Here is a 208,789-nt window from a genome sequence, read left to right on the forward strand (position 1 = left end):
CCCATGTGAGAGTAGGTCATTGCCAGGCATCCAACACCGACACCCTGATCAGAAATGGTCAGGGTGTTTTTTTATGCCTGGAAAAAGGCCAAGGCGCTTGCTGAGAACTTTTCCCTCTCCAGAGCTGTGCAGTCAAAAGGCTTTTACTCCGTACTTTCCATGGGGATTTCACTGACTTGCCAGACCATCTTGCTCAGAGTATCTCTGCTGACTAGTGATATTTTCGAAGGGTAAATACGTTAAAAAATAGCAAGGAGAGATTTGAAGGTTTTTTCCATAATGAATGTGAGTCATCACCTCAATTCAGTGGAAATATGCTGTATTATTTCTGTAGTAAATATTGCTAAAGAAATTGGGTTTTTTGTGAATCGGGATTTTATTGATTTTGTTGAAAAGCAGGTCTCTGCTTCTGCCAAGCGAGTGATACGCATCGATTGGCAGAATGAAAGCTTTTGGGTTAAATCTCCTGAGGAAACCAGAGTTACTATCTGGCATCGTCTCGCTTCTCCTCTATCTACACTTATTAAAAATCCTTTGCTTCGCTCCACGGTTGCCAGTGGCGGTGCAGAAGAGCTTCTGGCTGAAGCAGCTCGTATTCGTCTTCTCCATCAAAAAGGTATGCCTGTCCCTGAAGTGGTGGCTCAGTCGGATGAGTGGTTCGTTATCAGGGATGGTGGCCGTTCTATTCGCGGAGTGCTTAAAGATAAAACATTAAGTGCTGCAGATAAGCTAGGTATCCTGCAAAAGGTCGCTGCTGCGCTTGGCGATATTCATGCCCGAGGTGGCTGGCATGGAAGGCCGGCATTACGGGATATATTGTGGGATGGAGAACAGGTCACCTTTATTGATTTCGAAGAGAATCTGGCGGCTAGGCTTGATCCTCTACTCTGTCAGGTAAGGGATTTACTTCTTTTCACACATAGCTTGTTCAGACTATGGGGTGACGCTGACTATAGTCGGCCCGTCCTAAATACATATCGGGATACTGCCCCTGTAAGCGTCTGGGAGCAGAGCATAAAAGAAGCCCAGCGTTTGAACTGGGCTTGTAAGTTGTTGAAGGTAGCTCGTCACGTGGGTGGACATGATGTGGTTAATGCCTATCTGACTTTGCGATTCTTTAGCGAATATGACAAAGCGAGTTAGTCATTAACCCATTTCTCCACACAGATTAATCTGCATCTGCTGCTTCACCGCTTCAGCCGTATTTTCCTGAGATAGCAGTACGTGTAGCTTGGTAAAGGCTGCCTCAGGAGTCATGTTCCCACCAGCTATTACTCCACATTCTGCTAATCTTGCCCCTGCTGCATAGGTTGCTGACACCGTTCCCTTAGCACACTGACTCAGTACGCAGATAATCCGTCCGCGAGCGCTGTAATGACTAAATGTGTTCATTAACGCCAGATCTGCATCTGGTGCATTACCTACACCATAGCCTAGAAGTATCAGACCGCGTGTTTCATCTGAGTCTAATGCCGCTTGGATGAGTTTAACGTTCATCCCAGGGTAAATCCGCAGCATTGCCACATTGTTATGGGCTTCTGAAGGTAGTTGCCAGGTTGGCTTATGAATTGGCTTGGTTAGCCAGCGGCGATAATCCGCTTTGGCGGAGATTGCTAACTGTCCCAGCCATGGCTGGTTAGGGGAGTCAAATGCGGCCATCTGTGTTGCATCGACTTTAGAGCTCGCATTACCGCGTAGTAGCCGGTCATGAAAAACCACAGCCACCTCAGAGAGGGCATCTTCCTTTAGCCACGTTAACGTATTTACGACATTACTGATGGCATCGGTTCTACCCATACAGTAGGGAATTTGTGAGCCTGAGACTATCACCGGCTTGTCGAGGCCCTGCAGCCAGAACGATAGTGCTGAAGCCGTGTAGGACATGGTATCGGTGCCATGAAGTATCAAAAAGGCATCGTGATGGTCGTAGGCGTGTTGTATATCCCGAGCGATGGTTAGCCAGTCTGCGGGCGTGGCATTTGAAGAGTCGATAAGATGTTCATATTCATTAAATGTGAAGCTGAAGCCATCCTTACTCTGTTCGGGCAGGGCATCAAAAAACTTTTGTAGAAAGTTGGCCGCCGGAATAAAGCCGGCATTGCTGGGTTGCATTCCGATCGTGCCGCCAGTGTAGGCAACATATAGACGTTTGCTCATGAAAAAATGCTCTTTTTTGATTCAGTCTAGCAAAGATCAGACTTTCTCAGTGAAGCTGTATCAGGTCAGCGGCCATAGTATCGGAATCAGCAGGGTCGCGATAACCCACATTAAAAGATTCATTGGCAGGCCGATTCGAAGGAAGTCCGAGAAGCGATAGCCTCCTGCACTGTATACAAAGGTGTTTGTCTGATAGCCGATAGGTGTTGCGAAACTGGCGCTTGCCGCGAACATGACGGCAATGGCGAAGGGATAAGGGTTAAAGCCCAATTGTTGCGCCAAGGCAATAGCAATCGGCGCAATCAGTACAGCGACCGCATTATTACTCAGTACTTCCGTCAGGATTGAGGTGAGAAGATAGACCATAGAAAGAACAACGACGGGTCCCGCATGGGCTGTTAGTGTTGCAAGCTGATTGACCAGAAGCTCAGCAAGGCCGGTATTATCAATGCCTTTGCTGACTGCCAACATGCCGAAAATCATCAGTAATATTCGCCACTCGATGGCTTTATAAGCCTCCTCTTCAGTTAAGCAGCCTGTCATCAGCATGCTGGCTGCGGCTATCAGGGCCAGACCCTCGATTGGCATAACGCCAGCGGCTGCAAGGCTCATCACTAGCAGGATTGCAAGAATTGCCAGAGGAGCTTTCTTCTTTCGGTAGGTCTTCTCTTCAATGCTGTTAAGAATGATGAGATCACCGTTATCGGCAAAACGACGAATCTGCTCAGATGTGCCTTCGACTAGAAGGACATCGCCAAAATGGAGCTGAAGCTGCTCCAAATCCGCCTGAATATTCTCATCTTTGCGATGCACTGCCTGAACCTGAATGCCATAACGTGCAGTGAGATTGAGCTCTGACATGGGGCGATCAGTATAACGGGAGTGGCGTCCGACGATGACCTCATGAAGGCTGGCAGAGGTGTTCTTCGCTTCAATAATGGCATCCTGCTCACGCACAAAGTTCAGCCTGCCATCAGCGCGCAGATCCAGCATGTGCCTGACGGAGGAATGCATCAACAGGCGATCTCCTGCTTCAAGGTGAGTCGCGCCGGAAGGCTGACTAAGCTCCTCATCATTGCGATAAATTTTGAAGACCTGAATGCCACTTCCGCCGTTAAGTCCTGCATCTGTCAGCGTCTGCCCAATAACGGCCGAGCGCGAGGGAACCTGAACCTCACTCATAAAAACGCGGTCTGTGGCTGACTGAAGGCTTTGGCTTAGAGTGGCTCGTGCAGGTAACAGTCTAGGCCCCAGCAGAATAAGAAAAATCACACCAGCGAGGGCAGCAATAATTCCATAGGCGCTTATCGAGAAAATATGCAACGGTGCAAGGCCCATATCACGCATGACGCCATCGACGAGAATATTCGTTGAGGTGCCTATAAGGGTTGTCGTTCCGCCCATAATCGAGGCATAGGACAGCGGTATTAATAGCTTGGCTGGGCTGATATTACGGCTTCGTGCCAACGCCATGGCAACGGGGGTAAAAATCGCTACTACCGGAGTGTTATTGATAAAAGCAGAAAGACCGATGACCACGACGATCAGGCCAAACAGTGTGGAGCGAAGCCCCTGACCACAAAGTTTGCCAATACATTCTGCCAGCCAGGCAACACAGCCTGTACGCTCCAAGGCGGCGCTGAGAACAAACATACAGGCAATCGTGACTGGGGCAGGATTACTGAATACCCCGAGCGTCTGCGAAGGAGAAATAATCCCGGTTGCCAATAATATAGCGACACCAATTCCCGCGGTGATATCTGGCCCTCGCTTTTCTCGTACGAAGGAGGTCAGCATCCAAAGCAGAGTGGCAATGACAATAAGCTGAGAAATGGACATGGTGTAATCTTCAAGACCGATATGCTTGCTACAGGCTAAGGGATTTAGCTATCGCGGGTCAGGTTAGAAGTCTCTGCTTATGCTGTCCAAGAATGTTTGATGAGTTTTATATATTTTATAGATATAAAAAAGGCGGGTTTTACCCCGCCTCTAAAATGGTTCCTGACTTAACTGTTAATGCTTATGCGTCAGATTTCTTCATCTTGTCCAGCTGCTTCTGCATCATCTCGATGCGCTTTTCCAGCTTCGCCTCATGTTTTTCTTTGCGGGCTTCGACTTTGGCTTTTTGCTCGTCCGTCAAGGTTGACTGAACCTCAGACTGAATTTTTTGTCGCAGTGCCTGCTCCTGCTTATGAATTTCTTCACGCTCAGACTTGTGGCTGGCGTAGATTTCCTTGATCTTGGCAACCTGTTCATCGGACAGGTTCAGGTCTTTCTTCATGAACTCAAGGCGCATGTCCGGACCTGGACGATCGCCATGTTCCATATCCATACGGGGACCATGATCACGAGGGCCGCGGCAGTCATTGCCTTCTTGATCGCCTTTAGCGAAAACAGCTCCACTTAAAGTAGCTGCCAGCAAAGTGGTTGCGAAGGTAACGGTAGTCAGTGCTTTCTTCATGATAAGTTCTCCAGTGAGCACTTACGAAAGTCCGAAGGGAATTGGCTTGTGCTCAGTTGTGATATCAGTTTGTTGTTTTGACAGGATTCAGTCTATGCCTCTGGGAGTAAAGTGTTGTCAGGACGCTGTAAAGGGGGTGTAAAACGTTGTTTCACGGGCTTTTATGCAACAGTAGTTGTGCCAAAATAGTTGCAAGACGTCATATATGACACAGCATTGAAGGAGAAACTCATGGCTAACCTACTTCTGGTAGAGGATGACGAAGGATTGGCCGCTCTGCTGACTGAGCTTCTGGAAATTGAAGGCTATACGCTGCTACGGGCAGCCGATGGAGAAGAAGGTCTTGAGCTTGCCCAGAAGCAGGATGTCGATCTCATCATTCTCGATATCATGCTGCCTCGTAAGAATGGCTTTGATTTACTGCGAGAGCTGCGGCAGGACAAAGCGACGCCCGTGATTATGTTAACCGCTCGCGGTGATGAGGTTGACCGCATTGTGGGTCTTGAAATGGGGGCAGATGACTATCTGCCCAAACCCTGTAGTCCTCGTCTGCTATTGGCCAGTATCCGTGCTTTATTGCGCCGCGTAGAGCTGGAGCGTAGCGTCCCAGGCGAAAATGTGAGTTTGGGGAATAATCAAATGCGCGCAGGTGCGCTGCAGATTAACAGCAAGTCTCGTCAGGTGAAGATTGGTGAGGAGATCCTGGCGCTGACTGGAACTGAATACAGCCTTCTGCTTGAGCTTCTTGCGCATCCGGATGAGCTTTTGAGCCGTGATGCTCTCAGCCGAGCCGTCCTGCACAAACGTTTGCAGCCCTATGATCGTAGTCTGGACATGCATATCAGTAATCTTCGCAAGAAGTTGGGCGAGTCTGATGGCATCCCGCGGATATCGACGGTGCGTGGACAGGGCTACCTGTTGTCTTTGCCTGAGGCCGGCTGATGAAGCGTCTTTACTGGAAAGTCCTGACGGCCATGCTTTTGACGGTTGCCGTTGTGGTCGCAGTGACCTTCTGGACTGCTGAGACCATGCGTCGTATCGACTTTGATGCGGAGATGAAAAATAACCAGTGGCAAACCATTGGCCGTAGCTTGATCGAGCAGTATCAAAAGCAGGGTCGTCCCGCGGTCGAGCAATCCTGGAAAGAGCAGGGCGTAATGTTAATGACGCCTGACCTTAAGCTGATCCGGGTGGATGATCTCGAACATCGGCGGCCATTTCCCCGAGATATTTACCGCCTGATCAAGCGTGGCCCTCCCCCGGGCGGCTATCGTGAAGACCGCAGCATTGATATCGCCGGATGGCGATTGATCCCCGTTGAAATGACGCCTAATGCTGATCCTTACTGGCTGGTGATTGATCAGCCTCGCCGCTTTGACAATGCCCAGCGTGAGCGTCTCCCCATTTATCTGGCGATGGCTGTGGTGATTGTGGCGCTAGGAGGGCTGTTGATTACACGTTTTATTACCCAGCCGGTGAGTGCGCTTAGTCAGGCCACTCGTGAGCTTAGCCGCGGTTATCTTTCAACTCGTGTGGATGAAAGCGTCCTTCGCCGGCGTGATGAGCTGGGCCGTTTGGGGAAAGACTTTAATACCATGGCTGCTCGCTTGCAGTCGCTGCTTGAGGATCAGCAGCAGCTACTGCGTGATATCTCTCATGAGTTACGAACCCCTTTGGCGCGCCTGCAGATAGCCCTTGAGATCGCCAGGCACCGCTCCGGGGATGAAATTAGCCGTGAGCTTAATCGTATTGAAGCAGAAGGCGAGGCGCTTAATGAGCTGATCGATGAAGTGCTGACCTTGGTTCGGGCTAATCAGCCGGATGATGATCGTACCGATGTGGATATGGCGGAACTTTGGCAGGAACGTGTTGAGCTTGCTCAGCTTGAGGCAACAGCGCGTTGTCTTAAGTTTGACTGTCAGCTGGACTCAGGTATCGAGATTACCGGGCAGGAGCGCTGGCTGGGACGAGCGATGGATAATCTGATTCGTAATGCGATGAAGTACACGCCAGAGGCTAGCACCGTCCATATTCTTCAGGAGAGAATCAGCCCCGAGCACTGGTTCTTTGAAATTCGTGATGAAGGCGAAGGCGCCTCTGAGGATAGTATTGAGCATCTGTTTAAGCCCTTCTATCGAGGTGATGCAGCGCGCCAATCTGGTGGCGGCTATGGCATTGGGCTGGCAATCGTGGATCGTGTCATACGTTTTCATGGTGGCGAGCTCAGCTGCAGGAATGCCAAAGAGGGTGGGCTGATTGTCCGGGCTGACTTTATTGATAAGGACAAAGTGTAGACTTCCTGTCAGCCCTCCCGCTTCTATGGAGTGTTCGACGACGCCTTTCGGCCGCTGTCTGTCGTTGATGATGGACAGCGGCAGGGGCGATTAATTTTTTTCAGTTAGGTAAACTCAAGTCATCTTCCCTGTGTCGAGTTCGATTAGTGCACGTTTTGCTGACCCGACAACACCATCGTCAAAAGCCGCTTCGCTTCGGCTTCCTTCTATTGCCTAATTTTTCGCTGCTGAGCTATTCCTCTGCAGTTGAGCCATTGCGTATGGCTAACTGGATCTCCGGTAAGACGCTGTATGAATACATCTCTCTGAGTACCGATGGAGCCGGAGTGGCTGCCAGTGTCGGTGCGACAATGCAGGTGGATCATGCGCTGGATGACTTTCCAGAGGTTGATTTATTACTGGTGATTGGCGCCAGTCCTATCGCCAAGACGGGCCACGAGACAGAGCTCAGTTGGCTACGAAACCATGGCAGAAGACTGCTTGCCATCGGAGGCGTGGGTACGGGGAGCTATTTGTTGGCTCGAGCGGGATTACTTGATGGCTGTAAGGCAACGATTCACTGGTGGGATTTAAACCATCTGCGTGAGTCCTTCCCAAATACCTACCTGACGACGAATCTTTTTGAAGTTGATAATGGTCGTTTCACTTGCTCTGGCGGATCGGCTTCAATGGATATGATTCTGCATATTATTGGCCATCAGTTTGGGCTGGATCTCGCCGCGTCCATCTCAGAGCAGTTCGTCTGTGAGCGAATCCGAACACATGAAGAGCCACAGCGCGTTCCTTTGAAATCCCGCATCGGCGTCTCTCAGCCGAAGCTGATAGAAGCGGTGACGCTGATGGAGGCCAATATCGAGGAGCCGCTGAGCCCGGATGATCTGGCCATGCATGTTGGGGTTTCCAGGCGGCATCTTGAGCGCTTGTTTAAGAAGTATCTGGTCACGGTTCCGTCCAAGTATTATCTGGAACTGCGCCTTGAGCGTGCACGGCAGATGCTGCAGCAAAGTAACAAGAGTATTGTGCAAGTGGGGCTGGCGTGCGGCTTCTCATCGGCCTCTCATTTCAGCACGACCTATCGCAATCATTTTCAGATTACGCCCCGTGAGGAGCGTAATAACCGCACCAGGCCGGGTGGTCTGGGGTTTTCCGTCGAGCTGTAATCGCTATTGCTAGAGCAGGTCGCGCAGCCGGTAGTACATCATCGCCAGTACGAGTGATGGCATTCTGAGTAGTCGCCCGCCTGGAAAGTTCTGGTGCTTCAGGTGACTAAAGACATCCAGCCGAGAGTTATCACCGTCAATCGCCTCCGCAATGACCTTGCCGGCAAGGTTGGTTAGTGCCATTCCGTGTCCGGAAAAGCCTTGGGCAAAATACACAGGATCATTTCCCAACCGGCCAAAGTGTGGCGCGCGGTTGACTGTAATATCGACAAATCCACCCCAGGCATGCTCGATTTTTACATCACTCAAGCCGGGGAAGACTTTCAGCATACGGCGACGAAGGCCACTGCTTAAGTCAGGTGGTTGCAGGCCGGAATAGCTGACTCGTCCGCCAAAGAGTAAGCGGTGGTCGCCGGTGGGGCGAAAATAGTCCAGCACGAAGTTGGCATCCGCTATCGCATGATAGCCGGGGAGGAACTTGCGCAGACGATCCTCGCCCAGAACTTCTGTCGAAACGATGTAGGTACCGACTGGCATAATTTTACTATCTAACGCCGGTTCCAGCTTACCAAGATAGGCATTGCCAGCGAGGACGAGATTCTTACAGCGAACTGATCCAGACTCCGTGGTGACTACACAAGTACTCCCTTTTTGTAATGAGAGCGCGCGTGTTTTCTCGAAAATCTCGACACCCGAGTCTCTGGCTGCGCGCGCCAAGCCCAGCGTGTAGTTAAGTGGATGTAAGTGCCCGGCAAAGGTATCCACGACGCCACCTATATATTGCGGGCTATTCGCCACACTGTCGTAATCGCGGCCTTCTTTCCATTCAAGATGGGGGTAGTTATAGCGCCCGCTGATATCATCATGCCATTCTTGGAGGCCGCGTAGCTGGCGCGGTTTGATGGCAGCTGAACTGGTGCCTGATAACCAATCGCAATCAATGTGGTGGCGCTGAATCTGTTCCTTGACCAATGCCACTGATTCCACGGACATGTCCCACAGTCGCTTGGCTTCTTCAAAGCCGAGTTGCGCCTCGATAGGTTCCATCTCACAGGCATAGCTGGTCAGAATCTGACCGCCGCTTCGCCCTGAGGCTCCCCAGCCCACACGCTCGGCTTCAAGAAGCATCACACTGTAGCCTCGCTCTCGCAGGTTAAGCGCTGCACTCAGACCTGTAATTCCACCACCTATGACACAGACATCAGCATCACGTTGTTCTGTAAGCATTGGAAACGGCTGAAGGTCACCGGGCTTGGCTGAGGCGGCATAATAAGAGCGTGGATAATCATTCGACATGCGCTAAACCTTAATTAACTGGATAACGGTCATCTTGTGATCACATTATGGGAGGCCTGTCGGCGCCAAGTAAAGGTTTGGCCATTAGCTATGATGCAACAGCGGGTTCTTTTCATTCACAGGACAGCGCAATAGCAGGGAAAACCTTATGCCGATTCTTTGTCAGCGTGCGGTGGACTCGCTAAGATGAAGAGCAGTTTCTCAGACCCGCTGGAGTTTACTATGGTGTCCATTAAGGAATGGTTTAAGGATAATCGCATCGTGGAGGTCGAGGCCATCGTGCCCGATGCATCTGGCGTGGCGCGCGGCAAGATCGTGCCTGCAGAAAAATATTCTCAGGAAAATGGCATGCGTTTGCCTGAGGGTATCTTTCTGCAGACCGTTGCTGGCGACTTTCCGGATGAATATTACGATGAAACCATCAAGACTGATGGCGATATTATTCTTCGTCCGGACACCGATACGATTTGTCTTGTCCCTTGGGCCACTGAGCCGACTGCCCAGCTGATTCATGATGCCTATCATCATGATGGCCGCCCGGTCGATATCGCACCACGCTATGTGCTCAAGCGCGTACTCAAGCTTTACGAAGAAAAGGGCTGGAAACCTGTTGTCGCGCCCGAGCTTGAGTTCTTTTTAGTTAAACCGAATACAGACTCGGATTATCCATTAGAACCGCCAGTGGGACGCTCAGGCCGCCCTGAAGCGGGTCGTCAGTCATACAGTATTGATGCGGTGAATGAGTTCGAGCCACTGGTAGAGGATGTCTACAATTATTGTGAAAAGCAGGGGCTGGAGATTGATACCCTGATTCACGAAGCCGGTGCAGCTCAGCTTGAGATCAACCTGCTACATGGAGATCCGCTGACGCTGGCGGATCAGGCATTTCGCTTTAAGCGTACCATGCGTGAAGCTGCCATGCGCCACAGCATGTACGCGACGTTCATGGCCAAACCCATGCAAAGCCAGCCCGGTAGTGCCATGCATATTCACCAAAGCGTGGTTGATGTTGAAACCGGAAAGAATATTTTCAGTCAGGATAATGGCCAGCCCTCCATGCTGTTCCATTCCTATGTGGCTGGCTTGCAAAAGTACACCCCCGAAGTGCTGGCGATGCTGGCCCCCAATGTGAACTCCTATCGCCGTCTTGGTCCCATGAGCGGTGCGCCCGTCAATACCAACTGGGGTTATGACAACCGTACTGCTGCTTTCCGCGTCCCCATGGCGAGCCCGGAGGCGCGTCGGGTTGAGAACCGTCTGCCGGGGGCTGATGCCAATCCTTATCTGGCCATGGCCGCAACCCTGATTTGTGGCTATCTCGGGATGGTCGAAGAGCTTAATCCCACGCAGCCAAGCGATGCTCATTTGGGCGCAACGAGTGATGATCTTCCCCAGACGCTGAACGAAGCATTACGCCTGTTTTATGCCTCTGAAACAATGCGTGAGGTGTTAGGCGATCGCTTTGTGGAAGCTTACCGTGCGGTGAAGCACGCAGAGTATCTGACCTTTTGGCAGGTGATCTCTTCTTGGGAACGCGAATATCTTCTGTTGAATGTATAAAACGGAAAAGGGCTGATACTTCAGCCCTTTTTTATTGTCACCATAACTGTCGCGAGGGAAGGCAATGAAAATCGTTATTCTTGATGACTATCAGGATGTGGCCATGAGCATGGCAGACTGGTCAGCCGTTAAAAAACATCATCTGGTTCAGGTGTTTAACCAGAAGCTGGAAGGTGAGGCGTTGCTTGAGGCATTGGCAGATGCCGATGTGATCTGCGCCATGCGTGAGCGTACCCGCTTTGATGACAACCTCCTCAGACAATTGCCGCAGCTAAAGCTGTTGATTACTTCAGGTATGCGTAATTCAGCGATTGATATGAAAGCGGCAAGAGCGCTGAATATTCCTGTCTGTGGAACGCCAAATAATGGTGCTGCTGCTTTTGAGATGACTTGGGCGCTGATGCTGAGTCTTGTAAGAAAAGTCGCGCTGGAAGATCGCCGAGTGAGAGCAGGGCAGTGGCAAACCACGATTGGCGGTGACCTCAAAGGGAAAACGCTGGGCATTATTGGACTTGGCAAGCTGGGTCAGCAAATGGTGCCGGTGGCAAAGGCCTTTGGTATGAAGGTGATGGCCTGGAGCCCCAATCTTACCGAGGAAAGGGCGATGGAGGCCGATGTTTTATTCGCCACCAAGGCTGAGCTGTTAAGCCAGGCGGATATTGTCACTTTGCATATGAAATTGAGCGACCGAACACGGAGTCTGCTGGATACAGACGACATTGCCCGGATGAAGCCAAGTGCACTGCTGATCAATACGTCACGTGGGCCTCTGGTGAATGAGCAAGCCCTGATTACGGCTCTGCAGAGTGGCGCTATCGCCGGTGCCGCGTTGGATGTCTTCGATATTGAGCCACTTCCGGCAGAACATCCTTTAACCACGCTCGATAATACGGTATTGACCTCACATGTTGGATTCGTGACGGAAAATACCTACCGCTTGTTTTATGAAGGTATGGTTGAAGCGGTGAAGGCCTTTTTGAAGGATGAGCCGATTCGAGTATTAAATTGATTCTGTTGCTTGATGCGCATATGAAAAAGGGAGCCGAGGCTCCCTTTTATTTCTCCCTCAAGGGGCGTTAAGCAATCTAGCTGTCATAGCCATTAGGATTTTGTGATTGCCAGCGCCATGCATCCTCGCACATTTGCTCCAGTGTGCGAGTCGCTTTCCATCCCAGCTCCAGCTCCGCTTTAGCAGCATCAGCATAGCAGGCCGCTACATCGCCAGGTCGGCGCGGTGCGATATTGAAAGGCACAGGCTTGCCAGAGGCTTTTTCAAATGCCTTGGACATCTCCAGCACTGAATAGCCTTGGCCGGTGCCCAGGTTATAGGTGTAGACGCCGCCCGGCGACTGCTCCAGCTTGCCAAGTGCTGCGACATGCCCCTCGGCAAGATCGACCACATGAATATAGTCACGAACACCTGTGCCATCCGGGGTGGGATAGTCATCCCCGAAAACTTGTAAAGACTCGCGCTTTCCTACAGCGACCTGAGCGATATATGGCATCAGATTATTGGGGATGCCATTGGGATGCTCGCCAATTCTGCCGCTCTCGTGGGCGCCAACCGGGTTGAAGTAGCGAAGAAGGGCGAACTGCCACTCGCTATCCGAGGTGAAAACATCCTTGAAGATCTCTTCCTGGAATAGTTTGGTCCGGCCATAGGGGTTGGTCGCCGAGGTTGGGCTTGTCTCGGTAAGAGGCAGTGACTGTGGATCACCGTACACGGTTGCCGAGGAGCTGAAGATCAGACGCTTGCAGCCAAACTCTGCCATTACTTCGAGTAATTTTAGTGTGCCTGCGACATTACACTGATAGTAATGCAGGGGCTGAGTTACGGATTCGCCAACGGATTTCAACGCAGCGAAATGGATAACGGCTTCAATTTTATAGCGACGAAAAATGGCACGTAATGCCTTTTGATCGGCAATATCGGCGGTCACGGAAGGGACTTCAACACCAGAGAGCTCCATGACGCGCTCCAGTGCTTCCGGACTGCTATTACTGAAGTTATCAATCACAATAGGCTGATAACCTGCATTGATCAGCGAAAGCAGTGTCGTACTACCGATATAACCTGCGCCGCCAGTCACCAGAATTGGTCGAGTTGTCTGCATTAATCTGCACATCCTGTGAATAGTCAGGGGTAATGAGGCTCATTACTCCTGGAGAGCCGCTATTACCTTGGGCGTTATTCTAACGAGTGCTGCCCGCCAATTGGAGGGTTTTATATTCCATGTCGCTTCAGTTGATGTCATGTCCAGTACTGAAAAGGCTGGACGCTTTGCAGGAGTGGGATAGTCTTCAGTACCAATGGCTTTTACCGGAATACGCTTAAAGGCCGGTGATTGCATTGAGGCTTCATCGATAATTGCCACAGCGAAACCATGCCAGCTTGTCGCACGATCACCCACGTAATGGTAAATACCCCATTGATGATTTCCCGCGCTTATTTGATCAATGATGCCAACGATAGCGGATGCGATATCCCCGGCGTAGGTTGGGCTGCCGTACTGGTCGGCGACAACAGCTAGGCTGTCTCGTGAATGAGCCAGTCTTAATATCGTTTTAGCAAAGTTATTCTGGTACTCACTGAACAGCCAGCTTGTTCGAAGAATCACATACTCTGAGGACTCTTCCTGGATCGCTTTTTCACCCTTGAGCTTGGATTGCCCATAGACATTTTGAGGAGAGGTTACTGCATCCGGTGAGTAGGGTGCTGTGGCAGTGCCATCAAAAACGTAGTCCGTGGATAGATGAATCAGTGGAATGCCTGCTTGTTGGCAAGCTTTTGCCAATAAGCGGGGACCCAGCTCATTGATCCGAAATGCTTGCTCAACATCTTGCTCTGCTTTGTCGACGGCGGTGTAGGCAGCCGTATTGATAACAATGTCTGGTCTGTATTGAGCAAAGGCAGTGGGTATGGACTCAGGTTGAGTGATGTTCAGCTCGCTGGAATCAGGAGCTACGAATAGATGATCAGTCTCTTGCAGGGCATCGACTATACATCTGCCCAGCTGGCCGCTTGCGCCGGTAAGGAGAATCTTCACAAGGACTGAAAGTCTCTGAAAGAGGGCGCTGATGCATCTTTCGCTGACAGAGTGAAACTCACTTCCTCAGGCCAGTCGATAGCCAGGTCCGGATCATTCCAGGCAATTGAACCTTCATCGGCAGGGTTGTAATACTCCGTGCACTTATAGGCATAGTCAGCAATATCCGAAAGCACGACAAAACCATGAGCGAATCCTGGAGGAACCCAGAGCTGGCGATGGTTATCTTCTGAGAGTACCACGCTGGTCCACTGCCCAAACGTTGGAGAGTCGTGGCGAATATCTACAGCGACATCCATGACTTCACCCCGGCTCACATAAACTAACTTGCCTTGGGGTTTAGATCTCTGAAAATGTAAACCGCGTAGCACACCCCTTGAAGATCGGGACTGATTATCCTGAACAAATATGGCATCGATACCAAGTGTCGTCCGATACCGTTCAGCCTGAAAGCTCTCAAGAAAGAACCCCCGCTCATCTTTATAGACGCGAGGTTCGATGATGAAACAACCCGATAGCGGAGTAGGGATGATATTCATGAGGCTGCAACTTTTTAGTTTGAGTACTTATGTCGTAGGTTCAGTCTGGGTACCAAGCCGAGAAAGCTGATAGTCGCCGGAAAGAACACGAGACCACCAATTGATATTGGCCAGATACCACTCGACCGTTTTACGCAGCCCTGTCTCAAAGCTCTCTTCTGGCAGCCAGCCCAGCTCCGCTCTAATCTTGCTACTATCGATCGCATAACGTACATCATGGCCAGGGCGATCATCTACATAGGTGATCAGGTCTGAATAGTGTTGAACATGGGATGGCTTCTTCGGCGCCAGCTCTTCAAGCAGAGCACAGAGCGCCTGTACCACTTCTATATTCTGTCGCTGATTACTGCCGCCGATATTATAGGTCTGGCCGACCTTTCCCCTCTGCGTCACCTGATAAAGCGCTCTGGCATTATCATCAACAAAGAGCCAGTCTCTGATCTGCTTTCCATTGCCATAGAGAGGCAACGACTTACCTTCAAGTGCACTCAGAATCATGTGAGGAATCAGCTTCTCTGGAAACTGATAAGGCCCAAAGTTATTGGAGCAACTGGAAATGACAACCGGAAGTTTATAGGTTCTGTTCCAGGCGCGAACCAAGTGATCCGCGCTGGCTTTGCTGGCGGAGTAGGGGGAGCTGGGATGATAGGCATTCTCCTCGGTGAAGCTATCCTCTGAATCCCCCAGGTCTCCGTAGACCTCATCGGTCGTTACATGATGGAAGCGAAACGTCGCTTTATCTGTTGAGGACAAACTTTCCCAATACTGTCGACTGGCTTCGAGGAGTGAGAAGGTGCCAACAATATTGGTTTTTATGAAGGCAGCAGGGCCATCTATGGAGCGGTCGACATGGCTCTCGGCAGCAAGATGGATCAACGCATCCGGTTGCTCTTTTTGTAATATCTCAAGCACCGTAGCCTGATTACAGATATCCGTCTGATAAAACCGGTATCGGGCATCACTTTCTATTGAAGCGAGCGAGTCTGGATTACCTGCATAGGTTAATAAGTCCACATTGATAACGGCGTCAGAGGTTTCCCGCAGGATATAACGAACTACGGCGCTGCCAATAAAGCCAGCGCCGCCAGTGATCAGAAATTTCATTGATTAATTTTCAATCACTTTGTGTGGGACTTGTATTCATAGTTGTAATAGCCGTAGCCATAACCATAGCCCGCGTTGCGCCCGGAGCGCTTCATGCCGTTCATGATACAGCCTTTGACTGGAATTCCATTTTGTTCGAAACGGCGGTGAGCTGCGGCAATCTCACGTAACGGGTTAAGCCCAAAACGAACCACCATCAGGCTAACTCCCGCCAGTCGGCCAATAATCGCGGCATCGGTGACGGCCATAATAGGTGGCGTGTCGATCAGAATCAGGTCGTACTTTTCACCAGCCTCAGTAAACAGAGCTTCAAGTCGCTGAGACATCAGCAATTCAGAGGGGTTTGGTGGGATTGTACCGGTTGAGATGAAATCGAGCCCATCCTGAAGGCTGTGATGAACCACAGACTGCCAGGGCTGATCTCCGCACAGGTAATCAGACAGGCCATTTTCACGAGGAACGCCAAAGAACTTCTGTAAGTGCCCTTTGCGCATGTCAGCGTCAATCACCAGAATTTTACTGCCAGCGGCAGCGAGGACTGCACCTAAGTTGGAGCTAACAAAACTTTTACCGATATCAGGACTCGGCCCGGAAATAGAGATGACGTTATTTTTGGACTCCATCATCGCAAAGTGCAGGCTGGTTCTAAGTGCTCTTAAAGACTCAATACTGAGTGCTGCTGGGTTCTCAATCGCCAGCATGCCGGATTTGCGTTTCCCTTTCTTAAAATCCTTATCGATGATGTCCTGTTCTTCACTGTAGGGAATCGTCGCGTAAACAGATAGCCCAAGCTCCTGCTCAATTTGTTCAGGTGATTCAATCCCTTTACGCAGAGCTGCACGAACAAAAACAATCGCTGCTCCCAGAATGAAGCCCAGAACCACTGCAATCGCAACGATAAGTGGCTTACGGGGTTTTACCGGTGCCGGATCGACAATAGCGCTATCGAGCACTCGAACATTACCAACGGTGCTGGCCTTGGCAATATCCAATTCCTGAGTTCGGCTTAGCATCTGCAGGTACAGCTGGTTACCTACCTGTACATCACGTGTATAGCGAAGTACTTCTTGCTGAGTTTCTGGTAACGCCTTGATTTTATCATTTAGCGTTTTCTTCTCTGCCTTGAGCTTTGCACGTTGTTCAATTAGTGCTGCATAAGCAGGAAATTTCGGGGTGTATTTTTGTTGAAGATCCGCTTCTTTTAAGTTGAGCTCATTAATCTGAGATTCCAGGGTTACAACCTGATCAAGAATAGATTTTGTTTCAAGATCAATATTGACTGAGTGAACATCCAGCCGGTAGTCATTTAAACGCTTTTCTGCCTGCTCAAGATCTCCCTTAACTTCTGGCAACTTGCTATCCAGAAACTCAAGGCTTTTCTCCGCTTCTGCAGAAGTGCGCTGTACATTCTGTTGGTAGTAAACCTGGTTGATATTATCCAGAGTTTTTTGGGTGATTTCTTGATCCGTTCCAGTCAGTTGGAGAGTGAGTATTCCACTGGATTTAGTTTTCTCCTCAACTGTCAAATTACTCAGCAAATTTTTATAAGCGCTCAGTGGAGTCACTTTACTGATAAAAAAGCGTGTGCCTGGATGTGCAGTAAGTGTTTTTATATTAACAAGGTATTCACCGGATGAGTCCTTTGCAGACTCACCTACTTGACCCTTGAGTATCAAATTCTCATTTGCATCGTAGAGGGTGTAGTTATTTGCAGCTCCAACCTCAACAATCATTGGGCTATTCAATTTATAGTCTGGTACTTCCAGGCTAGTCAGTACTAATTGCTCTCCACCCCAGGCATAGGATGAAAGTCCCATAAAGGGTGAGTTTAACTCGCCAGCCTCATGAAGCTGACTATTGTATCTACGAGCAATATAGCTACCAATGACTGGGAAATAATCCGGTGTGACGACATTACGAAGTTTAAGGTTATCAATGACTTTACCTAGAACAAAACGAGACTGAATGATTTCTGTCTCGGTGCTCGCGGCAGAGTCCGCTGCGGCTTGATCAGTTAGGCCAGGGATATTGATAGCGGCGATGCCTGACTGCTTTGGCTCGACTTGAACAAGAGAGCTGGCCTGATAGATGGGAGTGCTTAGTAACGCAATACCAACACCTAGTATCCCTGCTATCACCAGGCAGCAGACGATAATCCACTTACCTTCCAGAATAATTCCGAAGAGCTGACCGAGGGCGATATCATCATTAGCGTCATTGCTGTGATGTACAACAGGTGGCGTCTTGGCGGCATTCATAATGATGAAATTTCCTTAATATGACGTCAGTGGACGTCAGTGTTTAAATAATGAATCTAAAGCTGAATTTAGCAGCCCAGTTTTTTGGCCCAGTCGGCAACGCCCTGAGCTATTAGTTTATAGGCATGCTCAAAAGCCGGACGCTGTTGTCTGTAGGGATCAGGAATCTCAACATCCCCTTGCCACCGTCCCAGTAGCTGCACCTTTCCTCTTGCAGAGGGATAGCGCGAGCAAATCGCATCGATATGCCCTTTCTCCATGACCAATATCAAATCATTTTTACTGATTAGATCGCTATTCAGTTGCTGAGCAATGTGTGCACTACTATCAATACCATTCTCTGTAAGTAATTCTGCAGAGGTCGGGTCGATAGGTTTACCTGTGAGTGCGGCAATTCCTGCTGAACTAATGTTGAAGTTATTTGGCAGAGTTTCACGAAGTAAAATCTCACCGACAGGGCTTCGGCAAATATTACCTACACACACCACAAGAATATTATTAAACATCGTTGTATTCCCTGGAAAACTCTTTACTCAACATATTCAAACGAAATCAATCCTATTTAATCTTATCAATTCTGAGTACCTGAGTTAGGGCTCAAGTGCCTCTCTGTAGCCGTCGAAGTAATGTCGGGCATCCCGAGACTCGGTCAGGTCATAAAGGCTATATCGGTGGTCAACTTTTTGACCACCATCACGTGTCAGTGGTGCCCATTGGAGTCGGCCGGAGCGAGTTGTCGAATTGGTGAAGAAGGCATCGAATGGAATCGTCACATAGATGCCTTTATCAAAGCTGCCTTCACCCGTTTCGCTGCCACTGGCATCAGTCAGGGTGGCCCAAGCCCCTACCTGAACGCCGGAATCGAAACGCCGGGAGAGATCAAACGTTGCGCCAATATCTTTTGCCAGATAGCGACCCACACTGACCTTTGCCAGTGAGTCATAGAAGGGCAATCGGTAATAACCAGTAAGATTCGTGGTCCAGGTTTGGTAGTCTCGGAATGCCTGAATATCGGCCCGGTTAAAGTCACGCTGGCGGACAATGTCTAGATCAGCGCCCAATGCCCAATTAGAGCCGATGGGGCGGTATAGTAACTCACCACCGACGCCGCCATACATAGCCTCCAGAATCCCGCCATAGGCCTGCCCGAACCAGTTCTGGTCCCATTGCCAGAAATGGGTTAGCTGCAGGTTATTGATCGACAGATCGCTGTTGACCAGATACTCACGTATATACGTTCTGACCCTGGGCAGATTACTTGGCGCGGTGTATTTGAACTTGTCGAAGTTATCAATCAGGCCATAAGAAGCCTGGGCATCTAACTCCCAACCCGGGGTAATAGTGAAGCCTGCCGTAGCGTCAGCACGAAGCTGATAAAGATAAAAACCATCAGGTCCACCAAGGCTCTGTGTCAGGCCCGGAGCAATGCCGTAACGGAAACGTGGGAGGTCATGTTGATAAAGTGTTTTATCGTTACGTTCGCCTATTACCGTCATGTCAGCACTATTGACCAGCGCCTGCCCTGGTTGACGGTTATTAACAACATCCTTAAGAGCCGTACGGGATAGCCCCGTCTCTCTTAAGTCCAGCCCTTTTTCACGCTGTACGAAGGTAAAACTATCAACCTCAGCGGGAGCATTGTTGCTAAGAATACGAGCTGCCCTCACTTCTCCCTTGGCGTTATTGCGATACTTGGTTTGACTGCCTTCAACAATAATTTCATGCTCACGCTGACTGATACGCTTAACATCAAAGCCTGCGTTTTCTTTTAGCTCAGCGGATACATTCTGCCAGTCAGGATCTGGGTTAGGAGTCGGCTGGATTGGCTGCGGTGGTGGGTCAAACTTGCTTTGAGCGAAGTCTTTCGAGGTGTTGGCTGTCAGCGTAATACCCATCATGGCCGTATTGCCACGCTCCCAGCCAAGATGAAGGTCAATGTTATCGTTTACCTGATACACAATCCCAAGATTAATTGGGGAGTCCTGAGTCTGATTACTTCCTTGAGGCTCACTTTGATAGTCATTGCCTTCGTATTCGGCTTTAAATACCACTGGAGCCCATGAAGGGTGATAGGCAACGCCACCAAAGAGTGCCGTATTACCACGGAAGTAGCTGCCAAAATTGGCATCACCCGTCGTTGTCGAACGCTCGCGGGTATTAAACTTATCCGATAGCTGTCCTAAGGGATTGTCTAAGTCGCCCCTGTTAGCAAGATAGCCCCAACCCATGCCGAGCGAAAAATCAAAGTCGTCCCAGCGCTTGGATGCCACCAGATACTCGCCACTGAATAAACCGGTACCACTGATATCCACACCACCAACGGCAAGTTCAGGCAGAAAGCGAGACTCTTGCCAGAGGCGAAACTTCGCATCAATCGCTTTGTCTTTATAGGTCTGATCGCCACTCAGTGAGCGTGGCCCGTAAAGGACGCCGGAGATGTCAGTGTAGCGAAAGCCCGCTTCAAACCACGGAACCGGCTGGAAAAAGATATTGTAACGTGAGTAGGGGCTAACAAAGCTGGCATTAAAGCTGAGCTGACCTTCGGGGTTCATACGTGCTGTCGGCGTTTGCAGAAGCCCTACCGTGCCCCAGTCATTCAGGCTATAGCGGTAGGGTGATTCTGATCCACAGGCCTGAGAGACATATAAAACAGACGACAGTAATCCGGTAGCCGTTATCAGCAGAGGTCTTGAGTGGCAACGCTGTCCGCGTCTCAGACAGGTTGCTTGAGACTGAATCATCACTCGTGAAGTAGCAGGAGTTGTCATTCTGGGTGATTCGTCCATTGATCCAAAGCTTGTGTGGCGAGCCACCGGGACACGGAGGCGTTAAAGCCGGGTACGCTGTCTAAATAGCTTTCTTTTACCGGAAGCCAGAGCACGCTTCCGGGTGCAGGTGTCCAGGGCTTTTCGTTCCAGGCTGCCACACCATGCCTGCTGATCTTGCCATCCGGAGAGATAACCCACACCCAGTCTGCATCACGCCAGTCTGAGGAATATTCTATAGCGTCCATGTACTCGCGAAGGTGTTGTCCGCCTACATAGGGTAAAGGCTGGTTCCATCTTGAACCTGCGCCAATTAGCCAAAGCTCATCGGGCTCTTTGGGATACCAGAGTGCATCACCCTCCTCCAAAAGAGGGTTTATCTTAAGGTTTATAGCCAGTACATCAGGATCACCTGACTCCAGCACCTTGCGTCCCGTCACAGGCAAGGCGGCTAAATGGGCTTTCACCCTGTGGCACCAGTCATTGAAGTTGCGTGGTGGCTGCTTAGCCTGCGACAGTGTTGGTTCCCCGGGGCAGAGATGATTGAAGTCATCCAGCAAACCGGCTTTTTGCCCCGTTTGCTTAAGTCGCTCCTGCTCGCGAGTAAAAAAAGCGCCTCGATACCAGGAGTCAGAGTTCACCCTGCCCGGAAGAACGGCATTCAACCGTGTACCGTCAGGCACACTGTACTGAGCCTGCTGTGTGACTTGTCCTCGCAACGTGACTGTGATATCCGCGTGACACAGAGTAGCCACCAGAGAGCCTGCCAAGGAGGCAAAAATGAAAATTAGGGGCTTCATTACTTTCTCCCCTCTTTGTCAGATGCAGCGGCGACATACGGCTTCGCTTCTGCCAGCCACACGGGGGGTAAATCAGGGTGCATGTATTGTCGGCTGGCAATGACCTTCCCCGATACCGGATCAAGCCAGTAGGTGTTATCCGCAGAAAAGCCTACTGCCGGGATGCTCAAGTGCTCTGACACCCGAAATAAGTTACGTTTGAGAGGTTTGAAAAACTCAATCCCCTCAGGCTCTAGTGTAGAGCTAAATGCTAACTGATAAAGATTATGCAGACTGCCGTCAAAGACACCCGATGCGGTTCCTTGCTTGCCAGCCAATAAGCTGGCTGGATCACTCAGAGCATCGTGTGTCAGCGTGATATGCGTATTATTCCCGACGAAATTCCCGGTTCTGATTAAGCGGCCATAGTTTGTCTGCACATAACTGGCATCGGGCATATACCAAGACATTTCACGATGGTTGACCTTGCCAAGAACGCCGCCCGTTGAGGTATAGCCTTCGACGCCAATCCACAATGTGGCGTAGGGCATTGAAAAAAGGCGAGGGTCATCAATAGTGACTTCATTCCCTACCAGAACATCCTGAAAGGTTTTTACAGCGGCAACAGTGGTTGGATCACGGTAACTACTACAACCCGCCACACTAAGAGTGATCAGGCCCACTAAAATGAATTCTCTGCAGAATCTAAGCCCACTAAAGCCTGCATAGGTTAAGTGACATATCACGTTAAAGACCTACAGTACTTCTGGTGCTGTTAAGAAGATTCAGTGAGGGGAAAACCTGACTGATAAAACGATTCCAGCGCGTTATATTGGCTGGTCCAACGAAGATAACGTCTTGTGGAAGTACACGGAAATTATCTGCCAAGGCATATGCAGTGGGAGACTGAGCGTCTAGCTGATAGACCGTTCCCATACTCTGGTCGGCAAAGTCACTTCCACGGATTACATATACCGCTTCGCCATTGGCACTGGTCGGGCTCAAACCGAGTGCTGTTCCTAACGCTTCGGTCAGGGAGACATAACGACGGGTGATTTTGAAAGCCTGAGGCTTTTGTACTTCACCAACCACGTATATCTGTTTTTCATTATTATTGGGGACAAAAAGGCTGTCTCCATCTTTCAGATAAATCTGGTGTAACTTGGGATCTATCTCATTTAAGTCGAAGCGGTAGGTCTTGTGATCTCGAATCAGCTTGATTTCAGAGTAGTCTGCATCGCTCAACGGGCCGCCGGCTTTACTAATGGCCTCAAGTAATGTCAGGGGCTGTGACGTGATAGGAATTCGACCTGCCTGAGTCAGTGCACCGGCAGCTACAACCTGTTGGCTGGCATACTTCAGGACATTCACGTCAACTTGTGGATTATCGAGCACAACAGATAAACGCTGGGTGATCTCTTTGCGTACGGTCTCAAGGCTCTTGCCACTGACCTTAATAACACCGGCGTAGGGGAAGAAAATGGTTCCGTCATGGCGAACAAGTCGTCCGGCAGCCGTGGTATCAGTGGAGGTGCCAATACTGTTTTCGGTCGTTTCCAACTCAGGATGGCCCCAAAGAGTAATGCGCAGAACGTCATTCACACCGATCTTGTAAGAGTCAGGGCGATAGGTCAGCAAGGAGTCAGGAATCGTTTGGGTATTGGCACTGTCCAGAATCGCATTCTGGGACGCTACCAGCCGCGAGGTAATAGGGATCAACTCAACTTTCTTGCTGGCGATATTAGGATCGCTTTTCAGCTCTGCCTGAGAAAATATCCCATCACTGTCCATATTCATGCCGGGGCTGAATGCACAACCGGTAAGCAATACTACAGGCAGGCAAAGTGCTGCGAAGCGAATCTTTGTCATGGAGGCTTCTTTTTTCCAGAAGGTGAATTGAGATAAGAGCAGGCCCGAAGGCCTGCTTTGTCAAACGGAAAGCCGCTTGTTTTACATGGAACCAGAGGTTCCTGTGGTTCCAGAAGTGCCAGAGGTTCCGCTGGAAGAGCTGTCGCTACCAGAGGCAATAGCAACTGCAGCGCCTACTGCCGCCGCTACACCAAGGCCAACTGCCAATGAACCTGCAGTGATTCCGCCAACGGCGGCGCCACCAGCGGCACCGGCACCAGCAGCAGCGCCGCCTGCACCGGCCGCGCCAGGAGCACCAGCGCCTGCACCTGCTGCACCAGCGCCGCCTGGAGCAGGACCTGCTGCGACACTACCTGGAGGAGGTGTACCCGGCGCGGCTGGACCACCTGCAGTCGCAGGAGTGACAGGTTCTGCCGGAGTGGCTGGGGTTGCTGGTACACCCGGTGCGCCAGGGGTTGCTGGCGTTGCAGGGGCTTCAACAACAGCTGGCTGAGCTGGCGCTGGAGGCGACAGCGGAGTTTCAGTAAACGTGGCTTCGGGAACAACAGGTTCTGCAGGTTCGGCAAAAACACTGCCGCTCGATACCATTGCAATAGCAATGGCAGCGACCGTTAAGGATTTTTTCATCGTAAAAGTCCTTTGGATTATGAATGAAGGTTTCTCGATATTAGCAGGCACTGTGCAAGCCGACTACTATTCGGGCAGGCTGTAGACCTGACTCAGTTCCTGCCTCAAATGTCTCGAGTCAAACATTCGAGTTGTCGCACAACTCACCCTGTGCAAATAGTCTAGTAGGCACCATCCCTATGCAGAACAACCTTGATGGTACTAATGAGAATGACAATGTCTGTCCACAGGCTCCAGTTTTTTACATACCAGGCATCCAGATAGACACGGCTGTCATAATCAATATCGCTTCGGCCACTTACCTGCCAAAGGCCTGTCATGCCAGGCTTAGCCTGCAAGTAATATACCGCTTGTTCGCCATAACGCTCGACTTCTTCAGCAATCACAGGACGAGGGCCGACAAGGCTCATTTCGCCGCGTAATACATTCCAGAGCTGTGGCAGCTCATCAAGACTGGTTTTGCGCAAAAAATGACCAATAGGCGTAACGCGAGGGTCATTCTTCAGTTTGAAGTCCTTGTTCCACTCAGCACGAGCTTCCGGGTCTTGCTCCAACAGTTTTTCAAGCACTTCTTGGGCATTGGGCACCATGGAGCGGAACTTAAGACAGGGAAAAACTTTGCCGTCCCGGCCGACGCGGGAGTGAGCAAAAATAGCCGTACCACCACTTTTTTTGATTTTCATACTGACAAAAGCGAAAAGTGGCGATAACAGCAGAAGCAGTAAAATCGAAACGACGATATCGAAGCTGCGCTTGATCACCCGGTTAAGGAAAGGATTCAGGTTATTCCGAACATTCAACATGATCACTTCATGGCTGAAGAAGTGATGCATATCCGTTCCGAACAGGGGCAGACCACGGAGCGCAGGCACGATAGAAAGACGTGGATAAAACAGGTTGAGCCTGTCCACATAGTGCTGGATTCGGTCCAGACCGCCACGCTCAAGAGCAACCACAATGTGCGGGTAATCCATACCGGCAAACTGCTCCTCAGGTGTCTCGCTCATTTGAATAACAGGCAAGGTCTTACCGCGAATGTTCATATAGCGTTGTTTGGGCTGATCGATGGAAACGAAGTGCGTTACGTCGTAGCCCATCATTCGTTCACCTGCCAGCGCTCGTGCAGTATCCGCGGCGTTTTCACCATCACCAATAATCACAGTGGGGTAACGCCACCAGCCAAAATGCAGCAAGGTGGACTTACACAGCAACCGCATGGTGGGAACCAGTGCCAGTGCAAAGATCCAGGCGCTAATAAAGCCCAGTCGGGAGGGTGTTAATTGCAGTAGAACGAGGAAGGCCGCATGGAGCAGCGCAACCAGAACAATAGCCTTGATGATCTGACGTAGCTCGTCCCAGAAGGGGAGGCGCTTTTGATAATGCCCCTTGATCAAAAAGAGAATCAGACAAACCACGGTGAGGGTCAGGAAGATCACGCCATCTCGGGCAAACGTGACATAGCTCGTTGGCATGCTGGAAAGAGACTGGCTAATCAGAAACGCCGAGAAAAGCGCCAGCAAGTCACTCGATATAAGCGCACAACGGCAAAGCCAGGATCTGCGCTTTGTCCTTGCTTTGGGAGTCACTGGCGTTTCTGTCAACGTGGTATTCATGGTATTTCCTTGGATCGTAATCCGTACAACAGAAAGTGAGGCTGCCTAAAAGCAGCAGCCCCTTACTTGATTTGAGGGTCAAGCGCGCCCGTATTTATCTTCAAAACGGACAATGTCATCCTCGCCCAAGTAGGCGCCGGACTGCACTTCAATCAACTCGAGGGGGATTTTACCCGGATTCTCCAGCGCATGTACTGCTCCCAGCGGAATATAAATCGACTGGTTCTCAGTCAGCAGGGTCTCTTTGCTATCAATAGTCACCCGCGCCGTACCAGAAACCACAATCCAGTGCTCCGCACGATGATGATGCATCTGCACGGACAGCTTGGCACCAGGCTTGACCACGATGCGTTTCACCTGAAAACGCTCGCCCATATCAATAGAGTCATAATTTCCCCAGGGGCGATACACCTTACGGTGCAGAGTGGCTTCCGAACGTTCGCTGGCATTAAGGCGTGAAACGATTTTCTTCACCTCCTGAACGTTATCCTTATGCGCCACCATGACCGCATCCGGCGTATCGACAACGATAAGATCGCTCACGCCAACACTGGCGATGAGCTTGTCATCACTGTGCAGATAGCAATTATGGGTATCCTCACAGAGCACATCGCCGCGAAGGACATTGCCCTGGGCATCTTTATCGGCAATTTCCCAAAGGGAAGACCAGGAGCCGACATCACTCCAGCCGGCATCCATCGGCACAACGACCGCGGATTGCGTGCCTTCCATGACCGCATAATCGATCGATTCGGAAGGGCACTCAACGAAAGCCTTTTCAGTCAGGCGGATAAAGTCCAGATCAACTGAGGTGGCGGCGATAGCCTGGACGCAAGCACCATAGATATCAGGACGCTGACGCTGCAGCTCCGCCAGATAAACACTGGCGCGGAACATAAACATTCCGCTGTTCCAGTAATAGTTACCTGAGGCGAGGTAGTCTTCTGCTGTTTCAAGCGCGGGCTTCTCGACAAAACTGTCGACCGCAAATGCCTGATCATTAACCGGCGTACCACGGCGGATATAACCATAACCCGTATGAGGTTGGTCTGGCACAATGCCAAAAGTGATCAGCTTACCTGCTGCGGCAAGTGGTTGTGCGGCTGCCAGTGCGGCATGAAACGCTGCAGTATTCTGAATGACATGGTCAGCTGCAAGAACCAGTAGAGCCGGATCTTCATCGTTATTTTCTTTTAATGCGAGCAAGGCCGCAATGGCGATAGCTGGTGCGGTATTACGACCGGCGGGTTCAAGAACGATACGTGCAGGAATGGCATTTTTACGCAGCTGTTCAGCTACGATAAAGCGGTGTTCTTCATTGCAAATGATTTGTGCCGGAGCAGTTGAAAAGCCCTCAAGGCGCTGCAACGTTGCTTGCAGCATGGTGGCTTCGTCGTGAAGAGACAGAAACTGCTTGGGGTAGAGAGCCCGCGACATTGGCCATAGGCGAGTGCCAGAGCCTCCAGCAAGAATAACCGGCGTAATAGCGGCAGTGTTCGAGGTCATGCTTTATCCCTGTTGCTTTGTTGCAAAAATACGGTCTACGAAAGTACTAAAACGACGCTTAAAGACATCCTTGCCAAACCCCGATGCGTGCTGACGGATAGTGTGGCAATCAAATTGCGCATAGTCTGTTTCAAACTGATTAATTGCATTATTGAGTGATTGCTCATTTTGCTCATCAAAGAGCAAGCCAGTAACTCCATGCTGAACGGTTTCAAGAGCTCCGCCCTTGCCATAGGCAATTACCGGTTTACCACAAGCCATCGCTTCCAAAGGTACAATGCCAAAGTCCTCCACCCCCGGGAAAACCAGGGCTTTGCAGCCTGCCAGCAGGCTTTTTATTTCTGAGAAGGGCAGGCGGCCACGAAGTTCCACCGATGGGCCGGCGATGGCTTTAAGTTCATCAAACTGTTCACCTTCACCCACGACGATCAGACGTTTTCCTGTTTTGTTAAATGCCTCAACCGCAATATCTGCACGTTTGTAACGAACCAGTTGGCCCAGTAAAAGATAGTAGCCTTGGTGCGATTCAGCGAGCTCAAACTCCTCAAATGACACCGGTGGGTGAATCACCTCAGCATCGCGCCGGTAATAGGTCTGAATGCGAGAGGCGATAAAGTGGCTGTTGGCGACAAAATGGCTGACTTGGGTTGAGGTTTGCTGATCCCAGCGTCTCAGGTAATGCATCAGCGGGGGCATTAGCCAGCGCTTAAGCCTGCCTGCTTTTGCTTTGTACTGCGGGTACATATCCCAAGCGTAGCGCATGGGTGAATGACAGTAGCAGATATGAGGCACGCCGGGAGGAGGGATAATACCTTTTGCAGGGCCTGATTCGCAGGAAATGATTAAGTCGTACCCATTCAAATCAAGTTCTTCCAGTGCCATCGGCATAAGTGGCAGGTAGCTCTGATAGGCCTTTTGGGCTCGGGGGAGTTTATTAATAAAGGTTGTAGTGACTTTATGTTTAGAAATTATGCTTTGAGAGAATGCGTCCGGATTGTATACATGGGTATATATATCTGCCTGAGGGAAAGTCTCGCATAATGATTCAAGAACTTTTTCACCACCTCGAAGATTGATTAGCCAGTAATGGATAATTGCTACTTTCATTTACTCTTCCAAACCTAAAGCTGAGTTAAGGGCATTATCCCAGTCATTTCTTGCTTTGTCCCAAGAAAAGAACTTTGCTCGTTCTAGGCCGGCGAAGGAAAGTCTATTTCTCAACGGATGGTCACTTATAATTCTGTCAATACCCTTACTAATTGAGTCGATATCGTAAGGGTCAACCAATAAAGCTGCACCCCCTGCAACCTCTGGCATTGCCGTGATATTAGATGTCAAAACCGGTGTGCCTACTGCCATCGCTTCAATAATTGGAAGACCAAAACCCTCATAAAGGCTCGGCAAAAGTAGTGCTAATGCTCCTTTATAATAGCTGGGAAGCATTGACTCTTCGATAAATCCGGTAAAGTGAATTTTTTTAGTTAGTTTTAGTTCTTCTATTAATGCAGTCAACTCTTTGTTAGGTGTGCCAGAAATAAGTAAGTCAATTTTTTCGGCAGAGATAGTTCTGCTATAGGCGTTTATTAGACGGAGTAAATTTTTGTGTGGTTTTTTTTCGCCGATATAAAGTAAATATGGCTTATTATGTTTATGAGGTTCTGCTTCAGGGGTAAAAGATTTGTCTACGCCATTGTATATGGTTACTATCTTATTTTTGGGAATGTTTGCCCATTTTGCGATTTCATCTTTTGTGAAATTTGATACGGTGAAAACTAAAGGCGATTTTCTACAAGTTCTTTTTACTAAAATATTGTAATATATTATGTTTTTAATTCTTTTATAATTGTTGAATTTTATGTGCATTAAATCATGGATTGTTATTATCGCGCGATCCACACCAAACGCAGGTGTGTTATAGGATGGGCTGATAAAATATGCTCTCTTTAAGAGTGTTATTTTAGATAGTTTTATTGGATCTAATAAAGAGAAAATATGGCTGAAATTTCCAAGTAGATTTGTTGACAAGTTTGCTATTTTAGATTTTTTTATCTCGAAGCTAAAACGGCCAATGCCATGCTCGCCGACCCAGCGGCTATCGAAATAAAAATTATTCTTGTGTTCTGATGACATTTAAAAATATTCCATTTGCAAGCCCTAAAAACGCCCAGAAATAAAGGCGAAGATAACTGGATTCGAAAAAGAGCGAGATCATAAATACTAGCAGGGCGCAACTTAACGGAGTCGCTAAATGAGGTGGAGTTTTTCTGATGTTCTTAAAAGTGATTAATATTATACACGAAAATCCTATTAGGCCTAAAATTCCATTCTCAGCCAACACCTCTAACCAAATATTTACTGCGGGTAAACCAATGGGAGAGAAGATGGCGGGTATGTCACTGATACTATAAATTGATCCAAATGTATCAGTATAGTTTCTATAGTTTCCAGGTCCAACACCTATAAAAAAGTGATCAATTGATACTTGTAGTGCTAATAACAGTCTAGGCCATCTATTGCCTGTTCTATCAAGAATAGCATCTAGTTTTGAGTCTGAGTTTAAGATGTTGTTTAAAGTGTATGATATTAAGTTATGTGGGTTTAAGTTGTTTATAATAAGATAAAACACAGATAAGGCTACAGTTATAGCTATAAAAGAAAATATCTTTTGCACAAAAGATATTTTCTTTGTGCTGATAAAGAAGATTGATAAAGTTGAAAGGATTATCAAAATGAGGTTGGCTGATTTTGTTAGAAATAGCAGCGATAGAATTAAAAACAAGTCAATTTTTGAGGTTTTGATGTTTTGATCAAAGATTTTATATAATGAAAAAGATATATAAGGGATGGCTGCCATTGAGAAATATGAAGGTTCATAATAAAATAAACTTATTCTACCATCTTCAGTAGATAGTATTGGATATAAAAGTAATGATAAAAAAATTTGCAGTCTAAAGCTATAGATATATATATTTATTAATTTTTCTGGTCTAAAAAGTAAACAGCTGCACCTAAATGATGTGTATATTATTCCATAGTTAATACACATCCATAATACATAACCAATGCTGATTGGTATATTTGAAGTGTTATAGAAAGATATTAGAGCGCCTAAAATTAGTAAGCTGAAGTATGAAATTTCTTTTTTTGAATAAGAAATAGATTTATTTAAAATTAAAATTGCAAAAAGTAATGCTAGAGGGATAAGGCTGAGCTTTATTCCTGCGTTACCGAAGGATAGATTGAGCTTGTCCGCGCCAAGCAGTGTCACTGATATGAAGATTAGTATGCTTGTAAGTGACATCTCCTGCAAATAATGATGATCTCTTAACCTTACTTTTTGGTCCATTTCACTTTCCTTAATGTAAGTATCCGATATAAGTCTCCAATTATGTTGAATGCACTTGGGAAGTTTTTCAGTATAAATGCTTTTAGCAAAGATCGGACTAAGAAGGTAAATGCGCTTACCTTCGGAGGGCGTATTCCAAGAGATTTGTTTATTTTCTTTAGTTCCTGATAGGTCAGCAGTATATTCTTGGGGTTGGTGGATATACCCCCGTGAGGCATTCGATCAATTAAAAGGTTAATATATAAAGGCTCTTTACGTAAGATGCTGCTAAGTACAATATAAGAATCGCCAGCAATTTTGTATTGATTAAATGTTATTCTTTGGAAAATAGTCTTGTGATGAAAAACTTCAGGATGTATTGGAAGGGCGGGGCGAATTCCTTGCCATTTTATTCCTAGCGTTTCCCATGGCTCTCCAATGTACTCAATATGCTGTCTTAAACCTTCACTAATAATTTCAATATTGCCATATGCCAACTCGTATTGAGGGTGTGCATCTGCAAGCTGTTGTGCAACTTTCGTTATCACTTCCGGACCCGCAAGCTCATCGCCGGCACCAATAAACTGAATCCATTCCCCACTAGCGTGTTTTAGCGCTTTAGTCCAGGCGTCGTAAATACCTTTATCTGGTGCACTAAACCAGTAATCAATAATATCTTCATTTTGCTGAAGCAGCTCGACAGTACCATCTGTGGAGCCTCCATCTGCAACAATCCATTGAATATTGGGATAATTCTGCGCTTTGATGGAGTTAATGGTCCATGACAAATCTTTGGCTGCATTAAATGTCGAGGTGATAATGGTGATGAGCGGAGCCGTAGCGGTACCCGTTTTTAGACCGTGAATAAGCTCACGGCCACCCTGCTTAAGACTGTTATCCACAAAACTGTCCTGAGGTTAAAAATGAAAATGAAGAAGTGAGCTTTTACTAAACAAGGTGGTTGCAGCAATACGCGGACCTCTATTGAGGCTGCTGCCGTCTGACGAAAGCAGAAGAGCACTAGATGTTGCTACTCTTCTGCTTATAGCCGGAAAGGATTATTCCTTAAACCTCTCTGAGTGATCTCAAATGCTCTTTATACCAGTCATAGGTTTGGCGAATACCTTCATCTAAGGTGACAGAGGCTGTCCACCCAAGATTTGCCAAGCGGGAGACGCTCATGAGTTTCCGAGGCGTTCCATCCGGCTTACTCGGATCGGTTTTCACACTGCCGGTGAAGCCAGTAGTCTTTGCAATAAGCTGTGCGAGCTCCAGAATGCTGCAATCCACCCCAGTGCCCACATTGATGTGACTCTGCATTGGCGAGACTTGCGCACGATAAATGGCTTGATCAAGCTCTTGCACAAAAACGCAGGCTGCCGCCATATCATCCACATGAAGAAACTCACGTTTAGGGGTACCGCTTCCCCAAATCGTGACTTCACTTTCTTTATTCTCTACTGCTTCGTGGAATCGGCGTAACAGAGCGGGTAGCACATGGCTATTCTGAGGATGGAAGTTATCACCTGGACCGTAGAGATTCGTCGGCATGACGCTTCGGTAATCCACACCATACTGACGGTTGTACGACTCACATAGCTTAATGCCGGCAATCTTGGCGATAGCGTAGGGCTCGTTGGTTGGCTCAAGATAACCCGTTAAGAGCGCATCTTCACTCATGGGTTGGGCTGCCATTTTGGGATAAATGCAGGATGAACCCAAAAAGAGTAGTTTGGTGACACCGTGCTTATAGGCTTGATGAATCACATTGGATTGCATCATCAGGTTGTCGTAAATGAATTCCGCAGGATATTCATTATTGGCATGAATTCCTCCCACTTTTGCCGCTGCCAGATACACTTGGTCAACCGACTGGGTTGCGAAAAATTCTGCTACTGACTGTTGATCTCGCAGGTCAAGTTCAGCGGAGGTGCGGGTGATCAGCTGAACTCCCGGCTTGTTACTTAGCTGTCTGACGATGGCACTGCCGACCATCCCCCGATGGCCGGCAACATAAATTCTTTGGATGTGTTCTGCTGACATCCTCAGTTCTCCACCGCGACTGGTACATCAAAGCCGTTCTGCTTCATAAAGGCATGTTGCTGAGCGGTTTTAAGATCCTCTGCAACCATTTCTGCGCACATTTCCTGCACAGTAATTTCTGGGACCCAGCCGAGTTTATTTTTAGCGTTAGACGGGTCACCCAGAAGGGTCTCTACCTCTGCAGGGCGGAAGTAACGTGGGTCAATTCGTACCACAACGTCGCCTACTTTTAGAGCCGGTGCTTTATCGCCATTAATGGCGCTAATTACTGCAACTTCGTCAACGCCTTCGCCTTTAAACGTTAGTTCGATGCCAAGTTCAGCAGCACTCCACCTAATAAACTGACGCACGGAGTACTGAACGCCAGTAGCAATAACGAAATCTTCCGGGGTGTCTTGTTGCAGCATCATCCACTGCATTTTGACGTAATCTTTGGCATGACCCCAGTCACGCAGTGCATCCATGTTGCCCATATACAGGCAGCTCTCAAGACCTTGAGCGATATTGGCGAGCCCGCGGGTGATCTTACGCGTTACAAAGGTCTCACCTCGACGGGGTGACTCATGGTTAAAGAGAATGCCGTTACACGCATACATTCCATAGCTTTCACGGTAGTTCACGGTAATCCAGTAGGCATAGAGCTTCGCAACAGCGTAAGGCGAGCGCGGGTAAAATGGTGTGGTTTCTTTCTGTGGAATTTCCTGTACTAAGCCATACAGCTCAGAGGTTGACGCCTGATAGAAGCGAGTGGTTTTCTCCAGTCCAAGAAAGCGGATGGCTTCCAGCAGACGCAAAGTGCCCATTGCATCAACATCAGCAGTGTATTCAGGTGCTTCAAAGGATACGGCTACATGGGACTGAGCGCCTAGGTTATATACCTCATCGGGACGAACCTGCTCAAGGATGCGAGTAAGGTTTGAGCTGTCAGTCAGATCTCCGTAATGCAGCTTAATGCGTGGATTTGGAGCATGGGGGTCCTGATAGAGGTGATCAATACGCTGTGTATTGAACGAAGATGCACGGCGTTTAATACCATGAACTTCATAACCTTTTTCCAGAAGAAATTCTGCGAGATAAGAACCGTCTTGGCCAGTAATACCTGTAATAAGTGCTTTTTTCATATTTTATTCGATCCTTTCAATATATCCATATAACGTTCGACAACGATATCAGGCGCCCAAAGTGTCAATGCTCTATCTCTTATTAACTTTTGATGTGTGCGCTTCGATAGATTTTTTAATACCCAATCAATTCCCAATGCGAAGTCTTCATTATCATATGCTGTTGCCAGGTAGCCTGATTTTTGATGTGAGATTGTTTCTTTTACTCCCGTAGCATTAAAAGCTATTACAGGAGTACCGCAGAACTGAGACTCTGATGAAACTTGACTAAAGGACTCAACTCTAGAAGGTACAAGAGTCACGTCTATAGCATTATAAAAAGTGGCCATTGCAAATTCATTGCGAATAGGTCCTAAAAAAGTTAACTCAAATCCTTTAAGCTCTTCATAAATAATATTTGCTTTTAATTTGTGGCCAAAAAAAACAAAAGCAACATCTTTTGGGTTAAATAAATTACTATTTATAATGCTTTTAAGGAGCGATATTCCTTTATTGAGTGCATCACTTCCGCTCCAAAAGCCCATGCCAATGATTTTTTTGTTTTTATTAAGGCCGAGAATTTCTTTGCAGATATTCTGGTCGTGTGTTGTAAATATCTCAGGGTCCAGAGTATTTGGTAGCACAGATACAGGGTTACGTGAAAACAACTTGCTATCTAGGACGCAGGAACGCAACCATTCTGATGGGGTTATTAGCTCCATCTCTGTGCTCCAGAAACGCCGCTTTCTATTCCAAAGATATTTGTCAATTATATGCACGTTAGCGTCATGGCTATTATTAAAATAGAAAGAGGCAGGGTGCTCTACTAAATGCTCACTTCCACACATTGCCCACATATCATGAAGTGTTAATATTTTTTTGCTCTTTATTTTTGAAATGTCTTTTATCGACAGCGAGCCATTGTTGATCCAGTGAATATTGACAGAATCGTAATGGTTGCTGTTGATAAGATCTAAAAGGTTTCCAGGTAGAAGGTTAAGTGTTCGCGGGCAAGAGGTATCCTTAATTATTTTTTGTAGTGCTAATCTAGAAATCTGATTATATATTAGATTACGAATTTTAGCTTTTTTGCTAATTATGCTTGACTCAAGAAAGGCGTCTTCCTTATCTGCTTCGGACACAATCAAGCGAATATCTTTATCCCGCTTATAGAGTGCGTTTGCCAGTCTATATGTTGCTATGGCTGCACCACCCTGACTATCCGAAGAACTTACGAGAGCTATTTTCATATAAGGTTACGTATTATTTTAAATATTTTCCGTGATGCTCTAATGTGAAAAGCATGTACAAGAGATTTATAAAATTTCTTTATATCCTGATAGGCATCAGAGTCTTCTTCAATAGTGCTTGGATATAAATGCTTTTTGCTTATATTTAAATCTGAGTCAAAAATATCGGTTGTTTCACAGTTCTCGCCTGAACTGTCATTCCCGATATTTTTAATGAAGGATTGATATGGATTAAGGCAGAGGCCTTTGTTCTCGTGAATTGTTTGATACCAAAAAACTGCCCATGTATCTATTTTTTTTAAATGATTATCTTTAATCTGCTGGAATAAATTAAAACTGCCTTCTAAGTTAAAATTATAGCGTGCTTTTCTTGGAGTGTAACGTTTAACTGCTGTGGTGGCATCTTTCTGGAAAAACTCCCAGCGGTCTTGCCATGTCGCCCACCCCCAACAATTCATCCCTCTCCAAAAAAACGAGTCTTGCTCAGATCTAACTTGGGAAAAAGTTCCTTCTGGAAAAGTCCAACCAGAGATATGCCAAACTTCTTTTGCATCTTGATATTTTTCTAATGAATTGTTCATATATTCAAGAAAATAAGGAGAGGACACCATATCGTCTTCTAAAATAATAGCTTTTCCATATGTACTAATTACTTGGCTTACGCCCTCGATAATAGAATTGGCTAACCCCTTGTTTGATTTGCTTTCGCTTATGATTAAAGAGTTGAAGCCCGTTATGTTATGAATGTATGCTCGAACTTCTCTTACGGAAGATTTTTGATTTTCATTTTTTGCACCATCTGAAAATATAAAAACGTCTGTGCTTTTTGCGAGAGTGTTGTTTAAAAGAGAGTCTATAGTCTGTTTTAAATGGTCTGGTCTGTTGTAACAGAAAATAACTACTGGAGCTGGATGAGTTTTTAAGTTAGACATTTTAGATTGCCCCCTCTTTGTGAATCTCTTTTTCTTTCAAACTTTTAAAAACTTCAAAGAAGGTTGTTCAATAAATTTTGTCAGGCTCCAAGCAATTATTAAAGATAAAATAAAGCCTATAACTAAGCTTAAGATCTTTGCTGTGTTGAATAATTACAAAGCCTAAATTTTGATGTGCTAGGTAAAGTGCGTAAGAGATTTTTCCAAAAAAAACAAAGTGTCTAAGAATGCTTTTTGTAAATGAAGTGAAAAGGGCTGCGTAAAAAATGGCAATTAATAAAATTAGTGCGACAATGTCTTCTGCAGAGCCCTGATAAATTAATAGTGCTATCGTTAAAAATATTGAAGCGTAACTGCCTAGGTTAAGATCTCTTTGATATTTTTGTTTGTAAAAAAAGATTCCTATCACAAAATAGGGTGAGTATGAAAATAGCCAAACCCTCTCGAATGGTAGAAACTCATAGTGGATCGATTTATTCAAAAAAATATAAAACAAAGTGAGTAGAGTAATGATGCTATCGCTGTAACGTAGGCAACGAAATGTAAATGCAAGTGCGATGATTAGATAAAAAGCTAACTCAATGCTCAGAGTCCAGTAGACACCATCCACGTATTTAGTACCGAAGTATCCGCCAAACATAGTAAGATTTATCAATGCTGTGTTTGGAGTAACCTCTCTTCCTTCAAGGCCAAAGGTAGTAACGACTGCAAAAGAAATTAGCAAAGCCACCCAGTAAGTGGGGTATAGCCTTATAAAGCGTGACTTTAGGAAGCTTGAAGTGCTGTCGGCTGCATTTACAGAAAGATAAATTACAAAACCGCTGATAAAAAAGAAAAGCTGTACGCCGTAATGCCCATATTTAGCAATAGATATCTCGGGGCCGCTGTTATAAGTAAAATGATAATGATAGAAATAGTGAAAAAAAACAAATGATAGAGCGGCTATTCCCCTAAGAGCATCAAGTTCTGATAATCTATTTGTTGTTTTTTTAAGCATCTTGCTTTTCCAATTTTATCGCATCAATTTTCTTGTAACCTGTTGGAATAGGGCTGCTGTGGTAGTCTATTTGACTGTTAAAACCAAGCCAGTGTTGAGGTGCGTAAACATTATCTGGCGAGGACTTCATCAAATAGGCGGCCCACCAGCTAAAACTGCTAGGGCTTAATATGGCGCCATTACAAAGTGTCATGCAAGCAAAGTCTTCACTGGCAGATGTCAGATTCGATAGGTAAATATTTTCAATATGGCCGAAGTGTTGATTTATAAAATCATAGTCATCTGAGAAGAATATTAGAGCAGATTGAGGAAAGCGTTCGCGTACTTGTTTTATAGCCTCATAGAAATAGCTTAACGGAAGTAGTGCGGACTTTCCTAAAACGGTATGCGTTAGATAATCTCCACGCCTAATATGTATAAAGAATTTCTTCTCTGACTTTATTTTTTGCATAAATGAGGAGGGTGCTGCCAAATGTTCTGGTTTTATTGCCAGTTCGGCGGCTACTTCTTCTGAAAAAAAATAGTCGCTCTGAAAGAAGCCTGTTTCGACAAAGTTGATTCTATTAATTAATCCTTTCCGGGACTTGGTTCTAGTCGTCTCGCGGGTATAGCTGCCTAGAATCTTTTCTCGCTCTGCCTTAGTAACCCTGATTAGCCGGGTTGTTGCTAATAAAGTAATAAGTATTTTTGCTAAGGTGTATAGCTTAGTGCTGTGCTTTATTCTTTTAAAATTTATATGGTTTCTGTCTTTGATGAAAGTTTGATTTAGATCATCCATTCCTATTGAAATTATTTTTTCATTTTTATTGGCTTGGGTACGTAAAAAAGCATATTGAAAAACCTGGTTCCCCAGTCGGCCTTCCGAAAAAAATATAATCACGCAACTAACCTTTTAATTGAAAATTTCCAGAAAGTGATGATTGAATAAATCATGCAGAGAACGTTTTTTCTTGATTTTTTATATAATAGATCTATCAAAAATATAGAGACTAAGAAAGAAATATAAGTGGTGATAATAGCTCCTAGCGCTCCGTAATTAGGGATTAATAAATAGTTTAATGAAACATTGGTGAGTGTTCCAATTCCCATGCTAATGAATGAATACGTAGTCATGTTTTCGTTTACCAAAAAAACGCTGCGTGCAACACCCATGTTTGTAAAGAACATGCGGAACGACATAAGAAAAAGTAAAAAACCGACACCGGTATATTCTTTTCCATACAGTATGTCTGCAATAGGATATGAAGCTAATGCTATTGAGCCTGTTATAAAAATAAATAGAATAAAGTTTAGTCGATAAAAATTGGTCAGAGCTTGTCTGTAATTTTCTTCACCCGTTGCGTGAGCAGAAACCAGTTTAGGAAAGAAAGTGCTCTTGATAATCATTGGGACAAATGATGCAGCTTCCACGATGCGTAAGGCGGAAGAATATAAACCTACCTCATGCTCACTGAACATTTTAGCCAGCATAAACTGATCGATTCTAGCTTGCAGCATAATAACGGTGCCAGTGAAAATTAATGGCCAGCTATCCTGCAGTATATTTAAGATTAATTCCTTATCGAAAGTCGCTTCCCCTTCCAGTTGTCGATATTCAGTTTTCATGAATAAAAGAAGGCCGATAGATAAAATAAGAGTGTCAACAGCAAAGGCAGCAGCAATCCAAAATAATCCTAAATTAAATTCTACACAAATTACTTTTGCTATGCTGGATAATATTATGGCTGCTATGCTTGCCAGTGTGCTCAGTCTTCCTTTAAGTTCACTTTGATAGTAAAGGTCGAAAACGCTGAATATTTGAAAGAAATATCCTATCAGAAGTATAGCTATAATCTGTTTTGCTTTATACGTATCGCTGGATGAGTAAATGTATATTCCTACGAATAAGCACATTAATAGGTAGCCTAATAGCTTTATTAGCAGGCTATTAAAGATGATTGTTTTTTTCTTTTCTGGAAATTTGATAATTTCTCGTGTGAATATATTATCTATTCCAAGCGACGCTATAGCTAAAAATATGGCGATGATAGATTGTGCATAGTTTAGTGTCCCAAACTCCTCGGGGCCTAAGTATCGAGCAACCCATGCACCAACAAAGATTCCTGAGAACATCCGGAGGAGCTTCTCAGAAAACAGCCAGCCACTATTTTTAAAGTAGTGTAAAACTCCTTTTGTTTCGCTCACTTTTACACTCTACTTCTGTTTTCTGCCAATCGAAACGTACTTTAAGTCTTGTTTATTTACTAACGATGGTTCATACAGATTTCTGCCGTCAAAAAGAGTCTTATCTTTCAGCTGGGTCTGGAGCATACTAAAGTTCGGTGCCCTGAAGTTTTTCCATTCGGTGACAATCACCAGTGCGTCCGCTCCCTGTAGCGCACCTTCTTTGGTGCCCATCAAGGTCAGGTCTTCACGTGTGCCATAAATGCGCTGGCATTCTTCCATGGCTTCCGGGTCATAAGCCTGAACTTTGGCTCCGGCATTCCAGAGGGCTTCCATGAGGACGCGGCTGGGAGCTTCACGCATATCATCCGTATTGGGTTTGAACGCCAGCCCCCAGAGTGCAAAGACCTTGCCTTGCAGATTATCAGTGCCGTAGTGCTGGGTAATAAACTCAAACAGCTTATGCTTTTGCTGGTTATTAGTGTCTTCAACGGCTTTCAGGATCTTAGCGTCATAGCCGATTTGGCTGGCTGTCATCTTTAGGGCTTGCACATCCTTAGGGAAACAGGAGCCGCCGTAGCCACAGCCAGGGTAGATAAAGTGATAGCCAATACGTGGGTCAGAGCCGATACCTTTGCGAACGGCTTCAATATCTGCGCCTAGTTTTTCTGCAAGATTCGCCATCTCGTTCATGAAGGAGATCTTCGTGGCCAACATGCAGTTCGCTGCGTACTTGGTCAGCTCTGCACTGCGCACATCCATGATGATGAGCTTTTCATGGTTGCGGTTGAAGGGCGCGTATAGCTCTCGCATTGTGCCTTCGACATCGGTACTGTCGGTTCCGATGATGATTCTGTCCGGGCGCATGCAGTCATTCACTGCAGAGCCTTCTTTCAGAAACTCGGGGTTGGATGCCACGTGGTAAGTCAGTTTTTTGTCGCGAGCGCTGAGGACTTCTTCCACTTTGCTCCTGACCTTATCGGCGGTGCCAACAGGAACAGTGGATTTGTTGATGATAATTTTGGCCTCATCCATGTGTGAGGCAATGGTCTCAGCGACCTTTAATACGTACTGTAGATCCGCGCTGCCGTCTTCATCCGGTGGCGTCCCTACCGCAATAAACTGAACATTGCCAAAACCAACACCTTCTACTGAGTCTGTGGTGAACTGCAAGCGGCCGGCCTCGAAGTTTTCCTGAACCAGTGCTGTCAGACCAGGTTCATAGATTGGAATAATCCCTTTTTTCAGGTTTTCAATCTTTGCGCTATCAATATCGACACAGCAGACTTCATGGCCAACTTCTGCCAGGACGGCCGCCTGAACCAAGCCGACATATCCAGTTCCGAAGACGGTAACTTTCATGGGCGCTTATTCCTTTAAAGCTTTTTTCTAGTGTTGAAATAGCACGCTACCGCCCTTGGATTGATCGTCAGTTTCCAAAAAACGTGCAGCATATTGTGATCGCAGGCCTTTTGGCTGCGATGGTAGTCGTCAAAAACGGGAAATAGCGTGTAAAGGTACTTCGATACGCTGTGGTGTACTGAGAAGGGTCAAGAGCAGTAGCGCTCTGTCTTCTCCGCGTTGAGCCTGGAAAATGGCATCAAGCTCACTGAAACAGCCTTCCTTAATACGAACCTTGTCGCCAGTACTGAATGCTGGCTGCTCTGAAGGGGAGTCTTCCAAACGGTGCTTCAACCCTTCTATCACGCAGGTGGGTACAGCAAGAGGTTGATTATTAAAGGTCACCATCTTACTGACGCCGCGTGTGGAACGTATGGGGTACCAGTTATTCTCGACAGTATCGAGCTGGATAAAGAGATAGTTTGGGAATAACGGTTCTGTCACCCACTGCCGACCAGTACGGCGGACTTTTTCAACGCGGTGGGTGGGGTGAAAGCAGGTAAACCCCTGATTGGTCAGGTGTTCTTCAGCACGGAAGCCTTCGCGTGGCTTGCACTGGATCAGATACCATTGATGATCAGTGGGCGTGTTCATGCGTTATATCCTTTACGCCACATCGCTGGTCCCTTTGGGTAAGTGATAGTTTTCATGGTTACGCACATCGTGTGCCTATTTCTTGGTATTACTTATGAACTTTAAGCCTTATCTAGAAGTGCGAACCTAAAAACTGCCAGATGGTCTCTGGCGTTTCGTTCTGCAGGCTGGGGTTCTGTCAGGTGATACCTATGAAATAGTATGAAAACTGCTGAAAGTGTAATTTTTTGTGCAACAAATAGGTGCAACATACTAGCAGTGGGCTCAGCCCAAGCCAATGACTTCAGGTCAACAGAGTGCTACTAAGATGAGTCCTACTTCTTGAAATGAGTACGAAAACAGCGACTTTGCTTCACTCTGTTAAATCAAAATTTAAGCGTTAATTATCCTAACGCATCTTTGATGGCTATCAGGTTTCATCATGTAATCAAAATGGCATAGGCGCGGTGATGTGGCGGCCCAGGAATCAGGCCGCCGTATTGAGGGAGCGTTGGGCTGATCAGATGGTTGCTTGAAGTGAAAAGGCTAGGTCTTCAATAGAGACAATCGGCATCTGGTGCTTGGCCGCAAAGGTGACTAGCTCTGGTAAGCGGGCCATTTCTCCGTCTTCTTTCTGCACTTCACACAGCACGCCATTAGGTGAAAGCCCGGCGAGCTTCATCAGGTCCAGCGTGGCTTCTGTATGGCCGCGGCGCTCACGTACACCACCTGCTTTGGCGACCAATGGAAAAACATGCCCAGGGCGGGCAAGGTCGCTGGCTTTGGCGTTTGGGTGACAGGCGGTCTTGATCGTTGTGACGCGATCTTTAGCGGAAACGCCAGTGCTGACGCCTTCTCTGGCTTCGATGGTTACCGTAAAGGCGGTCTGATTTTTGGAGCTGTTGCTTTCCACCATGGGCGGCAGCTCAAGCTGGCGTGCCTGTGCTTCTTCAATGCAAAGGCAAACGATGCCGCTGCCTTCGCGGATGAGTAAGGCCATTTGTTGCGCGGTCAGATGGTCGACGGAAAAAATCATGTCCCCTTCGTTTTCTCGGTCTTCATCATCGACCACAATGATGCCGAGACCTGCTTTTAGGGCATTGACCGCCTTGTTGACACGCTCTTCGCGGGTGCCAAAGGTATCCAACAGGGAAAGGGATGCTTCTTGTGAAGCGTTGAAAGCGTTTTTGATGTGCTGATTCATGGTAATAACTCGAGCATGAATCAGGGCATAGGAAGAGTGCTCACCTATTGGCAAGCATGCACAAAAAGAGCCTTGCCATTGCTGATGGCAAAGCGCTGTTGGTGCTTATCCTCTCTCATCCGGACTCTAACCGTCGGCTCTGGATTCTGACCAGATCTGCTGACCCTTGCCACTGAGCTGGTTAAAAAACCTGTCGTGACAAGGCGCTCGCGGGCTCGTCATGGGCTGGCCGAATTGCTGCCCGGATGACCTACCGCCGGTGGGGAATTTCGCCCCGCCCTGAGAATAAGTTGCGAGCGCAAGTTTACTCAGAGTTGCTGCTTCAGGCAAAGCCGCCAAGGGGAGAAAACGCACTGATGCTGCAGCGCCGTCGGCAGGATGTCGGGCCATGTCGCAAAAACGCCGCATCACGGCGTTTATAAGTATCTGATAGGGTGGGGCGCCCGATATGATCACCTCAGAGTGTTGTGCCAAGCCCCATGGTTTCGCTGTTTCCTTACAGGATGCACACGTGGGGTGATGTGTTTTCTGCCTGTGCCTGGCTGTCGTTTTTTGACTGCTCCTTGCAGATAACCGGCCTCATCTGTTTTATGGGCTCGCCAGGGCCCGGCATCCGTCAGAGGAAGGAGTGCTGGTCAATGCAGCGTTATTCAGGGTTCGGCCTGCTTAAGCATGCGCTTTCATATCATGAGCAGTGGCAGCGGGTCTGGCGCAATCCAGAACCAAAGAAACAGTACGACGTCATTATTGTCGGCGGTGGTGGGCATGGTTTGGCAACCGCCTATTACCTCGCCAAGGAACACGGTATTACTAATGTCGCCGTGATCGAAAAAGGTTGGCTCGGTGGTGGTAATACTGCGCGTAATACCACGATTGTTCGCTCCAACTATCTCTGGGATGAATCCGCAGCACTCTACGAGCACGCGATGAAGCTTTGGGAAGGCCTGTCTCAGGACCTCAACTACAACGTGATGTTCTCTCAGCGTGGCGTTTATCACCTGTGCCACACCCTGCAGGATTTGCGTGATGGCGAGCGGCTGGTTAACGCGAACCTTCTGAACGGTATTCCTAATGAAATGCTGGAAGTCGATCAGCTGGCCCGGGAAATTCCTGCACTGAACTGCTCTAAAAACACCCGTTACCCGATTCTTGGTGCGACTGTTCAGCGCCGCGGTGGTGTAGCCCGTCACGATGCGGTGGCGTGGGGCTTTGCTCGTGCTGCAGACAGTCTGGGTGTGGATCTTATCCAACAGACGGAAGTGACTGGCTTCAAGATTACCAATGGTGTCGTTGAAGGCGTCGAAACTACACGTGGCTTTATCGGCGCCAATACCGTGGGCTGTGTCACCGCCGGTAACTCTGGCGTCATGGCGGGCTATGCAGGTTTTGAACTTCCGGTTGAGTCTCATCCTCTACAGGCCTTGGTGTCCGAACCCATCAAGCCTGTTCTTGACTGCGTGGTTATGTCTAACCACGTTCACGGCTATTGCAGTCAGTCCGACAAAGGTGACCTGGTAATCGGTGCCGGTATTGATGGTTATAACGGTTATGGTCAGCGTGGCTCCTACAACATTATTGAGCACACCCTGGCGGCGATTGTGGAAATGTTCCCGACCTTCAGCCGTGTGCGTATGAACCGTCAGTGGGGCGGTATCGTTGATACCACGCCGGATGCCTGTCCGATCATTTCTGATACCCCGGTAAAAGGTTTGTTCTTCAACTGTGGCTGGGGAACCGGTGGCTTCAAGGCGACTCCCGGCTCTGGCAATGTGTTCGCCGCAACGCTGGCGAAGCGCGAGGCGCACCCGATTGCCAAACCTTTCTCCATGTTCCGTTTCCACAATGGCGCCCTGATCGACGAGCACGGCGCGGCAGCGGTTGCGCACTAAGGACGAGGATTCATCATGCTGACTATTTATTGTCCTTACTGTAAGGAAGTTCGCGACCAGGAGGAGTTTACTCCCAAGGGGCAGGCGCACATTAGCCGCCCGCTGGACCCGATGAACTGCACCGATGAAGAGTGGGGTAACTATGTGTACTTCCGTAAAAACATCAAAGGCGTACAGCAGGAAATGTGGGTGCATACCCACGGGTGTCGCAAATACTTCAACGTGACACGCGACACTGTGACCTACCAGATTCATGAGACTTACCCCATGGGTGAGCAGCCCAAGGTTGCCGCTAGCGAGCAGTTAGTGCTGACCAAAGGAGAAGCAAAATGAGCCAGCCTTATCGTCAGGCCAAAGGTGGCCGGATTGACCGCAGCCGGGAAATCAGCTTTACCTACAATGGTAATCGTTATACCGGCTATCAGGGCGATACCCTGGCATCTGCACTGCTCGCCAACGGGATTGATGTGGTTGGCCGCAGTTTCAAATACAGCCGTCCGCGCGGTATTGTCGCCGCCGGTGCAGAAGAGCCGAATGCGATCATGCAGGTGGGCGCATCGGAAGCCACTCAGGTGCCTAACGTGCGTGCTACCCAGCAGGCGCTGTATGAAGGCTTGGTGTGCTCCAGCGTCAATGGCTGGCCCAATGTCGATAATGACCTGATGGGTTATGTTGGCAAGCTGGGCGGCAGCATGATGCCTCCAGGTTTTTACTACAAAACCTTTATGTTCCCTGAATCCCTGTGGATGACTTACGAGAAATATATTCGTAAGGCGGCAGGTCTTGGGCGTGCACCTAAAGAAGTTGATCCTGATATTTACGACAAAATGCATCACCACTGTGAGGTGCTGATTGTCGGCGCTGGTGCAGCGGGCCTGATGGCAGCACTCACGGCTTCCCGCGGTGGTGCTCGTGTCATTCTGGCGGATGAGCAGGAAGAGATGGGCGGTGCGCTGCTTCACTCCAGCGAAACCATTAATGGACAGCCTGCAGCCGAGTGGGTGCAGGCGACAGTGAGTGAGCTGTCGCGCAACCCGGATGTCATGTTGTTGCCACGTTCTACCGTCAATGGTTATCACGACCATAACTTCGTGACCATTCATGAGCGCCGAACGGATCACATGGGTGATCGTGCGCCACTGCATATGAGCCGTCAGCGCCTTCATAAAGTGCGGGCGGACTGGGTCATTCTTGCCACTGGCGCGCATGAGCGTCCTCTGGTGTATGGCAACAACGATGTGCCCGGCAATATGCTGGCGGGTGCGGTAACGACCTACGTGCGTCGTTATGGTGTTGTGCCCGGTAAGAAGCTGGTGCTGATGACCACTAATGACCACGGTTACAACGCGGCACTGGCCTGGAAAGCGGCGGGTGCTGAAGTGGTGGCGATTGTTGATACCCGTAATGCCCCGGAAGGCGATCTGATTGACGCTGCCCGTGCTCAGGGTATTCGCATCATGGCAGGCTCTGTTGTGACTGAAATTAAAGGCAGTAAACGTGTCTCTGCGGCACTGGTTGCGCCTATTTCCAGTCCTTCTGCTACTCAGTCACTGGACTGCGATACGCTGGCCTCTTCCGGTGGTTACAGCCCGGTGGTTCACCTTTCCTGCCATACCGGTAGTCGCCCTGTATGGGACGATAGCGTGATTGGCTTTGTTCCCGGTGCGCCAAAGGAACAACGTCTTTGTGCCGGTGCGGTTCAAGGCAAGTTCACTCTGGAAAGTTGCCTGTCTGATGGTATTGAACAGGCCGCCACGGCACTGACCTCACTCGGCAAGGCTGTGCCCTCTATTGAAGTACCAGAAGTGACTGTGCTGAAAGAAGGAAAAGCCATGGCGCTTTTCCAGGTTCCTCACGCCAAGTCGACTTCGCGTGGACCTAAACAGTTCGTTGATTTGCAGAATGACGTGACTGCGGCAGGTATCGAGCTGGCGACTCGTGAAGGCTTTGAGTCTATCGAGCACGTGAAGCGTTATACCGCCATGGGCTTTGGTACGGACCAGGGCAAGCTCGGTAACATCAACGGGATGGCGATTGCTGCCAAAGCTTTGGGCAAAACCATTCCTGAAACAGGCACGACCATTTTCCGTCCTAACTACACTCCGATCAGCTTCGGTGCGGTAGTGGGTCGTGATGCAGGACACCTGTTTGATGTTAAACGCTACACCGCAATGCATCCCTGGCATCTGGCAAACGGAGCCTTGTTTGAGGATGTCGGCCAGTGGAAACGTCCCTGGTATTACCCTCAGGGTAATGAAGACCTGCATGCGGCGGTTAACCGTGAATGTATGGCGGTGCGTAATGGTGTAGGCATTCTTGATGCTTCCACACTGGGTAAGATTGATATTCAAGGGCCGGATGCCCGTGAATTCCTCAACCGCATTTATACCAACGCCTGGCTGAAGCTGAATGTTGGCAAGTGTCGCTATGGCCTGATGTGTCATGAAGACGGCATGGTCTTCGATGACGGTGTCACCTCCTGTCTGGGTGAAAACCACTTCCTGATGACCACCACAACGGGCGGTGCTGCAGGGGTGTTGGACTGGCTGGAACTGTGGCATCAAACCGAGTGGCCGGAGCTGGATGTCTACTTCTCTTCAGTGACTGATCACTGGGCGACCATGACCATTTCAGGCCCCAAAGCACGTAATCTGCTGGCGGAGCTGACTGACGACATTGATCTGGACAAGGATACCTTCAAGTTTATGGACTGGCGTGCCGGTACTGTGGCTGGCGTTCCTGCCCGTGTCTTCCGAATCAGTTTCACCGGTGAGCTTTCCTATGAAATTAACGTACAGGCCAACTTTGGTCTGGCGGTCTGGAAAAAGCTGTTTGAGCATGGTGAAAAGTACAACCTGACGCCTTATGGCACTGAAACCATGCACGTTCTGCGTGCTGAAAAGGGCTTCATTATTGTCGGTCAGGATACTGATGGTTCTGTCACTCCCCATGATCTCAACATGTCCTGGGCTGTCGGTAACAACAAGCCGTTCAGCTTTATCGGTCAGCGTGGCATGCAGCGTGAGGATTGCTTGCGCGATAACCGCAAACAGCTGGTAGGCCTTGTTTGCACCAATCCGAAGGATGTACTGCCTGAAGGTGCTCATTTGGTCGATGATCCGAACCACCCAAAACCGATGCCCATGCTGGGGCATGTGACCTCGAGTTATTACAGCGCTAATCTGGATCAGGGCATTGCCATGGCACTGATTAAAGGTGGTCTGAAACGTATGGGTGAAAAGGTATATGCGCCGCTGCGTGATGGTCGAGTCCTTGAGTGCGTGATTACTTCTTCTGTCTTCCTGGATCCTAAAGGAGATCGTCAGAATGTCTGAGCCAAGTGTAAAAATTGCTGTGATGGAACAGCGTGGTCCGGCAAGCCTGGCTGAGTCTCCTTTGCATCATGTGCAGTTAGGCGAACTTGCCGCTCGCCCCGGTCAGCGTGGCGGCGTTACTTTTCGTGAGCATGCCTTGCTTGGGCATTTGGTGCTGCGCGGTAAGGCGGATAATCCATCCCTGAGTGCTGCGGTTAAGTCCGTGTTGGGTCTTGATCTGCCTGGCGAACCACTGAGCTCAGTGGCCAATGACAAAGCCACCCTGTGTTGGGTATCTCCTGACGAGTGGTTACTGCTGGTACCCGGTGAGGACGCCTTCACCGTCGAGTCTTCTCTTCGCGAAGCGCTACAGGGCCATTTCGCGATTGTGAATAACAGTGGTGGTCAAACGCTGATTGAACTGTCGGGGCCTGATGCCATCAATGTGCTGAAAAAATCCAGCTGCTACGATGTGCATCCCGCGCACTTTCCTGTTGGAAAATGTGTGACGACCCCTTTTGCCAAAACCACCACACTGCTGCGTAAAACAGGGGAAGAGTCGTACACTCTGACCATTCGCCGCAGTTTTGCTGACTATGCCTGGTTATGGATTCAGGATGCGTCACTGGAGTATGGACTGGTCATCGCTGACTAATGGTAGTGCATAGAAAACGCCTCCTTCGGGAGGCGTTTTTGTTTATGTCATTTGCAGGATAGCTTCAGCATTGGAAATAGGGAGGACTCCATAAATGTGGGGCTTTATCGATCGAGGGAGAGGGTAGGGCAGAACGGAGTGTACGTAGGCTAGATGCACTCTTGGTGCAATACAAAAAGCCCACCTAAGGTGGGCTTTTGATTATGAAGCAGAGCCAGCAGTTGGCGATTAAATCGGGTCTTGTTTGATATGGCGTGTCGGAATGCTCGCCAGCTTGATAAACAGGCTGGGGGTAGACAGCACCATGGACTTCTCTTTATCGCTTAGGAAGCTGACGGCTTCCTCAATAGTTTCTGCCTCTTCGATTTTCATGTTCGCCATAGCTTCCGGAGCTTCAAACTCGCCACGTGGACGTAAAGGCACGGCATCAACCAGCGTCAGATGAGTTTCCACCAGTACCGGATGAGTTGCGAGTTCTGCCAGCGTTGGGCTGGTTTTTACGGCTTCGCGGTATTGATCGACCACTTCATCCATTTTTAGGCGGATGGCTGGCGGTGCTTTTTCCTCTGGTGTGCGCATGATGCCTGCTTTCTTGAACCAGCGGCCAACGCTCTGTGAACCTGTGAACATCGATAAGGGCACCGACAAGAGCATACCCACCAGAGCAGGTGCCAACCAGGCCAAGAGATCCAGCGAGTTCAGATAAGCCGCGGCGGTGAGGAAGATACCCATGGCCATGTGCCAGCGATGGCGAAAGAACAGGTCCGCCCAGGGCATGCTTCCATCATCACGACGCTGTGGGTTCCAGCCACTGTCACGGCCAAGCAGGATAGAGAATACTGCGCCACTGTGAATCAGCATCATAATTGGGGCGACCAGTGCAGACAGTATAACTTCAACAAGGAAGCTCAGTAATAGACGGAAGAAGCCACCAGCCTGTTTGCGCTGTTTGTTGTCCACCATAAAGGCCAGCAAGCCCAATACCTTGGGGCCGAATAATATGATCATGGTGAAGAAGAACAGCTGTAAGGCGCGCGCAGCATCCATACGGGGCCATGAGGGGAACAGCGAGAACTCATCCGTGAAGTATTCCGGACGAATAAACTGTGCTTGTAGCGACAGTGCCAGACCGGCAAGAATCAATGCCAGCCACAGCGGTGAGGAAAGGTACGACATGATGCCGGTCAGGTGGTGAGTCCGGCTGACCCAATGTAAACCCTTGGCGCCCACTACGCGGGAGTGCTGCAAGTTACCCTGACACCAGCGGCGGTCACGAACCGCAAGGTCAATAATGGAAGGAGGGCTTTCCTCATAAGAGCCTGGCAGGTCATCCGCAATAATGATGCTCCAGCCAGCGCGTCGAATCAGGGATGCTTCTACAAAGTCATGACTGAGAATATGACCGCCAAAAGGAGGTTTGCCGGGAAGGTCCGGAAGGCCTGCACTATCCATAAAGGCCTGACGGCGAATGATGGCATTGTGTCCCCAGAAGTTGCCTTCCTTATGAACCCACCAGGATAGGCCGGTACCGACCACAGGGCCATAAGTGCGTGAAGCGAACTGCTGTAAACGCGCAATCAGGGTGGTGCCATTGATCAGGTTGGGAATGGTTTGAATCAGTCCTGCATCCGGGTCGGCTTCCATGCGTCGCGCCAGCTGGATGATGGTGTCGGCTTCCATCAAACTGTCGGCATCAAGCACCAGCAGATGCTCGTAAGCTTTACCCCAGCGGCGGCAGAAGTCTGCCACATTACCGGCTTTACGGGCGGTATTTTTGCGACGACGGCGATAGTAGACCCGCGACTTACTGCCCAGACGCTCACGAATCGTCAGAAGACAGGCTTCTTCCTGCAGGGCGATATCCGGGTCGGTGGTATCGCTAATAATAAACCAGTCAAAACTGTGGCCTTCCCCAGCTTCATTCAGCGCTTCCGCCATCGCCTCGATGGAGGCAAAGATACGGTGGGGCTCTTCGTTGTAGGTTGGCATCAGGATCGCTGTTTTGGTGCTCAGGGCAGTCTCTATACGTGAGTACGGACGGTTCGCTCGCATCACCACACAGAGAAAACCAATGATTGAGCTACTGAAAGCCACGGTGATCCAGCTAAAGGTGAGGGCAAACAGGCCCAGAATCACATACTGAATGAAGGTGATTTCTGCCAGAGAAATAACACCGTACATTTCATTGATGCCATACACAGAAATCGCCAGGGCGCTGCCAAGCACCAACAGTCTGCGCCATGCGGAGGATTTGACGCCGCGCGGGTTAACACTCTTGCGGCGTTGTTCCTTGCCAAATTGGCGAAGATTCTGCGGAGGCATTGCCCCCGGAGTTTCCTCTGGCGTGCCGGGCTCGGCATGAGGCAAATTTACGTCCAGAGCAATATGCTGGCGTTGGCTCAGTTCGTCCATCGGTACATCCATGTCTCAGCTTTGCGGGCATCATCAAATTTCAATTCAAGGCGAAGCTCTGCCAATTCGGCACCACCAGGGTCCATTTGGAAAGTCACACGGTAACCACCGGTTTGAGGGTTCTCACGAACGCTGACATTGCTGATGTTACCCTGAGAGCTTTTAACGGTGGCGTGGGGTAAGGTTTGCGGCATCGGCACCGACTGGTCCGGAATGGTGTAATCCACAACGAAGGTGCGTTTGTTATCCTGCTGGGTTGGATTGACCCGGCCGCTGCGCGTTGAATAGACACGGGCTTCACCGGGAGCAATGGTCGGACCGGTTCCCCAGCTCAGACGATAAGAGTAGTTAAAAGAGGTACCAGCTTTGATCGGCGTGCCGGGGGCCCAATAAGCGATGGTGTTGTCATGAATCTGGGCATCGGAAGGAATCTCAGTCAGTACCACTGCACCTTTACCCCAGTTGCCCAGAGGTTCAATCCAAAGGCTGGGGCGTGACTGGAAGTTGGCATCCAGATCCTGATAGTTCACAAAGTTGCGGGCGCGCTGCATCAGGCCAAAGCCCATCGGTGCGGTGTCCTGAAATGCGCTGATCTGCAGCTTGGTGGGATTGGCCAGTGGGCGCCATAGGCGTTCACCGCGACCGTTCAGCATCAAAAGACCATCCGAGTCATGAACCTGTGGACGGTAGTCATCAATATTCGCGCGGTCATTAGCCGAGAAAAGGTACATGCTTGTCTCGGGAGCCAGACCCACTTTGGTTAAATCCGTGCGGGGGAAAAGTGTGGCTTCAACATCCATAGTGGTGTTGGTGCCAGGGCGAATGGTAAAGCGGTAAGCACCGGCAACACTTTTGCTGTCCAGCAGTGCATTAATGACGATGGAGTTGGTGTCCTGGCTTGGTTTCTCAATCCAGAAGGCACGGTAGATCGGAAACTCTTCACCTTCAGGGTCCGCGGTTTTTATCGCCAGTCCACGAGCAGACATGCCAAATACCTGATTTTTAGCAACCGCCCGGAAGTAGGTGGCGCCAAGGAAAATTGCGGTATCTTCATAGGTGTCAGGACGATTCAGCGGGCTTTTGAGGCGGAACCCGGCAAAGCCAATGTCCTGCGAAGGTAATGGCGTCGTCAGATTCTCTCCGGTTTTGAACATGGCCGGGTCATAGGCCAGATGACGAGCTGCTCCATCTTCGACCAGTGCAATCTCTACCGGGTCTTTGTAAATACCGCCACGGTGATAGAGCTCCAACTCAAACGGGAGGTTTTGTCCGGCCCAGATGGCTTTGGTGGGATCAAACCTGATGTCGCGATACTGCTTGTTGCTCAGGTTGCTGAGTGACTCAGGTAAGTCCGCGCGCGGAGGTTTGTAAGCACTGGAGGCCAGCTTGCGCGCCAGATCTATAACAGTATCCCGGCTGAACTTACTGTTGGTGGCCAGGTCGTCATTCTCTGCGGCATGTGCGGTGGTGCTGACAAGCATCAGCAGGGCAAGCCCATTGAGTAACCAGCGTGTCATTCCCTTTTGCGCCAGGCTGCTACCTGCAATCTGTCCTAACATCTGTTTTACCTTGTGATAAACGGCGAGAAACTGCTTTAAAGTCCATTAGCGGTATTAAAACAGCTATGGCTGGAAGCGTTTCAAAAGAATGTTTGCGTTCTATTTCAGAATACTGCCATGCCTCATCCTGAGTGGGCGGCAATTCCCGTCACAGTGCTTCCGGCACTATGGCGAGGGGAGGGGGCTTCGACTATCGCTACTGCCGCCAACAGCCGTTTCTGGCTGGTCTACCCCCTCTGATCTAAAGGCATAGGGTAATAAAAGATGGTGTCTCGTGACTGTAACAAATTGCTAAGGCAACGATGTACTTGTTTAGGTCACTTCGGGCTGTTGTTATCAAGGCTGACGCTGTTTTAGCTCCTGCAAAGGCCGGCCGAAGGCAAATATCCGTATCTGCACTACACTTTCCTAGCATAAAACATGGCTATAAAAATGCCATGCGCCAAGTGTGAGAATTTGTGCTTTTTCAGCAAGTTATTTCGCTAAAAGTGGCCAGAGAGCATCGTTTTCTTTGGCCCTGTGCCTGAGGAGATTGTGATGAAGTATCCCCTTTCAGCAGGTGAGCTATCGCTTCTGTCGGTGAATTGCACTCTGGAAATTCCCGAGCACTGGAGCCAGGGCAGGGCAACGTATGGCGGCATGCTTGCGTCCATGATGCTGCGTGCGCTGGAAAAGCAGGTCGATACCGCTGGTATTTTGCGCCACGCTTCTGTGAGTTTTATTGCGCCTGCCGGGCCAGGTTTGCTGGAGTTACATATCCAGTGTTTAAGAGAAGGCCGGAATGTCGCGTTTTACCTCATTACCGCGGTGCAGGAGACGATCGTTGCTACGATGGAGGTGACGTTGGCTCGTGGACGCGATTCTGCTGTGCGATCTGCGGATGTTTACCATCAGATCAATGAGTCGCCAGAGCACTTGCCTGCCTTTTCTTTTGGCCAAGATATTCATCTCGAATTTGCAGAGCACTTTGATATGCGCTGGGCGAGTGGTGCCTTACCCTTTTCTCAGACTGAGGACTGGCAGTTCTCCGGCTGGATTAAGGCAAAAAAAACCGGACTGATTCTGCACCCCTCTTCACTGCTTATGCTCGCGGATGCGTGGCCTCCTTCAGGCCTGGCACCCCTGGAAGAACCTGTGCCAATGAGTACAGTGAATTGGTCGATCGATTTTGAGCTGCCGCTGGCGGGCTTTGATGAATCTGACTGGTTTCGTTACGAGGCGGATACGGTCTCCACCCGGGATGGCTACACCGTGATTAATGATCAACTCTTTAATCAGGCGGGGCAGCGCCTTCTGACAACTCGACAGCTGGTTGCCATTTTCGGTTAAGGATCAGTGCTTGTTTCCATTGCATTTTGTAGCGATAAAAAGCCCTCCGAAGAGGGCTTTTTATATTACCGCAGAGCTCTACTGATGGGGCTTAGTGGCCGCCCAGATAGAGTTCGCGGATTTCAGGATTCACCAGCAGTTCTTCACCGGTGCCCGTCATACGGATTTCGCCGTTTACCATGACATAAGCGCGGTTTGACAGCTTGAGTGCGTGGTTCGCGTTCTGCTCAACCAGAAAGATTGTCATGCCGGTGGAGGCGACTTCTTTCAGGTTGGCAAAAATCTGCTTAACGATGATCGGAGCCAGACCAAGACTAGGCTCGTCCAGAAGCAGCAGCTTCGGGCGACTCATCAGTGCGCGTGCGATCGCCAGCATCTGCTGCTCACCACCGGACATGGTGTTGGCACGCTGATTACGACGCTCTTTCAGGCGCGGGAACAGATCAAACATCTTCTGCATGTCTTCATCAACATGATCCATACCGATAGGGATGGTGCCCATCAGCAGGTTTTCCTCGACGGTCATATCAGGGAAAACGCGACGGCCTTCCGGAGACTGAGCGATACCGTTGGAGGCCACGAAGTGAGAGGACTTGTCCTGAATTTCTGTGCCGTTGTAAATGATCTGGCCAGAGGTAGCGCGAGGCTGTCCGAAAATGGACATCAGCAGGGTGGATTTACCCGCACCGTTCGCGCCGATCAAACTGACAATCTCGCCTTTGTTGATATGCAGGGAGACTTTACGCAGGGCCTGAATCGGGCCGTAAAAGACGTCTACGTCTTTAAACTCGAGCAGTTTTTCGCTCATAGTGATACTTCCTCATCGTCAGATGCACCCAGATAGGCCGCGATAACTTTCGGGTTCTCTTTGATATCTTTAGGTGCACCACGGGCAATAACCTGACCGTGATCCAGCACGACGATGTGTTCAGAGATATCCATAACCATACCCATGTCGTGTTCGATCAGCAGAACGGTAACGTTGTGCTCATCGCGCAGAACGCGAATCATGCTGCTCAGTGCATGGGTTTCCGCAGGGTTAAGACCGGCAGCAGGTTCGTCGAGGCAGACCAGCTCAGGCTTGGTACACATGGTACGGGCAATTTCCAGACGGCGCTGCTGGCCATAGGACATGCTGCCTGCCAGTTTGTTGGCATGATCAACCAGGTCCATGACTTCCAGCCAGTAGAACGCACGCTCAAGGGCGCGTTTCTCTGAGTGACGATAGCCTGGAGTATTGAAAATGCCAGCCAGCATGTTGCGGTTCAGCTGGGTGTGCTGAGATACCAGCAGGTTCTCGATAACGGACATTTCCTTGAACAGACGAATATTCTGGAAAGTACGGGCAAGACCTGCACGGTTTACAAGGTGAGAGCCGCCAAACATTTTGTAGCGAACGCGGCTGGCAAAAGCGACAGGATTCACGAAGTCAGAGCCCTGAAACTTTTCACCAAGCACTTTGCCTATGCGAGTGGCTTTTCCATTCGCATTCAGCATGATTTCGCCGCCAGTCGCTTTATAGAAACCTGTCAGGCAGTTAAAAACGGTGGTTTTACCAGCACCGTTGGGGCCGATAAGAGCTGAAATGGAACCACGAGGGATCTCGAAATTCACATTCTGCAGAGCCTTGATACCGCCGAACTGCATTTCCAGATTCTTAACGGTCAGAATGTTTTGCTGGTCCATTATGCAACCCCTTTTCTTACTGCATAGCCGGTACGAGTGACGCGTACCAGACCACGGGGACGCCAGATCATCATAAATACCATGAGAATACCGAACAGCAGGACGCGGTAGTCAGCCAGGTCACGCAGCATTTCGGGAAGGATGGTCAGAACAAAGGCCGCGACAACCACACCGACGGTTGAACCCATGCCGCCCAGTACCACGATGGCCAGGATCAGTGCGGATTCAAAGAAGGTGAAGGAGGTTGGGTTAACGAAGCCCTGATAGGTGGCGAAGAATACACCCGCTAAACCGCCAGTTGAGGCGCCCAGCATAAAGGCAGACAGTTTTACCAGAACGTGGTTAAGGCCCAGTGAGCGGCAAGCCACTTCGTCTTCACGCAGTGCTTCCCAGGCGCGTCCCATCGGCATTTTTACCAGACGATGCTTGATGTAGAGCACAGCCCAAACCACAGCAAAAAGTGCCAGATAAATGAAGATGTATTTCATGGCACTGTCATAGTCGACGCCGAAGTATTCGTAGTAGGGAGTGCCGCCTTGCTTGGCACGACGCTCAAACTCCAGACCAAAGAAGGTGGGCAGAGGCGCGCTGACGCCGTTAGGACCGCCAGTGAAAGACGTCCAGTTAGTCAGTACCAGACGAATGATTTCACCGAAGCCCAGGGTCACGATGGCCAGGTAGTCACCATGCATACGCAGAACCGGGAAACCGATCAGTGCACCGGCAACTGCCGCGATGATGGCGGAGATGGGCAGCATGGTCCAGAAGCCAAGGTCCAGATACTGATAGCCCAGTGACAGGCCATAAGCACCAATGGCATAGAAGCCAACGAAGCCCAGGTCGAGCATACCGGCCAGGCCAACAACGATGTTGAGGCCAAGACCCAACAGAACGTAGATCAGACCCAGAATCAGAATAGTCAGAACGTATTTGCTGGCAATGAAGGGGGCAGCAATACCGACCAGAATAACCAGAGGAATGATAAAGATCAGTTTGGACTTGTGATCAGGAGGCAGAACCAGTGCGCCGTGGTCACCGTTCTGATGCTTATACAGCATGGTTTTGCCGCGTTCGGTCTGGGTAAACCAGGAAATCGCGAAGCGGCCCACCATGACAACAGCAACGATGGTAGAGATTACGCCGGGACGGGTGGAGAAATCATAACCGTCAAGCAGGATGCCGCAGATCGGTCCGAAGACGATCAGGGACATCAGACCAGCGAGAATAGTATCGATAATAACTTTTTTGAAATTCACAGACGCCATGACTTACACCTTTTCCACAGCAGGTTTGCCGAGCAGTCCGCTTGGACGGAAGATCAGAATCATTACGAGCAGGCTAAAGGCGAAAACGTCTTTGTAGTCCGTGTTGACCAGGCCAGAGAACAGCGCCTCAGCCAGACCAAGGATAACGCCACCCAGCATGGCGCCAGGCAGAGAGCCGATACCACCGAGTACTGCGGCAGTGAATGCCTTCACCCCAATGATGAAGCCGATAAAGAAGTCGAAGCTGCCGTAGTCTAGCGTGATCAGAACACCCGCCAGCGCTGCCATCGCAGCACCGATAACGAAGACCAGAGAGATGATCTTGTCAGTATCAATACCCAGGATGGACGCCATTTTGCGATCCTGCTGGGTAGCGCGGCACATGCGGCCAAGTTTGGTTTTCTGAATGACGTAAGTCAGGATGCCCATACCTGCAAAAGCGGCTACCAGAATGAACAGCTTCATGTAGGTAATCTGGACGTAGCCATCAGCAATGTGCAGGCGCAGGTTGCCGTCAAGCAGGGTTGGAACACCCTGTGGGCGCGCGCCTTGGGCGATCTGCACATAGTTTTGCAGAATCAGCGACATACCGATGGCTGAAATCAGGGGGGCCAGGCGGGTAGAGTTTCGCAGTGGACGATAGGCCACGCGCTCGATAGTCCAGCCATAAACACCAGTAATAATAATGGTGAGTGCCAGTGTGAAGAGGATAACCACTGGGAAAGAGTGGAATCCGAAATAACTCAGCAATGCAATAACAATGGCAGTGATGTAGGAAGAAACCATGTATACGTCACCGTGGGCAAAGTTAATCATGCCGATGATGCCGTAAACCATGGTGTAGCCAACGGCAATCAGCCCGTAAACGGAGCCGAGCGTCAAGCCGTTAACCAGTTGTTGCAGAACAATGTCCATTGTCTGACCTCATGTACCTTATAGTATTTTTACAACCAAAGCCCCTGAAGGCGCAGGGCCGACAGGGGCTTTCTCAGACAGTGGAGCTTATTTAACTTCGGTGTAGTTGCCGTCGTTGTGCCATTGGTACATGACGTAGTCAGATACTTTCAGGTCACCTTTCTTGTCGAAGTCTTTTTCACCCATAACGGTCTGTACTGGGTGAGAGTGGATCCACTCGCCAACTTTCTCTTTGTCGCCTTTGGCGCCATCAAGACCTGCAGCCAGAACCTGCAGCGCAGCGTAGGAGTACAGGGTGTAACCTTCAGGCTCGAAACCAGCCTTGCGGAACTTGGCGATAACATCAGCAGACGCTGGGTTGTTACGTGGGTCTGCACCGAAAGTCATGTAAACGCCGTCAACGTACTGTGGGCCACCGGCTGCAGTAACGAAGGCTTTGTCAGTGATGCCGTCACCGGACATGAATGCAGCTTTAACGCCTTGGTCACGCAGCTGCTTAACCAGTGCGCCGGCTTCAGCGTGCAGACCACCGAAGTAAACAACTTCTGCGCCAGAGGCGCGGATTTTGGTAACCAGTGCGCTGAAGTCTTTCTCGCCACGAGTCAGGCCTTCATAGATAACTTCTTTAACGCCACGCTCGTTCAGACGCGCTTTAGTTGCGTCAGCCAGACCCTGGCCGTAGGTGTCTTTGTCATGGATAACAGCAACTTTGGTCGCTTTCAGGTTATCGATGATGTAGTCAGCAGCAACGCTACCCTGCTGGTCGTCACGACCACACACACGGAAAACGTTAGGCAGGCCACGCTCGGTGTACTGTGGGTTGGTTGACGCAGGAGTGATTTCAGTGATGCCACCCTCGTCATAGATTTCAGAAGCAGGGATGGAGGAAGAAGAGCAGAAGTGGCCGATAACGCCAGCAACTTCATCACCGTCTACCAGACGGTTAGCGATGGAAACAGCCTGTTTAGGTTCGCAAGCGTCGTCGCCTTTGACCAGAACCAGTTTCTCGCCATTAACGCCACCAGCGGCGTTGATGTCTTCGGCAGCCTGAGAGGCGCCTTTCCACAGCTGCTCACCAAAAGCAGCGTACGCGCCAGTCATAGGACCCGCGATACCAACTTTGATATCGGCGTGAGCAGCAGCCATGCTGAAAGATGAAGCTACAGCAAGAGAAACCAGGGTCTTCTTCAGAACGGATTTTGACATGAGTAACACTCCAACAGGTTGTTCCGTTTCCTAAGTTAGGTACCTATTTAACTACGCGGGGTAGTATGCATTCCTAACAGCAAGAACTATTCCAATTTTTTTCAGTCTGTTGAACGAGTCTTTCTGTTCAAGTCAAAAAGCCTTCATATACCTGCTATTCATCCTATCTATAGTGTTGTTGTTGTTTATCTTTGATGCGCCTCCTGACTCTTTAGTGCTGAGAATTGTTTTATAAGCATTTCTTATCTGTCAGGCGTGCTGGTTGTTGTAAATAATTGACAAAATAGACTTTGTTGAGCTGGTGAGGGGGAAGGTGCAGGGAGTGCTGCGGGAAAATATCCTGTTTCAATGATTAGTTTTAGTGATTGGTTCTATTAATTAGAGTGATTTTTCGACCAATGCTGCATTCAAGAGCCTTTAAGGGATCTATTCCAGTGGGCAATTGCTCATAGGTAATTAGTCTAAGAGAGCTGTGTTCTGACCTCTCTGCTCAAAAAATAACCTATGGCTTGCCTGTTCTTTGTGCACTGGAGATGCCAGAAAAAGGCACTTTGCTCCTTTTCGTAACATTGGAAAACGCTTCGAAGAGTAAAACCTTTCTATTGTTAAAAACAGAAAAGGAGCAACCGGGTTGCTCCTTTTTTGAGAGTTTTTACTTGTCTGGCTTGAGCAGGGTTGCACCTTTTTGAGGTGGCTTTGACTGCACTTCAATAGTGCGCTTCATGCACTTGTTTAGGCCCAGCGTTGAGCCAGATGAGTCATTTGCGCGCCGAATTCATAGAAGGCTTTTTTGCCGTCACGCAAACTGATGGGCTCCAGTATGACCGGATTCAGAGGCAGAGCTTCAGAGTCCCCGCCGAGATACTGAGCCAGGCGCTGGCCAAGTAGTGAGCCCGGGCCAATCCCGCGGCCGCTGTAGCCCAGACAGGTGATTAGATTGTCATCCAGCTGGTGAACATGGGGCAGGTGATCCTCGCTGTAGGCAATTTGCCCAACCCAGCTGTATTCCCATTCGATCTTGCCAAGCCAGGGGAAAAGTTTGGCGCACATGTGATCGGCCCAACCTTTGAGACCATCATCCTTAAGTAGATTTCCCATGCTGCCAAGTACCAGGCGACCAGCACGGTCCATCCGGAATGACAGCATCACCGTGCGTGTATCCCAGCAGCCTTCAAGGCCTGGGAGTAAGCGTTCCCGTTGTGCCGGAGTGAGCGGTTTGCTGGCGTACTGGAAATATTTGATGGGAACAAAACTTTGCTGGATGGCGTGTTGCCAGTCGCCGGTGTAGGCATTGGTGGCCATCAGTACCTTGTTCGCGCGCACTTCGCCCTGTGGAGTGCGTAATAACCAGCCGCTGCTTTCTTTGACCAGACTGGTGACCGGGCTTTGGGTATAGAGTGCCGCGCCTGCTTTAAGTGCGGCATGAGCCAGTCCATGGACATAGGCCAATGGCTGGATAGTACCTGCTCGCGGGTCAAACAGAGCGCCGACATAAGCGGGAGAGCCGGTGCGTTTTTCGGTCTCTTTTGCGTCGAGTAGCTCCACCGGGGCGCCTCGGGCAATGAGCTGGCGATGTCTGCGTTCAAGCTCTGCAAAGCCTTTGGAGGAGTGAGCCAGGTGCAGGGTGCCATTACGGGTCGCTTCACATTCAATGCCGTGTTTTTCGATCAGGGAGTAGACCAGATCCGGCGCTTTGGCCAGGGCGTCATAGAGCTTGCGACCTGCATGCTGGCCCAGTAATGCATCCATGGTATCGGGTTCAAGCCAGAGCCCTGCGTTGGCCAATCCCACATTTCTGCCTGATCCGCCGTAACCAATGCGCTCTGCATCCAGCACACAGACATCAGCCCCGGCCTCTGCCAAATGCAGGGCGGTGCTCATGCCGGTGAAGCCTGCACCAATGATGGCGATGTCGGTGGTTTTTGAGCCTTGAAGCGGTGCGCTGGCTGGCGCGGGCGGGGCGGAAGCTTCCCACAATGCGGTGGGGCTGGATGAAACGCCTTTAAACATGGTTGCAGTCCGTCGGCAAAGTAATAAAGACAGCGTCAAAAACGCAAATAGCAGCGTTCGGGTTGCACCCGATGAAATCACTTTACGCCCGAACTGCTATCGGCGCCTATACAGTTTTTCTGTCTTCGCTACAGGTAAAAGCTATGGCGTAAACAAGCCTTTTCAGCGTCGCAATCGCGCATGAGAGGGTGGTTGATCCGACTAAGCTCAAAGGATGACGCTTTTTGTCTGCTTAACAGAACAGGTTTTTATGGCGTAGTGGCATGGATTCTGCTGGATAAAACGCTGAAATGGATATTGTATGCAAACTGTTCAATATTTCTTTCACCTGCCGCTGAGCGCGTTTGCTAAACCACTCTGCGGCGGCGTCGACTGCATCACGCAATGACTGACATCACCACCTGACCGAATCATGACCTGAAGAGGAAGATGACTGTGAACATGTGCCGATTGACTGCTGTTCGCCACGCGCTAAACAAGGCGCTCCGTCCTGCCGTATTAGGAGCCTCACTGGTAGCCGGGCTATCCCTGGCTGGCGCTTCGCAGGCAGCTGAAACCTGGGATATGCCCATGGCCTATCCGGCATCGAACTATCATTCTGAAACGGGGGCTGCCTTTGCTAAGGAAGTGAATGAAAAGGCAGGCGATGAAATTAACATTGTGACGCACCCCAACGGTTCGCTGTTTGGTGGTGGTGAGATTTTTAATGCGGTTCGCCGTGGTCTGGCTCCTGCTGGCGAGCGCATCATTTCCGCTCTGGGTAATGAAGATCCGCTGTTTGAAATTGATGCCATTCCCTTCCTGGCGACCAGTTTTGATGATGCCTGGAATCTCTATCAGGCTTCCAAACCAGCGTTGGAAAAGCTCATGGACAAGAAAGGCCTGAAGCTTCTTTACACCGTGCCCTGGCCACCGCAGGGGCTGTATACCAAGAAGCAGCTGACGTCGCTGGATGACATGAAAGGCTCCAAGTTCCGTGCCTATAACCCTATCACCACCAAGCTGGCTGAGCTGATCGGTGCAGTACCTACCAAGGTGGAGGCCGCCGAGGTTTCTCAGGCATTCGCCACCGGCGTTGCTGACAGCATGATCACTTCTGCCTCGACGGGTTATGACACCAAAGCCTGGGAGTTCTCCTCCTATTTCTATGATGTTCAGGCATGGGTGCCCAAGAACATGGTGTTTGTGAACAAGAAGGCGTTCGAGGCGCTGTCTCCGGAAACCCAGAAGGTCATGATGGAAGCGGCCGCCCATGCCGAGAAAGCCGGTTGGGATAAAGCCCGTGAGCTGACCGCATGGTACAAAGACCAGCTGCAAACCAATGGCCTGAAAGTGGAAACACCACCTGCGGCCATTACTGAAGGCTTCAAGAAAGTGGGTGATGAACTCCTGCAGGATTGGCTGAAAAAATCCGGTGATGAAGGTAAAGCCGTTATCGATGCTTACCGTGCTATGTAATTCGCGATGCGCTGATCCACTGGTGATCAGGTAGTCGTAGTGAGGCCGCCTTTTGGGCGGCCTTTGACAAGCATGAGCGCCCTAAGGGCGTGCTTCAGGAGTTTCTCATGCCTTTGTTGTGTAAGCTCGATGCCTGTTTGAACGGGCTGTATCGTTTTGCCGGAGCTCTGGCAGCTCTGTGTCTGGTGGGCATGGCTGGCTTTGTTGTCGTCAGCATTGTTGCCCGGTTGCTGGGTCTGTACGTGGGGGGAGCCACACAGTATTCAGCCTATCTCATGGGTGCGGCTAACTGTCTGGGCCTTGCCTATACCTTCCGCCATGGCGGCCATATTCGCGTGACCCTGCTGGCGGATCGTTTAAGTATCCGTGGTCAGCATATTCTTGAAATCTTCTGTCTTGCTGTTGCGGCTGCTGCTTCAGCCTATCTTGCCTGGTATCTGGTCAGTCAGGCTTACATTTCTTATGACTTTGGGGATGTCAGCGAAGGCGCTGACCAGATGAAATTATGGATTCCCCAGAGCGTGATCGCAGTGGGCGCCATTATTCTGGCAATTGCGACCCTGCATACCTTTCTTTCCCATGTTGCCGGCATGGTATGCGGCAAGCCTCAATGGCTCTCTACCCTGATGGTGTCTGAAGAGAAGCAGTTACTGGATCAGGCGAAGGAGACGAATCATGACTGAGGCATTACTGACGGTTGTCTTTCTGTTCTCGCTGTTTTTTCTGCTGGGCTCCAGTGTCTGGGTTGCCTTTAGTTTGCTGGGCTGCGCCGTGGTCGGAATGGAAATGTTTACCAGCCGTCCGGTGGGTGATTCCATGGCCATGACCATCTGGGGGTTAAATTCCTCCTGGACGCTGACTTCACTGCCGCTCTTTGTCTGGATGGGAGAGATCCTCTTTCGCTCCAGCCTGTCCGCAACCTTGTTTAAGGGGCTGACGCCGTTGATGAGTCGGCTGCCTGGCGGCCTTTTACATGTGAATATTGCCGGCTCTGCTATTTTCGCCGCTATCTCGGGGTCTTCTTCTGCGACGGCGGTAACCGTAGGCAAAATGTCGATTCCCGAACTTCGCCGCCGTAACTATCCCGACAATATGATCGTCGGTACGTTGGCCGGTGCGGGTACGCTGGGGCTGCTGATTCCTCCTTCTATCACGCTGATTATCTACGGCGTATCGGTGAATGAGTCCATCGCTAAGCTCTTCATGGCGGGCATTCTGCCGGGCATCATGCTGGCTCTGCTGTTTATGGGCTATATCGCCATCAAGTCGATCATTCGCGGGGATCATCTGGAGCGTACGGAGCAGCCCTATTCCTGGGGGCAGAAAGCCGAGGGGATTTTGCAGCTGCTTCCTGTCTTCCTGTTGATTCTGATGGTTATCGGCTCGATTTACACCGGCGTAGCCACCGCCACTGAGTCCGCAGTGCTTGGGGTGTTGGGGTCATTGGTATTGGCGGCATGTCAGGGCGGGATGAGCTGGGCAAGCTTTCGCGAATCACTGATGGGCGCGGTGCGCACCAGCTGCATGATCGCCTTTATTCTGATGGGCTCCAGCTTCCTGTCTCTGGCGATGGGCTTTACGGGTCTGCCGAAAAGCTTGGCGGAGGTCATCGCCAGCTGGCATCTGTCACCGATCATGCTGATTGTGATTCTAACGGTGTTCTACATTGTGCTTGGCTGCTTTCTGGATGGTATTTCCTCCATCGTGCTGACGATGGCGGTGATTGAGCCGATGGTACGTGCGGCTGGTTTTGACATGATCTGGTTTGGTATTTACCTGATGATCGTCGTCGAAATGGCACAGATTACCCCGCCAGTGGGCTTTAACCTTTTCGTGCTGCAAAGCATGACCGGGCACGATATGGGCTACATCGCCAAGGCAGCGTTCCCCATGTTCCTGCTGATGATTCTGGCGGTCGTACTGATGGTGATCTTCCCGGATATCGCCACTTTCCTTCCTGAGGCGATGAAACCGCCTGCAGGTTAAAGGGCGACAAGGCTTGTTGCCGAAGACCCATCGTTACGCGACGAGATAGAGTGTTGCGTCGTTCAGCGCCCCGGAGGGTGATACTTTCCGGGGCGCTGTTGTGAGTAAAGAGTGAATCATGCGTCGACAAATTGCCGCCTGCGCCATTGTGCTCGGGATTATCCTTGCCTGTACCGCCAGCTGGCCCGGATCTGTAGTGCCAAGCTGGCCTGCGGGCCTCAGCTTCTGGACGGCGGCACTGCTGCTATCGCCGGATATCGCCAGACGTAATCTGAAGCTGTCTCTGTGTCTGGCCGGGTTAGGTCTGTTGGGAATTGTCTGGGGCATTGCCAAAGGTCAGAGTGCCACACTGGGGCTATTCTTCTCCGCCAACGCAAGTCTGGTGGCGATGGTCACTTCGGTCAGCTTTCTGGCGCTGCTGGCGGCTTCAGCCAAAGGCACAGAAACCGCCACTTCTGATAACGCCAGTGCGTCACGCACGGGCACCAGTATTTTCTCGACCTTGCTGGGGGTGCACCTTTTTGGATCGGTCATCAATATGTCGGCGGCGTTTATGTTTGGTGATCGCATGGCGCAGGGTGGCAAGCTTTCTCTCGGCCAGTCACTGATTCTTTCCCGCGCCTCGACGCTCGGTGCGTTCTGGTCTCCCTTCTACGCGGCGATGGCTGTGGGCTTATCGGTCGCTCCTGAAGCGAATGTGTTTCGTCTGATGCTGCTCGGTTTTCCTGTTGCGCTGATCGGCTTGCTACTGAGCTATTGGCAATTAAAGCGCAGTGCCGAGTCGCTGCATGCCTCCGGCGTGCCTGTTTCGTTTCAGGCGCTGGCGGTGCCTTTTCTGATGGCCTCGCTGGTGCTGGGTATTCATGCGCTGGATGGATCTATCCCGATTCTGACGCTGGTGACCCTATTGGCTCCGAGTCTGGCGATCATCATTGCCACCCTGCGCCGGGGAGTGGTTTTTGCGAAGGAGAAGACAGCCGCCCACATTCAGCAGCGCCTGCCGAGTATGGGGAATGAGGTGCTGCTATTTTTAAGCGCCGGGTTACTGACGCAGGGCGGCAAAAGCCTGATTGCCTCACTGGGCGGCTGGCAGCTCTTTCCCGCCTTTGAAACCCCGCAGGCCATTCTGATGTTTGTGGCAACCGTGCTGCTTTCCCTGCTGGGTTTCCATCCGATTATCGGCATCTCCCTTTTTTCTGCCGTGCTGGGCGGTACCGGGTCCGAGCCTTCATTGCTGGCGATGGTTTCTATCTGCGCCTGGGGTGTGGGAACTGCAGTCGGGCCATTATCAGGAATCAATCTTGCGCTGTTCGGACGTTACGGCGCCGATACCTATGCCATAAGCCGACATACCCTCGGCTATGCTGCCGTCATGTGCATAGTGGTGGCGATGGCGTTGTGGCTGATGATGAGCCTCGGCCTGGGCGGTAAAGGTTAAGTAAAGGCGTCTTGGCGGACAGGCAGGAGAGTGGCAGCCAGGCATTCAAGGCGTATGATGGTTTGACATGTGATTGCCTTCGCGTGCACATTTTTAGCGCTGTCATGGTGAAAAGTGCATGCCGTGCAGTAATTTTTGACCGGGTTATGCCCGGTGATTTGCGCAACAGCGGTCAGGCGCGGATAAGCCATTCAGGTTGCCGTGGTACTGGCTGGTCGCTTCATTCAGGAACAAGGTTCGTTCATGTCCATATTCAGCAAGATCATCGCTCGTGAGATTCCCGCCGATATCGTTTATGAAGACGATTATGTTCTGGCCTTCCGGGATATTAATCCACAGGCTCCACTGCATGTGCTGATTATTCCCAAGATCGAAATTGCCACCATCAATGATGTGACTGAGGCGCAGGAGCAGCTGGTGGGTAAGTTGTTCACCGCCGCAGCGCGTATTGCCCGTCAGGAAGGTGTGGCTGAGGACGGCTATCGTGTGGTGATGAATTGTAATGAGCACGGTGGCCAGACGGTCTATCACATTCATTTGCACATGCTGGCAGGCAAGCCACTGGGCTGGCCTCCTTACACCGAAAAGCTGAAAGAAGCCTGAGGTGATGAAAGTGCGGGGTGCTGCTTGCAGCGCTCCGTCAGTCTGAGTAGTCTTTTGTGCATCCCATTGTGCAGTGCAAAATAGCTGCGCAGTGCAAAATAACTGTGCAATGCAAAACAATTGTACGGTGCAAAATTTCAGACGATTGTTTGCACGCTTTGCGTTTCGATCCTGAAACCGGCACCGGTACGGCTTCAGTAGCAGTGCTCGAAAGAGCTTTCCTTGTCACCGGTGTGCTGACCCAGGATCGGGAGTGTCTATGACAGTCGATATCGGTCGTGTTCCTCGCCAGGGGCAACTTGCCTATTTTATCGAGCAAGCCTGCCACACGGCGCCTATGCCCACCGCCATTGTGCATCCCGTTGACCCCAACAGTTTGCAGGCCGCCTGTGAAGCTCACGAACGAGGCCTGATAAGCGCTATTCTGGTCGGTCCTGAAGCTCGCATTCGTGACACCGCCAAAACGCTTGAGCTGCCGATTGATACCTTGCGTATTGTCGATACTGAACACAGCCATGCTGCGGCGGCAAAAGCCTGCGCACTGGTGCATGCAGGAGAGGCGCGGGCTCTGATGAAGGGCGGCTTATCCACGGATGAGTTTCTGGGGGCGATTCTGCACCGTGAATACGGTATTCGCACCGACCGTCGACTCAGCCATCTGTTTATCTTCGATGTGCCAAGCTATCCCAAGCCACTGTTCCTGTCCGATGCGGCAATCAATATTCAGCCGGATCTGGAGATCAAAAAAGACATCGTGCAGAACGCCATCGATTTCTGCCGAAGCCTTGGCATCAGCCAGCCTAAAGTGGCAATTCTTGCGGCGGTCGAGAAAGTGAACCCTAAAATGCAAAGCACACTGGATGCTGCCGCGCTGTGCAAAATGGCCGAGCGAGGGCAAATCCAGGGGGGCTTGCTGGATGGCCCGCTGGCGCTGGATAACGCTATTTCCCGCGAGGCGGCTGAAGATAAGCACATTCACTCAGCCGTTGCCGGGGATGTGGATATCCTGATTGCACCGGATCTTGAAGCGGCCAATATGCTTGGCAAACAGTTGATTTATCTCGCTGGAGCCCAGTCTGCCGGGGTGGTGCTGGGGGCCAGGGTGCCATTGATTCTGACCAGTCGTGCAGAGAAAACTCAGGGGCGTCTGGCCTCCTGTGCGCTGGCTTCACTCTTTATGCAGGCCGAGCAATAGTTGATGCAGGCGGAGGAATAAAGGATGCGAATTCTCACCCTCAATGCAGGGTCTTCCAGTGTTAAAGCCCGGTTATATCAATTTGACGGCCATGACTGGCATGAGGAGATGCATTACCACCTGAGCCAGCTGAATGAGTCGCCTCGCGTGCGCTGGCAGTGGGACAAGCAAACGCCCAATACCCAGTTGCTGAGCTGGCAGGGCATGCCCCTTGAAACGCGTCATCGGGCAGCGCTGTCACAAATCATCGGGTTGATTACCGATGCCGGGCTGGAACACCAGCTGGATGCCGTCTGTCATCGGGTCGTCCATGGCGGACGTTTTTATAATGCCCCGGTGTGTATTGATGATGCGGTACTCGCCAATCTGGAAACGCTGGAATCCCTTGCGCCGCTGCACCAGCCCTATAACCTCAATCTGGTTCGCCTCGCTCGCGAGCAGTTGCCTGATATTCGTCAGATTGCCTGTTTTGACACCATGTTCCATGCCGAACAGCCTCGTATGGCCCAGCTGCATGCCATTCCGCGTCGCTATCTGGATCAGGGCATTCTGCGTTACGGCTTTCACGGGCTGTCCTACGAATACGTATTTGAAAGGCTGCAGTCACTGGCGCCGCGACAAGCCGATGGTCGGGTCATTATTTGTCATCTGGGGGCGGGCGCCAGCATGTGTGCGATCCGGCAGGGCCAGAGCTATGACACCACCATGGGCTTTACCGCTCTTGAGGGGCTGCCCATGGGAACGCGCTGTGGTCATATCGACCCCGGTGTGCTGATTCATCTGATGCGAGAAGAAGGCTGGAGCCCGGATCAGCTGGAGCGGTTTCTCTATAAAGAATGTGGCTGGCTTGGTCTCTCCGGTATCAGCTCGGACATGCAGGAGCTGCATGACGCGGATACGCCTGAAGCAGAAGAGGCAATTGCCTATTTCGTTCATGCCTGTGTGCAGCAGATTGGCAGCCTGATGGCGACCATGCGCGGGCTGGATGCCATCGTCTTTACTGCAGGCGTGGGGGAAAACGATGCCCGTATTCGTGCTCGGGTTCTCGATAGCATTCAATGGCTTGGGGTCGATTGGGATGCGGCTGCCAATGAGCAGAATCGCCAGAGTCTGCACAAGCCGACCAGTAAGATTGGTGTCTGGGTCATTCCGACCAATGAAGAGTTGATGCTGGCGGAGCATGGGCGTCGTCTGCTAAGTAGTGGCAGTGTCAGCCCACTGCGCTAAACCCTGAGGCGTTCTGCGTTCGTCATTCGCCGCTGTCGCAGGGGTAAAGGTGACATTGGCAGGCGCTGAGCCTAGAATGTTGGGCTTCTTTGCGATTAGCCAATTACAAGAGCCTGATGAGCATGAACTCCCTGACTCTCCCACCTGTGACGACTGCCCGCGGGGAAGTGACCCTGCCAGGTTCCAAGAGCCTGTCCAACCGTATTCTTTTGCTCGCGGCGCTGGCCGAGGGCGAAACCCATATCACCAACCTGCTCGACAGCGACGACATCCGTCATATGCTGACTGCGCTTAAACAGCTGGGCGTCAGTTATCGTCTTTCTGATGATCGCACCCAGTGCTGGATGACTGGACAAGGCCAGGCAATCAGCGCAGAGCAGGCCCAAAGTCTGTATCTGGGCAATGCCGGAACGGCAATGCGTCCACTGGCGGCAGCGTTGTGCCTGGGGCAGGGCGAGTTTGAGCTGACCGGTGAGCCGCGCATGAAAGAGCGCCCCATCGGTGATTTGGTCGATTGTCTGCGTCAGGCGGGTGCCCAAATCGACTATCTCGAAAATGAAAACTACCCACCGCTTCGCATTCATGCTGCTGGTCTTAAAGGTGGCGAAGTCAGCATCAAGGGCAATATCTCCAGCCAGTTCCTGACGGCGATTCTCATGGCCGCTCCCTATGCTGAAAGCACTCTGACCATCCGTGTTGATGGCGAGCTGGTATCGCGCCCTTACATCGACATCACGCTGGATGTTATGGCGAAGTTCGGTGTGAACGTCGCGCAGCCGGACAGCAACACCTTCGTGGTCACTGAAGGTCAGAAATACCAGAGCCCCGGTCAGATCATGGTCGAAGGTGATGCTTCCTCGGCTTCCTACTTTCTGGCTGCCGGTGCGATTGGTGGTGGCCCGGTGCGCGTTCATGGCACAGGCACTGCCAGTGTTCAGGGCGATGCCCGCTTTGCAGAAGTGCTTGAGCTGATGGGCGCTCAGGTCACCTGGAATGACACCTGGATTGAAGTCAGTGGCAATGGTCAGCTGAAAGGAGTGGATGTCGACCTGAACCACATCCCTGATGCTGCGATGACCATTGCGACGGCCGCACTGTTTGCTGAAGGCGAAACCTGCATTCGTAATATCTACAACTGGCGTGTGAAAGAAACGGATCGCCTGTTTGCGATGGCGACTGAGCTTCGTAAGGTGGGGGCGACGGTGGAGGAAGGTGAAGACTTTATCCGCATTCAGCCTCCTGCATCACTCACTGATGCTGCCATTGATACCTACAATGACCACCGTATGGCCATGTGTTTTGCATTGGCTTCTTTCGGTACTGCGTCGATCACAATCAACGATCCTGGCTGCACTTCCAAGACGTTCCCGACCTTTTTCAATGAGTTCGGCCGCATCGTCAGCTAAGCCTGAAGCGCTGTTATCACAATGCCCGGTAAATCCGGGCATTTTTGTGTCCGATATTTGTCCCGTTTTGGCTAGAATAAGCAGCAATTGTGTCTTTGCGCTCCGAGTAGGCTGTGCCTGATGTCTTCGCGCAAATGCCCCGTATAAAAAAAGTAAAGGACTGAGGGTATGAAGGGATTAGGCCGCGCCTTGCGCAAGCGATGGATGCCCGGACTAGTGGCGCTGACATTGGTCATGATAAGTACGCCACTTGTTGCCGCGGATGACGAGTCTGGCTCGACAGCGGAACAGGCTGCCACCGCAGCAGTGGAGCCAGCAAAAGCCGCCGGGCCCGTGGCGACGGCGGCTGTCAGTGCCGAGCAGAATTTTCGTGTGCTTGATATTGGTCAGGGCACATGGAAAGGCAGTCTGGCGGCTTCCATCGTATTGTCCTCACCGGTCGACATGAAGCAGGATCTCAGCGAATGGCTGAACCTGGTTCGCAAAGACGGCGAGCGCGTCGAAGGCGGCTGGATTGCTGATGATACCGGCAAGCGCCTTTACTTCCCTTACCTTCAACCCGACACCACCTATCAAATCACGGTGCGAGAAGGTCTGCCCGGTGCCGATGGCAGTGAGCTTAAAATCGAGAATCGTGTCCGCGCCATTCTGCGTCAGGACATCACCACACCAGCCATGCCAAAGGTCCTGAGCTTTGCCGATTCCGGTCACATGCTGGCCCATAAGCTGACTAAAGGGCTGCCGATCACGGCGGTGAATGTGGATGATGTTGAAATCGACTTTTATCGCCTGAATAGCGATGCCATCGCCGATTTTCTGATCAGCTACGGTAATGACTCCCAGCTTTATGTTTGGGGGCTGGAGCGCACACTTGAGCGTGCCGAGCGCGTTTACACCGGCCGCTATGACCTCAAATTGCCCGCGAATACTCGTGGTACCCGTTACATCCCGATCAAGAGCAATCCGAAATTTGCCGAGCAGGGTATCTATCTGGCTATTCTTCGAGAAGTCGGTAGTTATGGAGAGAAGTTCACCGCGACCTGGTTTGCGGTCACTGATCTTGGCGTTCAGCTGAGTATTTTCCCCAAGGAAGTCACTGCGCAGGTGACTTCCCTCAGCACCGCCATGCCGGTCGGGAATGTCAGTCTGGAAATGCTGGATAACGACAATCATCTGCTGGGACGCAAAGAGACCGATGCTCAGGGGCTGGCAAAACTCGGCAGCAGCGATGCCATCCTGAAAAAAGCGGCGCTACTGATTGCCCGTCATGGTGCTGACACGACGTTGATTCGCCTCCAGGGGCCGGAACTTGATCTCTCCGAGTTCTCCACTGATGGTCGTCCCAATGAGGCGCAAAGCCTGTTTATTTACAGTCCGCGGGATCTGTATCGACCCGGCGAAACCCTGACACTGACCGCCTTGCTGCGTGATCAGGATGGCAAGTCGGTCCCTGCGGTTCCCCTTCAGGCAGAGCTTCGACAACCCAATGGCCGCGTGGTACGCAGCCTGCGCCTGGCGCCTCAGACCGCAGGCTTCTATGAGCAAAACTTCCCACTCGCCAAGGATGCCCCAACCGGCACCTGGCAGTTTGTGGTGACTCTGCCAGATAAGTCGCAGGAGGCGTATAACGTGCAGGTAGAGGATTTCCTGCCGGAACGTATGAGCCTTCAACTGAGCGCGCCGAAAGTTGTGCTGCCCGAGGAAAAGCTGGAGGTGGCCATTGAGGGGAGTTATCTCTACGGTGCACCTGCGGCCAATAACCGTGTGCAGACGCGTCTGGTGGTAAAACCCCAGCCTCATCCTTTTGAAAACTTTAAAACGACCTTCTTCGGCAACGTCAAAGATGAGCGCCTGGTACGCAATCAGGAGCTGGACGATCTGTCCCTGGATGAAGAAGGTAAAGCCTCTCTCACTCCCGAGCCGTTCTGGCAAAAAGCCGAATCCACCTATGAACTGCGCTTTTATGAAAATCTGCTGGATAGCGGTGGCCGGCCGGTGGCCCGACGCAAGAGCGTGCAGGTCGTACCTGCCTCGACGCTGGTAGGGATTCGCCCGCTCTTTAAGGATGATCAGGTCGATAGCAATTCCACCGCCGGATTTGAGCTGGTGGCGACCAATGGCACCGATCTGCAGGCGCGCGCCGGCCTTAAGGCGGAGTTGATCCGTGAAGAGCGCGATTACCACTGGCAGTGGTCTGAGCAGGAAGGTTGGAAATCCAGCTATACCGTGCGTGAGTACGCTGTGAATCAATGGTCGCTGGATATCGCGGCGGGTTCGCCTGCCAAACTTGAGGCGCCGGTGGAGTGGGGTGGCTATCGTCTGGAAGTCACAGACCCTCAAACCGGGCTTAAAACCGCCTATCGTTTTGAAGCCGGTTGGCAGTCAGAGCAAACCGCGCTGGCGGGGCGCCCTGACCGCATTGGTCTTGGCCTGAACCAGCAGAGCTTTAACGCGGGCGATGAGATGGTGGTGGATATCCAGCCTCCGGCGGCCGGTAAAGGTTTCCTCACGCTGGTTTCTGACAAGGTGCTGATGCGCCGCTGGGTGGAAATCCCGGCGGAGGGCGCCAGGGAACACATCACGCTTGATCCTGCCTGGGCTAATCGTCATGACCTTTATCTCAGCCTGACACTGGTTCAGCCCGGCGATTCTCAGGATGAAAAACTGCCCCGTCGCATGATGGGAATTACTCCGGTGGCTCTGAACCGCGAAGGCCGTCGTCTGGCTGTGGCCATCGATGTACCGGAGAAGATCGAGCCCAATACTCATCTGGACGTTCCCGTGACGGTGACTCTGCCGCAAGATACTGACACGGAAAGTGCAACGCCTGTGCATGTCACTCTGGCTGCGGTTGATGAAGGCATTCTCAGCATCAGCGGCTTTAAAACCCCGGATCCTTTTGGCTGGCTGTTCGCGCAACGTCGCTACAGTGCCGAGCATCGTGATTCCTTTGATGATCTGATTGAAGGCGGTGAAGGAGAGCTGGCGCAGCTGCGCTATGGCGGTGATGCCGACCTGAACCGTGGTGGCTCAGAGCCGCCGTCTGATGTGCAGATTATCTCGCTGTACTCCGGTCTGGTGACGGTGGATGAGGCCGGTAAAGCTGTCATCAGCCTCGATATTCCTGAATTCAATGGCAAGCTTCGCCTGATGGCAGTGGCCTTCTCCGAGCAGGATTTTGGTTCTGCGGAAAAAGCGCTGACCGTCGCCGCTCCGGTGGTGGCCCAGATCAGCAAGCCACGCTTCCTGGCGATGGGCGACAAGAGCTCGGTCAGTGTGGATCTGAATAATCTGTCCGGCAAAGCCCAGACCCTGCAAGTGCAGCTGGGGACGGACAAGGATGATGAACGCTTTGCTCTTGAGTTGGGCAAGGCGAGGGTTAGCGGTATTGATGCAGTCGATGCGACGCAGTGGGCAGAGGATAAGCCGCTGGCGCTGACTGTCGGCGTGAACCAGAAAGCCATAATCCGGGTTCCTCTTACTGCGGGTGTCGGCGAAGGGCTGGTGCCGCTTCGTCTGCGTGTGACCGGCATCAAGCGCCCTGATGAGAGCCAGCCCGAGGCATCCATCGAGCAGGATACGTCGATTCGCCTGCGTCCGGCCTGGGCTGAGCAGCATCAACAGTGGCAGCAAAGCCTGGAGGCCGGTGAGTCCTTTAGCCTGCCGACGGATGCCGTGGGGGCACTGATCTCCTCCACCGTTATCGCTAATGTGTCGCTTTCCAGCTTGCCTCCTCTTGTGATCGCGGATTACTTCTCGACACTCAAGGCTTATCCGTATGGTTGTCTTGAACAGACCACGAGCGGTGTCTTCCCGCAGCTTTATCTGAACGATGAGCTGCTGACGCAACTGCATCTGGACGGCAGCACCAGTGAAAAGCGCAACGCCGCTCTGACACTGGCGATTCAGCGTTTGTCCGGCATGCAGCGCAGCAATGGTGGTTTTGGCCTCTGGAGCAGCGACAGTATGGAAGAGTTCTGGCTGACGGCCTACGTCACCGACTTCCTGCAGCGTGCCTCGGTGGCGGGCTATCCTGTGCCTGAAAGTACCCTGACTGCTGCGGTCAAACGCCTACAGGAATATGTGCGTAATCCGGAGTGGATCGATGCCTATTACCGTGAAGATCCCGCTGCTTCACGGGCTTCAGTGGTGGCCTATGCCGGTTTGATTCTTGCGCGGATGCATCAGGCACCATTGGCAAGCCTGCGTACCTACTTTGATCAGCTGCCGGCTTCTGCGCCGGGGCTGGCAAAACTCCAACTTGGGCTGGCACTTGAACTGGCAGGGGATCGCACACGTGGACTGCAAGGGCAGCAATCCGGTGAGGTTGCTCTGCTGGGCGAGACAACGCACAACTACGCCGATTATGGCTCGCGCACGCGTGATCTGGCGCTGGCGGCTTTCTGGCTGATGGAGCAGGAAAAGCCTCGTGACGAATGGCTGCCAGTCGTCATGGAACTGCAGAAATCCCTGCAGGAAGAGCGATGGTTGTCGACCCAGGAACGTAACAGCCTCTTCCTGGTAGGGCAGGCGCTGCGTCAGCAGCAGGGCGATACCATGACACTGGTGATGGGGGATGCCGCTGATGCTCAGGAGAATACCCTGAGCCTGGCGAATTTTGACTCTCGTCTGCAGGGGGCGGATGCCGCCGCTCACTTCAAGGTCAGGAATGCAGGTGAAGAGGCCGTGTATCTGGATGCTCGTCTGACGGGCTATTCACAGCAGGCGCCCGCGCCGGTGGATCATGGCCTCAGTGTGACTCGCAGTTATCTGCTGCCAGAGACCGGTGATGTGATCGCGCTTCAGGAGGGAACTGATAACCTTCAGCTGTTCAGCGGCGAGCTGGTACTGGTCAGGTTACAGGTCAAGGCATCAGATGCACGCCACCATATTCTGGTGCAGGATCTCCTGCCCGCCGGGCTGGAGCTTGAAAACCAGAATCTGGCCAACAGCACGGCGATGGAAGATGTCAAAGTCGATGATCACTCTGTGCAGGAAACCATGGCTTATCAGGATATTCGCCATCAGGAGTTCCGTGATGACCGCTATGCAGCGGCCATCGAAATGCCAGAAGGCGTGGCGACACTTTATTATCTGGCCCGCGCAGTGACGGCTGGCACCTATACGATTCCCGGGACTTCAGCCGAAGTAATGTATCAGCCGGACATCCGCCATGTGGGCAAGGCAACAACACTGGTGGTGACTCCGCGCTAGGTGCATGGGCATGAAAGCCTCTTTTTCTTTTGCTAACAGACGGGCGCTTTGCGCTCGCCTTTTCTCATTCTGTGGGCGCGTCTTGAGTCTGCTGGGCCGTCCCCTCAAGCGCTGGAAGGTCGTTTTTTCTGGCCTCTTCCTGATGGGTTGTCTGTCCTGCCTCCTCCTTTACTGGGCCGATCAGCGCTGGCCACTGCCGAAGCCTTCGGGCTTTAGCACCGTGGTACTGGACAGTAGCGGCCATCCGCTTCGCAGCTTTGCTGATCCACAAGGCAACTGGCGTTATCCGGTGGCCAATAGCGAAGTGGCGCCAGTCTATCTGGACATGCTGTTGGCCTATGAAGACCGCGCCTTTTACTGGCATCCGGGGATTAACCCCTGGGCGCTGATGCGGGCTGCCGGCATGAACCTTCTGAGCGGGCATATCGTTTCCGGTGGCTCGACTCTGACCATGCAGGTGGCAAGACTGATGGAGCCGGAGGTTTATAGCCAGGGCTCACGGTCCTGGGGGCTCAAGTTTCGGCAGATGGCGCGGGCGCTACAGCTGGAGTGGCATGAGAGTAAAGCGCAGATTCTGAACCGCTATCTGAATTCTGCACCCTTTGGTGGTCCGTTAGTGGGGGTGGAAGCGGCGGCTTACTCCTATTTTGGCAAAAGTGCCGCGCATCTATCTGATGCTGAAGCCGCGCTGTTGGTTGTTTTACCCCAGCGTCCGAGTGGCTGGCGGCCTGATCGCTATCCTGAGCGAGCGCGGTTGGCGCGCGATAAAGTGCTGGAGCGGATGGTGGACCAGGGTCACTGGTCCGCGCAGCGTGTGGCTGATGCCAAACTGGAGCAGGTCGCGGTTCTCACCCCAGAGACGCCTTTCATCGCCCCCATTTTTTCGCGCGAATTACATCAGCGCTTACCTGAGGCGCAGCGGATTCAGACGCTGATTGACGGCGGCTGGCAGCGACGTGTGGAAGCCGAGGTGGCGCGTTATCGCCAGGGATTGGCTGCGGAACAATCCATCGCCGTGGTGGTGATGGATAACCAAAGCCACGGTGTGAAAGCCTATGTCGGTTCTGCGGACTTTTTCGATGAGGAGCGTCAGGGGCAGGTGGATATGGGGCGAGCCGTGCGCTCTCCGGGCTCTGCGCTGAAGCCTTTCCTGTACGCAATGGCGATGGATCAGGGGTTGATTCATTCCCAGTCACTGCTGATGGACATTCCCCGTTGGCGCGCCGCTTACAGGCCACGTAATTTCAGCGGTGGTTTTAGCGGGCCTGTCAGTGTCGAAGAGGCGCTACAGCGTTCGCTGAACCTCCCTGCGGTGCAGGTGCTGGATGCGCTTGGCCCCGGTACTTTTGCCTCGCGCTTACAGCAGGGCGGCCTGACACTCTATGGTGCGGGAGCGAGAAACCCCAACGAAAGCCTGATTCTGGGCGGTATTGGCGTGCGCCTGCTGGATATGGTCGGGCTTTACTCTGCCCTGGCGAATCAGGGGCTGGCGGCCACTGCACGCCTTACCGAAGCGGACCCTCAGGTGTCTCGTTATCTTGTCTCGCCAGCATCGGCCTGGGTGGCCTGGCGTATGCTGGCTCGGCACCCCAACCCTTTGCTGCAATCGCTGATTCAGAGGCCCTGGCAAATGGCCTGGAAGACCGGCACCAGCTACGGCTTTCGCGATGCCTGGGCGATAGGCGTCACGCAGAATCTGACTATCGGTGTCTGGGTAGGTCGCCCCGATGGCAGCCCCAGTCCCGGTGATCAGGGCGCTACGACTGCGGCTCCTCTGCTCTTTGCCTTGCGCCAGACGCTGGCCAACGCCGGGCAGCGCCCGCTAACCCAGCCAGCAGGTGTGACGGAGCAGGAGATTTGCTGGCCCTCGGGTCTGGCGGCCAGTAACCCGGTCAACCGCGATGGCTGCATGCGCAGGCTTAAGGCTTGGGTCGTGAACGATACCATCCCCCCCACACTTGAGGCTCAGCCGGGGCTTCAGGGGTCGCGCATTGTGCGAACCCTGTGGCTGACGGATCAGGGCCGGCGTGCAGAGCCTGCCTGTGCCCAAGGTCAAGCTCTGAAGGCAAGTACTCTCATTCTCTGGCCCGCCGCACTGGAACCCTGGTTGCCAAGTGACTGGCGGCGTCAGCAGCGTTTGCCTGCTGCGGCTGCGGGTTGTGAACTGCTGGAAGCGGATCGTCAGCCTTTGCAAATCACCTCGGTTTCGCCGGACAGTCTGCTGCGGGTTCCCGGGGAGCATCATGAGCTGACACTTAACCTTCGTGCTTTGGGGGGGAGTGGCGAGCGTTTCTGGTATCTGGATGGGCGTTATATCGGCAAGGCGAGTCCGGCCGGTGCGCTGACACTGCAAATCGAGAAGTCTGGGCATTATCAACTCAGTGTGTCGGATCAGCAGGGCAATGTGGACATGCTTTATTTTGACCTGAGCCCCGGCTTTGGGTCTTAATAGCGGGCTGTTTAATGGCTGATTCGCACAGGATGTTTGAACCCGGAATGTTGATGCACAGGAAGTTTACTAAAGCGCTGACCAACTCACTGCCCATTGTGAAATCGCTATTGGGCGTATCGCTGGCCGTCGGTGCTCTCTTGTTAAGTGGTTGCGCGACCCAGCAGAAGGTCAGCAACTATTTTCAGCCTTATCAGTTGAATGCAGCGCCTAAGCTCAGCAAGTTTGAAGTCTGTATTTCCATGGGCTGTACCAAGCGCACGACCCTGACCCTGAGCGAGGCTGAGCAGGCGCAAATCAAGTCTCAGTTTGAGCCTGCACCGGCGACCGCCGAGGATGAACGTGAGGATATCTCGCAGGCAGTTGCCTTGCTTGAGCGCATCAATGGTCCGAAAGCGGAAACCCAGTTCGACGCTCCGGGCAACTCCGGCATCTTTTCCGGCAACCATCAGCTGGATTGCGTCGCTGAAACCCTCAACACCTCTGTCGCGCTGATGCTGATGGACCAGATGGGGCTGCTGCACTTTAATCGACCTGCGTATCCTGCGCACCGCGGGCTATTGCAACTCCTCGGCCCGCACAATGCCGCGACCATCGAGGATGTCGCCACACACCAGCGCTATGTGGTGGATTCTTGGTTCTACGCCAATGGTGTGCCGGCCACGGTGGTGACGCTTGAAAGCTGGCATGATGGCTTCTATCCCGACATCGATCATCCGCCTGCGGTTGTCAGTCACGGTATTGAGGAAGAGGGCAGTGCATCCCAGTCAGCGATGCTCGGCAGTCAGTCCGAAGCGGTGAATGCGGATTCACAAACCTCTGCGCCATCAACGTCTCTTCCAGCAGGTTCTGTGTCATCCGCAGCGGCTGCAGGTCCTGTTTTGCAGGCGCAGTAAGCCGACCGCCTGTTTTGTGCCTCCGCATAAAAAAGCCAGGTATGCACCTGGCTTTTTTGTCGCTAATCACGAGCAAGCGCTGCCTACACTCCCTCTGGCAGGGTTCGGCTTACCTTGCTCCAGCGCGCCGGAGAAGGCATTAAAAACTCAGGTGTGCCTTCGCCGGGAATGTCCTTGGCGGCAAGAACCATGTCGTAGGAAATTGTGATGCGTTCTTCATCCGAAGTGTGCGGAGTGACATCGTGCATCTGCTTGGCAGGGAAAAGCAGCAAGCGTCCGGGAATCGGGTCGTAGTTGGCACACTGAAAATTAAAGGGGTTCAGTTCGCTGTAGCCCTTGGTCATGTTCGCACCGATGCCGGGAGCAACCTCATTGGGTTTGCTGTCACTGAAAAAGCGCGTCTGGCCGGGATTGTCTGTCTTGGGAACTGAAACGTAATAAACCGCACTGATATGAGCGGTGTGATGGGCATGCATGGCCACCGCCTGATTTTTTCTGGCGATGATGGGCCAGGCCCGTTGAATGTAGAGGTCCACCTTGTCCATGTTGTGGCCAAGTTGCTTCAGGTAGAACAGGGTGTGTAATTCGACTTGCTCGGTTAGCCAGTCGAAGGTGCTGTCACGGTGAATCTGGTCAACCGTATGTACATCACCGGTCCAGCTGGATTCATCGCTGGTTTTTTTCTGACCGGCGCCATCCCGCAGCGCGTGGATATGCTCAACAAAGCGCTGCTGCTGTTGTTCATGCCCGGGCAGATCGGCGTGATATACCGCCAGAGGAAACCAGAGGTCAAAAGCCATGGTAGATCCTTGAGTCACGTAAGAAATACGCCGCACTGTGAAACGAGCTGCGGCAAGGCGCCCGCGAAGGCCACTATTAAGCCTTGGGTGGCAGTGCTGTGCGGCAGGTTCCTCGTTGAGAATGAGAATCCTGCGCCAGATCAAAATTGTGTAAAGTATGCAGTAATTCAGGTTGCGTGTCGGAGGTCAAATATCACCCCGACAATGGTTGAAGGAGAAAAGAACCATGCAATACCGCTTTAGTTTGTCACTCTATCCCGATGAGCTGATGCGTATGTACCAGGGGCATGCCCGTTATTTGCGCGTGCGTACTGACAGCGGCAAGGTCATTGAATTGGCAGCGGACCGGCTTCGTAACGTGATGACTCACGCCGGTGTTCACGGTGTCTTTTTGCTGACCACGGATGATAAAAACCGTTTTGTTTCCCTGCAGCAGTTAGCCTGAGGGCTTTCTTTCTTCCTCTCTCTTCGTGCCGTCTGATTATGGCGGCCGATTCTCTCCTCTTTAGTCTCCTTTCTTGAGCGGATAAGCCTTCATCCTGTCGAAAGCACTTCTGCAGTGTTGATATGTAACTTCGGCGTATCAATTAAGGCGAAATTTGTTAGAATGCGCGCTCTTTATGTAAGCACATGGGATGTGAGGAAAAATGAAAAAAACGTTGATCGCTTTGTTGGCTGCCGGTGCACTGTCTGGTTGTGTTGAAAACCTGAACACCAGCTCGATCTCCGCAGCGCAGGGCGCTTATGCAGCGGCATCTTTCTCTGATGCAGATGCGCGTACAATGGCAGATCAGGCGGCTACTGAATCTGACAGCCAGAACAAACTGTCACCGACCAATAGCGCCTACAGCAAGCGTCTGGCGCGCATCGTTAAGGGGGTGAACAGTGAAGATGGCCTGCCTCTGAACTTCCGTGTTTACGAGACTGACGAAATCAACGCCTTTGCCATGGCAAACGGTACCGTCCGTGTTTACAGCGGTCTGATGGACAAAATGAGCGATGACGAAATCCGTTTTGTTATCGGTCACGAAATTGGTCATGTGGCTCTGGGTCACAGCCGTAAAGCAATGCAGGTAGCTCTGGCGACCAACGCTGCGCGTAATGCAGCGGCTTCCACTGGCGGAAAGGTTGCTGTGCTGAGCGGCTCTGAGCTGGCTGACTTTACTGAGGGCGTCATCAATGCACAGTTCTCCCAGAAGCAGGAGTCTGACGCTGATGAGTACGCGGTATCCTTCACCAAGCGTCACGGCTGGAATCCCAAAGCCGGTCTGTCCGTGATGAAGAAGCTCCAGGCGCTGGAAGGTAACAGCTCAGGTGCAAGCCTGCTGTCCAGCCACCCGGCTTCCAAGGATCGTGAGCAGCACATCAAGTCCCTGCTGTAATCACGCAGGTGAATGTCGCCTGATCTGGAAGCGAAGCTTTCAGCTCAGGTGCAAGGCAGTTTCAGTGCAGGGTTTCATCGAAGTGAGCCTGCACCGGAGCTGCCTTTTTTATTGCCGGATTTATTGCCCTGGAGCCCGATAAACGGCTCAGGCGGGCACCGGGCTACGCTTCAACCCTTCGAGATCATTCAGCATCTCGGTGAAGGCATGATTACCGTACTGGTACGGGTCTTTATCCAGTCGACGATAGAGCGCTCGCTGCTGCTTGATACGGTCAATCTGGCGATCCACCGCATTACCGAACTCTTCTGTCTGGTTAATATTCCACATGGCTTTTTCCAGGAAGAGGACAGCCTCACACATGGCATCGCCGCCATTGTGTCCTTCATGCCAGGAATGGGGATCAATTTTACGCTGATGCGCTTCTTCCTTGATACGCTGGTAGATGGCATCACGCGCACTGTTCAACCACTGATATTCATTTGCGTTCATGGGATCTTCTTTTTGGCTTCGGGGTTAGTGATTGCAATCCCGAAACATCGGCAGGCTACACTGGGGGATTGCACCAAAGTCTAATATGCAAGTGAGGTGCCATCTGAATCTCCTTTTCTCCGGTGGCAAAAAGATGAGCTGGGCTCAGGAGTAAAAGTATTTAAAATCATGGGTTTGCTATGGCGCATGAAATTTCGGCGTATTCCGCAGCCTTTGAGTGAAAAGCGCTGATATGAAGCATGCCGCTATAAGAGTGTTTCCTCAGTGTACATCCTGGGCTTGCCTGCCATTTCAAACAGCCTCATTAAAAGTTAAGGAAATCCTAAGCTTGCGCGTTCAGGCTAGCGGAGCAACTGATACTTTTTCGACACCGCAGGGTGACATATCTCATTGTGATAAGGATGTTTTGGTGGCTGAAACGAGAGTGATGACACGGCGAGAACTGTTCGCCATCGCAGGGTTGGGTAGCTTCTTTATAGGCTGGACGGTACTGGTCGTTACTGGTGTTCTGAGTCCGGTTCAGGATCTGGTCGAGTCCTCCATGCTGATCTGGCAGTGGCCAGCGCTTCGCATTCTTTTCACCACGATAACCACCATTGGTGAGCCGGGAGTCATTGGCACTGGCGTGGTGCTTATTACTCTTTGGCTGCTATATAAACGTGCCTGGCGTCCGGCGCTGACCGTGCTGGTTACCGGTCTGCTGACGATGCTGGCCACCGATGGCATCAAACACTGGCTGGCCATCGCGCGGCCCGATGTCAGCTGGGCGCCTTCCTCTTATTCCTACCCGAGTGGCCACACCACAGGAGCCACGCTTCTTGCGTTGGTGACCGGGCGCACGTTGATGGCAGGGCAGGGGCTGCGCCGTCAGCAGTGGGTGATTGCAGGCGTTGCCGCCTATGCGGCGTTGGTTGCATCAAGTCGCATCTACCTGGGAGTGCACTGGATTGCCGACATTGTGGGTGGTCTGATGCTGGCCAGTCTGGTATGGATGGTGACTTTGCATCTGATTGTTCGTCCTGAACGAGATCAGTGGCCGAAGATAGCAAACCCTCGCTTACTCTGGCTGCCGGTAATTGCGCTGGTTATTTATCTGATAGTTGCTCTGCCTAAAGAGCTCAAACACTACCTCTTTGTGGGTTAAAGAAGTGTAGCGGATGAACGCCCGGCTTTGGCTAACCCTCATCGATAAATTTCCCGGTGATCAATGGGCGCGTGGGTGTTACTTTAGCCGCCCGGGCTGAGTGCATCTCGGATGCTTTATCCTTGCCTCAGCAAACACAATCGTCATGATCGAACGATAACACCTATGGATATCAACGTGATTACTCCCGAGGGCCATGCGGCGCTCAAGCAGGAACTGGATCAGCTATGGCGCAAGGAGCGTCCTGAAATTACCAAGCTGGTGCAGTGGGCGGCGAGTTTGGGAGATCGTTCGGAGAATGCGGACTATCAATACAACAAGAAAAGGCTGCGTGAGATTGACCGGCGGGTACGTTTTTTACGAAAGAGGCTGGATGAGCTACGCATCGTTGAGTACAGCCCGGTGCAGGAAGGTAAGGTCTTCTTTGGCGCTTGGGTGACGCTGATTGATGAAGATGATCATAAGCTGCGCTTTCGCATCGTTGGTCTCGATGAGATCTATGGCAAGAAAGAGTATGTCTCGGTCAATGCTCCGATCGTGAGAGCTTGCCTTGGTAAGTCGGTAGGTGATGAGGTGTTTGTTAAAACGGCGGAAGCTTCCCGTGAGTGGGAAATTGAGTCGATTACCTACGGTCAAAAACCGTTGTAGCTGTTTGCCCGACGTCGAGCGCTGAGTATTCGCTGCGGTGGTCTGTGTAACTTGCTTTTCGACCTGGCACCTTCGTGATGGAATCACTGAGGCTGTTTCCACCTTAGTGCTTTCATCTGGGTATTGGCATTGTTTCAGCAGCCTTTATTCCTCAAGTTCTCGGCGCCACAGCCGATGAGTTAAGCCAGAACCGGTTTTAACTCTTTAATGGATTCGCTTGTGGCCGTCATTAATCCCGTTGCACTTCGGCAGGTAGAAGCCGCTGACCGCCAGTTGGGGACATCTCTCCAGCAAGGCAGTGGTGCGCAGTTTGCCTGGCTGATGTCATGGTGGGATAACCACTTTCAGGATCTGGATAAGGCGCCGGAAGAGCCCAGGGCTGCGGCAACTCAGGTTCAGGGCTATACCCCCGAGCTGGTGGAGCAGATGGGCAGTTTTATGCAGTCAGGCCAGCAAGGGGCTATGGCGCTGACACTGTCCTGGCTGGCAACGCGTCCTGAGTCGACAAACTATACTGCGGAGCCTGAGATGGATATCCGCTCAGCGGGCTTTCTGAGTCAGAACCCCATGCTGACCGAAATTCTGCAATCTCAAAGTCAGCTGCAAACCAGTATTTAACCCTTCCTCGTTCAGGCGATTACGCCCTGAAACTCAATAAAAAAGCTTACTGATCAGTACCGGCACGGCTGTTTCCACGCGCAGAATGCGTGGTCCAAGATGTACCGCACTGAATCCCGCTTCCTGCAGTTTCTCCACTTCGTAGGGAACAAAGCCGCCCTCAGGTCCGACCGCCAAGGTCACGGGGGTTGTCATGCCTGCCGGGCAGGGCTGCTCAGTGTAAGGATGAGCAAGAATAGCCGTGGTTCCCGCCATCATGGCGGGCAGCTCATCTTCCACGAAAGGCTTAAAGCGCTTGCGCAGCAGTATTTCCGGCATGTGAGTCGCCCGTGCCTGCTCAAGGCCAAGGGTGCATTGCTCCAAAAGGGATGCTTCCGTGAGAAAGGGTGTCTGCCAGAAGCTTTTTTCTACCCGCACGGCATTGATGAGCACCAGACGGCTGACGCCAAGTGTGGTGGCATGCTGGATAATCCGGCGCAGCATTTTTGGGCGCGGCAGAGCAAGAATCAGGGTGAGTGGCAAAGGAGGAGGAGCAGTCTGATCGAGACTGACCGACATCGTCAGATCCTCAGGGTTCAGGCTCAGCACCTGTCCCTGGCCCATCGCGCCGTTGCGAAGCCCAACGGCTAGGGTTTGTCCAGGCTCCGCGCGATGTACTTCCTGAATATGCTGAAAGCGTCGCCCGCTCAGGCGAACCTGATTCGGCCCAATAAAGTCCTGTTCATCCAGCAGGATCAGATTCATGCCACACCTGTATGAAAAAGCCCGGCGATATCAGGTGCCGGGCGCAGTAAGAGAGGCAAAGCATCAAGTCGGTGGCGCTAGTCTGCGCCAACCCTTACTTTGCGGAGGGGCATTTAACACCAAACCAGCCTTTATCGCCAAGGTGTCGGCCTTCCAGCTCTTCGGCTTTCATGGGGAAACCAAAGAAGAAGCCCTGCACTTCATCGACATCCAGTTCTTTGAGAATCGCCAGCTGGTTTTCAGTTTCCACACCTTCCACATTCAGGCGCAGGCCCAAACCACGGACGAGGCTGGCGACACTGGAGACGATGGCACGCTGGCGGGGGTCTGTTTCAATGCCTGCGATAAAGCCGCGGTCAAGCTTCACCTTGGCCACCGGCAGGTCCTGCAGGTGCACCAGCGAGGAATAGCCGGTACCAAAGTCATCCAGTGCTACGCTCACGCCACAATCGCGTAACTCGGAAAGCACCTGAGCGGAGGTTTGTGGTGAGGTGATGGCGGCAGTTTCTGTGAGTTCAAAACCCAGATACGTCGGGGAGATCTGATAGGTATCCATCAGCTGCAGAATATGCCCGGTGAGGCTGGCATTGGAAAACTGCTTGGCGGAGAGGTTAACCGACAAGGCGAGCGGATTACCCTGCATTTGCCAGCGGGAGAGCTGGCGGCAGGCATGATGCATTACCCAGTCATCCAGTCGTGCAGACAGACCACAGCGCTCAGCCAGAGGGATAAAGCGGGCAGGGGAAATCATGCCGCGCTCCGGGTGATTCCAGCGCAGCAGTACCTCAGCACCGGTGAGCGCCCCGGTCATCGGCTCGATAAGGGGCTGAAACACCAGATACAGCTGTTCATCAGTCTGCAGCGCCATATCCAGATCCTGCTCGAGCTGTCGCTGCTCCTGAGCCTGTTCATCCAGTTGGGTGGAGAAGAAGCTGTAGCAGTTACGACCGCGATCCTTGGACTGGTAAAGCGCCAGATCCGCCTGACGCAGAAGACGGTGCAGGGTTTGATGGGGGGACTCTTCCGGTACATCTTCAAAAGCCACAATGCCGATGCTGACGCCAACCTTGAAGCTTTGGCCATCCAGCACCACTGGCGCCGCAATAATCGACAGTACATCTTCTGCCAGTGACTCGACCGAGGTCTCGCCATCTTTCAGCAGCAGCGCAAATTCATCTCCTCCCAGGCGGGCAGCTTCATAGTCTTTTATTGGCAAAGCGGTCAGTCGGCCGGCAATTTCCTGCAGCAAGCGGTCGCCAGAGCCGTGGCCAAGGGTATCGTTGATGTCCTTGAAGTTATCAAGGTCCAGCATCAGCAGATAAAAACCGGTGCCTTCGGTGCGGCAGCATTCCACCATCGCCTGCACGGACAACGTCAGCGACAGGCGGTTGGGCAGCAAGGTCAGCGCATCATGATGTGCAAGATGGTGAATGCGTGCCTGAGACTCCCGGGCGGCAGTGATATCAATAACTGAGCCTTCAATAAACAGCGGAGTGCCGTCGGTATCGCGCACCAGACGCAGGCTCTGGCTGATCCAGATTGCTGTGCCATCAGCCCGATATACCCGTGCTTCACTGTGCTGAATATCATCATGCTGCATCAGGGATTCCAGCATGGCGTCGCGATGAGAGGCATCGCCATAGAGCTGGGTGCTGAAATTCTCATAATGGCGGATACAGGCTACCGGTGAGCTAAAGCCCAGAATCTGTGCCATCGCCGGGTTCACGCTGAGAAAATAACCTTTCAGCGAAGAGCGAAAGAGGCCTGCCAGTGCATTCTCATACAGGCTGCGGTACTGCTCTTCGGCATAGCGCAGGGCGCGCTCCACCCGTTTTTGCTGGGTAATATCGGAAACCGTACCAATGATGTACTCGGTTTCGCCGGAGAGATTGCGAATGGCGCGGGCATTTTGTCGTAGCCAGATGGCTGTGCCGTTGGCATCGCGCATCTGGCAATCAAAAGCTTCAACGACACCCTGTTCATCCAGTTTCTGCAGGAAGCGGCTGCGATCTTCCGGATTCACGTAGACTTCGCGCGTGATTTCGCGAACATGCTTCTGCATATGATCGAGGTCGCGGTAACCCATGAGTCGCAGCAGGGCCTGGTTGGCATAGATGATCTTGCCGGAGCGATGGGTTTGATAAATGCCGTCGACGGAATACTCAAGAATCTGGCGATAGGCATCCTGACTGGCAGGAATGCCAAGACAGTGGCGCTGCCCGCAGAACTCAAATAGCAGCCAGCGGATGGTGTTGCTCTTGTAGGTGTTTTCCACGCTAAGGGGGAGCTGTGCATCGATCAGCTCTTCGGGCTGAATTGCCTCGATAGTGCAGTGCAATTGCTCGATCAGGCTTTGAAGTGCCGGGTTCGATACCGTCACGCCTGTCGCAGGGTCGAGGCTGATACGGGGAAAGTGCCTTACCGGAGACTGCGTCAGCTGAACAATAAACAGCTCTTCACCATTACTCAGGGTTTCTGCGCTGACGCTCAGTGTCTGTTGGGGCTGACGGCCAAGGTCGACAGTAAGAAGCACGGAGCTGTGCAGGGCAGTTTTAGCTGCCTGAGTAATTGCGCGATGCAATGGAGAGTCGGGGTAGTCGGAAGCGTTCATGCCGCTCCAGGCGCTCAGGTGATCATCCCAGTAAAGTACATGGTGGGGGTCCCGAGTGAGTACCAATGTGCTTGGCATACTCAATACTGTCATAGGGCTGACCGGTCTCTGCGATAAAAAAGATAACGGGCTACAGATCGGCTTGTCTAAAACCGCACTGTCCATGTGTGTATTGTCCTTAGATATTACGCCTGAAAGTCACGTTTTTGTGTATTCTTTGACCTGAATGATTGTCTTGCTCATTCAGATAAGCACCATGGAGGGTAGCAACGACAGTCGCACGACTTTCCGGTTCAGGTCAAGAACAGGCTGACACGGGAAAGTCGACGGAGAAATAGGAATTTCTCTGGTTTGGCGGCAGATAATTTTGTGTGTATCGGGGATGGCTTTCAGGCGGAAATGCCCAGATCCCTGAGTACCCTTCCAATGCCGATCGGGGGAGAGGCATGACGTTGGATTTCTTACACAGACCCGTGATCCGGCTTACGGTGGCAAGCATTGTGTTTGCTGCTCTGAGCCTGTTTGCCGTGGATATCAGGGCGGCTCAACCTGCCGGTCCTGCCATGACGATTGAAGAACTGGATTCGATGCCGGTGCTGAGCGGCACCCCGGGTTCCTTGCGTGCTGAATACAGCGACAACAATCACAATGGCCTTTGGGATGGCGTTGAACGCAAGATTCGTTTGAACTGGCACGGTGAAGAACGGGCGCGTGAGCGTGAGTTTCTTCTGGGGGTTGGCAAACTCTACGAGGCGGTGGCGATTGCACCCAAAAGCGATAACATCAAGCTTGGTTATCTTGAGCAGATCAACCAGCTGACAGCCTGTATGCTGAAAGAACCGGGCGTCAATCGTGATGCTGTTTTGCAGGATGTTCAGTCGGTGAGAGGCTGGACCTTGAGTCAGCAAGCGCATTTTGAGGAATATGTCCGGGTCAAGAATACCCAGTCACCCGAAGGTGTTCGTAAAGACCTGTGCGTGGGGATGTACGCCTACTTTGCCGATAACTTTTACCCTTATCCCTCGCCAGTGCCTGATCTTGGCCCAACAGCCAGTGGCCCGATCACTCCGGAGGCGCTGAGCAAAAAAGAATATGAGCGTCAGCATCGTTATTCATCGCCTGCTGAGCTGTCTTCCTTCTAGCCTTGTGCCCACAGCTCGACTCCTGAGCCTCGATGGCGACTAAAAACAGGATTAAGGTTTTTTGTCGAGGGCTTCCAGCAATACATCCCGGGCATGGTTAATTCGCGCGGCTAACCAGGCGCTGCCGCCTCGGTCAGGATGGACCGCATGGATCAGCGTGCGGTGAGCCTGAAGAACCTTCTCCTCCGTGAGTGGCTCTGTCAGGCCTAAAATAGCCAGTGCTTCATCATGGTCATTGCTCTGCGGTTGGTCTCTGTCTTGCTGATACGTCTTACCCTGCTTATATAACGCCTGCCACTGTGCCAAACGGCGAAGGCTGATGTGATCCTGCTGCTCTTCACACCAGACCTGCAACCTGAGTAGTGCCTGTTCATCCAGATCTTTCAGTGCCTTACCGGCCAGCGGACCACTGAGGATCTGTCCTTCCAGACCTTCCTCGCTGAACTCAAGCTGAATGCAGGGGCTTTTATCCCGGTACCAGCGATACAGTCCAAGTCCACGCGCTATCCATGGCCAGGCTCGCCATAACACGCCCAACACCAGACCGGTTCCAGCGATAAAGGCAGGGAAGCGGCCGCTGACGGTCAGCCAGAGAATAAAGAGTACGATTACGCCTGCGAGCACACGCCCAACCGGTAAGCGGCGATGCTGCCAGTAATAGCGAACCAGATAGATCACAATCAAGACTGCCAGCAGCACGATTAGCACATATACCTCCTTGACGCGGGTTGGCCCATTTGGCGCAGGTGAGACTCAGCAGCGGGGGCAAACCGTAACGGCCTTTCACTGTACAGGCTTTATTGCAGGATGGAATAATGCCGGCCGTTTGTCTGTGTTACTCCAGTGTCAGGCGCGTGCTCGCCTCGTTCTGGTTCAGTGACATCGGCGATATAAAAAGCGCGAAAGTGAACAGATCAGAATGGATAGTAAAGCGCGGCTCTGCAGAGTTGCGTCGTAGAAGGACAGCAGGTTAATGGCGGATTTTAAAACCCATGTTGCCGTTGCAGCAGGCGGAACCGGGCTTCTTGCTTCGGTGGCCATGTCAGTTGGAGTGGTATCTTCCACGCAGGCCAGTGTGTTGTGGCTGGCGGGCATCATGGGCGGGTTACTACCCGATATCGACTCGGATTCTTCCCGCTCCGTGCACTGGATTTTCTCGCTGATCGCCACTCTTGTGGCGTTGGCGTTCCTTGCCGATGGCATGGGGCATTTACCCATCTTGATGAACTGGCTGCTGGCGATAGCGATCTGGGTAATGATTCGCTTTCCACTGCTTGAGATCTTCAAGAGTTTTACGGTACATCGCGGGCTACTGCACTCACTACTGGCCAACGGCTTTTTTACTCTGGTCGTCGTGGTACTGGCTGACCGCTATTTTGGCTATTCCGCTGCCATGTCATGGGCCTGCGGAGCATTTGTCCTGATTGGCGCCATGATTCATCTCCTGCTGGATGAACTCTACAGTGTGGATCTGGAAGGTGCGCGAATAAAGCGCTCCTTCGGGACGGCAATAAAAATCACGGACTGGGATCAGCCCATGTTATCGGGCCTGATGCTGGGTTTTACTGTGGCGCTTTTCTGGTTCAGTCCGGCGTTTAAGCCCTTTGCCCATCTGGTGAGTAAAGGTGTGCAGCGCTGTCAGGTGTCATGCCATCTGATGCCGCCTTCCGGCTTTGACGTTGCCAATATCCTGCCTGCTCTAGAACAATGGTTTCATTCATTAATTCGCATTGTCGGGTTATAAACGCCTGAGAACTGACTCGGGAGACAATAAGAATGAATAAAACCTGGTTGGCAGCGCTGGGGCTGGCGGCGACCACCTTTTGCTGGGCACTGAATGCTGTGGTCAGCCGAGGGCTGGTCGGGCACATGCCACCGATCTCTCTGGCCTTTTGGCGGTGGGTTCTGGCCGGAGCCATCCTGCTGCCCTTCACCTGGACCACGCTTTGTCGTCACCGGGCTCAGCTGCGCCAGCACTGGCCGTGGCTGATGCTGCTGTCAGCCCTGAGTGTCGGCGCCTATAACTCGATTCTTTATTTGGCGGTGCAGACCACCACGGCCATCAATACAGCACTGATTAATACCCTCATTCCCATGGCTACCATGTTAATGGCCTGGGTAATCCTGCAAAGCAGACCTAATCGCTTTCAGTTGATGGGCATGTGCCTTGGCTTTGCCGGCATGCTCATTATTGTCTGCAAGGCGGACCCTCAGGTGATTGCCCAACTGGCATTTACTCACGGTGACCTGCTGATGCTGCTGGCGGTGGCCTGCTGGTCGCTCTATACCGTCCTGCTGAAAAAGCGCGATATGGGGATTCCGCCAGTGGCCCTGCTCACCTTCGTCATCTGGCTGGGTGTGCCGATGATCCTGCCTGTTTATCTCTGGGAAGCATCGCATTTCGGTGGTTTTGCTCTGGATGCGCGAAACCTCGGCGCGATCGCGTTTACCGGGCTTTTTGCCTCGATTCTGGCGTATCTGCTTTGGAATCATGGGATACGTGTACTGGGGCCTGCGGCGGCGAGTTTGTTTATCTTCCTAATGCCGGTCTTTGGCAGCTTGCTGGCGGTGGTGTTTCTGGACGAGGCATTTCTTGTGTATCACGCGGTCGGTGGGGTGATGATACTTCTCGGTCTCATGCTTGGCGTGCGGCGCGTGTCACCTGCGGCAGGAGTAAATCGCCAGTAGTCGACGACCTTAGGAAGATAAAAAGGGCCATAAGGCCCTTTTTAAGTCTGTGATGGCTGAGCATCATTTCAGTGGCGGCGCCGTGTTAGTCACCACGCAGCTTGCTGATACCGTTGACCACCAGCAGGATGGCAAAACCTGCAACCAGACCGACACCCACATCGATGAGAGTTGGAATGGCCGCCGAGAGCCAGGCCAGGCTTTCATTGTTCTGAGTAAATGCACTTTGCAGGTGATGAGCCCACTCACTGAGGAAGTGAAAACCGTGGGTCAGAATGCCGCCACCGACCACAAACATGGCAGCCGTACCGACAATGGAAAGACCCTTCATCAGCCAGGGGCAGGCGGCGAGCACCCAGTGGCCGATACGCTGCACTACGGCACCAGACTGGCGAGTCATCCAGAGGCCAGCATCATCAAGCTTGACGATGCCTGCAACCAGGCCGTACACCCCAAGGGTGATGACCACCGCAATAATCGCCAAAACCATCAGCTGTTGAAGAATCGGCGCTTCAGAGACGATACCCAGCGTCAGGGCGATGATTTCAGCAGAGAGAATAAAGTCAGTTCGTACGGCACCGGAGATTTTCTTTTTCTCTTCTTCGGCCGTCAGCGGCGTAGTGCGCTTTTCTTCACTGGTGTCTTTTTTATGAAAGAGGTGAGCGATTTTCTCTGCGCCTTCAAAGCTCAGAAATGCGCCGCCCAACATCAGCAAAGGGGTGATTGCCCAGGGAATGAAAGCACTGATCGCCAGAGCTGCCGGTACCAGAATACATTTGTTCAGCAGTGAGCCTTTGGCCACAGACCAGACAATAGGTAACTCGCGTTCAGCACTAACGCCGGTGACTTGCTGGGCATTCAGGGCCAGATCATCACCCAGCACTCCGGTGGTTTTCTTCGCGGCGGTTTTGGTCATGAGGGAGACATCGTCCATCAGACTGGCGATATCATCTATTAAGGCAAGCAGGCTGGATGCCATGGATTCATCCTTGTTAATGGCAGAACGTTGTCCCTTTATAAGGGAGAAGACGCGCGGGGAACAGGCACAAGAGTGTTGCTGTTACGGCCTGAAATAAGGTTCTGAAGATCAAAAAAATACGCCCATCACCAAAAAAGTGATGGGCGCAGAGCGTTACGGTGCTTTAACTCAGCAGAGTTTGTCGAGTTTCTGCTTGAGGATACCGTTAACCTGACCGGGATTGGCTTTGCCGCCGGTCGCTTTCATGACCTGACCCATAAAGAAGCCCAGCATTTTGCCGCGCTTATCAGGTTCTGCGGCGATGTACTGCTCAACTTGTTGAGGGTTGGCGGCAATCACATCATCAATAGCCTTTTCGATGGCACCCATGTCGTTCTCCTGCTTGAGACTGCGGGCACTGATCACCTCATCAACGCTGCCTTCGCCATTCCACATCCCTTCCCAGACCACTTTCGCGCTCTTGGAGTTGATGGTGTTGTCTTTGATGCGATTGATCAGCTGTGCCAGCTGCTCGGCAGGGACCGGGCAGTCACTGATGTCGGTATCGTTCTGGTTAAGGAATTTGGCTACCTCGCCCAGCAGCCAGTTAGCGGCCTGCTTGGCATCATCGCAAGCGGCAACCGTCGCTTCAAAGTAAGCCGCCAGTGAACGGTAGGACGCCAGGTTAGAGGCGTCATAATCGTTAAGGCCATACTGCTCCATAAAGCGGGCCTTACGGGCATCAGGCAGTTCCGGCAGGGTTTTGCGCAGGTCTTCAATGAAGTCCTCGTCAATGACGATGGGCAACAGATCAGGACAGGGGAAGTAACGGTAGTCGTTGGCTTCCTCTTTGGAGCGCATGGAGCGGGTTTCGTTCTTGTCGGCATCATACAGGCGGGTTTCCTGTACGACTTCGCCGCCATCTTCGATCAGGTCAATCTGGCGCTCAATCTCATATTGAATGGCTTTCTCAACAAAACGGAACGAGTTGACGTTCTTGATCTCGGCGCGAGTGCCAAACTTTTCCTGACCTTTAGGACGCACCGATACGTTCGCATCGCAGCGGAAAGAGCCTTCAGCCATGTTGCCGTCACAGATGCCAAGATTGGTCACGATGGCGTGAATCTTCTTAAGATAGGCAACGGCTTCTTTGGCAGAGCGCAGGTCAGGCTCGGAAACGATTTCCAGCAGTGGCGTGCCAGCGCGGTTAAGGTCGATTCCGGTCATGCCATCGAAATCTTCATGCAGGGATTTACCCGCATCTTCTTCCATGTGGGCACGGGTAACGCCGACCACTTTTTTGCTACCGTCCTCCAGTTCAACTTCCACTTCGCCTTTGCCGACGATGGGAAACTCGAACTGACTGGTCTGATAACCTTTGGGCAGGTCAGGGTAGAAATAGTTCTTACGGGCGAAAACGGAAGTGCGGCCAATCTCTGCGCCAATCGCCAGACCAAACTTTACGGCCATCGACAGCGCTTCGCCATTCAGCACCGGCAGAGTGCCTGGTAGCGCCAGGTCAACGGCGCAGGCCTGAGTGTTGGGCTCGGCGCCAAACTCTGTGCTGGCACCCGAGAAAATTTTGGATTTAGTGGCGAGCTGGGCGTGAATTTCCAGACCGATTACGGCTTCCCATTGCATCTTCTATATACCTCTTGGCTCAGTCCGGATTAAACAGGGGTCCGCAGGTGATGATCGGTCACCTGCTGGAACTGATGGGCAACGTTGAGAAGACGGGCTTCATCAAAGTAGTTGCCGATAATCTGCAGACCAACGGGCAAACTGTCGATCTGGCCCGCAGGCACGGACATGCCGGGCAGACCTGCCAGGTTCAGTGACAGGGTGAAGATATCTTCCATGTACATGGCGACAGGATCGTTGCTATGACCCCCGATCTTGAAGGCTGGGGTGGGTGTTACCGGTGCCATCAGCACATCCACATCATTAAGTGCAGTGATGTAGTCCTGTTGAATCAGGCGGCGTACTTTTTGGGCCTTCAGGTAATAGGCATCGTAGTAACCGGCTGACAGCGCATAGGTGCCGACCATGATGCGGCGCTTCACTTCTTCGCCGAAACCTTCACCACGGCTGCGCTTGTAAAGATCCATCAAATCTTTGGGATCTTCGCAGCGGTAGCCGTAGCGTACGCCATCAAAACGCGACAGGTTCGAGGAAGCCTCGGCGGGCGCAATGATGTAGTAGGCAGGAATCGACAGGCCCACGTTGCTGAGGCTGACTTCTTTAACTTCGGCGCCAAGTTTTTTGTATTCAGCAATGGCATCTTCCAGCACTTTGGCCATGCGCGGATCAAGATCAGCATTGAAAAATTCTTTTGGCAGGCCAATTTTAAGACCGGCCAACGGCTGATTCAGGCTGGCAGAAAAATCAGGCACATCCTGCTGCGCGCTGGTGGAGTCGCGCTTATCAAAACCGGACATGGCCTGCAGCAGCAGGGCACAGTCTTCTGCGGTGCGTGCCATGGGGCCGCCCTGATCCAGACTTGATGCATAGGCAATCATGCCCCAGCGAGAGACGCGTCCGTAGGTAGGGCGAAGGCCGGTGATACCGCAAAATGCGGCGGGCTGGCGGATAGAGCCGCCGGTATCCGTACCGGTGGTCGCGGGCACAAGACCCGCAGCGACCGCCGCGGCGGAACCGCCGGAAGAACCACCGGGAACACGGCTCTCATCCCAGGGGTTTTTCACTGCGCCATAAAAGGAGTTTTCGTTGGAGGAGCCCATGGCGAACTCATCGCAGTTCGTTTTACCGAGCATCACCATGCCGGCCTCGGCACACTTCTCAACCACGGTGGCAGAGTAGGGGGCGATAAAGTTATCCAGCATTTTGGAGCCGCAAGAGGTGCGAACGCCTTCGGTGCAGAAAATATCTTTATGGGCCAGAGGCAGGCCGGTCAGCGGGCCTGCGGTACCGTCAGCCAGGCGAGCATCAGCGGCTTTGGCCTGTGCCATTGCCTGCTCTTCAGTGACAGTAATAAAGGAATTGGTGGTATCGGCTTTGATACGGGCCAGATAGTCCGTGGCCAGTTCAACGGCCGAGGTTTCCTTGTTCGCCAGTTGTTTTGCCAGCGACGCCAGAGTGGAGTATTGCATGGAGGTCGATCCTTTATAGTCAGTCTGCGAGCGCGTGGCTTATTCGATAACGCGAGGAACGAGGAATAATCCTTTTTCCTTGGCCGGTGCGTTGGACTGCAGATTCTCGCGGTCGTTGGGTTCGGTGACTTCGTCAACACGCAGACGCTGTACCATATCCATAGGGTTCGCCAGAGGCGCGACATTATCGGTATTCACGGCCTGTAGCTGATCGACCAGAGCCAGGATATCGGAAAGGTTCTGAACATAGCCTTCGACCTGAGTGTCTTTGACTTCAAGGCGCGCAAGGTGCGCAATGTTCTCTACATCTTTTTGTGTCAGTGCCATGGAAGGGTCCATTAGGTCAGAGGTAATAAATGAAGCAGTGCCGCCCGAACGCTGATTCTTCGGGACTTTGGCGTCTTCATCGGCTCTGTACCGTTCTGCGTCGGCAATTCGGATTGCATGCTGGGATATTTCCGGATGTAACGACACCCCCCCTCTGCGTATGCAATAGTTCCTTATATAACCTGGCTCCGCTAGAATAGCGCCTTCATTAAATTAGCGCGGCGGCGTCAGGTTTGCCGGTCAGGACAGCGAGCTGAATTAAAGGCTGGTACGGTATCATATTTACGCCTTGCTCAAAATCCCTGCCATTGCTAGAGTTTGGCAGTTTACTGGCGCTCGCATACGTTCTCACTAGCCTGCACAAGAAGCTAAAAGTCTCATGTTCAAACGAATTCGCGGACTGTTCTCAAGTGATCTCTCTATCGATTTGGGAACAGCCAATACTCTGATCTACGTCCGTAACAAGGACGTTGTCCTTAATGAGCCGTCTGTGGTGGCTATTCGTCAGGTGGGAAGCCAGAAGCAGGTTGCTGCTGTAGGTATCGATGCCAAACGTATGCTGGGTAGAACCCCCGGCAACATCACAGCCATTCGCCCTATGAAAGACGGCGTTATCGCTGACTTCCATGTGACCGAAAAAATGCTGCAGCATTTTATCAAGAAGGTCCATGAACACTCTTTCATGAAGCCAAGCCCCCGTGTACTGGTGTGCGTTCCCTGTAAATCCACGCAGGTTGAGCGTCGTGCGATCAAGGAATCCGCGCTGGGTGCAGGAGCGCGTGAAGTCTATCTGATCGATGAGCCCATGGCCGCAGCGATTGGTGCAGGCCTGCCTGTGGATGAGGCCACCGGCTCCATGGTGGTGGATATCGGTGGTGGTACCACTGAAATCGCTATCCTGTCGCTGAACGGTATCGTTTACGCAGAATCTGTGCGTGTGGGTGGTGACCGTTTTGACGAAGCCATTTCCACCTATGTTCGCCGTAACTACGGCAGCCTGATCGGTGATGCCACTGCAGAGCGCATCAAGCAGGAAGTGGGCTGTGCCTATCCTTCTGCAGAGATCCGTGAGATCGACGTTCGTGGTCGTAACCTCTCCGAAGGTATCCCACGCAGCTTCACCCTGAACTCCAACGAGATTCTGGAAGCGCTGCAGGATCCTCTTTCCACTATTGTTCAGGCCGTGAAAACTGCCCTTGAACAATGTCCTCCTGAACTTGCTTCTGATATCGCCGAAAGCGGTATTGTCATCACCGGTGGTGGTGCGCTGCTGCGTGATATCGACAAGCTGATCAGCGAAGAAACCGGTCTGCCGGTCATCGTTGCTGACGAACCTCTGACCTGTGTTGCTCGTGGCGGTGGCCGTGCATTGGAAATGCTCGACAGCCGTGGTTTCGAGCTGCTCTCCTCCGAGTAACCGGTCTGACAGAGTCCACCAGTGCGTTCTATATTTCGCAGTTCTTCTTCAAAGTGGTGGTTCTGGTTTCTGGTCCTCCTTTCCCTGTCGCTCCTGGTAGCCAGCCGCTACTGGGACGGCATGGTGAAAGTTCGCTCCTGGCTGACGGTTTTCACCGCGCCCCTGCAATGGGTTGTGGACGTTCCTAATCAGGTCTGGACGGTTGCCGATCGCACCTTTGCTGATCGCGATGCCATTCAGGAAGAAAACGACAAGTTACGGACGCAGGTCCTGTTTCTGGAACGCCAGGTGCAGAAAATGGCAGCGACGACGGCGGAGAATATCCGTCTGCGTGAGTTGCTTAATGCCTCTCGTCGTCTTGACGAAAAGGTTCTGCTGGCTGACTTGATCGGCGTGAATCCTGATCCTTTCCAACATCAGATTGTCCTCAACAAAGGCTCCAATGACGGGGTGTTTGTTGGTCAGGCCGTGCTCGATGCTGGCGGTATCATGGGGCAGGTCGTTGAGGTGGGGCCCTACACCAGCCGTGTGCTACTGATCACGGATGCCTCTCATGCGATTCCGGTGCAGGTGAATCGTAATGGCTTGCGTGCGGTGGCCTTCGGTGAAGGTGTCCCGGGAGTGATTTCCCTGGAGCATGTGCCTGATACCGCAGACATCAAAAGCGGAGATCTGCTGATTAGTTCAGGTCTGGGCGACCGTTTCCCTTATGGTTATCCGGTCGGCATTGTCACTGAAGTTGTGCATGATCCCGGTGAGCCCTTTGCGCTGGTTAGGGTAAAACCCAGTGCCCAACTGGATCGCAGTCGTCATGTGCTGCTGGTATTCCCGACGCGGTTAAAACCTGACTTCGCCACCGGTCCGGGGCATGAAAAGCTCCCCGGTGATGAGCCAAGTATGTTGCCTGGCTCGCCGGTTCCAGGCGACCCTTCGGTCACGCCGGAGGATCAGGCGGCTCAAGGCAATGCAGCCAACGATGCCTCGGGCAGCACCGATGCGACTGAAAAGTCCAAACCTGCAGCTGGGAAAAAGCCTGCTGATGCCGCTGGAGCCCAGTAATGGAGTCCAGTCAGCGCGGTTATTGGCTGGTGTTATTATCGCTACTGCTTGCTTTTATGCTAAGCGCTATCCCTTTGCCAGAGATTCTGCAATGGGGCCGCCCCGAATGGGTCGCGATGGCACTTATCTACTGGGTGATGGCCTGGCCTGAACGCGTCGGCGTCAAAACTGCCTGGGTGTGCGGGCTGCTGTTGGATTTATTGCAGTCCAGCCCTTTGGGCGCCAATGCGCTGGCGCTGACACTGGTATCCTATCTTTCCACCTTGCTGCATCAACGTATTCGTAACTTCCCGCTGATCCAGCAGGCCTTTGTTGTACTGATGCTTATTGGCGTATTGCAGATGGTGCGTCACTGGCTACAGCAGTGGCAGGGTGGTGCGGCGGAATCCTTTATCTTCCTGTTACCCTCATTGATCAGTGCGCTTATCTGGCCATGGTGGTTTGTATTACACCGGGATATGCAGCGCATTTTTACCTCGATTGAATAGCCGCGCTGCCGGAATACAGGCGTGTCGTCCTTGCTGGAGCCTCTCATGACTCTGATTCTTGCCTCTCAGTCACCCCGGCGTAAGCAGCTGCTTTCCCAGCTGGGAGCCGAGTTCACTATTGAAGTTGCTGATATTGATGAAACGCCTTTGGCGAATGAGTCTCCTGCTGCCTATGTCGAACGCCTGGCCATCGAGAAAGCCCGTGTTATCGCGGAGCGCCATCCTTCAGGTGTGTGCGTGCTGGGCTCAGATACTACGGTAGTGGCTGATGGGAAAATTCTGGGCAAGCCCGTTGACCAGAACGATGCCATCAACACTCTGCTGATGCTGTCTGATCGGGAGCATCAGGTATTAACCAGCGTGGCAGTTGTGGCCATGTCAGAAGCCGGTGATCCGCATATCTGGTGCGAGACGGTGACGACACAAGTGACCATGATGACGATCACTCCTGAGCAGGCGCTGGCATACTGGCAAACAGGTGAGCCTGCCGACAAGGCGGGCAGTTATGGTTTGCAGGGTATTGGCGGTGCGATGGTGAGGTCCGTGAAGGGAAGTTATTCGGCAGTGATCGGACTGCCCTTAAGCGAGACGGCGGCGCTACTGGCTGAGGCGGGGTGTCCGACCTGGCTGAACCCCTGAAGGATTGATTCAAGAGTGATAGAAGCCCGTGCTCTTTGGTGAGGACGGGCTTTTTTATTCATGCACTTATGATGTTTATAGCTCGGCCCATTGTCTGAGCAGGTTGTGATAAACGCCGGTGAGCTGAACCAGCGTCGGATCATTCGGCAGCTTCTGGGTCAGGTTCTGAATCGACAGATCGAGGTCAAACAGCAGTGTACGCTGGGCATCCTGACGAATCATGCTTTGCAGCCAGAAGAAGGAGGCCAGGCGTGTGCCGCGGGTCACGGGAGTCACATGGTGCAGGCTGGTCGCGGGATAGAGCACAAGGCTGCCTGCCTCAAGCTTCACCTCATGGGTGCCGTAAGTGTCTTCAATCACCAACTCGCCGCCGTCGTAGCTTGCCGGGTTGTTAAGAAATAAAGTGCAGGAAATATCTGTGCGGATGCGCTCATGGCTTCCCGTAATCTGGCGAATGGCATTATCCACATGGGTGCCAAAATGTTCCCCACTGCGATAGCAGTTAAACAGCGGTGGAAAAATACGTGCGGGCAGGGCTGCGGCCATAAACAGCAGATTTTGATTCAGCGCCTGGGTAATCATCTCGCCCATTTCCCGGGCGGCGAAAGAACCTTCAGGTAACTGCAGGTTATGTTTTGCCTGGCCGGACTGGAATCCCGCTGTCACCTTGCCATCTACCCAGTGCGCCTGTGCCATCAGAGTCTGGCAGTGATCAACCTGTGCAGGAGTAAGGACATTCTCAATGGTCAGAAGCATGTGGCATTCCCGGGAGGGGAAAGCTCCCCTCCGTTGTGAAGTGACTGATAACGCTTAGAAGGACATATCGGCGGTGAGGGTGCCGTAGCGCCCGGTGCCGGGGATGAAGTGACCACCACCGACGCTGTCGATGTAGTCCTCATCAGTAATGTTGTGCAGATTCAGCCGTAAGGTCAGGTGAGAGTTCACGGTATAGCTCGCCGCTGCACTATAGAGGGTGTAGGACGGTGCAACTCGTGTGTTGCTGGTGCTGTTGAACCTGTCATCGACGTATTGCAGACCGCCGCCCAGCTGCAGATCAGAGGTCAGTTGATAACTGCTCCACAAACTGAAGGAGTTGTGGGGAGTATTGCTCAGCTCATTGCCGACAATATCCTCATCGGTGGCACTTCTGACTTCGCTGTCCATGTAGGTGTAGTTGGCCATCAGCTGCCATGAGGGCGTGAGATAACCGCTGGCGCCTAGCTCAACCCCCTGAACACGTTGCTCACCATTCATGACATAGAGGCTGGAGTCATCCGGGTCCGTTTCGCGGGCGTTGGTTTTGTCGGTACGAAAAACAGCGGCGCTCAGCATCACGCGCTCATCCAGCAGGTTCCATTTGGTACCCAGCTCAAGGCTCACGTTTTTCTCAGGCTTCAGGTTTTCAGTGCTACTACTCAGGCTTAACCCTTCTGCAGAGGGGTTAAATGACGTGCCATAGGCCAGATAGACCGAACCATTGGGCAGCGGCTTGTAGGTAATGCCTGCCTGGTAGCTCAGGGTGGTATCGCTGTTATCGTAGGTGCCTACGGCGGTGCTTCGCGATGCGGTATTCACCTCATATTTGGTACTGGAATGATCGGCGCGTAGCCCGCCATTTAAAATCCACTGCGGACTCAGGTGCAGGGTGTCATTGACGTACAGAGATTGGGTCGTGGTTTTGCCAATGTTGTTTTCGGTCTTGTCCGGCACCGTCGCGTAGTCATCGTAGGCGTTGGGGTCATAAAGATCCGCAAGGTCCGCACTGTTGCTGACATTGCGGGTATTGGTTTCTTCCGTCTCACGGGTGAGCTGCACACCCGTTACCAGATCATGCTGATAACCGGCAGTATCAAAGTGCAGGGCCAGGTCGGTCTGGTTGTCGACGATAGTATCGATCTGATTACGCCCTTTGAGCTCCCGGCGGATATCGGTACTGCTGTCGCTGACAAAGCGGGGCGCAGTAACAATAGAGTCACGCACAGTACGCTGGTAACTCAGTTGGTTACGCAGGGTGGCGTTATCGCTCAGGTCATGCTCGGCCAGCAGCTTGACGCCATCGCTGGAAATGTCTTCGTAGTCCCGGTCGGCCAGACCGTAGAAATTATCAAAGTCGACCGGAGGCGCTTCATTGGCATAACCGGCGAGGGCAGTATTGGTCGATGGGACCCAGGGAATGCCGTAATCCGGCAGATTGTTTTCTTTCAAATGCTCGTAGGAGAGGGTCACACGGGTCTCGGTGCCCAAGCCAAAACTAACCGAGGGGGCAAAGCCCCAGCGCTTGTTGTTCACCAGATCACGACCGGCGACTTCAGTATCCAAACCCATTACGTTCAGACGAAAAGCATTGCTTTCCCCGAAGGTCTGGTTGGTGTCCAGCGTTCCGCGGCGGTAATCGCTGGTGCCCAGCCCCAGACTAATGTCGGTAAAGTCTTCCTGCTTCGGGGTTTTACTTACCAGAGTGACGGAGCCGCCGGTTGAACCGCGTCCGCTCATGGAGGAAGAAGGGCCTTTCGCCACTTCAACCTGCTCAAGGTTGTAGGAGTCCCGGGTATAGGTGCCCATGTCCCGAACGCCATCAACATAAATATCCGTGCGTGCATTAAAGCCGCGAATGCTCAGGTTATCACCGGCGGGCGTGCCGCCTTCACCGGCCTGAATGCTGATACCTGTGACGTTTCTGAGGACATCCCGCAGGCTGGTGGCACCCTGAGACTTGATGGTTTTTTGATCAATGACGTTAACGGTTTTTGCCGTATCCAGCAGAGGCTGGGTGTACTTTACCGAGTCCGGCTGGCCAGCGGGGCCGCTTTCCTCATCCGCAACGATATCCAATGCGGGTAACACCAGCGTAGTTTTACCTGTTGATGAGGTTGAAGTGTCGTTGGTATCGGCATAAGTCATCAGAGGCGTTGTGCTTAATGCAATGCCAATGGCGGCGGTGGTCAGCATCCGCTGCTGGTGGGGTCTGGCGACAATGCCAGGTGTACGAACCGAAGTCGGGTTCATTGGGGGCTCCTGCTTTGATCCTTGCTGCTCAATAACGAGGGTGAAACTCATAAATCGGCTTTTGCGCGCAAAGCGGGGGAGGAATCTACTCGTCTGTTTTTATAAATGCAAATAATAATAAATCTCATTAAGATTATTGTTCTTTTGAATTGTCTCTCGTAACATGCGCGCCTCAGGAGTGCACAACAGCAGTAACCTCATCTCTGCGACTGTGCCATGACAAGGTGTTGCCATGACCAAATCCGCTCGCAAGCCCTTATTCACGGGGGCGGCTTTTCGACTCATTAAAGATTTTCACTGGGTCAGCTCTGCGGCTGCGCTTGGGTTACTGGTGTTATTCAGCCTTACCGGCATCACCCTTAATCATCCTTCCTGGTTTGCACCCGCCAACCCTGAACCTGTGCATCAGCAGCCGCTTCCCAAGGCGCTACAAAACCAGTGGCTAAAGGCCTATGACGCCGATGTGCTGAGTAATGAAATTCCCGGCATGCGTGCCTGGTTGAGCGAGCAGGGGATAGAGCTGTCTCGCTCCCGTATTGAAGTACTGGACGATGAAGTTTCTTTCGAGCGTCGCTTTCCTGGCGGATTTCAGCGCGTCACCTTAATGCTGAGTGCCGGTGAGCTGGATATAGAACATCAGCAGCGTGGCCTGATTGCCATCATTAACGACCTTCACAAGGGCCGAGATACGGGTGAACTCTGGCGCTGGGTAATTGATCTCTCGGCAGTGCTGATGCTGGTGTTTGCTGTGTCGGGGCTGTTGCTGCTTTTGCAGTTTGCTCATCAGCGCCCGGCAACCTGGCCCCTGGTGTTAAGCGGTATTGCTTTGCCTTTTTTACTTTGTGTGTGGGTCCTCTGGTAGGCCAAAAGGTAACGCTCATGCTTTTTTTGATCGCTGATGTCACCTCAAATATTCATGTCATAACGGGAGGGATTTCCTGTGAATCACCGCTTCATGCTCTGTGGGCTTTTGCTGAGTAGCAGTGCAGCCCTGAATGCCGCGCCTTTGGAGTTCAGTTTTACCTTGCCACCAGCCACCGTGGCGGAATACCACCAGCCGTATGTGGCGGTCTGGATTGAAGATGCGAGTCATCAGCTGGTGCAGCCGTTAGCGCTCTGGCATCTGCAGCGGGGTGATGACAAGTGGCTCGATCACTTGCGCCTCTGGTGGCGTCGGGGAGGACGTGATCGTAGCGAACCCATTGATGGTGTCAGTGGCGCCACTCGCTCGCCGGGGACATATCAGTTGAGCTGGGATGGCAAGACCGAAGCTGGCGATGTAGCCCCGGCAGGCAGCTACAGTCTCGCCATCGAAGTGGCTCGTGAAGTTGGTGACCGGGAACTCAAGCGCTTCAGTTTTGAGTGGCCGCCCACCAAGGCAGAAACACACACCGCTGAAGGTAGCGCTGAGCTGGGCGCGCTGAGTCTGAAACTCTCCCCCTGATTTATCGTGCTCTTTTTGCATCAACGCCATTACATCCGCTGTGGAGAATAACAATGAAGTTAGCGTTCTTAGGTGAAGTGCGTGCCCCGCGCTGGTTAATGTTGGGGATGATCGGAGTGTTCGGTGCGGGCAGTACTGTGATCGCTCATGCCCATAGCCGTTGGGTGCTGCCCAGTGAGTTTATTCAGAGCAGTGAGCAACCACAGTGGATAGATGTGGATGTTTCCGTATCCAATACCCTCTTTAGTTTCGATAAACCCTACTCCTGGGAAGGCTTTAAGGTGTGGCTGCCTAATGGTACGGAAGGCCCGGCCATTAAAGGTACGACCTTTAAACGTCACTCCGTTTTCAGTGTTGAGCTGACAGCACCCGGAACCTATCGTATCGAGCAGTGGCAGGACAGCTATGGCGTGATGCCTCCGCGCCCGACACAGAAACCCGCGGAAGCAATGGAAGGCCAAGCGCCTGCTGCCGATAAAGGTCAGGTAAAAACATCAGCAAAACCGGAGGCAGATAAAGCGCAGCCCAACTTTCGCCGTCTTTCTGCTTCCAGTCTTGAAGCTCTAAAGGCGCAGCTGCCGGAGGAGATGAAAGACTTTCCGGTGATTCATCGACGCTCGCGGGTACAGAGCTTTGTCACCAAAGGGACACCAACACCTGATGCTGTGAAGCCTGTGGGTGAAGGGCTGGAAATAAAGAGCTCCCAGTGGGTGACGGACTTTATGGTTGGTGATCAGGTCACCCTGACCCTGCTGCTTAACGGAAAACCTCTGCCCAAGGCGAAAGTCGAACTGACGCCCGGAGGCACAGGGTGGCGTAACAGTCGTCAGGCTCAGCAGCTGCAAACAGATGCATCCGGAAATGTCAGGGTTAACTGGCCTATTGCAGGGATTTATCTGATTGAGGCAGAGCACGCTGAGCCTTCAACAGAGCAGGGTGTTAAAGAAGAACGCTACAGTTACTCCGGCACCTTTGCCGTCCAACCCGGCGAGTGATACACCTGGTTAATACCCCATTAAAACGGCTTCTATAAGCCGTTTTTTTATATCCAAATTGAGACTCCATGATTCTTCGCTAAGCCCTTCCCGGCACCTGAAACTGCGCGGAAAAGTGCTGGGGTGTCAGGGGCGCTATTGCCTGTATTTTCATAATGTTTTGATTGCTAAGGGAAAAGATCCCGCGAGGGCGCAGACTGTTGTGTCATTCATGACAGAGAAAGGGGTATCATCCTGTTGCCAAAGACGTGCGGTCTGCGCGCGCCATGGTGCATAATGCGGAGAAAGCGAAACCGCCGAATGTCCCTGATGATGAGCGTAGTATGAGCGAAGAGATCCTGATCAACTTTACCCCGATGGAAACCCGTGTTGCCGTGGTCGAAAACGGCATGCTGCAGGAAGTCTATATCGAGCGCGCAGCCAAGCTTGGTATTGTCGGTAACATCTATAAGGGCAAGGTGGTTCGCGTCCTGCCAGGAATGCAGGCCGCCTTTGTTGATATTGGTCTTGATCGCGCTGCCTTTATTCATGCCGCAGACATTCGCACGGATAACGATGAAGAGCATCGTTCCATCAGTCAGTTGCTGCGAGAAGGGCAATCACTGGTCGTGCAGGTGACGAAAGACCCCATCGGCACCAAGGGCGCTCGTCTGACGACGCATATTTCTATCCCCTCCCGCTATCTTGTTTATATGCCCTATGCCGAGCACGTAGGGATTTCCCAGCGTATTGAAGATGAAAGCGAGCGGGAAAAGCTCAAGGCCACAGTGCAGTCACAACTGGATCAGCTCCACGAAGAAGGTGTTGAGAATGTCGGCGGCTTTATTGTGCGCACCGTCGCTGAAGGAGCGCGGGAAAAGGACATCCACAAGGATCTCAAATACTTAAGAAGGCTTTGGGGGTCGTTGCAGGAGTCCATGCAAACTGCAGCGCCTGCCACTGTTATCTATGAAGACTTACCACTCTATATGCGTATTCTTCGTGATCTGGCCACGCCAGAGGTCGAGAAAATCCGCATCGATTCCCGGGAAACCCATCAGAAGTGCGCCGAGTTTGTCGGCAAACTGATTCCTGAAATTCTGGATCGCATCGAATATTACCCCGGCGAGCGGCCGATCTTTGATCTGTATAACGTCGAAGATGAAGTGCAGAAGGCACTGACCCGCAAGGTGCAGCTCAAATCCGGCGGTTATCTGATTTTCGATCAGACCGAAGCCATGACCACGGTGGATGTGAACACCGGTGCCTATGTTGGTCACAAGACCCTCGAAGAAACGATCTTTAAGACCAATCTTGAGGCGGCAACGGCCATCGGCCGGCAGCTGCGTCTGCGTAACCTCGGCGGCATTATCATTCTCGATTTCATCGATATGGAAGATGTCGAGCATCAGCGTCAGGTATTAAGGACGCTTGAGAAAATCCTCGAGAAGGATCATGTGAAGTGCAAGGTTACCGGCGTTTCGGAGCTTGGGCTGGTGGAGATGACGCGCAAGCGCACCCGTGAAAGTCTGGAGCAGGTGCTCTGTGAGCCCTGCGCAGTGTGTCAGGGACGTGGCATGTTGAAAACACCGGAAACCGTTTGCTATGAGATCTTCCGTGATATCCTGCGCCAGCATCGTGCCTATAACACCGAGTCCTATCTGGTGCTGGCAGCGCAATCCGTCGTCGACAAACTGATGGATGAAGAATCTGACCGGGTCGCAGAGCTGGAAACCTTTATCGGCAAGACGATCCGCTTCCAGGTTGAGGCGATGTATACCACTGAACAGTTTGATGTCGTTTTGCGTTAAACGCGCCTGAAGGCGTTCACTACAGGAAAATACGGTGTCTCAGGGAGCCCCACGCAGGATGCATAAACTCAGGAAAGTCGGTAGGGCTGTCCTGAAGGTGGTCACAACCCTCTGTCTGATCTGGCTGGGGTTGCTGACGCTGCTGCTGGTAACCTGGCAAACCTTGCCCTGGTGGTCGCCTACCGTTATGCCCTGGGCGCGCGATACCTTTAATCTCCCCTTGTATTTCGATAAGGCCGATACCACCTGGCGGGGCAGTCGTGTTGCTCTGGAGCTGGATGGCCTGACGCTCGGCGATCAGTTCCGCGCTAAAAAACTGGTGCTGGAGCTGAATGTCGCCGCCAGTGTCTGGCGTTTCTATCCGGTGATGAATCGTATCCAGTTGCGCGATGCCGATATCCATCTCGATCCGCAGGCGAGCAGCTCTGACTCCACTTTCTTATGGCATTCCTGGTGGGTAACTCTGCCCGTGGATGCGTCCGGTACTCTCACCATCGATGCCCCGCAACAGCCTCGCAGCTATCAGTGGTCACTGTATAACGCGCCACTGGAAGGCCGAAGTTTTCACTATCGAGGTCAGGTGACGCTAGCGGCCAAGGAAGAGCCGCCTCTGGTGATGCGCTGGGAAGGCTCGCCGATTCGTGGCAAGGGTTGGATTCAGCTGCCAGAAGCCGAGTGGCGGGATGAAATTGCTGCCTGGCTGCCTGAGCCGCAAACCCTGACGCAATTCCAGGCAGGGGCTGAACTCTGGTTTGACTGGCGTCGCAATACCATTCGTTCAGTGAGTGGCCATCTGAGCCTGCCGGTGGTGGAGGTGAATGATCGTGATAATCACTTCAAAATCCGCGAAGTGACCTCGGATCTTCGCTGGCGTGGCAATCTGTCGGATTGGCAGGGATCATTGCAGAAACTGAGTTGGCGCGTCGACGCTGCAGGTCGGCGTTTGCCTCCGATGAATCTGGTGACTCACTGGGCTAATCAGCGGCAGACGCTTTGGCTGGATACGCTGGATCTGCGTCCTTTCTGGCGCTGGCTGCAAGTTCAGCAAGTGGATAATGAGCTTTGGAATAACCGTCTGGTTCCCCTGTCCGCACGCGGGCTAATTCGCCATCTCAGGATGGATATTCCCTGGGGGCATCCCAAGGACTGGCAGCTCAGAGCCGACCTGCAGCATGTCGCTACTGCGGATGTCTCTGGTATTCCTGCCTTGATAGATGTGACGGGGGGCTTACTTGCGAATGCCGGTGGTGGAAGTGTCAGCCTGAATGGCCAGCCCTTATCGCTGGCGTTTCCTGACCTCTATCGCAATGGTTGGGAGTTTAACAGCGCAGAAGGTGCGGTTCGTTGGCACATTGGTGAGCAGCAGGTCACTGTCAGTGGCAAGAAGCTGGGCTTGTCCCGTCTGGGCTGGCAGGCCCATGGTCAGTTCAAACTGACCTTGCCCATGCATGAAGACGATGGCCCTCCTGCGCACTTCTATCTGGCGATTGGGGCAAGACACAGTGAAGTGGCGCAGGGGCTGGACTTCGTGCCGACCTATGGTTTGCCTGAGTCCCTTTCCCAATGGCTGGAGAGTACTGGCATGACGGGAGATCTTAACCGAGCCAGCTTTCTCTATGATGGTAGCGTTGAGGCCGATGCCGGTTGGAATGAGCGTACCGTGCAGCTCTATGTTGATGCTGATCGTGCCCGCCTGAAAGTCTCGCCTGACTGGCCGGAAGTCAGTACCGATCATCTCTCGTTACTGGTAAAAGATGAAAATATTGCAGCCTCGATAGGTGCGACTCACATAGGCGGGCTTGATGCCAGTGCTGCTACTGTCGCCTGGGACAATCAGGCCAAGGATCGGCGTCTTCACATCAATGCTCAGGCCAGTGATGATCTGGAGGATTTGGTGGGCTTCTTCAAGCAAAGCCCGCTGGCCAGCAGCACCGCCGCATTGAGCGACTGGCAGATCAAAGGCAGGCTTTCAGGCCCTGCTAACATTGCGATTCCGCTGGAGTCGGATGCGGGTAAGCTTGCCGTCGATGTTAAAGCCAAAGTGAGCCAGGCTCAGATCAGCAATGCTGCACGGAATCTGACTATCAGCCATCTCAATGGCACCCTGAAATATGATCTGGTTCACGGTATGTCCAGCGAAGGTAGCCTTAAAGGCAAATGGCTGGGGAATACGGTAACGGGCACAATCGAACCCGGATCGGCCAAAAAGGCGTCTGTGCTTACGTTAAATGGTCATTCAACACTGGAGTCTCTCGCTAAATGGCGCGGCTTCTCACTTCCTGCCTGGGCACAAGGTGAGCTGGATTGGCAAGCCAGTCACGGGCTTTGTGATACCAGCGAGGAGAGTTGCCCAGCGCTCTCTCTGAGTTCGCCGCTGAAAGGTGTCAGTATCGATTTACCACCTCCGTTGGGTAAGCAGGCTGGTAGTGTCGCTCCTCTCACAGTGACTATTCAGGAGGGGGATCTTACACGCGTTGAGGCGGCGTATCGGGATCAGCTTTTTGCGAAGGCGTTACTGAAAGCCGGCAGCCTTCAGGCTTTGACGGCAACCCTGGGTAGTGTTCCACCCAAATGGCCCAAGCCGGATGCCGTCGATATCAGTATCAATATTCCTCGCCTGAGGCCGGATGTCTGGATCGCTGCTGCCAAGGATTTCCAGCAACCAGTAGGCTCCAGTGGCAAATCCACGAGTGCTGATTCTGGCTCTTCACCGAAGACTGCTTCTTCCATGAGCTGGCTGGATACGCTCAGTGTGCGTATTGCCACCCAGCATCTTGATTGGCTGGGGCGTGACTGGGGAGCGATGAGCCTTGGTTTTGATCCTCAGGGCGTGTTGTTAAATGGTGATAACTTGCAAGGTCGGGTGAAGTTGAGCCCGAACCATCAGCATGTGAGTCTGGCTCTTGAGCGCTTGTGGATACCTAAAGCGCAGAGTGCTGATACAGAATCCCAGCTAGCCACCGCGCAAACCGCTGAGCAGGATGCTCTCAAGGATGTGGATACTTCCTCGTGGCCGCAAATTTCCGGTCAGATAGCAGATGTACGCTTTGAGAACTGGCCATTAGGTGCTTGGAAGTTTCGTGGCTCGCCAGTGGAGTCCGGCGCTGATTTTATTCTTGATGAGGCGCGGCTGGATAAAAATGTGATCTCTGGCTCACTGCGCTGGCGGAAGGCTCCTGAGTCCTCATCGCATCTCAGCCTGGCAGGGCAGGGCAAGGATATCGGCGAAATCATCAAGGCGGCGGGCTATCAGAAAAGCATCAGCAGTGACGACTGGAAGGCGACGCTTGATGTGGGCTGGCCGGGTTCTCCTGCGGCATTTTCACTGGCGCAATTGGACGGCAATGCCAATGTTTCCATGAAAGACGGCGAGATACTCAAAGCCTCCACCGAAAGTAATGCGCTCAAGATCTTTAATATCTTTAACTTTACCCAGATTGGTAAGCGCCTGACGCTGGACTTCAGTGATCTCTTTAGCTCGGGCGTCAGTTACGACACCTGGGAAAGCCCGGTGGATATCAAAAAGGGTGTACTGTCCTCGGCCAAGCCTACCCGTATCAAAGGCGGTGGTGCTGATATTACTGCGCAGGGAACGCTGAATCTGGCAACGGAAGAGATTGATCAACATATTGAAGTGACGCTGCCACTGACTAGCACATTACCTATTGCTGCACTGCTGGCAGGTGTACCGCAGGTGGGGGGGGCATTATTCCTCATTGATAAACTGACCGGCGATAAGCTGAGCAAGATTGCCTCTATCCGTTATCACGTCACCGGCAAGCTCGGCGAAGAGAAAATCGAAGCTGAGGGGCGCAAGGACTCCGGTGCTGTAAAGCAGCCCGATAAGTCGGATCCCAACTATGATCGTGGTAGCAAGTAAGCTTCTGAAACTCAGCGTGGTCATCAAAGGCTACCGAAGGAGTGAGAGATGAAATCGACGATTGCCGTACTGCAAATGGTCGCCACCCCTGATATTGATGCCAATTTAGCGCAAGCGAGTCAGGTGCTTGCTCAGGCGGCACAACAAAAGGTTGGGTTTGCCGTATTACCTGAGAACTTTGCCTCCTTTACCAGTGGCCGAATGCAGGAAGTGGGTCGTGAAGAGGCGGACCGCAGTGGGCGCATTCGTACCTTTGTAGCCGAGCAAGCCAGGAAGCATGGTCTTTGGCTGGTGGCAGGTTCGGTGCCCTGTGCCACCCGAGCGGATGGTGGATCTATTGAGGGCCGCGTACGTTCTGCCAGCTGGTTAATTGATGATCAGGGTAATGAAGTGGCGCGTTACGACAAGATCCACCTCTTTGATGTGGATGTGGCAGATGGTCAGGGGAGTTATCGTGAATCCAGCGAAGTCGAACCCGGTGATGCGCTGACCCTCGCCGAGACCCCGTGGGGAAAATTGGGGATGGCAGTGTGTTATGACCTGCGTTTTCCCGAGCTGTTTCGAGCCTATCGTCAGGCGGGAGCTGAGCTGATTAGCCTGCCTTCAGCGTTCACCAAAAAAACCGGTGATGCCCATTGGGAAGTCCTGATTCGCGCTCGTGCCATAGAGACTCAATGCTACATGCTGGCGGCGAATATGGGCGGTATACATACCCCTAAACGTGTGACGAACGGCGATAGTATGATTGTTTCGCCCTGGGGGGAGGTGTTGAACCGGCTATCTCAGGGCCCGGGATGTATTGCCGCCGAGTGCCCACGTGAACCAATGGAAGCTGTGCGTCAGGCCATGCCAGTGATGAATCATATTCGTCTGGATGGAATGAAGTCACCCGATATCTGAAGTGCTGACATCGTTTCTGCAGAACAAAAGAAGGGACCTGACAGGTCCCTTTTTCACTGAAGCACTGCGTTTATAGAGAGCGCTCAACAATCTCACGAATATAGGTGAAAAGCTTGCGCGAGCTGGTGGGCGCCTTGCCACGAGCGGCTTCCTGTTTGGCGTTGCGTACAAGCTGACGCAAGTGCTGAGCGTCCATATCCGGGTAATGGTTAATGATCTCGGTGATGGTTTCATTGCCTTCGTTCAGCAGGCGATCACGCCAGCGCTCCAGCATGTGAAAATGCTGGACATAGGCATGGCTACTGGCGTCGAAGCGATCAACAACAGCCTGAATGCCTTCGCTGTCTTCTGTGCGCATCAACTTGCCGATGTACTGCATGTGGCGGCGCAGTGCTTCGCCTTGCTTCAGACGTTTGTGTTCAACGATGGCTTTTTCGAGCGTTTCACTCATCGGCACCTGAGCCAGCTGTTCCTTGGTCAGCTGGGTGAGCTTTTTACCCAGCGCCTGAAGCTCCTCCATCTGACGCTTGAGCTCGGATTTGCTCGGGCCTTCATCGGCGTCAAAATCATCGTTGTCGTTGTACCAGGAACGGCTCATGCCAGTGTCTCACTCGTTACGCCTGCTGGCGCTTTTAAAAATAGAAAAGTGTGGCCAGTCCCAGAAAGGACATAAAACCAATGACGTCGGTAATGGTGGTCAGAATGACACTACCAGCCAGTGCCGGGTCGATGCCCCAGGCTTTAAGCAATGGGGGCAATAGAGTACCAGAAAGTGCGGCGGCAATCAGGTTGATCACAATGGCGCAGGCGATAACGATGCCAATGACCTTGTCGTCAAACCAGAAAACAGCGGCCAGACCAATGACCACGGCCCACAGCAGGCCATTCATAACCCCGACCAACAGCTCCCGGTTAAGCAGCCATTTAAGGTTACTCTTCTCCAGCTGCCCAAGCGCCTGACCACGGATAACGAGGGTTAGCGCCTGGCTTCCCGCAATACCGCCCATGCTGGCGACAATCGGCATCAAGACCGCCAGAGCCACGACCTTCTGGATGGTGGCTTCAAACATGCCGATCACGGAGGAGGCGATGAATGCCGTAATCAGGTTGATCCCCAGCCAGACTGCACGACGTTTGGCCGTTTTCATAACGGGAGCAAAGGTATCAGCATCCTCATCCAGACCCGCCATGCTCATCAATGAGTGATCAGAGGTTTCTCGAATAACGTCCACCACGTCATCGATAGTGATTCGGCCAAGCAAAATGCCCTCATCATCGATGACGGGTGCGGATACCAGGTCATGGCGTTCGAAAAGCTTGGCGACTTCAGTATCTTCGGTATCGGCACGGATGGAGACGCTGTCAGTAATCATGACCTCACGCACACTGATATCAGGATCACTCATCAGCACTTTGGTGAGTGGTAACACGCCAATAAAGTCATCTTTGCGACTGACCACAAAGAGGCTGTCGGTCATGGCGGGAATTTCAGAATGGCGACGCAGATAGCGTAAGACCGCTTCGATGGAGATATCCGGGCGAACAGTGATGGTGTCTGTATTCATCAGACCACCGGCTGTGTCCTCGGGATAGGAGAGCACCTTTTCCAGTCGCTCCCGGTCCTGCTGGTCCATGGAGCGAAGGACTTCCGAGATCACCGTGCTCGGCAAATGCTGCATCATGTCCGCCAGGTCATCGATGTCGAGGTTTTCGACGGCGGCCACAACTTCTTCCGGGTCCATCTCGCGCAGGAAGCTTTCCTGCAGCTCGTAACTCAGGTACTGAAGAACCTCACCCTCATTTTCAGGGTCAACCAGATTCCAGAGTAATGAACGTACCTTGGGAGGGGAGGATTCAATCAGGTGCGCAACATCGGCACCTTTCAGTCCGCCGTTCATCATTCGGCGAACCTGTTTCAGCTCACCGCTACTCAGGGCGCTGTTTAAAAACTCCAGCTGAGTTTGCGTCAGTTCCTGGGGTTGTGAAGCCATAGCGGTATTCCGGAGTAAAAGCGGGTGGAAGGCGAAGAGGTAGGGTGTTCGATGACGAGGTTATTCGCCCTCGTCGAAGCGATCCTCAATGAGTGTCTTGATAGCTTCCCAGGCAGCGTCCTCATCCTCGCCATCAAGAATAAACTCAAGTTCTGTCCCCACGGAGGCAGCCAACAGCATAACGGACATGATGCTCTTGGCATCCACTTTATTGCCACCTACGCGGCTCATGCGAATGTCCGCTGTGAAACGGGTCGTTACCCCGATCAGTTTGGCGGTGGCTCGGGCATGGAGCCCCAGCTTGTTGATTAACGTGATCCTTTCTTCACGCATGGGCGTTCCTGCACTAATCGAGCTCGCGATGACGGGTTTGAATGTGGTGATGGCTGTTGGCAAAGTGAGCTGCCAGCTGTTCAACCATATACACGGAGCGGTGCTGACCACCGGTACAGCCTATGGCAACCGTCATATAAGCACGATTGTTGCGCTCATAATAGGGCAGCCAGGTTTCCAGTAGATGACGGAGGTCATCCAGCATTTTATTCACGTCTGGCTCTGCCGCCAGATACTCCATAACGGGCTGCTCCTTGCCGGTAAAACCCCGAAGGCTTGGAATCCAGTGAGGGTTCGGCAGGCAACGCACGTCAAAGACAAGGTCTGCATCCAGGGGCAGGCCGTGTTTGAAGCCAAAAGACAGAAACAGGATAGCCAGTTCCTGGCTGCGTCCTGCTACCCGCGTTCGAATGGTGTCGCGCAGGTCGTAAAGTGTCATGTGCGTTGTGTCTATGGTCAGGTCAGCACAATTAGCAATAGAGCGCAGTAGTCGGCGCTCTTCCTGAATAGCTTCCTGCAGGCTGACACGGCCATCCGTGAGCGGGTGTCTGCGGCGTGTCGCACTGAAGCGCTGAAGCAAAATGCTTTCTTCGGCATCCAGATAGATCACTTCACAGTGCACGCCCATTTCCCGGATTTCCTCTACCAGCACGGGGAGGTCGCCAAGGTTATTGGGCAGGTTACGGGCATCAATACTCACCGCCATATTCTGGCGTTGTGTATCGGGGGCCTTTTCCGCCTGCTGTACCAGTGCCTTTAACAGATCCACCGGCAGGTTATCGATACAGTAATAACCCAAGTCTTCCAGCGCATTGAGGGCTGTACTTTTACCGGAGCCTGAACGGCCGCTGATAATAAATAACTTCATGCCTTGTCCGGAACGATGGACAGAGCCGCCTTGTAGAGTCCTGCAGAATCGCTGGCCACGCGCAGCTGTTGTACGTTTGCCGGGTTTTGCAGCATGCCCGCAACCATGGCCAGGGCCTGGAGGTGTGACTCATGGGCTTCTTCAGGTGCCAACAGTACAAAGATGATATCCACAGGCTGGCCATCTCTGGCATCAAAGTCCACCGGGGATTCCAGATGGATCAGCGCAGCGGTCACTTCTTCACATTGAGACAGGCGGCAGTGAGGGATGGCAATACCACCACCTAGGCCAGTACTGCCAAGTCGCTCACGTCCAATAAGTCCATTGAAGATATCGTCGGTGTCGATATCCGTGAGATGTTCTGCGAGCAGGCCGGCAGCCTGCTCGAGAACGCGCTTTTTGCTTGACCAGGGTGCACCGGTCAGGGTGCAGCTCTGGCTTAGGATTTGGTCAAGTTGCATAAAGACGTTAGCGTACCATTGCACCCTGGCTACGAGCCTGGTGCTTCTCTTTGTGTTTGAGGAGCTGACGATCGAGCTTGTCCATCAGACCGTCGACGGCGGCATACATGTCGATATTTTCATTACTGGCGTGGAGGTCGGCGCCTGCCACATGAACTGTGGCTTCTGCAATCTGACGCTGCTTCTCGACGTTCAGGGTCACCTGAACACTGGTGATCGAGTCGGCGTGACGCTCAAGTTTCTGCATTTTATTTTTTACAAAGTCAGTCAGGGCAGGAGTTAATTCCAGCTGATGGCCTGTGATGTTTATTTGCATATGACTCTCCTGATTTGCCAGTGATTGTTCGCTGGTTAGATTTCACTATAGCCAATCCAAGACTGGGCTCGTCAAATCTATTTAGCGCCAAATCGTTTCCTTTTCAGACCAGCCGCTTACGTTCATTCGATGGAGCAATTGCCATCGCTTCACGATACTTGGCGACGGTTCTTCGCGCGACATTAATTCCCTGATCGCCCAGCAGGGTTGCCAATTTGGCATCGCTCAGAGGCTTGCGCGGTGGCTCATCGGCAATCAACTTCTTGATCATTGCCCGAATCGCCGTGGAAGAGGCTTCTCCGCCATCGGCAGTGCCAACATGGCTGGAGAAAAAGTACTTCAATTCAAAGACACCACGAGGGGTGTGCATAAATTTTTGCGTCGTGACACGGCTGATGGTGGATTCATGCATTTCGACGGCCTGGGCGATATCTGCCAGAACCATTGGGCGCATGGCTTCCTCGCCTTCCTCAAAAAAGTCGAGCTGGAACTCCACAATCTTGGTAGCGACTTTCAGCAGGGTGTCATTACGGCTTTGCAAACTTTTGATAAACCAGCGTGCTTCCTGTAGCTGATTTTTCAGATAGGTGTTATCCGCGCTGTTGTCCGCACGCTTGATCATGCTGGCATAGCTGTTATTCACCTTCAGGCGCGGCATCGCTTCCTGATTCAGCTCGATAGTCCACTGACCCTCTTTTTTCGCCACCACCACATCAGGTACAACGTATTCTGATTCGCCTGCATTAATGCTGGCGCCGGGGCGGGGGTTAAGGCTCTGGATCAGGTGTATGACGGCTGTCAGCTGTTCTTCAGAGAGGCGGGTGCGACGCATCAGCGTTGCATAGTCGCGGGTGCCGAGCAGGTTCAGGTGCTGGGCAATGATGTCCATGGCTTCCTGACGCCAGGGCGTGGTGGTCGCCAGTTGCTTGAGCTGGATGGTCAGGCACTCGGCAAGATCGCGTGCTGCGACGCCCGCCGGATCCAGCTGCTGCAGGTGATGAAGCACCATCACCATCTCATCCATTTCCACCGGATCTTCTTCATCCAGATCATCAAGACTTTCAAGCAACTCTTCCAGAGGAGAGGTCAGGTAGCCTTCTGCGTTAATGCTGTCGACCAGGGTGAAGGCAATGGTGCGATCACGATCGCTGAGTGGCATCAGGTTGAGCTGCCACTCCAGATGGTCCTGCAGGGATTCGCCAGCAGTGGCTCGTGACTCAAAGTCATAGCCATCGTCACCATCCCCGCTGGAGGATGAGGCAGGCAGTGTGGAATAGGTATCTTCCCAAGAGCTGTCTACGGACAGTTCATCGGGAATGTCATCAGACCACTGGCTGTCAGTGTCGACTGCGCCGTCCTGCTCATTCTGTGAGGTGTCCCGGGTTTCCTGATTGTGCGCGGTTTCATAGCGTTCTTCAGGTACGGGAGTATCAAACTCTTCTTCAACATCCAACAGGGGATTACCATCCAGTGCTTCCTGAATTTCCTGCTGAAGATCCAATGTGGAAAGCTGCAGTAAGCGGATGGCTTGCTGCAGTTGCGGGGTCATGGTCAGCTGCTGACCGATTTTTAACTGTAAAGAGGGCTTCATATTTGGCTACGAAGATACTTCCGACTCAGTAATTATGGATGGCTTAGGCCATTCGAATGGGTCAATAGCGAAAATTTTCACCAAGGTACACCTGACGAACCTGCTCATGTTGCAGAATCGTCTCGGCATCGCCCTCAGCGAGAATGTGCCCGTCACTTACAATGTAGGCGTGATCACAAATCGCGAGTGTCTCACGCACGTTGTGGTCGGTGATCAGTACACCGATGCCACGCTCTTTCAAATGGCGAATGATCTGCTGAATATCCGTGACCGAGATCGGGTCAACACCGGCAAAAGGCTCGTCCAGCAAAATAAAATCCGGATCCATGGCCAGCGCGCGGGCAATCTCCACACGACGGCGTTCGCCCCCGGATAAACTCATGCCCAGACTATCCTTAATGTGGGAGATGTGAAACTCCTGCATTAAGGACTCCGCCGTTTTCTTGCGGGCATCCTGATCAAGATCTTTTCGGGTTTCAAGGATCGCCATCAGGTTTTTCTCAACGCTTAACTTGCGAAAAACGGAGGCTTCCTGAGGCAGATAGCCGATGCCCGCACGGGCGCGGCCATGAACTGGCAGTGGGGTTAAGTCCTGATCATCACGGCGGACTTCGCCCTTATCCGCGGCGACCAGACCGACAATCATATAAAAGCAGGTGGTTTTGCCCGCGCCGTTGGGACCAAGTAAGCCAACGATCTGGCCTTGGCTCACGGAGAGGGAGACGTCCTTGACTACCTGACGGCCCTTATAGGCTTTAGCCAGGTGGCGTGCTTGCAGGGTGCTACTCATTCAGTTGTCTTTTGTTTCGGGTGCAAAATCATTTCAACGCGGCCGCTACCGGCATTTGAGCTTTTGCCACCACTGGCATTCACGGTGCGTTGGGTAATGTCATAGATGATCTTGTCACCTGTGAAGGTATCTTTTGCCTGAGTCAGTTTGGCATTTTCCTGGGCAGTGATTGTTTCTTTGCTCAGGTCATAATCCAGTGTCTGGCCATAGGCATGAGTCAGGGGCTCGTTAGGAGAGGGCAGCTGCTGATAATGCGCAGGCTTGCCAAAGGCTTTCGCACGAGTCAGTTCACCGTTGACGAGGTACAGCACGACTTTATCGGCTTCAATCTCGAGTGTGCCTTGAGTGAGTTTCACTTTACCGGTGTATGTCACTGTCCCTTTCGCATCATCCAGCGCAGCATTATCAGACAAGATCCGGACCGGCTTATTACGATCTTCCGGCAGTGCCTGAGCAACGACGGGCAGCAATAGTGCAAGAGATAAAGATACTTTAGCGAGCAGGTTCATAGAGCGTTTCTACCTGGGACAATAAATCTACATGTTTGCTTTGAAGATCAGCTTGCATGCCTACAGCCGTTGTCTTTCCTGTCCCTCGGGTGATGACGACTTCCTGATCGGTGTGCGCACGTTCGGTATGAGGGTCCAAATACAGCCAGGGCGTCTCCAGTGTGATATCCGCCTGACCTTCTGAAGACTGCCGGATATTCACATTATGCTCAAGCTCTATATGGTCATCGTTATCGAACTGCTGTGCAGTATCAGATGTAGCAAACCACTGTCCATTGGCTTGTACAGAATTCACTTTGGGCGAAACAATGACGCTGACACCCTTGCTCTTGAAATGATCCAGTCGCGGAGCGCTCATGGTGGAAGCCAGCTGGCCATTGGTATTGAAGCGCTCGGTATGAGTATCAATGGCATAGCTGTCAGCAGTTTCACCATCCAGCTTTTGTAAGGTCAGCACCGGCTGATCGGGGTCGCGAAGATCATAGCGGATCAGGGCAACGCCAATCAGTACAAAGGCCAGAAACAGTATAGTCTTGTTTTTCCAGGACATGTTTCAGTGCGTCCTCACCTTACCAGTACTCAAGTTTCGATGGTCAGTCTGCAGCGAGATAGGGTGCCAGGCAGCTATCCAACTGATCCTGTGCGGCCAGAATAAGCTCGCAAAGCTCACGTACCGCGCCTTCTCCACCTGCTCGAGAGCAGCAGAAGTGTGCGTGCTCAAGCAGTGCGGGTGCAGCATTCGGAACTGTCACGCCAAGCCCAACCCGGGTAATCAGTGGCAGATCAGGCCAGTCATCGCCGATGTAGGCGATTTCTTCCATCTCGATGTGGTGTTCCTGACGCAGTTCTTCAAGCGCATTCAGCTTGTCTTCGCGGCCCTGAAACAGGAAGTGGATACCAAGATCTCGCGCGCGTTTAGCGACCAGTGTGGTACGTCGACCGGTAATAATGGCGGTTTTGAGGCCTGCTTTGTGCAGCATTTTAATGCCGTGGCCATCCAGAGAGTTGAAGGCTTTGAGTTCGTAACCTTCCTCAGAAAAAAACAGGCGACCATCGGTGAGAACACCGTCAACGTCCATGATCAGCATTTTGATAGCACGGGCGCGGTTGTGCAGTTCTTGCGGATTCAGTGCCATGTCAGACAACTCCTGCCTTGATCAGATCATGCATATGTAGGATGCCAACGGGACGTTCTTCATCAACCACAACCAGTGCAGTGATGGATACCTCTTCCATGATGTTGAGCGCTTCGGCGGCGAGAATGTCGCCTTCGATGGTTTTGCAACGTCGGGTCATCACTCGGTCAATGGTCAGGCTGTGCAGATCCAGTTGCTGATCCAGCGCACGGCGCAAGTCACCATCGGTGAAAATCCCGAGCAGCTTGCCATCGTCATCCGTCACCGTAGTAAGACCGAGCCCCTTGCGGGTGATCTCCATCAAAGCATCGCGAAGCAGTGTTGAGGGCGAAACGCGAGGCAGTTCGGCATCCTTGTGCATGAGATCGCGAGCACGCAATAACAGACGGCGACCCAAACTGCCGCCCGGGTGCGAAAAGGCGAAGTCTTCTGCCGTAAAACCACGCGCTTCCAACAGCGCAATGGCCAGAGCATCGCCCATCGCCAGTGTCATGGTGGTGCTGGTGGTCGGCGCCAGGCCCAAGGGGCATGCTTCAGGCATTTCAGGTAAGGAAATATGCACTTCCGAAGCTTTTGCCAGAGACGAGTTGGCATTGCCGGTCATGCTGATCAAAGGCGCACGCAAACGCTTGATCAACGGGATAAGTGACAGGACTTCAGAGGTTTCTCCGGAGTTGGACAGCGCGATCACAATATCCTGCGATGTGATCATTCCCATGTCGCCATGACTGGCTTCTGCCGGATGAACAAAGAAAGAGGGGGTGCCTGTGCTGGCAAAGGTGGCGGCCATTTTCTTGCCGACATGACCTGACTTGCCGATACCGAGCACAATCACGCGGCCACGGCACTGAAGCAGACGTTTGCACGCCTGGCTGAAACTATCAGTAAGGTAATCGCCCAGCGCCAGAATGGCATTGCCTTCTGTTTCAAGGGTGCGGCGGGCGCTGGAGAGAAAATCAAGCTGCTCGGTCATTGTTGCTGCTCGTCTGGGCAATATCGGGCCGCATCATAGCATCATTTTGGGGCGAGGGCGTGAAACAAGACTGTGACGAGGTCTTTCAATATCATCCTGCCGCCTGGCATTCGCAACATGGGAAAGTGCTCGCCTAATTAGAGTGCATCACACTGTATCTCAGGGGTTTTGATGGATGCCTGAGCAGGGGCATCGTGCTATTATCGCCGACTTTGTTAGCAGCTCATCGCCCAGCGAGGGATTCATGGATAAAGAGAAAGAAATTGTTCGCATTCGCGATCTGAGCTTCTTTCGTGGTGAGCGGGCCATTTATCGTGATGTCGATCTGGATATTCCCCGTGGAAAAATCACCGCCATTATGGGGCCGTCCGGAACGGGGAAAACGACGTTGCTGCGTCTTATCGGCGGTCAGCTTCGGCCCGATAAAGGCAGCATCGAGATTAATGGCCAGAATATCGCACAACTGCGTCGCAAGGCTCTGTTTGCGGTGCGTGCCAAAATGGGAATGCTGTTTCAGTCAGGGGCGCTGTTTTCTGATCTGAGTGTCTTTGAAAACGTGGCCTTCCCTTTGCGTGTTCATACCGACCTGCCTGAAAGCATGATCAGTGATCTGGTGTTGTTAAAATTGCAGGCGGTGGGCCTGCGTGGTGCTGCCAGTCTGATGCCTTCCGAACTATCCGGCGGCATGGCGCGTCGTGTGGCGCTGGCCAGAGCGATTGCCCTTGACCCGGAAATCGTCATGTACGATGAGCCGTTTGCCGGGCAGGACCCGATCGCAATGGGCGTTGTCGTAAAACTTATTAAAAGCCTCAACGAGGCACTCGGACATACCGCGATAGTGGTTTCTCATGACATTCAGGAAACCTTCAGCATTGCGGACTATGTCTATGTGATTGCCGACAGCCAAGTGCTGGCAAAAGGTACTCCACAACAATTGATGGAAACGCAGGAACCTCAGGTTAAACAGTTCATTCAGGGCTTGCCTGACGGTCCGGTTCCCTTCCATTATCCTGCGCCGTCACTGGCTGAGCAGTTCTTGTAAGGAAGCCTCGCTATGCTGGATCGTATTGCCGCATTAGGGCGGCACGTGCTTGGGGTCTTTGCTGTGCTGGGACGTGCTGGCATGATGCTGGCCCAGGCGCTGTTTGCTACGCCTGATTGGCGCACACAGTTCCCTTTACTGATTCGACAGCTCTATTTCGTGGGCGTGCTGTCGCTGATCATCATTGTCGTCTCTGGCCTGTTTATCGGTATGGTGCTGGGGCTTCAAGGCTACACCATTCTGGTCGACTACGGCTCTGAGCAGGCTGTTGGCCAAATGGTGGCGTTAACACTTACCCGCGAGCTGGCGCCGGTGGTTACGGCCTTGTTGTTTGCAGGACGTGCAGGTTCAGCGCTGACAGCGGAAATTGGTCTGATGAAAGCGACCGAGCAGCTGGCAAGCATGGAAATGATCGGTGTTGATCCGCTTCGTCGTATCGTCACTCCGCGTTTTTGGGCAGGCTTTATTTCGCTGCCGGTACTGACCGCTATTTTCAGTGTGGTGGGTATCTGGGGCGGTAGTCTGGTGAGTGTTGACTGGCTGGGAGTCGACAGTGGCTCGTTCTGGTCCAATATGCAGAACTCTGTCAGCTTCTCTCAGGATATTGTTAACGGCATGATCAAGTCCGTGGTTTTTGGCATGGTTGTGACCTGGATTGCTGTATTTCAGGGCATTGATCTGGTGCCCACTTCTGAAGGTATCAGCAAGGCGACCACCCGAACGGTTGTCTACGCATCCCTGGCCGTGCTGGGGCTGGATTTTGTGCTAACCGCACTGATGTTTGGAGATTTCTAGGATGAAAGTACGTGCTCTGGAAATGACGGTCGGCGCGATGATGCTGGCCGGTATTGCTGCACTTCTTGTGCTGGCACTGAAAGTCAGTGGCCTGACCTTTTCTGCCAGCGAGCCCACTTATACTGTGTATGCGCGTTTCGATAATATCGGCGGCCTGACGGTGCGTTCCAAGGTCACGATCGCAGGAGTGCTGATTGGTCGTGTTTCCGATATCCAGCTGGATCCGAAAACCATGCGTGCCAAGGTCTCAATGGAGATCAATAAAAGTGTGAACTATCTGAGTACGGACAGTTCCGCAATGATTCTGACTTCAGGCTTGTTAGGCGAGAAGTACATCGGCATACAAGTAGGAGCCGATGAGGATATGTTGAAAGATGGTAGCACCATTGAGTACACGCAGTCCGCACTGGTGTTGGAAGATCTGATCGGCAAATTCCTGTCGAGTCAGAGCAAGTCCTGATAAGGACAAACTGATTTACTGTTCCCTGTGTAAAGGTTCAAAAGCTGATGATTAAGCAAATCGCACGACTCTTTTGGGTCAGCCTGATGATGTCAGTTCTGGCGCTTTCTACGGCCGCCCGCGCTGATGACTGGAGCGAAGCGAAAGAGGTGGTTTCCACCACAACTGACAGCATGCTGGCACTAATGAAAGATGCCTCTATGCGTAACCCGGATAATCTCGACAAGCTCTATGCCGAAGTTGAAACCACCGTAACGCCTGTTGTGGATTTTGAAAGCCTGTCCCGCGGTGTAATGGCTTTCTACTACCGTCAGGCCAGCGATGCTCAGCGCGCGGCCTTTCAGGAGCAGTTCAAAAAGACGGTTATCCGTACTTTTGCCAAGGCTCTGCAGGTCATCGAACTGGATAAATACACCGTTCAGCCAAGCCAGGATGGTGCAGGTTCTGATGGCAAGACCAGCGTGACCGTTGATCTGACCACTAGTAAAGGCACCACCTATCGCATGCAGTACAGCCTGCACAAGAAAGATGGCCAGTGGCTGATCTACAACGTGGTATTGGACGGCGTTAACGTCGGTCTGAACTTCCGCAACCAGTTTGCTGAAGCCATGAACCGTGAAGGTAACCTCGACAAAGTTATCCAGAACTGGAGTGTTTCCAGTGATGCGGTGAAGAAATAAGCGATGCAGGTTGAACGCACCAACACAGGTATCAAACTGGCAGGTGAGCTGTCCTTCGTGGAAGCGGCAGAAGTTGTCGAGCAAGCCTGTGGTCTGGTGAAACAGATGCAAGGAGAGATCGAAGTTGATCTCTCCGAACTCCACACCCGCTCTATGGTAGTGTTGGGGGTTCTGTTACAACTGGCTCGAACGGCCAAAGCTCAGGGGGTTGATCTGACATGGAGTGGGGTAACCCCTTCCTTGAAAGCGATCTTCGACCTGACGGATGTGAGCAGTTTATTGCTGACTTCCCGGCAGCACTGATACCAGAATCATTTAACAACCGCCTGCAGCCTGTCTGCGGGCGTTCTTGTTTTCCCTATGTGGGAATTCTGAGACGTATTTGAGGTAAACATGCAGGTAGATGAAGTTAAAGCCCGAATTCAGGCGGGTATCAGCGGCGCTGAAGTTTTCCCCGAGGGTGAAGGCTGCAGCTTTTCTGTTGTTGTGGTGAGTGAGGCCTTTGACGGTGTTACCCCCGTTAAAAAACAGCAGATGGTCTATGCCACCCTGTCTGACAAAATTGCTGATGGCAGCATTCACGCCCTTTCAATCAAAGCTTACACCCCTGCCCAGTGGCAGAATCTGAACGCCTGAGTCGGAGCAACGAATGGACAAGTTAATGATCTCCGGTGGTGTGCCGCTGTCTGGCGACATCGTGATCTCTGGCGCAAAGAACGCCGCTCTGCCTATCCTGGCAGCCACATTGCTGGCTGAAGGTGCTGTACGAATTTCCAATCTGCCCCATCTGCATGATGTCGCGACCATGGTAGGTCTGATTCGTCGCATGGGTGTAGGTATTACCATGACTGACCGTATGGTGATCGAAGTTGATGCCACCACTGTCGATAACGTGGTGGCTCCTTATGAGCTGGTAAAAACCATGCGTGCTTCGATTCTGGTGCTGGGTCCATTGCTGGCGCGTTTTGGCGAAGCAGAAGTTTCTCTGCCCGGTGGTTGTGCCATTGGTAGCCGTCCGGTGGATCTGCACTTGCGTGGCCTTGAAGCCATGGGAGCTCAGATCGTGCTGGAAGACGGTTACATTCGCGCCAAAGTGGATGGCCGTCTGCAGGGTGCGCACATCTTCTTTGATGTTGTCACAGTGACTGGTACGGAAAACCTGCTGATGGCAGCTGCGCTGGCTGAAGGCGAGACCATTCTTGAGAATGCGGCGCGTGAACCTGAAGTGGTGGATCTGGCTGAATGTCTGATCGCTATGGGCGCCAAAATCACCGGCCACGGTACTGATACCATTCGTGTCGAGGGTGTAGAGCGTCTGCATGGTTGTGATTACTCAGTACTGCCTGATCGTATCGAAACGGGCACCTATCTGGTGGCTGCCGCCGCTACGGGCGGTAAAGTGCTGCTGAAAAACACCCGTGCCGATATTCTTGAATCCGTGCTTCATAAGCTGACCGAATCCGGTGCCAAAGTAGAGTTTGGTGATGACTGGATCAGCCTGGATATGGAAGGTCGCCGCCCCAAGGCGGTGAGCCTGACCACCGCGCCTTATCCTGCATTTCCCACCGATATGCAGGCACAGTTTGCGGCGCTGAATACCATTGCTGAAGGCACCGGTATCATCAAGGAAACCATCTTCGAAAACCGCTTTATGCACATGGATGAACTGGCGCGCATGGGTGCCAAGGTCACCATTGATGGCAACACGGCAATTATCGAAGGTCGTGAATCCATTAAGGCTGCACCTGTGATGGCAACAGACTTGCGAGCTTCCGCCAGCCTGGTGATTGCTGCGCTGGTCGCCAAGGGCGATACCGTGATTGATCGTATCTATCACATCGACCGTGGCTACGAGTGTATCGAAGAAAAATTGCAACGACTGGGCGGTAAAATCCGTCGTCTGGCGGGCTGATTCAGCCTGTCTGTGAATGACTGAAGTTTGAAAAAATGGGTAGTGATGTGGACGTGACGATGAAACAGACCCTGACGCTGGCACTGTCAAAAGGCCGTATTCTCAAGGATACGCTGCCACTTCTGGCGGCCGCTGATATTCATCCACTGGAGGATATCAGTTCCAGTCGCAAGCTGATCTTCGATACCAATCATGACCATATTAAGCTGATTGTCATTCGCGCCACTGACGTGCCCACCTACGTGGAATATGGCGCAGCGGACATGGGGATTGCGGGTAAGGATGTGTTGATGGAGCACGGAGCTCAGGAAATGTATGAACCCGTGGACCTTGAAATTGCCCGCTGTCGCCTGATGACCGCCGGTATCGTAGGTGCGCCTGCAGTAAAAGGTCGTCGTCTGAAAGTGGCCACCAAGTTTGTGAACATCACCAAAGCCTATTACGCCGAGCAGGGTATTCAGGCTGATGTCATCAAGCTCTACGGTGCCATGGAGCTGGCTCCCTTGATGGGGCTGGCCGACAAGATTGTGGATATTGTCGATACTGGCAATACCCTTCGCGCTAACGGTTTGCAGCCGGAAGACATGATTGCTGATATCAGCAGTCGTCTGGTGGTGGGCAAGGCTTCTATGAAAATGAAGTACCGCATGATTGAGCCCATTCTGGAAAAACTGAATGCGGCTGTGGCTGCACGTCGGGGAGAAGCTGCATGAATGCTCCGGTGATTCGTCGTTTGAATGCTGCTGATGCCTCTTTTGCTCAGGAGCTGGATGCGCTTTTGGCGTGGGAATCTGTGTCTGATCCCGGTGTGCAGAGCCGTGTCGAAGAAATCCTGAGTGCGGTTAAAGCGCGTGGAGATGACGCCGTTCTGGAGTTCACGGCACGTTTTGATCGCCTGGAGCCTTCTTCCATGGCAGGGCTCGAACTGAGCCAGAGCGATATGCAGTCGGCGCTGGATAGCCTGCCCAAAGTACAGCGCGATGCACTGGAAACCGCCGCCGCTCGTGTTCGTCGATATCATGAGCGTCAGGTGCAGCCTTCCTGGTCCTATGAGGAAGACGATGGCACCTTGCTGGGACAACAGGTCACCGCGATGGATCGTGTTGGTCTTTATGTGCCTGGCGGTAAGGCAGCTTACCCTTCATCGGTATTGATGAATGCTATTCCTGCCAAAGTTGCCGGTGTGGGGGAGATCATCATGGTGGTTCCTACACCGGGTGGTGAGCGTAACCAGCTGGTGCTGGCTGCGGCTGCATTGGCGGGTGTTGATCGTGTGTTTACCATTGGTGGTGCACAGGCTGTGGCGGCGCTGGCTTACGGCACGGCTTCTGTGCCCAAGGTCGATAAGATCGTAGGGCCAGGCAACATTTATGTTGCCACAGCTAAACGTGCCGTATACGGCACCGTTGGCATCGACATGATTGCAGGGCCTTCAGAAATTCTGGTGATCTGTGATGGTCAAACCGATCCTGACTGGATTGCAATGGATCTCTTTTCCCAGGCGGAACATGACGAGCAGGCTCAGCCAATCCTGATCAGTCAGGATGCGGCCTTCCTTGAGCAGGTGCAGCAGAGTATCGCCAAGCTGTTACCGACCATGGAGCGAAAGGACATCATCCAGACCTCTCTGCAGGATAGGGCGGCCTTCATTCTGGTCGACTCCCTTGAGCAGGCCTGTGAAGTGTCTAACCGCATTGCACCAGAGCATCTGGAGCTGTCGGTGGAAGACCCGCAAGCGCTGCTGTCTCAGATTCGTCATGCCGGGGCGATCTTTATGGGTCGTTACACCGCGGAAGCTCTGGGCGATTACTGTGCGGGGCCTAATCATGTACTGCCGACCTCCGGTACTGCGCGTTTTTCATCGCCGCTGGGTGTCTACGATTTCCAAAAGCGCAGCTCTCTGATCATGTTCTCGGAAGACGGTGCCAGTGAAGTCGGTAAAGTTGCCTCGGTATTGGCGCGTGGAGAGTACCTGACCGCTCATGCCCGTTCGGCTGAATATCGCATCAAGGACTAAACTCAGGCCACGGTCTGAGTTCCATGAGTACAAAAAAGCCCCGATGATTCGGGGCTTTTTTATTGCTGCTCTCAGGTATTTGACTCCTGCGTTGTAGCGCCCGCAGGAGTGCAAACAAAAGGCATCAGATAATCTGCTGATGATCCTCTGCGGCCAGATCGCTGGCAGCGTTACGGGTCGATTCAGTTCCGTGAGCCAGCTGGCCACGTACACTGAAGTGCGTTGGGATACTGGTTTCACCGTCGTTCGGGCCGTAATGGAATTTGATCTGCCCGATCAGCTTATCCATGCCCACGGTAGAGATACTGCCGCCACCAACCAGAATCTGCAGTGGTGTGAAGGTCTCTGTCAGTGAGGCACCGGAGACAACTTTGATGTCCTTGATGCGCAGGTTCTTCGGATCCTTCATCAGGAGTGCAATGTCAGCTGCGGAGTATTGGCGAAGGGCAAGTTTGCGCTCGGCATCCGCCTTGATGTCCTGTTTCAGCTCCATCGTGACCCTGGCGCGGGCGTTGATGGAGTTTTTCATGGTGTCCATCAGGGTGCGCAGCTGCGGATCATTGGCGGCGAAAGCCTGAAGCTTCTTCGCGGTTGATACGCTTTTTTCGTGGGACAAATGCGAGAGCAGTACCTGCGTCATGGATTCCTTATCCAGACGATTCAGGTTGGTGTAAGTCGTGGAGAACTTCACTTCGCCCAGCTGGTAACTGTGGTTGGCATAGGCCAGGGCACGGCTAAGTGCAGTGTCGACTGCGTTAATAGCTGCCCATTGCTCCTTGTTCACCTCTGATTTGGTCTTGAGGAAGGTGTTAAGACGGCGCAGCTTCTCAAAATCCAGCTCACGGTCACTCAGTGGCCGGTTGAAATCTTCCTTGGTGAGCCCCTGAATTTCAGCCAGTTTTGTCAGGGAATCGCGGTCATTGAACGCACTCTCCAGCGTGGTGAGCAACTTCTGGACGTGGTCATGATTTAACGGACCAAACTGCTTGATCTGTACATCAATCTGTTTGGTTTTCGAGTCTTCAAAGCTGGCACGAATCTCTGCACCTGTGAAGGAGCCAAAGTCGTTGATCTGATGCTTGCCGTCTTTCGACGCATTAGCGGTGATAGCTGTCTGGCCATAGGCGCCGACGGCGGCACTGCCCTTGGTCAGGAAGCCTTTTTTGGTATTGGTGACATCACGTTTACCTGCTGCCGCCAGTTCTTCATCGATGGTGCCGGCCATGCTCAGCAGGTTAGCGGTCAGCGTGGCACCAAATTCACCACGTGCCAGCATGGAAGGGTTACTGTCGTTTTGGCTCAGATCTACACCTGCACGTACGCCGACACGACCGGTGAGGTCCAGACTGAAGGATAGGGTGTGGCCATGTTTGCTGGCGTGATCCAGACCTTTCTTCATGATCTCCTGAGGGCTGACACCGCCATCCAGTAGTGAGTTAACAAACTCATCAATCTGCGCTTCGGAGAGAACAAATTCGATGCCCTGGCGAGAGGCGTGAGAAAGGGTGCCGGCCAGCGTCAGACCTGCACGCAGGTCCAGTGTTGCCTGACGTTTCTCGCCGGTATCGTAATGGAAGGCGTTGCTGAAGTTGGGCTCGTTAAGGTCAATACCCGCCATAAAGGGCAGTACGTTCTGACCAAAGAAGCCACCAGCGCTAATGCCCTGAACCTTGTTACGGCCCATATTAACGACCAGGTTGCCATCATCACGCAGTACCGTCAGTGAACGGGCAACACCCGAACTGAGACCCGCGACGACAGAGCTGAAGATCGGTAACTGGTTGACCGGGTTATAGACGGTATTCACGCCGCCTTCGTAAGAGCGCCCAAAGGAAATGGATTCCCCTTCGCGCAGGGCGCTGATGATTTCCTTCATGGCGCCGCGTAACTCTTCTTTGGATGGGGCATCCAGCGCTGAACGGCTGGTCATGGCCACGCCATGATCTTCCTTGCTGAAGGCTTTGCCAAAGCTCTTGATCGTATCGTAGTTGGCTTCGATGTCGTTGTAGTCGGCATGGCCCATTTCGGTGGCCATGCGCACATCGCTGTTGCGATATTGCTGATCGCGCAGGTTAACAAAATCGGCACGAATGCGGTCCATCTGGTTCTTGGTGGGTGAGGCGTGACCATTCATCACATCCTCCATGCGCACCAGCATCTCACTGACCTTGTGCAGTGTCAGTGTGTTCAGCGCCAGACGTGCCTTGGCAAGGCTAGCTTTATCCGCCGTGTCACGCTGACGGCCGAAAGGAATATCAGGTCGGCTGTGCCCAAGCTGCACATTACGCTCGGAGAGAAGGTTCAAGAGCGCAGCGGTGGCACTCTGATCATCAGTCATGCCGCTGAGATTCCAGATATTTCTGAGCTCAGTCGTCAGGTTATGCCCCTTGGTATGGGACATCCGTTCCTGATGCTTGGGATGAGGCTTGGCCTTGATCTGGCCATGGGCATCCACCACCTTGGCTTTGGCGGCGACCAGCGACAGGGTATGCAGTGAGCTTCGGTCCAGCTCATCACGCAGCAGGGTGATTTCATCCAGCATACGCTGGAAATCCTGGCTGGCCTTGGCCGTTTCCGGATTGAGGGAGTTAGTGGGCAGTCTGCTGGCGAAACTCTCCAGCGTATTGACCCGCTCGGTCATATTGCCGCGCTTGGGCAGGTTATGAGTCTGCAGTGCATCCAGCTCATAGTGCAGGCTCACGCTTTCATCGTAGAGCGGGCGCAAGCCTTCGCGGCCACGGAAGGCGTGTTGAATGGCATCACCCGCAATTTTCATCGAGCGGGGAACTTCCATCGTCGGTTTAAAGTAATGGGCACGCAGACGATCACGGAAGCGGCTTTGTACCTTGCCGCGCTCTGCATTGGGAGAGCCGACAATACTGGCGGTCACATTCAGGGAGCGACCGTGAACCGTCTTGGTTTTCATGCTGGTTTGCAGACGGTCAAAGGCTTCATCAAAGCGTGTGCGGCGGGTGACGTCCGGGTCTTGCCCCTGATGATTCTCCAGCGCCGTCCAGCGGCCATTCTGTACGGAGAAATGGTCGTTGCCACGGGTCATGGTCAGCTTGCTGTCACCATCCACGGAAAGGTGGAAGGGCTCGCCCTCAGCGAAGTCATGCTCGCGGGCGAAGGGCATCTGTTGCCAGCTAATGTCATTGGGATCTTTGCGACGCCACTGATCCGGCGTCATCATGTAGGCGTCGCCCTGTTCTGTCAGGGCGATCAGGTTCTCGTTCTCGTCAAACTGTACCTGCTTCAGGGTCTGATCTGCAGGAATGCCTCTCTTGGTCAGGGCTTCGGGCGTACCCAGCGCGCCGTGGTAAGCACGGGAGTGGGAGACGACCCTGATATTGCCTTCGGCATTCAGGCCAACATATTCATGGGAGTTAACGATAGCGGCAGAGACGTAGTTGTCGTCAGCCTTGCCACCCTTGAGCTGAGGGCCAAACCCTGGCTTGTTGCGCTGGATGCCCAGCTCATAGATGTTGGCACCCATAAACTGACTGTTGGTGCCTTCGGTGTAGTCGAGTGAGCGGATCTGGCCGCCCTGCAGTACATAACTGAAACCATCCAGGCCGCGGCTCACCTCGCGTACATCACCGGTCTGCATTTCCTGCCAGTTTTTGGTCAGCGCATCGCGGTACTGTAGCTTGCCGTCATTGACGCGCAGGGAACCAAAACGGTCAAAGTGTACGGTTCTGCTATTCGGGTTCTCAGTTTCAAGGCCCTGAGAGTTGTAAGTTGCCAGGGCATCACCCAGGTTCCAGCCCACGCCGAAGTCGCCACGGGCGACTTCCGGACAAGAGTGCGGATGCTCGTTACCACCTTTCAGAATCGCATTGAGGACGCCTTTGCCGTCGGTGAAGAAGCCAGCAAGACGGTGTTCCTTGTCATACTCACGGAAACCGGAAGTGTGGTGGCGCATCGGGATCGGACGCTCGTTGCCGGCGTTGGCGGTGACTTCATCCACGGTCAGCGAGTAAAACTCCCCATGACCATCAGCGATGTACATATGGTCACCACTGATCGCGATATTCTGCGGAATCCCGGCATCGGCCGTCAGCTCATGGCCGATGATGTTGTGGGCCATTAAGCGCAGGTTCGATGTGATGGTATTCGGTGTGCCGTCATCATTCCGGGTCGTGATGCTGACCCTGGCATCACCGTTGGGACCTTTCTGCAGAACGATCAGGCGGCCATCGGCATCCATGTGATGGCTGACGATCGGCTGATCCGACATAAAGAGCGGCTCATCCGGATTGTTCAGATTGGAGACGCTGTAATGTGTACCGTCATGAACAACGCCGGTTACCTGATTGGCATTACTACTGAGATGTGACCAGCTTTGGCCATCATGAATCTCAAAGTTTTCCCAGCGCGAAGCCCCGAAATTGAACTGTTTCAGCTCGCCATTATGCATCTTGAAGGCATTGTCGCCGTCACGATGAATACCATGCACATGAGCATCGTGATGGAAGTCCGGTGCATCCAGTTTGACCCCGGTGTTAACGACAGAAGCAGCAAGGACGCTGTGATAGGCGGCCATGCCGAGTTCATCGCTGCGCACGTGATGGGTGAAACCGTCGTTATCGCGCAGAATAGCGCGACTTTCGCCCGTCCTTGCCGACCCCGAGTTGGAGCTTTGCACCATGTTAAAGGTACGACCATGAGCACCAACGGTTTTGCTCAGCAGTTCGCGCATTTGAGGAGAGGTGTCGGTATTGAACTCAAGCTGGCCTTTGTCGCCTTTTTTGAGATCAAACTGGACGCCTTTGCCGAACAGCGGTGGCAGCTCCTCTGGTTTAGCGCGGAATTTCTGCAAGCGGGTGGTCGGCGTGCCATCGGAGTGATGGGTTGCCCAGTAGTTCAGGCGTCTGAACGGGTTTTTGCTATGGGCCGCTTCTGCGGATGCTGAGCTATCCGTTGAGGAAGAGCTGCTGCTGGAAGAGGACGTTTCAGTCTGACCGCTGGCCTGTGAGGACGAGCCCGATGAGCTGGTGCCCTGCGAGCTATGGCTATCATGGCGCTCAAGGGGATTGGGTTGAACCGCATCACGGGAGATCCGGTTACGTGAGCGTTCCGGAACGTTGGGCCGCTCATCATCCACGATGCCGCCATGCATCATCATGTCCTGCGGTGTTAAGGCATTGCGGCTGCTCTGGCCGTTATTGCTGAAAATGCCAAAGGGGTCGCCACCGCTACTCAGGGGCGCAAAAGGATCGTTGGGGTCAAATCCTCCACGCTCATTGTTATCCTCGAAACGAACCTGCTTACCTTTCGGGTCGTTCTTGTGAACATTCAGTGGGCGCACGAAGTCGTCACTGACCTCTGAATGACCACTGCCTGCGACCGATTCGCGAGAGGCGTTTTCCAGCTGATCCAATGGCCGTTGCTGAGCAGGCGCTTCCGGCTCTTTCTGGCGTGTTGTGTACGGGGTGGGGGCTTTGCCCTGAGGCATGTCCTCATAGCGTCTGCCGGTCAGCTGCTCCTGCATGACTGGTGCTTTACCGGTCGGCATCATTTCATAGGGCGAGCCCACCAGACGGTCCTGGGGTTGTGGCGCCAGTCCGGGCGTATCGCTGCGGGTGGACGTTTCCTGTTTCTTGGGTGAGCGCAGGCTTTCTGCCAGACGGGTGAAATGGCGAAAGCGCACCTTCTGATGCTGGTCATTCCCATTCTGTGAGACCTGGGGCGGCTGGCCGGAATTATTTCCCAGATTTTCCACAGCATCAGGGCGTGATGATGCTGTCTGCTGCTGATTGAGATGACTTTTCTTTTTTCCATGGTGCTCGGAGGATTCCACCCCCGACGCCGGTGAATTACGGAAAAGATTAATTAACTTGCTCACGGCCGCCAGTCCTTTAAAAACTTTCTCTTCGATAGCTATCGTCTCTGGTGGCCGTAATTCTTCCATGCTCGGCGTTTCAGAGAGACCTAGTAGATCATCAGATACCCTATGTACTGTTGTGAGTGGTTTAGTTCCGACGAAAAGTTGCAAATTTAGGTTGTTTTTTGTGCTTAAAAATCAACCAGTCGGTTAGATGCACGTTCAGGGGAAAATACCGTCAGGTTTCCGGCGTTTTTAACGTATTTATCTGTCTTTTGGCGTGTTAGAGGTGGCTGTTTGTCAGGCTGAGGGCTGACTTGATGCCGGAAAATAAAAGGGGCTAAGCCAGATGAAAAAAAGCAGGTGTCTCCTTGAGACACCTGCTTGGTAAAAGCCAGTATTCAGGCTTGTCGAAGGGTTTAGCTCAGCTCCTGACCATAACGTTCTGCCAGGCTGGCGGTTGCGGCACGCAGTTCGCTATCACCCGTGGCTATGGCGCCCTGAATGTTGAACTGATGAGGGCTGTCGCTGTCATCTGCCGGGTATTTGAAATAGATCTGGCCGATCTTTTTATCCATTGATACCGAAGACATACTGCCGCCACCAATGATGACCTGAAGTGGTGTAAAGGTCTCAGAGAGAGAGGCCGAGCCCAGCACTTTAATATCGCGAATACGCAGATTGTTCGGATCTTTCATGAGCAGTGCGACATCGGCACCGGAAATAGTGCCGTTCGCCATGCAAAGCTCCGCAGCCAGTTTGACGCTGGGTTTGATTTCCATGGTGACCTTGGCCACCGCATTGGGGGTGTTGCGCATCGTCTCGATCAGGCTTTGCAGTTTCGGGTCGTGAGCGGCGTACTCCTGCACACGTTTGGCGGTTGAGCTGGCTTTGTCCTTGGACAGGTGCGACAGCAGCACCTCCGTCATGGAGTCTTTATTGATGTGGCTAAGGTTGGTGTAGGTCGAGGTGTATTTCACCTCGCCAAGCTGACAGGTCCGTTTCTTGTGGGCCAGTGCCTTGTTATTCAGTGCTACCAGCTCATTGATTGTCGCCCGTTGCTCCAGCGTGGGTTCCAGCTGATGGGACATATGGGTAATCAGCTCAGCCAGTTTATGAAGATCCAGATCCGCAGCACCTGGGCGCTCTGCCAGAGTATTGCTCTGCAGGTTTCGGATACGGCTGAATTCTTCCTGAGATTTTTTGTCGGTAAAGCGAGCACCCAGGCGGTCGATCATATTATTCACCGCATCGTGTGAGATCGGGGCCGCCTGCTTGACCTGCACGTCCACCTGTCGTGTTTTCCAGTCATCGAAGGAGATACTGCCTTCAATGCCGTTGAAGGAGCCATAGTCCTGCAACTGCTGTGAGCCATCATCGGTCAGGTTAAGGTTCAGGTAGGTCTGCAGCCAGGCGCCAACAGAGGCATTAAAGTTATTGAATATACCCGCTTTAACCGCCGTTACATCGCGCTTGCCTGCCTGCGCCAGATTCTCATCCTTGGTATGAGCATAGGTGGCGAGGTTAGAGCTGAGTCGCAAGCCGAGTTCACCTCGAATGCGCGCGAAAGGGTTGCTGGTATGTTCTGTCGCATCGGTACCCGCTCGCACACCGAAGGAGCCATTCAGATCGAAACTGAAGGACAGCGTTCGTCCATGCTTGTTCTCGAAGTTGGCGCCTTCTTCCATCATGGCGGTCACGGAGGTTTCGCCGTCGATCAGATCGTTGACGAACTTCTCGATGGCGTTCTCATCAATCGAGAAATCCAGACCACTGCGTCCGGTGCGAGCGAAGGTGGCTGCGCTGATGAAGCCTGCTCGCAGGTCAAAGCCTGCCCAGCGCGGACCGACGTCTTTCTGCAGGGTATGGGAAAACGCCGGATCGTTAAGCTCAACCCCTTGCATGATAGGAATGAGGTTCTGGCCAAAGAAGCCACCGAGGCTGATACCCCGGGCCTTGTTCTTGCCAAGACTGACGATAAGGTCGCCCTCATCACGCAGGAAGGTCATGGAGCGGGCCACGCCGGATGTCAGTCCAGCCATTACCGAGGTAAAGATTGCTGCCTGGGAGACCGGGTTGTAGGTGGTGCTGATACCGCCATCATAAGCGCGACCAAAGGAGATGGAGTCGCCTTCCTTCAGTGACAGAATCACATCCCGCATGGCCTCTTTCAGTTGCTGCTTGTCTTTGGCATCCAGTGCGGAGCGGCTGGTCATGGCCACGCCATGATCGTCCTTATGGAAACCTTTGACGAAACCCTTGAGGGTGTCGTAGTTGTTCTCCAGGTCCTTGAAATTGCCGTGGCCCATGTCGGTAAAGGTACGCACCTGCTGGTTACGGTATTCGTTATCACGGATATTGAGGAAGTCGTTGCGGATAGAACTCAGAACCTCGCTTTGTGACTGGGCGTTGCCCAGAGAAAGGCCTTCCAGTCGCGTTAGTACGCTATCGAGTTTATCCAGAGTGACGGCGTTCAGGATCAGGCGGGCTTTGGTCAGGCCGCTGTCATCACTGATATCCCGACGACGATTACCGGGATGATTGTGGGGGTGGCTAAGCTCAATACCGGCTTCATCCAGGGCCTCCAGTAATCGCGCTGTCTCGCTGCGACTGGCCTGCATGCCGTTATTGCTCCAGATATTTTTGAGCTCTTTAGCGAGGTTGTGGTTGTCATCCTTGCCGGAGGTGTTCTGGTGTTTCGCTTTGCTTTTCAGCCTGCCATTTTTATCAATCAGACCTGCCTTCACAGCCGTCAGCGCCAAAGAGTGGAAGCTGGAGGTGTCCAGCTCGTCACGCAAATGCTGAATCTCATCAAGCAGTTGCAACCCTTCCTCTGCCAGTGGCGAATAGTGCGGGTTGAGCTCGGGGTGCTTAAGTTTGTGCAAGCGTTCATCGATCGACTCACGTTTGACGGCCAGTGGCTCGGAGCGCGTGTGCAGGGTCGTATGCAGCTTGCCCAGATCTTTGTACAGACTGTCGAGCCCATCGCGGCCCTTGTATTGGTGCTGGATGGCCTTGCCGGCAATCTTGAGCGGGCGGGGTGTTTGGGTATCAAGGCGGAAGTAATGAGCGCGCAGGCGCTCGCGAAAGCCACTTTGTACTTTCTGGGTTTTTTCCGCGTTATTAAAACCCAGCAGACCGGCTTTGAATTTCACCTCGCGACCCAGCACCCGCTTACTTTTCTGGGCATCCGCCAGTCGCTTGAACTTGATATCAAACGGGGTGTTCTCGCGAACATCCGGTGACTCTTCTGCGGTACTACGCTTCCAGTCACCTTCGGTTGAAAGGTTCCATCGCTTGCCATCGCGATGCAGGGTAAGTTGCTGGCGGTCACGTGTGGAGAAATAAGGCGGTGCGCTGACTTCTGCCGGAGCCTCGGGCGCAGGCGCTGCGGCTTCCTCGCCAGCCTCTGTCTCGGACGGCTGCTCAAGCAATTGCCATTGGGCGGCTCTGGCAGTATCACGTTTACCCCAGGCGCTTTCCGGCATGCGCAGTACCTGACCCTTGTCCGTCAGGCCCACCAGATTGTGCTTACCATCGACATAGAGGTTGGTCAGCTTTTGTCCCTCGGGAATACCGGTCAGAGGTAACTTGAAAGACGGCTGCATGGCGGTGTGAAAGGCGCGCGAGTTATTAACAACCGTCGCCTCGCCATCATCGTTAAGGCCAATGAACTGATGGGTATTGAGCACAGCGGCGCTGACGAAATTATCGGCTGCGGTGCTGCCGGTCAGCTGGCCGCCCACGCTGGGCTGGTTACGCTGAATACCCGGGTTATAGATGTTGGCCCCCAGCGTTTGCTGGTCACTGGCATCGCTGAAGGCCAGTTTGCGGACCTGGCCATCGGCGACCACATAAGAGTGGCCGTCCAGCCCGCGGCTGATGCTCCTGATGTTATGGTTGCCCGGCATTTCCTGCCAAAGTCTGGTGACAGTGTCGCGGTACTGCAGCCGCCCGGCATGGGTTTTAAGGCTGCCGTAGCGGTCAATGTGCACCGTTGAGTTCTCGCTCGGCGGTGTCTGGATGCCGTTCTTATTGCTGAAGGCGAGGGTGTCGCTCAGATTCCACCCCAGCGCCAGTTTGCCACGCTCTAGCTCCGGGCAGCTGTGCAGTTGTCCATAGCGACCCTGAACCACGGCCTGAAGCGTGCCTTCATTGTCAGTAAAGAACCCCTTGATGGGGTAACGACCCTTCTGGGTCTCGTTGGTATTGGTGATAAACCGGCGGGGTAGCTCATCGCCCAGCCCTTCGATATCGGTGGTGTGGTGGCGAAGTGGAATCGAGCCGTTGTCATCCGGTGCCATCTCTCGCGGGTCATTCAGTGCGACGCTGTAAAGCTCACCGTGACTGTCCGCGATATAGAGAATGCCATTGCTGAGGGCGACCTGCGCTGGTCGGCCAGCCTCAATATTTTTACTCGGTTGATTGCTGGGGAAGGCGTTGAGATGAAAGCGGAACGAACGCTTGCTCATGCTGCCATCCGCATCGGGGGTCATGATGCTGACCTCATGGCCGTTTTTGTCATCCGTGACCAGTACCGCAAGAGCGCCGTAGTCGGCGTAATGGTGAGCGGTGACCGGTTTATCAGATTCAAACAGCACGTTTTGATCGTTCGTCAGATCGCGGATTTGAAAGTGCGAGGCGTCAGGTGCTACCTGCGCTGTCAGCCTGCCGTTGCTGCTTTGCAGCTGCACCCAGGGCATCACGCCGGGGGCCGGTTCGGGTTTCCAGCTGGCCGATTCATTATCGAAGCGCATCAGGTGGCCATCGTGCATGCGCAGTGCATTGCCCTGCGTATCCTTGAATACACCATTGATCAGTCCGAAGTGGTTGCTATCGGGTTGTCCGGTCTCCACTTCGGCACGTGCCTTGCCTTTGCCTGCACCCTGATACACGTCCTTGGACACGCTGGTGTGCAGCGCGATCATGCCGGTATCACTACTGATCAGATAATGGGAGAAACCTTTATTGTCCTTCAGGAAGGCCTGGTTATGATTTTCTGCACTGCTCTCAGGCTGCTCTACCTCAAGAAACTGTCTGCCATGTGCCGCCAGTGTTTTAGACAGCACCGCTTTCATCTCAGGTGAGGTATTTGGGTGAAACACCAGGGCTTTACCCGGGGGCTGTTTTTTCTTGGCGGGCTGAGTGTCCTCTGCCAGTGACAACTGGAACTGTATGCCGGTGCCGCGCATTTGGGGTTCAGGTGTCGGTTCGGGTTTAGGACTTTTGCGCAGCTTGTTGGTGGGGCGCCCTTCGCTGTCATGAGTCACCCAGTGATTAAGGCGGCTGAAAGGGTTGGTGCGTTTCGCAACCGGAGCTCCTTCCACACTGACCGGAGCGCCTGCCACACGGGTCTGAGAAGAGACTGCCGGGCTCTCGGGCTCATGATGCTCTTCTACCGCCTCGCGTTCTTCAATGGCGTTTTCTGCCCCTGCATCGGCTCTCTCCTGAGGTGCAGCGATGACGGATGAGGCGCGGGAGCTACTCGGCGTCACTGCTGGCGAGCGTAGCTGCTGGTCGAACTGGTCGTGATCACCAAAGATCTGATCAAGACTGGCGCTGAATTCATCCACCGGGTTCTTGACTGCGGGAGTGGATGTATTGGCTGGCAAACGTGGCTCAACCAGTGCCGTTGGGGATTGGTTCGCTTGAACAGGGTTATTTTGTGCCTGTGAGGAGCTGCCGCCTGGTCTTTCCTGCAGCTGGTTCATGACTGGGTGACTGCGAAGCGGATTTGGCCCTGAGGACAGGTTGGGAGTCTGGGCCTGTTGTGATGAAGCACGGGGTTCTACTTGAACGCTTGGGCGGCGTGGCTGATTTTGTAAAGGCGTTAGCGCTGCAGCTAAAGGCGGCGCAGTAAGCGGCCCGGAGCGAACGGTTGCTGCTGAGGTTGATCGCTCTGGCTCGCGAAGATCACCGGCCGCACGATGATTGCGAATGGCGGTGCGAGGGTGACTTACCGCCTCTCGAAAATTTCTGAATTTGCTTCTTAGTTTGCCCTTCTCCGGCTGCTGATGAACTTCCGGCGGTTGCGAACCTGGCTGGGGGCCGGTGACTGCATCGGCTCTGCTTGAGGCTTGAGGGCGCTGCTGAAGGGAGGTGTCTCGCTGTTGTTGTAAGGGGGTGTTATTGGCAACGGTATTAGCTGGCTTAAACCAAGAGTGAATAGTAGGTGGCACAACGAGCATCCTTTCATTAATAGCTAATGAAGCCCAAACAGAACTCCGCCTTCCATGGGGCCAAGTGAGGGTCTTTAAAAATAAATGGTAATAAGCTGACGCTATTTGTCAGTGAAAGGACGAAGAGTAATACATTTTTTTTGGTCTGCCAGTCTTTTTAAAATCTTTACATTTATGCACCATTTTGGTGAGCGTAATGCCCAGTTTTCATGCATGTTTCACGGCTGATTTTTACCGGGGTTAATAATCGCAGAGTAACGCTTGAGGGATTTGTTTAAAGTTATCGCCAGTGCTGTGAATTTTTTTGTTAATGATAATTCTTATTTAATTTGTGCGAATTAAGGGGGGTTATATTGAGGCTGTTTTTCGTGGTCTTGAGCGGTTTTATAAGCCCGGGAGGGTGCTATATGAAAGCGGGTTATATGCCATGAATCATGCAGAAGACAAAATAAAAACAGGGCTCATTTGAAAGCCCTGTTTATATAGGCGTGGAAGATTGTCGGCGCTTATTCCAGTTCCTGCCCATGCTGTGCGGCCAGACTGGCGGCAGCTTCGCGCGTTGAGTCATCGCCTTGGGCTGCTTCCCCCAGAATTGAGAAACTGCGCGGGCTGTCGCTGTTATCCGAGGGGTAATTGAAGTAAATCTGCCCAACCATCTTGTCCATGGAAACTGCTGAAACGCTGCTGCCACCCGCAATGACCTGCAGTGGAGTGAAGGTTTCAGTGAGCTTGCCTGACTCCATCACCTTGATATCGCGGATGCGAAGGTTGTTTGGGTCTTGCACCAATTTGGCCACGTCCGCCCCTGAAAATTCCCGGTTGGCCATATAGCGCTCGGCGGCTAAGCGGATATTCGGTTTGAGCTCCATGGTCACCTTGCCGATGGCATTGGGGGTTTTGCGAAGGCCTTCAATCAGGGCGTTCAGTTTCGGGTCCTGGGTGGCAAATTCCTCCAATTGTTTGGCGGCGGTGGTGGCTTTGCCGGGGGATAGATGCGAGAGCAGCACCTGTGTCAGGGATTCCTTGTTCAGCTTGCGCAGGTTGGTGTAGGTCGTGCTGTATTTGACCTCTCCCAACTGGCAGGTCTGGTTTTTGTGGGCCTGCGCCCGGTTCCCCATCGCAATCAGATCGTTAATGGCCTCACGCTGATCCAGTTTCGGATCAAGACGGCTGGTGAAGTAGGTTTCCAGTCGCGCCAGCTTCATCAGATCAAGCTCATTAGCGTCAGGGCGCTCATTGAAATCCTGGCTTTCCAGATTGCGGATTTCCTCCAGTCGGCGCAGGGTTTCCTGATCAGTGAAGTGGCTTTCTAACTCGGTAATCAGCTTGCTGACGGCATCGTGGGGCAGGGGGCCGGGCTGTTTTACCTGAACATCCACTTGCTTGGTACGTGAATCCTCAAAAGTGACCCGGCCTTCCACGCCATTAAAGGCACCGTAATCCTGCAGCTGGTGATTGCCATCCTCGGTGGCATTGACGCTCAGGTAGGTCTGCAGCCACAGGCCTGCCGAAGCGTTGGCACTGTTAAAAAGACCGTACTTGGTGCCGGTGATATCGCGTTTGCCGCCTTCGGCCAAGTCCTCATCCACGGTGCGGGCATAGTGAGCGATATTGGCACCGAGGGTGATGCCCGCCTCGCCACGAATACGGTTAAAGGGGTTGCTGGTGCGCGGTGTTGTGTCGGAACCCGCGCGGACACCAAAACGACCGTTCATATCGAAGCTGTAGGAGAGAGTGCGGCCATGCTTGTTGGCGAAATCGACCCCTTGCTGCATGAGATCCTCAGGAGTGGCGGTGCCGTCCACCAGTCCGTTGACGAAACTCTCGATATCATTTTCGGCGATGCCAAACTCAAGGCCGCTGCGTGAGGTATGGCCAAAAACGTTGGAGGCAACGAAGCCTGCGCGAAGGTCAAAGCCTGCCAGTTGTCCGCCGCCGACATCGGTATTGAAGGCGGTTGAAAACGCCGGATTATTCACTTCGACGCCGCTCATGATGGGCAATACGTTCTGGCCAAAGAAACCGCCAAGGCTGATGCCCTGGGCCTTGTTCTTGCCCATGGTGACGTAAAGATCACCTTCGTCACGCATAAAGGTTAAGGAGCGGGATACTCCTGAGGTGGCGCCGGCCATCACCGAAGTGAAGATGGCCAGCTGGGTGACCGGGTTATAGAGCGTGTTTACGCCGCCTTCATAGGCGCGGCCAAAGGAGACTGAATCGCCTTCGCGCAGGGACTGGATGACCTCCGTCATGGCCGCTTTAAGTTCTGCCTTGTCTGTGGCATCCAGTGCTGAGCGGCTGGTCATGGCCACGCCGTGATCGTCTTTGGTGAAGGCCTTGATAAAGCCCTTGGCGGTGTCGTAATTGTTTTCGAGATCCTTGAGATTGCCGTGACCCATGTCGCTGAAGGCGCGAACGGGATGATTTCGGTAATCATTCTCGCGCAGGTTGAGGAAGTCCTGACGAATACGGGTCAGGCTTGCTTCATTGATGGGCTCATTCCCCAGGCTGTGGTCTTCCAGGCGCGTCAGAATGGTGTCCAGCTGATCCAGCACCGTTGTGTTCAACACCAGACGAGCCTTGGTCATGCTGGCTTCATCTTTGGTGTCACGACGACGCGAGCCGACTTCATCGCGGGTATGGGTGAGCCTTACGCCGCGCTCATCCAGTGCCTTGAGGAAGCGGGCCGCTTCACTGTTAGTGGATTGCATGCCATTGCGATCCCAGACCGCTTTTAGCTCCTGGGTGAGGTCATGATCGTGGGCCTGCACGCCGGTATTTTGATGTTTGGCCTTGGGTTTGGGTTTCAGTACGCCATGCTGATCCACCAGATTGGCCTTCGCTGCCACCAGTGACAGGGCGTGATAGGTGGAGCGGTCCAGCTCATCGCGGAAGGATTTAATATCATCCAGTAAGCGCTGACCGTCCTCGCCCAGCGAGGCCAGGTTCTCTGCGGGGTTTGGGTTGCGCAAGCGGTGCAGGCGCTGATCCAGCGGCTGGCGGGGCGCGCCATGCTGTGAGTTGCGGGTGTGCAGTGCGGTGTAAAGGTCATGCATGCTGTCATACACATCCGCGAGTCCGTCACGCCCCTTGTACTGATGCTGAATCGCCTGAGCTGAAATCTTGACCGGGCGCGGTGTCTGCATATCCATGCGGAAGTAGTGAGCGCGTAGGCGTTCACGAAAGCCACTTTGAATATTCTGTTTTTTCTCGATGTTGCTAAAACCCAGTGCTCCGGCTTTCAGAGTGACTTCGCGGCCCATGATGCGTTTGCTTTTTTGAGCATCGGCAAGGCGCTGGAACTTGGTGTCAAAAGGCGTGGAGGCGGAAACATCAGGCGGGCTGGCGGCGTTGCCTTCCTGCCAGCTGCCATCGGTATTCAGGTTCCATGACTGGCCGTTCTGATTCAGTGTCAGCTGTTGTTGATTCTGGGTGGAAATATGCGCTGGCTGACCGGCTTCGGCGGTATTTGTGCTGCCGGGGGCCGCGAGAGGTTGCCACTGACTGGTCTTGTCGGCATCGGCGCGGCTCCAGACATCCACAGGCATCCGCATCACGGTGCCCTTGTCGGTGAGGCCAATCAGGTTTTTGCGGCGATCAAAATAAATGCTGCTGAGAGTCTCGCCTTCAGGCAGGCCTGTGTTGGTCAGCTGTAAAGGCTGGTGCTTGGGGGTATGGTGAGCGCGGGAATGGTTGAAAACCGTGGCCTGTCCCTGCTCATCCAGTGCGATGTAATGGTGGGAATGGATGACCGCTGCGCTGACGTATTTGTCCTGCGCGGTGCCGCCCAGCAACTGGCCGCTTATGCCAGGCTGATTGCGCTGGATGCCGAGGTTATAGATGTTCGCGCCCATCACCTGTTTATCACTGGCGCTGGTGAAGGCGAGGCGTCTTACCTGGCCATCGGCCACCACGTAACTGTTGCCATCCAGACCGCGGCTAACGTTCCTGATGGTGTGAGCGCCCGGCATTTCCTGCCAGGTTTTAGTGAGCGCATCGCGGTATTGCAGGCGACCGCCCTGGGTTTTCATGCTACCGAAACGATCAAGATGCACGCTGGCGCTCTCGCCCGGTTCAGTGCGAATGCCGTTTTTATTGGAGAAGGACAGGGTGTCCGACAAATTCCAGCTTGGGCTCAATTCGCCGCGGCCTTGTTCGAGGCAGCTGTGCAACTGGCCGCTTCGGCCCTGCACAATGGCGTTCAGGTTTCCGCGACTGTTGGTAAAGAAACCTTTGATGGGGTGTTCATCACCATACTCTTCCAGCTCGGTGGCATGATGACGAAGGGGAATGGAGCCCTTGGCATTGGGATTCATCTCATTGCTCAGAGAAACGCTGTACAGCTCGCCATGGCTATCCGCGATATAGAGATTGTCACCACTGACGGCCACGTGAGCCGGGCGGCCGGGTTCGATGCTTTGGCTTGGGTCTTTCGCCACATAAGCATTCAGATGAAAGCGGAAGCTGCGCTGACTCATGGAGCCATCACCGTTGGGCGTCATCAGGCTGACCTGATGCCCCTGCTGTTCATCCAGTACCAGGGCTGCAATCCGGCCGTTGGCATCGCGGTGGTGAGAGTGAATGGGTTTGTCTGATTCAAACAACACCTTCTGCTCTGCCGAAAGATCACGCAGCTGGAAGTGCGAATCGCTTAGCGCTGTCTGTGCCGTGATATGGCCGCCACTGCTTTGTAATTGTGACCAGGGGAGGGCTGCTGGTCGTGCGACCGGGTTCCAGCTCAGGGTTTTGCCATTGAAGCGCAGCAGCTGGTTGTCGTGCATGCGAAAGCTGTTATCGCCACTGTCCTGAAAGATGCCGTTAATCAGTCCGTGATGGTGCCGGTCCGGCAGATCCACCTGCGCCTGAACCTGCACCACGCTGCGCGGCAGGCTGGTGTGCATGGCAATCAGGCCGGTGTCGTTACTGCTCAGGTAATGGGAAAAACCCGCCGTGTCTTTCAGGTAGGCGCGGCTACCGTAGGGCGTGTCGCCGTGACCAATCTGTTTAACTTCGGTGAACTGGCGGCCGTGGGCGCCGAGGGTCTTGGAGAGAATTTCCTTCATCTCCGGTGAGGTTCTGGATTGAAATTCCAGCGTCCCGTTGTCTTTCACGGCAAGCTGGAATTGCAGCCCCTGGCCCTCCATCGGGGTTTCAGGTTCAGGCGCTTTGATGCCTCGTTTACGAAGCTTGTTGATGGGGTCGCCATTGCTGTGATGGGTCGCCCAGTGCTGCGCGCGTTTGAAAGGGTTGGTGCGTTTGGTTTTGGTTGTTGGCGCATCGTCGGATGCCGATGTCTGACTGCTGGCGGAGCTGTCTGTGTTCTGTGTGTATTCCGTCCCGGCCGAACTGTTTGAGCTTTGAGAGCTGTGTGTCTGATCTGAGCGGTTTGTTGTGGCAGGCGTCAGTGCCGGGGAGTGAAGCTCAGAATCGAAGGCATCATGGTTATTCAGCATGTCATCCAGTTTTGCCTGCAGTTCCTGCAGCGGTGTCAGCTGCGTGCCAGGCGTGTCCGGTTCTCGCCCCCTCTGGCTGGCGCCGTCCAGGGTTTCCCCGGGCTGATCCTGAGTGTAAACATCCAGCAGTGAGTCCCAGTAGCCGCGGCTTTGCTGGTGTTGCAGGCTGGCGCCGTCGTCGACGGAAGCGTTGTCCGTTGGATGGCGGCTTTCTGCGCTGTTGCGACTGTCGCTGTACTCGCTGCTGGCATCATAGTCGCTTTCAGGCTGAGGCTGGCGAAAGCGAGAGGATGGTGGCTGGATGCGTTCATCCACCGAGTTATGGCGGTCAGTGTCGGTCGGGGCGTAGAGGTTGCCAGCATCAAAGGCGGAGTGGGTCGCTGTGTCTGAGGCGGGGGGAATGATGGAGGAGTGCTCGCTGGCCGAGTCCCTCAGGCTGAGTTCAAGGGATGACAGCGCGCCCTGGGTTAAAGGCGTGTGAGTGTTCAGTGCCGGGTTGCGAACGCTGAGGTTCGGCGCGCGGTGGTAATCCTCAGGCGCGGCATTATCAGCGAAAGGACGCGGTTCCACACGGGGCTGGGGGCGGCGCTCCTGACTTGGCATGGGAGACAGCTCAGGACGCTGGTTTTCGTTAAAAGGCGTGCCGGGTCGGGCGGGCGCCGCCTGGTTCATGCGCTGGGCATCCAGTTGGCTGGGTGTTTCAAAGCGCCCGGATGGCTGTTTGGCACTTTTGAGCTTGGCTAAAGGGTTGCTCAGGCTCTCCCGCATTTTGGTGAAGCTGCTAAAACGATGGCGGTGAGAGCCCTTGCCGGGTTGTTGATTGACGTCCGGGTGTTGCGGATTCTGGGAATTGAGCGCGGCAACGGCATCGCTGCGGCTGGCGGATTGAGTGTGCTGACGAAAGCGGGAGCTGTGCGAATTCTGGGGTGTTGAGGTGTCAAGAGAAGTCACGCCCTGAGAGGGGCGCAGGCGGTCAAAAATATGCGGCACTGCTCACATCCTTTTTTGAAAATCATTGCAGCCCTAACGAATTTCCTCCTTCCTTGGGGTTTCGCTAAGGCTCTGAAAAACAAACGGAATTAACTAGGTGACGTTTTTTGTCAGTTAGTTCCCTAAAGAAATATAGGTGCTGTCCCTACGAATTCCAAACTTTGTTTTTCATCATGATTTTCAATGTCAGCGTAGGCTTGCTGGTCGTTTGCCCACCTTGACCTGAATGTCAGTTTCGTTTTGTCCTCTAAGTATATGGAGCATCACTTTCGTATCCGGCTTCATTTGGGAAATCTGATACAGCGAATAGTTGTTGCCCATAACTGCTTTGTTGTCGATACGTGTGATGATGTCGCCAACCCGTAATCCGGCCTGTTCGGCTGGCCCGTCCTGATACAGGGAAGTCACCAGAAGTGCATCGGAGGAAGCGTTATCCTTGCTCTGGGTTTTAAGCTCCTGGGTTTCGACACCCAGCCAGCCGCGGATCACCTCGCCGTACTGGACCAGGTCCTTGACCACCTGATTCACCATATTGGCCGGAATCGCAAAACCAATGCCCTGATAGCCGCCGGATTTGGAAAAAATCGCGGTGTTGATGCCGAGTAATCGCCCCTGAGTATCAACCAGCGCACCGCCCGAGTTGCCGGGATTAATGGCAGCATCCGTCTGAATAAAGCGCTCGAAGGCACTCAGGCCAAGCTGAGCGCGGCCTTTAGCACTGATGATACCCATGGTGACGGTCTGGCCGACACCAAAAGGATTGCCAATCGCCAGCACCACATCGCCGATGCGGGCGGTTGAGTCATCGGTGGTTTTGATCACCGGCAGGTTGGGCAGATCAATCTTTAACAGGGCGAGGTCGGCATCCTGGTCACTGCCTATCACCTTGGCATCGGCTTCGCGGCCATCGCGCAGGGCCACCTTGATCTCATCGGCGTTATTGATCACATGGTGATTGGTGACGACGTAGCCTTTGCTGTCGATGATGACGCCTGAGCCCAGACTGGACTGAATGCGATCCCGCGTTGGTGAGTCCGGCAGGTTAAAGAAGCGGCGGAACAGCGGATCGTTGAGTAGCGGGTGAACCGGAACTTTCTGATAGGTACGGGTGTAAATGTTAACGACCGCAGGCGCGGCCTGTTCAACCGCATCGGCATAACTGGCTGGCCCCTGTGCCGGAATGGCACTGACGGCAGGCGCCTGGGTGGGAGCTTCAGTAGGGCGGTGCCAGGCCAGAAGCGCAGCGCCCACAGCAACCCCGGTAATGGCTGGCCAAAGAAAGCTTCGGCAGGTGCTAAGCCATGAGGTTTTCATTCACGGGACCTCCTGTTAACGTGCTCGCTAACATAAGACTACCCCTCGGGGGATTCAAGGAGCACCCATGACGAATCACGTTTCTCTGCACGAAGTAGTCAATGAAGCAAACCGAACCCTGCAGCCGTCAGCGTTTCGTGATTACTGCCCCAATGGTCTGCAGGTGGAAGGAAAGCCCGAGGTTCGCAGGATTGTCTCGGCCGTGACCGCCAGCCTGGAAACCATTGAGCGCGCCATTGAGCTTAATGCCGATGTGCTTTTGGTTCACCACGGCTACTTCTGGAAAGGGGAGGATCCGGTTGTCACCGGAATGAAGCAGCGCCGGCTCAAGGCGCTGCTAACCGCAGGGGTGAGTTTGCTGGCCTACCACCTGCCCCTCGATGCTCATTCCTCGCTGGGGAATAATGCTGAGCTAGCGCGTTTACTGGGCTGGACGGTCGAGGGTGGGCTTGATACGGCAGACAAGTTTCCCGTCGGCTTCGTGGGTACGCCCAAGCCGAAAACCACTATTGCGAGCCTGAGCGCTGATATTGAGGCACTGACCGGTCAGGCGCTATTGCGTGTCGGCCAGGGGCCGCAAGAGATCAAACGGATCGCCTGGTGCACCGGTGCTGCCCAGTCAATGATTCAGAAAGCCTATGATCAGGGCGTGGACTGTTTTATTAGTGGCGAAATTTCTGAGCCCACCGTGCATGCCGCCAATGAGTTGGGTATCCATTACATTGCTGCGGGTCACCATGCCACTGAACGCTACGGCGTGCAGGCTCTGGGGGCGCATCTGGCGCAGCAGTTTGGTATCGAGCATCAGTTTGTGGATCTGCCGATTCCAGTGTAAGTGCGGCGATTCACGCCTGTTTCAACCTGGGTAAGCCGCCTCTCGAGGTTGATCGGGAGGCGGCTTTTTGTTGGCGGCGGGCTTAGTCCTGAACGCGGAAGTTGCGGCGTTCAGAAAGATCCTTCGCTGCCGCTTTCAGGTCAGGTTGGTCGATAGCGACTCGCCCACCCAGATTGTACTGGTTGGGCAGCATGTCCAGAGGTGTCAGGTAATCCAGTGTGATGCGGGTATCGACGCTGGTCTGGTTGCTGCGGGTAAAGGTGCCGCCAGCGACGACCAGTCCCAGGCGGAATTTCTCATCGATATGCGCCCCGGTGACGACGCGGATTTCTTTTAGTCGTCGGCAGCCTGGGTCCTTTAGCATGGCAATGATTTCCTTGTCATGAATCGCGTGTTTGCCGGATGCCAGCATGCGGTCGATATCGGCCTTAACTTTGGGTTTCAGCTCGTAATTCATGATGACGGCGGCATCGTCCTTATATTTGATGCCATTAAGCAGTTGCTGAAGTCTGGGATCATAGAGCGTATCAATGTCACGTCGTCCCTGCAGCGTCGTGCTGTCCAGACCGGCGCTTTTGCAGATCTGCTCGACAAATTTCTTGTGGTTAAGGCGGTTAGTGTTTTTGTCCACCACCGAAAACTTCGTTTGCCCCAGTAAGAAGCCTTTATTGTCGGAAGCGAGTGAAAGATTGTAGAGGTTGTTCAGCTGCAGCATGACGTTCTTTTGCGCAGGTGTTCCCGAGTGCTGGTACTTCTCAAAGGTACTGAGCAGGTAGTCGAGCCTCTTCGTTGTCAGCTCTCCCTCCGTTTGCGGCTGCACCTTGAAGCTTTCCTTAGTCTTATGTGCGCCTTCCTCAATTCTCTCTATCGAAGCCTTGTCACTGAAGACTGACTTGAGTGTGTTCAGCATGTTGGCAAAGGCGTCGTAGGAGATGGTTTCAGGTAATTGGTAATGCAGCGCGGCAGTTTCCGTTTTGGAGAGGTCCAAAACGGTTGAGATGCCGAGGGCAGTGAGATTGGGGAAAGAGGCGATGCTGGAGGAACCTTTTTCTTCCTTTTTGAGACCCGCGCCGAATGCTGCCTGTCCTTCAACGCTGGCACTCACCTCAACTCTGCGTAATAACTGATTTTGATTGGTTTGAGTACGGCGCACTCCGCCTTCTGAGCGGAGTTTGTCTTCAGTGCGGCTGGTAATAGGGCCATCCACCTGGATACCCAGCCCGGCATCAAAGCGGGCTTCCACACTGTTTCCCGTCAACTCCGGGCCAATACCAGCGCGCAAGCCAAGGCGCCCTGAGGTATCGAGCGCGGCAGAAAGCAGGCGGCCCTTGCCGGAGGCGATGTCATCACCCATATCAAGAATGCCAAAGGGCTCAGGTTCGGTTTCGCCCATCAGTTTATTGAGCAGCTCCGGAATTTTGTCTTCATCGACCGTCATGCGGAACGTCGCGCGGTTGGAACTCGTTGCCGTTCCTGTGGTTGCCATGCTGGCGCGCAATTTTAGCGAGGTCATTGCTCCATTAACGTTACCTTGGAGCGCATCGTTTTGGTCCTCCAGATAGCCTAAAAGGTCTTTCCCGATAACGAAGCCGCTGGTCAGGCTCTGAGTCGCATGGCCATGGATCTGAACGATGATTTTTCCGCCATCCCTTTCAAAAGAGATGCCGCGTGACATGCCGCCGTTAACCCCAAGCAGCGGGTTGATAAAGTCCGGAGTCGGGAGGCCAAAGCCAACATTGACGCCGCCATCTCTGTTAATAGTAAAGCTGGTTGAGTGATCTTCCGGCAGCGCCAGGATGGAGGCTTGAAGCTTCTCTTTAAGCGCCACCGTGTTGTCGGCATCGAAGTGCGCTTTCATGGTCAGAGTGAGTTGGCTGCCTTCATCGCGAAGATACTTCTGCAATTTATTGATGTTGTGGCAAGTGTTTTCAGCCTGCTTGAAGCTGGCGATGCCAAAGCGCGAGAGCTGGTTAAGTCTGCTGCCTTCAATATCGCTGAAAAGGTTTTGGGCAATGTCTGCCAGGCTGGGCCGGGCTTCGCCTTCTTCCTCTGCCGCAGGTATTGCCTCGGCATCAACCTCAGGGTTTTCAAGTGCTTTGAGCAAATCGGCGATCCTGGTGAAGTTGTTCATGTTCTCCATCAGAGCTGCTTTGGCTAATGCCGAGCGGTCTTTTGTGTCGCGTGTTCGTCCAAGGCCAATCTCATCAACGGAATGGCCGAGGGTCAGCTGATGTCTCTTGAGTCTTTCCAGAAAGTGCCAGGCAGTGCTGCCTTTGGAGTCAATGCCATGATGCTTGAACAGGTCGCGAAGCTCATCGACCAGGTCATGGCCTTTTGCATGGTTTCGTCGTGTATGCCAGCTTTCCTGTTTTTGTCTTTTCAGGTTGCCTTCTTTATCAATATAGCCACTGTCTCCCGCCATGTTCATCAACAGTCGGCGGTTGTCGTTATCAAGGCGATTGGCCATTTCAACCAGCTTTGTTACCAACCGCTCGCGGGCTTGTTTTTGCTCAGGAGGAAGCTGGCTTGCTGCTGCCATACAGGCCAGCGTGCGATCATTAAAGTTGTAGGGCTCCAGTTCTTTGGCCGCGTGCACATTGGTATGGAATTGCTCCATTTCTCTTCGGCTTTTGGCATATACCGTGTCTTTAAGGTCTTTTTCTCCATGGTGACGAGCAGCAATAGCCTTGATTCCTGAGTTGAAGTGCTGCGGAAATCTTAAATTTTCCTGCATCCGGCTGAGTTGATTGCTGTGAGGCTTACGATCCCATTGGTTATCTGACAGACCTATCTTGGTGACAATGGTATTGAAATATTTTGAGCCGAATCGGTGTGACAGGCTCTTGTCGCGAACATCGGTAAAATGAGTCTCAAATGCATTGTTGCTTTTAGCATCTAAGGTGAGAGGTGTGCTGGCATGAGTTCCCGTTGCTGCATTGGATGGCTGCAATGCGCCTTCAGGGTCGCCCTGGGCTTCCCCGGTGCTGGCGGGTTGACTGCCTTCAGAAGAGGGCGCTCGCCATTCGCGGTTTTCGTCCAGTTCCCAGTGATTGTCACCCACCTGAATATGGAAAGACGACAGATCCCGGGAGGCAAAGAACACCTTGCCTGCATTTTCAGGGTCGCTTGCTCCGTCGGGAAGGGCTATTGGGCTCCATGAGTCACTGCGTCGATAGCTATCCCGGTTCCATGTGCTCTCAGGCAAGCTGTAGAGTTCGTTTTTTTCGGTCAGGCAGATCAGGTTGCGTTTTGAGTCAAGGTACAGGGACTTAGGCTTGTCATCCGTGGGAAAGTTATTCATGGCAAGCGTGTAGGGCGGGTTTTTTTCCGCATGGGTGCTGGCGTTATGCCGCCGCACAGTAATATTGCCATCCTGATCAAGAGCCGCGTAGTTCTCATCATTAATGATGGCTGCAGAGACAAAGTTGTCCGATGCATTGGTGCCCACCAGCATGCCACCAATAGTGGGCGTGTTCCGTTGTACGCCTGTGGCGAAAAATGAGTTACCCATGGGCATCTGGCTGGATTTCTCGGGGAAGTTCAGTTTCTTGATCTTTCCACCGCTGATGGCATAAAAGGCGCCATGGGAGCTTCGGGTAACGCTACTGACGTCGACGTCAGGGATTTTCTCCCAGCGACCACTGAGCGCATCCCGATACTCAAGCCGATTACTTTGAACGCGAGCAGCACCAAAGCGCTCAATATAAACGTGGTCTGAGAGTTCGTTTTTAGCGCTTAGTCCATTCTCATTGGTGATGCGGCGTCTATCGCCCATGTTCCAGCCAGAGTTGAAGTTGATGCCTTTTTTATCTTGGATGGCCGGGCAGCAATGGGTATAGCCGCTATCACCAAGCACCAGTGCATGTAAGTTGCCGGTACTGTCAGCAAAAAATTTCTTGAAGGCATGTTGGTCGCCCAGCTCATTGAGCTTGGTTTCCACATGGGTGAATTTATTGTTGGTCGTGTTAGTGGTATCGAGTTTAAACAGCTCACCAAGGGTGTCCGCCAGCAGCAGCTCGCCATCCTGAAAGGCCAGTTGGGCGGGTAAGCCCGGCGTGATATATCCGCTGGCTTTATTGTTGTCTTGCTGGCCAGGCTTTCTCAGAAAGGTGCCTTCGTACTCTTCCAGTTGAATAGGGATCTGCTTCTCGGTGGGAGTGAAGTCGCGTTCATTACTGTTCCAGCGATGCTGGATGATATTGGCCTGATAACCACCCTCAGGATTCTTGCTCAGTACGGCAAGATCGATGTTTCCATTCTCGTCGTTTTCCCCTGTTCTATTACCCATATCCAGGGTTTTGGCGTGGCTGAAAAAGGACGACAGAATAGGGCGGTCTGACTCATAGAGCTTTTTGGGCGAATCGCTTGAGAATGTTAAATCGTAAAGTGCAAAACGGTTATTGTCCGGATCGCTCATGGTGGCAATGACTTTGCCAGAGCTGAAAGTGAGGTCATGCCACTTCGCGGTTTCTGAGGCCTGAATCGTTGCAATGCGTGAGGGGTGAAGAATGGGGCGCCATCCTCCCTTTTTGTCATGGCTGTGATCGTAAATGAGTGGCTCGCTGTGATCGGTTCTGAATGTCTGGCCATTGCTATCAGTAAAGATGCTCATCGCATGACCAACAATATGACTATCTGGTTCCGGCAGAGGGGTTGCCTTGGTAAGTTGCGATGTCGGGTGACTTGAGCGCATGGCGATAATGCCAAACTCATCTTTATTGATTAACAGTGAAGTTCCGTTGGCGTCGACGGCATGGGCGCGGTAGCGTCCTTTCGGGTTGGTGTCGTCTTGCTCGTTGATAAGCTCGTTGAACGTCGTGAACTCACGTCCTGCCAGAAACAGTTTCAGAAAGGCTGCTGTGCTTTTTGACGAGGTTTCTTCGAAGCCGAGTTTACCATTGGATAACTTGAGTTCGATGCGATCGCCCTTGAAATCAAGTTGGTCGTAGCCTTCGACCTTGGGCGGGTTTTTCCGTGACTCTTTCGCCGCTTTTTTATCCGCTTTTAAAACTGCTTTTTCTTCCGGGCTGAGCTTTTTGAGCTTTCTGGACTCGGTGCCATCGGCATGATGACTGACCCAATGGCTCGCACGAGCCAGCGGGTTTCTGCTTTTGCCAGGGTCTCTGCCCGGTACGGTTTCTGACGTGTCAGATGTGAGTACGCGGCGTAGCTCTGGTGTCTGTGGGTGCGCATCCCGTCTGTTTTCGGCCAGTGCCAGGCCCGCTTCTCTGTCTTCATCGCGGCGTAGGCCATGCTCGCCAGTTAGGTTATTGACGGAGCTTTCCGAGGCAATATCACTGGGGACAGGGCTGCTTTTCGGCGTTGGGCTGAGATTCAGGCCCGCCAGAGCATCAGTGCCCGCAATTTCATCCAGTAAGAAATGCTCGTTCTCACTCTCGCCGGTAAAGGGAACATAGTCCGCTAACAGACCCTCGCTGATTGAGGGGGTAGCCTCGCGTTTATTGAGTCCGGGCGCTAAACCTATGCGGGAGTTGCCGCCTGGTGTTGCCGCTCTGTACTCGGCGCTGGAGTTTGAAGAGCGCTCAGGCGAAGGTGCAGCCGGAGTTCTGTTTGAAGGCTGGTTGGTGGCGCTGCGAAGAAAAGCGTTGCTGGCTTTTCGATTCGAGGGTCTGAACTTCTCTTTACTATGCTTGAGAAAGTCCCGAATGCTGCATGTCTTGTTTTTATGTTGCTGATCAGCAGGGCCTGACTGGCTTACCTGTGGGGTTGCGTTGGGGTAGTCATTATTTGCCAGGGCTACCGCTGGATTATGCATTGGTGCTGAGGCAGGAGTGTTCCTCTGCTGTAGGCCATCGCCAGTATTTTCTCTTCTCTGAGTTGCCTCAGTGTGATGAGTGCGATGAAAGCGTAAGCCAAGGTTGTGTAGAGTCACCTCAAGATCCTTTTGTTGTTGTTATATACAGCCAATTCTATAACGGTTGCTATGTTTTCTGTTTCTTAAATGCGGTTTACTGTTACATAGATCGGCATTTGAATAGCCTATGTCAAACTGTTATTTGCTTTATGTGTCCATAATGCTGTCACGGTTCAGCTTTGTTTCGCAAAATTTATTGTGCTGACGTGTATAGACAAGTTGGCAGCGGCCGGAGACTTGGGCGGGGTGAATTGCAGGCAAAAGAAAAGGGCGCTCTGAGCGCCCTTTCTGGTAAAGCAAAACTAAAATTATTTGGCAGTCGCTGCCGCTTTCTCCTGTGCGGCGCGTAAACCGTAACCTTCTGAAAGTGTTCCCTGTTCAGTGGGTGAGGTTTTGGGAACATAGTCACGAGGTTGGGTCGGTTCGTACTTTTCTTCAGCGGCCGGTTTGTCGTCCGCTGTAAGCTTTGGCTCTGCCAAAGGACTAATGGCGGTGGAGGCATCCCCCAGCTTCTGGTTGGCATCACCCAGATGCGCATGCAGTGCGCGATAGGTGGATGTGAGGTTGTTTACCAGCTCGGCAGTAGTATCCAGATGACGCTGAACGTCTGCCTTGTAGGTCACCAGCTCCTGTTGGGGAGCGGGAGAACTGAAATCAGAATAGTCCTGAGTGTTGTCGGAATCTTCGCTGTTATTTCGGGGAATCATTCGGCCAATGATTAAGCCGACAATGAAAGCCACAGCAGCCACAATAATGAGCAGAGCGATCTGTTCCACGTTTTACTCCTAAAAAACCAACTGTCCTTGACCCCTATGATAGGGGAAGCCCTGCGGGGCTCCAAGCCGAACACTACCTTTATGCTGCTATCAACGCTACTTAAAGTGGCAGATGCAACAGTGCAATGATTGCGCTAAACCGTCAGGGTGCTAAAGTATCCGCCTTTCTTCTCCCCGTGTTATGCGACGCTGACCTATGACCCCTCTGGAGCGATACAAGCAGGATCTTCAACGCGAAGATTTCCAATATGATGCTGCGCAAGAAATGGCTGTAAAGCATCTTCAACGTGTCTTTGATGAGTTGATTGCTCACAAGGAAACTTCCTCTGGAGGTTTGCTCAAACGCCTGTTTGGCGGTGGGGCAACGAATAAAGAGCCTGTGAAAGGTTTGTATTTCTGGGGTGGGGTCGGTCGCGGCAAGACCTATCTCATGGATACCTTTTATGAGTGTCTGCCCTTTGCCGAGAAAAAGCGTCTGCATTTTCACCGTTTTATGCAGCGCGTACATCAGGATCTCAAAGCGCTGGCGGGGACCGCGAATCCCTTGGTCAAAATCGGCGAAAAATATGCGGCTGAAGCACGCGTGCTTTGTTTCGATGAGTTCTTCGTCACGGATATTACCGATGCGATGATTCTCGGCGGTTTGCTTGAACAGCTGTTCTCGCGTGGGGTGACGCTGGTCACGACCTCCAATATTGTGCCTGATGGCCTGTATAAGGATGGCCTGCAGCGTGCGCGCTTCCTGCCTGCGATTGCGCTTCTGAACAAACATACTGAAGTGGTTAATGTGGATAGCGGTGTGGATTATCGCTTGCGTGCTCTTGAACAGGCAGAGCTCTATCACAGCCCGCTTGATGAAGACGCTGAGCAAAGCCTGCATTCGAGTTTCTGCTCATTGCTGCGTGATGCTTCGAAGCTGGAAGAAAATGCTTCCATTGAAATTAACCAGCGTAATCTGACTGCTCGTAAGGTTTGTGACGATATCGTCTGGTTTGAGTTTGATGAGTTGTGTGATGGCCCGCGTAGCCAGAATGACTACATTGAACTGGCTCGCGAGTTTCACGCCATTATCCTTTCCAATGTGCCTGTCTTGGGTAACGGAAAGGATGATCAGGCGCGCCGCTTCATTAACCTTGTTGATGAATTCTACGACAGTGGCGTCAAGTTGATCATTTCTGCGGCGAAGCCGCTGGATGAACTCTATGCCGGTGGGCGCTTAAGCTTTGAGTTTGAGCGTACCACCAGCCGATTGCTTGAAATGCAGTCAAAAGAATATCTGGCACGCGAACATCGGACTTAACATCTGCTTCGAGACTCGCTATAATGCCGCGCCTGCCGAAGTTCTGTTGTCTCGGTAGCGTTTTTTAAACGTTAGTCCTATGGGCTAACCAATAAAAATAGGTAGCACGTAAAAGTGCATCGTTGTTAGGACGAAATCAATGAAAACCCTGAGCGCCAAGCCTCATGCCGTTAAGCATGACTGGTTCGTGGTAAACGCCGAAGGTAAAACCCTGGGTCGTTTGGCCACTGAAATTGCTCGCCGCCTGCGCGGTAAGCACAAAACTGAATATACTCCTCACGTTGACACCGGTGACTACATCGTTGTTGTTAACGCTGAAAAGGTTCACGTAACTGGTGCGAAAGGTACTGACAAAATGTACCACCGTCACACTGGTTACCCAGGTGGCCTGAAGTCCCTGAGCTTCAACCAGCTGATCGACCACGCTCCTGAGCGTGTTATCGAGCTGGCTGTACGCGGCATGCTGCCAAAAGGCCCACTGGGTCGCGCCATGCATTCCAAGCTGAAAGTGTACGCTGGTGCCGAGCATCCGCACACTGCCCAGCAGCCTAAAGAACTGAACATCTAAGGGGACGTAGACCATGTCAGTGACTCAATACTACGGTACCGGTCGCCGCAAGACCTCTACTGCCCGTGTTTTCCTGAAGGCAGGTTCTGGCAAAATCATCATCAACAAGCGTAGCCTCGAAGAATATTTCGGTCGCGAAACTGCTCGTATGGTGGTTCGTCAGCCTCTGGAACTGGCAGAAGCAACCGATAAATTCGACGTTGTCATCACTGTTGCCGGTGGTGGTAACTCTGGTCAGGCTGGTGCGATCCGTCACGGTATCACTCGCGCTCTGATCCAGTTCAGCGAAGAACTGCGTTCTCCGCTGCGTAAAGCTGGCTACGTTACTCGCGACGCTCGTGAAGTTGAACGTAAGAAAGTCGGTCTGCGTAAAGCACGTAAGCGTCCTCAGTACTCCAAGCGTTAATCGCAAGAGTCTCTGGATTCGCAAAAACCCCATGGAGTATTCTCCGTGGGGTTTTTGTTTTTATGGCGTTTACTTCGGGATTTTATATTTCGGGTAGGTAAGGAGGGGTAGTGAAGGAAGAGGCTGGATTGCCCAATCCCCGTCGTCGCTTTTTGCTGGGTTCAACACTGGTGCTCGGTGCGGCAGCTGTCGTGGGCGCTGCTGTTCCGCTGGTGTGTGCCTTGCGTCCCGTCAAAGGTGTGGCTGAGACGAAGCCTATCGTTATCGATCTGAGTAAGCTTGAGTCAGGTCAGCAGTTGGTTGTTAACTGGGCGGACTCGCCTGTGTGGGTTATTCGACGAACCGCATCCATGCTGGCTGAGCAAGAAAAGCTCACCTCCTTTCTCGCTGATCCCTGGTCTGCAAACTCCACTCAGCCTGCTTATATTCCAGCGTCCGCAGCTCGCTCTGTGCGTGATGATGTAGTGGTTGTTTCCGGCGTCTGTACGCACCTGGGTTGTCTTCCCCGTTTTCAGGCGCTAGCACAGCCTCTGCCTCCGTCAGTAGGCGCAGGGCAGTGGTGTGGTGGTTTTATCTGTCCTTGTCATGGTTCTTTATTTGACTTCTCTGGCCGGGTTTATCGGGATATGCCAGCACCTACCAATTTGGTTGTGCCTCCTTATTTTTTCAGGGGGCACGATCAGTTGGTGATTGGGCGCTCTGGTGAGGGTGTTGCATGAGTGAGTCGAAGAATGATGCTTCTTCTCGTAGTGAGAAGTGGCTCGTGTCGCGTTATCCGGGATTGAATGTGCTGGCAGCGCTACGTGCCTATAAAGTGCCGGATAATCTGAATCTCTGGTATTGCTTTGGAGCGGTTGCGCTATTCGCTCTGTGTCTTCAGTTGCTCAGTGGTATATGGCTGGTTTTCTTCTATGACCCGACCAACGCTTTTGCTTCTGTTCAGTACATTATGCGTGAGGTCGAGTATGGGTGGCTGATCCGCTATGCGCATACCACCGGAGCTTCCATGCTCTTTGCTGTGTTGTTTGTGCACTTGCTGCGGGCGATGGTGTATGGATCTTACCGGCAGCCGCGCGAGTTAGTGTGGCTGTTTGGTATGGTGCTTTTGCTTTTGATGATGGCTGAGGCCTTCATGGGGTATCTGCTGCCTTGGGGGCAAATGTCCTATTGGGGGGCAAAGGTTATTCTGACTCTGGTTGAGTCGCTGCCCTGGGTTGGAAACGGGTTGCTGCAGGTCTTACAGGGCGGTGAGCTTCTGGGAGAGGCTGCGCTAAAGCGATTCTATGTCCTGCATATTCTGCTTGTTCCGATGGTTATAGCCCTGTTGGTTTATCTGCATATTGGTGCGTTACATTCTGTGGGGGCGAATAATCCTGAGGGGCGAGTGCTAATGGATCGTGCAGGGGATAGTGTTCCACGTATGGTTGCTTTTCATCCCTACTACACACTCAAAGACGCTGTTGCTGTTGTGCTTTTTTTGCTGATATTTGCGGCGATTATCTTCTATGCGCCGATGATGGGTGGTGTCTTTATTGAGCCTGCTAATGCAGTGGCTGCTAATCCTATGGTGACGCCAGCGCACGTTAGTCCGCCTTGGTATTTTAGTCCGTTCTACAGCATGTTGCGGGTTGTTAGCTTTCCCTGGTTGGGGGTGGAAGCCCGCCTCTGGGGTGGGCTAACGATGATGTTTGCTCTTTTGATGCTGCTATTGCTTCCCTGGTTGGATCGCTCTCCAGAAAGGTCGCTTCGCTATAAAGGGCGGTGTAGTCGTGTGGCCCTAGCGATTTGGGTCATTAGTTTGATCGGGCTCGGTGTTTTAGGTTGTCTGCCGTTGACAGAGTGGCGCATCTGGCTGGCTCGACTGGCGGTAATTCTCTACTTCCTCTGTCTTGTTCTAATGCCTTGGTATAGCCGTTGGGGTGTTGTGCGGGAGGCAGTGGATGCTGAGTAGAGTCTGGCTGTTGGGGTTAATGCTGCTGATTCCACTTAAGGGGATGGCAGCGATGGCTGAGGGCTCCTTGCAGCGAGGTGCTGAGTTCTATCGCCAATATTGTGCGGGCTGTCATTCAGCGGCGTATGTGACGCCGAGGGCACTTAAGTCGGTGGGTGTCGAACAGAGATATATAGAGCTTGTACAGCATGGCTCTTTGCCGCTCTCGCTGGCTGATCAGTGGTTTGGTAAGCAGCCTCCTGACTTGAGCCTGGAGGCGCAGCAGCGTGGTGCTAAGTGGTTGACTGGCTTTCTTCATGGCTTTTATGCGGATTCTTCGCGGCTCTTTGGGGTGAATAATCATCTGCTGCCGGGGCTTATGATGCCTGATGTTCTTCTGCCCTTGAGAGAGGGCGTTAATCGCGCTTGTGTCTCGACTGATCAGGTGTCTTGTGTGGAAAGTGCTGGCGCGACGATGTCGGGTAACAGATTATCCGCAAAGGAATATGATCAAGCGGTTCATGATCTGGTAAACTTTCTCGTTTATATGAGTGAGCCTGAGATTGTTCAGCGTGAGGCGCTTGGGCCTTGGGTCCTTGGCTTTCTGATGATTCTGCTTTTGTTCACTTATGCGCTAAAGCGAGAGTACTGGCGAGATTTGCGCTAGTCAGTCTCCGGCAGGGATAGCTGCTGGCGCATACCTTATTTCGAATCTGACAAGAGGTTAACAGCATGGGTGTTGTGGCGAAGCGTTCTTCTATGACGTTCTTCTCCAATGGTGAGGATCATTACAGCCATCGCGTGCGTATTGTTCTCGCAGAAAAAGGGGTTACCGTAGATATTCTGGATGCGGATCCCAATAATGTTCCTGAGGACGTAACATCCTCAAACCCCTATAACACGCTTCCTACTCTGCTGGACCGTGAGTTGGTGCTCTTTGAGCCTAACATCATGATGGAATATCTGGATGAGCGCTTTCCTCATCCGCCTCTGTTGCCTGTGTATCCTGTGGCGCGTGCTGAAAGTCGTCAGTTGATGTATCGCATCCAGCGTGACTGGTGTGTGCACGTTGACCGTATCCTGAAAGACAAAAACAGTGCTGAGGCAGAAGAGTCCCGTACTATTCTGACCGAAAGCCTGCTTTCTATTGCGCCGATCTTTGCTGAATTTTCCTATTTCATGAGTGAAGAGTTCACACTGGTGGATTGCTGCATCGCCCCCATCCTGTGGCGCTTGCCTGCTCTTGGTATTGAGCTGCCAGAGAAGCAGGCTAAGCATCTGCTGCGTTATATGGGGCGTCTGTTTGAGCGTGAATCATTCCGCGCCAGCCTGTCTGAAGCGGAAAAGGAAATTCGAGTCTAAGTCTCTGAATGGGCAGGCGTGTCTTGCTTGCCCATACTGAGGGCTCGAAAGTTAAGGAGGTAGTGAATGATTCCAAGTCGTCCGTTTATTGTGCGTGGTCTCTATGAATGGATTTTGGAGAACGGCTGGACGCCCTATGTTGTGGTTGATGCCGATTGTCCCGGAGTCGAAGTGCCTCGGCAGCATGTGCAGGATGGTCAGATTGTTCTGAATATCTCGCCAACAGCTGTGCAGTATCTCAATGTGGCTAATGCGGAAATGACGTTTAATGCGCGCTTCGGTGGTGTGCCCATGCAGGTGATTGCGCCGATGGCGGCCATTCTTGCGATGTATGCTCGTGAAAACGGTCAGGGAATGGGCTTTGGAATGGAGCCAGGAGCTGATCAGCTGGAGCAGCAGTTGCTTGAAAAGGTCACCGATGAGATTGCGCCTGCAGGCCTGAGTGTTGTTGAAGATAGCTCAGGTGCTGAGGAGGCCGAGATTCAGTCGGAAGAGTCTGTGGCGGAAGTGCCAAAGAAATCCGACAAGCCTCACAAGCGACCTTCTTTGAAAGTGATCAAGTAGTCTTTTCCCGTAATACAAAAAAAGGAGCCTTAAGGCTCCTTTTTTTGTGGCTGAGCGAGTGGCTCAGATGTATTCGAAGATCTTGACGATCTGTTGAATGCCGCCTACCTGCTGAATAATGCTTACCGCAAGGTCTGCTTGAGCCTGGGTGACACGGCCCATAAGGTAAACGATGCCTGCTTCCGTGATGACCTTGATCTGTGACGAAGGCAGATTTTTTTCTGCCAGCAGTTTGGTCTTGATCTGAGTCGTGATGAAGGCGTCCTGGCTTTGCATCAATAACGTCGCATTAGGCCCAACGCTTAGGCGGTTCTGAATCTGGCGAACGCCTCGCACCTGCTGAACAATTTGCTCGGCTTCCTGTTTGACGCTTTGGTTGGGAACTTGTCCTACCAGTAATACGATACCATTCTGGCTGGTCACGGAAACGCGGGATTGCTGCAGCGCTTGTGAGCCCTTGTTGATGTTGACTGAGGCTTTGGTGTCGATGACTTGGTCATCTACAAATTTACCCACCGTGCGAGAGGTGTAGTCTTCCTGAATCGGTTCGTCACGAGTGGCGCTGATGATGTTAGAGCAGCCAGCTAGGCCGGTGCACAATGCGATCAGGGCGACGCCGATAGGCTTCTTCATTACTCTCCTCCAAAAAGCTGAAAATCAATAAGGTCACACAGGCAATGAATGATCAGTGTATGAACTTCCTGAATGCGAACGGGCATCTCTGAGGGGACGCGTAGCTCAACCTCTTCGGGGCGAAGCAGGGAGCTGATATCGCCGCCATCGGTTCCTGTCATGGCGATAACCATCATGTCTCGATCATGAGCTGCCTGGATAGCTTGTACTATATTAGCCGAGCGACCCGATGAGGAAATAGCCAGCAGGATATCGCCGGGCTGCCCCAGGGCGCGTATCTGCTTAGAATAAACATCGTTGTAATTGAACTCGCTGGCTATTGCGGTCAGTGTTGCTGCGTCAGCACTCAGATTCATTGCTGGCAGGCCGGGGCGGTCGCGCTCAAAACGGTTCAGTAGCTGTGTCGTGAATAACTGACTGTCGATTGCAGAGCGGCCATTGCCACAGCAAAGGATCTTGCCTTCACTCAGCAGGCAATGAAGCATCATTTCGCTGGCATGAGCAATCAGTGGCGTCAGCAGCTCTACCGCATGGACTTTTACGTCAATGCTGGTGTGAAACTGAGCGATAATGCGATCTTGTAGCTCCATGAGAACGGGGCATTTCCATCAGGTAGACAGGGCGTTTTTTAGCCACTGATACTCGTATCCCTCGCTATTCTGTGTCATCGACAGAATATCGAACCTTGAAAAGTGATGCTGCCATTGGCGGTGTTTCTGTAAATATGCAGTGGCAGCATTAATCAGTCGACGCTGTTTGCGGGGGTCTATGGATTCGCTCGGGCTTACCAGACCATCGCGTTTGCGAAAGCGGACTTCAACAAAAACCAGATGCTGACCGTCTGTCATGACCAGGTCAAGTTCACCGTCCGCCAGACGAACATTATTGGCGACGTAAATGAGCCCCTTGGATTCAAGGAAGCGGCGAGCTGCTTGCTCGGCGCTTTTTCCTCGAAAGGCTGCCAGCATCAATCAGTCCTGAGGTTGGTTGGTGATGATGGGGTAAGGCGCGCCGGAACGTATTCTAGCGATGCTCAGCTCGCGATGCACCTCGTTGCCATCCAGTGACAGAATGCCAGTCTGACCATAGAAGCGTGCTGAAGTATGCTCTTTCATTAATGGTACGCGCAGCATTAGCTCAAAAGCATCCATGCCCATGGCAAAGAAGTTAAGCGTGTTGCTGGAGGCTGAGTCCCAGTACTGTTGAACATCCGGGCTGCTTTCATCATGGCCTTTAAGGAGTAATGGCATGATGGTGAAGTACAGGCCGTTGAGATCCTGATCATGTTGTGGGTCTGGGCTGCCAGAGTAAACCTGAGAGGTTGCGTAGACGGGCAGGTCAGAGGCGTAGTTAAACGCCAGCGCAGGCATCACCTGACGTGCCGTCATCGGTTGGCTGATCAGGACAATCATGTCGATGTCATCACGGTGGCGCGCTTTGCCGTTGCGGCGTTTTGCTTGAGCGGCAGTCATGTTCATGTGCAGCCATTGGGTACTGGCATCGACATAGCTGTTCTGGTCGCCCACGCTATATTGGTCTGCGATCTGGCCGCCAAGGCGCGTAAACTCTTCACGAAATGCGTTGACGCCACGTTGAGCCCAATCTCCCGGCTCTGACAGGATCATGGCCGAGTGCTTGCCGTCCTGCCATGCCTGGTGAGCCAGCTGACGGGCTTCATCTTCAATGGTCAGTCCGTATTCGGTCATATTGGTCGGAACGTTGGCGCTATCGTCCAGTACGTTAAGTGCGAGAGTGTCTATGGGGAGAGTGCTCTGGCCCGAAAGCTGGTCCAGCTGAGTTTTTCGAAGCGGGCCGACAACAAAATCGACACCCTGTTGCTTAAGGTCCTGATACAGAGCCAGCAGGTTTGGATATTCCTCAGTATTGCGCACCAGTACCTCAGGCGCGTCAAGACCGCCTTTCTGGCGAGCGTAATAGGAGGTCATGAAGCCTTGCTGAATAGCTTTAGAAACGTAGGAAAGCTGGCCGCTCATGGGTAGCAGCAGGGCGATCTTGTTGGGAGCTTCAGTGTTAGTGTCGGCTACGGCAATCACTTCGCCTGGTGGTGTTTGGGCGGCCGGATGATCTGGCCACTGTTGTTTCCATTGGTTGTAGGCCATGGTCTGACGCATAAGATCTGGCTGGCTGCGAAGGCTCAGAGCCAGTGCCAGCCAGCCTTGAGTCAGTTGGTCGGCTGCATTCTGACGTGCCTGAGTTAGTGCTGTGGTACTGCTTTTTTGCAGGTCTCTCCACAGCAGGTCGTTCTGGGTCTGGCGCTGATCGCCACTCAACAAATCTGAGAGTGCAATGCGCTCCTTGGCTGCATCCAGATAGTCACTGGTCATCTCGAAAGCTTGAGCGCGCAGTTGGTAGAGGGTTTGCAGATCTACGTCAGTTAGCTGTATCCGTTTGAACACAGGATCGTGTAGCCAGAACAGTGCCTGATTGCCATCATGGCGCTCAAGCTCAAGGCGAGCGCGTAAAAAGGCATATTCCAGTTTCAGGTCAGCGGATAACTCGCCTTGATGGATCATGTCAGTCAGGGCTTTGGCATCGCCTGGGCGGTCCTGATCCATTAGCTGCTCGGCTTGCAGCAGCAGATATTCTGAGCGGTCAGTGCCTGCCATCGACGAGCTGCGTGTTATGATGCTCTGGATTGGCTGCTGTGAGGCGGTACGCTGGCGTTGCTGGTTGTTGGTATTAGACGTCGTGGTTACGCAGCCACTTAATGTAATGCTCGCGGTAATCGCGAGGCTCAATGCCAGGCGCTTGGTCAATATACTTGCACTCACGGTCAATCCCTGTTGCCTATGAATTTCTGATGAGAATACTGCTCTGCTATGTCTGAACAGACGCTATATATAGTCGCTACGCCAATTGGCAACCTCGACGATATCACGCCGCGCGCGCTGGAAGTGTTGGCAAAGGTCGATGTCATCGCTGCCGAAGACACTCGCCACAGCCAGAAACTGCTCTCCCACTTTAATATACGAACGCCGCTAGTGCCTGTGCATGATCACAACGAGAGACAGCAGGCAGAGGGTATTGTACAGCGATTGGCCGAAGGTAAAAGTGTTGCGCTGATTTCTGATGCGGGAACGCCGTTGATCTCTGATCCTGGCTACCATCTTGTTCGTGAAGTCAGGCAGGCTGGTTTTCGGGTTTCGCCATTACCCGGGCCTTGTGCTGTGGTGACTGCGTTATGTGCGGCGGGGCTGCCGACTGATCGCTTCGTGTTTGAGGGTTTTCTTCCTGCCAAAGCGCAGGCGCGGATCCAGACCTTGCAGTTTTTGTCTAAGGAGCCGAGAACTGTGGTATTTTACGAGAGTCCGCATCGCATATTGGCCACTCTTGAGGCGATGGTTGAAGTATTGGGCAGTGAGCGACAGTTGGTGATGGCGCGTGAAATCACTAAAACCTTTGAAACCTTCTTACAAGGCACCTTGCCTGAAGTGCTTGATCTGGTTCGGAATGATCCAAACCAGCAGAAGGGGGAGATCGTACTGATGCTGCAAGGTGCGCCAGCGGCTGCGGGTGATGATCTTGATGCTGCAGCGGAGCAGACGATGCGAACGCTAATGGATGTTCTTCCCATAAGTCAGGCCGCGGCAACAGCTGCCAAGCTGACTGGACTTAATCGTAAGGTGTTGTATCAATGGGCTTTGTCTCAGCAGTCCATTGATGGATCAGCTTAATCAGTGCTAATAGCCTTAAAGAACTTGTGAGTTTTGAATCCCGTGGTATCCTTCACGCCGCTGAGTCCGCTGGGCAATCGCCGCTTCCTTAGGAAGGGGAGGAAAGTCCGGGCTCCACAGGGTAAAGTGCCAGATAACGTCTGGGGGGCGTGAGCCCACGGAAAGTGCAACAGAAAGTATACCGCCTAAGCTCGTAAGAGCCGGTAAGGTTGAAATGGTGCGGTAAGAGCGCACCGCGTGGGTGGTAACACTCCACGGCGATGGAAAACCCCACTCGGAGCAAGACCAAATAGGAACCCTTAAGGCGTGACCCGCGCTGGGTTCGGGTAGGTCGCTGGAGGCGTCTGGTGACAGCCGCCCTAGATGAATGATTGTCCTCGACAGAACCCGGCTTACAGGCGGGCTCAGCACCTCTGATTCTCCTCGTTATCCACAGTAGTGCCTTCTTTTATAGACCTTCACTGAATCCTTCTTGAAAACCGTTCATTTAGCCTGTGCGGCGTTAGCTTTTGCCTTGCAATTGCTATGGCGCATTTCTATAGTGTGAGTGGTGAAAAGTGGGGTGAAGTGGTAGGAAAGTGGGTTCAAAGTGGTGGTGAGGTGGAATAGTGGTGATTTGTGGGTAGTTTTCGAGGGCTGAACTCCATCGCGATGGATGGCAAAGGACGCATGGCGCTTCCTGCCAAGTATCGTGATGACTTGCTGCAGCTCTGCGATGGCAACCTCGTGCTAACTATCGATACCGAATCCAAATGTTTGCTGCTCTACCCTTTACCTGAATGGGAAGTCATTCAGCAGCAGCTTGAAGCTTTACCCAGTTATAACCCGGCCACACGCCGCATCCAGCGACTTCTTATCGGACATGCCACCGATGTAATCATGGACAAGCAGGGGAGACTGCTGGTGCCATCGTTATTGCGGGAGTATGCCTCGCTGGATAAGCAGATTGCGCTGATTGGTCAGGGTAAGCGTTTTGAAGTCTGGGATGACGCTTTGTGGCGATCCCTTCGTGATGAGTATCTGGCACCTGAGAATGGTCAGGCTGGGATGCCAGAGGAATTGAGTGGCTTGGCACTGTAGGCGGAACAATGACGGAAGCTTATCAGCACATAACAGTCTTGTTGAATGAGGCTGTTGATCAGCTGGTGACAGATCCCGAAGGTGTGTATATCGATGGCACCTTTGGTCGCGGAGGACACTCGGCGCTGGTACTTGAGCGCCTGGGTCCGAACGGACGTCTTATCGCCATCGATAAGGACCCTGACGCTATTGCTGTAGCGCATCAGCGTTTTGGTGATGATTCACGTTTTCAGATTGTACACTCTTCATTTGCTGATCTTGTTCGTATTGCTGAAGAGCAGGAGCTAACCGGCAAAATCAACGGTATTCTCCTTGATCTTGGTGTTTCCTCACCTCAGCTGGATAACCCCGAGCGTGGTTTCAGCTTTAATCACGATGGTCCGCTCGACATGCGAATGGATACGACTCAAGGCCAGAGCGCAGCTGAGTGGATAAATTCGGCAGATGAAAAAGATATTGCCGATGTGTTCTACCTCTTCGGTGAAGAGCGTTTCTCCCGGCGTATGGCGCGCGCGATTGTAGAGCGCCGCAGCAAAATGCCGATTACCCGCACCTCTGAACTTGCCTCTATTGTTTCTGAAGCCAATCCCGCTTGGGAAAAGGGCAAGCATCCTGCGACACGTGCTTTTCAGGCTACCCGCATCTTTATCAACAAAGAGCTTGAAGATGTTGAAGCTTGCCTGGCCGCAACCCCTGAGGTTTTGGCAAGTGGCGGGCGTCTGGTGGTCATCAGTTTCCACTCCCTCGAAGATCGTATTGTTAAACGATTTATGCGTGATGAATCACGGGGTAAACAGTTGCCCCGCGGTTTACCCGTTACCCAGGACAGTCTGAATATCCGGATGCGATTGCTTGGTAAGGCACAGAAGGCCAGTGACAGCGAAGTTGGTGGCAATGTGCGCTCTCGCAGTGCCGTGATGCGCGCGGCTGAAAAGCTATGAAAAAACAGCAGCCGGTCAGCCTCTATAACACTGGAAGTCGTCAGCAGCGTGCTGAGCTTCTTCAGGGCGCTGTACCTGCTCATCCGGTATTGCAGATGCCCTTCACCAGCTGGCGTCTCTGGGTAGTGGGGGCTTTGTTGCTTTTTATCGTTGTCAGCTGTGTGAGTGTCATTCTCAGTGCTCATTGGAATCGGCGCCAGTTCACCGAACTACAGCAGTTGGAAAAGCGCCAGGATAAGTTGGAAGTGGAGTGGGGGCAGTTGTTGCTTGAGGAAAGCAGTTTGTCGGCTCATGGCCGGGTTGAAACCATTTCGCGAGATAAGTTGGACATGTACTCACCCTCACCCAAGTCAATCATCATGGTGAAGCCATGAGTGCCTCAAAAAATGGAGCGCTGCCCTTCCCTTGGCGCTTTAGAATCGTGCTTGGCATGCTGGGATTGTTGGCTCTGGTACTGATTGGTCAGTTAGTTAACCTGCAGGTTATCCGTCAGGACTTTCTCAATAACCAGGGCGATGCCCGAGCGTTGCGAACTGAGGCTATTCCCGCACACCGCGGCATGATTGTTGATCGCAATGGTGAGCCATTGGCAATTAGCGCCCCTGTTGAGACCCTTTGGGCTGAGCCGAAAATTCTTGGTGAATACCCCGATCACTGGGGAGATCTTGCCAAAGCGCTGGATACACCCGAAGACGAGCTCGGTCGGCGTATCAAGGTGAATGGTAGCAAAGAGTTCATGTACCTGCGCCGGCAGATGACACCAAGTGATGCAGCCAAAGTGATGGCGCTGGGAATTCCCGGCGTTTATTCACGTAAAGAGTATCGACGTTTCTATCCTGCTGGCGAAGTCACCAGTCACGTAGTGGGCTTTACCAACGTTGATGGTCGCGGGCAGGAAGGTATCGAGCTTGAATTTAATGACTGGCTTGAAGGTCATACGGGTGAGAAAGAAGTATTGCGTGACCGGTTGGGGCGCACAATCAAAGATCTCAAACTGATTAAACAATCCCGGCCCGGACAGGATCTGGCACTGACCATTGACCTTCGTCTTCAGTATCTGGCGTACCAGGCGCTGAAGGGCATTGTGGCTGAGAATGGTGCTAAAGCCGGTACGATGGTAGTGCTGGACCCGCAAAATGGTGAAGTGCTGGCCATGGTTAACCAGCCTGCCTATAACCCCAACAATCGTGTTGATGTGTCCTCATCGAGTCTGCGCAATCGTGCGCTGACTGACATGTTTGAGCCTGGCTCCACCATGAAGCCGCTTACTATCTCTGCAGGCATGCTGACGAATACCATTACGCCTGACACTAAGATTGATACCCACCCAGGTACGCTGCGAATTACCTATAAAACGATCCGTGACCACCGCGATTACGGTGTTTTGGATATCACAGGCATCATTACGCACTCAAGTAACGTCGGTGCGGCCAAAATATCCATGATGCTGCCGCAGGATGCGCTTTATCAAACCTTTCATAATTTTGGGATTGGTGTGAACCCTGGCACGGGATTTCCTGGAGAGCAGGCAGGTGATTTGCCGCATTATGGTCCTAAACAGGTACTGCAGCAGGCGACGACTTCCTATGGTTACGGTCTTACGGTCACACCTGCCCAGTTGGCTCGAGCTTATGTCCCCTTTGCGAATGGAGGACGGCTTTTCCCGGTTTCACTGGTGAGAACTAATCAGCCGCCGCAGGCAGTGCAGGTGATTCCTGCTGATACAGCACATTCAATTCTCAAAATGCTGGAAACAGTGACTGAAACCGGTACAGCTACACGCTCACGAGTGCCAGGTTACAAATTGGGCGGTAAGACCGGTACGGTTCATAAAGTTGGGCCCAATGGCTATGAAGCAGACCATTACTTCTCAGTGTTTGCGGGCGTCGCTCCTATTTCTGATCCCCGTGTGGTCGCAGCTATCTTCATTGATGACCCTCAGGGTGGAGAGTACTACGGCGGTGCTGTTGCCGCGCCTGTATTCGGTCGTTTTGTAGCTGGTGCCATGCGCCTTCTTAAAGTGCCGCCTGATGATCTTGAGAAGTTGCGCAAGCTTCAGGGAGATAAGTCATGACAGGCTTCTCAGGCAATGGTCAGCCACAGACGCTGGGTGAATGGCTGGGAGAAGTCGCGGGCGAGCTTGCCGACCTGCCTCGTCAGCGATTGACTATAGACAGTCGACAAGTCGAGGCTCATGACTGGTTTATTCTTGCTGTCACTGACAACGATAAAGCGCAGCGTTTCTATACTGATGCCGTTGCACGACAGCCAGCGCTAATAATTGCGCCTGAAGATGTGCTATTGGCGGATCATGAAGTGCCGGTGGTTCACGTGCCTCAACTGCTGGAACGTTTGGGAATATTAATTAGCCATTATTTTGGTGAGCCCTCACATTCCCTGTGCCTTACCGGTATCACTGGCACCAATGGCAAAACCTCGGTTAGCCAATTTCTGGCCAATGCTCTGGCCGAACTGGGTAAGCCCTGTGGGGTGCTCGGAACCTTAGGTTATGGCTTTCCTGACAAGATGGAAGTGGCAACACACACGACTCCGGATGTGCTGCGGGTGCATCAGCTGCTTAATGGCCTGCAAGCTCAAGGTGCAACAGATGTGGCGATGGAAGTGTCATCACATGCACTGATGCAGGGGCGTGTGGGAGGCGTGCTTTTTGATACCGCAGTATTTACCAACCTGACCCGTGACCATCTGGATTATCACGGCACGATGGAGGCATACGCCAAGGCCAAACAGCTTCTGTTTGTCTCTCGTGGACTTAAGCGTGCGGTCATTAATCTGGATGATCCCTGGGCAGCGGACTTCATTAAAGCGCTTCCTGCGTCTGTTGAGCTGGTGACCTTTGCTCGCGAGCAGGATGCCAGTGTTCATCTGTCCTTATGGCAACCCCATGCGCAGGGCATGAGTCTCTGCTTTCAGACGCCAAGTGGTCAGATTCGTTTTGATACGCCTTTGCTGGGCAGCTTTAACGTCAGCAACTTGTTAGCAGTAGCTGCCGTGCTCTATGCCCGTGGCTTTAGTCATGATGATATTGCTTCTGCCTTATCTGCCCTGCAGCGTGTCCCCGGGCGGATGGAGTCCTTTGGTGGTGAAAATAAACCGCTTCTTGTTGTGGATTATGCCCACACTCCTGATGCGCTTGAGAAAGCATTAACCGCACTTCGCGAACATGTGCGTGGTCAGCTCTGGTGTATTTTTGGCTGCGGAGGCGACCGTGATCGCGGCAAGCGCCCTCTTATGGCAGAGGCTGCGAGTCAGGCTGATCATGTGATTCTGACTCAGGACAACCCACGTACTGAGAGCCCTGCCCAAATTATTGCTGATACCCGTGCTGGTTTTGCGCAAGGTCAGTCTTATGACGTGATCGAAGATCGCAGTGCCGCCATACATGAGACTTTTATTCGTGCTAAAGCAGGGGATGTGATTTTGATCGCCGGCAAAGGTCACGAAGACTATCAGGATATACAGGGTATCAAGCACCCTTATTCAGACCGTGATATTGCCCGTCAGTTGCAGGAGAGCGCCTCATGATTGGCCAATGGACTTTAGCTGATGTGGCCAATGCGATTGGCGCAGAACTTCCTTCCAGTGCTGCTTTTTTACCCTGTGAAGGTGTGTACACCGACTCACGGGCGGCCGCTGAAGGTCGGGTGTTTCTGGCGTTGGTGGGTGAGCGTTTTGATGCCCATGACTTTATTGACCAGGCTATCGAGCAGGGAGCCATCGCGGTTATCGTCTCGCGCCCGGTGGATGTCAGCGTTCCTGTCCTTCAGGTTGAAAATACGCTGATTGCGCTGGGAGCTGTCGGCAAAGCTAATCGTAGTCGCTTCACCGGAAAAGTGGTTGCGGTGACAGGCAGTAGTGGTAAGACCACCGTCAAAGAGATGGCGGCTGCTATTTTGGCGACACAGGGAAAAACCCTTTACACCCAGGGCAATCTCAATAACGAGATTGGCGCGCCTCAGACACTGATGCGTCTCGATGAAACCCATCACTTTGGTGTGATTGAGCTTGGCGCGAGTGGTGGGGGGGAAATCGCACGCACCGTGGCGATGACCAAGCCTCATGTTTCTATTCTTAATAATGCGGCAGGAGCCCATTTAGAGGGCTTTGGCTCTTTGATGGGAGTGGTTAAGGCTAAAGGCGAAATTATTGATGGTGTTTTGCCAGGCGGAAAGGCTGTCCTGAATGCTGACGATCCTCATGTGGATATCTGGGTGGAGCGGGCTGCTGAGAATGGTAAGGGCGTTATTCTTTTTGGCGAGAGTGAGCGGGCTGATGTGCGCTTCTCAGAAGCGGAGGTTGATGCGCTTGGTTTATGGCGTGCGCAAATGATCTTGCCGGATGGTGAAAAACTTTGCTTCAAACTGTCGATTCCCGGCAGACACAATTTAGCCAATGCTACTGCCGCCGCTGCCGCTTGCTGGCAACTGGGGGTGCCTGCCAAAGCCATCGCTCAGGGGCTAAGTGAGGTTAAAGCGGTAAAAGGCCGTTGCTTCCCGATTCAGTCGCCTGCGGGTCTTCGCATTATTGATGATAGCTATAACGCCAACCCTTCTTCGATGACCGCGGCAGTGTTGATGTTATCTGCCATGCCGGGGCCCCACGTATTGGCGCTTGGCTCTATGGCAGAACTGGGTAGCGGTACGGTATCAGGCCATCAGCAGGTGGGTGAAGCGGCCGCGAAAGCCGATATCGACTGGCTGTTTTGTTGTGGTCCCCATGGCCTGCATTACGTTGAAGGCTTTATCGCCGCAGGCGGTGATGCTGAGCGCGCCCTTTATTTTCCGCAAAAAGCCGACCTCGTGGTCGCACTTCAACAGAAGGTAGAAAACACCATGGTCGTACTGTGCAAAGGTTCTCGCAGCGCAGGCATGGAAGATGTTGTTAACGCATTAGCAGGAGGCGTGAACTAATGCTGCTATGGATTGCCAGCTGGCTCAGCGAGTACCACACCGGCTTTACTGTATTTCAGTACCTGACTCTTCGTGGAATTCTCGGTGTTCTGACTGCGTTAGGTCTGTCCCTCGCCATTGGCCCGGTAATGATTCGAAAGCTGCGCCAGTATCAGATTGGTCAGGCGGTTCGTGATGACGGCCCTCAGAGTCACCTTAGCAAGGCAGGAACGCCGACCATGGGCGGCACGCTGATTCTGATTTCGATTGCGATCAGCACCTTGCTGTGGGCGGATCTATCCAATCGTTTTGTCTGGATTGTGCTCGGCGTTATGGCGGTATTCGGTGCTGTAGGCTGGGTTGACGACTACCGCAAGGTGATTGAGAAAAACCCACGTGGTCTGCCTGCACGCTGGAAATATCTGTGGCAGTCGGTAGGCGGTTTCGGGGCTGCGGCAATCCTTTATGCCACCTCCAGCACCAGTGCTGAGACAGCGCTTATTGTCCCCTTTTTTAAACACTGGGTGATTCCGATGGGAGCGGTCGCTTTCATCATTTTCACCTATCTGGTGATTGTTGGTAGCTCAAATGCCGTGAACCTGACTGACGGGCTGGATGGTCTGGCCATTATGCCGACGGTCATGGTTGCAGGTGCCATGGGAATCTTTGCCTATGTGACGGGGAACGCCAAGTTTGCCGAGTACCTGCTGATTCCTTATGTCTCCGGAAGTGGCGAGCTGCTTGTTATCTGTGGAGCGATAGTCGGCGCAGGGCTTGGCTTTCTCTGGTTTAACACCTATCCCGCACAGGTCTTTATGGGCGATGTGGGCGCGCTGGCCCTGGGAGCAGTATTGGGCACTATCGCCGTTATCGTTCGTCAGGAACTGGTGTTGGTCATCATGGGTGGCGTGTTTGTGATGGAAACAGTTTCTGTGATTTTGCAGGTAGCCTCATTCAAGCTGACCGGTCGTCGAATTTTTCGTATGGCGCCATTGCACCACCACTTTGAGTTGAAAGGCTGGCCTGAGCCACGCGTTATCGTTCGCTTCTGGATCGTAACGGTGATGCTGGTACTTATCGGCCTTGCCACATTGAAACTTCGTTAAGGACACGCTTAATGCAACCGATCGCTTCGGATCATCTGACGATAGTTGTCGGCTTGGGTAAAACCGGGCTGAGCTGCGTGCGCTTTTTGCGCGAGCGCCATCGTCAGGTTGTGGTTGTAGACACCCGGGAGGTTCCTCCCGGTAAAGATGAGCTTTCTGCTCGTTATCCCGAAGTACCGCTATATTGCGGAGCGCTCGACCCTGATTTACTGGCGACGGCAACCGAGTTGGTGGTAAGCCCCGGCTTGTCAGTGAAGACGCCGGCAATCCAGGCTGCCTCGGTCAAGGGCGTGCGAGTCATTGGTGACATTGAATTGTTTTGTCGTGAGGCTAAGGCGCCCATCGTCGCGATCACCGGCTCGAATGCCAAGAGTACTGTGACGACACTGGTCGGAAAAATGGCAGAGGCAGCAGGTTTACGCGTCGCCGTGGGCGGTAATATTGGCACGCCGGCGTTGGAGCTACCGCTTGAAGAGGTGGATCTCTATGTGCTGGAGCTTTCCAGCTTTCAGCTGGAAACTACGCATTCCCTTAAGGCCGAAGTGGCAACAGTACTGAATATTTCCCCGGATCATATGGATCGTTATGACGATATGGCCGCTTACCATCAGGCCAAACACCGTATTTTTCGGGGCGCCCGGCAAGTGGTCATTAATAAAGATGATCCATTGTCCTCACCGCTGATCAGCGATGGTGTGAAGCGAAGCTACTTTACTCTTGGGCGTGCAGATCTGAACACTTATAGCGTTCAGGCGGACGAGCAAGGGCGTCGGTGGTTGCAGCAAGCTAATACGAGCATTATGCCAGCTGATGAATTGCGCATTCAGGGCGCACATAACGTGGCTAATGCGTTGTCAGCGATGGCTTTAGGCGCTGCGGTGAATCTGCCTGTAGAAGCAATGTGTCAGGCGCTTCGTGAGTTTGGTGGATTACCTCATCGCTGCCAATGGGTGAGAGAGCACAACGGTGTGCGTTATTTCAATGACTCAAAAGGCACTAACGTCGGTTCGACCTTGGCGGCCCTTGAAGGCTTCGGAAGCACCTTGGGTGATGGACAGGTGATTCTGTTAGCGGGCGGTGACGGCAAAGGTGCTTCTTTCACTGATCTGAAAAAGCCAATCGAGCGCTATGTGCGGGCACTGGTTCTGATTGGACGTGATGCACAGCGCCTGGCCGAGGAGGCTGCTGGAGCAACTCAGGTGATCTTTGCCGAGGATATGGCGGTAGCTGTTAAAGCAGCGGCAACATCCGCTAAGCCAGGCGATATAGTTCTTTTGTCTCCTGCCTGCGCCAGTCTTGATATGTATCGAAATTATGAGCACCGTGGTGAAGTTTTTGCTGAGTGCGTTGGGAGGCTGGTATGAGAGCCTGGCGTTCGGGACAAGCTGTTGAAGTTCCTGTGTACGGCAAAATCAAAGGGCCGTTCGATGGCTGGTTATTGATGATTACCGTTACCTTGCTGCTGATCGGTGCAGTTATGGTGACGAGTGCTTCCATGGAAGTGGCTGAGATGCGCTTTCATGATCCCTTCTATCAGATTGAGCGTCATCTGGCCTTCATGGTGATTGCGATTGGCGCGGCCTGCTTTGTCTGGCGAATTCCTATGGCGTTTTGGCGTCGACAGCATTGGTGGCTACTGATTATTGCGGTGGTTCTACTGATTCTTGTGCTAGTCCCAGGAATTGGGCGTGTTGTTAACGGTAGCTCTCGTTGGCTGCGTTTAGGCCCTATCAATATTCAGGCGTCCGAAGTCGCCAAACTCTTTTTGATGATGTATCTGGCGAGCTACATGGAGCGACGCCTTGATGAGGTGCGCACCCAGTGGTCAGGCTTTTTCAAGGCAATGCTGATTCTTGCCATTCCCATTGTGCTAATGCTGATGGAGCCGGATCTTGGTGCTGTCGTCGTTACCATGGGTATTGCCTTGGGCATGGTCTTCATGGGCGGCATGCGTATGTGGCAGTTCTGGCTGGTTATCTTCAGCTGTCTTGCAGCAGTCGGTGCCGGCGCCTGGATGGAAGATTACCGACGCCAACGTCTGTTGACCTATCTGGACCCCTGGGCAGACCCCTACGGCAGTGGTTATCAGCTGACTCAGGCGCAGATTGCTTTTGGTCGTGGTGACTGGTTCGGTCTTGGCCTGGGTAACAGCGTGCAGAAACTCTTCTACCTGCCTGAAGCGCATACTGACTTTGTGTATGCCGTACTTGCCGAAGAGCTGGGGCTGATCGGTGCTCTGACGGTCATTCTTCTCTACGCATGGCTGGTGTACCGAGCGTTTCGTATCGGCCTTCGTGCAGAGCGTCTGCAGCAACATTTCTCTGCCTTTATGGCGTATGGCACAGCGCTACTCATCGCCTGTCAGGCTTTTATCAACATTGGTGTAAATCTGGGTGTGTTGCCGACCAAAGGTCTGACGCTGCCTTTGATTTCTTATGGTGGGTCGAGTCTGGTGGTTTGTTTATGTCTGATCGCCATTTTGTTGAGGATTGATTACGAAGCCAGAGGAGAGGCGTTGCGCCGGGCGATGTTAGGAGCAAGGAGCGATGAGTAAAAATAACAGGAAAGTTGCCCTGATTATGGCAGGCGGTACTGGCGGGCATGTATTCCCTGCATTGGCTACCGCATTGGAGCTACGCAAGCGGGGTTATGACATTCACTGGCTTGGTACTTCGGACAAAATTGAAGCGCGTGTTGTGCCCCAGGCTGATATTCCTTTGCATGCCATCCATGTAAGTGGTGTGCGTGGCAATGGTGCTCTCAAGCTTATTAAAGCGCCTTTTCTATTGGCGCGAGCGCTGGGTGAAGCACTCAAGGTCGTTATGACTCTTAAGCCATCCGTCGTGTTGGGAATGGGTGGCTTCGCCAGTGGCCCCGGCGGCCTGGCCGCATGGCTACTGAGAAAACCGCTGGTGATCCATGAGCAGAATGCGATTCCAGGCGTGACGAATAAGGTACTTTCGCGCCTGGCCAAGAAAGTACTGGTGGCCTTTGATGATGCGATCTCCTGGTTACCCGCTGCTCAGGTGACAGGTAACCCGATTCGCGAGCGCGTTTGTGCTGTTCGCTCTCCTGAGTCTCGTTATGGAGAGAGGGCAGGAAAACTGCGGATTCTGGTTGTCGGCGGCAGTTTAGGCGCCACGGCGATTAATGCGGTGATTCCTCGCTGGCTTGCGGCATTGCCGGCGGATGAGCGTCCTGAGGTATGGCATCAGAGTGGTGAGCGACATATCGAAGCGACCAGAGAGTTTTATCGGGAACACGGTGTTGAGGCTAATCTGGTGCCCTTTATCGAAGATATGGCGGATGCCTATGCCTGGGCAGATTTGGTCATTTGTCGTTCCGGAGCTCTAACGGTTAGTGAACTGGCAGCCGTGGGTGTTGCATCAGTACTGATTCCTTTTCCACATGCGGTCGATGATCACCAGACTGCAAACGGCCGATACCTTGAACATGCTGGTGCTGCAGTACTGGTGCAGCAGTCTGAACTAAGCGTCGAGTCATTACAGAGTTTATATGCCACCCGGCTGCATGATCGCCAGACTCTTGCAGCAATGGCGCAAGCCGCCAGAAGTCTGGCAAAGCCGGAAGCTACTGCGCAGGTAGCTGATATTTGTGAGGAGATTAGCCTTGGCTGAATTACATATTGCCAATAACGTGCCTGAAATGCGCCGTATTCGTCAGATCCATTTTGTTGGGATTGGTGGCGTTGGCATGTGCGGCATTGCCGAGGTGCTGCTCAATCAGGGTTATAAAATCTCTGGTTCTGATCTCAAGCCATCCCTCACAACTCGGCGTCTGGAAGAGCAAGGCGCACAGGTCTTCTACGGCCACACTCCATCCAATATTGATGGCGCTGATGTGGTTGTTATTTCTTCTGCCGTGAAGGACTCGAACCCTGAGCTTCAGGCAGCTAAAGAGCAGCGTCTACCAATCGTTCGTCGTGCAGAAATGCTGGCAGAGCTGATGCGCTACCGGCACGGAATTGCAATCGCCGGTACCCATGGCAAGACCACTACGACCAGTCTGATGGCATCCGTGCTGACACAAGGTGGTATGGACCCCACGTATGTAATCGGTGGCAAGCTCACCAGCGCTGGCACCAATGCCAAGCTGGGGGCAAGCCGTTATCTGGTGGCTGAGGCCGATGAAAGCGATGCTTCCTTCCTGCATTTGCAGCCTATGACCGCGGTCATCACTAACATCGATGCTGATCATATGGACACCTATGGTGGTGACTTTGGTCGACTGAAGAAAACCTTCATTGAATTCCTGCATAACCTGCCGTTCTACGGTCTCGCAGTGGTCTGCACTGACGATGAGGTGGTGCGAGAGTTGTTACCGGATATTAGCCGCCCGACCATCACCTATGGTCTTAACGAAGAGGCTGATGTCCGTGCAATTAATATCGAGCAATCCGGTCTGCAGACCCGTTTTACCGTGGTCTCCAAAGGTTATGAACCGTTGGAAATAACGCTGAATCTGCCGGGGCAGCACAATGTGTTAAATGCATTGGCCACTATTGCCATTGCTCGTGATGAAGGAGTCTCAGACCAGGATATTGCTATTGCGCTAAAGCAGTTCATGGGGGTTGGGCGTCGTTTTCAGGTGCTTGCAGAACTGCCTGCGCAGAATGGGACAGCCACGTTGGTGGATGACTATGGTCACCATCCTCGGGAAGTGGCAGCGACTATTAAAGCCTTCCGTGAAGGCTGGCCTGGTCGACGTCTTACCATGATTTATCAGCCGCATCGTTACACGCGAACGCGCGACCTCTATGAGGATTTCGTGCAAGTGCTCTCTGAAGTTGATTCCTTGATTTTGATGGAAGTCTATTCCGCGGGTGAAGAGCCTATTCAGGGCGCTGATAGTCGCAGTCTTTGCCGTAGTATTCGCCAGCGCGGTCAGGTGGAGCCTATTTATGCGGCTAATGCAGAAGAGGCAGCCAGTATTCTGCCTAACCTGATGCAAGCGGGTGATCTGGTCCTGACTCAAGGAGCCGGGGATATCAGCGGGTTAGCGCAACTCTTGGTACAACAGGGGAGTGAGGCATCATGAATGCCCATGAAGTGATCGCAAAAGCGGGCCGTGTTGCTGTGCTGATGGGTGGTCCTTCAGCTGAGCGTGAAGTCTCATTAAAAAGTGGGGCTGCTGTACTTGCAGGGTTACTTGAAGCCGGGGTTGATGCCTTTGCGCTTGAGTTGCCTGCTCAGCCTCAAAAAATGTTACCTGCGCTTCAGGCAGCCCAATTCGATACGGCGTTTATCGTGGTACACGGTCGCGGCGGCGAAGATGGCAAGCTTCAGGCGGTACTTGAAGCGCTGGGCAAAGGCTATACCGGAAGTGATGTTGCAGCCTCTGCGTTGGCCATGGATAAATGGCGTACCAAACTGGTGTGGAATGCTGTAGGAATTCCCACAAAACCTGCGCAATTAGTGAATGCTCAAACCGATGCACTAGCCTTGGTTGAGTCCTTAGGCTTACCTCTGGCGATCAAGCCAGTTCATGAAGGTTCAAGTGTGGGGCTTCGTAAAGTCAGCACGATTGAGTCACTTCAGGAAGCGTTAGAGCTGGCGCTTGAGTATGACGACATGGTGATGGCCGAGCCTTGGGTGACCGGTAAAGAATTAACCGTTGGCATTTTGAATGACCAGGTGCTTCCGACCATCAGTCTTACAACGCCACACGAATTCTATGATTACGATGCCAAGTACCTGGCAGACGATACTTGTTACAATTTTGACACTGGCTTGGATATTGCAGAACAGGCACAATTGGCAGCGACTTGTCGACAAGCCTTTGATGTTATTGGATGTAAAGGCTGGGGCAGGATCGATATTATGGTGGACTCCGAGGGACTTCCCTGGCTTCTAGAGGTTAATACGGTTCCCGGAATGACAGATCATAGCCTGATCCCGATGGCAGCCCGCAAAGCTGGCCTTGAAATGCCTGCGCTGGTCGTTGAGATTCTCTCAACAGCCATCGCCGCTCATGGTGTCGAGGGAGGGCCTCTGTCATGATGCCCATGATTCGCTCACCACAGCTGCGTGGACCTGGCCGGCCCCGAGGTGCGACACGTGTGGCTCCCGTCGCTAAACGTAAAACACGTTCTTTGCCATGGAAACAGTGGCTGATGTGGACGTCGAATACGGTATTGCTGACTGCGCTCGTTATTGGGTCTGGTCTTGGCTACGAGAAAGCTAAGGCTTGGCTGGATCGGCCTGTGCGTGAAATAGCGTTACAGGGGGATATCCATCATGTCGACTCTGCTTTCATTTCGCAGGAGCTTCAGCAGGAAGTGACTGGCACGTTTTTTGATCTTGATCTGGATCATATTCGCCAGTTGGTTGAGCAGGATCCTTGGGTTGATCACGCTGAGGTGCATCGCTCTTGGCCTGATAAAGTCATTATCAATATCGAAGAAGCGCTACCTGTTGCCCGTTGGGGTGATCAGGCACTGATTGATTCGGCAGGACGCATCTTTACGCCTGACGCTGCGCAGATGACTGAGTATCAGTCATTACCAGAGCTGGTTGGGCCTAAAGATCAGGTGCATGATGTGATGCGCTATTTCTCAACGCTCAGTCAGCAGCTTAAGTCCATGGGTTTTACAGTTCAGAACCTGCTGCTGGAAGAGCGTGGGGCCTGGACATTGCAAATGGTTGATGAGTCCGGTTTACCTCTTCGTCTTTTGCTGGGGCGGGAAGATTTGCAAAGCCGTCTGGCACGCTTTAGTACGATTTACGAAGCGGCATTAAAGCCACGTCTCGCGCAAATTGAACAGATTGACGCTCGTCACGCTAACGGTGTGGCTGTGCGGTGGAAAACGGCTGAGAATGGCCAGAAAGGTTAAACGATGCTCCTGTCAGGATGACAGAGCGTAATTTATTAGTGTGTCGACGTCGCATCATTCGCGTACGTGAGTACAGGCGATAGAACCAGAGACAAAGGTATGAGCGGTTTATCAGAATCAAACATGATTGTTGGCCTGGATATCGGCACTTCAAAGGTCGTCGCTATCGTCGGTGAAATGGGGCCTGATGGCGAAATCGAGATTGTCGGTATTGGCTCTCACGCTTCGCGGGGTATGAAGCGCGGAGTTGTCGTTAATATCGAGTCTACAGTTCATTCAATTCAGCGTGCCGTTGAAGAAGCGGAGCTGATGGCGGGTTGTAAAGTTCACTCTGTAACCGTTGGTATTGCCGGTAGTCACATCATGAGCCAAAACTCTCATGGCATGGTGGCTATTCGGGATCGAGAGGTTGTCAATCAGGACGTTGAGCGTGTTATTGACGCAGCTCGCGCAGTTCCTGAGCTGGATAAAGAAAAGATGCGCATCCTGCATATCCTGCCGCAGGAGTACATCATCGATAATCAGGAAGGAATTCGCGACCCTCTGGGCATGTCCGGTGTTCGTCTGGAAGCGCGGGTACATCTTGTGACAGCGGCATTGAATGCTGCGCACAACATTGAAAAATGTATTCGCCAGTGCGGCCTTGAAGTCGACAACATGGTGCTGGAGCAACTTGCCTCCAGCTATGCTGTGCTGACAGAGGACGAAAAAGAACTGGGTGTTTGTATGGTGGATATCGGTGGTGGTACTTCCGATATGGCTATTTTCACCGGTGGAGCCATTCGCCATACCGCGGTTATTCCGATCGGCGGTGATCAGGTGACTAACGATATCGCTATGGCGCTTCGCACACCAACCCAGCATGCAGAAGATATCAAGATCAAATATGCATGTGCATTGGGCAAGCTGGCCAGTGCCAATGAAGCGATCAAGGTGCCAAGTGTTGGTGAGCGTCCATCACGAGACTTGTCTCGTCAGTCACTGGCTGAAGTCGTTGAGCCTCGTTACGCAGAACTCTTTGAAATGATTCAAAACAAACTGCGAGAGAGTGGTTATGAAGACCTGATCGCAGCTGGCATCGTTCTGACCGGCGGCACCGCCAAGATGGAAGGTGTGGTTGAATTAGCTGAAGAAATTTTCCATATGCCAGTGCGTCTGGCGAGTCCTCTGGATATCAAAGGTTTGCAGGATATTGTGCATAATCCTGTTTATTCCACAGCCGTTGGCCTGTTACTCTACGCAAAACGTGAGCGTGGCGAGCGGATCTTAATGGACTCAGTCATTTCTGGTAAGCCAGAACCGACTGAAGGGATGATGCAGCGGATGCGACGTTGGTTCCAGGAAAAATTCTGATTTCACCGTATTTGCTTGCGTGACGTGGGCCCTAAAGGCCTGGAGGAGAGGGAGAAATGTTCGAGTTAGTTGATAAGGCGCCGCAAAATGCGGTGATTAAAGTTGTTGGTGTTGGCGGCGGCGGCGGAAACGCAGTCAACCACATGGTAACTTCCTCGGTTGAGGGAGTTGAGTTTATTTGTGCAAACACTGATGCTCAGGCGCTTCGTGACATGGGCGCACGCAGTGTTCTGCAGTTGGGTAGCGAAATCACCAAAGGTCTTGGTGCAGGAGCTAATCCCAATATCGGTCGTGAAGCAGCTCTGGAAGATCGTGAGCGCATTGCTGAGGTTCTTCAGGGTGCGGACATGGTGTTCATTACTGCAGGTATGGGCGGTGGTACCGGCACCGGTGCAGCTCCAGTAGTGGCTGAAGTCGCTCGCGAAATGGGTATTCTTACAGTTGCAGTGGTTACTAAGCCTTTCCCCTTTGAAGGGCGCAAGCGCATGCAGATTGCGATGGAAGGTATTCGTCAGCTGCAAGAACATGTTGATTCTCTGATTATTATCCCAAATGAGAAGCTCTTGCCTGTTTTGGGCAAAAACGTTTCTCTGATTAACGCCTTTGCTGCAGCGAATGATGTGCTGCAAGGGGCGGTTCAGGGTATCGCTGACCTTATTATTCGTCCCGGTATGATCAACGTCGACTTTGCAGACGTTAAGACTGTTATGTCTGAAATGGGCATGGCAATGATGGGAACAGGTAGCGCTCGTGGTGAGGGTCGTGCGCGTGAGGCTGCTGATGCCGCCATTCGTAGCCCGCTGCTGGAAGATATCGACCTGTGCGGCGCGCGCGGTATTCTTGTGAATATTACCGCTGGCATCGATCTGGATCTGGGCGAGTTTGCTGAAGTCGGTAACACTGTCGAAGAGTTTGCTTCCGATGAGGCAACTATCGTTGTTGGTACTGTTATTGATCCAGAGATGAGCGATGAGCTGCGTGTGACAGTGGTTGCGACCGGTCTCGGTGCTAAGCCAGAGCCGCAGATCAAGGTTGTTCCTTCTGCTGCCAGTGGCAACAAGCAGAAGCTGCCTGATAATTACGAACAGCTGGAAATTCCTGCGGTAATGCGGCGTGAAAACGGCACTGCTCAGCAGGAAGAAACTGCTCATGCTGCCCCTAAAGAACATGCGCCATCTCGTCCTGCACCCGCTAAAGACAGTATGGAATACCTTGATATTCCTGCGTTTTTACGCCGTCAGGCGGATTAAGGATAGATCGTGTCCGAGCATTTCGCGGATAGTCAGCGTTAATGCTCGGTGGTAGAATGCCCGCTTAGATTTTTTGGGCTTAAGGTATTTGGCTTCGGCATGATTAAACAACGTACCCTGAAAAACAGTATTCGGGCTACCGGTGTGGGTTTGCATACCGGTGAAAAAGTTTACATGACTTTGAAGCCTGCACCTGCGGATACCGGCGTGATTTTCAAACGTGTGGATCTTGATCCAGCGGTTGAAATCAAGGCTTGGGCTGAAACGGTTGGCGACACGACCCTCTCCACAAATCTTGTCGACAACAACGTACGGGTAGCAACTGTAGAGCACTTGATGTCTGCCTTCGCCGGGCTGGGTATCGATAATGCCTATGTGGAGCTTTCCGCAGCTGAAGTTCCTATCATGGACGGTAGCGCAGCACCTTTTGTGTTCCTGATTCAGTCAGCGGGCATTCAAGAGCAGCATGCACCCAAACGGTTCATTCGCATCAAGAAAAAAGTGGTGTTTGAACATGAAGATAAATGGGTGAGTTTTGAACCTTATGATGGTTTCAAGGTCAATTTTACTATCGACTTTGATCATCCATTGTTCCGTGGTCAGAACACCCATGCTGAGCTTGATTTCTCTAGCACCTCTTACGTCAAAGAAATCAGCCGTGCCAGAACCTTTGGCTTTATGCGTGATATCGAATATCTGCGATCCAAGAATCTGATTCTCGGTGGCAGCGTTGATAATGCGATTGTGGTTGATGATTATGGAATCGTGAATGATGGCGGTCTTCGATATGAAGATGAGTTCGTCAAACACAAGATCCTGGATGCTGTGGGTGACCTCTATCTTCTGGGCCGCAGCCTGATCGGTGAGTTCAAGGGCTACAAGTCCGGGCATTACCTGAACAACATGTTGCTTCGGGAACTGCTTGAACACCGTGATTGCTGGGAACAGGTGACATTCGAGGCTGAACAGCCTGCACCTATCTCTTACGCCGCTCCTCTGGTTGCGGTATGAGCAAGGCCGGCGTAATGCCGGCTTTGTCATCTTCATACCCCAGGGAATGATGGCTGAAGGCATGACACCTGCCAAAGTTGTTTACTCCTTTGATTTGAACAGGGAATTTGCCCTCACTGGTAACGATATCCGCATATGATTGCATCTCTTATAAAAAAACTCGTAGGTAGCAAAAACGAACGCGAATTGCGTCGCATGGGCAAGATCGTCACTAAGATCAATAGCCTTGAGTCTGAACTGGAAGGTTTGGATGATGCTGCGTTAAAAGCCAAGACCACTGAGCTCAAAGAGCGTGTTGCTGGTGGTGAAAGTCTGGACGATATCCTGCCTGAAGCCTTTGCTGTTGTTCGTGAAGCTTCTCGTCGAGTTATGGGGATGCGTCACTTCGATGTGCAGATGATCGGTGGTATTACTCTGCACGAAGGTCGAGTCGCAGAGATGCGTACCGGTGAAGGTAAGACGCTCGTAGGAACGCTGCCTGTTTATCTCAATGCTTTGTCCGGCGATGGTGTTCACGTCATTACGGTGAATGACTACCTGGCACGTCGTGATGCCGAGTGGATGAAACCCCTGTATGAGTTCCTTGGCCTAAGTGTTGGTATCATCGTTTCCGGGCAGGACTCCACAATTAAGCGCCTCGGTTACGCCGCTGATATTACCTACGGTACCAATAACGAGTTCGGCTTTGACTACCTTCGCGATAACATGGCCTTCAGTAAAGAAGATCGTGTGCAACGTGCACTCAACTTTGCCGTTGTGGATGAGGTCGACTCGATCTTGATTGATGAGGCGCGTACTCCCCTGATTATCTCTGGTATGGCTGAAGATAGCTCAGAGCTCTATCGTGCTTTCAACCGCCTTGTTCCACTGCTCAAACAGCAGGCGTTCACAGAAGATGAGTCTGTTGAAGTTGAACCAGGACACTTCACCGTCGATGAAAAGCAGCGTCAGGTAGAACTGACTGAAGATGGTCACCAGTTCATCGAAGAGTGGCTGACTTCCGAAGGCCTGCTTCCTGAAGGTGAGAGTCTGTACGCACCTCAGCACTTGAGCCTGTTGCACCATGCTCATGCCGGTCTTAAGGCTCATGCGCTGTTCCGTAAAGATATTGATTACATTGTTCGTGGTGGCGAAGTCATTATCGTCGATGAACATACCGGCCGTACCATGGTGGGCCGTCGCTGGTCTGAAGGTATTCACCAGGCAGTAGAAGCCAAAGAAGGCGTTCAGATTAACCCTGAATCCCAGACCTTGGCATCTACCACGTTCCAGAACTACTTCCGTCTCTACGACAAACTCTCCGGTATGACAGGTACTGCCGATACTGAAGCCTTTGAGTTGCGTCAGATCTACGGCCTGGATGTGGTGGTTATTCCTACCCACCGTCCAATTCAACGTAAAGACTTTAACGACTTGGTTTATCTGACCGAAGGTGAAAAGTTTGATGCTGTTGTCGAAGACATTCGTGAGCAGACCGCCGCAGGCCGTCCTGTTTTGGTAGGTACTGCATCTATCGAAACGTCTGAAGTCGTTTCCAACAAGCTTACCGCTCTGGGCATTAACCATAACGTACTGAACGCCAAGCAACATGAAAGAGAAGCTTACATCATTGCTGAAGCGGGCCGTCCTGGTGCTGTGACTATTGCTACTAACATGGCAGGTCGTGGTACGGATATCATGCTGGGTGGTAACTGGAAAACTGAGCTTGATCAGCAGGAAAATGTGACTCCCGAAGCGGAAGCTGCTGCCAAAGCGGCCTGGGAAGAGCGCCACAGGAAGGTGCTGGATGCAGGTGGTCTGCACATCATCGGTACTGAGCGCCATGAATCCCGACGTATCGATAACCAGTTGCGTGGTCGTTCCGGCCGTCAGGGGGATCCGGGTTCATCCCGTTTCTACTTGTCACTGGAAGATAACCTGATGCGTATCTTCGCTTCGGATCGTGTTCGCCAGATGATGGTAGCGCTGGGTATGAAGGAAGGCGAAGCCATTGAGCATAAGATGGTTAGTAATGCCATCGAGAAGGCGCAGCGTAAAGTTGAAGGTCGTAACTTTGACATTCGTAAGCAGCTGCTTGAATTTGATGATGTTGCTAATGACCAGCGTCAGGTCATTTACCATCAGCGTAATGAGCTGCTTGAGGCAGACTCCATTGGCGAGATGATCGCTGCTGTTCGTCAGGAAGTGCTTGCCAGTCTGATGGATCAGTTTGTGCCGCTTGCAACCCTTGAGGAACAATGGGATCTGGCTGGCCTTGAAGAGGCGCTGCAGCGCGATTTCGACCTTCAGCTTCCTTTGGCGCAGTGGCTTGAAGAGGATGAGCATCTTCATGAAGAGTCTCTGAAAGAGCGTATTGATCAGGCAGTGACCGAAGCGTATGAAGCCAAAGAAGCAGTAGTCGGTGCAGACACAATGCGTAGCTTCGAGAAGCAGGTCATGCTTCAGGTGCTGGATAATCTTTGGAAAGAGCACCTGTCGACCATGGATCATCTTCGCATGGGTATTCACCTGCGTGGTTATGCGCAGAAGAATCCTAAGCAGGAATATAAGCGAGAGTCCTTTGAGCTGTTCCAGATGTTGCTGGACAACATCAAACGCGAAGTGATTCGAGTGCTATCGCATGTGCGCGTGAAAACTCCTGAAGAGGCTGAAGCTGAAGCACAAGCCTTGGAGCAAGCACGACGTGAAGAGATGGCACGCCAGCAGATTGAGCTGCAGCATGAACAGGCTTCGGCGATGGCGGAAGAAGGTGATGCTGAGTCAGCAGAGCAGGGTGATCAGCCTTTCACTCGTGAGGCTCCGAAGGTAGGTCGCAATGATCTATGTCCCTGTGGGTCAGGCAAGAAGTACAAGCATTGTCATGGGCGTTTAGCGTAAAAGCGCGCTTTTGTACTAAGGCAATATGTTACAAACAGCCGGGTTCGCCCGGCTGTATTCGTTTTTAGCGCGTATAATTGGCGACATTTATTTGATTCAAGGAGACTGGTTATGGCGGTAGGTCCTGAAACGATGGCAGTCATGCATCCTGTAAAGGGTGTCGAGATCGGAATCGCAGAAGCTGGCATCAAGCGTCCTGGACGGCGGGATATTGTTGTGTTCTCGCTGGCTGAAGGTTCCAGCGTTGCTGGCGTTTTCACTCGCAATGCTTTCTGCGCAGCTCCTGTTCATTTGTGCCGCCAGCGTCTGACAGAAGGAAGCCCGATTCGCTACCTACTGGTGAATACCGGTAATGCCAATGCGGGTACCGGTCTTCAGGGAATGAAAGATGCCGTTGCCAGCTGTACAGCGCTTGCAGAAGCTGCAGGTGTTAACGCTGATCAGGTAATGCCGTTCTCGACCGGTGTTATTGGTGAGCCACTTCCGTTAGAAAAAATTACCAAGGCTCTTCCAACTGCTATTAGCAGGCTTTCTCCTGAAAACTGGGAGAATGCTGCTTTTGGCATCATGACGACAGATACGCGCCCGAAAGGCTATAGCACTCAGCTGGAGCTGGGTGGTAAAACCGTGACCATTACCGGTATCAGCAAAGGCGCAGGCATGATTCGTCCTAATATGGCGACGATGCTTGGCTATGTGATGACTGATGCAAAAGTGGAGCAGGGTTTTCTGCAGCGACTGACCCGTGAGGGGGCTGAGTGTAGCTTTAACCGCATCACCGTGGACGGCGATACCTCGACCAATGACTCGCTCATTGTGGCTGCCACCGGCCAGAGTGGGGCCGAGATAAAAGAAGGTAGTGCTGATGCAGAAGCCTTCAAGGCGGCACTGCACGAGCTACTGATTAATCTGGCCCAAGCGATCGTTCGCGATGGTGAAGGTGCAACCAAGTTGGTCACTATCAAGATCGAGGGTGCTGCGACGACAGAAGAAGCGCTTAAGGTGGGATATGCAATTGCGCACTCACCCTTGGTGAAGACCGCGATTTCTGCCAGCGATCCCAATTGGGGGCGTATTTTGGCGGCTGTTGGTTATGCCGGAGTCGATAACCTTAATGTGGATACTTTGCGCATCTGGCTGGATAGCGTTCGTCTTGTGGAAAACGGCGGGCGCGCGGCGTCCTACACTGAGGAACAGGGACAGTCAGTGATGAGTAAGGATGAGTTCCAGATTCGTGTTGATCTGGCTCGTGGCGATGTTACCGAAACTCTCTGGACAACGGATCTGACCAAGGAATACGTTGCCATTAATGCTGACTACCGTAGCTGATGAAAAGTATTCATGTGGTAGCGGCTGCGATTGTTAATGCAGCTGCAGATAAGGTACTGGTCGCTTTACGCCCTGAAGATAAGCATCAGGGCGGGAAATGGGAGTTTCCCGGCGGTAAGGTGGAGTCTGGGGAAACGCGCGAGCTGGCACTTGCGCGTGAGTTACAAGAAGAGGTCGGCATTACGCCGACTTCTCTTCGCCCGTTAATTTGTCTCGAACATCATTATCCGGATAAATCCGTCATTCTTGATGTTTGGCTGGTTTCTTCTTTCGATGGTGAGCCGCAGGGGCGTGAGGGGCAACCTATTGCCTGGGAAGCAATTTCGGAGCTGAAGCCTGAGCTTTTCCCAGCCGCAAATGTGCCTATCATTCGTGCCCTCCAGCTGCCTTCGGTGATGGCTGTTTCTCCTGAGTTCGAAGCTCTCGAAGATCTTTATCGCTGGGCTGAAACTGTTGTCGGTGAAGCTGGTATTCGCCTCGCACAAATTCGTCAGCCTCTCTGGCCATCAGATCAGGTGGCTCAGGCTGCTCGAGCGTTAAGTGCGAACTATTCTGCTGTTCAATGGCAAGTGAATACGACGCCAGAAGCCTTTGCCTTGCTGGCTGGTACCAAGAATCTCGGTCTCCATCTAAGTAGCCATGCTCTGCAAAAGAGCGACAAGGATTTATCTGTCGTTTTTGAGGATGTTTTGGTGAGCGTGAGTGTCCACAATCGCCAGCAAGTCATGGCTGCTCAAGCGATAGGGGCTTCTTTTATGGTGGCAGGTGCTGTCAACGAAACCCAAACTCATCCGGGTCAGGTTGGAATGGGGTGGCCCTGCTTTGCCGAGCTGGTCAAAGAAGCTGTGGTGCCTGTCTTTGCGATAGGTGGGATGCAGCGTGCTGATATTCCCAAGGCGTGGCAAATGGGTGGTCAGGGGATCGCAGCCATCAGGGACTTGCTGTGATTATTCCGCCAGATGCGCTATCAAGCGAGACCCTGAGTGCCATTCTGGAGGAATATGCATCCCGGGATGGCACTGATTACGGGGAAGTGGAATACAGCCTGGCAGATAAGGTCAGGCAACTTCATGCGGCTTTGAAGCGTGGTGAGGTCGTTATTGTTTGGAGCGAGATGGCTCAACAGGTCAACCTGATGAGCCGCGAGGAATGGAATGCGCGCACGGATGATGAACTTTACTGAGTCTCATCCCGTGAACACCAGGCTCAGACCCAGCTATCTTTGTGTGTCATATTCAGCAGGGCCTGCATTAACCCTGTTGCCGTGATTATGCCGCGAAGCTTGTTATTCTGATCTACCACGGGAACGGCATTAAGGTTCTCACGGATGAACAATGAAGAAAGATCTCTCACTGTGGCATTAGGCATACAGGAGTAGAACTTCTGGTTGCAAAGCCGCTGAGCATTCGGTGGCTGGGTAAAAATATCCTGTCCGGCATTTCGCTTCAGCCAGTCCCCCATTGAGCGGTTACTTAAAATACCAAAGAGTCTGTCTGACTCTTTCATCACCATCAATAAGCCGCTGGCTTCTTCCTGAAGAGCCTCCGCAACATTCTCCCAAGGTGTGTCGACCATAATTTTTCTGGGGGAGGGCTGCATAATGTCCTTTGCCATCAGCTCTTGTGGTTCTGTTTCCGGTTGGCTTTGCTCTTCGTAAATTTTTAAGGCTGAACGACGAGTGCCGCCAGCGCTTCTTCGGACCGCTGGATCTATTTGCTCAAGGGTCGTTTCAAAGGCTTCATTTTGGTGTGTTTCATCATTGCTGATGACTTGGCCCGAGGCTGCGGCAATCTCTCTCACTCCGCGCTGGGGAAAGTTTGTGCTGACCGGGGTCACCATTCGCTCGCCCTGATCATGAATGTAGAAAACCATTGGCAATCCCTCTCAACTTCATCAGGTTGTCGGCTATCTGTACATTCTCTTGAACATTTTTTGTACAGTTACTTGCAGTGCTGAGCCTTGACGGCATCAAGTAATACCTTGGGCAGCGGCAGCGGTTCTTTGCTGATTTGGCAGGCTAGCAGCTCTCCGGCGAGAGGCGCGGTAATCAAACCCTTACTGCCGTGGCCCACCGTCAGATAAAGAACATGAGGCTCATTGCACCTATCCTCTACTTTATTAATTTCCTTACTCTGTGCACAGTTACGGTCTGCTTCGAGCCTCTTCAGAGCCGTCACATAAGGCAAATGTCCAGGCGTTGTGCAGCGAAAACTAACCCTGCCACCGACTATTTGTTCTTTCGCAGGCTCCCAACCTGATGGAAAGATCTGCAGCAGATGCGCCAGATTTTCCTCATGGCTTTCGTGGCGCACATTCTTGTCGTTATCTTCGCGGTCAAAAGTGGCCCCAAAGCAATATAGACCCTGACGAGGGGGGGCTATGTAACCTCGCTGGCTAATGGGCACCTCAAGCTGAGGTAAGGAGTCCGCGTTCAGCAGGCTCACTTGGCCGCGCACTTCATTGGTATGTAGCTTCTCATCGGGAAGTAACTGCTGTACCTCGTGTCCGCATGCGAGAATGACATCATCAAAGTGGAAGGTCTCTCCAGCAGTTATCTGTAGTGACCAGCCACTCTTTTGCGATTGGAGTTGGAAAATAGGCGTATCCAGTCGTAGCGAAATCGCTGGGTGTTCAAGCAGGGTTTTACAGAGTGCAGGTGGGTGAACCCATCCTGATGAGGGAAAAAACAGCCCTGGCTCCTGTACTGGAATAGCTGCTACCTGGCTTAGCTCGTCTGCGCCTTTAGCGATGACAAAGCTGTCTGGTAGTGAATGCGCTGAGCCTGATTGTTGGCGCTCTGCATCTTTTTGATTGGCGGGTAGCTGAATCGCTCCTTTGATTTCCCAGTCCTTTCCCTCGCTATTGGCAAGCAAGGTTTGCAGAAGCCGACCGGAGTATAGCTGGCCAGCAATATGCCACTGGCTTAACGCCGTAGGTTGCTTGGGAAGCTTCAGGTAAAGCAGGCCCTGTGCGTTACCGCTGGCGCCAGCGGCAACAGAAGATGCCTTATCAAATACCTGAATGTTGTGGCCGCGCTCAGCGAGCGCATGAGCTACCGATGCGCCCGCGATACCGGCACCTATGACGGCAATATTTCGTGGCTTGATGCTCTGCCTTTTTGGCGCGGACGCCGCTGCAGTGCCAATGAATTTGCCCTGCATCATTTCTCGCTTGCGGCCATAGCCTTTGCAGCGCTCCATGGCAAAGCCTGAAGCGATGAGTCCACGGCGAACAAAGCCTGCTGCCGTAAATGTCGCCAGTGTCGTTTGCTCGTGGCTCAGCGAGGCCAGGGTGTCAAAGAGCGGCTGGGTCCACATTTCAGGGTTGGTTGCCGGAGAAAATCCATCCAGAAACCAGGCATCAACCTGAGCTTCCAGCTCTGGGTAGCACTCTAATACATCGCCGAGCATCAATGTCAGCTGTACACGGCCGCTATTAAAGCGTAGCCGGTGGAATCCGCCGACTGCTGGTGGGTATTGATGAATGAGCTCTTTGGCCTGCTCAGCCAGTTCTGGCCAAAGAGACAGCGCTTTTTCCAGATCGCTTCGGGTGAGAGGAAATTTCTCGACGCTCAGGAAGTGAAGGCGTGCAGTTTCAGGGGCTGTTTCCAGAAAGCTTTTCCAGGCACACAGAAAGTTTAGCCCGGTTCCAAAACCGGTCTCGGCAATGGTGAAGTGCTCGTGATCAGCCATCTTATGCCAGCGTTCTGGTAGGTCATTGTGCTCAAGAAATACATAATGCGTTTCCTCCAGACCATTCTCACGAGAGAAATAGACGTCCTGAAATAGCCCGGATTCGGGCTGTCCCTGTTCATCCCACTGCAAACTCGCATGAGTCAATGGCGCTGAATGATCAGCCATCACACTTACCTGTACTGTAGAAATAGAAGAGGGCATGCCGTGGCATGCCCTTTAGCGTAACGCAAAGAAGGAAGCGGATTTTATTCCGCCAATACTTCTGCTTTCTCAATGATGACTGGCTCTTTCGGAACGTTCTGGAAAAAGCCTGAGTTGCCGGTGTCTACATCGGCAATTTTGTCGACCACATTCATGCCTGCAGTCACTTTGCCAAATACTGCGTATTGGCCATCCAGGTAGCTGTTATCTTTCAGGTTAATGAAAAACTGGCTGGTCGCGCTATTCGGGTCGTTAGTTCGTGCCATGGCAATACTGCCCCGAACGTTTTTAAGTCCGGTATTCGCTTCCAGTTTAATGGGGGCGTGGTTTTCCTTTTTATTCAGGTCCTGCGTCATGCCGCCACCCTGAATCATAAAATCAGGGATAACCCGGTGGAAAATGGTGCCATCGTAAAAGTGCTCGTTCACATAACGCACGAAGTTCTGGGTGCTAATCGGAGCCTGCTTATCGGCAAGCTGAACATCAATAACACCCATATTAGTCGTCAGGCGAACAGTCTCGGCGCTAGCCGCGCCAGCGGCTAGTACGCTGAAGGAAAGCAGGCAGGTAGAGACAAACTTTTTCATCAGAACACTCGCTTAAAGGGACGGACTTCAACATTGTCATAAACGCCAGCCGCGACATATGGATCCGCGCTAGCCCAGGCTTTGGCTTCTTCAAGTGAGGGGAAATCAACGATCACAACACTGCCGGTGAAGCCTGCTTCGCCTGGGTTGTCACTGTCGATTGCTGGGGTCGGGCCTGCGAGAATCAGCTGATTATTGGCTTTCAGTGCTTCGAGGCGCTCCAGATGCGCTGGGCGTGCGGTCATGCGCTTTTCCAGACTGTTGGCTACATCCGACGCGATAATGACATACAGCATGTGATGCCCTCCGTGAATCAGGGATAAAAGGCCAAGTCGCTTAAAACAGCGTCTTAGCGTTGCTCTGTTGTGTTGTCCTGAAGGTGTTTTGCCAAATAAAGCCCTTGCAGGATGACAAAAACAATCGTCATGCCCAGCATGCCAAAGAGTTTGAAGTCTACCCAGATTTCCTGACTGAAGTTATAGGCGACAAACAGATTGACGATACCCATGGCAATAAAAAACACTGTCCAGGCGAGGTTTAAACGCTGCCAGACCGGGTCTGGGAGATCCATCTGTCCGCTCAGCAACTGTCGGATCAGGGGCTTTTTAGTGAAGAGGGGCACGAGGATAAAGGCCAGTGCAAATAGCCAGTTAACAATGGTGGGCTTCCACTTGATAAAGAGGTCGTTGTGGAAAAAGAGTGTGGCTCCGCCCAGCAGCACAACCAGTACCAGCGTTGTCACCTGCATGATTTCAATCTTGCGGGTTTTCCACCAGGTGTAGCCCATCTGCACCACGGTTGCCGGGATCAGCACGGCCGTCGCCAGGAAGATATCTCCGGTGAATTTATAGACACCAAAAAAAATGATGACGGGTAAAAAATCCAAAAATAACTTCATGCGGGTTCCCCGTGACGAATCAGTAATTCAGCTGATTAATACTCTGATCAAGACGTCCAATCAGTGCCGTTAGGGCGCGGGTGTCCTGTCGATAGTCTTTGAAGGCCACCTCAGCCATGGGCTGGATAGCACATTCATTGGGTAGTGTTACGCGAGCATCAAGAATGGCCTGCATTCTTGGGATAAACAGCCACTGTAGCCAGTTTTCGAAGGGCATCAGATCACAGCAAAAAGGTGCGGTACTGGCCATGGCTTCCTCAGAGGGGGGAAGCGTGCTCCAAAGATTATTCTGCTGCAGCGTGGTTTGTAATTCTCGAAGGAGGGTATGAACGTCCTGAGGGCTACTCATGAGTTTTTTATTCCGGTAATGGCAGCGGCGGGCATGTCGATGGTGCGCTCATAGACATTGCCTGCACTGCGTGAGTCAGGTGATTACACCCAATCCGATTTCTTCTTTCTGCCTCGAAGCATCGAGGAGAAAATAATGCCAACCATGATACCTGCCCCGGCAACGCCACCGCCAGCAATAAACCAGCTGGATTTCTGGTTGGCGCGAAGTTGCTGATTGTCACTTTGGGTGCTGGTCAGCTGTTGTTGTAATTGGGATACCTGATCCGTCAGTGACTGTTTTTCGGATTTCCATTGCGCAACCTCACGCATCTGGGCATCCAGTGAACCCAATTGCTTGCTCAGGGAAGAGCGCTTGGACTCGGTTTCATCAAGGTTGGTTTTTAACTGGTCTCGTTGCTGCTGAATACTATCAAGGGTGCTTTGCAGGGAGTCGCGTTCTGTCTGAAGGTTTTCAACCTTCGACTTCAGCGCTTCAATCTGGTCGCGGCTGGCCCGGTCATCCATGAGAAAATAATTGGGTACCCATCCTTCATTACCACTGCCTGTACGGATTTTCGTGAACTCGTCTCCCTTATCGAGTACATCAACCCGCTCTCCACTTTTCAGTCCGCGTTCAACTACCGCTGAGCTGTTTGAGGCTGTCGCACGAACGGCGACAAACTGCACATCGGAGATATAAGCCGTTGCGGCGTAAAGTGGTGCTGCACCTAAGAGAAGTCCTGTCAGCAGACATACACGTGCTTTCACCATGTATGGGATCCTTCAAAATTGAATGAATAAAACACAACGCCCAGAGCTGCGCACGGGCGAAGACGCATAACTTATCCAAAAAAACTGTGGATATGTATGGGAGTAACAGAATGAAAACCTTTGCGAGGGCAGATTACAGCTGCCTTTGAGGCTTTTTGACCAAAAAGGCAGCAGTAATTTTTCTCAGTAAATCAACGAGGTTTCGCTGGTTTCCCGTTCTGGGCAGTGGAAGGTATTAACAATTTTGTCATCCTGCAAGCTTTCAAGGTGTACATCAAAGCCCCAAAGACGATGCACATGCTTGAGCATCTCTTCTGTGCTTTTACCCAGCGGCTTACGATTATGCTGGTAATGACGGAGGGTCAGGGCGCGATCGCCACGGATATTGACGTTGTAGATCTGAATGTTGGGTTCACGGAAGCTCAGGTTGTACTGTGAGGCCAAATTTTCCCGCACCTGACGGTAGCCTTCGGTATCGTGAATAGCATCAACTCGTAGTGTGGATGAACGATCATCATCCAGAATTGAAAAAAGGTGGAAGTCCCTTATCACTTTCGGTGACAGATATTGCAGGATGAAGCTCTCATCCTTGAAGTTATGCATGGCGAAGTGAACCGCTTCCAACCAGTCAGAGCCCGCCAGATCCGGGAACCACTGCTTGTCTTCTTCGGTTGGGTTTTCACACATGCGCTTGATGTCTGAATAGATGGCGAAGCCCAGAGCGTAAGGGTTAATGCCGCTGAAATAGGGGCTGTCGTAGTTGGGCTGATACACCACATTGGTGTGTGACTGAAGAAACTCAATCAGGAAGCCTTCGGTAATCAGCCCCTCATCGTAAAGTCTGTTCATGATGGTGTAATGCCAGAACGAGGCCCAGCCTTCGTTCATTACCTGAGTCTGGCGTTGGGGATAAAAATACTGACCCAGTTTGCGCACAATGCGCAGAATCTCTCGCTGCCAGGGTTCCAGCAAAGGCGCATTCTTCTCGAAGAAGTAGAGAATGTTTTCCTCTGGTTCGCTGGGGAACTTGGGCGCTTCGTCCTCTTTTCCGGCATCTTTTTCCTTGCGGGGAATGGTTGTCCACAGGTCATTCAAATGGCGCTGAATGTATTCAGCGCGTTCATACTGACGCTGTTTCTCTTCTTCTGCAGAAATCGGACGAGGGCGCACATAGCGGTTAACGCCATAGTTCATCAGGGCATGGCAGGAGTCGAGCATTTCCTCAACCGCTTTAGTGCCGTGACGCTCCTCACACTGGCTGATGTAGCGCTTGGCAAATACCAGATAGTCGATAATTGCCGAGGCATCTGTCCAGGTACGGAAAAGATAATTGCCCTTGAAGAAAGAGTTATGCCCATAGCAGGCATGGGCAATCACCAGAATCTGCATCATCAGGGTATTTTCTTCCATCAGATACGAGATGCAGGGATTGGAGTTAATTACAATCTCGTAGGCAAGCCCCATCTGGCCACGCTTATAGCGTTGCTCCGTATCCAGAAACTGCTTACCAAAGGACCAGTGGTTGTAGTTTAGCGGCATGCCGATGGAAGAATAGGCATCCATCATTTGCTCAGAGGTGATGATTTCAATCTGGTTGGGGTAAGTGTCCAGCTTGAAGTCTTTCGCAATCCGGGCAATTTCCTTGTCGTAGGCCTGAATCAGATCAAAGGTCCATTCTGACTGCGTCGAGATCGGTTTCTTACGGCGAGGGGTTGTCATGTTACCTTCCTCTTAAACAGTTCGCGGAAGACCGGATAAATATCAGATGGAGACTCGATGCGCTGCATGGCAAAGCTGTCCGGGTGTTCATCCAGAATCTGCTCATACTCATGCCAAAGATTCTGGTGCGGATTAGTCGTGATCTCTACATAGGCGTAGTACTGAACCAATGGCAGCAGAGACTCGGTGATGAGTTTGCGACAGGAAGCCGAGTCGCCATCCCAGTTATCCCCATCCGAGGCCTGAGCCATGTAGATATTCCACTCAGAGGGGGAGTAGCGTGACTTAAGAATGTCACGGGACAGCTCCAACGCACTGGAAACAATCGTCCCGCCCGTTTCCCGAGAGTAAAAGAACTCCTCCTCATCGACTTCTTTCGCGCGGGTATGATGGCGAATAAAGACCACTTCTACGGACTTGTAGTTTCTCTCCAAGAAGAGAAACAGCAGCATAAAGAAACGTTTGGCGATGTCCTTGGTTTCTCGGGTCATGGAGCCTGAAACGTCCATGATGCAGAACATGACAGCCTTACTCGACGGTAGCGGCGTCTTGACCATATTCCGGTAGCGAAGATCGATATCATCCAGAAAAGGCAGCCGTTTTATGCGTGCTTTGAGCGTCTCAATTTCTTCATCCAGTTCCTTTAAACGGAGTCGCATATCATCAGAAATAGGCGGTTCGTTCAGTATCTGTTCGCGAGCCTGCTGAAGCTCTCTTAACTGGCGACGGTCACTACCTGTAAGCGCGATGCGACGGGAGTAGGCAGAGCGTAGCGTGCGTACAACATGAAGTTTTTCCGGCGTGCCATGAGAGGTAAAACCAGCCAGACGACGCTCAAAAGCCTGGGTATCCTTGAGGTGCTTCTTTACCAGATTGGGTAACTCGAGATCTTCAAAAATGAACTCCAGAAACTCATCACGGTTGATGTGAAAGGTGAACTCATCCATCCCTTCACCGCTATTGCTGGCTTTACCCTGACCCGCGCCACCACCGCCTCCACCATTGGGGCGTTGAATTTCATCCCCTGTGACGAATTCCTTATTACCGGGAAGTGTTCGCGTGTCCAGTCCACCCTGGCCATGGTGAAAATTGGGTTCCGAAATATCCCGGCGAGGGATTGTGATGTCTGAGCCATTACTGACGTCGGTAATGGAACGTGAGTTAATCGCGTCAGACACCGCTTCTTTGATGTGCTTGCGATAGCGCTCAAGAAAGCGCTGGCGGTTAACCGTGCTTTTGTTCTTGCCGTGCAAGCGCCGGTCGATGATATAGGTCATATCCGTCCCTCCATGCCAGAGCATGGTGTTGCTGTATTCCCCGTGAATACAGTTTCAGGGTGAAGGCAGCCGACGAGTTGCCACTGCGTCGGCTACCGGCGCAGGCTTACTGCGATTTGCGCACGCGGATGTACCACTCGCAAAGCAGACGAACCTGCTTCTCGGTATAACCTCGCTCTACCAGACGGCGCACAAACTCGTTGTGTTTTTTCTGGTCTTCTGAGGAAGCCTTGGCGTTGAAGGAAATGACCGGCAACAAGTCTTCGGTGTTGGAGAACATTTTCTTCTCAATCACATTGCGAAGTTTCTCGTAGCTCGACCAGCTGGGGTTATGGCCGTTGTGATTGGCTCGTGCACGAAGCACAAAATTCACAATCTCGTTACGGAAGTCTTTCGGGTTGGAAATGCCCGCAGGTTTTTCGATCTTCTCCAGTTCTTCGTTGATGGCCTGACGATCAAGAATGTCACCGGTTTCAGGGTCACGGTACTCCTGATCCTGGATCCAGAAGTCCGCATAGGTGACGTATCGGTCAAAAATGTTTTGTCCGTACTCTGAGTAGGACTCAAGGTAGGCGGTCTGGATTTCTTTACCCAGAAACTCGACGTACTTAGGCGCCAGATATTCCTTGATGAAGCGCAGGTAACGTTCCTGAGTTTCCTCAGGGAATTGCTGGCGCTCAATTTCCTGCTCCAGCACATACAGGAGGTGAACCGGGTTCGCAGCAACTTCGGTCGGGTCGAAGTTGAAGACACGAGAGAGAATCTTGAAGGCAAAGCGTGTGGACAGGCCGTCCATCGCTTCATCAACACCTGCCATGTCTTTATATTCCTGCAAGGACTTGGCGCGTGGGTCGGTATCTTTCAGGTTTTCACCGTCATAAATACGCATTTTCGAGAAAACGCTGGAGTTTTCTGGCTCTTTCATACGTGACAGAACACTGAACTGCGCCATCATTTTCAGTGTGTCAGGGGCGCAGGGCGCTTCTTTCAACGAACTGTGTTCGATGAGTTTTTTGTAGATGTTGATCTCTTCTGACAAGCGTGTGCAGTAAGGCACCTTGACGATGTAGATACGGTCAAGGAAGGCCTCGTTAGTTTTATTATTGCGGAAAGTCTGCCATTCGGACTCGTTGGAGTGAGCCAGAATAATACCGCTAAAGGGCAGGCTACCAATGGCTTCGGTACCGTTATAGTTACCTTCCTGAGTGGCGGTCAGTAATGGGTGGAGCACCTTAATAGGCGCTTTAAACATCTCCACGAACTCCATGAGACCCTGGTTGGCGCGGTTCAATGCCCCTGAATAGCTGTAGGCGTCAGGATCACTTTGGGAGAAGTCTTCGAGTTTTCGAATATCAACCTTACCGACCAGACTGGAAATATCCTGGTTGTTCTCATCGCCAGGTTCAGTCTTGGCAATGGCAATCTGGTTCAGGCGGGAAGGGTAGAGCTTCACTACGCGAAACTGCTCAATATCCCCCCCGAACTCGTTCAGGCGCTTGATCGCCCAAGGGGACATCACGCCATTCAGGTAACGCCGAGGAATGCCGAACTCTTCTTCAAGAATGGCAGCGTCTTCCGCAGGATTGAAAAGATTCAGTGGGGACTCAAATACCGGCGAGCCCTTGATGGCATAAAGCGATACATGCTCCATGAGCTGTTTCAAACGCTCTGCCAGAGAGGATTTACCACCACCCACCGGACCTAGCAGGTAAAGGATCTGCTTGCGTTCCTCCAGGCCCTGGGCGGCATGCTTGAAGTAGGACACCAGTTGCTCGATGGCCTCTTCCATACCGTAAAACTCATGGAAGGCCGGATATCGCTTAATCAGCTTGTTGGAAAAGATTCGTGACAGGCGCGGGTCACGTGAGGTGTCAATCTGCTCGGGCTCACCGATTGCCATCAGCATGCGTTCTGCTGCGGTGGCATACACAGAGGGATCCGATTTACAGAGCTCCAGATATTCCTGAAGGCTCAATTCCTCCTGACGGGTAGCATCGTAACGCTGTTTGTAACTATTAAAGATACTCATAACCATCACCTTACCTTCGCTCGAAGCTGTTCCGGTCAGCAGGCTGTAGAGAAACCAGCCGGTCTGACAAACCAATTAACAGGCGTTAGCGCTTGGATCGTATGTGAAGGACTATGATCAGGACGAGACTTTACCCCCTTAATAAGCCGGCTCTGATCAACAGCATTAGTCACCTCGCTTGTGACGCGCTTGATTGCCTCGGGGACCATGATGTATCGCTGGTCGTCTATTTCATCTATAGGCGCTTTCGCACCGCATCTCAAATGATTTGAGAGCAAATTCTCAGCCAAGTTCCCTTTTTGGCATCGTTCACAGAAACCATGGCGTCCTGTGTAGAGTCCGTCATGGCGGGCGCTGGCGTTAAATGAAAAACACTCAAGAAACGTTATCGTTACACCTACTTGGTCTGTGAAGATTGCCTTATCAAGGGGCAAAAAAAGACTTTGCACTTTATTGGCTCATTAAAGTGTTACTGAGGAACCAGTTTGAAGAAAAAGCCGTCGGCTGGAGAGGAGGATTACCTGAGAGGAGGGTTAAGGCGGGCGCTTTAAACAATAAGCGAGTCGAGTCCCGTCTTATCAAGCCATGTTCTTGAGAATTCCGTGCCATATTCTGCTTTAAGGGAGCGCAGACAGAGCAATCAGAGAGAAAGGGAGAAAGGGAGAAAGGGAGAAAGGGAGAAAGGGAGAAAGGGAGAAAGAAAGTCTCTTGAACTTTCCTCTCCCGAGGTGTGCTACCGACGTGTATCTGGCACATGGAGTGCAGTACTTTCCTTTACCTCCTCCATAACCACATAGCTTCGAGTGTGGTTCACACCGGGCAGGCGCTGCAGAATCTCGCCCAAGAGGCCGCGGTAGGAAGACATCTCGCTGATGCGTGCTTTCACCAGGTAATCAAAGTTACCAGACACAAGGTGGCACTCCATCACATGAGGCAGGCCCATGATCTCGCGGCGGAAATCTTCAAAAACATTGGGGGAGTTGTAGGTTACGCTGATTTCGACAAAGACCAGCAGGCTGGCATCAAGATGCTCAGGATTAAGCCGGGCATGGTAGCCGAGGATGATGCCATCCCGCTCCAGCTTCTTGACCCGCTCCATACAGGGGGTTGTCGACAGCCCCACCTTATTGGCCAGTTCCACATAGGAAAGGCGTGCATCTTCTTGCAGAGCGCGCAAGATATGACGATCTATGCGGTCCAGCTTTCGTTCATTGGATTTGGGAGTCATTAGCGGGATCTTTTTTCTGTTTTTTTGTAATAAATAAGCGGATTGTTATGTTTTATTAGCGAAAAATCGGAAAAAAATTTCGCTGATTATAGATATACTAGGCGAATTGTTTATGCAAGAAATGTCCTGGTGCGAACGCTTTAATCACCGTTACGACAGGGCAGTATCGAGTCTGTAGAGAACGCTTCAGCTCGACATTTCGTTCCTCGCCCCAACCTTCTGGAGCCATTCATGAAAGTCCTTGTTCTTGGTAGCGGAATTATCGGCGTTACGCATGCCTACTATCTTGCAAGGGCAGGTCATGACGTTACTGTCATTGATCGTCAGCCTGCTGCTGCCCTCGAAACCAGCTACGCCAATGCAGGGCAACTGTCATTTGGCTACTCATCGCCCTGGGCTGCACCTGGTATTCCGACCAAGGCCATGAAATGGCTCACCCAGCGTCACGCGCCTTTCAAACTGCATCCGCAAATCGACACGACCATGTGGAAGTGGATGCTGCAGATGCTCTCCAACTGTAATGAAAACGACTATGCGGTCAACAAAGAACGCATGATGCGTCTGGCTGAGTACAGTCGAGAGTGCTTTATTCAACTGCGTAAAGACACTGGTATTCAATACAACGATCGTCAAAAGGGCACGCTGCAGCTTTTCCGCACGGACAAGCAGGTGAAAGCCTCTGCGCAGGATATCGCGGTACTTGATCGCTGTAATGTGCCTTACGAAGTGCTTGATATGAATGCGTGTATCGAGGCAGAACCGGCGCTGGAGCTGGTTAAAGAGAAGTTCGTTGGTGGCCTTCGCTTGCCGATGGATGAAACCGGTGACTGTTTTGACTTCTGTACCAAGCTCGCTGCAATGGCGGAAGAACTGGGTGTTAAGTTTCTGTTTAATCAGGAGATTCAGAAGATTCAGTTCAGCGGTGACAAGGTAACGGGAGTCAAAACTGCGGCAGGTGAATATCAGGCGGATGTCTACGTAGTTGCTCTAGGCAGCTATACGCCATTCCTGCTTGCACCGCTGGGTATTGATCTGCCTATTTACCCGGTCAAGGGCTATTCCCTCACGGTGCCTATCACTAATGAAGCTGCTGCGCCTGTTTCTACAGTTATGGATGAAACCTACAAAGTGGCGATTACCCGCTTTGAGGACCGTATTCGTGTGGCTGGAACTGCGGAGCTTTCCGGCTATAACCTGACGCTGCGTGAGCCGCGCCGAGAAACGATCGCGATGGTCGTAAAAGATGTCTTCCCACAGGGTGGGGATGTGGATAAGGCCGAGTTCTGGACAGGGCTTCGTCCAATGACCCCGGACGGCACGCCCGTTATTGGCAAGACTACTTTCGGCAACCTCTATATCAACGGTGGCCACGGTACCCTGGGGTGGACAATGTCCTGTGGCTCGGGCAAGTTGTTGGCGGATATCGTCAGCGGCGTGAAAACCGAAATTCCTGCGGAAGGTCTGGACAGCAGCCGCTACGCTTAACTTGTCTTTAAGCCGGTGAGTGGCAAGGCTGCTCACCCATTCGAACTTACAGGAAGTCTTATGAGCAACAAAAGCATCATCTCCACTGAAAATGCACCTGCAGCAATCGGCCCTTATTCTCAGGCAGTTAAAGTGGGCAACATGGTTTTCCTTTCTGGTCAGATCCCTCTGGACCCTAAAACCATGGAAGTGGTGACCTCCAGCTTTGAAGCTCAGGCTGTACAGGTATTTGAAAACCTGAAAGCTGTTGCTGAAGCTGCCGGTGGCACCATGGCAGATTTTGTGAAGATCAATATCTTCCTGACTGACCTGGCTAACTTTGGTTCAGTGAATGAAATTATGCAGCGTTACTTCAGTGCACCTTTCCCCGCGCGTGCCGCGATTGGTGTGAAAGAGCTGCCCAAAGGTGTAGATGTCGAAGTTGAAGGCATCATGTCCCTTTAAGACCCTATCAACCGGAAGGCGTCCTGCCTTCCGGTGTTTTACCTTCGGAGAATTCCCATGCGCGCTTTGCGTGCCGAAATCGACCTTCAGGCGATTCGTCATAACTATGCTTTGGCCAAAGCTCAGTTGCCCGGTGGGCGAGCGGTGGCTGTGATTAAGGCCAATGCTTATGGTCATGGTGCTACGCGTGTAGCCGAGGCTCTCGGCCAGGAAGCTGATGCCTTTGGCGTCGCCTGTATTGAAGAGGCAATTGAGCTGCGCCAAAGTGGTGTGGTGAAGCCCATCTGGCTGCTGGAAGGCTTTTTTCATAATGATGAACTAGTGCTGATTGATGAGCTTCGCTTAAGTACTGCGATCCACTCGGATTACCAGATTGAAGCCTTTAAACGTCACAGTTTTAAAAAGCCTGTAGATGTGTGGCTCAAGATGGATTCAGGCATGCATCGGCTGGGGTTCGCGCCTGAAGTTTATGCTTCAGCTTTTGCTCAGCTTCAGGGGAGTCCAGGTATTGCCCAGCTGGGAAAAATGACACATTTCGCCTGTGCTGATGAGCCTGCCCGAGGTTACACCGAGCGCCAATGGCAGCGTTTTGATGAGGTCTGTTCTGCATTGCCTGGACCTGTGAGTGCTTCTAACTCACCTGCCACCTTGTATTGGCCTATGGCTCATGGTGATTGGTTGCGACCAGGGCTAATGCTGTATGGAATATCTCCCTTTGCACCGGGTCATGAGCTTGGTGACCAATTAAAACCTGCGATGCGCATGGTCTCTGAAATTATTGCTGTTCGTGAGCTGCCTGCGGGTGAACCAGTGGGCTATGGTGGACGTTTTAGGACCTCGGGTGAGGTGACTCGAGTGGGTGTTGTCGCCATGGGTTATGGTGACGGCTATCCGCGCCAAGCGCTGGATGGTACTCCTGTCATTGTTGATGGAGTGAAGACTCGCCTGATTGGGCGTGTGTCCATGGATATGCTGATGGTGGATCTGACGCCTGTGCCTCAAGCCGGTATCTACTCGGAGGTAGTGCTATGGGGTGAGGATTCATTGCGCGTTGAAGAAGTTTCAGGTTTCTGCGATGCCATTCCCTATGAGCTGGTGACTAGGCTGACCGGGCGGGCTCCGTTGGTTTACAAAAACGCCTGAGTCATTTTTTAGGCTTGAGAGGCCTGGCCATTTTGATGGCCAGGCTTTTTTATTGGGGTCGTCATAGTGTTATCGGGTGTGCCTGAGACGGCAATTGGGCTAATAAAAAAAGCCGCTCATTGGAGCGGCTTTTTTTTGAAGGCTTGAAAACTGAGATTAAACCGCTTCAGGCTGAGTCTGAGCTTCGAGTTCTTCAATAGGTGTCAGCAGATCGCGGCTGAATGCTTCCTCGTCAACGCTGCAGCCCAGGTATTCAGCAATGATGCGCATATCGCGCTCTGCGTTACCCAGGCAGCTGGTCGCGCCGGGCGAGGGCGTCATGTTGAATACAATGCCTGTGCCTGGGTTGATCTTGGCTTCACCCATCATCAGCTTCTGGCTCTTCTTGTCGATCAGCTGAGGACGAACCCCGCCAAAACCTTTAGCGTAGCTAAGATCATCCACGGTCAGTGAAGGAACGATTTTCTTGATGTCCTTCAGGAACAGGCGACGATTAATAAAAGGTACTTCAAACAGGAAGTTACGGAAAATGTAGTTGCGAATATCGCGAACCTTGAACAGATCCCAGAACACCTTCACAACATTGCTGTCCAGACGCAGTACCTTCAGGAAGTCCCAGAAAGAGGAGGCGCAGTAGCGCTCCAGCATCGGCAGGATAAGCGCTGTAGGCCCAAAGCGAGTTTTACCCATCGCTTTTACATCGTTATCACCATGAACAGCAGCGAAGGGCAGGTGCGGGTTCTGCACAGTATAAACTTTACCGTTTAGCGCCTGAGGGGCGAAGTAGAAAGATCCGGCCATTGGCAGGCAAGAAAATTCCAGTCCATAGCCCATGTTCTGCGCGAACAATAGGGAATGACCACCGGCGCACACCACCACAAAGCGCGCTTCGAAGTTGCCTTTGTTGGTTCTAACAACATGGTTGTCACCGACTTTCTCAATACCTTCAACTTCGGTGGAAAGCATGATGTCGACGTTTTTGCCTTCAATCTTTTTGACTTCAGTCGCGAAGGAGTGCGCCAGTGCCTGATAATCCGCTGCGGAGTATGCATCAACGGTACCGGTTGCGACGATTTCATCAGGACGAAGCTCGCCATTGATCATGGCAACATTGGGCTCAATCTTGGCGATATCTTCTTTTTCGAGCAGTTCCATTTTCGGGAATAGCTCTTTGAAGCGAGTGTAGCGATCACGAATGTAGTCGCATTCCTGCTTGCCAACACCCAGAACCATCTTCGGCATTTTGAAGATGATTTTGTCACGCTCTTCAGCCGGCAGGCGAGTAGCGTAGTGAACGATCATGTCTGCAGTACGTTTGACCTGAGTTGCCTTCTCAACCGTGTAGTTGGTTTCGATGTCACCGCAGTGAATCGTCTGGCTGTTGTTGTGAGCATGAGAGTTAACACGCGCAATGGTGTCATATTTCTCAACCAGGCCCAGGTTGGTAAGGTCAGTGTACTTGGCCAACTCATACAGAAGCGCAGTGCCAGAAACACCGCCGCCGATGATGAGGACGTCAAACATTTTATCAGGCATAATCGTTACACTTTTTGGTGGTCAGAGTGAACAACCTCGCGGATAGTGAGGTCCTCCAGCTCACACTCATGGTGCGGGCGTATATCCTGGAAAATCAGGAACATTCAGCAAACTGAGTTGCGGCTCTGGTTTTCCGCAGGGATTTTTTTGATGCGCTGCATTATAGATGAATCCCGGCAGCTTGGACACTGAGTCCTTGGTATTATCTCCACATAAATTTCAGCAATGGTGGCAACCTTGCAGCGCATAGTTATTCTCACCGGGGCCGGAATCTCTGCTGAATCCGGTATACCCACTTTCCGGGCCAGCGATGGTCTCTGGGAAAATGAGCCTGTGGAAAAAGTGGCCACTCCTGAGGGATTTCAGGAGGATCCATCCCGTGTTCAAGAGTTCTATAATGCCAGACGGGCTCATCTTCAACGTCCTGATATTCATCCTAATGCAGCGCACCAATCTTTAGCTCAATTGGCGGCAGCTGCGGATATCCATCTCACTCTCGTTACCCAGAATATTGATAACCTTCACGAGCGTGCGGGCAGTGACCCGGTTTTACATATGCATGGTGAGCTGCTTAAGGTGCGCTGCACAAAAAGTGGCCATATTTTTGCGCGGGAGACATCACTGGACAGTTCAGAGTTATGCCCATGTTGCTCGCTGGCGGGAACGCTGCGGCCAGACATTGTCTGGTTTGGTGAAATGCCAATGCATATGGACGAGATCTATCAGGCGCTTGCCGAAGCGGACTTGTTTGTGTCCATCGGCACCTCAGGACATGTCTATCCTGCAGCGGGGTTTGTCCAGGAAGCAAAGCACTGTGGTGCGAAAACTCTTGAACTGAACCTTGAGCCTAGTAACAACCAGCATTATTTCGATGATGGTCGCTATGGCCCAGCCAGCGTTATTGTGCCTGACTGGGTTAATGAAATTCTGGCTGAGTCTCGAGTTTCTAAGAAATAATAATCGCCCGCCCCCTGCAGCTGGGCAGGCTTGGAAAGATATTTCGGTTTGAAGTGCTAAGGCGTAAGGGAAAGCGTCTGTACTTTGAGTATTGATAGTAAAGGATGGGTTTAACATGTCATGGAATGCCAACCCGGCACCCTCGGGTCTTATCGACCGTATCATCAGCGATCTTTTGTCTGTTGCGATTCTCAAGCGTGCATTGCTGCCATTTTTGATTGGATTCCTCTTTAGTATTTGCGCTGTCGTTTGGGCTGGAGTGCTGTTATTCGGTTGGGGGAGTGGTGCTTTTGATGGGCAGTCAACCGGAATTGATCAGGTAAATACACAGGCTCAGGCCTGGCTGGACAGTATTCCGCTGATTGGTGTGGTATTGGCTTTCATGGTGAAGGGGCTGATTGGCATTGTGGCTTCTTTCCTGGGGATCTTTGTACTGGGTGAGGGCATGGTGCTTGTTGCGCTCTTTATTACTGCATTCCTGACACCCAGTATCGTCAAGCACATCCATGGCAAGCATTACGCTCATCTTCCCCTGAAAGGGCACGGTAATCTTTTTGGCTCAATCCTGACGGTGCTCTGGAAGAGCTTTTTGCTTTTGGCTGCTCTCCTGGTGTCCTCACCCTTGCTCTTTGTTCCGCTGATAAACCTGGTCTGGTTCAAAGCGTTGTTTTATGCCTATTTTCGTTCACTTCTGGCATTGGATGTCGGTGAAAATACCCTGGATGCACCTACCTTTACGGCCATCAATCGTTGGTCAAACATGCCACTTTTCTGGTTTACCTTTCTAAGCTATTTATTGAGTTTTTTACCCTTTGTGAACCTGTTCGTGCCGATCATTGGTGTTGTGGCGTTGACACATCTCTTCATTCAGCAAAGCACGCGCTATAACCACGGCGATATTATTGGTAACCTGCAAAACTCAGAACGAAGACTGCCCCAGTAGTCCAATTGTTCAGTTTATCAAAGGCGCTTATGCGCCTTTTTTATTGGCTTAGTGTTGCGCGGTGCCTGCTTAAAGCGCTGATTTTTCTTGTCTTTTTAATACCGGAAGCGCATTAATGAGCCTAAGGGTGGGCTGCATGCCCACATTTGTACCAAGGGGGTTTTATGAACTCAGCGACTCGCAATGAAAATAGCCAATACGGCAAAGTAGCCAAAGCGATCATCACGCCTGAGGGAAACATGGATGTGTTATCGCTGGCTGAAGTCCAGCGTTTGCAGGATCTTAGTGATGGTGGTATCCACCGGATTTTTCGTCTATGCAGCCTGGCAGTACTGAATTGCGGCAGTGATCTGGATGATGCCGAAGAGGTGCTTAAGCGCTACTCGGATTTTGATATTCATGTGGTGCAGAAATATCGCGGCTTGAAACTGGAAATTGACAACGCGCCTGCTCATGCCTTTGTGGATGGCGAAATGATTGTCGGTATTCGTGACAACCTCTTCGCGGTACTGCGTGACATCGTCTATACCCACGGGCAGATGCTGCCTGGCGGCAGTCTGGATGTGTCGGATTCTGAAGGCATTTCCAATGCTGTCTTTCAGATGCTTCGCCACGCGAATGCGTTCCATCCACGGGTGAAACCCAACATTGTTGTGTGCTGGGGTGGTCACTCTATCGGGAAAGAGGAATATAACTACACCAAACGTGTCGGTTATGAATTAGGTCTTCGCCGTCTGAATATTTGCACTGGCTGCGGGCCGGGTGCAATGAAAGGGCCAATGAAGGGCGCAAATCTGGCCCATGCCAAGCAGCGTGTTGTTGATGGTCGTTATATTGGCATTTCTGAGCCCGGCATTATCGCGGCTGAGTCGCCAAACCCGATAGTTAACGAACTGATCATCATGCCTGATATCGAAAAGCGCCTGGAAGCTTTCGTGCGCCTTGGGCATGGTATCGTTGTTTTCCCCGGAGGAGTGGGTACCGCAGAAGAAATTCTTTATTTGTTGGGAATTCTGCTGCATCCGAAGAATGAAGACGTTCCTTTCCCGTTGGTGTTTACCGGCCCACGATCTGCTGCCGCCTATTTTGAGCAGATTGACGCGTTCATTGCCTCTACGCTGGGAGAAAAGGCCCGTTCTCGCTATCAGATTATTGTGGATGATCCGGCTGAAGCCGCGCGCGTTATGAAAGAGGGGATGTCCAGGGTTACAGAGTTCCGCAAGCAATGTAGTGATGCCTATCATTTTAACTGGGCGTTGCACATTGATGAGCAGTTCCAGCAGCCCTTCGAACCCAGTCATGAAAATATGGCAGCCTTGAACCTGCATCGAGATCAGGAATCCTGGCAGTTGGCGGCTAATCTTCGCCGGGCAATGTCAGGCATCGTTGCTGGTAACGTAAAGGCCAACGGTATTCAGGCCATCAAGCAGCACGGCCCCTACAAAATCAGTGGAGACAGTGCGCTGATGGCCGAGCTGGATGAGCTTCTGCAATCCTTCGTTGGTCAAAAGCGTATGAAAATCAATGCGGATGAGTACACACCCTGCTATCAGGTCATTCGCTAAGGCGGTTCTGACAGAGCAATTCCTTCTCTTGAAAAAGCCCTGGTAACTACCGGGGCTTTTTGGTTTTTGTCTGACTCGAAAAAGCTGGCGTACTTTGATCGGTCTTTTTGATGAGCTTGGTACTTAAGTACCTTGAGTAGTTTTTTGCCCTGCGCTTTATTGTGCAGTAAGCCAAACGAACTCTCAGTGGAGGAGCGCATCATGGCAACTGAAATCGGTCGCGTTACAGCAGTTATGGGTCAAGTCACCGTCAGAACTCCTGAAGGTGAAGTTAAAACACTCGCTATGGGCGATATCATCAACATGAATGATATGGTTCAGACCGGTCCTGGGGCGACAGTTGTTATCAGCTTCAACAACGGTTCCCAGATGGCTTTGGGCGAGAGTGATGCCGCCCTGCTGGATAGCACCGTGATTCCTGCCGATGGGCAGCCAATGGTTGCAGGTGACATGATTGATGACGGTAGTCAGGCAAGCATGGCTCAGACAGCCGCGGCTCCGGGCGCTGATAACATGTCCTCCATTGATGCAATCCAGCAGGCGATCCTGGCGGGTGTTGACCCTACCCAGGTTCTTGAAGCTACTGCCGCAGGTGGTGCACCAGCTGCTGGAGCCCCAGGCACTGACGGCGGTGGTTTCACTGTTGTGACCATTGACCGCCTTGGTCTTGAGTCCACTCCTGAAGCAGGCTTTGATACCACTGGACCGGCAGCGGCCACCACTGATGATACTACTCAGGTAACAGCGGCTGATCCTGTTGTCGTTGCAGCAGCAGACCCTGTTGATGCGCTGGTATCCATTTCCGGTCCAGACAATATTGCCGAGGGTAGCACTGGCACCTTCACCCTGACGCTGGATCAAACGCCAACCACTGATGTCGTGGTTCAGCTGACTTATTCCGGTACTGCGACAGATGGTTCTGACTACACAGCGGTGACCTCTGTCACTATTCCAGCCGGCTCTAACTCCGCGACATTTGATCTGACTACGATCGATGACAACCTGGCCGAAGGCAGCGAAGACCTGACCATCAGTATCGGCACCGTCACCGGCGGTGGTTTTAATACTGTGGGTGCTTCCGGCACTGATGGCAGTATTACTACGAATATTGTCGATGAAGATCCTGCCACCGATCCTACTCCTCAAAATACTGAGGTTAGTATTACTGGCCCCGACTCAATTGTTGAGGGGCAGACCGGCACCTTCACCGTGACCCTGAGCCAGACCCCGACCACCGACGTCACCGTCCAGCTGACCTACAGCGGCACCGCGA

General features: G+C 52.3%; 169 protein-coding genes, 1 other RNA gene, 1 pseudogene and 1 riboswitch. Of the genes and pseudogenes, 87 read left to right on the forward strand and 84 right to left on the reverse strand.

Features of this window, described 5'->3' with window-relative positions:
- Positions 1 to 261 precede the first annotated feature (261 nt).
- The gene (locus ACKC9G_RS10480) at positions 262 to 1,143 is read left to right on the forward strand and encodes a hypothetical protein (protein WP_411405039.1); all 882 of its coding nucleotides are present in this window, start codon (positions 262 to 264) and stop codon (positions 1,141 to 1,143) included.
- A 3-nt stretch (positions 1,144 to 1,146) separates the two neighbouring features.
- Here ACKC9G_RS10480 and ACKC9G_RS10485 read toward each other — a convergent pair whose 3' ends face one another.
- From ACKC9G_RS10485 to ACKC9G_RS10495, 3 genes are all read right to left on the reverse strand, one after another.
- Positions 1,147 to 2,157, reverse strand: coding sequence for an asparaginase domain-containing protein (locus tag ACKC9G_RS10485; protein ID WP_411405041.1), 1,011 nt, complete (start codon positions 2,155 to 2,157; stop codon positions 1,147 to 1,149).
- A 60-nt stretch (positions 2,158 to 2,217) separates the two neighbouring features.
- On the reverse strand, positions 2,218 to 3,996 hold the full coding sequence (locus ACKC9G_RS10490) for an SLC13 family permease (protein WP_411405043.1): 1,779 nt from the start codon (positions 3,994 to 3,996) through the stop codon (positions 2,218 to 2,220).
- Between the two features lie 181 nt (positions 3,997 to 4,177).
- On the reverse strand, positions 4,178 to 4,618 hold the full coding sequence (locus tag ACKC9G_RS10495) for a Spy/CpxP family protein refolding chaperone (protein WP_411405045.1): 441 nt from the start codon (positions 4,616 to 4,618) through the stop codon (positions 4,178 to 4,180).
- Between the two features lie 231 nt (positions 4,619 to 4,849).
- On the opposite strand from ACKC9G_RS10495, the gene ACKC9G_RS10500 reads away from it, so the two are divergent.
- The 3 genes from ACKC9G_RS10500 (at position 4,850) to ACKC9G_RS10510 (ending at position 8,072) form a co-directional block, all read left to right on the forward strand.
- On the forward strand, positions 4,850 to 5,560 hold the full coding sequence (locus ACKC9G_RS10500) for a response regulator (RefSeq protein WP_411405047.1): 711 nt from the start codon (positions 4,850 to 4,852) through the stop codon (positions 5,558 to 5,560).
- On the forward strand, positions 5,560 to 6,912 hold the full coding sequence (locus ACKC9G_RS10505) for a sensor histidine kinase (protein ID WP_411405049.1): 1,353 nt from the start codon (positions 5,560 to 5,562) through the stop codon (positions 6,910 to 6,912). Before ACKC9G_RS10500 ends, ACKC9G_RS10505 begins: the two co-directional genes overlap by 1 nt.
- A gap of 260 nt (positions 6,913 to 7,172) precedes the next feature.
- Entirely contained in the window at positions 7,173 to 8,072 is a 900-nt protein-coding gene (locus ACKC9G_RS10510) for a GlxA family transcriptional regulator (RefSeq protein ID WP_411405051.1), read from the forward strand.
- 9 nt (positions 8,073 to 8,081) lie between these two features.
- On the opposite strand, the gene ACKC9G_RS10515 is transcribed toward ACKC9G_RS10510, so the two are convergent.
- Positions 8,082 to 9,368, reverse strand: a complete 1,287-nt coding sequence (locus ACKC9G_RS10515) for an NAD(P)/FAD-dependent oxidoreductase (protein ID WP_411405053.1) — start codon at positions 9,366 to 9,368, stop codon at positions 8,082 to 8,084.
- A 186-nt stretch (positions 9,369 to 9,554) separates the two neighbouring features.
- Here ACKC9G_RS10515 and ACKC9G_RS10520 point away from each other — a divergent pair, with 186 nt between their 5' ends.
- Together ACKC9G_RS10520 and ACKC9G_RS10525 are read left to right on the forward strand one after the other, a co-directional pair.
- A complete protein-coding gene (locus ACKC9G_RS10520) occupies positions 9,555 to 10,928 on the forward strand; it encodes a glutamine synthetase family protein (RefSeq protein ID WP_411405055.1) in 1,374 nt (457 codons plus the stop codon).
- A 64-nt stretch (positions 10,929 to 10,992) separates the two neighbouring features.
- Positions 10,993 to 11,937: a D-2-hydroxyacid dehydrogenase family protein gene (locus tag ACKC9G_RS10525; RefSeq protein WP_411405057.1), complete on the forward strand. Its 945-nt coding sequence runs from the start codon at positions 10,993 to 10,995 to the stop codon at positions 11,935 to 11,937.
- Between the two features lie 76 nt (positions 11,938 to 12,013).
- Here the strand turns inward: ACKC9G_RS10525 and galE are convergent, their stop codons facing one another.
- From galE to ribB, 27 genes and pseudogenes are all read right to left on the reverse strand, one after another.
- The gene (gene galE / locus ACKC9G_RS10530; protein WP_411405059.1) at positions 12,014 to 13,042 is read right to left on the reverse strand and encodes a UDP-glucose 4-epimerase GalE; all 1,029 of its coding nucleotides are present in this window, start codon (positions 13,040 to 13,042) and stop codon (positions 12,014 to 12,016) included.
- A gap of 42 nt (positions 13,043 to 13,084) precedes the next feature.
- The gene (rfbD, locus tag ACKC9G_RS10535; protein ID WP_411405061.1) at positions 13,085 to 13,975 is read right to left on the reverse strand and encodes a dTDP-4-dehydrorhamnose reductase; all 891 of its coding nucleotides are present in this window, start codon (positions 13,973 to 13,975) and stop codon (positions 13,085 to 13,087) included.
- The gene (rfbC, locus tag ACKC9G_RS10540) at positions 13,972 to 14,514 is read right to left on the reverse strand and encodes a dTDP-4-dehydrorhamnose 3,5-epimerase (protein WP_411405063.1); all 543 of its coding nucleotides are present in this window, start codon (positions 14,512 to 14,514) and stop codon (positions 13,972 to 13,974) included. Before rfbC ends, rfbD begins: the two co-directional genes overlap by 4 nt.
- Positions 14,515 to 14,541: 27 nt before the next feature.
- Positions 14,542 to 15,618, reverse strand: coding sequence for a dTDP-glucose 4,6-dehydratase (rfbB, locus tag ACKC9G_RS10545; protein ID WP_411405065.1), 1,077 nt, complete (start codon positions 15,616 to 15,618; stop codon positions 14,542 to 14,544).
- 14 nt (positions 15,619 to 15,632) lie between these two features.
- A complete protein-coding gene (locus ACKC9G_RS10550) occupies positions 15,633 to 17,876 on the reverse strand; it encodes a polysaccharide biosynthesis tyrosine autokinase (protein WP_411405067.1) in 2,244 nt (747 codons plus the stop codon).
- A 68-nt stretch (positions 17,877 to 17,944) separates the two neighbouring features.
- On the reverse strand, positions 17,945 to 18,382 hold the full coding sequence (locus ACKC9G_RS10555; protein ID WP_411405069.1) for a low molecular weight protein-tyrosine-phosphatase: 438 nt from the start codon (positions 18,380 to 18,382) through the stop codon (positions 17,945 to 17,947).
- A gap of 84 nt (positions 18,383 to 18,466) precedes the next feature.
- Entirely contained in the window at positions 18,467 to 20,644 is a 2,178-nt protein-coding gene (locus ACKC9G_RS10560; RefSeq protein WP_411405071.1) for a YjbH domain-containing protein, read from the reverse strand.
- Positions 20,641 to 21,441 carry a capsule biosynthesis GfcC family protein gene (locus tag ACKC9G_RS10565; protein WP_411405073.1) on the reverse strand — a complete coding sequence of 267 codons (801 nt, stop codon included), beginning with the start codon at positions 21,439 to 21,441 and terminating at the stop codon, positions 20,641 to 20,643. The genes ACKC9G_RS10560 and ACKC9G_RS10565 overlap by 4 nt, the downstream gene beginning before the upstream one ends.
- Entirely contained in the window at positions 21,441 to 22,103 is a 663-nt protein-coding gene (locus ACKC9G_RS10570) for a YjbF family lipoprotein (protein ID WP_411405075.1), read from the reverse strand. Before ACKC9G_RS10570 ends, ACKC9G_RS10565 begins: the two co-directional genes overlap by 1 nt.
- 64 nt (positions 22,104 to 22,167) lie before the next feature.
- The gene (locus ACKC9G_RS10575) at positions 22,168 to 23,289 is read right to left on the reverse strand and encodes a polysaccharide biosynthesis/export family protein (RefSeq protein ID WP_411405077.1); all 1,122 of its coding nucleotides are present in this window, start codon (positions 23,287 to 23,289) and stop codon (positions 22,168 to 22,170) included.
- 81 nt (positions 23,290 to 23,370) lie between these two features.
- Positions 23,371 to 23,916 carry a hypothetical protein gene (locus ACKC9G_RS10580; protein WP_411405079.1) on the reverse strand — a complete coding sequence of 182 codons (546 nt, stop codon included), beginning with the start codon at positions 23,914 to 23,916 and terminating at the stop codon, positions 23,371 to 23,373.
- Positions 23,917 to 24,077: 161 nt separating this feature from the next.
- Complete coding sequence (gene wbaP / locus ACKC9G_RS10585; protein WP_411405081.1) at positions 24,078 to 25,529, reverse strand: undecaprenyl-phosphate galactose phosphotransferase WbaP; 1,452 nt, start codon at positions 25,527 to 25,529, stop codon at positions 24,078 to 24,080.
- Positions 25,530 to 25,607: 78 nt separating this feature from the next.
- Positions 25,608 to 27,035, reverse strand: a complete 1,428-nt coding sequence (locus tag ACKC9G_RS10590) for a mannose-1-phosphate guanylyltransferase/mannose-6-phosphate isomerase (protein ID WP_411405083.1) — start codon at positions 27,033 to 27,035, stop codon at positions 25,608 to 25,610.
- A gap of 3 nt (positions 27,036 to 27,038) precedes the next feature.
- Positions 27,039 to 28,142 carry a glycosyltransferase family 4 protein gene (locus tag ACKC9G_RS10595; protein ID WP_411405085.1) on the reverse strand — a complete coding sequence of 368 codons (1,104 nt, stop codon included), beginning with the start codon at positions 28,140 to 28,142 and terminating at the stop codon, positions 27,039 to 27,041.
- Positions 28,143 to 29,165, reverse strand: coding sequence for a glycosyltransferase family 4 protein (locus ACKC9G_RS10600; protein ID WP_411405087.1), 1,023 nt, complete (start codon positions 29,163 to 29,165; stop codon positions 28,143 to 28,145).
- The gene (locus ACKC9G_RS10605) at positions 29,143 to 30,381 is read right to left on the reverse strand and encodes an O-antigen ligase family protein (RefSeq protein ID WP_411405089.1); all 1,239 of its coding nucleotides are present in this window, start codon (positions 30,379 to 30,381) and stop codon (positions 29,143 to 29,145) included. Before ACKC9G_RS10605 ends, ACKC9G_RS10600 begins: the two co-directional genes overlap by 23 nt.
- Entirely contained in the window at positions 30,366 to 31,262 is an 897-nt protein-coding gene (locus ACKC9G_RS10610; protein WP_411405091.1) for a glycosyltransferase family 2 protein, read from the reverse strand. The genes ACKC9G_RS10605 and ACKC9G_RS10610 overlap by 16 nt, the downstream gene beginning before the upstream one ends.
- Before the next feature lie 163 nt (positions 31,263 to 31,425).
- The gene (gene fcl / locus ACKC9G_RS10615) at positions 31,426 to 32,403 is read right to left on the reverse strand and encodes a GDP-L-fucose synthase (protein ID WP_411405093.1); all 978 of its coding nucleotides are present in this window, start codon (positions 32,401 to 32,403) and stop codon (positions 31,426 to 31,428) included.
- A gap of 2 nt (positions 32,404 to 32,405) precedes the next feature.
- Entirely contained in the window at positions 32,406 to 33,524 is a 1,119-nt protein-coding gene (gene gmd, locus ACKC9G_RS10620) for a GDP-mannose 4,6-dehydratase (protein ID WP_411405095.1), read from the reverse strand.
- Complete coding sequence (locus ACKC9G_RS10625; RefSeq protein WP_411405097.1) at positions 33,521 to 34,753, reverse strand: glycosyltransferase; 1,233 nt, start codon at positions 34,751 to 34,753, stop codon at positions 33,521 to 33,523. Before ACKC9G_RS10625 ends, gmd begins: the two co-directional genes overlap by 4 nt.
- Positions 34,750 to 35,694 (reverse strand): annotated as a pseudogene (locus ACKC9G_RS10630) (glycosyltransferase); the annotation flags it as partial. The gene ACKC9G_RS10625 and the pseudogene ACKC9G_RS10630, both read right to left, overlap by 4 nt.
- A 58-nt stretch (positions 35,695 to 35,752) precedes the next feature.
- Positions 35,753 to 36,682, reverse strand: a complete 930-nt coding sequence (locus ACKC9G_RS10635; protein ID WP_411405099.1) for an acyltransferase family protein — start codon at positions 36,680 to 36,682, stop codon at positions 35,753 to 35,755.
- Positions 36,675 to 37,562, reverse strand: coding sequence for an alpha-1,2-fucosyltransferase (locus tag ACKC9G_RS10640; protein WP_411405101.1), 888 nt, complete (start codon positions 37,560 to 37,562; stop codon positions 36,675 to 36,677). Before ACKC9G_RS10640 ends, ACKC9G_RS10635 begins: the two co-directional genes overlap by 8 nt.
- On the reverse strand, positions 37,559 to 38,866 hold the full coding sequence (locus ACKC9G_RS10645; protein ID WP_411405103.1) for a flippase: 1,308 nt from the start codon (positions 38,864 to 38,866) through the stop codon (positions 37,559 to 37,561). Before ACKC9G_RS10645 ends, ACKC9G_RS10640 begins: the two co-directional genes overlap by 4 nt.
- Positions 38,867 to 38,875: 9 nt before the next feature.
- Entirely contained in the window at positions 38,876 to 40,207 is a 1,332-nt protein-coding gene (locus tag ACKC9G_RS10650; RefSeq protein WP_411405105.1) for a UDP-glucose dehydrogenase family protein, read from the reverse strand.
- A gap of 129 nt (positions 40,208 to 40,336) precedes the next feature.
- Complete coding sequence (gene rfaH, locus ACKC9G_RS10655) at positions 40,337 to 40,840, reverse strand: transcription/translation regulatory transformer protein RfaH (RefSeq protein ID WP_411405107.1); 504 nt, start codon at positions 40,838 to 40,840, stop codon at positions 40,337 to 40,339.
- 499 nt (positions 40,841 to 41,339) lie between these two features.
- A complete protein-coding gene (gene ribB, locus ACKC9G_RS10660; protein WP_411405109.1) occupies positions 41,340 to 42,023 on the reverse strand; it encodes a 3,4-dihydroxy-2-butanone-4-phosphate synthase in 684 nt (227 codons plus the stop codon).
- Between the two features lie 103 nt (positions 42,024 to 42,126).
- Positions 42,127 to 42,314: riboswitch (FMN riboswitch) on the reverse strand.
- A gap of 347 nt (positions 42,315 to 42,661) precedes the next feature.
- Here ribB and ACKC9G_RS10665 point away from each other — a divergent pair.
- The 4 genes from ACKC9G_RS10665 to ACKC9G_RS10680 are packed head-to-tail and all read left to right on the forward strand — an operon-like array spanning position 42,662 to position 47,881.
- Positions 42,662 to 43,912 (forward strand): sarcosine oxidase subunit beta family protein, encoded by a 1,251-nt coding sequence (locus ACKC9G_RS10665; RefSeq protein WP_411405111.1) that lies wholly within the window; start codon positions 42,662 to 42,664, stop codon positions 43,910 to 43,912.
- A gap of 15 nt (positions 43,913 to 43,927) precedes the next feature.
- The gene (locus ACKC9G_RS10670) at positions 43,928 to 44,245 is read left to right on the forward strand and encodes a sarcosine oxidase subunit delta (RefSeq protein WP_411405113.1); all 318 of its coding nucleotides are present in this window, start codon (positions 43,928 to 43,930) and stop codon (positions 44,243 to 44,245) included.
- Positions 44,242 to 47,247, forward strand: coding sequence for a sarcosine oxidase subunit alpha (locus tag ACKC9G_RS10675; protein WP_411405115.1), 3,006 nt, complete (start codon positions 44,242 to 44,244; stop codon positions 47,245 to 47,247). Before ACKC9G_RS10670 ends, ACKC9G_RS10675 begins: the two co-directional genes overlap by 4 nt.
- Positions 47,240 to 47,881 carry a sarcosine oxidase subunit gamma gene (locus ACKC9G_RS10680; protein ID WP_411405117.1) on the forward strand — a complete coding sequence of 214 codons (642 nt, stop codon included), beginning with the start codon at positions 47,240 to 47,242 and terminating at the stop codon, positions 47,879 to 47,881. Before ACKC9G_RS10675 ends, ACKC9G_RS10680 begins: the two co-directional genes overlap by 8 nt.
- Before the next feature lie 228 nt (positions 47,882 to 48,109).
- Here ACKC9G_RS10680 and mdoH read toward each other — a convergent pair whose 3' ends face one another.
- Positions 48,110 to 50,293 carry a glucans biosynthesis glucosyltransferase MdoH gene (gene mdoH / locus ACKC9G_RS10685; RefSeq protein WP_411405119.1) on the reverse strand — a complete coding sequence of 728 codons (2,184 nt, stop codon included), beginning with the start codon at positions 50,291 to 50,293 and terminating at the stop codon, positions 48,110 to 48,112.
- Positions 50,281 to 51,852 carry a glucan biosynthesis protein gene (locus ACKC9G_RS10690; RefSeq protein WP_411405121.1) on the reverse strand — a complete coding sequence of 524 codons (1,572 nt, stop codon included), beginning with the start codon at positions 51,850 to 51,852 and terminating at the stop codon, positions 50,281 to 50,283. The genes mdoH and ACKC9G_RS10690 overlap by 13 nt, the downstream gene beginning before the upstream one ends.
- A 537-nt stretch (positions 51,853 to 52,389) precedes the next feature.
- On the opposite strand from ACKC9G_RS10690, the gene ACKC9G_RS10695 reads away from it, so the two are divergent.
- Positions 52,390 to 53,181: a thioesterase family protein gene (locus tag ACKC9G_RS10695; protein WP_411405123.1), complete on the forward strand. Its 792-nt coding sequence runs from the start codon at positions 52,390 to 52,392 to the stop codon at positions 53,179 to 53,181.
- 91 nt (positions 53,182 to 53,272) lie between these two features.
- Here the strand turns inward: ACKC9G_RS10695 and ACKC9G_RS10700 are convergent, their stop codons facing one another.
- The 6 genes from ACKC9G_RS10700 to ACKC9G_RS10725 form a co-directional block, all read right to left on the reverse strand.
- Positions 53,273 to 53,977 carry an ABC transporter ATP-binding protein gene (locus ACKC9G_RS10700; protein ID WP_411405367.1) on the reverse strand — a complete coding sequence of 235 codons (705 nt, stop codon included), beginning with the start codon at positions 53,975 to 53,977 and terminating at the stop codon, positions 53,273 to 53,275.
- Between the two features lie 8 nt (positions 53,978 to 53,985).
- Positions 53,986 to 54,867 carry an ATP-binding cassette domain-containing protein gene (locus ACKC9G_RS10705; RefSeq protein WP_411405125.1) on the reverse strand — a complete coding sequence of 294 codons (882 nt, stop codon included), beginning with the start codon at positions 54,865 to 54,867 and terminating at the stop codon, positions 53,986 to 53,988.
- Positions 54,867 to 56,132, reverse strand: coding sequence for a high-affinity branched-chain amino acid ABC transporter permease LivM (gene livM / locus ACKC9G_RS10710; RefSeq protein ID WP_411405127.1), 1,266 nt, complete (start codon positions 56,130 to 56,132; stop codon positions 54,867 to 54,869). The genes ACKC9G_RS10705 and livM overlap by 1 nt, the downstream gene beginning before the upstream one ends.
- A 3-nt stretch (positions 56,133 to 56,135) precedes the next feature.
- Positions 56,136 to 57,047 carry an ABC transporter permease subunit gene (locus tag ACKC9G_RS10715; RefSeq protein WP_411405129.1) on the reverse strand — a complete coding sequence of 304 codons (912 nt, stop codon included), beginning with the start codon at positions 57,045 to 57,047 and terminating at the stop codon, positions 56,136 to 56,138.
- Between the two features lie 87 nt (positions 57,048 to 57,134).
- Positions 57,135 to 58,253, reverse strand: coding sequence for a branched-chain amino acid ABC transporter substrate-binding protein (locus tag ACKC9G_RS10720; RefSeq protein ID WP_411405131.1), 1,119 nt, complete (start codon positions 58,251 to 58,253; stop codon positions 57,135 to 57,137).
- Between the two features lie 732 nt (positions 58,254 to 58,985).
- Complete coding sequence (locus ACKC9G_RS10725) at positions 58,986 to 60,263, reverse strand: NAD(P)/FAD-dependent oxidoreductase (RefSeq protein ID WP_411405133.1); 1,278 nt, start codon at positions 60,261 to 60,263, stop codon at positions 58,986 to 58,988.
- Between the two features lie 441 nt (positions 60,264 to 60,704).
- Between ACKC9G_RS10725 and ACKC9G_RS10730 the strand changes: the two genes are divergently transcribed.
- From ACKC9G_RS10730 to ACKC9G_RS10780, 11 genes are all read left to right on the forward strand, one after another.
- Entirely contained in the window at positions 60,705 to 61,721 is a 1,017-nt protein-coding gene (locus ACKC9G_RS10730; RefSeq protein WP_411405135.1) for a TRAP transporter substrate-binding protein, read from the forward strand.
- 107 nt (positions 61,722 to 61,828) lie between these two features.
- The gene (locus tag ACKC9G_RS10735) at positions 61,829 to 62,404 is read left to right on the forward strand and encodes a TRAP transporter small permease (RefSeq protein ID WP_411405137.1); all 576 of its coding nucleotides are present in this window, start codon (positions 61,829 to 61,831) and stop codon (positions 62,402 to 62,404) included.
- Positions 62,397 to 63,707 carry a TRAP transporter large permease gene (locus ACKC9G_RS10740; protein ID WP_411405139.1) on the forward strand — a complete coding sequence of 437 codons (1,311 nt, stop codon included), beginning with the start codon at positions 62,397 to 62,399 and terminating at the stop codon, positions 63,705 to 63,707. The genes ACKC9G_RS10735 and ACKC9G_RS10740 overlap by 8 nt, the downstream gene beginning before the upstream one ends.
- Positions 63,708 to 63,825: 118 nt before the next feature.
- Positions 63,826 to 65,145 (forward strand): hypothetical protein, encoded by a 1,320-nt coding sequence (locus ACKC9G_RS10745; protein WP_411405141.1) that lies wholly within the window; start codon positions 63,826 to 63,828, stop codon positions 65,143 to 65,145.
- A gap of 243 nt (positions 65,146 to 65,388) precedes the next feature.
- Positions 65,389 to 65,748: a histidine triad nucleotide-binding protein gene (locus tag ACKC9G_RS10750; protein ID WP_411405143.1), complete on the forward strand. Its 360-nt coding sequence runs from the start codon at positions 65,389 to 65,391 to the stop codon at positions 65,746 to 65,748.
- A 259-nt stretch (positions 65,749 to 66,007) separates the two neighbouring features.
- Positions 66,008 to 66,943 (forward strand): bifunctional enoyl-CoA hydratase/phosphate acetyltransferase, encoded by a 936-nt coding sequence (locus ACKC9G_RS10755; protein WP_411405145.1) that lies wholly within the window; start codon positions 66,008 to 66,010, stop codon positions 66,941 to 66,943.
- A 24-nt stretch (positions 66,944 to 66,967) separates the two neighbouring features.
- Positions 66,968 to 68,170, forward strand: a complete 1,203-nt coding sequence (locus ACKC9G_RS10760; protein ID WP_411405147.1) for an acetate/propionate family kinase — start codon at positions 66,968 to 66,970, stop codon at positions 68,168 to 68,170.
- Positions 68,171 to 68,292: 122 nt separating this feature from the next.
- A complete protein-coding gene (aroA, locus tag ACKC9G_RS10765) occupies positions 68,293 to 69,576 on the forward strand; it encodes a 3-phosphoshikimate 1-carboxyvinyltransferase (protein WP_411405369.1) in 1,284 nt (427 codons plus the stop codon).
- 168 nt (positions 69,577 to 69,744) lie between these two features.
- Positions 69,745 to 74,790 (forward strand): MG2 domain-containing protein, encoded by a 5,046-nt coding sequence (locus ACKC9G_RS10770; protein ID WP_411405149.1) that lies wholly within the window; start codon positions 69,745 to 69,747, stop codon positions 74,788 to 74,790.
- A gap of 10 nt (positions 74,791 to 74,800) precedes the next feature.
- On the forward strand, positions 74,801 to 77,239 hold the full coding sequence (gene pbpC, locus ACKC9G_RS10775; protein WP_411405151.1) for a penicillin-binding protein 1C: 2,439 nt from the start codon (positions 74,801 to 74,803) through the stop codon (positions 77,237 to 77,239).
- A gap of 53 nt (positions 77,240 to 77,292) precedes the next feature.
- Entirely contained in the window at positions 77,293 to 78,135 is an 843-nt protein-coding gene (locus tag ACKC9G_RS10780) for a hypothetical protein (protein WP_411405153.1), read from the forward strand.
- A gap of 83 nt (positions 78,136 to 78,218) precedes the next feature.
- Here ACKC9G_RS10780 and ACKC9G_RS10785 read toward each other — a convergent pair whose 3' ends face one another.
- Positions 78,219 to 78,935: a TIGR02466 family protein gene (locus ACKC9G_RS10785; protein ID WP_411405155.1), complete on the reverse strand. Its 717-nt coding sequence runs from the start codon at positions 78,933 to 78,935 to the stop codon at positions 78,219 to 78,221.
- Between the two features lie 226 nt (positions 78,936 to 79,161).
- Here ACKC9G_RS10785 and ACKC9G_RS10790 point away from each other — a divergent pair, with 226 nt between their 5' ends.
- Together ACKC9G_RS10790 and ACKC9G_RS10795 are read left to right on the forward strand one after the other, a co-directional pair.
- Positions 79,162 to 79,380: a DUF2835 family protein gene (locus tag ACKC9G_RS10790; protein ID WP_411405157.1), complete on the forward strand. Its 219-nt coding sequence runs from the start codon at positions 79,162 to 79,164 to the stop codon at positions 79,378 to 79,380.
- Between the two features lie 202 nt (positions 79,381 to 79,582).
- On the forward strand, positions 79,583 to 80,317 hold the full coding sequence (locus ACKC9G_RS10795; protein WP_411405159.1) for a M48 family metalloprotease: 735 nt from the start codon (positions 79,583 to 79,585) through the stop codon (positions 80,315 to 80,317).
- Between the two features lie 147 nt (positions 80,318 to 80,464).
- Here ACKC9G_RS10795 and ACKC9G_RS10800 read toward each other — a convergent pair whose 3' ends face one another.
- Positions 80,465 to 80,809, reverse strand: coding sequence for a hypothetical protein (locus tag ACKC9G_RS10800; RefSeq protein ID WP_411405161.1), 345 nt, complete (start codon positions 80,807 to 80,809; stop codon positions 80,465 to 80,467).
- A gap of 409 nt (positions 80,810 to 81,218) precedes the next feature.
- Here ACKC9G_RS10800 and ACKC9G_RS10805 point away from each other — a divergent pair, with 409 nt between their 5' ends.
- From ACKC9G_RS10805 to ACKC9G_RS10815, 3 genes are all read left to right on the forward strand, one after another.
- Positions 81,219 to 81,953 carry a phosphatase PAP2 family protein gene (locus ACKC9G_RS10805; protein WP_411405163.1) on the forward strand — a complete coding sequence of 245 codons (735 nt, stop codon included), beginning with the start codon at positions 81,219 to 81,221 and terminating at the stop codon, positions 81,951 to 81,953.
- 165 nt (positions 81,954 to 82,118) lie between these two features.
- Entirely contained in the window at positions 82,119 to 82,601 is a 483-nt protein-coding gene (gene greB / locus ACKC9G_RS10810) for a transcription elongation factor GreB (protein ID WP_411405165.1), read from the forward strand.
- A 219-nt stretch (positions 82,602 to 82,820) separates the two neighbouring features.
- A complete protein-coding gene (locus ACKC9G_RS10815) occupies positions 82,821 to 83,219 on the forward strand; it encodes a hypothetical protein (protein ID WP_411405167.1) in 399 nt (132 codons plus the stop codon).
- Between the two features lie 33 nt (positions 83,220 to 83,252).
- Here the strand turns inward: ACKC9G_RS10815 and ACKC9G_RS10820 are convergent, their stop codons facing one another.
- Together ACKC9G_RS10820 and ACKC9G_RS10825 are read right to left on the reverse strand one after the other, a co-directional pair.
- A complete protein-coding gene (locus ACKC9G_RS10820) occupies positions 83,253 to 83,963 on the reverse strand; it encodes a 16S rRNA (uracil(1498)-N(3))-methyltransferase (RefSeq protein WP_411405169.1) in 711 nt (236 codons plus the stop codon).
- Between the two features lie 94 nt (positions 83,964 to 84,057).
- Positions 84,058 to 86,667 (reverse strand): putative bifunctional diguanylate cyclase/phosphodiesterase, encoded by a 2,610-nt coding sequence (locus ACKC9G_RS10825; RefSeq protein ID WP_411405171.1) that lies wholly within the window; start codon positions 86,665 to 86,667, stop codon positions 84,058 to 84,060.
- 353 nt (positions 86,668 to 87,020) lie between these two features.
- Here ACKC9G_RS10825 and ACKC9G_RS10830 point away from each other — a divergent pair, with 353 nt between their 5' ends.
- Positions 87,021 to 87,716 (forward strand): hypothetical protein, encoded by a 696-nt coding sequence (locus ACKC9G_RS10830; protein ID WP_411405172.1) that lies wholly within the window; start codon positions 87,021 to 87,023, stop codon positions 87,714 to 87,716.
- Between the two features lie 51 nt (positions 87,717 to 87,767).
- Here ACKC9G_RS10830 and ACKC9G_RS10835 read toward each other — a convergent pair whose 3' ends face one another.
- Positions 87,768 to 88,424: a hypothetical protein gene (locus ACKC9G_RS10835; RefSeq protein ID WP_411405173.1), complete on the reverse strand. Its 657-nt coding sequence runs from the start codon at positions 88,422 to 88,424 to the stop codon at positions 87,768 to 87,770.
- Between the two features lie 265 nt (positions 88,425 to 88,689).
- Between ACKC9G_RS10835 and ACKC9G_RS10840 the strand changes: the two genes are divergently transcribed.
- Positions 88,690 to 89,460 (forward strand): metal-dependent hydrolase, encoded by a 771-nt coding sequence (locus ACKC9G_RS10840; RefSeq protein WP_411405174.1) that lies wholly within the window; start codon positions 88,690 to 88,692, stop codon positions 89,458 to 89,460.
- 32 nt (positions 89,461 to 89,492) lie between these two features.
- Positions 89,493 to 90,404 (forward strand): DMT family transporter, encoded by a 912-nt coding sequence (locus tag ACKC9G_RS10845; protein WP_411405176.1) that lies wholly within the window; start codon positions 89,493 to 89,495, stop codon positions 90,402 to 90,404.
- A gap of 85 nt (positions 90,405 to 90,489) precedes the next feature.
- On the opposite strand, the gene ACKC9G_RS10850 is transcribed toward ACKC9G_RS10845, so the two are convergent.
- The 4 genes from ACKC9G_RS10850 to gatC form a co-directional block, all read right to left on the reverse strand.
- A complete protein-coding gene (locus ACKC9G_RS10850; protein ID WP_411405178.1) occupies positions 90,490 to 91,383 on the reverse strand; it encodes a DUF808 domain-containing protein in 894 nt (297 codons plus the stop codon).
- 168 nt (positions 91,384 to 91,551) lie between these two features.
- A complete protein-coding gene (gene gatB, locus ACKC9G_RS10855) occupies positions 91,552 to 93,003 on the reverse strand; it encodes an Asp-tRNA(Asn)/Glu-tRNA(Gln) amidotransferase subunit GatB (protein ID WP_411405180.1) in 1,452 nt (483 codons plus the stop codon).
- A gap of 29 nt (positions 93,004 to 93,032) precedes the next feature.
- Positions 93,033 to 94,472, reverse strand: coding sequence for an Asp-tRNA(Asn)/Glu-tRNA(Gln) amidotransferase subunit GatA (gene gatA / locus ACKC9G_RS10860; protein WP_411405182.1), 1,440 nt, complete (start codon positions 94,470 to 94,472; stop codon positions 93,033 to 93,035).
- Positions 94,473 to 94,511: 39 nt separating this feature from the next.
- Positions 94,512 to 94,799 (reverse strand): Asp-tRNA(Asn)/Glu-tRNA(Gln) amidotransferase subunit GatC, encoded by a 288-nt coding sequence (gene gatC, locus ACKC9G_RS10865; RefSeq protein WP_411405184.1) that lies wholly within the window; start codon positions 94,797 to 94,799, stop codon positions 94,512 to 94,514.
- A gap of 379 nt (positions 94,800 to 95,178) precedes the next feature.
- Between gatC and ACKC9G_RS10870 the strand changes: the two genes are divergently transcribed.
- The 4 genes from ACKC9G_RS10870 to ACKC9G_RS10885 are packed head-to-tail and all read left to right on the forward strand — an operon-like array spanning position 95,179 to position 98,402.
- A complete protein-coding gene (locus ACKC9G_RS10870) occupies positions 95,179 to 96,216 on the forward strand; it encodes a rod shape-determining protein (RefSeq protein WP_411405186.1) in 1,038 nt (345 codons plus the stop codon).
- A gap of 21 nt (positions 96,217 to 96,237) precedes the next feature.
- A complete protein-coding gene (gene mreC / locus ACKC9G_RS10875; protein ID WP_411405188.1) occupies positions 96,238 to 97,275 on the forward strand; it encodes a rod shape-determining protein MreC in 1,038 nt (345 codons plus the stop codon).
- Positions 97,275 to 97,763: a rod shape-determining protein MreD gene (gene mreD, locus ACKC9G_RS10880; protein WP_411405190.1), complete on the forward strand. Its 489-nt coding sequence runs from the start codon at positions 97,275 to 97,277 to the stop codon at positions 97,761 to 97,763. The genes mreC and mreD overlap by 1 nt, the downstream gene beginning before the upstream one ends.
- 45 nt (positions 97,764 to 97,808) lie before the next feature.
- A complete protein-coding gene (locus ACKC9G_RS10885) occupies positions 97,809 to 98,402 on the forward strand; it encodes a Maf family protein (RefSeq protein WP_411405192.1) in 594 nt (197 codons plus the stop codon).
- A 75-nt stretch (positions 98,403 to 98,477) separates the two neighbouring features.
- On the opposite strand, the gene ACKC9G_RS10890 is transcribed toward ACKC9G_RS10885, so the two are convergent.
- Together ACKC9G_RS10890 and ACKC9G_RS10895 are read right to left on the reverse strand one after the other, a co-directional pair.
- Entirely contained in the window at positions 98,478 to 99,158 is a 681-nt protein-coding gene (locus ACKC9G_RS10890) for a Fe2+-dependent dioxygenase (protein WP_411405194.1), read from the reverse strand.
- Positions 99,159 to 99,212: 54 nt separating this feature from the next.
- On the reverse strand, positions 99,213 to 101,408 hold the full coding sequence (locus tag ACKC9G_RS10895) for a TonB-dependent receptor (RefSeq protein ID WP_411405196.1): 2,196 nt from the start codon (positions 101,406 to 101,408) through the stop codon (positions 99,213 to 99,215).
- Positions 101,409 to 101,640: 232 nt separating this feature from the next.
- Between ACKC9G_RS10895 and ACKC9G_RS10900 the strand changes: the two genes are divergently transcribed.
- The 6 genes from ACKC9G_RS10900 to ACKC9G_RS10925 all read left to right on the forward strand — a co-directional run bounded on the left by ACKC9G_RS10900 (position 101,641) and on the right by ACKC9G_RS10925 (position 110,417).
- Complete coding sequence (locus ACKC9G_RS10900) at positions 101,641 to 102,270, forward strand: PepSY-associated TM helix domain-containing protein (RefSeq protein WP_411405198.1); 630 nt, start codon at positions 101,641 to 101,643, stop codon at positions 102,268 to 102,270.
- 78 nt (positions 102,271 to 102,348) lie between these two features.
- On the forward strand, positions 102,349 to 102,852 hold the full coding sequence (locus tag ACKC9G_RS10905; protein WP_411405200.1) for a DUF2271 domain-containing protein: 504 nt from the start codon (positions 102,349 to 102,351) through the stop codon (positions 102,850 to 102,852).
- A 53-nt stretch (positions 102,853 to 102,905) separates the two neighbouring features.
- Positions 102,906 to 103,847, forward strand: a complete 942-nt coding sequence (locus tag ACKC9G_RS10910; RefSeq protein ID WP_411405202.1) for a DUF4198 domain-containing protein — start codon at positions 102,906 to 102,908, stop codon at positions 103,845 to 103,847.
- Between the two features lie 323 nt (positions 103,848 to 104,170).
- On the forward strand, positions 104,171 to 105,637 hold the full coding sequence (gene rng / locus ACKC9G_RS10915; protein WP_411405204.1) for a ribonuclease G: 1,467 nt from the start codon (positions 104,171 to 104,173) through the stop codon (positions 105,635 to 105,637).
- A 58-nt stretch (positions 105,638 to 105,695) separates the two neighbouring features.
- Positions 105,696 to 109,517 carry a YhdP family protein gene (locus ACKC9G_RS10920; RefSeq protein WP_411405206.1) on the forward strand — a complete coding sequence of 1,274 codons (3,822 nt, stop codon included), beginning with the start codon at positions 105,696 to 105,698 and terminating at the stop codon, positions 109,515 to 109,517.
- Positions 109,518 to 109,565: 48 nt separating this feature from the next.
- Entirely contained in the window at positions 109,566 to 110,417 is an 852-nt protein-coding gene (locus tag ACKC9G_RS10925) for a carbon-nitrogen hydrolase family protein (RefSeq protein ID WP_411405208.1), read from the forward strand.
- 70 nt (positions 110,418 to 110,487) lie between these two features.
- Here ACKC9G_RS10925 and yjgA read toward each other — a convergent pair whose 3' ends face one another.
- From yjgA to ACKC9G_RS10985, 12 genes are all read right to left on the reverse strand, one after another.
- Complete coding sequence (gene yjgA / locus ACKC9G_RS10930) at positions 110,488 to 111,015, reverse strand: ribosome biogenesis factor YjgA (protein ID WP_411405210.1); 528 nt, start codon at positions 111,013 to 111,015, stop codon at positions 110,488 to 110,490.
- Between the two features lie 34 nt (positions 111,016 to 111,049).
- Entirely contained in the window at positions 111,050 to 112,408 is a 1,359-nt protein-coding gene (gene mgtE, locus ACKC9G_RS10935) for a magnesium transporter (RefSeq protein ID WP_411405212.1), read from the reverse strand.
- Between the two features lie 60 nt (positions 112,409 to 112,468).
- Positions 112,469 to 112,741 carry an HPr family phosphocarrier protein gene (locus tag ACKC9G_RS10940; RefSeq protein ID WP_411405214.1) on the reverse strand — a complete coding sequence of 91 codons (273 nt, stop codon included), beginning with the start codon at positions 112,739 to 112,741 and terminating at the stop codon, positions 112,469 to 112,471.
- A gap of 13 nt (positions 112,742 to 112,754) precedes the next feature.
- Entirely contained in the window at positions 112,755 to 113,609 is an 855-nt protein-coding gene (gene rapZ, locus ACKC9G_RS10945) for an RNase adapter RapZ (RefSeq protein ID WP_411405216.1), read from the reverse strand.
- The gene (gene ptsN / locus ACKC9G_RS10950; RefSeq protein WP_411405218.1) at positions 113,606 to 114,070 is read right to left on the reverse strand and encodes a PTS IIA-like nitrogen regulatory protein PtsN; all 465 of its coding nucleotides are present in this window, start codon (positions 114,068 to 114,070) and stop codon (positions 113,606 to 113,608) included. The genes rapZ and ptsN overlap by 4 nt, the downstream gene beginning before the upstream one ends.
- Before the next feature lie 7 nt (positions 114,071 to 114,077).
- The gene (hpf, locus tag ACKC9G_RS10955; RefSeq protein WP_411405220.1) at positions 114,078 to 114,386 is read right to left on the reverse strand and encodes a ribosome hibernation-promoting factor, HPF/YfiA family; all 309 of its coding nucleotides are present in this window, start codon (positions 114,384 to 114,386) and stop codon (positions 114,078 to 114,080) included.
- Positions 114,387 to 114,489: 103 nt separating this feature from the next.
- Positions 114,490 to 115,977: an RNA polymerase factor sigma-54 gene (locus ACKC9G_RS10960; protein WP_411405222.1), complete on the reverse strand. Its 1,488-nt coding sequence runs from the start codon at positions 115,975 to 115,977 to the stop codon at positions 114,490 to 114,492.
- A gap of 61 nt (positions 115,978 to 116,038) precedes the next feature.
- Positions 116,039 to 116,767: an LPS export ABC transporter ATP-binding protein gene (lptB, locus tag ACKC9G_RS10965; RefSeq protein ID WP_411405224.1), complete on the reverse strand. Its 729-nt coding sequence runs from the start codon at positions 116,765 to 116,767 to the stop codon at positions 116,039 to 116,041.
- Entirely contained in the window at positions 116,764 to 117,276 is a 513-nt protein-coding gene (gene lptA / locus ACKC9G_RS10970) for a lipopolysaccharide transport periplasmic protein LptA (protein WP_411405226.1), read from the reverse strand. The genes lptB and lptA overlap by 4 nt, the downstream gene beginning before the upstream one ends.
- Complete coding sequence (lptC, locus tag ACKC9G_RS10975; protein WP_411405228.1) at positions 117,260 to 117,826, reverse strand: LPS export ABC transporter periplasmic protein LptC; 567 nt, start codon at positions 117,824 to 117,826, stop codon at positions 117,260 to 117,262. The genes lptA and lptC overlap by 17 nt, the downstream gene beginning before the upstream one ends.
- A gap of 43 nt (positions 117,827 to 117,869) precedes the next feature.
- Entirely contained in the window at positions 117,870 to 118,412 is a 543-nt protein-coding gene (locus tag ACKC9G_RS10980; protein WP_411405230.1) for a KdsC family phosphatase, read from the reverse strand.
- A gap of 1 nt (position 118,413) precedes the next feature.
- Positions 118,414 to 119,385: a KpsF/GutQ family sugar-phosphate isomerase gene (locus tag ACKC9G_RS10985; protein WP_411405232.1), complete on the reverse strand. Its 972-nt coding sequence runs from the start codon at positions 119,383 to 119,385 to the stop codon at positions 118,414 to 118,416.
- A 244-nt stretch (positions 119,386 to 119,629) separates the two neighbouring features.
- On the opposite strand from ACKC9G_RS10985, the gene ACKC9G_RS10990 reads away from it, so the two are divergent.
- The 9 genes from ACKC9G_RS10990 to hisD all read left to right on the forward strand — a co-directional run bounded on the left by ACKC9G_RS10990 (position 119,630) and on the right by hisD (position 126,291).
- On the forward strand, positions 119,630 to 120,427 hold the full coding sequence (locus tag ACKC9G_RS10990; protein ID WP_411405371.1) for an ABC transporter ATP-binding protein: 798 nt from the start codon (positions 119,630 to 119,632) through the stop codon (positions 120,425 to 120,427).
- A 12-nt stretch (positions 120,428 to 120,439) separates the two neighbouring features.
- Positions 120,440 to 121,222 (forward strand): lipid asymmetry maintenance ABC transporter permease subunit MlaE, encoded by a 783-nt coding sequence (gene mlaE / locus ACKC9G_RS10995; RefSeq protein WP_411405234.1) that lies wholly within the window; start codon positions 120,440 to 120,442, stop codon positions 121,220 to 121,222.
- 1 nt (position 121,223) lies between these two features.
- Positions 121,224 to 121,682, forward strand: a complete 459-nt coding sequence (gene mlaD, locus ACKC9G_RS11000; protein ID WP_411405236.1) for an outer membrane lipid asymmetry maintenance protein MlaD — start codon at positions 121,224 to 121,226, stop codon at positions 121,680 to 121,682.
- 47 nt (positions 121,683 to 121,729) lie between these two features.
- On the forward strand, positions 121,730 to 122,362 hold the full coding sequence (locus tag ACKC9G_RS11005) for a phospholipid-binding protein MlaC (protein ID WP_411405238.1): 633 nt from the start codon (positions 121,730 to 121,732) through the stop codon (positions 122,360 to 122,362).
- Positions 122,363 to 122,365: 3 nt separating this feature from the next.
- Positions 122,366 to 122,665: a lipid asymmetry maintenance protein MlaB gene (locus tag ACKC9G_RS11010; protein WP_411405240.1), complete on the forward strand. Its 300-nt coding sequence runs from the start codon at positions 122,366 to 122,368 to the stop codon at positions 122,663 to 122,665.
- A gap of 90 nt (positions 122,666 to 122,755) precedes the next feature.
- Entirely contained in the window at positions 122,756 to 122,998 is a 243-nt protein-coding gene (locus ACKC9G_RS11015; protein ID WP_411405242.1) for a BolA family protein, read from the forward strand.
- Between the two features lie 13 nt (positions 122,999 to 123,011).
- Entirely contained in the window at positions 123,012 to 124,274 is a 1,263-nt protein-coding gene (gene murA / locus ACKC9G_RS11020; RefSeq protein ID WP_411405244.1) for a UDP-N-acetylglucosamine 1-carboxyvinyltransferase, read from the forward strand.
- 59 nt (positions 124,275 to 124,333) lie between these two features.
- On the forward strand, positions 124,334 to 124,987 hold the full coding sequence (gene hisG, locus ACKC9G_RS11025; RefSeq protein WP_411405246.1) for an ATP phosphoribosyltransferase: 654 nt from the start codon (positions 124,334 to 124,336) through the stop codon (positions 124,985 to 124,987).
- Positions 124,984 to 126,291, forward strand: a complete 1,308-nt coding sequence (hisD, locus tag ACKC9G_RS11030) for a histidinol dehydrogenase (RefSeq protein ID WP_411405248.1) — start codon at positions 124,984 to 124,986, stop codon at positions 126,289 to 126,291. The genes hisG and hisD overlap by 4 nt, the downstream gene beginning before the upstream one ends.
- 124 nt (positions 126,292 to 126,415) lie before the next feature.
- On the opposite strand, the gene ACKC9G_RS11035 is transcribed toward hisD, so the two are convergent.
- The 4 genes from ACKC9G_RS11035 to ACKC9G_RS11050 form a co-directional block, all read right to left on the reverse strand.
- Positions 126,416 to 132,139 carry an AvrE-family type 3 secretion system effector gene (locus ACKC9G_RS11035; RefSeq protein WP_411405250.1) on the reverse strand — a complete coding sequence of 1,908 codons (5,724 nt, stop codon included), beginning with the start codon at positions 132,137 to 132,139 and terminating at the stop codon, positions 126,416 to 126,418.
- Positions 132,140 to 132,537: 398 nt separating this feature from the next.
- On the reverse strand, positions 132,538 to 138,297 hold the full coding sequence (locus ACKC9G_RS11040) for an AvrE-family type 3 secretion system effector (RefSeq protein WP_411405252.1): 5,760 nt from the start codon (positions 138,295 to 138,297) through the stop codon (positions 132,538 to 132,540).
- A gap of 506 nt (positions 138,298 to 138,803) precedes the next feature.
- Positions 138,804 to 144,740, reverse strand: coding sequence for an AvrE-family type 3 secretion system effector (locus tag ACKC9G_RS11045; RefSeq protein WP_411405254.1), 5,937 nt, complete (start codon positions 144,738 to 144,740; stop codon positions 138,804 to 138,806).
- Between the two features lie 186 nt (positions 144,741 to 144,926).
- Positions 144,927 to 146,054 (reverse strand): trypsin-like peptidase domain-containing protein, encoded by a 1,128-nt coding sequence (locus tag ACKC9G_RS11050; RefSeq protein ID WP_411405256.1) that lies wholly within the window; start codon positions 146,052 to 146,054, stop codon positions 144,927 to 144,929.
- Between the two features lie 67 nt (positions 146,055 to 146,121).
- On the opposite strand from ACKC9G_RS11050, the gene ACKC9G_RS11055 reads away from it, so the two are divergent.
- A complete protein-coding gene (locus ACKC9G_RS11055; RefSeq protein ID WP_411405258.1) occupies positions 146,122 to 146,889 on the forward strand; it encodes a Nif3-like dinuclear metal center hexameric protein in 768 nt (255 codons plus the stop codon).
- An 82-nt stretch (positions 146,890 to 146,971) separates the two neighbouring features.
- Here ACKC9G_RS11055 and ACKC9G_RS11060 read toward each other — a convergent pair whose 3' ends face one another.
- Positions 146,972 to 152,665, reverse strand: coding sequence for an AvrE-family type 3 secretion system effector (locus ACKC9G_RS11060; RefSeq protein WP_411405260.1), 5,694 nt, complete (start codon positions 152,663 to 152,665; stop codon positions 146,972 to 146,974).
- Positions 152,666 to 153,072: 407 nt separating this feature from the next.
- Entirely contained in the window at positions 153,073 to 153,540 is a 468-nt protein-coding gene (locus ACKC9G_RS11065; RefSeq protein ID WP_411405262.1) for a YhcB family protein, read from the reverse strand.
- A 196-nt stretch (positions 153,541 to 153,736) separates the two neighbouring features.
- Between ACKC9G_RS11065 and zapE the strand changes: the two genes are divergently transcribed.
- From zapE to ACKC9G_RS11105, 8 genes are all read left to right on the forward strand, one after another.
- Complete coding sequence (gene zapE / locus ACKC9G_RS11070; RefSeq protein WP_411405264.1) at positions 153,737 to 154,840, forward strand: cell division protein ZapE; 1,104 nt, start codon at positions 153,737 to 153,739, stop codon at positions 154,838 to 154,840.
- Between the two features lie 139 nt (positions 154,841 to 154,979).
- A complete protein-coding gene (gene rplM / locus ACKC9G_RS11075; RefSeq protein ID WP_411405266.1) occupies positions 154,980 to 155,408 on the forward strand; it encodes a 50S ribosomal protein L13 in 429 nt (142 codons plus the stop codon).
- Positions 155,409 to 155,421: 13 nt separating this feature from the next.
- Positions 155,422 to 155,814, forward strand: a complete 393-nt coding sequence (gene rpsI, locus ACKC9G_RS11080; RefSeq protein ID WP_411405268.1) for a 30S ribosomal protein S9 — start codon at positions 155,422 to 155,424, stop codon at positions 155,812 to 155,814.
- Positions 155,815 to 155,924: 110 nt separating this feature from the next.
- Positions 155,925 to 156,533 carry a ubiquinol-cytochrome c reductase iron-sulfur subunit gene (gene petA / locus ACKC9G_RS11085; protein WP_411405270.1) on the forward strand — a complete coding sequence of 203 codons (609 nt, stop codon included), beginning with the start codon at positions 155,925 to 155,927 and terminating at the stop codon, positions 156,531 to 156,533.
- Entirely contained in the window at positions 156,530 to 157,765 is a 1,236-nt protein-coding gene (locus ACKC9G_RS11090) for a cytochrome b (protein WP_411405272.1), read from the forward strand. The genes petA and ACKC9G_RS11090 overlap by 4 nt, the downstream gene beginning before the upstream one ends.
- Positions 157,755 to 158,411, forward strand: coding sequence for a cytochrome c1 (locus ACKC9G_RS11095; RefSeq protein ID WP_411405274.1), 657 nt, complete (start codon positions 157,755 to 157,757; stop codon positions 158,409 to 158,411). Before ACKC9G_RS11090 ends, ACKC9G_RS11095 begins: the two co-directional genes overlap by 11 nt.
- A 65-nt stretch (positions 158,412 to 158,476) precedes the next feature.
- Positions 158,477 to 159,106, forward strand: coding sequence for a glutathione S-transferase N-terminal domain-containing protein (locus tag ACKC9G_RS11100; protein WP_411405276.1), 630 nt, complete (start codon positions 158,477 to 158,479; stop codon positions 159,104 to 159,106).
- A 66-nt stretch (positions 159,107 to 159,172) separates the two neighbouring features.
- Complete coding sequence (locus ACKC9G_RS11105) at positions 159,173 to 159,670, forward strand: ClpXP protease specificity-enhancing factor (protein ID WP_411405278.1); 498 nt, start codon at positions 159,173 to 159,175, stop codon at positions 159,668 to 159,670.
- 63 nt (positions 159,671 to 159,733) lie between these two features.
- On the opposite strand, the gene ACKC9G_RS11110 is transcribed toward ACKC9G_RS11105, so the two are convergent.
- Genes ACKC9G_RS11110 through ACKC9G_RS11125 form a run of 4 tightly spaced genes read right to left on the reverse strand, consistent with a single transcriptional unit; the run spans position 159,734 to position 163,095 of the window.
- Complete coding sequence (locus ACKC9G_RS11110) at positions 159,734 to 160,303, reverse strand: BON domain-containing protein (RefSeq protein ID WP_411405280.1); 570 nt, start codon at positions 160,301 to 160,303, stop codon at positions 159,734 to 159,736.
- Entirely contained in the window at positions 160,303 to 160,893 is a 591-nt protein-coding gene (locus ACKC9G_RS11115; protein ID WP_411405282.1) for a phosphoheptose isomerase, read from the reverse strand. Before ACKC9G_RS11115 ends, ACKC9G_RS11110 begins: the two co-directional genes overlap by 1 nt.
- 18 nt (positions 160,894 to 160,911) lie before the next feature.
- Complete coding sequence (locus tag ACKC9G_RS11120) at positions 160,912 to 161,271, reverse strand: YraN family protein (RefSeq protein ID WP_411405284.1); 360 nt, start codon at positions 161,269 to 161,271, stop codon at positions 160,912 to 160,914.
- Positions 161,272 to 161,274: 3 nt separating this feature from the next.
- Complete coding sequence (locus tag ACKC9G_RS11125; RefSeq protein ID WP_411405286.1) at positions 161,275 to 163,095, reverse strand: penicillin-binding protein activator; 1,821 nt, start codon at positions 163,093 to 163,095, stop codon at positions 161,275 to 161,277.
- Between the two features lie 48 nt (positions 163,096 to 163,143).
- On the opposite strand from ACKC9G_RS11125, the gene rsmI reads away from it, so the two are divergent.
- The 22 genes from rsmI to ACKC9G_RS11235 all read left to right on the forward strand — a co-directional run bounded on the left by rsmI (position 163,144) and on the right by ACKC9G_RS11235 (position 187,891).
- Positions 163,144 to 163,998, forward strand: coding sequence for a 16S rRNA (cytidine(1402)-2'-O)-methyltransferase (gene rsmI, locus ACKC9G_RS11130; protein ID WP_411405288.1), 855 nt, complete (start codon positions 163,144 to 163,146; stop codon positions 163,996 to 163,998).
- A gap of 61 nt (positions 163,999 to 164,059) precedes the next feature.
- Positions 164,060 to 164,409, forward strand: an RNA gene (gene rnpB / locus ACKC9G_RS11135) — RNase P RNA component class A.
- A 207-nt stretch (positions 164,410 to 164,616) separates the two neighbouring features.
- A complete protein-coding gene (gene mraZ / locus ACKC9G_RS11140) occupies positions 164,617 to 165,078 on the forward strand; it encodes a division/cell wall cluster transcriptional repressor MraZ (RefSeq protein WP_411405290.1) in 462 nt (153 codons plus the stop codon).
- Between the two features lie 8 nt (positions 165,079 to 165,086).
- Positions 165,087 to 166,019: a 16S rRNA (cytosine(1402)-N(4))-methyltransferase RsmH gene (rsmH, locus tag ACKC9G_RS11145; RefSeq protein WP_411405292.1), complete on the forward strand. Its 933-nt coding sequence runs from the start codon at positions 165,087 to 165,089 to the stop codon at positions 166,017 to 166,019.
- Entirely contained in the window at positions 166,016 to 166,393 is a 378-nt protein-coding gene (ftsL, locus tag ACKC9G_RS11150) for a cell division protein FtsL (protein WP_411405294.1), read from the forward strand. The genes rsmH and ftsL overlap by 4 nt, the downstream gene beginning before the upstream one ends.
- Positions 166,390 to 168,093, forward strand: a complete 1,704-nt coding sequence (locus ACKC9G_RS11155) for a peptidoglycan D,D-transpeptidase FtsI family protein (RefSeq protein WP_411405296.1) — start codon at positions 166,390 to 166,392, stop codon at positions 168,091 to 168,093. Before ftsL ends, ACKC9G_RS11155 begins: the two co-directional genes overlap by 4 nt.
- Positions 168,090 to 169,565, forward strand: a complete 1,476-nt coding sequence (locus ACKC9G_RS11160) for a UDP-N-acetylmuramoyl-L-alanyl-D-glutamate--2,6-diaminopimelate ligase (protein WP_411405300.1) — start codon at positions 168,090 to 168,092, stop codon at positions 169,563 to 169,565. The genes ACKC9G_RS11155 and ACKC9G_RS11160 overlap by 4 nt, the downstream gene beginning before the upstream one ends.
- Positions 169,562 to 170,950, forward strand: a complete 1,389-nt coding sequence (locus tag ACKC9G_RS11165) for a UDP-N-acetylmuramoyl-tripeptide--D-alanyl-D-alanine ligase (RefSeq protein WP_411405302.1) — start codon at positions 169,562 to 169,564, stop codon at positions 170,948 to 170,950. The genes ACKC9G_RS11160 and ACKC9G_RS11165 overlap by 4 nt, the downstream gene beginning before the upstream one ends.
- Entirely contained in the window at positions 170,950 to 172,035 is a 1,086-nt protein-coding gene (mraY, locus tag ACKC9G_RS11170; RefSeq protein WP_411405304.1) for a phospho-N-acetylmuramoyl-pentapeptide-transferase, read from the forward strand. Before ACKC9G_RS11165 ends, mraY begins: the two co-directional genes overlap by 1 nt.
- 11 nt (positions 172,036 to 172,046) lie before the next feature.
- Positions 172,047 to 173,399 carry a UDP-N-acetylmuramoyl-L-alanine--D-glutamate ligase gene (murD, locus tag ACKC9G_RS11175; RefSeq protein WP_411405306.1) on the forward strand — a complete coding sequence of 451 codons (1,353 nt, stop codon included), beginning with the start codon at positions 172,047 to 172,049 and terminating at the stop codon, positions 173,397 to 173,399.
- A complete protein-coding gene (gene ftsW / locus ACKC9G_RS11180) occupies positions 173,396 to 174,589 on the forward strand; it encodes a putative lipid II flippase FtsW (RefSeq protein ID WP_411405308.1) in 1,194 nt (397 codons plus the stop codon). Before murD ends, ftsW begins: the two co-directional genes overlap by 4 nt.
- Positions 174,582 to 175,673, forward strand: coding sequence for an undecaprenyldiphospho-muramoylpentapeptide beta-N-acetylglucosaminyltransferase (gene murG, locus ACKC9G_RS11185; RefSeq protein WP_411405310.1), 1,092 nt, complete (start codon positions 174,582 to 174,584; stop codon positions 175,671 to 175,673). Before ftsW ends, murG begins: the two co-directional genes overlap by 8 nt.
- A 28-nt stretch (positions 175,674 to 175,701) precedes the next feature.
- Positions 175,702 to 177,093, forward strand: a complete 1,392-nt coding sequence (gene murC, locus ACKC9G_RS11190) for a UDP-N-acetylmuramate--L-alanine ligase (RefSeq protein WP_411405373.1) — start codon at positions 175,702 to 175,704, stop codon at positions 177,091 to 177,093.
- Positions 177,090 to 178,055: a D-alanine--D-alanine ligase gene (locus tag ACKC9G_RS11195; protein ID WP_411405312.1), complete on the forward strand. Its 966-nt coding sequence runs from the start codon at positions 177,090 to 177,092 to the stop codon at positions 178,053 to 178,055. Before murC ends, ACKC9G_RS11195 begins: the two co-directional genes overlap by 4 nt.
- Positions 178,052 to 178,888, forward strand: a complete 837-nt coding sequence (locus tag ACKC9G_RS11200) for a cell division protein FtsQ/DivIB (RefSeq protein WP_411405314.1) — start codon at positions 178,052 to 178,054, stop codon at positions 178,886 to 178,888. The genes ACKC9G_RS11195 and ACKC9G_RS11200 overlap by 4 nt, the downstream gene beginning before the upstream one ends.
- 99 nt (positions 178,889 to 178,987) lie before the next feature.
- Positions 178,988 to 180,241: a cell division protein FtsA gene (gene ftsA, locus ACKC9G_RS11205; protein ID WP_411405316.1), complete on the forward strand. Its 1,254-nt coding sequence runs from the start codon at positions 178,988 to 178,990 to the stop codon at positions 180,239 to 180,241.
- Positions 180,242 to 180,297: 56 nt separating this feature from the next.
- On the forward strand, positions 180,298 to 181,491 hold the full coding sequence (gene ftsZ / locus ACKC9G_RS11210; protein WP_411405318.1) for a cell division protein FtsZ: 1,194 nt from the start codon (positions 180,298 to 180,300) through the stop codon (positions 181,489 to 181,491).
- A 99-nt stretch (positions 181,492 to 181,590) separates the two neighbouring features.
- Positions 181,591 to 182,502, forward strand: a complete 912-nt coding sequence (gene lpxC, locus ACKC9G_RS11215; protein ID WP_411405320.1) for a UDP-3-O-acyl-N-acetylglucosamine deacetylase — start codon at positions 181,591 to 181,593, stop codon at positions 182,500 to 182,502.
- A gap of 135 nt (positions 182,503 to 182,637) precedes the next feature.
- Positions 182,638 to 185,379, forward strand: a complete 2,742-nt coding sequence (gene secA, locus ACKC9G_RS11220) for a preprotein translocase subunit SecA (RefSeq protein ID WP_411405322.1) — start codon at positions 182,638 to 182,640, stop codon at positions 185,377 to 185,379.
- Between the two features lie 111 nt (positions 185,380 to 185,490).
- Positions 185,491 to 186,708 carry a bifunctional glutamate N-acetyltransferase/amino-acid acetyltransferase ArgJ gene (gene argJ / locus ACKC9G_RS11225; protein WP_411405324.1) on the forward strand — a complete coding sequence of 406 codons (1,218 nt, stop codon included), beginning with the start codon at positions 185,491 to 185,493 and terminating at the stop codon, positions 186,706 to 186,708.
- Positions 186,708 to 187,655, forward strand: coding sequence for a Nudix family hydrolase (locus tag ACKC9G_RS11230; RefSeq protein ID WP_411405326.1), 948 nt, complete (start codon positions 186,708 to 186,710; stop codon positions 187,653 to 187,655). Before argJ ends, ACKC9G_RS11230 begins: the two co-directional genes overlap by 1 nt.
- Entirely contained in the window at positions 187,652 to 187,891 is a 240-nt protein-coding gene (locus tag ACKC9G_RS11235) for a YheU family protein (RefSeq protein WP_411405328.1), read from the forward strand. Before ACKC9G_RS11230 ends, ACKC9G_RS11235 begins: the two co-directional genes overlap by 4 nt.
- Before the next feature lie 23 nt (positions 187,892 to 187,914).
- Here ACKC9G_RS11235 and ACKC9G_RS11240 read toward each other — a convergent pair whose 3' ends face one another.
- From ACKC9G_RS11240 to ACKC9G_RS11290, 11 genes are all read right to left on the reverse strand, one after another.
- Complete coding sequence (locus ACKC9G_RS11240; protein ID WP_411405330.1) at positions 187,915 to 188,580, reverse strand: CBS domain-containing protein; 666 nt, start codon at positions 188,578 to 188,580, stop codon at positions 187,915 to 187,917.
- A gap of 68 nt (positions 188,581 to 188,648) precedes the next feature.
- Entirely contained in the window at positions 188,649 to 190,568 is a 1,920-nt protein-coding gene (gene mnmC / locus ACKC9G_RS11245; protein WP_411405332.1) for a bifunctional tRNA (5-methylaminomethyl-2-thiouridine)(34)-methyltransferase MnmD/FAD-dependent 5-carboxymethylaminomethyl-2-thiouridine(34) oxidoreductase MnmC, read from the reverse strand.
- 80 nt (positions 190,569 to 190,648) lie between these two features.
- Positions 190,649 to 191,191: a peptidylprolyl isomerase gene (locus ACKC9G_RS11250; protein WP_411405334.1), complete on the reverse strand. Its 543-nt coding sequence runs from the start codon at positions 191,189 to 191,191 to the stop codon at positions 190,649 to 190,651.
- Positions 191,191 to 191,487: a YciI family protein gene (locus ACKC9G_RS11255; protein WP_411405336.1), complete on the reverse strand. Its 297-nt coding sequence runs from the start codon at positions 191,485 to 191,487 to the stop codon at positions 191,191 to 191,193. Before ACKC9G_RS11255 ends, ACKC9G_RS11250 begins: the two co-directional genes overlap by 1 nt.
- A 53-nt stretch (positions 191,488 to 191,540) precedes the next feature.
- The gene (locus ACKC9G_RS11260) at positions 191,541 to 192,089 is read right to left on the reverse strand and encodes a septation protein A (RefSeq protein WP_411405338.1); all 549 of its coding nucleotides are present in this window, start codon (positions 192,087 to 192,089) and stop codon (positions 191,541 to 191,543) included.
- A 19-nt stretch (positions 192,090 to 192,108) separates the two neighbouring features.
- Positions 192,109 to 192,438: a YqcC family protein gene (locus tag ACKC9G_RS11265; protein WP_411405340.1), complete on the reverse strand. Its 330-nt coding sequence runs from the start codon at positions 192,436 to 192,438 to the stop codon at positions 192,109 to 192,111.
- 83 nt (positions 192,439 to 192,521) lie between these two features.
- Positions 192,522 to 193,190, reverse strand: coding sequence for a TIGR04211 family SH3 domain-containing protein (locus ACKC9G_RS11270; RefSeq protein ID WP_411405342.1), 669 nt, complete (start codon positions 193,188 to 193,190; stop codon positions 192,522 to 192,524).
- Positions 193,191 to 193,373: 183 nt separating this feature from the next.
- The gene (locus ACKC9G_RS11275) at positions 193,374 to 194,909 is read right to left on the reverse strand and encodes a SpoVR family protein (RefSeq protein WP_411405343.1); all 1,536 of its coding nucleotides are present in this window, start codon (positions 194,907 to 194,909) and stop codon (positions 193,374 to 193,376) included.
- The gene (locus ACKC9G_RS11280; RefSeq protein WP_411405345.1) at positions 194,906 to 196,186 is read right to left on the reverse strand and encodes a YeaH/YhbH family protein; all 1,281 of its coding nucleotides are present in this window, start codon (positions 196,184 to 196,186) and stop codon (positions 194,906 to 194,908) included. Before ACKC9G_RS11280 ends, ACKC9G_RS11275 begins: the two co-directional genes overlap by 4 nt.
- Positions 196,187 to 196,292: 106 nt before the next feature.
- Positions 196,293 to 198,215 carry a PrkA family serine protein kinase gene (locus tag ACKC9G_RS11285; protein WP_411405347.1) on the reverse strand — a complete coding sequence of 641 codons (1,923 nt, stop codon included), beginning with the start codon at positions 198,213 to 198,215 and terminating at the stop codon, positions 196,293 to 196,295.
- Between the two features lie 733 nt (positions 198,216 to 198,948).
- Entirely contained in the window at positions 198,949 to 199,443 is a 495-nt protein-coding gene (locus ACKC9G_RS11290) for an AsnC family transcriptional regulator (protein ID WP_411405349.1), read from the reverse strand.
- A 231-nt stretch (positions 199,444 to 199,674) separates the two neighbouring features.
- Between ACKC9G_RS11290 and ACKC9G_RS11295 the strand changes: the two genes are divergently transcribed.
- The 3 genes from ACKC9G_RS11295 to alr are packed head-to-tail and all read left to right on the forward strand — an operon-like array spanning position 199,675 to position 202,515.
- Positions 199,675 to 200,928, forward strand: a complete 1,254-nt coding sequence (locus ACKC9G_RS11295; RefSeq protein WP_411405351.1) for a D-amino acid dehydrogenase — start codon at positions 199,675 to 199,677, stop codon at positions 200,926 to 200,928.
- Positions 200,929 to 200,988: 60 nt separating this feature from the next.
- Positions 200,989 to 201,372: a RidA family protein gene (locus ACKC9G_RS11300; RefSeq protein WP_411405353.1), complete on the forward strand. Its 384-nt coding sequence runs from the start codon at positions 200,989 to 200,991 to the stop codon at positions 201,370 to 201,372.
- A gap of 57 nt (positions 201,373 to 201,429) precedes the next feature.
- A complete protein-coding gene (gene alr, locus ACKC9G_RS11305) occupies positions 201,430 to 202,515 on the forward strand; it encodes an alanine racemase (protein WP_411405355.1) in 1,086 nt (361 codons plus the stop codon).
- 156 nt (positions 202,516 to 202,671) lie between these two features.
- Here alr and ACKC9G_RS11310 read toward each other — a convergent pair whose 3' ends face one another.
- Positions 202,672 to 204,051 carry an FAD-dependent oxidoreductase gene (locus tag ACKC9G_RS11310; protein WP_411405357.1) on the reverse strand — a complete coding sequence of 460 codons (1,380 nt, stop codon included), beginning with the start codon at positions 204,049 to 204,051 and terminating at the stop codon, positions 202,672 to 202,674.
- 225 nt (positions 204,052 to 204,276) lie between these two features.
- Between ACKC9G_RS11310 and cobB the strand changes: the two genes are divergently transcribed.
- From cobB to ACKC9G_RS11330, 4 genes are all read left to right on the forward strand, one after another.
- Positions 204,277 to 205,008, forward strand: a complete 732-nt coding sequence (cobB, locus tag ACKC9G_RS11315) for a Sir2 family NAD+-dependent deacetylase (protein WP_411405359.1) — start codon at positions 204,277 to 204,279, stop codon at positions 205,006 to 205,008.
- Positions 205,009 to 205,123: 115 nt separating this feature from the next.
- Positions 205,124 to 205,951 (forward strand): EI24 domain-containing protein, encoded by an 828-nt coding sequence (locus ACKC9G_RS11320; protein WP_411405361.1) that lies wholly within the window; start codon positions 205,124 to 205,126, stop codon positions 205,949 to 205,951.
- A gap of 164 nt (positions 205,952 to 206,115) precedes the next feature.
- The gene (gene ppnN, locus ACKC9G_RS11325; protein ID WP_411405363.1) at positions 206,116 to 207,516 is read left to right on the forward strand and encodes a nucleotide 5'-monophosphate nucleosidase PpnN; all 1,401 of its coding nucleotides are present in this window, start codon (positions 206,116 to 206,118) and stop codon (positions 207,514 to 207,516) included.
- Between the two features lie 201 nt (positions 207,517 to 207,717).
- Positions 207,718 to 208,789, forward strand: a 1,072-nt coding sequence (locus ACKC9G_RS11330) for a retention module-containing protein (protein WP_411405365.1), incomplete at its 3' end; no start/stop codon positions are given.

The sequence above is a fragment of the Pokkaliibacter sp. CJK22405 genome (genome assembly GCF_046614695.1).
Taxonomy (GTDB): Bacteria; Pseudomonadota; Gammaproteobacteria; order Pseudomonadales; family Balneatricaceae; genus Pokkaliibacter.

Excerpts from the sequence above, each read along its gene's own strand:
- mdoH (WP_411405119.1), bottom strand. The coding sequence starts at position 50,293 with ATGGACGAACTGAGCCAACGCCAGCATATTGCTCTGGACGTAAATTTG.
- rfaH (WP_411405107.1), bottom strand. The coding sequence starts at position 40,840 with ATGAACACGCCCACTGATCATCAATGGTATCTGATCCAGTGCAAGCCA.
- ppnN (WP_411405363.1), top strand. The coding sequence starts at position 206,116 with ATGAACTCAGCGACTCGCAATGAAAATAGCCAATACGGCAAAGTAGCC.
- ACKC9G_RS10580 (WP_411405079.1), bottom strand. The coding sequence starts at position 23,916 with ATGAAAAAATCCTTAACGGTCGCTGCCATTGCTATTGCAATGGTATCG.
- ACKC9G_RS10525 (WP_411405057.1), top strand. The coding sequence starts at position 10,993 with ATGAAAATCGTTATTCTTGATGACTATCAGGATGTGGCCATGAGCATG.
- ACKC9G_RS10745 (WP_411405141.1), top strand. The coding sequence starts at position 63,826 with ATGCGTCGACAAATTGCCGCCTGCGCCATTGTGCTCGGGATTATCCTT.
- ACKC9G_RS10555 (WP_411405069.1), bottom strand. The coding sequence starts at position 18,382 with ATGTTTAATAATATTCTTGTGGTGTGTGTAGGTAATATTTGCCGAAGC.
- zapE (WP_411405264.1), top strand. The coding sequence starts at position 153,737 with ATGACCCCTCTGGAGCGATACAAGCAGGATCTTCAACGCGAAGATTTC.
- ACKC9G_RS11050 (WP_411405256.1), bottom strand. The coding sequence starts at position 146,054 with ATGAAAACCTCATGGCTTAGCACCTGCCGAAGCTTTCTTTGGCCAGCC.
- ACKC9G_RS10925 (WP_411405208.1), top strand. The coding sequence starts at position 109,566 with ATGAAATCGACGATTGCCGTACTGCAAATGGTCGCCACCCCTGATATT.
- ACKC9G_RS10565 (WP_411405073.1), bottom strand. The coding sequence starts at position 21,441 with ATGAAGCCCCTAATTTTCATTTTTGCCTCCTTGGCAGGCTCTCTGGTG.
- ACKC9G_RS11165 (WP_411405302.1), top strand. The coding sequence starts at position 169,562 with ATGATTGGCCAATGGACTTTAGCTGATGTGGCCAATGCGATTGGCGCA.
- lptA (WP_411405226.1), bottom strand. The coding sequence starts at position 117,276 with ATGAACCTGCTCGCTAAAGTATCTTTATCTCTTGCACTATTGCTGCCC.
- ACKC9G_RS10785 (WP_411405155.1), bottom strand. The coding sequence starts at position 78,935 with ATGGCTTTTGACCTCTGGTTTCCTCTGGCGGTATATCACGCCGATCTG.
- ACKC9G_RS10495 (WP_411405045.1), bottom strand. The coding sequence starts at position 4,618 with ATGAAGAAAGCACTGACTACCGTTACCTTCGCAACCACTTTGCTGGCA.
- fcl (WP_411405093.1), bottom strand. The coding sequence starts at position 32,403 with ATGTCAGCAGAACACATCCAAAGAATTTATGTTGCCGGCCATCGGGGG.
- ACKC9G_RS10770 (WP_411405149.1), top strand. The coding sequence starts at position 69,745 with ATGAAGGGATTAGGCCGCGCCTTGCGCAAGCGATGGATGCCCGGACTA.
- murD (WP_411405306.1), top strand. The coding sequence starts at position 172,047 with ATGCAACCGATCGCTTCGGATCATCTGACGATAGTTGTCGGCTTGGGT.
- ACKC9G_RS10625 (WP_411405097.1), bottom strand. The coding sequence starts at position 34,753 with ATGAAAATAGCTCTCGTAAGTTCTTCGGATAGTCAGGGTGGTGCAGCC.
- secA (WP_411405322.1), top strand. The coding sequence starts at position 182,638 with ATGATTGCATCTCTTATAAAAAAACTCGTAGGTAGCAAAAACGAACGC.
- ACKC9G_RS10635 (WP_411405099.1), bottom strand. The coding sequence starts at position 36,682 with ATGCTTAAAAAAACAACAAATAGATTATCAGAACTTGATGCTCTTAGG.
- mlaE (WP_411405234.1), top strand. The coding sequence starts at position 120,440 with ATGCTGGATCGTATTGCCGCATTAGGGCGGCACGTGCTTGGGGTCTTT.
- ACKC9G_RS10725 (WP_411405133.1), bottom strand. The coding sequence starts at position 60,263 with ATGTTTAAAGGCGTTTCATCCAGCCCCACCGCATTGTGGGAAGCTTCC.
- pbpC (WP_411405151.1), top strand. The coding sequence starts at position 74,801 with ATGAAAGCCTCTTTTTCTTTTGCTAACAGACGGGCGCTTTGCGCTCGC.
- ACKC9G_RS10840 (WP_411405174.1), top strand. The coding sequence starts at position 88,690 with ATGGCGGATTTTAAAACCCATGTTGCCGTTGCAGCAGGCGGAACCGGG.
- gmd (WP_411405095.1), bottom strand. The coding sequence starts at position 33,524 with ATGAAAAAAGCACTTATTACAGGTATTACTGGCCAAGACGGTTCTTAT.
- galE (WP_411405059.1), bottom strand. The coding sequence starts at position 13,042 with ATGCAGACAACTCGACCAATTCTGGTGACTGGCGGCGCAGGTTATATC.
- gatC (WP_411405184.1), bottom strand. The coding sequence starts at position 94,799 with ATGGCACTGACACAAAAAGATGTAGAGAACATTGCGCACCTTGCGCGC.
- ACKC9G_RS10510 (WP_411405051.1), top strand. The coding sequence starts at position 7,173 with ATGGCTAACTGGATCTCCGGTAAGACGCTGTATGAATACATCTCTCTG.
- wbaP (WP_411405081.1), bottom strand. The coding sequence starts at position 25,529 with ATGAATACCACGTTGACAGAAACGCCAGTGACTCCCAAAGCAAGGACA.
- ACKC9G_RS10845 (WP_411405176.1), top strand. The coding sequence starts at position 89,493 with ATGAATAAAACCTGGTTGGCAGCGCTGGGGCTGGCGGCGACCACCTTT.
- ACKC9G_RS10760 (WP_411405147.1), top strand. The coding sequence starts at position 66,968 with ATGCGAATTCTCACCCTCAATGCAGGGTCTTCCAGTGTTAAAGCCCGG.
- argJ (WP_411405324.1), top strand. The coding sequence starts at position 185,491 with ATGGCGGTAGGTCCTGAAACGATGGCAGTCATGCATCCTGTAAAGGGT.
- ACKC9G_RS11280 (WP_411405345.1), bottom strand. The coding sequence starts at position 196,186 with ATGACCTATATCATCGACCGGCGCTTGCACGGCAAGAACAAAAGCACG.
- ACKC9G_RS11270 (WP_411405342.1), bottom strand. The coding sequence starts at position 193,190 with ATGGTGAAAGCACGTGTATGTCTGCTGACAGGACTTCTCTTAGGTGCA.
- ACKC9G_RS10560 (WP_411405071.1), bottom strand. The coding sequence starts at position 20,644 with ATGACAACTCCTGCTACTTCACGAGTGATGATTCAGTCTCAAGCAACC.
- alr (WP_411405355.1), top strand. The coding sequence starts at position 201,430 with ATGCGCGCTTTGCGTGCCGAAATCGACCTTCAGGCGATTCGTCATAAC.
- ACKC9G_RS11060 (WP_411405260.1), bottom strand. The coding sequence starts at position 152,665 with ATGCATAATCCAGCGGTAGCCCTGGCAAATAATGACTACCCCAACGCA.
- ACKC9G_RS11090 (WP_411405272.1), top strand. The coding sequence starts at position 156,530 with ATGAGTGAGTCGAAGAATGATGCTTCTTCTCGTAGTGAGAAGTGGCTC.
- cobB (WP_411405359.1), top strand. The coding sequence starts at position 204,277 with ATGGTGGCAACCTTGCAGCGCATAGTTATTCTCACCGGGGCCGGAATC.
- ACKC9G_RS10825 (WP_411405171.1), bottom strand. The coding sequence starts at position 86,667 with ATGACAGTATTGAGTATGCCAAGCACATTGGTACTCACTCGGGACCCC.
- rfbB (WP_411405065.1), bottom strand. The coding sequence starts at position 15,618 with ATGAAATTTCTGATCACTGGCGGCGCTGGCTTTATTGGCAGCGCCGTA.
- livM (WP_411405127.1), bottom strand. The coding sequence starts at position 56,132 with ATGGCGTCTGTGAATTTCAAAAAAGTTATTATCGATACTATTCTCGCT.
- ACKC9G_RS10670 (WP_411405113.1), top strand. The coding sequence starts at position 43,928 with ATGCTGACTATTTATTGTCCTTACTGTAAGGAAGTTCGCGACCAGGAG.
- lpxC (WP_411405320.1), top strand. The coding sequence starts at position 181,591 with ATGATTAAACAACGTACCCTGAAAAACAGTATTCGGGCTACCGGTGTG.
- ACKC9G_RS10900 (WP_411405198.1), top strand. The coding sequence starts at position 101,641 with ATGACCAAATCCGCTCGCAAGCCCTTATTCACGGGGGCGGCTTTTCGA.
- ACKC9G_RS10850 (WP_411405178.1), bottom strand. The coding sequence starts at position 91,383 with ATGGCATCCAGCCTGCTTGCCTTAATAGATGATATCGCCAGTCTGATG.
- ACKC9G_RS10605 (WP_411405089.1), bottom strand. The coding sequence starts at position 30,381 with ATGGACCAAAAAGTAAGGTTAAGAGATCATCATTATTTGCAGGAGATG.
- ACKC9G_RS10690 (WP_411405121.1), bottom strand. The coding sequence starts at position 51,852 with ATGTTAGGACAGATTGCAGGTAGCAGCCTGGCGCAAAAGGGAATGACA.
- ACKC9G_RS10740 (WP_411405139.1), top strand. The coding sequence starts at position 62,397 with ATGACTGAGGCATTACTGACGGTTGTCTTTCTGTTCTCGCTGTTTTTT.
- murA (WP_411405244.1), top strand. The coding sequence starts at position 123,012 with ATGGACAAGTTAATGATCTCCGGTGGTGTGCCGCTGTCTGGCGACATC.
- rplM (WP_411405266.1), top strand. The coding sequence starts at position 154,980 with ATGAAAACCCTGAGCGCCAAGCCTCATGCCGTTAAGCATGACTGGTTC.
- lptB (WP_411405224.1), bottom strand. The coding sequence starts at position 116,767 with ATGAGTAGCACCCTGCAAGCACGCCACCTGGCTAAAGCCTATAAGGGC.
- ACKC9G_RS10980 (WP_411405230.1), bottom strand. The coding sequence starts at position 118,412 with ATGGCACTGAATCCGCAAGAACTGCACAACCGCGCCCGTGCTATCAAA.
- mlaD (WP_411405236.1), top strand. The coding sequence starts at position 121,224 with ATGAAAGTACGTGCTCTGGAAATGACGGTCGGCGCGATGATGCTGGCC.
- ftsL (WP_411405294.1), top strand. The coding sequence starts at position 166,016 with ATGAAAAAACAGCAGCCGGTCAGCCTCTATAACACTGGAAGTCGTCAG.
- ACKC9G_RS10590 (WP_411405083.1), bottom strand. The coding sequence starts at position 27,035 with ATGACCTCGAACACTGCCGCTATTACGCCGGTTATTCTTGCTGGAGGC.
- ACKC9G_RS10515 (WP_411405053.1), bottom strand. The coding sequence starts at position 9,368 with ATGTCGAATGATTATCCACGCTCTTATTATGCCGCCTCAGCCAAGCCC.
- murC (WP_411405373.1), top strand. The coding sequence starts at position 175,702 with ATGCGCCGTATTCGTCAGATCCATTTTGTTGGGATTGGTGGCGTTGGC.
- ACKC9G_RS11320 (WP_411405361.1), top strand. The coding sequence starts at position 205,124 with ATGTCATGGAATGCCAACCCGGCACCCTCGGGTCTTATCGACCGTATC.
- ACKC9G_RS10675 (WP_411405115.1), top strand. The coding sequence starts at position 44,242 with ATGAGCCAGCCTTATCGTCAGGCCAAAGGTGGCCGGATTGACCGCAGC.
- mraY (WP_411405304.1), top strand. The coding sequence starts at position 170,950 with ATGCTGCTATGGATTGCCAGCTGGCTCAGCGAGTACCACACCGGCTTT.
- ACKC9G_RS11290 (WP_411405349.1), bottom strand. The coding sequence starts at position 199,443 with ATGACTCCCAAATCCAATGAACGAAAGCTGGACCGCATAGATCGTCAT.
- ACKC9G_RS11275 (WP_411405343.1), bottom strand. The coding sequence starts at position 194,909 with ATGACAACCCCTCGCCGTAAGAAACCGATCTCGACGCAGTCAGAATGG.
- ACKC9G_RS10940 (WP_411405214.1), bottom strand. The coding sequence starts at position 112,741 with ATGCGTGAAGAAAGGATCACGTTAATCAACAAGCTGGGGCTCCATGCC.
- ACKC9G_RS10790 (WP_411405157.1), top strand. The coding sequence starts at position 79,162 with ATGCAATACCGCTTTAGTTTGTCACTCTATCCCGATGAGCTGATGCGT.
- ACKC9G_RS11055 (WP_411405258.1), top strand. The coding sequence starts at position 146,122 with ATGACGAATCACGTTTCTCTGCACGAAGTAGTCAATGAAGCAAACCGA.
- ACKC9G_RS11285 (WP_411405347.1), bottom strand. The coding sequence starts at position 198,215 with ATGAGTATCTTTAATAGTTACAAACAGCGTTACGATGCTACCCGTCAG.
- ACKC9G_RS10885 (WP_411405192.1), top strand. The coding sequence starts at position 97,809 with ATGACTCTGATTCTTGCCTCTCAGTCACCCCGGCGTAAGCAGCTGCTT.
- aroA (WP_411405369.1), top strand. The coding sequence starts at position 68,293 with ATGAACTCCCTGACTCTCCCACCTGTGACGACTGCCCGCGGGGAAGTG.
- ACKC9G_RS10730 (WP_411405135.1), top strand. The coding sequence starts at position 60,705 with ATGTGCCGATTGACTGCTGTTCGCCACGCGCTAAACAAGGCGCTCCGT.
- rng (WP_411405204.1), top strand. The coding sequence starts at position 104,171 with ATGAGCGAAGAGATCCTGATCAACTTTACCCCGATGGAAACCCGTGTT.
- ACKC9G_RS10795 (WP_411405159.1), top strand. The coding sequence starts at position 79,583 with ATGAAAAAAACGTTGATCGCTTTGTTGGCTGCCGGTGCACTGTCTGGT.
- ACKC9G_RS10705 (WP_411405125.1), bottom strand. The coding sequence starts at position 54,867 with ATGGACCAGCAAAACATTCTGACCGTTAAGAATCTGGAAATGCAGTTC.
- ACKC9G_RS11310 (WP_411405357.1), bottom strand. The coding sequence starts at position 204,051 with ATGCCTGATAAAATGTTTGACGTCCTCATCATCGGCGGCGGTGTTTCT.
- ACKC9G_RS10890 (WP_411405194.1), bottom strand. The coding sequence starts at position 99,158 with ATGCTTCTGACCATTGAGAATGTCCTTACTCCTGCACAGGTTGATCAC.
- ACKC9G_RS10720 (WP_411405131.1), bottom strand. The coding sequence starts at position 58,253 with ATGTCAAAATCCGTTCTGAAGAAGACCCTGGTTTCTCTTGCTGTAGCT.
- rapZ (WP_411405216.1), bottom strand. The coding sequence starts at position 113,609 with ATGAAGTTATTTATTATCAGCGGCCGTTCAGGCTCCGGTAAAAGTACA.
- greB (WP_411405165.1), top strand. The coding sequence starts at position 82,119 with ATGGATATCAACGTGATTACTCCCGAGGGCCATGCGGCGCTCAAGCAG.
- ACKC9G_RS10895 (WP_411405196.1), bottom strand. The coding sequence starts at position 101,408 with ATGAACCCGACTTCGGTTCGTACACCTGGCATTGTCGCCAGACCCCAC.
- lptC (WP_411405228.1), bottom strand. The coding sequence starts at position 117,826 with ATGTCCTGGAAAAACAAGACTATACTGTTTCTGGCCTTTGTACTGATT.
- ACKC9G_RS10550 (WP_411405067.1), bottom strand. The coding sequence starts at position 17,876 with ATGAATGCCGCCAAGACGCCACCTGTTGTACATCACAGCAATGACGCT.
- ACKC9G_RS10910 (WP_411405202.1), top strand. The coding sequence starts at position 102,906 with ATGAAGTTAGCGTTCTTAGGTGAAGTGCGTGCCCCGCGCTGGTTAATG.
- ACKC9G_RS11015 (WP_411405242.1), top strand. The coding sequence starts at position 122,756 with ATGCAGGTAGATGAAGTTAAAGCCCGAATTCAGGCGGGTATCAGCGGC.
- ACKC9G_RS10780 (WP_411405153.1), top strand. The coding sequence starts at position 77,293 with ATGCACAGGAAGTTTACTAAAGCGCTGACCAACTCACTGCCCATTGTG.
- ACKC9G_RS11195 (WP_411405312.1), top strand. The coding sequence starts at position 177,090 with ATGAATGCCCATGAAGTGATCGCAAAAGCGGGCCGTGTTGCTGTGCTG.
- ACKC9G_RS11155 (WP_411405296.1), top strand. The coding sequence starts at position 166,390 with ATGAGTGCCTCAAAAAATGGAGCGCTGCCCTTCCCTTGGCGCTTTAGA.
- ACKC9G_RS11105 (WP_411405278.1), top strand. The coding sequence starts at position 159,173 with ATGATTCCAAGTCGTCCGTTTATTGTGCGTGGTCTCTATGAATGGATT.
- ACKC9G_RS11010 (WP_411405240.1), top strand. The coding sequence starts at position 122,366 with ATGCAGGTTGAACGCACCAACACAGGTATCAAACTGGCAGGTGAGCTG.
- ACKC9G_RS11100 (WP_411405276.1), top strand. The coding sequence starts at position 158,477 with ATGGGTGTTGTGGCGAAGCGTTCTTCTATGACGTTCTTCTCCAATGGT.
- ACKC9G_RS10505 (WP_411405049.1), top strand. The coding sequence starts at position 5,560 with ATGAAGCGTCTTTACTGGAAAGTCCTGACGGCCATGCTTTTGACGGTT.
- rsmH (WP_411405292.1), top strand. The coding sequence starts at position 165,087 with ATGACGGAAGCTTATCAGCACATAACAGTCTTGTTGAATGAGGCTGTT.
- ACKC9G_RS10750 (WP_411405143.1), top strand. The coding sequence starts at position 65,389 with ATGTCCATATTCAGCAAGATCATCGCTCGTGAGATTCCCGCCGATATC.
- ACKC9G_RS10680 (WP_411405117.1), top strand. The coding sequence starts at position 47,240 with ATGTCTGAGCCAAGTGTAAAAATTGCTGTGATGGAACAGCGTGGTCCG.
- ACKC9G_RS10800 (WP_411405161.1), bottom strand. The coding sequence starts at position 80,809 with ATGAACGCAAATGAATATCAGTGGTTGAACAGTGCGCGTGATGCCATC.
- yjgA (WP_411405210.1), bottom strand. The coding sequence starts at position 111,015 with ATGAGCCGTTCCTGGTACAACGACAACGATGATTTTGACGCCGATGAA.
- ACKC9G_RS10735 (WP_411405137.1), top strand. The coding sequence starts at position 61,829 with ATGCCTTTGTTGTGTAAGCTCGATGCCTGTTTGAACGGGCTGTATCGT.
- ACKC9G_RS11295 (WP_411405351.1), top strand. The coding sequence starts at position 199,675 with ATGAAAGTCCTTGTTCTTGGTAGCGGAATTATCGGCGTTACGCATGCC.
- ACKC9G_RS11250 (WP_411405334.1), bottom strand. The coding sequence starts at position 191,191 with ATGAAAAAGTTTGTCTCTACCTGCCTGCTTTCCTTCAGCGTACTAGCC.
- ACKC9G_RS10830 (WP_411405172.1), top strand. The coding sequence starts at position 87,021 with ATGACGTTGGATTTCTTACACAGACCCGTGATCCGGCTTACGGTGGCA.
- ACKC9G_RS10755 (WP_411405145.1), top strand. The coding sequence starts at position 66,008 with ATGACAGTCGATATCGGTCGTGTTCCTCGCCAGGGGCAACTTGCCTAT.
- ribB (WP_411405109.1), bottom strand. The coding sequence starts at position 42,023 with ATGAATCAGCACATCAAAAACGCTTTCAACGCTTCACAAGAAGCATCC.
- rpsI (WP_411405268.1), top strand. The coding sequence starts at position 155,422 with ATGTCAGTGACTCAATACTACGGTACCGGTCGCCGCAAGACCTCTACT.
- ACKC9G_RS10665 (WP_411405111.1), top strand. The coding sequence starts at position 42,662 with ATGCAGCGTTATTCAGGGTTCGGCCTGCTTAAGCATGCGCTTTCATAT.
- ftsW (WP_411405308.1), top strand. The coding sequence starts at position 173,396 with ATGAGAGCCTGGCGTTCGGGACAAGCTGTTGAAGTTCCTGTGTACGGC.
- ACKC9G_RS11110 (WP_411405280.1), bottom strand. The coding sequence starts at position 160,303 with ATGAAGAAGCCTATCGGCGTCGCCCTGATCGCATTGTGCACCGGCCTA.
- ACKC9G_RS10575 (WP_411405077.1), bottom strand. The coding sequence starts at position 23,289 with ATGACAAAGATTCGCTTCGCAGCACTTTGCCTGCCTGTAGTATTGCTT.
- ACKC9G_RS10985 (WP_411405232.1), bottom strand. The coding sequence starts at position 119,385 with ATGACCGAGCAGCTTGATTTTCTCTCCAGCGCCCGCCGCACCCTTGAA.
- hisD (WP_411405248.1), top strand. The coding sequence starts at position 124,984 with ATGAATGCTCCGGTGATTCGTCGTTTGAATGCTGCTGATGCCTCTTTT.
- ACKC9G_RS11095 (WP_411405274.1), top strand. The coding sequence starts at position 157,755 with ATGCTGAGTAGAGTCTGGCTGTTGGGGTTAATGCTGCTGATTCCACTT.
- ACKC9G_RS10500 (WP_411405047.1), top strand. The coding sequence starts at position 4,850 with ATGGCTAACCTACTTCTGGTAGAGGATGACGAAGGATTGGCCGCTCTG.
- ACKC9G_RS10650 (WP_411405105.1), bottom strand. The coding sequence starts at position 40,207 with ATGAAAGTTACCGTCTTCGGAACTGGATATGTCGGCTTGGTTCAGGCG.
- ACKC9G_RS10960 (WP_411405222.1), bottom strand. The coding sequence starts at position 115,977 with ATGAAGCCCTCTTTACAGTTAAAAATCGGTCAGCAGCTGACCATGACC.
- murG (WP_411405310.1), top strand. The coding sequence starts at position 174,582 with ATGAGTAAAAATAACAGGAAAGTTGCCCTGATTATGGCAGGCGGTACT.
- ACKC9G_RS10490 (WP_411405043.1), bottom strand. The coding sequence starts at position 3,996 with ATGTCCATTTCTCAGCTTATTGTCATTGCCACTCTGCTTTGGATGCTG.
- ptsN (WP_411405218.1), bottom strand. The coding sequence starts at position 114,070 with ATGCAACTTGACCAAATCCTAAGCCAGAGCTGCACCCTGACCGGTGCA.
- ACKC9G_RS10990 (WP_411405371.1), top strand. The coding sequence starts at position 119,630 with ATGGATAAAGAGAAAGAAATTGTTCGCATTCGCGATCTGAGCTTCTTT.
- ACKC9G_RS11005 (WP_411405238.1), top strand. The coding sequence starts at position 121,730 with ATGATTAAGCAAATCGCACGACTCTTTTGGGTCAGCCTGATGATGTCA.
- ACKC9G_RS10715 (WP_411405129.1), bottom strand. The coding sequence starts at position 57,047 with ATGGACATTGTTCTGCAACAACTGGTTAACGGCTTGACGCTCGGCTCC.
- rsmI (WP_411405288.1), top strand. The coding sequence starts at position 163,144 with ATGTCTGAACAGACGCTATATATAGTCGCTACGCCAATTGGCAACCTC.
- ACKC9G_RS11300 (WP_411405353.1), top strand. The coding sequence starts at position 200,989 with ATGAGCAACAAAAGCATCATCTCCACTGAAAATGCACCTGCAGCAATC.
- ACKC9G_RS11240 (WP_411405330.1), bottom strand. The coding sequence starts at position 188,580 with ATGGTTTTCTACATTCATGATCAGGGCGAGCGAATGGTGACCCCGGTC.
- ACKC9G_RS10595 (WP_411405085.1), bottom strand. The coding sequence starts at position 28,142 with ATGAAAGTAGCAATTATCCATTACTGGCTAATCAATCTTCGAGGTGGT.
- ACKC9G_RS11115 (WP_411405282.1), bottom strand. The coding sequence starts at position 160,893 with ATGGAGCTACAAGATCGCATTATCGCTCAGTTTCACACCAGCATTGAC.
- mreD (WP_411405190.1), top strand. The coding sequence starts at position 97,275 with ATGGAGTCCAGTCAGCGCGGTTATTGGCTGGTGTTATTATCGCTACTG.
- ACKC9G_RS11160 (WP_411405300.1), top strand. The coding sequence starts at position 168,090 with ATGACAGGCTTCTCAGGCAATGGTCAGCCACAGACGCTGGGTGAATGG.
- mnmC (WP_411405332.1), bottom strand. The coding sequence starts at position 190,568 with ATGGCTGATCATTCAGCGCCATTGACTCATGCGAGTTTGCAGTGGGAT.
- hpf (WP_411405220.1), bottom strand. The coding sequence starts at position 114,386 with ATGCAAATAAACATCACAGGCCATCAGCTGGAATTAACTCCTGCCCTG.
- ACKC9G_RS10820 (WP_411405169.1), bottom strand. The coding sequence starts at position 83,963 with ATGAATCTGATCCTGCTGGATGAACAGGACTTTATTGGGCCGAATCAG.
- ACKC9G_RS10600 (WP_411405087.1), bottom strand. The coding sequence starts at position 29,165 with ATGTCATCAGAACACAAGAATAATTTTTATTTCGATAGCCGCTGGGTC.
- gatB (WP_411405180.1), bottom strand. The coding sequence starts at position 93,003 with ATGCAATGGGAAGCCGTAATCGGTCTGGAAATTCACGCCCAGCTCGCC.
- hisG (WP_411405246.1), top strand. The coding sequence starts at position 124,334 with ATGAAACAGACCCTGACGCTGGCACTGTCAAAAGGCCGTATTCTCAAG.
- gatA (WP_411405182.1), bottom strand. The coding sequence starts at position 94,472 with ATGCAATACTCCACTCTGGCGTCGCTGGCAAAACAACTGGCGAACAAG.
- ftsZ (WP_411405318.1), top strand. The coding sequence starts at position 180,298 with ATGTTCGAGTTAGTTGATAAGGCGCCGCAAAATGCGGTGATTAAAGTT.
- ACKC9G_RS11255 (WP_411405336.1), bottom strand. The coding sequence starts at position 191,487 with ATGCTGTATGTCATTATCGCGTCGGATGTAGCCAACAGTCTGGAAAAG.
- ACKC9G_RS11200 (WP_411405314.1), top strand. The coding sequence starts at position 178,052 with ATGATGCCCATGATTCGCTCACCACAGCTGCGTGGACCTGGCCGGCCC.
- ACKC9G_RS10485 (WP_411405041.1), bottom strand. The coding sequence starts at position 2,157 with ATGAGCAAACGTCTATATGTTGCCTACACTGGCGGCACGATCGGAATG.
- ACKC9G_RS11120 (WP_411405284.1), bottom strand. The coding sequence starts at position 161,271 with ATGCTGGCAGCCTTTCGAGGAAAAAGCGCCGAGCAAGCAGCTCGCCGC.
- ACKC9G_RS10920 (WP_411405206.1), top strand. The coding sequence starts at position 105,696 with ATGCATAAACTCAGGAAAGTCGGTAGGGCTGTCCTGAAGGTGGTCACA.
- ACKC9G_RS11260 (WP_411405338.1), bottom strand. The coding sequence starts at position 192,089 with ATGAAGTTATTTTTGGATTTTTTACCCGTCATCATTTTTTTTGGTGTC.
- mgtE (WP_411405212.1), bottom strand. The coding sequence starts at position 112,408 with ATGGCTTCACAACCCCAGGAACTGACGCAAACTCAGCTGGAGTTTTTA.
- rfbC (WP_411405063.1), bottom strand. The coding sequence starts at position 14,514 with ATGAATATCATCCCTACTCCGCTATCGGGTTGTTTCATCATCGAACCT.
- ACKC9G_RS11230 (WP_411405326.1), top strand. The coding sequence starts at position 186,708 with ATGAAAAGTATTCATGTGGTAGCGGCTGCGATTGTTAATGCAGCTGCA.
- ACKC9G_RS10870 (WP_411405186.1), top strand. The coding sequence starts at position 95,179 with ATGTTCAAACGAATTCGCGGACTGTTCTCAAGTGATCTCTCTATCGAT.
- ACKC9G_RS10695 (WP_411405123.1), top strand. The coding sequence starts at position 52,390 with ATGAAGTATCCCCTTTCAGCAGGTGAGCTATCGCTTCTGTCGGTGAAT.
- ACKC9G_RS11265 (WP_411405340.1), bottom strand. The coding sequence starts at position 192,438 with ATGAGTAGCCCTCAGGACGTTCATACCCTCCTTCGAGAATTACAAACC.
- ACKC9G_RS10520 (WP_411405055.1), top strand. The coding sequence starts at position 9,555 with ATGAAGAGCAGTTTCTCAGACCCGCTGGAGTTTACTATGGTGTCCATT.
- ftsA (WP_411405316.1), top strand. The coding sequence starts at position 178,988 with ATGAGCGGTTTATCAGAATCAAACATGATTGTTGGCCTGGATATCGGC.